184 protein-coding genes and 3 tRNA genes (2 of these 187 cut by a window edge) are annotated in these 230,686 nt (G+C 73.4%); 86 read left to right on the top strand and 101 right to left on the bottom strand.

All coding sequences use genetic code 11. The features are described from left to right. From AB5J87_RS20995 to AB5J87_RS20980, 4 genes are all read right to left on the bottom strand, one after another. Positions 1–1,810, bottom strand: partial view of a LamG-like jellyroll fold domain-containing protein gene (locus AB5J87_RS20995; protein ID WP_369378433.1) — the 5' end (the start) only. It extends 9,068 nt beyond the left edge of the window; only the first 1,810 of its 10,878 coding nucleotides appear in the window; the start codon lies at positions 1,808–1,810; its stop codon lies beyond the left edge, outside the window. A 234-nt stretch (positions 1,811–2,044) separates the two neighbouring features. Beyond that, positions 2,045–3,538 carry a serine/threonine-protein kinase gene (locus AB5J87_RS20990; RefSeq protein WP_369378432.1) on the bottom strand — a complete coding sequence of 498 codons (1,494 nt, stop codon included), beginning with the start codon at positions 3,536–3,538 and terminating at the stop codon, positions 2,045–2,047. Next, positions 3,535–3,948, bottom strand: a complete 414-nt coding sequence (locus AB5J87_RS20985; RefSeq protein WP_369378431.1) for a hypothetical protein — start codon at positions 3,946–3,948, stop codon at positions 3,535–3,537. The genes AB5J87_RS20990 and AB5J87_RS20985 overlap by 4 nt, the downstream gene beginning before the upstream one ends. 110 nt (positions 3,949–4,058) lie before the next feature. Beyond that, complete coding sequence (locus AB5J87_RS20980) at positions 4,059–6,134, bottom strand: N-6 DNA methylase (protein ID WP_369378430.1); 2,076 nt, start codon at positions 6,132–6,134, stop codon at positions 4,059–4,061. 148 nt (positions 6,135–6,282) lie between these two features. Between AB5J87_RS20980 and AB5J87_RS20975 the strand changes: the two genes are divergently transcribed. Continuing rightward, positions 6,283–6,996, top strand: coding sequence for a hypothetical protein (locus tag AB5J87_RS20975; RefSeq protein ID WP_369378429.1), 714 nt, complete (start codon positions 6,283–6,285; stop codon positions 6,994–6,996). Positions 6,997–7,050: 54 nt separating this feature from the next. On the opposite strand, the gene AB5J87_RS20970 is transcribed toward AB5J87_RS20975, so the two are convergent. Next, positions 7,051–7,731, bottom strand: coding sequence for an HNH endonuclease family protein (locus AB5J87_RS20970; RefSeq protein ID WP_369378428.1), 681 nt, complete (start codon positions 7,729–7,731; stop codon positions 7,051–7,053). Positions 7,732–7,982: 251 nt separating this feature from the next. On the opposite strand from AB5J87_RS20970, the gene AB5J87_RS20965 reads away from it, so the two are divergent. Then, entirely contained in the window at positions 7,983–8,375 is a 393-nt protein-coding gene (locus tag AB5J87_RS20965) for an antitoxin (protein ID WP_369378427.1), read from the top strand. A 214-nt stretch (positions 8,376–8,589) separates the two neighbouring features. On the opposite strand, the gene mfd is transcribed toward AB5J87_RS20965, so the two are convergent. Then, complete coding sequence (gene mfd, locus AB5J87_RS20960; RefSeq protein ID WP_369378426.1) at positions 8,590–12,123, bottom strand: transcription-repair coupling factor; 3,534 nt, start codon at positions 12,121–12,123, stop codon at positions 8,590–8,592. Positions 12,124–12,371: 248 nt separating this feature from the next. Here mfd and AB5J87_RS20955 point away from each other — a divergent pair, with 248 nt between their 5' ends. The 4 genes from AB5J87_RS20955 to AB5J87_RS20940 all read left to right on the top strand — a co-directional run bounded on the left by AB5J87_RS20955 (position 12,372) and on the right by AB5J87_RS20940 (position 16,191). After that, positions 12,372–13,535, top strand: coding sequence for an acyltransferase family protein (locus AB5J87_RS20955; RefSeq protein WP_369378425.1), 1,164 nt, complete (start codon positions 12,372–12,374; stop codon positions 13,533–13,535). A gap of 155 nt (positions 13,536–13,690) precedes the next feature. Further along, the gene (locus AB5J87_RS20950; RefSeq protein ID WP_369378424.1) at positions 13,691–14,185 is read left to right on the top strand and encodes a SigE family RNA polymerase sigma factor; all 495 of its coding nucleotides are present in this window, start codon (positions 13,691–13,693) and stop codon (positions 14,183–14,185) included. Continuing rightward, entirely contained in the window at positions 14,178–14,744 is a 567-nt protein-coding gene (locus AB5J87_RS20945) for a hypothetical protein (RefSeq protein ID WP_369378423.1), read from the top strand. The genes AB5J87_RS20950 and AB5J87_RS20945 overlap by 8 nt, the downstream gene beginning before the upstream one ends. A 67-nt stretch (positions 14,745–14,811) precedes the next feature. Then, positions 14,812–16,191, top strand: a complete 1,380-nt coding sequence (locus AB5J87_RS20940; RefSeq protein WP_369383608.1) for a DUF2079 domain-containing protein — start codon at positions 14,812–14,814, stop codon at positions 16,189–16,191. A gap of 118 nt (positions 16,192–16,309) precedes the next feature. On the opposite strand, the gene AB5J87_RS20935 is transcribed toward AB5J87_RS20940, so the two are convergent. Continuing rightward, positions 16,310–18,889, bottom strand: coding sequence for an ABC transporter permease (locus AB5J87_RS20935; RefSeq protein ID WP_369378422.1), 2,580 nt, complete (start codon positions 18,887–18,889; stop codon positions 16,310–16,312). Beyond that, positions 18,886–19,674 (bottom strand): ABC transporter ATP-binding protein, encoded by a 789-nt coding sequence (locus AB5J87_RS20930; protein ID WP_369378421.1) that lies wholly within the window; start codon positions 19,672–19,674, stop codon positions 18,886–18,888. Before AB5J87_RS20930 ends, AB5J87_RS20935 begins: the two co-directional genes overlap by 4 nt. Positions 19,675–20,075: 401 nt before the next feature. Here AB5J87_RS20930 and AB5J87_RS20925 point away from each other — a divergent pair, with 401 nt between their 5' ends. The 3 genes from AB5J87_RS20925 to AB5J87_RS20915 all read left to right on the top strand — a co-directional run bounded on the left by AB5J87_RS20925 (position 20,076) and on the right by AB5J87_RS20915 (position 23,681). Continuing rightward, positions 20,076–21,611 (top strand): MFS transporter, encoded by a 1,536-nt coding sequence (locus AB5J87_RS20925; RefSeq protein ID WP_369383607.1) that lies wholly within the window; start codon positions 20,076–20,078, stop codon positions 21,609–21,611. Positions 21,612–21,753: 142 nt separating this feature from the next. Further along, on the top strand, positions 21,754–22,086 hold the full coding sequence (locus tag AB5J87_RS20920; protein WP_369378420.1) for a DUF485 domain-containing protein: 333 nt from the start codon (positions 21,754–21,756) through the stop codon (positions 22,084–22,086). Beyond that, positions 22,083–23,681 (top strand): cation acetate symporter, encoded by a 1,599-nt coding sequence (locus AB5J87_RS20915; RefSeq protein WP_369378419.1) that lies wholly within the window; start codon positions 22,083–22,085, stop codon positions 23,679–23,681. The genes AB5J87_RS20920 and AB5J87_RS20915 overlap by 4 nt, the downstream gene beginning before the upstream one ends. A 98-nt stretch (positions 23,682–23,779) precedes the next feature. On the opposite strand, the gene AB5J87_RS20910 is transcribed toward AB5J87_RS20915, so the two are convergent. From AB5J87_RS20910 to AB5J87_RS20900, 3 genes are all read right to left on the bottom strand, one after another. Continuing rightward, on the bottom strand, positions 23,780–24,667 hold the full coding sequence (locus AB5J87_RS20910) for a cellulose-binding protein (RefSeq protein ID WP_369378418.1): 888 nt from the start codon (positions 24,665–24,667) through the stop codon (positions 23,780–23,782). Between the two features lie 239 nt (positions 24,668–24,906). Further along, positions 24,907–27,726: an SUKH-4 family immunity protein gene (locus AB5J87_RS20905; RefSeq protein ID WP_369378417.1), complete on the bottom strand. Its 2,820-nt coding sequence runs from the start codon at positions 27,724–27,726 to the stop codon at positions 24,907–24,909. A gap of 5 nt (positions 27,727–27,731) precedes the next feature. Continuing rightward, positions 27,732–28,706 (bottom strand): SMI1/KNR4 family protein, encoded by a 975-nt coding sequence (locus AB5J87_RS20900; RefSeq protein WP_369378416.1) that lies wholly within the window; start codon positions 28,704–28,706, stop codon positions 27,732–27,734. A gap of 286 nt (positions 28,707–28,992) precedes the next feature. Here AB5J87_RS20900 and AB5J87_RS20895 point away from each other — a divergent pair, with 286 nt between their 5' ends. Beyond that, on the top strand, positions 28,993–29,574 hold the full coding sequence (locus AB5J87_RS20895; RefSeq protein WP_369378415.1) for a YwqJ-related putative deaminase: 582 nt from the start codon (positions 28,993–28,995) through the stop codon (positions 29,572–29,574). 10 nt (positions 29,575–29,584) lie between these two features. Continuing rightward, positions 29,585–30,076 (top strand): SUKH-3 domain-containing protein, encoded by a 492-nt coding sequence (locus tag AB5J87_RS20890; RefSeq protein ID WP_369378414.1) that lies wholly within the window; start codon positions 29,585–29,587, stop codon positions 30,074–30,076. Between the two features lie 120 nt (positions 30,077–30,196). Here AB5J87_RS20890 and AB5J87_RS20885 read toward each other — a convergent pair whose 3' ends face one another. Beyond that, positions 30,197–31,507 (bottom strand): sensor histidine kinase, encoded by a 1,311-nt coding sequence (locus AB5J87_RS20885; RefSeq protein WP_369378413.1) that lies wholly within the window; start codon positions 31,505–31,507, stop codon positions 30,197–30,199. A gap of 250 nt (positions 31,508–31,757) precedes the next feature. Here AB5J87_RS20885 and AB5J87_RS20880 point away from each other — a divergent pair. The 5 genes from AB5J87_RS20880 (at position 31,758) to pth (ending at position 35,998) form a co-directional block, all read left to right on the top strand. Then, positions 31,758–31,829: transfer RNA gene (locus AB5J87_RS20880), tRNA-Gln, on the top strand. A 186-nt stretch (positions 31,830–32,015) separates the two neighbouring features. After that, positions 32,016–33,449, top strand: a complete 1,434-nt coding sequence (gene glmU / locus AB5J87_RS20875; protein WP_369383606.1) for a bifunctional UDP-N-acetylglucosamine diphosphorylase/glucosamine-1-phosphate N-acetyltransferase GlmU — start codon at positions 32,016–32,018, stop codon at positions 33,447–33,449. 117 nt (positions 33,450–33,566) lie between these two features. Then, positions 33,567–34,541 carry a ribose-phosphate diphosphokinase gene (locus tag AB5J87_RS20870; protein ID WP_369378412.1) on the top strand — a complete coding sequence of 325 codons (975 nt, stop codon included), beginning with the start codon at positions 33,567–33,569 and terminating at the stop codon, positions 34,539–34,541. Between the two features lie 188 nt (positions 34,542–34,729). Further along, positions 34,730–35,317, top strand: a complete 588-nt coding sequence (locus AB5J87_RS20865; RefSeq protein WP_369378411.1) for a 50S ribosomal protein L25/general stress protein Ctc — start codon at positions 34,730–34,732, stop codon at positions 35,315–35,317. An 87-nt stretch (positions 35,318–35,404) separates the two neighbouring features. Next, entirely contained in the window at positions 35,405–35,998 is a 594-nt protein-coding gene (pth, locus tag AB5J87_RS20860) for an aminoacyl-tRNA hydrolase (RefSeq protein WP_369378410.1), read from the top strand. 65 nt (positions 35,999–36,063) lie between these two features. Here the strand turns inward: pth and ppc are convergent, their stop codons facing one another. Further along, the gene (gene ppc, locus AB5J87_RS20855; RefSeq protein WP_369378409.1) at positions 36,064–38,793 is read right to left on the bottom strand and encodes a phosphoenolpyruvate carboxylase; all 2,730 of its coding nucleotides are present in this window, start codon (positions 38,791–38,793) and stop codon (positions 36,064–36,066) included. A 218-nt stretch (positions 38,794–39,011) separates the two neighbouring features. Between ppc and AB5J87_RS20850 the strand changes: the two genes are divergently transcribed. The 3 genes from AB5J87_RS20850 to AB5J87_RS20840 all read left to right on the top strand — a co-directional run bounded on the left by AB5J87_RS20850 (position 39,012) and on the right by AB5J87_RS20840 (position 42,713). Further along, complete coding sequence (locus AB5J87_RS20850) at positions 39,012–40,040, top strand: acyl-CoA desaturase (protein ID WP_369378408.1); 1,029 nt, start codon at positions 39,012–39,014, stop codon at positions 40,038–40,040. After that, positions 40,037–40,738 carry a TetR family transcriptional regulator gene (locus AB5J87_RS20845; RefSeq protein ID WP_369378407.1) on the top strand — a complete coding sequence of 234 codons (702 nt, stop codon included), beginning with the start codon at positions 40,037–40,039 and terminating at the stop codon, positions 40,736–40,738. The genes AB5J87_RS20850 and AB5J87_RS20845 overlap by 4 nt, the downstream gene beginning before the upstream one ends. Positions 40,739–41,006: 268 nt before the next feature. After that, on the top strand, positions 41,007–42,713 hold the full coding sequence (locus tag AB5J87_RS20840) for an FG-GAP repeat domain-containing protein (protein WP_369378406.1): 1,707 nt from the start codon (positions 41,007–41,009) through the stop codon (positions 42,711–42,713). A 108-nt stretch (positions 42,714–42,821) separates the two neighbouring features. Here the strand turns inward: AB5J87_RS20840 and AB5J87_RS20835 are convergent, their stop codons facing one another. After that, the gene (locus AB5J87_RS20835; RefSeq protein WP_369378405.1) at positions 42,822–43,823 is read right to left on the bottom strand and encodes a methyltransferase domain-containing protein; all 1,002 of its coding nucleotides are present in this window, start codon (positions 43,821–43,823) and stop codon (positions 42,822–42,824) included. Positions 43,824–43,954: 131 nt separating this feature from the next. On the opposite strand from AB5J87_RS20835, the gene AB5J87_RS20830 reads away from it, so the two are divergent. Next, positions 43,955–44,452, top strand: a complete 498-nt coding sequence (locus tag AB5J87_RS20830; RefSeq protein ID WP_067159986.1) for a MarR family winged helix-turn-helix transcriptional regulator — start codon at positions 43,955–43,957, stop codon at positions 44,450–44,452. Here AB5J87_RS20830 and AB5J87_RS20825 read toward each other — a convergent pair. Further along, positions 44,411–45,175, bottom strand: a complete 765-nt coding sequence (locus AB5J87_RS20825; RefSeq protein ID WP_369378404.1) for a LuxR C-terminal-related transcriptional regulator — start codon at positions 45,173–45,175, stop codon at positions 44,411–44,413. The two genes, AB5J87_RS20830 and AB5J87_RS20825, sit on opposite strands and share 42 nt — an antisense overlap. Before the next feature lie 241 nt (positions 45,176–45,416). Between AB5J87_RS20825 and AB5J87_RS20820 the strand changes: the two genes are divergently transcribed. Then, positions 45,417–45,857, top strand: a complete 441-nt coding sequence (locus tag AB5J87_RS20820) for a GNAT family N-acetyltransferase (RefSeq protein ID WP_369378403.1) — start codon at positions 45,417–45,419, stop codon at positions 45,855–45,857. Between the two features lie 76 nt (positions 45,858–45,933). On the opposite strand, the gene galK is transcribed toward AB5J87_RS20820, so the two are convergent. From galK to rsmI, 13 genes are all read right to left on the bottom strand, one after another. Then, positions 45,934–47,085, bottom strand: coding sequence for a galactokinase (gene galK, locus AB5J87_RS20815; RefSeq protein ID WP_369378402.1), 1,152 nt, complete (start codon positions 47,083–47,085; stop codon positions 45,934–45,936). Then, positions 47,078–48,046, bottom strand: a complete 969-nt coding sequence (galE, locus tag AB5J87_RS20810; RefSeq protein WP_369378401.1) for a UDP-glucose 4-epimerase GalE — start codon at positions 48,044–48,046, stop codon at positions 47,078–47,080. The genes galK and galE overlap by 8 nt, the downstream gene beginning before the upstream one ends. Then, on the bottom strand, positions 48,043–49,089 hold the full coding sequence (gene galT / locus AB5J87_RS20805) for a galactose-1-phosphate uridylyltransferase (RefSeq protein WP_369383605.1): 1,047 nt from the start codon (positions 49,087–49,089) through the stop codon (positions 48,043–48,045). The genes galE and galT overlap by 4 nt, the downstream gene beginning before the upstream one ends. 623 nt (positions 49,090–49,712) lie before the next feature. After that, positions 49,713–50,387 (bottom strand): LuxR C-terminal-related transcriptional regulator, encoded by a 675-nt coding sequence (locus AB5J87_RS20800; protein WP_369378400.1) that lies wholly within the window; start codon positions 50,385–50,387, stop codon positions 49,713–49,715. Positions 50,388–50,635: 248 nt separating this feature from the next. Next, positions 50,636–52,495, bottom strand: coding sequence for a PQQ-binding-like beta-propeller repeat protein (locus AB5J87_RS20795; protein WP_369378399.1), 1,860 nt, complete (start codon positions 52,493–52,495; stop codon positions 50,636–50,638). 49 nt (positions 52,496–52,544) lie between these two features. Further along, entirely contained in the window at positions 52,545–54,335 is a 1,791-nt protein-coding gene (locus tag AB5J87_RS20790) for a PQQ-binding-like beta-propeller repeat protein (RefSeq protein ID WP_369378398.1), read from the bottom strand. 274 nt (positions 54,336–54,609) lie between these two features. Next, on the bottom strand, positions 54,610–56,415 hold the full coding sequence (locus AB5J87_RS20785) for an ABC-F family ATP-binding cassette domain-containing protein (RefSeq protein ID WP_369378397.1): 1,806 nt from the start codon (positions 56,413–56,415) through the stop codon (positions 54,610–54,612). 109 nt (positions 56,416–56,524) lie between these two features. Then, a complete protein-coding gene (locus AB5J87_RS20780; protein ID WP_369378396.1) occupies positions 56,525–57,418 on the bottom strand; it encodes a 4-(cytidine 5'-diphospho)-2-C-methyl-D-erythritol kinase in 894 nt (297 codons plus the stop codon). Then, positions 57,415–58,275, bottom strand: coding sequence for a 16S rRNA (adenine(1518)-N(6)/adenine(1519)-N(6))-dimethyltransferase RsmA (rsmA, locus tag AB5J87_RS20775; RefSeq protein ID WP_369378395.1), 861 nt, complete (start codon positions 58,273–58,275; stop codon positions 57,415–57,417). The genes AB5J87_RS20780 and rsmA overlap by 4 nt, the downstream gene beginning before the upstream one ends. Next, positions 58,272–59,627 carry a ubiquitin-like domain-containing protein gene (locus AB5J87_RS20770; protein WP_369378394.1) on the bottom strand — a complete coding sequence of 452 codons (1,356 nt, stop codon included), beginning with the start codon at positions 59,625–59,627 and terminating at the stop codon, positions 58,272–58,274. Before AB5J87_RS20770 ends, rsmA begins: the two co-directional genes overlap by 4 nt. 153 nt (positions 59,628–59,780) lie before the next feature. Further along, positions 59,781–60,653 (bottom strand): TatD family hydrolase, encoded by an 873-nt coding sequence (locus AB5J87_RS20765; RefSeq protein WP_369378393.1) that lies wholly within the window; start codon positions 60,651–60,653, stop codon positions 59,781–59,783. Positions 60,654–60,683: 30 nt separating this feature from the next. Next, on the bottom strand, positions 60,684–61,097 hold the full coding sequence (locus AB5J87_RS20760) for a hypothetical protein (protein ID WP_369378392.1): 414 nt from the start codon (positions 61,095–61,097) through the stop codon (positions 60,684–60,686). Positions 61,098–61,279: 182 nt separating this feature from the next. After that, entirely contained in the window at positions 61,280–62,158 is an 879-nt protein-coding gene (gene rsmI / locus AB5J87_RS20755) for a 16S rRNA (cytidine(1402)-2'-O)-methyltransferase (RefSeq protein WP_369378391.1), read from the bottom strand. A gap of 96 nt (positions 62,159–62,254) precedes the next feature. Here rsmI and AB5J87_RS20750 point away from each other — a divergent pair, with 96 nt between their 5' ends. The 5 genes from AB5J87_RS20750 (at position 62,255) to AB5J87_RS20730 (ending at position 68,934) form a co-directional block, all read left to right on the top strand. Beyond that, positions 62,255–64,027 carry a dolichyl-phosphate-mannose--protein mannosyltransferase gene (locus AB5J87_RS20750; RefSeq protein ID WP_369378390.1) on the top strand — a complete coding sequence of 591 codons (1,773 nt, stop codon included), beginning with the start codon at positions 62,255–62,257 and terminating at the stop codon, positions 64,025–64,027. A gap of 118 nt (positions 64,028–64,145) precedes the next feature. Continuing rightward, entirely contained in the window at positions 64,146–65,786 is a 1,641-nt protein-coding gene (locus tag AB5J87_RS20745; RefSeq protein ID WP_369378389.1) for a penicillin-binding transpeptidase domain-containing protein, read from the top strand. Positions 65,787–65,927: 141 nt separating this feature from the next. Further along, complete coding sequence (locus tag AB5J87_RS20740; RefSeq protein ID WP_369378388.1) at positions 65,928–66,416, top strand: YbaK/EbsC family protein; 489 nt, start codon at positions 65,928–65,930, stop codon at positions 66,414–66,416. Then, positions 66,413–67,264 (top strand): EamA family transporter, encoded by an 852-nt coding sequence (locus tag AB5J87_RS20735; protein WP_369378387.1) that lies wholly within the window; start codon positions 66,413–66,415, stop codon positions 67,262–67,264. Before AB5J87_RS20740 ends, AB5J87_RS20735 begins: the two co-directional genes overlap by 4 nt. A gap of 503 nt (positions 67,265–67,767) precedes the next feature. Beyond that, positions 67,768–68,934: a serine hydrolase domain-containing protein gene (locus AB5J87_RS20730; protein ID WP_369378386.1), complete on the top strand. Its 1,167-nt coding sequence runs from the start codon at positions 67,768–67,770 to the stop codon at positions 68,932–68,934. Between the two features lie 5 nt (positions 68,935–68,939). Here the strand turns inward: AB5J87_RS20730 and AB5J87_RS20725 are convergent, their stop codons facing one another. Genes AB5J87_RS20725 through AB5J87_RS20715 form a run of 3 tightly spaced genes read right to left on the bottom strand, consistent with a single transcriptional unit; the run spans position 68,940 to position 71,534 of the window. Beyond that, positions 68,940–69,713 (bottom strand): energy-coupling factor ABC transporter ATP-binding protein, encoded by a 774-nt coding sequence (locus tag AB5J87_RS20725; RefSeq protein ID WP_369378385.1) that lies wholly within the window; start codon positions 69,711–69,713, stop codon positions 68,940–68,942. Continuing rightward, positions 69,710–70,471: a cobalt ECF transporter T component CbiQ gene (cbiQ, locus tag AB5J87_RS20720; protein WP_369378384.1), complete on the bottom strand. Its 762-nt coding sequence runs from the start codon at positions 70,469–70,471 to the stop codon at positions 69,710–69,712. Before cbiQ ends, AB5J87_RS20725 begins: the two co-directional genes overlap by 4 nt. 1 nt (position 70,472) lies before the next feature. Beyond that, positions 70,473–71,534 carry an energy-coupling factor ABC transporter permease gene (locus AB5J87_RS20715; protein WP_369378382.1) on the bottom strand — a complete coding sequence of 354 codons (1,062 nt, stop codon included), beginning with the start codon at positions 71,532–71,534 and terminating at the stop codon, positions 70,473–70,475. 199 nt (positions 71,535–71,733) lie between these two features. Between AB5J87_RS20715 and AB5J87_RS20710 the strand changes: the two genes are divergently transcribed. Next, positions 71,734–72,141, top strand: a complete 408-nt coding sequence (locus AB5J87_RS20710) for an SsgA family sporulation/cell division regulator (protein ID WP_369378381.1) — start codon at positions 71,734–71,736, stop codon at positions 72,139–72,141. Positions 72,142–72,165: 24 nt separating this feature from the next. On the opposite strand, the gene AB5J87_RS20705 is transcribed toward AB5J87_RS20710, so the two are convergent. After that, positions 72,166–74,388 carry an MMPL family transporter gene (locus AB5J87_RS20705; protein ID WP_369378380.1) on the bottom strand — a complete coding sequence of 741 codons (2,223 nt, stop codon included), beginning with the start codon at positions 74,386–74,388 and terminating at the stop codon, positions 72,166–72,168. Between the two features lie 129 nt (positions 74,389–74,517). After that, on the bottom strand, positions 74,518–75,093 hold the full coding sequence (locus AB5J87_RS20700; protein ID WP_369378379.1) for a TetR/AcrR family transcriptional regulator: 576 nt from the start codon (positions 75,091–75,093) through the stop codon (positions 74,518–74,520). A 152-nt stretch (positions 75,094–75,245) separates the two neighbouring features. Here AB5J87_RS20700 and AB5J87_RS20695 point away from each other — a divergent pair, with 152 nt between their 5' ends. Then, positions 75,246–78,536: a S41 family peptidase gene (locus tag AB5J87_RS20695; RefSeq protein WP_369378378.1), complete on the top strand. Its 3,291-nt coding sequence runs from the start codon at positions 75,246–75,248 to the stop codon at positions 78,534–78,536. A gap of 108 nt (positions 78,537–78,644) precedes the next feature. Here AB5J87_RS20695 and AB5J87_RS20690 read toward each other — a convergent pair whose 3' ends face one another. The 4 genes from AB5J87_RS20690 to AB5J87_RS20675 form a co-directional block, all read right to left on the bottom strand. Further along, complete coding sequence (locus AB5J87_RS20690) at positions 78,645–78,830, bottom strand: hypothetical protein (protein ID WP_369378377.1); 186 nt, start codon at positions 78,828–78,830, stop codon at positions 78,645–78,647. Between the two features lie 111 nt (positions 78,831–78,941). Further along, on the bottom strand, positions 78,942–79,829 hold the full coding sequence (locus AB5J87_RS20685) for an SDR family oxidoreductase (RefSeq protein ID WP_369378376.1): 888 nt from the start codon (positions 79,827–79,829) through the stop codon (positions 78,942–78,944). Beyond that, complete coding sequence (locus AB5J87_RS20680) at positions 79,826–80,746, bottom strand: alpha/beta fold hydrolase (protein ID WP_369378375.1); 921 nt, start codon at positions 80,744–80,746, stop codon at positions 79,826–79,828. Before AB5J87_RS20680 ends, AB5J87_RS20685 begins: the two co-directional genes overlap by 4 nt. Next, positions 80,743–82,317, bottom strand: coding sequence for a flavin-containing monooxygenase (locus tag AB5J87_RS20675; protein ID WP_369378374.1), 1,575 nt, complete (start codon positions 82,315–82,317; stop codon positions 80,743–80,745). Before AB5J87_RS20675 ends, AB5J87_RS20680 begins: the two co-directional genes overlap by 4 nt. A 235-nt stretch (positions 82,318–82,552) precedes the next feature. Between AB5J87_RS20675 and AB5J87_RS20670 the strand changes: the two genes are divergently transcribed. Continuing rightward, complete coding sequence (locus AB5J87_RS20670) at positions 82,553–83,224, top strand: MerR family transcriptional regulator (RefSeq protein ID WP_369383604.1); 672 nt, start codon at positions 82,553–82,555, stop codon at positions 83,222–83,224. 39 nt (positions 83,225–83,263) lie between these two features. Here AB5J87_RS20670 and xth read toward each other — a convergent pair whose 3' ends face one another. After that, positions 83,264–84,067, bottom strand: a complete 804-nt coding sequence (xth, locus tag AB5J87_RS20665) for an exodeoxyribonuclease III (protein ID WP_369378372.1) — start codon at positions 84,065–84,067, stop codon at positions 83,264–83,266. Positions 84,068–84,125: 58 nt separating this feature from the next. Between xth and AB5J87_RS20660 the strand changes: the two genes are divergently transcribed. Both AB5J87_RS20660 and AB5J87_RS20655 read left to right on the top strand, forming a co-directional pair. After that, the gene (locus AB5J87_RS20660) at positions 84,126–84,632 is read left to right on the top strand and encodes a GNAT family N-acetyltransferase (RefSeq protein WP_369378371.1); all 507 of its coding nucleotides are present in this window, start codon (positions 84,126–84,128) and stop codon (positions 84,630–84,632) included. Positions 84,633–84,774: 142 nt separating this feature from the next. Then, the gene (locus AB5J87_RS20655) at positions 84,775–85,131 is read left to right on the top strand and encodes a hypothetical protein (protein WP_369378370.1); all 357 of its coding nucleotides are present in this window, start codon (positions 84,775–84,777) and stop codon (positions 85,129–85,131) included. Positions 85,132–85,314: 183 nt separating this feature from the next. Here AB5J87_RS20655 and AB5J87_RS20650 read toward each other — a convergent pair. From AB5J87_RS20650 to galU, 7 genes are all read right to left on the bottom strand, one after another. Next, positions 85,315–85,388, bottom strand: a tRNA-Ala gene (locus tag AB5J87_RS20650). Between the two features lie 75 nt (positions 85,389–85,463). After that, a complete protein-coding gene (gene glpR / locus AB5J87_RS20645; protein ID WP_369378369.1) occupies positions 85,464–86,627 on the bottom strand; it encodes a gephyrin-like molybdotransferase receptor GlpR in 1,164 nt (387 codons plus the stop codon). A gap of 142 nt (positions 86,628–86,769) precedes the next feature. Further along, positions 86,770–87,396 (bottom strand): GNAT family N-acetyltransferase, encoded by a 627-nt coding sequence (locus AB5J87_RS20640; RefSeq protein WP_369383603.1) that lies wholly within the window; start codon positions 87,394–87,396, stop codon positions 86,770–86,772. Then, positions 87,393–87,899, bottom strand: coding sequence for a molybdenum cofactor biosynthesis protein B (locus tag AB5J87_RS20635; protein ID WP_369383602.1), 507 nt, complete (start codon positions 87,897–87,899; stop codon positions 87,393–87,395). The genes AB5J87_RS20640 and AB5J87_RS20635 overlap by 4 nt, the downstream gene beginning before the upstream one ends. A gap of 89 nt (positions 87,900–87,988) precedes the next feature. Then, entirely contained in the window at positions 87,989–88,489 is a 501-nt protein-coding gene (gene moaC, locus AB5J87_RS20630) for a cyclic pyranopterin monophosphate synthase MoaC (protein WP_369378368.1), read from the bottom strand. A gap of 61 nt (positions 88,490–88,550) precedes the next feature. Further along, the gene (glp, locus tag AB5J87_RS20625) at positions 88,551–89,852 is read right to left on the bottom strand and encodes a gephyrin-like molybdotransferase Glp (protein WP_369378367.1); all 1,302 of its coding nucleotides are present in this window, start codon (positions 89,850–89,852) and stop codon (positions 88,551–88,553) included. Next, the gene (galU, locus tag AB5J87_RS20620; protein ID WP_369378366.1) at positions 89,849–90,760 is read right to left on the bottom strand and encodes a UTP--glucose-1-phosphate uridylyltransferase GalU; all 912 of its coding nucleotides are present in this window, start codon (positions 90,758–90,760) and stop codon (positions 89,849–89,851) included. The genes glp and galU overlap by 4 nt, the downstream gene beginning before the upstream one ends. A gap of 93 nt (positions 90,761–90,853) precedes the next feature. Between galU and AB5J87_RS20615 the strand changes: the two genes are divergently transcribed. Then, entirely contained in the window at positions 90,854–91,447 is a 594-nt protein-coding gene (locus tag AB5J87_RS20615; RefSeq protein WP_369378365.1) for a 5-formyltetrahydrofolate cyclo-ligase, read from the top strand. A 51-nt stretch (positions 91,448–91,498) separates the two neighbouring features. Here the strand turns inward: AB5J87_RS20615 and AB5J87_RS20610 are convergent, their stop codons facing one another. Next, positions 91,499–94,306 (bottom strand): penicillin acylase family protein, encoded by a 2,808-nt coding sequence (locus AB5J87_RS20610; protein WP_369378364.1) that lies wholly within the window; start codon positions 94,304–94,306, stop codon positions 91,499–91,501. 202 nt (positions 94,307–94,508) lie between these two features. On the opposite strand from AB5J87_RS20610, the gene AB5J87_RS20605 reads away from it, so the two are divergent. The 6 genes from AB5J87_RS20605 (at position 94,509) to mscL (ending at position 100,629) form a co-directional block, all read left to right on the top strand. Beyond that, a complete protein-coding gene (locus AB5J87_RS20605; RefSeq protein WP_369383601.1) occupies positions 94,509–96,053 on the top strand; it encodes a potassium/proton antiporter in 1,545 nt (514 codons plus the stop codon). A 462-nt stretch (positions 96,054–96,515) separates the two neighbouring features. After that, positions 96,516–97,790: an MFS transporter gene (locus AB5J87_RS20600; protein WP_369378363.1), complete on the top strand. Its 1,275-nt coding sequence runs from the start codon at positions 96,516–96,518 to the stop codon at positions 97,788–97,790. 68 nt (positions 97,791–97,858) lie between these two features. Continuing rightward, the gene (locus AB5J87_RS20595; protein WP_369378362.1) at positions 97,859–98,176 is read left to right on the top strand and encodes an FmdB family zinc ribbon protein; all 318 of its coding nucleotides are present in this window, start codon (positions 97,859–97,861) and stop codon (positions 98,174–98,176) included. Positions 98,177–98,290: 114 nt separating this feature from the next. After that, the gene (locus AB5J87_RS20590; RefSeq protein ID WP_369378361.1) at positions 98,291–99,121 is read left to right on the top strand and encodes an S-methyl-5'-thioadenosine phosphorylase; all 831 of its coding nucleotides are present in this window, start codon (positions 98,291–98,293) and stop codon (positions 99,119–99,121) included. A gap of 332 nt (positions 99,122–99,453) precedes the next feature. Continuing rightward, positions 99,454–100,002: a hypothetical protein gene (locus AB5J87_RS20585; RefSeq protein WP_369378360.1), complete on the top strand. Its 549-nt coding sequence runs from the start codon at positions 99,454–99,456 to the stop codon at positions 100,000–100,002. A gap of 174 nt (positions 100,003–100,176) precedes the next feature. Then, positions 100,177–100,629 (top strand): large conductance mechanosensitive channel protein MscL, encoded by a 453-nt coding sequence (gene mscL / locus AB5J87_RS20580; RefSeq protein WP_369383600.1) that lies wholly within the window; start codon positions 100,177–100,179, stop codon positions 100,627–100,629. Positions 100,630–100,648: 19 nt separating this feature from the next. Here the strand turns inward: mscL and AB5J87_RS20575 are convergent, their stop codons facing one another. The 9 genes from AB5J87_RS20575 to AB5J87_RS20535 all read right to left on the bottom strand — a co-directional run bounded on the left by AB5J87_RS20575 (position 100,649) and on the right by AB5J87_RS20535 (position 110,972). Continuing rightward, entirely contained in the window at positions 100,649–100,852 is a 204-nt protein-coding gene (locus AB5J87_RS20575) for a hypothetical protein (protein ID WP_369378359.1), read from the bottom strand. A 60-nt stretch (positions 100,853–100,912) separates the two neighbouring features. Continuing rightward, positions 100,913–101,302 carry a hypothetical protein gene (locus AB5J87_RS20570; protein WP_369378358.1) on the bottom strand — a complete coding sequence of 130 codons (390 nt, stop codon included), beginning with the start codon at positions 101,300–101,302 and terminating at the stop codon, positions 100,913–100,915. Next, a complete protein-coding gene (locus AB5J87_RS20565) occupies positions 101,299–101,943 on the bottom strand; it encodes a ubiquinol-cytochrome c reductase iron-sulfur subunit (RefSeq protein WP_369383599.1) in 645 nt (214 codons plus the stop codon). The genes AB5J87_RS20570 and AB5J87_RS20565 overlap by 4 nt, the downstream gene beginning before the upstream one ends. 266 nt (positions 101,944–102,209) lie before the next feature. Next, entirely contained in the window at positions 102,210–102,809 is a 600-nt protein-coding gene (locus AB5J87_RS20560; RefSeq protein ID WP_369378357.1) for a 4Fe-4S dicluster domain-containing protein, read from the bottom strand. A gap of 8 nt (positions 102,810–102,817) precedes the next feature. Then, a complete protein-coding gene (locus AB5J87_RS20555; protein ID WP_369378356.1) occupies positions 102,818–105,112 on the bottom strand; it encodes a molybdopterin oxidoreductase family protein in 2,295 nt (764 codons plus the stop codon). Next, the gene (locus tag AB5J87_RS20550) at positions 105,109–106,155 is read right to left on the bottom strand and encodes an MFS transporter (protein ID WP_369378355.1); all 1,047 of its coding nucleotides are present in this window, start codon (positions 106,153–106,155) and stop codon (positions 105,109–105,111) included. The genes AB5J87_RS20555 and AB5J87_RS20550 overlap by 4 nt, the downstream gene beginning before the upstream one ends. Positions 106,156–106,339: 184 nt before the next feature. After that, positions 106,340–107,146 carry a pyruvate formate-lyase-activating protein gene (gene pflA, locus AB5J87_RS20545; RefSeq protein WP_369378354.1) on the bottom strand — a complete coding sequence of 269 codons (807 nt, stop codon included), beginning with the start codon at positions 107,144–107,146 and terminating at the stop codon, positions 106,340–106,342. Positions 107,147–107,172: 26 nt separating this feature from the next. Next, positions 107,173–109,431: a formate C-acetyltransferase gene (gene pflB / locus AB5J87_RS20540; RefSeq protein WP_369378353.1), complete on the bottom strand. Its 2,259-nt coding sequence runs from the start codon at positions 109,429–109,431 to the stop codon at positions 107,173–107,175. A 104-nt stretch (positions 109,432–109,535) separates the two neighbouring features. Further along, positions 109,536–110,972 carry a NarK family nitrate/nitrite MFS transporter gene (locus AB5J87_RS20535; RefSeq protein ID WP_369378352.1) on the bottom strand — a complete coding sequence of 479 codons (1,437 nt, stop codon included), beginning with the start codon at positions 110,970–110,972 and terminating at the stop codon, positions 109,536–109,538. 522 nt (positions 110,973–111,494) lie between these two features. On the opposite strand from AB5J87_RS20535, the gene AB5J87_RS20530 reads away from it, so the two are divergent. From AB5J87_RS20530 to AB5J87_RS20510, 5 genes are all read left to right on the top strand, one after another. Beyond that, positions 111,495–112,649, top strand: a complete 1,155-nt coding sequence (locus AB5J87_RS20530; RefSeq protein ID WP_369378351.1) for a low temperature requirement protein A — start codon at positions 111,495–111,497, stop codon at positions 112,647–112,649. After that, the gene (locus AB5J87_RS20525) at positions 112,642–113,664 is read left to right on the top strand and encodes a P1 family peptidase (RefSeq protein WP_369378350.1); all 1,023 of its coding nucleotides are present in this window, start codon (positions 112,642–112,644) and stop codon (positions 113,662–113,664) included. Before AB5J87_RS20530 ends, AB5J87_RS20525 begins: the two co-directional genes overlap by 8 nt. A gap of 114 nt (positions 113,665–113,778) precedes the next feature. Then, positions 113,779–115,044 (top strand): Ig-like domain-containing protein, encoded by a 1,266-nt coding sequence (locus tag AB5J87_RS20520; protein ID WP_369378349.1) that lies wholly within the window; start codon positions 113,779–113,781, stop codon positions 115,042–115,044. Between the two features lie 158 nt (positions 115,045–115,202). Continuing rightward, a complete protein-coding gene (locus AB5J87_RS20515) occupies positions 115,203–115,967 on the top strand; it encodes a DUF6227 family protein (protein ID WP_369378348.1) in 765 nt (254 codons plus the stop codon). Between the two features lie 107 nt (positions 115,968–116,074). Then, on the top strand, positions 116,075–116,758 hold the full coding sequence (locus AB5J87_RS20510; protein WP_369378347.1) for a VC0807 family protein: 684 nt from the start codon (positions 116,075–116,077) through the stop codon (positions 116,756–116,758). 79 nt (positions 116,759–116,837) lie between these two features. Here the strand turns inward: AB5J87_RS20510 and AB5J87_RS20505 are convergent, their stop codons facing one another. After that, positions 116,838–118,376 carry an MFS transporter gene (locus AB5J87_RS20505; protein ID WP_369378346.1) on the bottom strand — a complete coding sequence of 513 codons (1,539 nt, stop codon included), beginning with the start codon at positions 118,374–118,376 and terminating at the stop codon, positions 116,838–116,840. Positions 118,377–118,438: 62 nt separating this feature from the next. Here AB5J87_RS20505 and AB5J87_RS20500 point away from each other — a divergent pair, with 62 nt between their 5' ends. Further along, positions 118,439–119,416: a helix-turn-helix transcriptional regulator gene (locus AB5J87_RS20500; protein WP_369378345.1), complete on the top strand. Its 978-nt coding sequence runs from the start codon at positions 118,439–118,441 to the stop codon at positions 119,414–119,416. Positions 119,417–119,555: 139 nt separating this feature from the next. Here the strand turns inward: AB5J87_RS20500 and AB5J87_RS20495 are convergent, their stop codons facing one another. Together AB5J87_RS20495 and AB5J87_RS20490 are read right to left on the bottom strand one after the other, a co-directional pair. Further along, the gene (locus tag AB5J87_RS20495) at positions 119,556–120,551 is read right to left on the bottom strand and encodes an RNA polymerase sigma factor RpoD/SigA (protein WP_369378344.1); all 996 of its coding nucleotides are present in this window, start codon (positions 120,549–120,551) and stop codon (positions 119,556–119,558) included. A gap of 368 nt (positions 120,552–120,919) precedes the next feature. Then, the gene (locus AB5J87_RS20490) at positions 120,920–121,681 is read right to left on the bottom strand and encodes a dioxygenase (protein ID WP_369383598.1); all 762 of its coding nucleotides are present in this window, start codon (positions 121,679–121,681) and stop codon (positions 120,920–120,922) included. Between the two features lie 159 nt (positions 121,682–121,840). Between AB5J87_RS20490 and AB5J87_RS20485 the strand changes: the two genes are divergently transcribed. Further along, a complete protein-coding gene (locus AB5J87_RS20485; protein ID WP_369378343.1) occupies positions 121,841–122,353 on the top strand; it encodes a MarR family winged helix-turn-helix transcriptional regulator in 513 nt (170 codons plus the stop codon). Positions 122,354–122,423: 70 nt separating this feature from the next. Here the strand turns inward: AB5J87_RS20485 and AB5J87_RS20480 are convergent, their stop codons facing one another. Together AB5J87_RS20480 and AB5J87_RS20475 are read right to left on the bottom strand one after the other, a co-directional pair. Next, positions 122,424–123,959 (bottom strand): MFS transporter, encoded by a 1,536-nt coding sequence (locus AB5J87_RS20480; protein ID WP_369378342.1) that lies wholly within the window; start codon positions 123,957–123,959, stop codon positions 122,424–122,426. A gap of 93 nt (positions 123,960–124,052) precedes the next feature. Beyond that, a complete protein-coding gene (locus tag AB5J87_RS20475) occupies positions 124,053–124,709 on the bottom strand; it encodes a TetR/AcrR family transcriptional regulator (RefSeq protein WP_369378341.1) in 657 nt (218 codons plus the stop codon). A gap of 279 nt (positions 124,710–124,988) precedes the next feature. Between AB5J87_RS20475 and AB5J87_RS20470 the strand changes: the two genes are divergently transcribed. Further along, the gene (locus tag AB5J87_RS20470) at positions 124,989–126,296 is read left to right on the top strand and encodes a M6 family metalloprotease domain-containing protein (protein WP_369378340.1); all 1,308 of its coding nucleotides are present in this window, start codon (positions 124,989–124,991) and stop codon (positions 126,294–126,296) included. Positions 126,297–126,305: 9 nt separating this feature from the next. Here the strand turns inward: AB5J87_RS20470 and AB5J87_RS20465 are convergent, their stop codons facing one another. The 6 genes from AB5J87_RS20465 to AB5J87_RS20440 form a co-directional block, all read right to left on the bottom strand. Continuing rightward, entirely contained in the window at positions 126,306–127,976 is a 1,671-nt protein-coding gene (locus AB5J87_RS20465; protein WP_369378339.1) for a class I adenylate-forming enzyme family protein, read from the bottom strand. Positions 127,977–128,051: 75 nt separating this feature from the next. Then, positions 128,052–129,236 (bottom strand): chorismate synthase, encoded by a 1,185-nt coding sequence (gene aroC / locus AB5J87_RS20460; RefSeq protein WP_369378338.1) that lies wholly within the window; start codon positions 129,234–129,236, stop codon positions 128,052–128,054. Continuing rightward, positions 129,233–130,531 (bottom strand): 3-phosphoshikimate 1-carboxyvinyltransferase, encoded by a 1,299-nt coding sequence (gene aroA, locus AB5J87_RS20455; protein WP_369378337.1) that lies wholly within the window; start codon positions 130,529–130,531, stop codon positions 129,233–129,235. Before aroA ends, aroC begins: the two co-directional genes overlap by 4 nt. A 21-nt stretch (positions 130,532–130,552) precedes the next feature. Next, complete coding sequence (locus tag AB5J87_RS20450) at positions 130,553–132,469, bottom strand: anthranilate synthase family protein (RefSeq protein WP_369378336.1); 1,917 nt, start codon at positions 132,467–132,469, stop codon at positions 130,553–130,555. Next, positions 132,466–133,125 (bottom strand): isochorismatase family protein, encoded by a 660-nt coding sequence (locus tag AB5J87_RS20445; protein ID WP_369378335.1) that lies wholly within the window; start codon positions 133,123–133,125, stop codon positions 132,466–132,468. Before AB5J87_RS20445 ends, AB5J87_RS20450 begins: the two co-directional genes overlap by 4 nt. A gap of 57 nt (positions 133,126–133,182) precedes the next feature. Then, positions 133,183–134,355: a 3-deoxy-7-phosphoheptulonate synthase gene (locus AB5J87_RS20440; RefSeq protein ID WP_369378334.1), complete on the bottom strand. Its 1,173-nt coding sequence runs from the start codon at positions 134,353–134,355 to the stop codon at positions 133,183–133,185. A 532-nt stretch (positions 134,356–134,887) separates the two neighbouring features. Between AB5J87_RS20440 and AB5J87_RS20435 the strand changes: the two genes are divergently transcribed. After that, a complete protein-coding gene (locus tag AB5J87_RS20435) occupies positions 134,888–136,030 on the top strand; it encodes an IS701 family transposase (protein ID WP_369378333.1) in 1,143 nt (380 codons plus the stop codon). Here the strand turns inward: AB5J87_RS20435 and AB5J87_RS20430 are convergent. From AB5J87_RS20430 to AB5J87_RS20405, 6 genes are all read right to left on the bottom strand, one after another. Further along, entirely contained in the window at positions 136,009–137,841 is a 1,833-nt protein-coding gene (locus tag AB5J87_RS20430; RefSeq protein ID WP_369378332.1) for a GAF domain-containing protein, read from the bottom strand. The two genes, AB5J87_RS20435 and AB5J87_RS20430, sit on opposite strands and share 22 nt — an antisense overlap. 1,025 nt (positions 137,842–138,866) lie before the next feature. Then, the gene (locus AB5J87_RS20425) at positions 138,867–140,354 is read right to left on the bottom strand and encodes an FAD/NAD(P)-binding protein (RefSeq protein WP_369378331.1); all 1,488 of its coding nucleotides are present in this window, start codon (positions 140,352–140,354) and stop codon (positions 138,867–138,869) included. A 58-nt stretch (positions 140,355–140,412) separates the two neighbouring features. Next, positions 140,413–141,795, bottom strand: a complete 1,383-nt coding sequence (locus AB5J87_RS20420) for an FAD-binding oxidoreductase (protein WP_369378330.1) — start codon at positions 141,793–141,795, stop codon at positions 140,413–140,415. A gap of 18 nt (positions 141,796–141,813) precedes the next feature. Further along, positions 141,814–142,647, bottom strand: coding sequence for a PhzF family phenazine biosynthesis protein (locus AB5J87_RS20415; protein WP_369378329.1), 834 nt, complete (start codon positions 142,645–142,647; stop codon positions 141,814–141,816). Positions 142,648–142,704: 57 nt separating this feature from the next. Next, positions 142,705–143,193, bottom strand: a complete 489-nt coding sequence (locus tag AB5J87_RS20410) for a PhzA/PhzB family protein (RefSeq protein ID WP_369378328.1) — start codon at positions 143,191–143,193, stop codon at positions 142,705–142,707. Between the two features lie 155 nt (positions 143,194–143,348). Beyond that, positions 143,349–144,242 (bottom strand): LysR family transcriptional regulator, encoded by an 894-nt coding sequence (locus AB5J87_RS20405; RefSeq protein WP_369378327.1) that lies wholly within the window; start codon positions 144,240–144,242, stop codon positions 143,349–143,351. 124 nt (positions 144,243–144,366) lie between these two features. Between AB5J87_RS20405 and AB5J87_RS20400 the strand changes: the two genes are divergently transcribed. The 5 genes from AB5J87_RS20400 to AB5J87_RS20380 all read left to right on the top strand — a co-directional run bounded on the left by AB5J87_RS20400 (position 144,367) and on the right by AB5J87_RS20380 (position 148,450). After that, on the top strand, positions 144,367–144,750 hold the full coding sequence (locus AB5J87_RS20400) for a nuclear transport factor 2 family protein (RefSeq protein ID WP_369378326.1): 384 nt from the start codon (positions 144,367–144,369) through the stop codon (positions 144,748–144,750). 218 nt (positions 144,751–144,968) lie between these two features. Continuing rightward, positions 144,969–146,558, top strand: coding sequence for an MFS transporter (locus AB5J87_RS20395; RefSeq protein WP_369378325.1), 1,590 nt, complete (start codon positions 144,969–144,971; stop codon positions 146,556–146,558). A 58-nt stretch (positions 146,559–146,616) separates the two neighbouring features. Further along, positions 146,617–146,985: a nuclear transport factor 2 family protein gene (locus AB5J87_RS20390; RefSeq protein ID WP_369378324.1), complete on the top strand. Its 369-nt coding sequence runs from the start codon at positions 146,617–146,619 to the stop codon at positions 146,983–146,985. 627 nt (positions 146,986–147,612) lie between these two features. Then, positions 147,613–147,688, top strand: a tRNA-Arg gene (locus AB5J87_RS20385). A 195-nt stretch (positions 147,689–147,883) separates the two neighbouring features. Further along, positions 147,884–148,450: a Uma2 family endonuclease gene (locus AB5J87_RS20380; RefSeq protein ID WP_369378323.1), complete on the top strand. Its 567-nt coding sequence runs from the start codon at positions 147,884–147,886 to the stop codon at positions 148,448–148,450. 78 nt (positions 148,451–148,528) lie between these two features. On the opposite strand, the gene AB5J87_RS20375 is transcribed toward AB5J87_RS20380, so the two are convergent. Further along, positions 148,529–149,371: a DUF6415 family natural product biosynthesis protein gene (locus AB5J87_RS20375; RefSeq protein WP_369378322.1), complete on the bottom strand. Its 843-nt coding sequence runs from the start codon at positions 149,369–149,371 to the stop codon at positions 148,529–148,531. 232 nt (positions 149,372–149,603) lie between these two features. Here AB5J87_RS20375 and AB5J87_RS20370 point away from each other — a divergent pair, with 232 nt between their 5' ends. Genes AB5J87_RS20370 through AB5J87_RS20360 form a run of 3 tightly spaced genes read left to right on the top strand, consistent with a single transcriptional unit; the run spans position 149,604 to position 151,238 of the window. Next, positions 149,604–149,864: a hypothetical protein gene (locus AB5J87_RS20370; RefSeq protein WP_369378321.1), complete on the top strand. Its 261-nt coding sequence runs from the start codon at positions 149,604–149,606 to the stop codon at positions 149,862–149,864. Next, positions 149,836–150,363, top strand: a complete 528-nt coding sequence (locus AB5J87_RS20365; RefSeq protein ID WP_369378320.1) for a DUF6879 family protein — start codon at positions 149,836–149,838, stop codon at positions 150,361–150,363. Before AB5J87_RS20370 ends, AB5J87_RS20365 begins: the two co-directional genes overlap by 29 nt. Before the next feature lie 23 nt (positions 150,364–150,386). Continuing rightward, positions 150,387–151,238, top strand: coding sequence for a helix-turn-helix domain-containing protein (locus AB5J87_RS20360; RefSeq protein ID WP_369378319.1), 852 nt, complete (start codon positions 150,387–150,389; stop codon positions 151,236–151,238). A gap of 80 nt (positions 151,239–151,318) precedes the next feature. Here the strand turns inward: AB5J87_RS20360 and AB5J87_RS20355 are convergent, their stop codons facing one another. Continuing rightward, positions 151,319–152,521 carry a GAF domain-containing protein gene (locus AB5J87_RS20355; RefSeq protein ID WP_369378318.1) on the bottom strand — a complete coding sequence of 401 codons (1,203 nt, stop codon included), beginning with the start codon at positions 152,519–152,521 and terminating at the stop codon, positions 151,319–151,321. A gap of 350 nt (positions 152,522–152,871) precedes the next feature. After that, on the bottom strand, positions 152,872–153,999 hold the full coding sequence (locus AB5J87_RS20350) for a LuxR C-terminal-related transcriptional regulator (RefSeq protein ID WP_369378317.1): 1,128 nt from the start codon (positions 153,997–153,999) through the stop codon (positions 152,872–152,874). A gap of 257 nt (positions 154,000–154,256) precedes the next feature. Here AB5J87_RS20350 and AB5J87_RS20345 point away from each other — a divergent pair, with 257 nt between their 5' ends. From AB5J87_RS20345 to AB5J87_RS20295, 11 genes are all read left to right on the top strand, one after another. Further along, complete coding sequence (locus AB5J87_RS20345) at positions 154,257–155,675, top strand: FAD-binding oxidoreductase (protein ID WP_369378316.1); 1,419 nt, start codon at positions 154,257–154,259, stop codon at positions 155,673–155,675. Continuing rightward, the gene (locus AB5J87_RS20340; protein ID WP_369378315.1) at positions 155,672–156,307 is read left to right on the top strand and encodes an NADPH-dependent F420 reductase; all 636 of its coding nucleotides are present in this window, start codon (positions 155,672–155,674) and stop codon (positions 156,305–156,307) included. The genes AB5J87_RS20345 and AB5J87_RS20340 overlap by 4 nt, the downstream gene beginning before the upstream one ends. A gap of 90 nt (positions 156,308–156,397) precedes the next feature. Further along, positions 156,398–157,630: an MFS transporter gene (locus tag AB5J87_RS20335; RefSeq protein WP_369378314.1), complete on the top strand. Its 1,233-nt coding sequence runs from the start codon at positions 156,398–156,400 to the stop codon at positions 157,628–157,630. A 168-nt stretch (positions 157,631–157,798) separates the two neighbouring features. Beyond that, a complete protein-coding gene (locus tag AB5J87_RS20330; RefSeq protein ID WP_369378313.1) occupies positions 157,799–158,713 on the top strand; it encodes a BTAD domain-containing putative transcriptional regulator in 915 nt (304 codons plus the stop codon). A gap of 315 nt (positions 158,714–159,028) precedes the next feature. Next, a complete protein-coding gene (locus AB5J87_RS20325; protein ID WP_369378312.1) occupies positions 159,029–160,333 on the top strand; it encodes an aspartate kinase in 1,305 nt (434 codons plus the stop codon). A 20-nt stretch (positions 160,334–160,353) separates the two neighbouring features. Then, the gene (locus AB5J87_RS20320; protein ID WP_369378311.1) at positions 160,354–161,187 is read left to right on the top strand and encodes a 2-amino-3,7-dideoxy-D-threo-hept-6-ulosonate synthase; all 834 of its coding nucleotides are present in this window, start codon (positions 160,354–160,356) and stop codon (positions 161,185–161,187) included. A 15-nt stretch (positions 161,188–161,202) separates the two neighbouring features. Beyond that, a complete protein-coding gene (griH, locus tag AB5J87_RS20315; protein ID WP_369378310.1) occupies positions 161,203–162,309 on the top strand; it encodes a 3-amino-4-hydroxybenzoic acid synthase in 1,107 nt (368 codons plus the stop codon). A 176-nt stretch (positions 162,310–162,485) separates the two neighbouring features. Then, positions 162,486–162,866, top strand: a complete 381-nt coding sequence (locus AB5J87_RS20310) for a tyrosinase family oxidase copper chaperone (RefSeq protein WP_369378309.1) — start codon at positions 162,486–162,488, stop codon at positions 162,864–162,866. Positions 162,867–162,891: 25 nt separating this feature from the next. Continuing rightward, complete coding sequence (locus AB5J87_RS20305; RefSeq protein ID WP_369378308.1) at positions 162,892–163,809, top strand: tyrosinase family protein; 918 nt, start codon at positions 162,892–162,894, stop codon at positions 163,807–163,809. Between the two features lie 21 nt (positions 163,810–163,830). Then, a complete protein-coding gene (gene asnB, locus AB5J87_RS20300) occupies positions 163,831–165,690 on the top strand; it encodes an asparagine synthase (glutamine-hydrolyzing) (RefSeq protein ID WP_369378307.1) in 1,860 nt (619 codons plus the stop codon). Between the two features lies 1 nt (position 165,691). Further along, entirely contained in the window at positions 165,692–167,353 is a 1,662-nt protein-coding gene (locus AB5J87_RS20295) for a carboxylesterase/lipase family protein (RefSeq protein WP_369378306.1), read from the top strand. Here AB5J87_RS20295 and AB5J87_RS20290 read toward each other — a convergent pair. After that, positions 167,346–168,320 (bottom strand): LacI family DNA-binding transcriptional regulator, encoded by a 975-nt coding sequence (locus tag AB5J87_RS20290; RefSeq protein WP_369378305.1) that lies wholly within the window; start codon positions 168,318–168,320, stop codon positions 167,346–167,348. The genes AB5J87_RS20295 and AB5J87_RS20290 overlap by 8 nt on opposite strands. A 244-nt stretch (positions 168,321–168,564) precedes the next feature. On the opposite strand from AB5J87_RS20290, the gene AB5J87_RS20285 reads away from it, so the two are divergent. Further along, positions 168,565–170,424: an amidohydrolase gene (locus AB5J87_RS20285; RefSeq protein ID WP_369378304.1), complete on the top strand. Its 1,860-nt coding sequence runs from the start codon at positions 168,565–168,567 to the stop codon at positions 170,422–170,424. Between the two features lie 15 nt (positions 170,425–170,439). Here AB5J87_RS20285 and AB5J87_RS20280 read toward each other — a convergent pair whose 3' ends face one another. Next, complete coding sequence (locus tag AB5J87_RS20280; RefSeq protein WP_369378302.1) at positions 170,440–172,389, bottom strand: MFS transporter; 1,950 nt, start codon at positions 172,387–172,389, stop codon at positions 170,440–170,442. Between the two features lie 164 nt (positions 172,390–172,553). Further along, entirely contained in the window at positions 172,554–175,289 is a 2,736-nt protein-coding gene (locus AB5J87_RS20275; protein WP_369378301.1) for a D-alanyl-D-alanine carboxypeptidase, read from the bottom strand. 144 nt (positions 175,290–175,433) lie between these two features. On the opposite strand from AB5J87_RS20275, the gene AB5J87_RS20270 reads away from it, so the two are divergent. The 3 genes from AB5J87_RS20270 (at position 175,434) to AB5J87_RS20260 (ending at position 177,846) form a co-directional block, all read left to right on the top strand. After that, positions 175,434–176,186 (top strand): GPP34 family phosphoprotein, encoded by a 753-nt coding sequence (locus AB5J87_RS20270; protein ID WP_369378300.1) that lies wholly within the window; start codon positions 175,434–175,436, stop codon positions 176,184–176,186. A 390-nt stretch (positions 176,187–176,576) separates the two neighbouring features. Further along, on the top strand, positions 176,577–177,434 hold the full coding sequence (locus tag AB5J87_RS20265) for a helix-turn-helix domain-containing protein (protein ID WP_369378299.1): 858 nt from the start codon (positions 176,577–176,579) through the stop codon (positions 177,432–177,434). Positions 177,435–177,636: 202 nt separating this feature from the next. Further along, positions 177,637–177,846: a DUF397 domain-containing protein gene (locus AB5J87_RS20260; RefSeq protein ID WP_369378298.1), complete on the top strand. Its 210-nt coding sequence runs from the start codon at positions 177,637–177,639 to the stop codon at positions 177,844–177,846. 126 nt (positions 177,847–177,972) lie between these two features. Here AB5J87_RS20260 and AB5J87_RS20255 read toward each other — a convergent pair whose 3' ends face one another. After that, entirely contained in the window at positions 177,973–178,815 is an 843-nt protein-coding gene (locus AB5J87_RS20255) for a hypothetical protein (protein ID WP_369378297.1), read from the bottom strand. Between the two features lie 81 nt (positions 178,816–178,896). Here AB5J87_RS20255 and AB5J87_RS20250 point away from each other — a divergent pair, with 81 nt between their 5' ends. Together AB5J87_RS20250 and AB5J87_RS20245 are read left to right on the top strand one after the other, a co-directional pair. Beyond that, positions 178,897–179,679 carry an SDR family oxidoreductase gene (locus AB5J87_RS20250; protein ID WP_369378296.1) on the top strand — a complete coding sequence of 261 codons (783 nt, stop codon included), beginning with the start codon at positions 178,897–178,899 and terminating at the stop codon, positions 179,677–179,679. Between the two features lie 379 nt (positions 179,680–180,058). After that, positions 180,059–181,636 carry a sodium:solute symporter family protein gene (locus AB5J87_RS20245; protein ID WP_369378295.1) on the top strand — a complete coding sequence of 526 codons (1,578 nt, stop codon included), beginning with the start codon at positions 180,059–180,061 and terminating at the stop codon, positions 181,634–181,636. A gap of 58 nt (positions 181,637–181,694) precedes the next feature. Here AB5J87_RS20245 and AB5J87_RS20240 read toward each other — a convergent pair whose 3' ends face one another. From AB5J87_RS20240 to AB5J87_RS20225, 4 genes are all read right to left on the bottom strand, one after another. Further along, complete coding sequence (locus AB5J87_RS20240) at positions 181,695–182,822, bottom strand: ADP-ribosylglycohydrolase family protein (protein ID WP_369378294.1); 1,128 nt, start codon at positions 182,820–182,822, stop codon at positions 181,695–181,697. A gap of 424 nt (positions 182,823–183,246) precedes the next feature. Further along, on the bottom strand, positions 183,247–186,654 hold the full coding sequence (locus AB5J87_RS20235) for a tetratricopeptide repeat protein (RefSeq protein ID WP_369378293.1): 3,408 nt from the start codon (positions 186,652–186,654) through the stop codon (positions 183,247–183,249). A gap of 68 nt (positions 186,655–186,722) precedes the next feature. Further along, positions 186,723–189,314: a bifunctional FO biosynthesis protein CofGH gene (locus AB5J87_RS20230; RefSeq protein ID WP_369378292.1), complete on the bottom strand. Its 2,592-nt coding sequence runs from the start codon at positions 189,312–189,314 to the stop codon at positions 186,723–186,725. Positions 189,315–189,667: 353 nt separating this feature from the next. Beyond that, entirely contained in the window at positions 189,668–190,516 is an 849-nt protein-coding gene (locus tag AB5J87_RS20225; RefSeq protein ID WP_369378291.1) for an LLM class F420-dependent oxidoreductase, read from the bottom strand. A 190-nt stretch (positions 190,517–190,706) separates the two neighbouring features. Here AB5J87_RS20225 and AB5J87_RS20220 point away from each other — a divergent pair, with 190 nt between their 5' ends. Then, a complete protein-coding gene (locus tag AB5J87_RS20220; RefSeq protein ID WP_369378290.1) occupies positions 190,707–192,266 on the top strand; it encodes a CehA/McbA family metallohydrolase in 1,560 nt (519 codons plus the stop codon). A gap of 455 nt (positions 192,267–192,721) precedes the next feature. On the opposite strand, the gene AB5J87_RS20215 is transcribed toward AB5J87_RS20220, so the two are convergent. The 7 genes from AB5J87_RS20215 to AB5J87_RS20185 form a co-directional block, all read right to left on the bottom strand. Continuing rightward, positions 192,722–194,182, bottom strand: a complete 1,461-nt coding sequence (locus AB5J87_RS20215; RefSeq protein WP_369378289.1) for an aldehyde dehydrogenase family protein — start codon at positions 194,180–194,182, stop codon at positions 192,722–192,724. Continuing rightward, positions 194,179–195,927 carry an amidohydrolase family protein gene (locus AB5J87_RS20210; RefSeq protein WP_369378288.1) on the bottom strand — a complete coding sequence of 583 codons (1,749 nt, stop codon included), beginning with the start codon at positions 195,925–195,927 and terminating at the stop codon, positions 194,179–194,181. The genes AB5J87_RS20215 and AB5J87_RS20210 overlap by 4 nt, the downstream gene beginning before the upstream one ends. Before the next feature lie 435 nt (positions 195,928–196,362). Then, positions 196,363–197,490, bottom strand: coding sequence for an LLM class flavin-dependent oxidoreductase (locus AB5J87_RS20205; protein WP_369378287.1), 1,128 nt, complete (start codon positions 197,488–197,490; stop codon positions 196,363–196,365). Positions 197,491–197,617: 127 nt separating this feature from the next. Beyond that, on the bottom strand, positions 197,618–198,403 hold the full coding sequence (locus tag AB5J87_RS20200; RefSeq protein ID WP_369378286.1) for an SDR family NAD(P)-dependent oxidoreductase: 786 nt from the start codon (positions 198,401–198,403) through the stop codon (positions 197,618–197,620). Between the two features lie 97 nt (positions 198,404–198,500). Next, on the bottom strand, positions 198,501–199,412 hold the full coding sequence (locus AB5J87_RS20195; RefSeq protein ID WP_369383597.1) for an LLM class F420-dependent oxidoreductase: 912 nt from the start codon (positions 199,410–199,412) through the stop codon (positions 198,501–198,503). 159 nt (positions 199,413–199,571) lie between these two features. Next, entirely contained in the window at positions 199,572–199,988 is a 417-nt protein-coding gene (locus tag AB5J87_RS20190; protein WP_369378285.1) for a PaaI family thioesterase, read from the bottom strand. Between the two features lie 59 nt (positions 199,989–200,047). Next, the gene (locus tag AB5J87_RS20185; protein ID WP_369383596.1) at positions 200,048–201,274 is read right to left on the bottom strand and encodes an amidohydrolase family protein; all 1,227 of its coding nucleotides are present in this window, start codon (positions 201,272–201,274) and stop codon (positions 200,048–200,050) included. Between the two features lie 348 nt (positions 201,275–201,622). Between AB5J87_RS20185 and AB5J87_RS20180 the strand changes: the two genes are divergently transcribed. Then, a complete protein-coding gene (locus AB5J87_RS20180; protein ID WP_369378284.1) occupies positions 201,623–204,568 on the top strand; it encodes a BTAD domain-containing putative transcriptional regulator in 2,946 nt (981 codons plus the stop codon). A 272-nt stretch (positions 204,569–204,840) separates the two neighbouring features. After that, a complete protein-coding gene (locus AB5J87_RS20175; protein ID WP_369378283.1) occupies positions 204,841–205,173 on the top strand; it encodes a hypothetical protein in 333 nt (110 codons plus the stop codon). A gap of 571 nt (positions 205,174–205,744) precedes the next feature. Here the strand turns inward: AB5J87_RS20175 and AB5J87_RS20170 are convergent. Beyond that, a complete protein-coding gene (locus AB5J87_RS20170) occupies positions 205,745–207,358 on the bottom strand; it encodes a FadD3 family acyl-CoA ligase (RefSeq protein ID WP_369378282.1) in 1,614 nt (537 codons plus the stop codon). Between the two features lie 97 nt (positions 207,359–207,455). Between AB5J87_RS20170 and AB5J87_RS20165 the strand changes: the two genes are divergently transcribed. Genes AB5J87_RS20165 through AB5J87_RS20155 form a run of 3 tightly spaced genes read left to right on the top strand, consistent with a single transcriptional unit; the run spans position 207,456 to position 209,831 of the window. After that, positions 207,456–208,604, top strand: a complete 1,149-nt coding sequence (locus tag AB5J87_RS20165; RefSeq protein ID WP_369378281.1) for a lipid-transfer protein — start codon at positions 207,456–207,458, stop codon at positions 208,602–208,604. A gap of 1 nt (position 208,605) precedes the next feature. After that, entirely contained in the window at positions 208,606–209,049 is a 444-nt protein-coding gene (locus AB5J87_RS20160) for a Zn-ribbon domain-containing OB-fold protein (RefSeq protein WP_369378280.1), read from the top strand. Beyond that, positions 209,046–209,831: an enoyl-CoA hydratase/isomerase family protein gene (locus AB5J87_RS20155; RefSeq protein WP_369378279.1), complete on the top strand. Its 786-nt coding sequence runs from the start codon at positions 209,046–209,048 to the stop codon at positions 209,829–209,831. The genes AB5J87_RS20160 and AB5J87_RS20155 overlap by 4 nt, the downstream gene beginning before the upstream one ends. 187 nt (positions 209,832–210,018) lie before the next feature. On the opposite strand, the gene AB5J87_RS20150 is transcribed toward AB5J87_RS20155, so the two are convergent. Together AB5J87_RS20150 and AB5J87_RS20145 are read right to left on the bottom strand one after the other, a co-directional pair. Beyond that, a complete protein-coding gene (locus AB5J87_RS20150) occupies positions 210,019–212,406 on the bottom strand; it encodes a PQQ-binding-like beta-propeller repeat protein (protein WP_369378278.1) in 2,388 nt (795 codons plus the stop codon). A gap of 174 nt (positions 212,407–212,580) precedes the next feature. Beyond that, positions 212,581–213,354 carry a VOC family protein gene (locus AB5J87_RS20145; protein WP_369378277.1) on the bottom strand — a complete coding sequence of 258 codons (774 nt, stop codon included), beginning with the start codon at positions 213,352–213,354 and terminating at the stop codon, positions 212,581–212,583. A gap of 318 nt (positions 213,355–213,672) precedes the next feature. Here AB5J87_RS20145 and AB5J87_RS20140 point away from each other — a divergent pair, with 318 nt between their 5' ends. After that, on the top strand, positions 213,673–214,320 hold the full coding sequence (locus AB5J87_RS20140) for a TetR family transcriptional regulator (protein ID WP_369378276.1): 648 nt from the start codon (positions 213,673–213,675) through the stop codon (positions 214,318–214,320). A gap of 131 nt (positions 214,321–214,451) precedes the next feature. On the opposite strand, the gene AB5J87_RS20135 is transcribed toward AB5J87_RS20140, so the two are convergent. Both AB5J87_RS20135 and AB5J87_RS20130 read right to left on the bottom strand, forming a co-directional pair. After that, entirely contained in the window at positions 214,452–214,973 is a 522-nt protein-coding gene (locus AB5J87_RS20135; RefSeq protein ID WP_369378275.1) for a nitroreductase family deazaflavin-dependent oxidoreductase, read from the bottom strand. Further along, positions 214,970–216,295 (bottom strand): acyl-CoA dehydrogenase family protein, encoded by a 1,326-nt coding sequence (locus AB5J87_RS20130; protein ID WP_369378274.1) that lies wholly within the window; start codon positions 216,293–216,295, stop codon positions 214,970–214,972. The genes AB5J87_RS20135 and AB5J87_RS20130 overlap by 4 nt, the downstream gene beginning before the upstream one ends. A 142-nt stretch (positions 216,296–216,437) precedes the next feature. Between AB5J87_RS20130 and AB5J87_RS20125 the strand changes: the two genes are divergently transcribed. Then, positions 216,438–217,610, top strand: coding sequence for an acetyl-CoA acetyltransferase (locus AB5J87_RS20125; protein WP_369378272.1), 1,173 nt, complete (start codon positions 216,438–216,440; stop codon positions 217,608–217,610). Positions 217,611–217,654: 44 nt separating this feature from the next. After that, the gene (locus AB5J87_RS20120) at positions 217,655–218,305 is read left to right on the top strand and encodes a pyridoxal 5'-phosphate synthase (protein ID WP_369378271.1); all 651 of its coding nucleotides are present in this window, start codon (positions 217,655–217,657) and stop codon (positions 218,303–218,305) included. A gap of 350 nt (positions 218,306–218,655) precedes the next feature. Here the strand turns inward: AB5J87_RS20120 and AB5J87_RS20115 are convergent, their stop codons facing one another. Together AB5J87_RS20115 and AB5J87_RS20110 are read right to left on the bottom strand one after the other, a co-directional pair. Beyond that, the gene (locus tag AB5J87_RS20115; protein WP_369378270.1) at positions 218,656–219,060 is read right to left on the bottom strand and encodes a Zn-ribbon domain-containing OB-fold protein; all 405 of its coding nucleotides are present in this window, start codon (positions 219,058–219,060) and stop codon (positions 218,656–218,658) included. A 41-nt stretch (positions 219,061–219,101) separates the two neighbouring features. Beyond that, complete coding sequence (locus tag AB5J87_RS20110) at positions 219,102–219,554, bottom strand: DoxX family protein (RefSeq protein WP_369378268.1); 453 nt, start codon at positions 219,552–219,554, stop codon at positions 219,102–219,104. Positions 219,555–219,741: 187 nt separating this feature from the next. Here AB5J87_RS20110 and AB5J87_RS20105 point away from each other — a divergent pair, with 187 nt between their 5' ends. The 4 genes from AB5J87_RS20105 to AB5J87_RS20090 all read left to right on the top strand — a co-directional run bounded on the left by AB5J87_RS20105 (position 219,742) and on the right by AB5J87_RS20090 (position 225,071). Then, the gene (locus tag AB5J87_RS20105; RefSeq protein ID WP_369378266.1) at positions 219,742–220,878 is read left to right on the top strand and encodes a flavin-containing monooxygenase; all 1,137 of its coding nucleotides are present in this window, start codon (positions 219,742–219,744) and stop codon (positions 220,876–220,878) included. Positions 220,879–221,176: 298 nt separating this feature from the next. After that, on the top strand, positions 221,177–223,402 hold the full coding sequence (locus AB5J87_RS20100; protein WP_369378264.1) for an acetate--CoA ligase family protein: 2,226 nt from the start codon (positions 221,177–221,179) through the stop codon (positions 223,400–223,402). A gap of 209 nt (positions 223,403–223,611) precedes the next feature. After that, positions 223,612–224,388 carry an enoyl-CoA hydratase/isomerase family protein gene (locus AB5J87_RS20095; protein WP_369383595.1) on the top strand — a complete coding sequence of 259 codons (777 nt, stop codon included), beginning with the start codon at positions 223,612–223,614 and terminating at the stop codon, positions 224,386–224,388. 86 nt (positions 224,389–224,474) lie between these two features. Beyond that, on the top strand, positions 224,475–225,071 hold the full coding sequence (locus AB5J87_RS20090) for a flavin reductase family protein (RefSeq protein WP_369383594.1): 597 nt from the start codon (positions 224,475–224,477) through the stop codon (positions 225,069–225,071). 66 nt (positions 225,072–225,137) lie between these two features. Here the strand turns inward: AB5J87_RS20090 and AB5J87_RS20085 are convergent, their stop codons facing one another. Both AB5J87_RS20085 and AB5J87_RS20080 read right to left on the bottom strand, forming a co-directional pair. Then, the gene (locus AB5J87_RS20085; protein ID WP_369378261.1) at positions 225,138–225,899 is read right to left on the bottom strand and encodes a hypothetical protein; all 762 of its coding nucleotides are present in this window, start codon (positions 225,897–225,899) and stop codon (positions 225,138–225,140) included. A gap of 29 nt (positions 225,900–225,928) precedes the next feature. Further along, on the bottom strand, positions 225,929–227,266 hold the full coding sequence (locus AB5J87_RS20080; protein ID WP_369378259.1) for an MFS transporter: 1,338 nt from the start codon (positions 227,264–227,266) through the stop codon (positions 225,929–225,931). Between the two features lie 142 nt (positions 227,267–227,408). Here AB5J87_RS20080 and AB5J87_RS20075 point away from each other — a divergent pair, with 142 nt between their 5' ends. Next, a complete protein-coding gene (locus AB5J87_RS20075; RefSeq protein WP_369378258.1) occupies positions 227,409–228,419 on the top strand; it encodes a GlxA family transcriptional regulator in 1,011 nt (336 codons plus the stop codon). Here AB5J87_RS20075 and AB5J87_RS20070 read toward each other — a convergent pair. Beyond that, positions 228,327–229,619 carry an MFS transporter gene (locus tag AB5J87_RS20070; protein ID WP_369378255.1) on the bottom strand — a complete coding sequence of 431 codons (1,293 nt, stop codon included), beginning with the start codon at positions 229,617–229,619 and terminating at the stop codon, positions 228,327–228,329. The genes AB5J87_RS20075 and AB5J87_RS20070 overlap by 93 nt on opposite strands. Positions 229,620–229,696: 77 nt before the next feature. Beyond that, positions 229,697–230,686: the 3' portion of a Zn-dependent alcohol dehydrogenase gene (locus tag AB5J87_RS20065; protein WP_369378254.1), read on the bottom strand. It continues 60 nt past the right edge of the window; the window shows 990 of its 1,050 coding nt (coding positions 61–1,050); the start codon falls outside the window, past its right edge; the stop codon is at positions 229,697–229,699.

Below are 230,686 nucleotides of genomic sequence, written 5' to 3'. Positions count from 1 at the left end.
CGCCGTTCGCGATCAGGCCGGAGTCGGCGACCTTGGTGTTGGTGTTGTCGTAGACCTGGAAGTCGTACTGCGGCGTGGTGGTGACGTCGTCACCGGCCCAGGCGGTCAGCTCGGGCGTGGTGGTGCCGACGACCGCGTTGTTGTTCGGGTACTGCTGGTAGATCTGCGGGGCCGCGTTGCCGGTGTAGGTGACCGACATGTACGGGCCGAGCGCCGGGTCGTTGAACGAGCCGAACTGCTTCCAGTGCAGGGCGTCGTTGGTGGCCGCGTAGACCGCGAGGCCGTAGTCCGGGGTGGTGCCGTTGAACCAGCCCTGGAGCGCGGTGGTGCTCAGCGGCACGTCGACCCAGTCGCCCACGGTCCGGTCGGCGCCGGTGTTGGCGCACGCCTTGGGCACGCTGGGGGTGGCGTTGCCGATGGAGGCGCCGTAGGACGGGCCCGGGTAGCCGGTGACCGAGGTGGGCGTCCACGCCTTGGTGACCAGGGCGACGTCGAACCGCTCGGGCGTGCAGGTGGAGGCCCAGGTGTCGAAGAGGTGCAGGGTCGCCGAGGTGACCGTGGCGTGGGTGCCGTCCCACGTGTTGTACCAGTGGTTGACGTACGAGGCCGCCGAGTGCGGGCCGGAGTCGTAGGAGCCGACCTTGACGGTCTGCTCGGAGGAGTGGTCGCCGGGGGCGCCCGACTCCGCGTACGTGGTGGTCCAGCCGTCGGTGACGGTCGGGTCGACGGTGACCGGGAAGACCCGGGCGCGGTCGTGGAGCCAGCGCGGGTCGAGGGTGACCTTCAGCGCGGTGCCCTTGCCGTCGCGGACCAGCTGGTAGCCGACGGCGTGCGTGGTGGCGGGGTCACCGGAGCGCGGATCGACCTTCGCGTCGTAGGCGTACGCGGAAGGGATGCGCTCGACGGTCCGGCCCGCCGAGTCCAGCAGGCCGATGGAGCCGTCCTCGGCCTGCCGGGCGGTCAGGCCCTTGAGGTCGAGGGGGAAGGTCCAGGTGTTCCCGGCCTTCGCGGAGTGCAGGACGATCGCTTCCTTGAGCCCGGTCGCGGTGGGCGCGAGCTCCAGGTCGGTGTCGGGGAGCACGTTCGGGTAGCTGACCTTGGAGCCGTGCGCCGTGCCGGTGACGGCGGCGGCGCCCTTCAGGCCGTAGCTGAGGGCGTGCGAGCCGTCGGTGGCGAAGGAGGCCAGCGCGGAGTCGGCGCCCTTGGCGGCGAAGTCCACGTCGAGCGAGTTGGCGCTCTCGTGCCAGCGGTGGTCGGGGCCCGCTCTGACGTCCACGTCGATCGGCTGCCAGTCGCCCTTGTCGTCCCGGTAGTTCACCGGGGTGAGGGCGACCTGGCGGGTCGTCGTGCCGTCCGCGTTGTCGAAGACCGTGGCGGTACGGGAGGACTTGCCCGGGTTGCGGTGGCTGGTCCGGGCGTTGAAGCCCTGGGCCGAGCGGCTCTTGCCGCCCTTGGTGGCCTTCGCGTACGGGTGGTAGGCGTCGAGCTCACCGTGGCCCTTGCCCGGCTTGCGGCCCTTGCCCTTGTTCGCCTTGGTGGCGGCGGCACTGGCGTGGTGGCCGTGCCCGGCGGCGGTGCCGCCCTGCTGCTTGGGGAGCGAGCCCCAGTGCGGGTCCTTGAACCAGGAGGTGAGCGAGCTGAGGCCCGGCAGGGATATCCGGGTCAGGTGCGCGTCGTCGGCCATGGCCTGCTGCGTGGTCAGCATCAGCGCGAGGGTGGTGAGCAGGAACATCGCGATCCGCCGCTGTCTGCGGCGGACGTGCGAGGCCCGTCTTCTCGGGGAGGGACGGGCGGGTGGACGTGGACGCACGGGGGCGACTCCCAACGGAAAGAAAGGTATAGACATATGCGCGAGACAAAACGCGCCCGATCTTGTCCGTAAAGAGCACCTAAATGACAGTCAGCAGGGTTTTTCTTGGTGGCTGCTTGAGCAACCCCTTACTTAAGTGGAAGGAGTTGTTCCGTCTGTCCGATTCGGACTTTCCTGGACTTTTGCCAGAAGAAGTCCGCCGCCATACCCCGGCCCGCAGGCGTCAGGCGCGGTTCAAGAGCGCCCCACGACCGTCCCGCGACCGCCCGGCAGCCGCAGCAGCCCCTCGACGCGGGCGCGGACCTCCGCCGCGCGGGCCGGGTCGCCGGCGCCGTAGGGGCTCTCGAAGTGGGACAGCACCGCGCGGTACTCGGCGAGCGCCGCCGCCGCGTCCCCCAGCTGCTCCAGACAGAGCGCCACGTCCTGACGGAACGCCAGGGCCTGCGCGTCGGCCGGGCCCGCCTCGGCGGCCCGCTCCCCGGCGAGCCGGCGCAGCTCCGGCAGCGCCCGGCCGTACTGGCCGTCGTCCAGCAGCGTCGCCGCGTACTGCTTGCGCAGGATGCGCACGACGGGGGAAGCCTCGCCGTGCCGGGCGGCGGCGGCCGGCAGGATCGCGCCCAGGACGTCCACGGCCTGGGTGATCCGGCCCTCCCCCAGCAGCCGCTTGGCCTCGTCGACCGCCCCCGCCACATCGGGCTGCGGCCCGGCACCGGACACCGGCGCGTTCGCGGGTACGGGTGCGGGGGCGCGGGCCGGGACGGGAGGGGCGGGCGGCAGGTGCGCCGGGGACGGCGCGGAGGGCTGTGCGGCGGGCGGGCGGTCCGGCCACGGGGCGTGCGGGCGCAGGAACGGACGCGTCGGGTCGAGCGGCTGCCCGGACGGCGCACCGCGCCCCGGCAGCAGCGGGGCCAGCGCCTCGTACACCTCCTGCGCCGAGCCGGGCCGGTGCGCCGGGTCCTTGGCGAGCAGCCGCAGCACCAGCGCCTCCAGCGCCCCGGGCACCTCCGGCCGGACCTGGCGGACCGGCAGCGGCGGCTCGTAGAGGTGGCGGTGGAGCACGCCGAGGGCGGTGGACCCGGCGAAGGGCACGTTCCCGCTGAGCAGTTCGTGCAGCAGCACACCGAGCGCGTACAGATCGGTGTACGGGCCCACCGCGCCGCCCATCGCCTGCTCGGGCGCCATGTACGCCGGGGAGCCGATGGGCGAGCCGGTGCGGGTGAGGCGGGTGGTGTCGCGGTCGAGGACCGAGGCGACGCCGAGGTCCAGGACGGTGACCGTGCCGTCGGGGCGCACCATCACATTGCGCGGCTTCAGGTCGCGGTGCACGATCGGCACCGCGTGCACGGCCGAGAGCACCGCGCACAGCTGCGCCGCCACGGCCACCGCCCACGGCCAGGGGTAGGGCTCGTGCTCGGCGAGGTGGTCGGCCAGGTCGGCGCCCTCGACGTGCTGCATCACCAGATACAGGTCGTCGCCGTCGCTGCCCGCGTCGTGGACGGTGACCAGACCCCGGTGGTCGACCTGCGCAGTGACCCGGCACTCGCGCACGAACCGGCGGCGGGTCTCGTCGGCCGCCCCCGCGCCCGCCACCAGGTCGGGCCGGAGCAGCTTCACCGCGACCCGGCGGTCCAGGCGCTGGTCGTACGCCGTCCAGACCTGGCCCATGCCGCCCTGGCCGAGCAGCCCCGCCAGCTCGTAGCGCCCGGCGACGACCCGTCCGGCGCTCACCGGCCCTCCTGCTCGCGCAGCAGACTGCTCAGCTCGTCGAGCTCGGCGCGCACCTGGTGGATGCGCGGGGACGGCGCGGCCGGGGGGCGGGGCGGCGGGGACGGGAGGCTCCGCTGGTGGAAGTGGGTGTCGGCGACCAGGTAGTGGACGACCACCACGAGGCCCTGCACCAGCAGGACCGCCATCCCGGTGTGGGAGACCCAGGTGTCCTTGAAGTGGGTGTGCAGCATCGACAGACAGCCGAGGTTGACCGTCAACTGGACCCAGAACAGCCGCCAGTCGCGCCGGGTGCGGCGGACGATGGCGAGCCGCAGCATCGCCGTCCACGCCAGCAGCCCGAGCGTGAGCACCACCAGCACGGAGAAGACCACCCGAACGGTGATCACCTTCACGCTCGCGGGGCTCGGCATCTGCGCTCCTGACAAGGCGGTACGTACATCGCTGGCCAGAGCGTAAAGGTGACGCCCGGTCAGGGTCCACCCAGGTCAGGGGCGTCGGGACGGAACCGGCTGGTCCGGATCTACTCCGGCCGCACCACCCCGTCGGTCAGCCCGTCGTGCAGCCCCCGCACCAGCTGCTCGCCGAGCCGTCCGGCCAGCCGCAGCGCGTCCTCGAACGCGGCCAGCGCCCGGAACCGCTCGCCGTAGCGCGCCTGTTCGGCCAGCGGGAGGCGGGGCAGCTGGAGCCGGCGCACATCGAGCCGGGAGGCGGTGGTGGCGTAGCTGCTGGCCTGGCGGTTGTTGGCGGTGCCGCGCAGGAACCCGGCGAGGAACCAGGGGTCGAGGGCCGCCGGGTCGGGCCGCAGCAGCTGGAGGTTGCGCCCGAGCGCCGCCCCGGCCGTCTCCGCGTCGATCACCCGCGCCGCCGCCGCGCCGCCCAGCACCGGCACCACCACATCGCCGGGTTCGGTCAGCACCGGCTCCTCGGCGGGGCCCTCGGGCAGGGTGGCGGAGGGCGCGGCGCCGGTGAGCACGTCGTGCTCGGTCAGGACCGGGGTGCCCGAGGCCGAGGTGCCCGCGCCGCCGGAGCGCAGCACCAGGGCGCCCGCGCGGGCGAGTTCGCCGACGGTGGTGAGCGGCAGCCGGGCGCCGGGATGCGGGACGTCCCCGGCGGGCGGGGGCGTCAGTTCGGCGGTGCGGCGCAGGGTCTCGCCGAGCCGCTCCCGCACCGCGTCCAGCGCGTCGGCGCCGCCCGGGGCGGCCGGGGGCGGCAGATGGCGGGCGGGGGCCAGGTCCACGTCGTCGTCGAGGAGTTCGATGACCGGCACCGACCGGCTCACCCCGGGCCGCTCCTCGGCGGTGCCGTCCCGGTCGAAGGGCGTCCAGGCGTCGAGGACCGCGCTCTGCACGCTCTGCCACGGCAGCTTGCCGCGCCCGGCCTCGGCGGCGCCGGGCAGCCCCGCCGCGTCCACCACCAGCAGCTCGGGCGCCGCCTGGACGCCCGCGCCGGGCTTGCGCAGCACCCACAGCTGGAGCGGGATGCCGTACGGGGGCGCGGCCCCGGCGGGCAGCGCGATCACCGCCCGCAGCGCGCCCCGGCGCAGCAGCCCGGCGCGGATGCGGCGGCCCGAGCGGCGGGAGGCGGCGGCCGGGGGCATCAGCAGGACGGCGGTGCCGCCCTCGCGCAGCCGGGCCAGGGCGTGCTGCACCCAGGCCAGTTCGGACTCGGTGCGCGCGGGCAGCCCGTACTCCCAGCGCGGGTCGTAGCCCAGTTCGTCGTGGCCCCAGTTGCGCTCGTTGAACGGCGGGTGGCAGAGCACCGCGTCCACGGCGAGGCCAGGGAAGGCGTCGGCGCGCAGCGAGTCGGCGGCGGCGGTGCGCACGTCGGCCGCGCCGTGCAGGGCGAGCCGCAGCCCGGCGAGCGCCGCGAGTTCGGGGTCGGTGTCCTGCCCGTACACCGACTCGGCGTGCGGGACGGCCCGCAGCAGGGTGCCGGTGCCGCACGCCGGGTCCAGCACCGAGGCGGCCTGCGACCCCAGCGCCAGCGCGGCCATCAGCTCGGCGGGGCCGGGGGGCGTGAGCGTGTACTGGCGCGGGTTGGCGTCGAGGTGACGGCCGAGCAGGAACTCGAAGGTCTGCCGGGCGCCCAGCTCGGCGGCGAGCTCCCCGACGCCGCGCAGCAGCGGCACGGACGCGGCGAGCTCACCCGGCACCGGGGCGGGGGTGTTCACAGGGCCGCTGTGAACGGACTCGTCCAGCGCCCTCGGCAGCCGCTCGGCCAGCTCGGCGTCGCCCAGCGCGGCGAGCCGGCGCCAGCCCTCCGGGTCGTCCCGTACGAGAAGGAGCACGCGGCCCGCGTGGACCAGGGCGGTCACGGCCCCGGCGGGGTGGCCCGACAGCTGCTGCCAGACCCGCTCGCGCAGCGGGACCTCGGCGAGTTTGCCCTGGTCGCGCAGCCACTGCTCGACCTCGCCCAGGGCGAAGGAGGGGCTGGTCTCGGTGCCGCCGACGGGCTTGGGGAAGTCGGCGTGGCGGCGCCGCCAGTTGCTGACGGCCGCGCGGCCGACCCCGGCGAGCCGGGCGATTCCGGCGGCGGTCACCTCACTTGCGTTGTCCGGCACGGACCCGACTCCCCTCGTCTGCGATCTCCTCAGCATAGCGAGCGGGCAGTGAGCACTCCATACACGAGCGTGAACAACCATGAACATGTGAACACGGTTGACTCGGTTCACAGCTTCTGTTGTGATTGACCCATCGGAACACGAGGTCCGGTTCACCACCCCCGCCGTCACGAAAGGCACCGCCATGTCCCAGCAGAAGCAGCGCAACTGGTTCGCCCGCCACAAGGTCCTCACGGGCGTCGGCGCGATCGTCGCGGTGATCGCCGTCGGCGGCGCGGTCGGCGCGGGCGGCGGCTCCGACGACACGTCCCCGAGCGCCTCGGCCACCCGGGAGACGGGGACGGCCGGGCAGGGCGGGCAGCAGAAGAAGGAAGAGCCGAAGAAGAAGGAAAAGGAAGAGGCCAAGGGCCTCGACGGCAGCGGCAGCTACCAGGTCGGCGCGGACATCGAGCCCGGCACCTACGTCAGCAGCGGCAACAAGGACGGCTGCTACTGGGAGCGCGCCAAGGACGCCTCGGGCAGCACGGACGCGATCCTCGCCAACGACAACGTGACGGGCGCCAGTTACGTCACCGTGTCGGCGAGCGACAAGGTCTTCAAGAGCAGCGACTGCCAGGACTGGCACCGCGTCGGCCCGAAGGCCGCCGGCGCCCCCAGGACCACGCTCAAGGGCGGCGGCGGCATGTTCAAGGTCGGCACGGACATCGCGCCGGGCACCTACAAGTCCACCGGGAACAAGGACGACGCGTGCTACTGGGAGCGCGCCAAGGACGCCTCGCACAGCACCGACGCGATCCTCGCCAACGACAACGTCTCCGGTACCGCCGTCGTCAGGATCGGCGCGGGCGACGCCTACTTCAAGAGCACGGGCTGCCAGGACTGGGTGAAGACGGGCTGAGGGCCCGCCCCGCCGCCCCCGCCCCGCCGCCCCTGCCCCGGCGCGGGCCGGGCCTCAGCCCGTGGGCAGCTTCTGGGCCGGGCAGTCGGTGAGGACCTTGCGCATCGCGTCCCGCTCCGCGTCCGTCACCCACAGCGCGTACTTCTTCTTCACCGCCACCTGGTCGGCCACATAGGTGCAGCGGCCCTGGGCGTACGTGGGCAGCCAGGTCGCCGCGTCCCCGTCGCTCTTGCGGCGGTTGGCGCTCGCGTCCACGGCCAGCAGGTTCAGCGGGTCGTTGGCGAAGGCCACCCGCTTGTTCTTGTCCCACTGCTGGGCGCCCTTCTGCCAGGCGTCCGAGAGGGCCACCACATGGTCGATGTCGACCTTGCTGGCACCGCGTACGAACTTGATGGTGGTGCCGGTGTAGACGTCGTGGGCGAGCGTCCCGGACGTCACGTCGCACTTGCCCCTCAGCTTCACGTCCGTCAGGTCCCGTTTGAGGATGTCCTCACGAGTGGCGCAGCCGTTGGAGTCCGTGTCGGTCCAGCCCTTGCCGAACTGGTCGCGCGAGTAGCCGGTCTTGGCGGCGCGACCCTTGACGGTGAGCGTGTCGACGGCGGCCAGGGCGGCCCCCTTGGCGGCGGGCGCGCCGGGCTTGGCCTTCTCCGTGTCCTTCTTGCTGTCGGAGCATCCGGTGAGGGCGAGGGCGGCGGCAAGCGCCGCGGCGGGCAGGGCAATTCGGTACGTACGCATCAAAACGGCCCGTCCTTCAAGGAAGTTGGCGGAACCCCGCGATCCTATGAACTCCTACCCCGTCCCCCGGCGGACACAGCGGCTCGAAGGCGGATTCCCCCGGCGCGGCCGACCGCCCGCGCACGGCGGCGCCGGGCCGCGACCCCCCGGTGCCTCGGTCCACCCCGTCCCGGCCCGCGCACCGCACCCGGGAGCGGGCAGGCTGCGCGTACCGTCGTGACCGGCCCGCCGCCGGAGGAGGAGAGACGCCCATGGGGATGTTCGACCGCTTCAAGGACCAGGCGCAGGAGACCGTGAAGGACAAGGCCAGGGACCTGTCCGACGCCGCCGAGGCGGCGGTCAACGAGAAGACCGGCGACCGGTTCACGGCGCAGGTGGACCAGGTCCAGCAGAAGGTGGAGGACGCCCTGGGCCTGGGCACCCGCCACCCGGACACCGAGCCGTCGGCGGACGGGGAGGAGCGGACGGACCGGGCGGCCCCGGAGGAAGGGTCGGCCCCGGCGGCCGAGGCGGACCCGGCGGCCGGGGCGGACCCGGCGGGCCGGGAGGCTCCGGCGGACGCGGCGGGCGATACGGACCCGGAGGGCCGGGCGGTGCAGTCGGCCGCGCCGGATCGGGCGGACGGCCCGCCGCCCCCGGCCTGACACGAGCTGCCCGGCGGGGTCGGGGCGGGTGCGCGGCACCGGGGCGCCGCGCACCCGCCCACCCCGGGCGGGCCCGGGAGCTCCGGCGTACCCGACCGGCCGGCGCCTGGCGGGCCCCGGGGGGACCCCGGCGTACCCGACCGGCCGGCACTTGGCGCCCGCGCCACCCCCGCGGGCCCGGGGGCTCCGGGTCAGGAGCCCAGGATCGCGGCGGTCAGGAGCCCAGGATCGTGGCGAGGAACTCGCCGGTCCAGCCGAGCAGTTCGCGGCCCACCACCGGCTTGCCGCCGATCTTGCCCGCCGTGGGGCGCGGCACCAGGATCTGGCGGGTCGGCGCCTTGATGACCGTCCGCGGATACAGCCGCTTCAGCCGCAGCTCCTGCGACTCGCGCAGCTCGACGGGGGCGAACCGGATGTTGGAGCCCTGGAGGACGATCTCGCCGACCCCGCAGGCCCGCGCCAGCATCCGCAGCCCGGCCACCAGCAGCAGGTTCTCCACCGGCTCGGGCAGCTTGCCGTAGCGGTCGGTGAGCTCCTCGCGGACCGCCTTGATGTCCTCCTCGGAGCTCGCCGAGGCGATCGCCCGGTACGCCTGGAGGCGCAGCCGCTCGCCCGGCGCGTAGTCGTGCGGGACGTGCGCGTCGACCGGGAGCTCGATCTTGACCTCCAGCGGCGCCTCCTCCTCGCCGCCGCCCTCCATCTGGGCCCGGTAGTCGGCGACCGCCTCGCCCACCATCCGTACGTAGAGGTCGAAGCCGACGCCCGCGATGTGGCCGGACTGCTCGCCGCCGAGCAGATTGCCCGCGCCCCGGATCTCCAGGTCCTTCATCGCCACGTACATGCCCGCGCCCATCTCGGTGTGCTGGGCGATGGTGGCGAGGCGCTCGTGGGCGGTCTCGGTGAGCGGCTTCTCCGGCGGGTACAGGAAGTACGCGTAGCCGCGCTCGCGGCCCCGGCCGACCCGGCCGCGCAGCTGGTGGAGCTGGGAGAGGCCGAAGTTGTCGCCGCGCTCGACGATCAGGGTGTTGGCGTTGGAGATGTCGATGCCGGACTCGACGATCGTGGTGGAGACCAGCACGTCGAACTTCTTCTCCCAGAAGTCCACGACGACCTGCTCCAGCTGGGACTCGCCCATCTGCCCGTGCGCGGTCTGGATGCGCGCCTCGGGGACGATCTCGCGCAGCCGCGCCGCCGCCCGGTCGATGGACTCGACCCGGTTGTGGATGTAGAAGACCTGGCCCTCGCGCAGCAGTTCGCGCCGGATCGCGGCGCCGATCTGCTTCTCCTCGTACGGCCCGACGAAGGTGAGCACCGGGTGGCGCTCCTCCGGCGGGGTGGTGATCGTCGACATCTCGCGGATGCCGGTGACCGCCATCTCCAGCGTCCGGGGGATGGGGGTGGCGGACATGGTCAGCACGTCCACGTTGGCCCGCAGCTTCTTCAGCTGCTCCTTGTGCTCGACGCCGAACCGCTGCTCCTCGTCCACGATGACCAGGCCGAGGTCCTTGAACTTGGTCTCGGAGGAGAACAGCCGGTGGGTGCCGATGACGATGTCGACGGCGCCGTCCTTGAGCCCTTCGAGCGTCGCCTTCGCCTCGGTGTCGGTCTGGAAGCGGCTCAGCGCCTTCACGCTCACCGGGAACTGGCCGTAGCGCTCGGTGAAGGTGCCGTAGTGCTGCTGGACCAGGAGCGTGGTGGGCACCAGGACCGCGACCTGCTTGCCGTCCTGGACCGCCTTGAAGGCGGCGCGGACCGCGATCTCGGTCTTGCCGTACCCCACATCGCCGCAGATCAGCCGGTCCATGGGGACCGTCTTCTCCATGTCCTCCTTGACCTCGGCGATGGTGGAGAGCTGGTCGGGCGTCTCCGCGTACGGGAAGGCGTCCTCCAGTTCGCGCTGCCAGGGGGTGTCCGGGCCGAAGGCGTGGCCGGGGGCGGCCATCCGCGCCGAGTACAGCTTGATCAGGTCGGCGGCGATCTCCTTGACCGCCTTCTTGGCCTTCTGCTTGGTCTTGGTCCAGTCGGCGCCGCCCAGCCGGTGCAGCGTCGGGGCCTCGCCGCCCACGTACTTGGTGACCTGCTCCAGCTGGTCGGTGGGGATGTAGAGCCGGTCGCCGGGCTGGCCGCGCTTGGCCGGTGCGTACTCCACCAGCAGGTACTCGCGGGTGGCGCCCTGCACCGTGCGCTGGACCATCTCGATGTAGCGGCCCACGCCGTGCTGTTCGTGCACGATGTAGTCGCCCGCCTGGAGGGTCAGCGGGTCGATGGTCTTGCGGCGCCGGGCCGGCATCCGGCCCATGTCCTTGCTGGCGGTGCGCTGCCCGGTCAGATCGGTCTCGGTGAGCACCGCGAGCCGCAGCCCCGGGTCCACGAAGCCCTGGTCGATCGCGCCGCAGGAGACATGGACCACCGAGGGACTGATTTCGGCCAGATCGGCGTCGAGCCGGGCGGCGATGCCCTCGCCGCCGAGGACCTCCACGGTGCGCGAGGCCGGGCCGTGGCCCTCCGTCACGTACACCGCGCGCCAGCCGTCGGCGATCCACTGCTTGGTGTCGGCGAGCGCCCGCTGGGTGTCGCCCCGGTAGGTCTCGGGCGCGTGCATGCCGAGCTTGAGGGTCTCGTCGTCCGTACCGGCCTCGTCGGCCGCGAACGGCGAGACCGACCACCACATCATGCCGAGCTCGCGGGCCCGCTCCCGCACGTCCGCGATGCCCCACAGCGAGGCGGCGCCGACGTCGATGGGCGCCTCGCCGCCGCCGGCCGTGGCGGCCCAGGACGCCTGGAGGAACTCCTGGCTGGTCGCCACCAGGTCGGTGGCCCGGGTGCGCACCCGCTCCGGGTCGCACACCACGGCCATGGACCCGGCGGGCAGCACGTCGAGCAGCAGCTCCATCTCGTCGACCAGGACGGGCGCCAGCGACTCCATGCCCTCGACGGCGATGCCCTCGGCGATCTTGTTGAGCAGCTCGCCCAGCTCCGGGTGGGCCTCGGCGAGCGCGGCGGCCCTGGTGCGCACGTCGTCGGTGAGCAGCAGCTCACGGCAGGGCGGCGCCCACAGACCGTGCTCGGCGACCTCCAGCGACCGCTGGTCGGCGATCTTGAAGTAACGGATCTCCTCGACGTCGTCGCCCCAGAACTCGACCCGGAGCGGATGCTCCTCGGTCGGCGGGAAGACGTCCAGGATGCCGCCGCGCACCGCGAACTCGCCGCGCTTCTCGACCAGCTCCACCCGTGCGTACGCGGCAGCCGCGAGGCCCGCCACGATCTCGTTCAGATCCGCCGTCTGCCCGCTGCGCAGCGCCACCGGCTCCAGCTCGCCCAGCCCCTTCACCTGGGGCTGCAGCACCGAGCGGATCGGCGCCACCACGACCTTGACCGGGCCCGCCGCCGGGTCGTCCGCCCGCGGGTGCGCCAGGCGCCGCAGCACCGCGAGCCGACGGCCCACGGTGTCGCTGCGGGGCGAGAGGCGCTCGTGCGGCAGCGTCTCCCAGGACGGATACTCCGCCACCTCGTCCGGCGGCAGCAGGGAGCGCAGGGCCGCCGCCAGGTCCTCGGCCTCGCGCCCGGTCGCGGTGACCGCCAGCACCGGGCGGCCGGTCTCGCGGGCCAGCGCGGCCACCGCGAAGGGGCGCGCGGCGGGCGGGCCGACGAGGTCCACGTGCGTCCGGTGGCCGTCGGCCGCGGCCTTCACCGCTTCCGCGAGCGCCGGGTCTCGTACCACCGCGTCCAGCAGGCCGTGCAGGCTCATGAAGGGCTTCCATCCCACAGAGAGGGCAACGCGAACCGCCCGACACGTCGAACGGGCCGGGGGATCCCAGCGTACGACGCGGGTGTGACACCCGCGCGCCGCACGCCTGCGGCGCCCGGAGTGGGGCGGATCACCCCATCGGCGGTGCACCTGAGCAAAGGGTGAGCCTTTGCAAATCTTGTGGAACGCCATAGGCTCCGGCGGACGTGCCGAAACGCCTCGACACCGGCGTCCGGTGACCACACGCCATGAAATCAGTGCCCGAGGGGAACCCGCTCGACATGCCCGACCAGGCGCGGACAGCGCTCCTTCAGCCCGAGCCGGCGCTCCCCGGCCCCGGCACACCGCAGCGGACCGGTGCCGCGACCGAGGGGCCGAGCCGCCCGAGCCGCATCTACGCACTCGACGGGCTGCGCCTGCTGGCCGCCCTCACCGTGGTGATGTTCCACTACATGGCCCTGACCGGGCGATGGCCGGAAACCGACTCCCGGGCCAGGTTCCCGCTCACCTACCCCGTCGCCGCCTACGGCTGGCTCGGGGTGCAGCTGTTCTTCCTCATCAGCGGATTCGTCATCTGCATGAGCAGCTGGGGCAAACCTTTGCAGTCGTTCTTCGTCTCGCGCGTGGTGCGGCTGTATCCGGCGTACTGGTTCGCGGTGATCGCGACCACGCTGGTGGTGGCGGCGATCCCCGGCGGGCTCAAGCCACTGCCGTTCTCCGACGTCGTCACCAATCTCACGATGTTCCAGGAGCCGCTCGGCGTCAGCAGCGCGGACAGCGTCTACTGGACGCTCTTCGCCGAGCTCCGCTTCTATTTGCTGTTCGCAGTCGTCGCCTGGCGCGGGCTGACCTACCGCCGCGTCCTCTTCTTCTGCTGCGCCTGGGCGATCGCCAGCGCCCTGGTCTACCAGTCCGACGACAGCACCCTGCGGATGCTGGTGATGCCCGACAACAGCTGGTGCTTCATCGCGGGCGTCGCCTTCTACCTGATGTACCGCTTCCGGGCGAACCTGATGCTCAGCGGGCTGGTCCTGTTCTGCCTGGCCGCCTCGCTGCCCCCCACCCACCGCACCTGGGCGCACTCCCAGGAGCGCCTCGCGCACCCGATGCCGTCCTGGCCGGTGCCCCTGATCATGGCGCTCTGCTTCGGGGTGATGGCGCTGGTCGCCACCGGCAGGCTGTCGTGGATCAAGTGGCGCTGGCTGCCCTACGCGGGCGCGCTGACGTATCCGCTCTATCTGCTCCACGAGTACATCGGCTGGGAGATCATCGGCGCGCTCTCCCCGCACGTGCGGCCGGTGCCGCTGGTGTGCGGGGTGATCGCGCTGATGCTGGCGGTCGCCTGGCTGGTCCACCGGTACGTGGAGCGGCCCCTGGGCAAGCGGCTCAAGCGGGGGCTGGAGCGGCTGTGAGCACCGCCGGGCCGGGCTCCGGTCCGGCGCCGGGGCGCTGACCTCGCCCGACGGGAAAAATAATCGCGCCGCCCTGTAAACCGAACTGCTGTCGCAAGGCGTATACCCCGTGAGACCTGTCCGCCGACAGGTCTGTCCATCCGACGGGAGCCGCCTTGACCGACGACGAGTTCGAGGAGTTCTACGCTCACTCGGTCAAGGATCTGGTCGGGCAGGTCTATCTGATGACCGGCGACCTCCACGAGGCGCAGGACGTCGTCCAGGAGGCGTTCGTGCGCGCCTGGGGCCGCCGCGCCAGGCTGCGCCGGGACGCCGGGCCCGAGGCGTGGATCCGCACCGTCGCCTGGCGGCTCGCGGTGAGCCGGTGGCGCAGGCGCCGGCGGGCCGGCGAGGCGTGGCGGCTGCACGACGGCGGACGCCCCGGGGCCGCGCACGGCCCCGACGCCTCCTCGGTGGCCCTGGTCGACGCGCTGCGCCTGCTCTCCGAACGCCAGCGGCGCGTCGCCGTCCTGCACTACGTCTGCGATCTCACGGTCGAGCAGGTGGCCGCCGAGACCGGCCTGGCCACCGGCACCGTGAAGACCCATCTCTCCCGGGCGCGCGCCGCGCTGCGGCCCCACCTCACCTCCGAGGAGGACCAGGGTGTCTGACTTCCCCACCGGATCCGCGCCCGCCCGCGGCGGTGATCCGGAGCTGGCCAGGGCCCTGAAGCGGGCCGCCGACGAGGGGGGCCGCCGGATCGTGCCGGAGCCGGCCGCCCGGGTCGCCGAGCGCGGACTGCGCCGGCGCCGGCGCACGCTCGCGGCCACCGCCGCCTGTGTGGTCTGCGTCGTCGCCGGTACGGGCGCGCTGGCCGCGCTGCGGCTGCAGGGCGACTCCGGGGTGAGCGTGCCGGCCAACCCGCCCAGCCCGTCCGGCACCCCCACCGGTTCGCCGTCCTACGGCACGCCCTCGCGCTCGCCCTCCGACCCGCGCACCCCCTCGCCGGGCGGGTCCGGCACGGGCTCGTCGGTCCCGTCGGCGAGCGTGCCCCCGCCGGGGACCCGCGGGGGCTCCCCGCCGGCCTCCTCCGCGGCTCCGCCGCCGGGCACCTCGGCGGCTCCCCCGCCCGGCTTCTCGGCGGCCCCGCCGCCCGGGGGCCCGTCCACCCCGTCCGGTGCCGGGCACCCCCCGCGCACCACCACCGCCACCCCGTCCCCCGCCCGCTGACCCCGAGGACCCCACCGTGCACGGAGCTGTACTCGCGCTGCCCGAGGAACGGGACCAGCCGGACCTCATACCGGGGGAACCCGCGCGTGCGGCCCGGAGCCGCGCGCCCGGCGCCCGTGACCCGTACGTCCTGGCCGCCGCGCTCTTCGCCGCGTACACCGCCGTCGCCGTGCTGCGCTACCGGCGGCTGGAGACGCTCTCCTGGGACCTCGGGATATTCGAGCAGGCGGTCCGCGCGTACGCCCATCTGCGGGTGCCCACGGCCGACCTGAAGGGGCCCGGGACCAATATCCTCGGGGACCACTTCAGCCCGGTGACCGCGCTGCTCGCGCCCTTCTACCGGGTCTTTCCCACCCCCGTCACCCTGCTCGTCGCCCAGTCCCTGCTGTTCGCGCTCTCGGCCGTGCCGGTGGTGCGCGCCTCGGCCCGGCTGCTCGGGCGCGGCCCGGGGCTCGCCGTCGGCATCGCGTACGGGCTGTCCTGGGGGCTGCAGCGCGCGGCCGACTTCGACTTCCACGAGATCTGCTTCGCCGTCCCGCTGATCGCCTTCTCGCTGGAGGCGGTGCTGGCCCGGCGCTGGCGGGCGGCGCTCGGCTGGGCGCTGCCACTGGTGCTGGTCAAGGAGGACCTGGGGGTGACGCTGGCGGCGATCGCCGTGGTCGTCGCCCTGCGCGCGCGCCGCACCTCGCCGCGCGCCGCCAAGTACGCGCTGGGCGCCGCCCTGTTCGGGATCGCGGCCGTGGTGGTGACGCTCACCGTGGTGATACCGGCCTTCAACTCGGCCGGTTCGTACGACTACTGGAGCAAGACGGACGGCGCCGGGCCGTTCACCGCGTCCGGCACCAAGCTGCGCACCCTGCTGTGGCTGCTCCTGCCCACCGGGCTGCTCGCCCCGCGCTCCCCGCTGTTCCTGGCCGCGGTGCCGACCCTGGGCTGGCGGTTCGTCTCCTCCGACGACCACTACTGGTCCACCGACTGGCACTACAGCGCGGTGCTGATGCCGGTGTTCGCGCTGGCGCTGGCCGACGCCGTGGACCGCTCCCGGCGCAGCCCGCGGCCCTGGCTGCGCTCGTACGCCCGCCAGCTGCCCGCCGCCGCTGCCGCCGCGGCCCTGGCGCTGAGCACCTCGCTGCCGGTCTACTCGCTGACCCAGTCGGCCACGTACCGCAAGAGCGCCGAGGTCGTCGAGCGCGAGCGGATCCTGGCCCGGATCCCGGACGGGGCCACGGTGGAGGCCAACGTCGGGCCGATCTCCCGGCTCACCTCGCGCTGCCGGGTCTTCTGGGTCGGCGACACCCGCCGGATCGTCCCCGACTACATCGCCCTCGACAACGTCTCGGGCTGGGCGGGCGATCCCCAGGAGTACGCCCGCGCGCTGCACCCGGGCACGCGGTACGCGATGACGGGCGTGGCGTACGGATACGTGGTGCTGGAACGGCAGAAGTAGCCGGGCCCCCGGCCAGGTGCCCGGGGCCCCGAGCGGACGGGTGCCCGGACATGTGAAGCGGCCCCGGGGAGTCCATGAGGACTCCCCGGGGCCGCCCCGCCGACCCCCGTACGGCGGCTCAGTCGCTCGCGATCGCCGCGAGCACGTTCATACGGCCCGCCCGGAAGGCCGGGACCAGGGCGGCGAACAGTCCCACGAACGCCGATCCGACGAAGACGGTGATGATCGTCGGCCACGGGATGTCCAGGACGCCCATGCCCTCCAGGGCCAGCAGCTTCTGCGCGGTCGTCCCCCAGCCCATGCCCAGGCCGAGGCCGAGCAGGGCGCCGAAGAGGGCGATGACCACCGACTCCAGGCGGATCATGCGGCGCAGCTGGCGCCGCGAGAGGCCGATGGCGCGCATCAGGCCGATCTCCCGGGTCCGCTCGACCACCGACAGGGCCAGCGTGTTCACCACACCGAGCACCGCGACGATGATCGCGAGGGCCAGCAGACCGTAGACGATGTTCAGGAGCTGGCCGATCTGGTCCTTCAGGTCCTTCTTGAAGTCCGTCTGGTCCTGCACCTTGTACTGCGGGTACTTCTTCAGCGTCGTCTTCAGGGAGGCGTACGCCTCCTTGGCCTTGCCGTCCTGCGCCTTGGCGAACATGATCATGTTCTTGGGCAGCTTGTCGGCCGGGACGTAGCGCTCGGCGGTCGTGACGTTGGTGTACATCGCGCCCTTGTCGACATTGGTGTCGTCCGAGGTGATCGCCGCGACCTTGAGGCGGGCGGTGCGCCCGTCCTTGAAGGCGACCGTCAGGGTGTCGCCGACCTTCACGTGGTGGTCCCCGGCGAACTTGTCGCCGACCGACATCGCGTCCTTGCCGTACGCGTCGGAGAGCTTGCCGGAGACGGTCTCGCGGCGCAGGTCCTGGGCGTAGGTGGGGCTGGCGGCGGCCAGGGTCTCCTTGCCGGTCTTCCCGTCGGGCGTGGTGATCCGCGCGTCCACCGACTTGTAGTCGGTGACGTGGGCCAGGCCCGGGGTGCGGCGGATCGCGTCGGCGGCCTGCGGCACGATCGGCCGGCCGTCGTTGTTGCCGGACTGCACGATGAAGTCCGCGCCGACCGACTTGTCGAGCTCGGAGGTGGCCGAGGCGACCATCGAGGAGCCGACCACCGACAGGCACGCCACCAGGGCGAGACCGATCATCAGGGCCGCGCCGGTCGCCCCGGTGCGCCGCGGGTTGCGCAGCGCGTTGCGCTCGGCCATCCGGCCGACCGGGCCGAACATCCGCAGCACCAGGGCGCTGATCACCCGCACCACACCGCTCGCCAGCAGCGGGCCGACGACCACGAAGCCGATCAGGGTGAGGACGATGCCGAGGCCCAGGACGCCCGCGCCGGAGCTGGCCTTGTCGGCGTGGGCCGCCGCGTAGAGCGAGGCGGCGCCGGCGCCGGTCAGCACCAGGCCGACGATCGCCCGGACCAGGCCCGCCTTGCCGTCCGCCGGCGTACCGGCGTCGCGCAGGGCGGCCATCGGGGAGATCTTGCCCGCCCGGCGGGCCGGGAGGTAGGCGGCGAGGACGGTGACCACGATGCCGAGCAGCATGCCGACCGCCGGGGTCGTCCACTTGACCGTGAGGTCGGCGGTGGACAGCTCCAGGCCCATCGAGCCCATGATCTTCATCAGGCCGACGGCCAGGCCGACGCCCGCGCCGACGCCGAGGACCGAGCCGAAGAAGCCGAGCAGCAGCGCCTCGACCAGCACCGAGCGGTTGACCTGCTTGCGGCTGGAGCCGATGGCCCGCATCAGCCCGATCTCCCGGGTGCGCTGGGCGACCAGCATCGAGAAGGTGTTGACGATCAGGAAGATGCCGACGAGGAAGGCGATTCCGGCGAAGCCGAGCATCGCGTACTTCATCACGTCGAGGAAGGAGCCGACCGAGTCGCGGTTGGAGTCCTTGGCCTCGGCGGCGGTCTCCAGCTTGTACGTGCCCGCGCCCAGCTTGGCGGCGACGCTCTGCTTGAGCTGCTCGTCGCTGACGCCGTCGGCGGCGGTGAGCGAGAGGTTGGTGAACAGGCCGGTGCGGCCGAGCAGTTCGCGCTGGGCGGTGGGGGTGTCGAAGTAGACGATCGCCGCGCCCGGGTTGGTCACCTTGAAGGAGGCGATACCGGTGATCCTCGCCGTGAAGTCGCCGGAGACGGTGATGGTGCGCAGCTGGTCGCCGAGCTTGAGGTGGTGCTTGTCGGCGGTGTCGGCGTCGACCATCATCTCGGTCGGCCCGCGCGGGGCGCGGCCGGAGGTGATCTCCATCGCCTTGAGGTCGTTGCCGGTCCAGTTGCCCGCGATCGTGGGACCTCCGTTGGAGGAGCCCATGTTCTCGTTCTTGTCGTTGACCACCGTGACGCTGGAGCTGGAGACCCCGCCCTCGGCGGACTTGAGCCCGGTGGTGCCGCCGACCTTGGCGAGGGCCGCGGCGGGCAGCGTCTCGGGGCGGCCGGTTCCCGGCTGGTCCGCGGGCTTCGCGTTCTTCGGGCTGACCGTGACGTCGGCCGAGGTGGCGGCGAAGAGCTTGTCGAAGGTGGTGTTCATGGTGTCGGTGAAGACGAGCGTGCCGCACACGAACGCCACCGAGAGCAGGACGGCGACGGCCGAGAGGGCCATCCGTCCCTTGTGCGCGAAGAAGTTGCGCATCGAGGTCTTGAGCACGGTCACGACGTCCGCCCCCGCGCGTCGAAGTCCTTCATGCGGTCGAGCACGGCGTCGGCGGTCGGGCGGAGCATCTCGTCGACGATCCGGCCGTCCGCGAGGTAGAGCACGCGGTCCGCGTAGGAGGCGGCGACCGGGTCGTGGGTGACCATCACGATGGTCTGGCCCAGCTCGTCCACCGAGCGGCGCAGGAAGCCGAGGACCTCGGCCCCCGCGCGGGAGTCCAGGTTTCCGGTCGGCTCGTCGCCGAAGATGATCTCGGGCCGGGCCGCCAGGGCGCGGGCCACCGCCACGCGCTGCTGCTGGCCGCCGGAGAGCTGGGTGGGCCGGTGCTTGAGGCGCCCGGCCAGGCCGACGGTCTCCACCACCCGGTCCAGCCACTCCCGGTCGGGCTTGCGGCCCGCGATGTCCATCGGGAGCGTGATGTTCTCCAGCGCGTTGAGCGTGGGCAGCAGGTTGAACGCCTGGAATATGAAGCCGATCCGGTCCCGGCGCAGCTGGGTGAGCTTCTTGTCCTTGAGGCCGGTGATCTCGGTCTCGTCCAGGTAGATCTGCCCGCCCGAGACGGTGTCGAGCCCGGCGAGGCAGTGCATCAGCGTGGACTTGCCGGAGCCGGAGGGCCCCATGATCGCGGTGAACTGCCCGCGGGCGATGTCCACGTCCACGTGGTCCAGCGCGACGACGCGGGTCTCGCCCGAGCCGTACGCCTTGACGACCTGCCGCGCCCGAGCCGCGACCGCCGTCCGCCCTCCAGTGCCCCCGTGCCTGGGAATGGTCACAGCCGTTGTCACGGTCTTCTCCTCGATGCGTTGCGGTGCGTTCTGCGTACGACTTGAGTCTGTCGGGCGAGAGCGCCCGGCACCCTGGTGCCCGGCGGTGTCTTGATCCTGGGGTTACCCCCACCCCCACCCTGCGGCTCCCCTCCGCCGCGGTTGTAGGACCACGTTAAAGAACCGCTCCACCGCTTCTCGTCCTCCGCCAGGACGAACGCCCCCTGCCCTGAAGTAGGGACTAACCCGTAGGGGCTCTCCACCCCAGGGCTGAGCGCAACCGCGGATCTCTCCACCCCGTTCGCTCCCTGTCCCGCTCAGGGCCGGGATGAGAGGGTGGACGCGGTCAACTGCATGCACCATGAAGCGGTCTTGGGGGAGGGGACGCCACCGTGAGCACCCGGAGCGGGTCGGGCGGGGACATCCGGTCGATACCGGGCGCGGCGCCCGGCGCGCCCCCGGCCCGGGGGCGCGGCCCGGTCGTCGCGGCCCTGATGCTGGGCATGGCGCTCGCCGCGCTCGACGGCACGGTCGTCTCCACGGCCGTCCCGCAGATCGTCGGCGACCTGGGCGGCTTCTCCGTCTTCTCCTGGCTCTTCTCCGGCTATCTGCTCGCCGTCACGGTCACCCTGCCGGTGTACGGCAAGCTCTCCGACACCTTCGGCCGCAAGCCCGTGCTGATCGCGGGCATCGTGCTCTTCCTGGCCGGTTCGGTGCTCTGCTCGCTCGCCTGGAACATGGCGGCCCTGATCGCCTTCCGGGTCTTCCAGGGCCTGGGCGGCGGCGCCCTCCAAGGCACGGTCCAGACGGTCGCCGCCGACCTCTACCCGCTCGACGAACGCCCCAAGATCCAGGCGAAGCTGTCGACGGTCTGGGCGGTGTCGGCGGTGGCCGGCCCGGCGCTGGGCGGCGCCCTCGCCTCGTACGCCGACTGGCGCTGGATCTTCCTGGTCAACCTGCCGGTCGGGGCGCTCGCGCTGTGGCTGGTGGGGCGGTACCTGGTGGAGCCGGTGCGGGAGAGGCCCGCCACGGCGCCCCGGATCGACTGGACCGGGGCGCTGTGCGTCTTCGCGACCGGCGCGCTGCTGCTGACCGCGCTCGTCCAGGGCGGGGTGGCCTGGCCCTGGCTCTCCGCGCCCTCGCTCGGCCTGTTCGGCGCGAGCGCGGCGCTGGCGGCGCTGACCGTGCTGGTCGAGCGGCGCGCGGCCGAACCGGTCATCCCGGGCTGGGTGTGGCGCCGGCGCGACATCGCGGCGGTCAACCTGGCGATGGGGGCGCTCGGGCTGCTGATGGTGGCGCCGACGGTCTTCCTGCCCACCTACGCCCAGTCGGTGCTCGGCCTCGATCCGGTCGCGGCCGGTTTCGTCCTGTCGGTGATGACGCTGAGCTGGCCGGTTTCCGCCGCTCTCTCCAACCGGGTGTACACCCGGATCGGGTTCCGGGACTCGGCGGCCGTCGGCATGGGGCTGGCCTCGCTGATCCTGCTGGCCTTCCCGCTGCTGCCGTTCCCGGGGCACGCCTGGCAGCCCGCGCTGATCATGCTGGCGCTCGGCGGGGCGCTGGGCCTCTTCCAGCTGCCGCTGATCATCGCGGTGCAGTCGTCGGTGGGCTGGGCCGAGCGCGGCACCACCACCGCCTCGGTGCTCTTCTGCCGCCAGGTCGGCCAGTCGGTGGGCGCGGCCCTGTTCGGAGCGGTGGCGAACGCGACGATCACTTCCCGGCTCGCCGCCGACCCGGCGGCCGGGCTGCCCGACGACCTCGACTCGGTCTCGCGCGCCCTGGAGCACCCGGCCGGACTCACCGCCGACGCCGCCGACCAGCTGCGCCGGGCGGTGGCGACGGCCGTGGACCATGTGTACGTGGGTGCGGCGCTGGCGGGCGTCCTGGCGCTGCTGGTCCTGCTGCTCCTGGCCCCGAGGCGCTTCCCGGTGCGCGAGCACGAGGCCGAGGCGGGCTGAAACCAGGAGTTACCAGCGGTAACTTCCCCCTCGGAGCGAAAAGTTCGCGCCAAGTACTCCCCAGCCACCATACCGACCGGTAAGTTCGCCGCCACCCACCAGCGCTCCCGGCTTCCCCCTCCCCCCTCGCAAGGAGCAGCCGATGCCGCACCACCGGTCGTCCCCCGGCATCCCCCAACTGCGCACCGCCTACCGGCTGCTGCGCCGCACCGCCACCTTCACCGCCCTCGGATACTTCGTCCTCTTCCTGGTCCTGTCCGCGTACGCCCCCGGCGCGCTGGACCGGCCCGTCTCCGGCGGCCTCACCGCCGGGCTGCTGCTCGGGCTCTGCCAGCTCCCCGTGACGCTGGGCGCGATCGCCGTCTACGAGTGGACCGCCCGGCGGACCGTCGACCCGCTCGCCGCCGCCCTGCGGCTCCAGGCGTCGCGGCAGCCCCCGCACACCCGCCGCCACACCGACGGAGCCGCCCGATGAACGGTTTCGCCTCCGACGCGCGGGCGATGTCCCTGGTCGCGTTCATCGCGGTGATCACCGTGACGCTGCTGCTCTGCGTGATGACCGCGCCCGAGCGCGACGACCTCGGCGAGTTCTACACCGGCGCCCGCTCGCTCTCCCCGCTGCGCAACGGCCTCGCCATCGCCGGGGACTACGTCTCGGCGGCCACCGTGCTCAGCACCGTCGGCGTCATCGCGCTCACCGGGTACGACGGTCTGGTCCTGACCCTGAGCACCGTGCTCTCGCTGGTGCTCCTGATGTTCCTGCTGGCCGAACCGCTGCGCAACGCGGGCGAGTTCACCATGGGCGACGCGCTCGCCCGGCGCGCCCCCGGCCCCGCCGTCCGCGTCACCGCGTGCCTGGTCACACTGGCCGCGCTGCTGCCGCTGATGGTGGTGCAGCTGGCCGGGGCGGGCGATCTCATCGCGTTCGTCCTGGGCTTCGACGCCGCCGAGTTCAAGACCGGCTGCGTCGTCATGCTCGGCATCCTGATGATCGGCTACGCGGCGATCGGCGGGATGAAGGGCACCGCCTTCATCCAGGCGGTCAAGACCGTGGTGCTCGCCGTCTCAGCGCTGGCCGTCGCCGCCCTGGTCCTGAACCGGTACGGGTGGCACCCCGGTCGGCTGCTCGACGCGGCGGCCCGGGGCAGCGGCGCGGGCCCGGCGTACCTCTCCTCCGGGCTCCAGTTCGGCGGCGACTCCCTCGACATGATCAGCTCCCAGCTCACCGTGGTCGTCGGCGCGGCCTGCCTCCCGCACATCACCATGCGCATGTACAGCGCCCCCGGCGCCCGCGCGGTGCGGCGCTCGCTGTCCTGGGCGGTGACGGCGGTCGTGGTGATCTGTCTGGCGCTGGTCGTCATCGGGTTCGGCGCGGCGGCGGTGGTCGGCCGCCGGGCCATCACCGCGGCCGATCCGCAGGGCAAGACGTCCCTGCTGCTCACCAGCCAGGCGCTGGTCGGCGCGCACGCCTCCACGCTGGGCACCCTGCTGTTCACGGCGGTCGCCACGGCGGTCTTCATGACGCTGCTCGCCTCGATCTCCGGGATGACGCTGGCCTGTGCCAACTCCCTCGCCCACGACCTCGTCGCCCACGGGCTGCGCGGCCGGGCCGGGGTGCGCGGCACCGCCGAGACCAACACCGCCCGGGTGGCCGCGCTCGCCGTCGGCGTACCGGCGATCGCGCTGGCCACCGCGGCCCAGCACCACAACCTCCAGCCGCTGGTCACGCTCTCGTTCTGCCTGGGCGCCTCCGCGCTGGCCCCGGCCCTGGTGCTCACCCTGTTCTGGCGCCGCTACACCCGGGCGGGGCTGCTGTGCACGCTGATCGGGGGGACGCTGTTCACGGCGGTGGTGATGACCGGGACCAAACTGGTGTCGGGCTCGCCCCAGTCCGCCTTCCCCGGCCACGACTTCAACTGGTTCCCGTTCACCACGACCGGCATCGTCTCCATCCCGTTCGGCTTCGCGGCGGGCTGGCTCGGCACGGTGCTCGGCCGCCGCGGCGCCCAGGCGCAGCGGCAGCGGTACGAGGCGGTGGAGGGCTGGATCCTGGCGGGCGCCCGGCGCTGAGCGGGGGCCGCCGAGGGCCGGGTCGCCGACAGCCGGGTGTCGACGGCCAGGTGTCGGCGGCCGGGTCGTCAACGGCCGGGCGGACGGGGCCCGTCGGCTCAGCCCTCCGCCGGGGCCCGGCCGGTCAGACCCGTCAGGCTGTTGCGGACATGGGTCATGTGCGCCTCGGTCTCCTCGCGCACCTCGGCGTGCTCGCGCAGCACCCGCTCGGTCTCGCGGGCGACGCGCTCCTCCTGGATGCGGGCCCCGGCGAGCAGTTCGGCGCCCTCGGCCTCCGCGTCCTCCTGGCCGTGCCGGGCGGCCTCCCCGGCCTGGGCGCGGATCCGTCCGGCCTCGGCGAGGCGGGCCTCGGCGGCGACGGTCAGCTCGGCGTGGCGCGCGTCCGCCGCGGCCACCCGCGCCGCCGCCTCGCGGTCGAACGCCTCCAGCCGCTCGGCGTGCTCGCGCGCCTGGTCGGCGAGGGCGGCGGCGGTCCGCCCGCGCACCTCGCGCAGCGCGTCCGCCGCGTCCGCCCGGCGCTCCTGGGCCTCGGCGGTCACCTCGTGGAGGTGCTCGTCGGCGGCGGCCCGCGCGCCGCGCAGCACCTGCTGGGCCCGGGACTCGGCCTCGGCGCGGACCACCCGGGCGTGTTCCTGGGCGAGTTCGCGCACCAGGCGCCCGGCCGCGTCCGCCGCGTCCCGCAGGCTCGCCGCCTCCTCGTGGGCGGCGGCCCGTACGGCGTCCGCCTCCTCCACGGAGAGCGCGTGCACCAGATGGGCGCGGCGGCCCAGCACCTCGTACGACTGGGGGGCGAGGGCGGCGACCCGGTCGCGCAGGGCGGCGGCGTCCGCCTCCATCCGCTTGGCGAGGACGGTCAGCCGCGCCGCCCGCTCCCAGGCGGCGTCGCGCTCCTCGCAGACGGCGGCGAGCTGCCGGTCGACCTGGTCGGGCCGGTAGCCGCGGCCTCCGCGCGCGAGCGCGAAGCCCTCGGGTGGCTGTGGTGACACGGGCGCTGCACTCATCCTCGACGTCCCTCTCCGGCCTCTTCGACACACAGGCGATCCGGCGCACATCCTGCTGGATCGAAGCGAAGTGTTCATAACGTGACACTCCGCCCATCCGTAACGGTCAAGGATGCTCCAATTCACCCCAGGAGCGAAAAAGACGACGAGACGCCCGCCGCATGGTGCGGCGAACGCCTCGTCGTATCAGCCTCTTTGCGCCCGGCCCCGGCGGACCGTACGGGTCAGAGCAGTCCGTCCCAGAACTGCTCCAGGAGCACCGACCACCAGCCCTCGGGCGAGGCCAGCGCCGCCGGGTCCAGCGCGGCCAGCTGGGCCTGGAAGTCGACCGTCCAGCGGCCCGCCTGCTCGGGGTTGAGCCCGTAGCGCAGCCGCCACATCCGGCCGAGCAGCGCCATGCAGCGCACGAACTCGGGCAGCCCCGAGTTCACGAACTGCGGCGGTACGGACTGGCCGCCGGGGCCCGCCTCCACCGGCACCGCAACGATGTGGGCCGTGCCGTACTGGACACAGATCGCCCGGCCGAAGTCCGACCCCATGACCAGGTAGGAACCCGCGTCCGGCGCCGCCTGCACCTGCCGCTGGGCGGCGAGTTCGGCGAGCGTCGGCACCGGCTGGCCGGGCACCGCCTGCGCCCAGAAGAACGGTCCGAAGTCGACCGGCAGCCCCGCCCACACCAGCGTGACCGCGACGGCCTCGGGCACGCCCTGGCGCGACACCGCCCGCTGGTCGAAGCGGAACACGCCCTGCGGCCCGAAGGCACCGGCCAGTTCGTGCGCCACGCCCTCCGGGGGGAGCGGCGGCGCGGGCTGCACCTGCGGCAGCGGTGCGCGCACCGGCTGCGGCCGGGCCGGACCGTCGGCGACCTGCGCCAGCTCGCCCTGGTGGGTGAGCAGGTGCTGGACGCCCTGGCGGCGCGAGGCGTGGTCCTTGCCGTACGGGGCGACGGAGGTGATCCGCACCTGCGGCCAGGTCTCCCGGATCATCCGGGCGCAGTAGCCGCCCGGCAGCTCGCACGACTCCAGCTCGGTGTGGAGCTCCAGGACGTGGTCCGGCGGCACGTTCATCCCGCGCAGCTCGTGGAAGATCTGCCACTCGGGGTGCGGGATGCCGGGCGCGGAGCGCCGGATCAGCTGCTGCTCGGACCCGTCGGCGGCGCGGTAGCGCAGCACGGCCTGGTAGCCGGGGCCCACGGTGGGCACTCCGGCCTGCTGCTGCGGATAACCGTACGCGGGCGGGGCGCCCGGCGGCACGCCCGGAGCGCCCGGCGGCATGCCGGGGGCACCCGGCGGCTGCGGCGCGCCGGGACCGCCGGGACCCATCTGGGCGGGCCCGGCCAGCATCGTCGCGGCCTGGTGGACCCCGCCGCCGGGCGCACCGGGAGCACCCGGCGCCCCGGGGGCTCCCGGCGGGCCGGGCGGCTGGGGCGCGCCGGGCCGTCCGGCGCCGAGCTGACCCGGGTCGGCCAGCATCGTCGCGGCGTGGTGGGCACCGCCCGGCGGGGTGGCACCGGGGGCCCCGGGCGGACCGGGCGGCTGCGGAGCGCCCGGCACCCCGGGCGGACCGGGCGGCTGGGGCGCACCGGGACCCGCGGCGCGCGGCGCACCGGGCGGCCCCGGCGGCTGCGGAGCGCCCGGACCACCGGCGCCGAGCCGGGCCGGGTCGGCCAGCATCGTCGCGGCGTGGTGCACCCCGTCCGGCGCGGCGGGCGGCGTCGCGGGCTGCGGCCCGTCGGGACCGAGCTGCGAGACCAGCTGGGTGGGTACGTAGGCGGGCGCCCCGCCACCCGGCGTCCCGGGAGCCCCGGGCGGCGGCGGAACGTCCCCGCGCGCGGCACGCGGCGGCGGAGCCTTGCGGGTGGCGGCGTCGGCGATGTCGGCGGCACCGGGGGCGGGCGAGCCGAGGGCGGGCGCGGCCGGGGGTACGGGGGCGGCGGGCGCACCGGGCCCGACGGGAGCGCCCGGAGCACCGGGAGCCGCCGGCATGCCGGGCCCGGCGGGAGCGCCGTGCGCCCCCGGAGCGCCCGGGGCCTGGGGAGCACCCGGAGCGGCCGGAACACCGGGAGCAACCGGCGCACCGGGCACGGCGGAAGCGCCGTGAGCGCCCTGCGCCACCGGAGCACCGGGGCCCTGGGGAGCACCCGGACCGGCGGGAGCACCGTGGGCGGCCGGGGTGCCGGGACCCGCGGGCGCGCCGGGGCCGCCCGCCGCACCCGCGGCGAACGGGGTGCCCGGCGCCGGGGCGTGCGGGTCGACGGCCGGGGCCACCGCCGTCGGCGGAAGCTGGCTGCCGCCCTGGAGCAGCGCGGTCTTCGCCTCGGGCAGGGCCCTCGGCGGCGGGGTGTCGTCGGAGTCCGAACCGGACAGCGCCGGCGCGAACACCGTCGCGGGCAGCGGGACCGAACCGTCGTCCGGCCCGGCGTTGGTGTCCGTACCGGCCCACGGGGTCGCCCCCGACGGCGCTTCGGCCGCCGGAGGAGGCCAACCGGCGCCCCCGGCGGAGGCCGGACCGGAAGCCGGGGTCGCCCCCTGCGGTGCTTCGGCCGCCGGAGCGGACCACCCCGCACCACCGGCGGAGCCCGGACCGGAAGCGGCGGCGGCCGGGGTCGCGCCGGGCCACGCGGGTGCGGGCTCGCCGGGCGTCGGGGCGGGCTCCGCGCGGTGGTCCGGGATGCCCATCCGGTCGGCCGCTTCCTGGAGCCACTCGGGCGGGGTGAGCAGGAACGACGTCTGGTTCAGGTCGATCCGCTCCGGCGCGGGCGCGGGCACCGCGTCCTCGGGCGCGTCCGGCACCCCGTACTCCTCCTCGTAACGGCGGATCACCTCGCCCACCGGCAGGCCCGGCCACAGGGTGACCTCGCCGTCCCGGGCGATGACGAGCCGCTGGCGGCCACCGTCCGAGGACGGGCCCTCGGCGCGGTCCTCGGCCCACGCCACGAACCCGAGGTCGAACTCCCGCACCCGCACCTCCCGGTGCTGGTAGGCGGGGGCCTCCCCGTTGATCCACTCTTCCGCGCGCTCCTGCGCCTGGGCGAAGGTCACCATCACACTCACTCCCCCACCGGCACGGCGCGCGCGAAGCCGCCGTCCACCATCAGGTTCGCCACGGTCTCCAGCTCCGGCGGATTGCCCGCGAGCCGTTCCAGGAACTCGTCGAAGTCGGCGCCGCAGGGCAGCAGCAGCCGCTCCACGCGCTCCTGCACGCTCCAGCCGTCCCGGTCGCGCGCGTCGTCGTACGCGCAGAACCAGACCGAGCCGGTGGCGGCGCCCTTCACCTTCACCGCGAGGATGCCGCCCTGCACGAACCCGACGCCCAGGTAGTCCTTGGTCAGGTGGTCGCGCAGGCACTTGTTGATGTAGACGAGGTCGTTGACCGCCGCCTGCTCGCGCACGGTGAAGAACGGCTGGTCCACCAGCAGCCCCAGCTCCGCGTCGAGCGCCGCGCCGACCGGGGCGCAGCCGCCCGCGGCCTTCAGGAACGAGCGGTAGGCGCCGGGCAGCCGGTAGCCCAAGTCCTCCTCCACGCCGAGGAGTTGCGACTCGGAGACCGCGACCTGGCCCCTGGGCAGCGCGAAGTGCGCCGGGCGGGTCTCCTGGAGCGGGCGGGTGCCGCGCTTGTCCTGGTCGACCGGGGTGGTGGCCAGCCCGCCGTGGTGCCGCAGCAGCGCCTTCACCTCGACCGGGACGAGTTCGAGACGGCGGCTGCCGGCCACGTGGTGCCAGGTCCAGCCGTGCGGGGTCGCGACCGCGGGCACGGTGTCCCAGAGCTCGTGGCCGTCGGCGGCGAGCGCCGCGTTGGCCGACACGTAGTCGGTCAGGCGCAGCTCGTCCACGCCGAAGCCCTCGGGGGGCTCGGCGATCTCGGCCGCCGCGCGCGCGTACGCGGAGAAGTCCGGGTGGCCGTCGGCGCCGATCCGGACCCCCCGGGGGTGCCGGGCGGCGCGGACCGGGTCCGGGAAGTTCACGACCTGCCCGGCGTAGGCCGCGTTCGGTGGCGCGGCGTGCCCGAGCCGACCTGTCGTCATGGCGGATGCCCCCTGCGTGCGTCCTGCTGCGTCTGGCTGGTGAGGACCAGACTATGCGGTGGGGCAATACCGGGTCCCGGTCCGGATCCGCCCCCGCACCACCGTGACCAGCTGTCACAATCGGGTCACCGTACGGCGATGGTGACGACACGGACGTAGCCGCATCCATGCCCCAGCTTCCGTACCACTGGGCACATTTGGCAGTCTGTTCCCCGCAACGGGGCGTTAACGGGGGCGTTGGCCCGGCGGCGGACACCGTCGGCGACGGGGAGGGACAGCGAGCACCATGCACGGAACGACCGACATATCGGGTACGGCCACGGGGGCCGCGCGCACCACGGAGTCCCGGCCCGCGCCGGGACCGGGCAGCCGGCGGACCGGGGACCCGCGGCTCCAGTGGAGCGGCAGCGCCGCCTCCGCGCCCGTGCTGCTGCACCGCCGCGACGGCATCCTGCCCGCCGTCGCCGCCGCGCTCTCCGTCCGGGGCACGACGCTGACCTGCACCGCGGGCAAGGGCGACCAGCCGCCCGCCCTCCACCCGCTCGTACAGGACTTCCACGACACCCTCACCAGCGGCCAGCGCGAGCGGTTCACCGGGCGCTGCCCGGAGGCGATCCTGCTCTCCCGCCAGCTGGCGTCCCTGGAGTCGGCGCGCGCGGCCAAGCCCTCGCGGCGCCCGCAGCGCTACAAGCCGCTCACCCACGGCGAGGCCCGGCGCGCGCTCAAGCACGCCAAGCTGACCGCCCGCCGCATCCGGGAGGACGGCGACCCGCTGCACGGCAGCTACGCGCCGCCCTGCCGCTCCTGTACGGCGCTGCTCGCCCACTTCGGCGTGCGCGCCGTCGACCCCGCCGCCGAGAAGGGCTGAACCGACCGCGATGCCGGACGTCTCCACCACCCGCTTCCCCGTCCCCGTCGACGCCGCGCTGCGCGCCGCCGGGTGGCACCCCGGACGCTGGGACATCAGGCAGGCCGAGGCGTGGGCCGACGTGCTGCGCCAGCACACCTCGCCGGCCGGGCACCGGCACACCGTCTTCCCGGCGGCCGTGGAGGCCTGGGCCGAGTTCGGCGGGCTGCGGCTGACCGCGCCGGGGCCGGGCCGCCACCACGCGCCGACGACCGTCCGCTTCGACCCGGTCGCGGGGCTGCACCTGGCCCGTACGTTCGCGGACCTGGGCCGGGCGCTGGGCACCGAGCTGGCGCCGCTCGGCGAGGAGGGCGAGCAGCAGGCGGTCCTCGCGGTGGACGTGGAGGGCCGGATCTACAGCATCGACCACACCGGCGACTGGTACCTGGGCTCCGACCTGGACCTGGCCCTGAACACGCTGGTCATGGGCGTCCAGCCGGTGCGCCTGACGTCGGCGGGCTGAGGGAGCGCCGCCGCGGGGACGCCTTCCGGGGCCCTCCGGCCGTCCCCCGGCGGGTCCGCCGACGGCCGTACGGGCGGCGTCGGCCGTACGGGCGGCGCGCCCCGGCCGTACGGGGGGGGCTCAGCCCGTGCGGTCCGGCAGGACCGCCGACACCCGCCAGCCGCCCGCGTCCGTCACCCCGGACAGGAACGTGCCGCCGAGGCCGGTCACCCGCTCGCGCATCCCGACCAGGCCGTTGCCGCCGCTGGGCAGGCCCGCGTCGGCGGTGGCGCCGTCGGCCGGACCGTTCTCCACCTGCATGGCGACCTCGGTGTCCCGGTGCGCGAGCCGGACCATCACCTTGGCGCCCGCCGCGTGCTTGTGGACGTTGGTGAGCGCTTCCTGGATCACCCGGTACGCGGTCTGCTCCACCAGCGCGTCATAGCTGCGCCCGGCCCCGTGGACCGACAGCTCGACCACCATCCCGGCCGCCCGGGACTGGCCGACCAGCGCCTCGATGTCCGCGAGGCAGGGACCTTCCTCGGCCGCCGCCGCGGCGGCGGCTGCCGCGGCGCCCACGGCGGCGAGCGGGACGGGGGCGGGCGCGTCGGCCCGCCGCACCGCCTCGCCGGTGCGCAGCACGCCGAGCATCTCGCGCAGCTCGGTCAGCGCCTGGCGGCCCATGTCCCCGACCAGCACCGCGTTCTTCACGGCCTTCTCGGGGTCCTTGCGGGCGACCGCCTGGAGCGCGGCGGCGTGCACCACCATCAGCGAGACCCGGTGGGCCACCACGTCGTGCATCTCGCGGGCGATCCGGGTGCGCTCCTCGGCGCGGGCCCATTCGGCGCGCTCCTCGGCGTGGTCGGCGAGGAGGGAGAGTTCGCGTTCCAGGGAGTCGGCGCGCTCGCGCAGGGACTCCATCAGTCTGCGCCGGGCCCCTATATAGAGCCCGAAGAGCAGCGGCGGGCCGGTCAGCCCCAGCGACATCACGGCGGAGAAGAGCGGCACCAGCCACCGGCCGCCGCTGAAGGCGCCGTCGTCGACGCTCTGGTTCATCCGGACGAAGGTGACGATGAACGTCCCGGCCAGGCACATTCCGGCGAGGGCCGCGGTGATCCGGCGGGGCACCTCGGAGGCGGCCAGGGTGTAGAGCCCGACGATGCCGAGCAGGAAGCCCATGTTGGCGGGGGTGACCGCGATCGACACCAGGACGACGGCGACCGGCCAGCGCCGCCGGGTCACCAGCGTGGCCCCGGCCAGCAGGCCGAACAGCACCCCGGCGGGCACCGGGAGCCCGGCGTCCCCGGCGAACTTCACGCCCTCCAGCGCGCACTCGAACGCGGAGACCAGCCCCAGTCCGATGTCCAGGACGGCCCCGCGCCGCCGTTCCCACCACCACCAGCCGCGGGAGGTCCTCCCCGCGGAGTCGTGGTCTGCCCCCGTTGCGGTCATGCCTTCCAGCCTACGGGCGCCCGCCAGCGATTTTCCGGCGACCGCACGAGCACGGAACGGCGTCGGCCGCATCCGGGACGGGCGCCGGCCCGCCGGGACGCGTGGGACGGGCGGGACGGAGGGGGAGCGTGTGGCGGCCACGCCGTCAACCGCGCTGATCTCCACCGTCGCATCGAAGGGGCTCGGTACGGCATAGTGTGGGGTGCCGCTCCGGCGACCTGACGCACTGTCCGGTTCAAGCCGGTTTCCATCCCCCGTGGTGTAATTGGCAGCACTGGGGCTTTTGGTGCCCTATGTCCGGGTTCGAGTCCTGGCGGGGGAGCTTCTTGTTTCGGGTCCTGACCTTTTGGGTCGGGACCCGAACTGTTTTGGGCATCGTCCCTCCCCGCATTTGTGCCCCCAGACCCCCCGGTATCCTGCGGATGTCCACCACACAACGCCGAAGGGCATTCCCGTGAGCGCCAACCCTCCCCACGTTCTCGGCTCCGCTCGAACAGGGGACACCCCACTGGCGGCCGTAGTCGTCCTCGCCGCGGGTGAGGGCACCCGCATGAAGTCGGCCACCCCCAAGGTCCTGCACCAGATCTGCGGGCGCTCGCTGGTCGGCCATGTCGTGGCTGCCGCCCGCGAGCTCACCCCCGAGCACCTCGTCGTGGTCGTCGGCCACGCCCGCGAGCAGGTCACCGCCCACCTGGGCGAGATCGACGCCGAGGTGCGCACCGCCGTCCAGTACGAGCAGAACGGCACCGGCCACGCCGTGCGGATGGCCCTGGAGGAGCTCGGCCAGTCCATCGAGGGCACCGTCGTGGTGGTCTGCGGCGACACCCCGCTGCTGACCGGCGCCACGCTGGCGGAGCTGACCCGTACGCACGAGGCCGACGGCAACGCCGTCACCGTGCTCACCGCCGAGGTCCCGGACTCCACCGGCTACGGACGGATCGTGCGCGACGACGCGTCGGGCGCGGTCACCGCGATCGTCGAGCACAAGGACGCCACGGACGCCCAGCGCGCCATCAAGGAGATCAACTCCGGCGTCTTCGCCTTCGACGGCGCCCTGCTCGCGGACGCCCTCGGCAAGGTCCGCACGGACAACAGTCAGGGCGAGGAGTACCTCACGGACGTCCTCGGCATCCTGCGCGAGGCCGGGCACCGCGTCGGCGCCTCGGTCGGCGGGGACCACCGCGAGATCCTCGGCATCAACAACCGCGTCCAGCTGGCCGAGGCCCGCCGGCTGCTCAACGACCGGCTGCTGGAGCGCGCGATGCTCGCGGGCGTCACCGTCGTCGACCCGGCCACCACCTTCGTGGACGTCACGGTCACCTTCGAGCAGGACTCCCTGGTCCACCCGGGCACCCAGCTGCTCGGCTCGACCCATCTGGCCCGCGGCGCCGAGGTCGGCCCCAACTCCCGGCTGACCAACACCGCGGTCGGCGCGGACGCGCGCGTGGACAACACCGTCTCCTACGACTCCGAGGTGGGCGCGGGCGCGTCGGTCGGCCCGTACGCCTATCTGCGGCCCGGCACCCGGCTCGGCGTCAAGGCCAAGCTCGGCACGTACGTGGAGACGAAGAACGCGACGATCGGCGAGGGCACCAAGATCCCGCACCTGTCGTACGTGGGCGACGCCACCATCGGCGAGTACACGAACATCGGCGCGGCCAGCGTGTTCGTCAACTACGACGGCGAGGCCAAGCACCACACCACGATCGGCTCGCACTGCAAGACGGGTTCGGACAACATGTTTGTTGCTCCCGTCACAGTGGGGGACGGCGCCTACACCGCGGCCGGCTCGGTCATCACCAAGGACGTGCCGGCCGGTTCGCTGGCCGTCGCCCGGGGCCAGCAGCGGAATATCGAGGGCTGGGTGGCCCGCAAGCGGCCGGGCAGCGCCGCCGCGCAGGCGGCTGCCGCCGCCTCCGAAGAGGCCGTTGGCGAAAACTGACCGGAAACATCTACGCCTGTCACGGCGTACCGTGATAGACGCACACGATTCGGCTGGCTCGTCGCCAAGGGACCGCGCGGGCTCAGCAGCAGAAGACACCTCTGAGGAGACAGTGCTGTGACCGGGATCAAGACGACCGGCGAGAAGAAGCTGATGCTCTTCTCCGGCCGCGCCCACCCCGAGCTGGCCGAGGAGGTCGCGCACCAGCTGGGTGTCGGCCTCGTGCCGACGAAGGCCTTCGACTTCGCCAACGGTGAGATCTACGTCCGCTTCCAGGAGTCGGCGCGCGGCGCCGACTGCTTCCTGATCCAGAGCCACACGGCTCCGATCAACAAGTGGATCATGGAGCAGCTGATCATGATCGACGCGCTGAAGCGCGCGTCGGCCCGCTCCATCACCGTGATCGTGCCGTCCTACGGGTACGCCCGCCAGGACAAGAAGCACAAGGGCCGCGAGCCGATCTCCGCCCGGCTGATCGCCGACCTCCTGAAGACCGCGGGCGCCGACCGGATCCTCACGGTCGACCTGCACACCGACCAGATCCAGGGCTTCTTCGACGGCCCGGTCGACCACCTCACGGCCCTGCCGGTCCTCGCGGACTACGTGGGCGCCAAGGTCGACCGCTCCAAGCTGACGATCGTCTCCCCCGACGCCGGCCGCGTGCGCGTCGCCGACCGCTGGTGCGACCGGCTGGACGCGCCGCTGGCCATCGTCCACAAGCGCCGGGACAAGGACGTCGCCAACCAGGTGACCGTCCACGAGGTCGTCGGTGACGTCAAGGGCCGCGTCTGCGTCCTGGTCGACGACATGATCGACACCGGTGGCACCATCTGCGCCGCCGCCGACGCCCTGTTCGCGCACGGCGCCGAGGACGTCATCGTGACGGCCACGCACGGCATCCTCTCCGGCCCGGCCGCCGACCGCCTGAAGAACTCCAAGGTCAGCGAGTTCGTCTTCACGAACACCCTGCCGGACCCGTCCGACCTGGAGCTCGACAAGATCACGGTGCTCTCGATCGCCCCGTCGATCGCGCGCGCGGTCCGCGAGGTCTTCGAGGACGGCTCGGTCACGAGCCTCTTCGAGGAGCAGTAGCCGCACGGGGTCGCGAAGATCCTTTTTGGGTACGGCCTCCCCGCCGGGTAGACTCATCGAGTTGCTCGGCGAGGGAGGCCGTACCCGTATGCGGTACGGCGGTCCGTTATCGACGCGCTCTTCGTAGCAGGCCAGTCGTGGCCGGGTAACCAGCCACCTTTGTTCATCTGGTTATACGAGGAGTGCACATGTCCGAGATCAAGCTCGCCGCCGAGGTCCGTACCTCCTTCGGCAAGGGCGCCGCCCGCAGCATCCGCCGTGAGAACAAGGTCCCCGCGGTCGTCTACGGCCACGGCTCGGAGCCGGTCCACGTCACCCTGCCGGGCCACGAGCTGCTGCTCGCCCTGCGCACCCCGAACGTCCTGCTCTCCCTGGACATCGAGGGCAAGAACGAGCTCGCCATCCCGAAGGCCGTCCAGCGCGACGCCATCAAGGGCTACCTGGTCCACGTCGACCTGCTGCTCGTCAAGCGCGGCGAGAAGGTCACGGTCGAGGTCCCGGTCGAGACCGAGGGCGACCTGGCCCCGGGGAGCTTCCTCGTCGAGAACGTGCTGAGCACCCTCTCCGTCGAGGCCGAGGCCACCCACATCCCGACCTCCGTCACCGTCTCCATCGAGGGCCTGGAGGCCGGCGCCTCCATCCACGCCAAGGACGTCGCCCTGCCCAAGGGCACCTCCCTGGTGACCGACGCCGACGCCGTCGTCATCCAGATCCTGGCCGCCCAGGCCGAGGAGCCGGCCGCCGAGGGCGCGGGCGACGAGGCCGCCGAGGCCTGAGCCGTACGCTCTGTCTGACGGGGTGGCGGGCCACTGCGGCCCGCCACCCCGTTTTCCTGTCCGTACGCGAGGAGAGACGCAGCACAGATGACCACGGAAGCGAACGCCCCCTGGCTGGTGGTGGGGCTCGGCAATCCCGGCCCCGAGTACGCGGGCAACCGGCACAACGTCGGCTTCATGGTGGCCGACCTGCTCGCCTCGCGCATCGGCGGCAAGTTCAAGGCGCACAAGGCGCGCGCCCAGGTCGTCGAGGGCCGCATCGGCCCGGCCGGCCCCCACAACCGCCGGGTGATCCTGGCCAAGCCGCTCTCGTACATGAACCTGTCCGGCGGCCCCGTCACCCAGCTGCGCGACTTCTACAAGGTGCCGGTCGAGAACATCGTCGCCGTCCACGACGAGCTGGACATCGACTACGGCACGCTCCGCCTCAAGCTCGGCGGCGGCGACAACGGCCACAACGGCCTCAAGTCGATGACCAAGTCGTTCGGCCCCGACTACCACCGCGTCCGCTTCGGCATCGGCCGCCCGCCCGGCCGGATGCAGGTCGCGGACTTCGTCCTCAAGGACTTCTCCTCGACCGAGCGCAAGGAGCTCGACTACTTCGTGGACCGCGCGGCCGACGCCGTGGAAGCGCTGGTCATCGAGGGTCTTGAGCGGGCGCAGTCGACGTACAACTCCTGACGCGGACCGCACGAAGCCCCGGCGGCCGGACGGCCACCGGGGCTTTTACGTCCTCGCGTGCCGGGTCAGCCGGTGTTGCGCAGGCCCGCCGCCACACCGTTGACCGTCAGCAGCAGCGCCCGCGCCAGCAGCGGGTCGGGGCTCTCGCCGCGCTCCGCCTCGGCCCGCTGGCGCGCCAGCAGGGACACCTGGAGGTAGGAGATCGGGTCCAGATAGGCGTCCCGGATCGCGAAGGTCTGCTGGAGGACCGGATGCGAGCCCAGCAGCTCCTCGCCGCCGGTGATCCGCAGCACCTCGCTGACCGTGAGCGCGTGCTCGGCCTCGATGTCCGCGAAGACGTGCTTCAGCTCCTCGGGCACCAGCGTGTCCACGTAGTGGCGGGCGATCCGCAGGTCCGTCTTGGCCAGCGTCATCTCCACGTTGGAGATGAAGTTCCGGAAGAAGTGCCAGCGCTCGTGCATCTCGTCGAGGACGGTGTCCAGACCCGCCTCGCGCAGCGCCTTCAGGCCCGAGCCCACCCCGAACCAGCCGGGCACGATCTGCCGCGACTGCGTCCAGCCGAACACCCACGGGATGGCCCGCAGCCCGTCCAGGCCCGCGCCGGAGTCCGGGCGGCGCGAGGGGCGCGAGCCCAGGTGCAGCTCGGCGAGCTGGTCGACCGGGGTGGAGGCGAAGAAGTACGCGGGCAGGTCCGGGTCCTCGACCAGCCTGCGGTAGGCGGCGTGGGCGGCGTCGGAGACCGTGTCCATCGCCGCGTCCCAGCGCGCCAGCGCCTCGTCGGACTGGCGCGGGGCGGTGTGCAGCGCGGACGCCTGGAGCGTGGCCGCCACCGTCAGCTCCAGGTTCTCCCTGGCCAGCGAGGGGATGAGGTACTTGTCGGAGATGACCTCGCCCTGCTCGGTCACCTTGATCTCGCCCTCCAGGGTGCCCCAGGGCTGCGCCAGGATCGCGTCGTGCGAGGGGCCGCCGCCGCGGCCGACGGTGCCGCCGCGGCCGTGGAAGAGCCGCAGCCGCACGCCGTAGCGGTGGGCCACGTCGCGCAGCCGGCGCTGGGCGCGGTGGATCTCCCACTGGGAGGTGGTGATGCCGCCGAACTTGGAGGAGTCCGAGTAGCCCAGCATGACCTCCTGGACGTCACCGCGCAGCGACACCAGACGGCGGTAGGAGGGGTCCGCCAGCATCTCGTCGAGGATGACGTCGGCGGCGCGCAGCTCGTCCGTGGTCTCCAGGAGCGGCACGATGCCGATCTTCGCCCAGCCCGCGTGCAGATCGACGAGCCCGGCCTCGCGGGCCAGCACGGCCGCGGCGAACACGTCGTCGGCGCCCTGGCACATGGAGATGATGTACGACTCGATGACCTCGGGGCCGAACCGCTCGAACGCCTCCTTGACCGTGCCGAAAACACCGAGGGTCTTCTGCCCGGCCTCGTCCAGCGGCGCCGGGGTGGGGGCCAGCGGGCGGCGCGAGCGCAGCTCCTTGGCGAGCAGCTTCTGCCGGTACTCGCGGGGCATGTCCGCGTACCGCCAGGACTCCTCGCCGAGCCGGTCGAAGAGCTGGCCGAGCGCGTGGTGGTGCGCGTCGGCGTGCTCGCGCACGTCCATGGTGGCCAGCTGGAGGCCGAACGCGGCGAGCGTGCGGATCGTGCGGTCCATCCGGCCGTCGGCGAAGAGTCCGCCGCGGTGGGCGCGGAGCGAGGTCTGGATCAGGGTCAGGTCGGCGAGGAGCTCGGAGGTGCCCAGGTAGTCCCGGCCGCTCTGGTGCGGGGTGCCCTTGGCGAGCCGCTCCTTGGTGTTGACCAGCTTCTGGCGCACACAGGTGGCCTTGAGCCGGTAGGGCTCCTCCGCGTTGAGCCGCTTGTAGCGGGGGCTGATCTCGGGCAGCGCCTCCAGGTCGGCCTGGAGCGAGGTGAGGAGCTCCTCGGTGGCCCCGGCGTACCGGATGGAGTTGGAGAGCAGGCCGCGCAGGAAGTCGATCAGCTCCAGCGCGTCGTTGATGCCGTGCTCGTGCTGGAGGATCAGCACGTCCCAGGTGACCTGGGGGGTCACGTTGGGGTTGCCGTCGCGGTCGCCGCCGATCCAGGTGCCGAAGGTCAGCGGGCGGGTGCCGGGCGGCAGCTCGACGCCGACCCGCTCCAGCTCGGCCGCCAGGTCCTCCAGCACGTCGCCCACCGCGTTGGCGTGCAGCTCGTCCAGGTAGTAGATGGCGTTGCGGGCCTCGTCGGCGGGCTCGGGGCGGACCACCCGCAGCTCGTCGGTCTGCCAGATGAGGTCGATGTTCTCGGCGAGCCGCAGGTCCAGGCGGCGCCGGTCGGCCTCGGTGACCGGGGTCTCCAGGAGCGCGGCGATGCGCCGGAGCTTGTTGAGGACCGAGCGGCGGGCCGCCTCGGTGGGGTGCGCGGTGAAGACCGGGCGCACGTTCAGGTTCCGGACCGTGGCACGCAGGTGCTCGGGGTCGGCGTCCTTGAGCATGTCGGCGGTGCGGGCGAGCAGCGAGCCCTCGGCGGCCCGGTGGGCGCGCAGCTCACGGCCGCGGTGCACCTGCTCGGTGACGTTGGCGAGGTGGAAGTAGGTGGAGAAGGCCCGTACGAGCTTGGCTGCGGTCTCCACCTCGGTGCCGCCGAGCAGTTCGGCGGCGGCCTCCCCGTCCGTACGGGTGAGGGCGCGCACGCGCTCGACGAGCTCCAGGAGCTCAGGCCCTTCCTGGCGGACGAGCGCCTCGCCCAGGAGGTCACCCAGTCGGCGGATGTCGGCGCGAAGCTCGGGGCTGGCGGCGGGGGTCTGGTCGGCACTGCTCACAGGTGCGGCTCCTTGCAGTGTTTGAGCACGTCTGGAGGGGTACTGGAGGCTTGCGGACCGCGCTGTCCGACGAGACCCAGGATAGGTGGCCGCGCGCGCGGCGCGGTCCACTGCCCTCTTGAACGGTGCCGGGGCACTGCCATACTTACGTCGCCGTAGGTTACGCACCCGTAGCCACGCCTCTCGTCTCCTTCACTCACCCCACGGGGGGATTCCCCATGACCACCAGCCCCGACCTGATCGAGCCGGCCACCGAGCCGCCGGGTTCCTCCGCGACCCGCGGGGGCGAGAGCAAACGGTCCATCGAACAGCTCGCCCTGCTGCTCTTCATCGTCGTGCCCTTCGTGGCGCTGCTCGCCGCGGTGCCGCTGGCCTGGGGCTGGGGCGTGAGCTGGCTGGACCTCGGCCTGATGGTGTTCATGTACTACCTGGGCTGCCACGGCGTCACCATCGGCTTCCACCGCTACTTCACGCACGGCTCGTTCAAGGCCAAGCGCCCGCTGCGGATCGCGCTGGCCGTCGCCGGTTCGATGGCCGTGGAGGGCCCGCTGGTGCGCTGGGTGGCGGACCACCGCAAGCACCACAAGTTCTCCGACGCGGAGGGCGACCCGCACTCGCCGTGGCGGTTCGGCGAGACGCTGCCCGCGCTGATGAAGGGCCTGTGGTGGGCCCACATCGCCTGGATGTTCGACGAGGAGCAGACCTCGCAGGAGAAGTACGCGCCGGACCTGATCAAGGACCCGGCGATCCGCCGGATCTCGCGCGACTTCGCCTACTGGACGATCCTCTCCCTCGCCATCCCGCCGATCGTCGGCGGTCTGGTGACGATGTCCTGGTGGGGCGCGTTCACCGCGTTCTTCTGGGGCTCGATGGTCCGGGTCGCGCTGCTGCACCACGTCACCTGGTCCATCAACTCCATCTGCCACGCGGTCGGCAAGCGCCCCTTCAAGTCCCGCGACCGCTCCGGCAACGTGTGGTGGCTGGCGGTCCTGTCCTGCGGCGAGTCCTGGCACAACCTGCACCACGCCGACCCGACGTCGGCGCGGCACGGGGTGATGCGCGGCCAGGTCGACTCCAGCGCCCGGATCATCCGCTGGTGCGAGCAGCTGGGCTGGGCGTACGACGTGCGCTGGCCCACCCAGGCCCGTCTGGACGCCAAGCGCAGCGAGCCCGGCGCCCCCTCCCGGCGTACGGAGAAGGCCCGCGCCGAGAGCGCCCGTGAGGAGAAGGCCACCGAGGCGGCATGATGGAGGACGTGGCGACCGACTCCAGCACCACCCGCACGACCAGCACCAACGGCTCGACGGGCACCGAACGACCCAGGCGGACCCGCCGCACCCGGATGACGGGTGCGGAGCGCCGCGAGCAGCTCCTTGACATCGGCCGCACGCTCTTCGCGGACAAGGGGTTCGAGGGCACCTCGGTGGAGGAGATCGCTGCGAAGGCCGGGGTCTCCAAGCCGGTGGTCTACGAGCACTTCGGCGGCAAGGAGGGGCTGTACGCGGTGGTCGTGGACCGCGAGATGCGCCAGCTCCTCGACGGGGTGACGGGCGCGCTGACCGCCGGCCACCCGCGCGAGCTGCTGGAACAGGCCGCGTTCGCGCTGCTCGACTACATCGAGAAGTACACCGACGGCTTCCGCATCCTGGTGCGGGACTCGCCGGTCGCGCAGTCGACGGGCACCTTCGCGTCCCTGATCTCGGACATCGCGACCCAGGTCGAGGACATCCTCGGCCTGGAGTTCAAGGCCCGCGGCTTCGACCCCAAGCTGGCCCCGCTGTACGCGCAGGCGCTGGTCGGCATGGTCGCGCTGACCGGCCAGTGGTGGCTGGACGTGCGCAAGCCCAAGAAGTCCGAGGTCGCCGCGCACCTGGTGAACCTGGCGTGGCACGGGCTGGACGGGCTGGAGCAGAAACCCCGGCTGATAGGGCATCGCAAGAACTGACCGCCGACGGTCTCGAATGGGTCGCGAGTCCTCCTCGTGACCCATTTTCCGCTTCAACCACAGGCACGTCAGCTGTAGGCTTCACGCACATTCCCGGGGGGGATTTCGGCATTCCTCCGCGAGCGGCCGCACAGGGCCCGGCGTCCACGGGGACGCGCCGTGCGCGAGCCCCGCGAGAAATGTTTCCGCGCGCTCCGAGCACCGCGTGAGCCGTGGCGAATTCGCCCCGGTCACACCCGCATATTCCCTGGGGGGAATTTTGTCTTCTGTGCGCATCCCGCGGACCGGCCGGATCATGGCCTGCACCGCACTCGCGCTCTCGGCCGGCATGCTCCTGGCGGGCACGGCGTCGGCCGACGGGGCGCCGGTCGCGCCGCACGCGCCCGCCGAGACCGCGAAGCCGTCCACGGGGCACCCCACGGCCCTGCTGCCCCGGCGGACCGTGAAGTCGTCGGCCGTCGTCGCCGCCCACCCGGCCAAGCCGCGCCTGGACCTGAACAAGGACGGCTCCAGCGACCTGCTGTACCGGGGCGTGGACAACCAGACGTACCTGGAGACCTGGACCGAGAAGGACAACCAGGCGTTCTCCAACGCCTTCGGCGCCTACAAGGCCATCGTCACGCCGGGCGACCTGGACGGGAACGGCACCCCCGAGGTCCTCACCCTCCAGCCCGACGGCACCCTGGCGCTGTACGCGGACGTCACCTCGACCGGCGCCACGTACCCGACCTGGACCGGCGGCGGCTGGAACGCCTACAACAAGGTCGTGGGCGCCTCGGACCTGACCGGCGACGGCAAGGGCGACCTGCTGGCCCGTACGCCCGGCGGCGACCTGTACCTCTACCCCGGCAAGGGCATCTCCTCCGGTGACCCGTTCGCCGGCCGGATCAAGGTCGGCGGCGGCTGGCAGGGCTACGACCAGCTCGTCGGCGCGGGCGACCTGAACGGCGACGGCTTCGGCGACGTCGTGGCCCGTACGCCCGGCGGCGACCTGTACTTCTACGCGGGCACCGGCGACGCCGCGGCGCCGCTCAAGGCCCGGGTGCGGATCGGCGGCGGCTGGGACGCCTACAACCAGATCCTGTCGATCGACGACGGCGACGGCGACGGCTACGCGGACATCGTGGCCCGCAGCAACGGCGGCACGCTGTACTTCTACGCCTCCGACGGCAAGGGCAACTTCAAGGACCGCAAGCTGATGGGCACCGGGTGGGAGTACACCCAGGCGTTCAGCGGCACCGGCGCCAACGCCACCCCGGTGAAGAACGGCGTCATCGGCCGTGACACCCAGGGCACGCTGTACCACTACTACGCGCAGTACAACGGCCAGCTCTCGGCGCGGTACAAGGCGAGCGCGACCGGTGACTTCGCGAACTCCAAGCGCCTGGCCTTCGCGGCCTCGATCAGCGACGGGCTCTACGGCGACCTGCTCCAGTGGGACGACGGCCATCTGTACGTCGGCGTCAACCTCACCGACGCGGGCGGCGGCTGGGGCGGCTTCAACACCCTGGTCGGCGCGGGCGACCTGAACAACGACGGCCACAACGACCTGCTGGCCCGCGACGGTTCCGGCACGCTGTACCTCTACCGGGGCTACGGCAACGGCTACCAGTTCAGCTCGCGCCTGAAGGTGGGCGGTGGCTGGAACGCGTACGACAGGATCGTGGGCGCGGGCGACCTGACCGGCGACGGGCTGGCCGACATCGTGGCCCGCACCGGCGACGGCAAGCTCTACCTGTACCCGGGTACGGGGGTGTCCACCTCGCCGTTCAAGTCCCGTGTGTACATCGGTCCCGGCTGGCAGCAGTTCAAGCACCTCGCCGCCCCCGGCGACGTGAACGGCGACGGCCGCGCGGACCTGATCGCCGCCAACTCCCGCGGCGAACTGTTCCGTTACGAGTCGAACGGCTACGGCGGCTTCAAGTCCCGCGTCAAGCTCGGCGACGGCTGGAACACCTACCGCGACCTGTACTGAGCCGCACCCCGAACGACACAGTGCCCCGCCGCCGGTCGCCCGGCGGCGGGGCACTGCCGTGTCCCGGCCGCTACCGCGGCACGGGCCGGACGCGGCCGGCGGCGGGCGTCAGCGGTCCCTTCTGCGGGCGACGGCGAAGATGCGGCGGAACGGGAAGACCGTGCCGTGCGGGCCCGGCGGATAGGCCGCGCGCAGCAGGTCGCGGTATTCGGCGAGGAAGGCGGCGATCGCCTCCTCGTCGTCGCCGAGGGCGGTCAGGGCGGGGCGCAGGGCGGTGCCCTTGACCCAGTCCAGGACCGGGTCCTCGCCCGCCAGCAGCTGGGAGTAGGTGGTCTCCCAGGCGTCCACCTCGCAGCCCAGGTCGGTGAGGCGCTGGAGGTAGTCGGCGGGGGTGAGGATGTGGACGTAGCGGCGGCCGTGGTCGCCGAGGCGGGACCGCCAGCGGGGCGACTCGCAGAGCTCGCCGAGCAGGGCGTGGCTGGGCGAGGTGAAGTTGCCCGGCACCTGGAAGGCCAGCGTGCCGCCGGGCAGCAGCCCCTCGATCCAGGGGGCGAAGGACTCGGGGTGGTTGGGGACCCATTGCAGGGCCGCGTTGGAGACGATCAGGTCGTACGGCTCCTCGGGCGTCCAGTGCGCCAGGTCGGCGGGCCGGAAGTCCAGCCAGCCGCCGCCCGGGGTGGTGCCCGCGTGGTCCTTGTCGGCCTGGGCGAGCATCTCGGGCGAGAGGTCGAAGCCGGTGATGCGGGCGTCGGGCCAGCGGCCCGCGAGCAGGGCGGTGACGTTGCCCGGCCCGCACCCCAGGTCCGCGATGCGGGCGGGCGGGCGCCCCCCGGGGCCCGGGCGGGCGTGCGGGGCGCGCTGGGCGCCCACGTGGGCCGCCGGTGCTCCCCCGGCGGCGGCCGGGTCGGCGGCGGCCGCGCCGGACGAGCCCGGCAGGGCCGGGATCCTGGCGAGCAGGTCGAGGAAGGGACGGGTGCGGTGGCCGGAGTGGTGCAAGTACTGCTGCGGGTCCCAGAGGGGAGCGGGCAGCTGGGCGGACGTCCGGACCGACGTCTCGTTGGACTCCCGGGGCGCCGCTTCGACGGACTCCGGGACGAAATCGGAATGCATGTTCGAGCCCCCTTGCAGGTACGGCTGGGCCAAGCGGAACAGGGTCCCGGCCCCTCCATGCCCAATGGTGGGGGTTTATATATCTTGACGTCAAGAGACTTCATGTCGACAGACCCTCTACACTGATCGACATGGAGGACGAGGTCGACCGTCTGGTCTCAGCATGGCGCCGCGAGCGCCCGGACCTCGACGTGGAGCCGCTGGAAGTGCTCAGCCGCGTCAGCAGGCTGGCGCGCCATCTCGACCGGGCCCGTCGGCTGGCCTTCTCCGAGCACCAGCTGGAGCCCTGGGAGTTCGACGTCCTGACGTCGCTGCGCCGCGCGGGCGCCCCCTACCAGCTCTCCCCCGGGCAGCTGCTCACCCAGACGCTGGTCACCTCGGGCACCATGACCAACCGGATCGACCGGCTCGCCAAGAAGGGCCTGGTCGAGCGGCTGCCCGACCCCAGCGACCGGCGCGGAGTGCTGGTCCGCCTCACCCCCGAGGGGCGCGACCGGGCCGACCAGGCGCTGGCCGGACTCCTGGAGCAGGAGCGGGCCATCCTGGCCCAGCTGTCGCGCACCCAGCGGGGTGAACTCGCGGCGCTGCTACGCCAGTTGACCGCCCCGTTCGACAACATCCCCGGCTAGGTCGACCGGCCCCACCCCGGCCCGCCGCGCCAGCGCGACGGCGGCCAGCGTGGAGTGCACGCCGAGCTTGCCCAGCACGTTCTGCATGTGCGTGCGGACCGTGTGCGGGGAGAGGAACAGCCGCTCGGCGACCGCCTTGCGGCCCAGGCCCGCCACCATGCAGCGCAGCACCTCGCGCTCGCGCGGAGTCAGCGACTCCACCAGGCGCTCGCTCTCGGTGCGGTGCTTGCGGGCCGCCGTGAGCTCGCGCAGCACACCGGTGAGCAGGGCGGGCGGCAGATGCGTCTCGTCCCGCAGCACGCCCCGGATCACCGCGAGCAGCCGCTGGAGCGAGCAGTCCTTGGCGACCCAGCCGGACGCCCCCGCCTGGAGCGCCAGCGCCGCGCGGCGCGGATCGTCCTTCTCGGCGAGCACCACCGTCCGCACGGCGGGCTGGCCCGAGCGGACGCCGGCCACCAGCGAGATGCCGTCCACCAGGCCGTCGGCGCCGCCGTCGGGCACGGCGCGGGCCACCGGCGCACCGGCGAGCGCGCCGAGGTCGGCGTCGACGAGCATCACGTCGAAGCGGCGCCCCTCGGCCGCGCCGCGTTCCAGACAGCGCAGTGCGGCCGGGCCGCTGCCCGCCGCGGCCACGTCGACGTCGGACTCGGCCGCCAGGGCCGCGGCCAGCGACTCCGCGAAGATTCGGTGGTCATCCACCACGAGAACCCGGATACGAACCACAGACACCCCCATGCGTCGGGGAACGGACCGGCCGGGGCACGGCGCCCGGAAGGGGAAACGGCAGTCGCGCGGCCGCCGCCGTGGACTGACTGACTACCCCACCCCGGGCGTCGTACCCGACTGTCTCGCCCCCTGATCAACACCGGCCCCCACCGGTGCTGTGCTTCAGAGTAGGGCCGTGGGCCGGAAGCGGAAGGCAAATTGCAGAACTGATTGTCCGGGGGTGTTTAGGGTGGGACACATGTTTCGTTTCGAGACGGAAGTGGACAAGGCCCGACGGATTCTGCTGGGTCAGCGGCTCAAGGACACCAATACCGAACGCTCTTCGGCGCTGCGCGCCCTGCGCGGCACCCCGGACGAGCAGGAACAGCCGCTGCACGTCTGGGCGCTGGACGACCGCGGCGGCCTGGCGGGCGGTCTGACCGGCCGCACCTGGGCGAGCTGGCTCCATGTGGACCTGCTCTGGGTGGACGCGGCGCACCGGGGCGCGGGCCTGGGCGCCGAACTCCTCGCCAGGGCCGAGGAGTCGGCCCGCACGGACCGCGCCAGCGCCTGGTCCCGCGTGGAGACGTGGGACTTCCAGGCGCCGGACTTCTACCGCAAGCAGGGGTACGAGGTGGTGGGCGAGGTGCCCGAATACCCGCCGGGCATCACCGAGTTCACCCTGGTCAAGCGGTTGTGAGGAGAGCTCGGCCCCCGGCTGTACGGCCGTGGGGGCCGGGCTCGCGGCCAAACGGCGGCGAGAGCCCGGCTCCCGGTCAAGCGGTGGCGATCCGGCGTGCTCCGGGGGACGGGACGGCCGGGAAGACCCGGGGCGGCGCGTGGCCCGCCCCGGCGAAGGCCGCCCGCACCGCGTCGGCGACCTCCCGCGTCCGTGCCGCCTCGACCAGCACGATCGCCGAGCCGCCGAAGCCGCCGCCGGTCATCCGCGCGCCCAGCGCCCCGGCCGCCACGGACGCCTCCACCACCAGGTCCAGCTCGGCGCAGGAGACCCGCAGGTCGTCGCGGAGCGAGGCGTGGCCCTCGGTGAGCACCGGGCCGACCGCGCGGGGGTCGCCCGCCGCCAGATGTCCCGCGACCCGCTCCACCCGCTCGTTGTCGGTGACGACGTGGCGCACGGCCCGGCGCACGGTCTCCGAGTCGAGGCGGGCCAGCGCGTCCGGCAGGCGCGCGAAGGAGATCTCGCGCAGGGTCCGCACACCGAGCGCCCGGGCGCCCGCCTCGCAGGCGGCGCGCCGCTCCGCGTACGCGCCGTCCCCCAGCGCGTGCTTCACCCGGGTGTCCACCACCAGCAGCGCGAGCCCGTGCGCGCCGGGGTCGAAGGGGAGCTGGCGCAGCGAGAGGTCCCTGGTGTCCAGGTGCAGCACCTGGCCCTCGGCGCAGCACGCGGACGCGGTCTGGTCCATGATCCCGCAGGGGACGCCCACGAAGTCGTTCTCGGCGCGCTGCGCGAGGCGCGCCAACTCCGGCCGGGAGAGCCCCAGTTCGTACAGGTCGTTCAGGGCGAGCGCCGTGACGACCTCCAGGGCCGCCGAGGAGGAGAGCCCGGCGCCGGTCGGCACCGAGGAGGAGAGGTGGACGTCGGCGCCGGCGACCGGGTGCCCGGCCGCCCGCAGGGCCCAGACCACGCCCGCCGGGTACGCGGCCCAGCCGCCGCCGGAGAGCGGCACCAGGTCGTCGGGGCCGAGGCGGACGATGCCGCCGTCCATGTCCGCCGAGTGCAGCGCGAGCACCCCGTCGGTGCGGCGCGCGACCGCCGCGACGGCGGTGTGCGGCAGCGCCAGCGGCATCACCAGGCCGTCGTTGAAGTCGGTGTACTCGCCGATGAGGTTGACCCGCCCCGGCGCCTCCCAGACCCCCTCCGGGGCCCTCCCGTACAGCTCCTGGAACTCGCCCGCGACGTCAGCCACCGGTGCGCTCCCGCCGGGCGAACTCCCAGGCGTCCGCGACGATCCCGGCCAGGTCGGCGCGCGAGGGGCGCCAGCCGAGGCGCTCCTGGGCGCGGGCGGCCGAGGCGACCAGGACCGCCGGATCGCCGGGGCGGCGCCCGGCCGTGACCTCGGGGACCGGGTGCCCGGTCACCTTGCGGACGGTCTCGACGACCTCGCGGACCGAGAAGCCGTTGCCGTTGCCCAGGTTGCAGATCAGGTGCTCGCCCGCGACGGCCGCGTCCAGCGCCAGCAGATGGGCCTCGGCGAGGTCGGCGACGTGGATGTAGTCGCGCACGCACGTGCCGTCCGGGGTCGGGTAGTCGTCCCCGAACACCGAGATCGACTCGCGCTCGCCCAGGGCGACCTGGAGCAGCAGCGGGATCAGGTGCGACTCGGGGTCGTGGCGCTCGCCGCAACTGCCGTACGCGCCCGCCACGTTGAAGTACCGCAGCGAGACCGCCGCGAGCCCGTGGGCCGCCGCCTCGCCGGAGATCATGTGGTCGACGGCGAGCTTGGAGGCGCCGTACGGGCTGGTGGGGGCGGTCGGGTCGGATTCGGTGAGCAGCGCGGAGGCGGGCTCGCCGTAGGTCGCGGCGGTGGAGGAGAACACCAGGCGGCGCACGCCCGCGGCGCGCATGGCGTCCAGCAGGGCCAGGGAACCGCCGACGTTGTTGGCCCAGTACTTCTCGGGGTGCGCCACCGACTCGCCGACCTGCGAGAACGCGGCGAAGTGCAGCACCGCGTCATAGGAGGCGTCCAGGTGCCGGGCGGCGTCCTGGACGCGGCCCTCGACGAAGGCGGCGCCCGCCGGGACCGCCCCGCGGAAGCCGGTGGAGAGGTCGTCGAGGACGGTGACCGCGTGGCCGGCCTCCAGGAGGTGGCGCGCGACCACGCTGCCGACATAGCCGGCACCGCCGGTGACCAGGTACTTCCCGCTCATGAACTCGCTACCTCTCGCAGGCGCCGGGCCGCGGCCTCCGGCGGCACGTCATTGATGAACACACTCATGCCGGACTCGGAACCCGCGAGGAACTTGAGCTTGCCGGAAGTGCGGCGAATGGTGAAGAGCTCTAGGTGGAGCGCGAATCCGTCCCGGTCCGCACCCGCGGAGAACGGCGCCTGGTGCCAGGCCGAGATGTACGGCGTGGGCGGTTCCGACTCCCCGAAGATCCGGTCGAAGCGTCGCAAGAGTTCCAGATAGACCTGGGGGAACTCGGTGCGCGCCGCCTCCCCCAGCGCCCGCAGGTCGGGGACGCGGGTACGCGGGTAGAGGTGCACCTCGTACGGCCAGTGCGCCGCGTACGGCACGAAGGCGGCCCAGTGCTCGGCCGCCAGGACGACCCGGCTGCCGTCGGCGAGCTCGTCGGCGAGGACGTCGTCGAAGAGGTTGCGGCCGGTGCGCTCGCGGTGCTCGGCGAGGGAGTCGAGCATCCGGGCGGTGCGCGGGGTGGTGAAGGGGTAGCCGTAGATCTGGCCGTGCGGGTGGCCGAGGGTGACGCCGATCTCGGCGCCCCGGTTCTCGAAGCAGAACACCTGCTCCACCTGCGGGAGTTCGGCCAGTTCGGCGGTCCGGTCGGTCCACGCCTCCAGGACCAGGGCGGCCTGCTCCTCGGTGAGGTCGACGAAGGAGGCGTCGTGGTCGGGGGTGAAGCAGACGACCTCGCAGCGCCCGGAGGGGCCCGCCAGGGAGGGGAAGCGGTTCTCGAAGACCGCCACGTCGTAGTCGGCGGCCGGGATCTCGCTGCGGCGCCCGTCCCGGGAGGGGCAGAGGGGGCACTCGTCGGCGGGCGGGTGGTAGGTGCGGCCCTGCCGGTGCGAGGCGATGGCCACGGAGTCGCCGAGCAGGGGGTCGCGGCGGATCTCCGAGGCGGTGGAGACGGGGTCGAGGGGCCGGGTGTCCACCTCGTCCCGGACGGCGTCGTCCCGCGAGTCGTAGTAGAGCAGCTCACGGCCGTCGGCGAGCCGGGTCGACGTCTTCTTCACCTGCACCTCCATCAAACAGAACCAAACATAAATAACCACGAGCCAACAGCCTCAGTCAATGGGCGCGACGAAGACGGGGGTGGGGGGACACGGACGGGTGCGGGAGGGGCGCCATGGGGCGGGGCCACTGGGCGCCGGGGCGCCGACGGGCGGGGACGGCGAGGGGGCGGGCCGCCCCGAGGCCGGGGCGCCGATGGCAGGGACAGCGCGGGGCCGGGGCGCCGGACGGGCCAGGGCATCGGACGGGCCAGGGCGCCGGACGGGCCAGGGCGCCGGACGGGCCAGGGCGCCGGACGGGCCAGGGCGCCGACCGCCGCGAGCGGCGGCGACGGGCCAGGGCCGTCTGGCGATTCCCGCCGGATCAGGGCCGGCCGTTCGGTGCGTGCGACCGGCCCGCGGCCGGGGCGGGCCCGCCCCGGCGCGCCTTGCCGGACAGGGCCCCGGGCTCCGGCCGGGGAAACATTTCCGCGCACGACGAGAGCGGGCCCGGCCGCGGCCGGGCGGTCTCGGTCACGGCCACGCCCGCGGTGGGGTGGGCGCGCCCCTCGGGCAGGGGCGGGCACCCATGCGGCCGGGCAGGGGCGGGCCCGCCTCCCGCCGGGCGCCCGGTGAGTGGCGGCGGGTCAGCCCGTCGGGGGTGTCGCGCGGTCCAGGAGGCCCGTGCGGGCCGCCAGGGCCGCCGCCTCCAGGCGGGAGCCGACGCCCAGCTTCATCAGGACCCGCTGCACATGGGTGCGGGCCGTGGAGGGGGCTATGCCCATCCCCGCCGCGATCAGCCGGGTGTCCTCGCCGTCGGCGACCCGTACCAGCACCTCGACCTCGCGCGGGGTCAGCATCTGGAGCAGCCGCTGCCCCTCGTCGTCGGGCTGCGCCGCCGGGTTGAGCAGCTCCGCGAAGGCGCCCTGCAGCAGCTGCGGCGCCACCGCCGCCTCTCCCGCCCGCGCCTTGACCATGGCGCGCTCCACGCCCTCGATGCGCTCGTCGTGGCGCACATAGCCGGAGGCGCCCGCGGCGAAGGCGGCGGCGATCCCGCGCGGGCTCGGCACCGGGCCGAGCACCACCACGGCCACCTGGGGCCGCTCGCGTTTGATCCGTACGACCGGGTCGAAGACCCCGGGCTCGGCGGGCGAGGCGGTGCCGAGCAGGCACACCTCGGGTGCGCGCGACACCACCAGCTCCGCCGCCCCGGCGACCGGCGCGGCCGCGGCGAGCACCCGGTGCCCGCGGAGCTTCAGTGCCGAGGCAAGCGCCTCGGCGAGCAGGCGGTGGTCGTCGACCACCATGAGCCGCACGCCCATTCGAGCAACCCCCCATCCCCCGGGGCGCGGTCGCCAACCCCCCGGCCCGGCCCTCCCTGACCCGGCAAGCTACACGCTTGTTCGACGTTGCGCGCCCCCTACCGTTGAGAAGCCGCCCGGATTGCCGAAATCACCGCCATTCAGGACTACTTGGCGAACGGGCACGTCGGCGCAGGTAGACGGGCGGCCCCGGGCGCGGAGGGGTGCTCCGCGCCCGGGGCCGCCCGGGATGACGAGTTGACGTGCGGTCAGCCGGTACCGAGGCCGATCAGCAGGTACTTCTTCTCGTCGGTGACCGTGCTCGGCTTGGAGATCATGGTCGACGACATGAAGAGCTTGCCGCTCGCGTACCGGATCTCCCCGTACTCGGGACCGAACTGCGAGAGCGCGTCCCGCACCGAGGTGTCCGCCGGGTTCTGCAGCAGCACCGTCTGCTGGAAGCTGCCGCCGTCGATGCTGACGATCTGGCTGCCCTTGTCGTACGGGGGCTTCTTGAACGCGATGACGTTGTTGCCGTCCATCCGCAGCGGCGCCAGCGAGGAGCCGTCGCCCGCGTCGGCCTTGCCGTTCACGGGCTGGCCGGTGGCCAGGTCGAACGCCATGATCTCGTTGGTGCGCCCGCTGTCGACGGTGCTGCCCGAGTGCTGCTCGGTGGGGACGAACAGCTTGCCGCCGCCCGCCGCGACCGAGGTGCACTTCTCCACCGCGGTGGAGTCGCAGTCCGCGGCGTACTTGTCGCCGGGCGCCGGGATGCGCGCCAGCAGCTTGCCGGTCTTGTCGTCGATCGAGAAGAAGTCCGAGATCCCGCTGCCGTCCCCGGCGGTGTCGCCGACGTCGGCGGCGACCACCAGCGGCTTGGTCGAGACGATGTGCGCGTAGTCGACGCCGGGCGGCATCTTGTACGAGGAGAGCGGCGCGCCCGTCTTCGGGTTCAGCGGCTGGACGGTGACCGTCGGGTTGTCGTAGTCGCCGCACTTGCGGACCGCCACCAGCGCGTCGCCGCCGCCGTAACCGGCGTCCTTGCACTGGTCGGTGGTGATCTTCGGCTGCCACAGCAGCTTGCCGGTGGCCAGGTCCCAGGCCGAACCGCCGGAGGTGCCGCCGGTGGCGACCGTGCCGGCGCCGATGGTGACCTCCTCGTACGCCGTCTTGCGGTCGCCGTCCTTGACGGAGTTCGTCCAGGCCGTCCTGCCGGTGGCCAGGTCGAGCACGGCGACCTCGGTGCAGCGCGCGTACTTCTCGCCGGACGCCTTGGGGCCCTCGTAGACGATCGCGGTCTTGTTGTCGGAGGTGACGTGCGTGGTGGCCGCGCAGACCGCGCCGGGCAGCGGCAGCTTCCACAGCTGGGTGCCCTTGACCGGGTCGTAGCCGACGACCTCGTTGACGCCCGACTTGGCGTACACCTTGTCGGTCAGCCAGGAGCCGTCCACGTGGACCAGGTCGGCGACCTTGGGCTGGGGCACCTGGAAGAGCACCTTGGCGGCCGTGTTCGCGGCCGGCTGCTCCTTGCCGCCGCCCCCGGTCGAGCCGCCCTTCTTGCCGCCGTCGGCGCCCTGCGTGGAGCCGGACTTGGACTCGTCCTTCTTGTCGTCGTCCTTGCCCTTGGCGTACCAGATGCCGCCGCCGACGATCAGCGCCACCGCGACGACCGCCGCGACGACGATCGTCATCTGCGTGTTGAGCTTCTTGCCGCCGCCGGGCCCGCCCGGGGCGCCCTGCGGCGCCATCGGCTGGGTGACCGGCTGGCCCGGGTAGCCGTAGCCGCCCTGGCCCGGCTGGGCGGGCTGGGCCGGATAGCCGTAGCCGGGCTGGGCCGGGGGCGCCTGCGGATAGCCGTACGCGGGCGCCTGCGCCGGGGGCGTGGGCGGCATCGCCGGGGGCGGCGGAGTGGGCCCGCCGAACCCGCCCGCCGGGGGCGGGGTCGGGGCGCCGAACCCGTCGGCGGGCGGCGGGGTGGGCGCCCCGAAGCCGTCGGCCGGAGGCGGCGTCGGGGCGCCGAAGCCCTCGGGCGGGGGCGGGGTGGGCGCGCCGAAGCCGCCCGCCGGGGGCTCCTGCGGGGCGCCGAAGCCGCTCGGCGGCTGCTGCGGCGGCTGGGGAGGCTGGCTCATGGCGTACGTACCTCTGCGGAAGGGAAGTGGGCGGGAGCGGACGCGGTCATCAGTTGCCGAACCCCATCAGGGCCTTGTCCTTGGTGTCGCCCTTGGGGCTGGACACCCGGCCGTTGAGGATGAACAGCCGGCCGTCGCGGTAGGCCACGTGCTTGGAGAAGAAGCCGTTCTCGATGGAGGCGGTGGACGCCGGGTTCTGCAGCACGACCTTCGGCTTGCCGCCGGTGGCCGCGATCTCCGCCACCGCACCGCCCTGCTCGGTGGTCGGCGCGATGTACGCGAAGACCTTGCCGCCCTCCGCGCTCAGCGGCAGCATCGTGCGGTCCGAGCCCGCGCTCGTACGCCACTTCTCCTTGCCGGAATCCAGGTCGAACGCCACGATCTCGTTGGTGCGCCCGAAGCCGTCGCCGGAGCTGCGCTTGGCCTCGGTCGGCAGGTAGACCGTGCTGGCGTCGGCGGTGGTGCCGAGGCAGCCCTGGAGGTCGCGCTCCATGATCGCCCAGCCGCACTCGGGCTGGAAGCTGTCCTTGCTGACCAGCTCCGAGCGGAGCGAGCCGTCCGCCTTGTACGCCGAGATGTTGAACTGCTTCTTGTCCTTGTTGGTCAGATAGACCACCAGCGGGTCCACCGAGAAGACCCGGGCGACCTTCCAGCCCTTGGGGAACTGCTTGGTCCACTTCGCCTTGCCGGTCGCCGGGTCGAGCTCCTGGATCTGGTCGATCCCCAGGGTGTCGCCGCCCACCGTGCAGCTGCCCGCCGCGAGCAGCTTGGGGCCGCCCGCGAACGCGTCCGCACGGCAGTTGCCGTTGCGCTCGCCGCCGAAGATCTTCTTGCCGTCGGTGACCGAGAAGCCGCTGACCCCGCCCATCCGGGCCACCGCGACCGTGTTGCCGCTGATCGCCATGTCGAAGCTGGTCATGATGTCGAACGCGTTCTCCGACGGGACCGGCACCTTCCAGCCCGCCTTGCCGGCCGCGAGGTCGACCTGCTGGAGCTGGTTGCACTTGGCGTTCTTGGTGGTGTTCTCCTGCACCCCGAGCACGATCTTGCCGTCGGCGGTGGTCTGGTGCGGGGCGCCGCACAGGGGCGTGCTCAGCGGCACGGTCCACTTCTCCTTGCCGTCGGCCACCGAATAGCCGACGACCTCCCGGTACATCGCCTTGACGACGGTGTCGCCGACCACCCACGGGCCGGACTGCTCGGCGCCGTTCTGGGTCAGCTGGGTGGCGTTCTCCTGGAGCCAGACCTTGGACTCGCCGTCCTTGCGGCCCGCGTTGAGGTCGTCGGAGCCGGAGCGGCCGTCGCCCTTGCCGTCGCCGAGGTCGGTGGTGGGCGAGCCGGAGGGCCGCGCGGCCTGGCTCTTGCTCGCCTCGGGCTTCTTGTCGTCGTCGCCGCCCTTGGTGGCGAAGTACACGCCGCCGCCCACGACCAGCAGACCGGCCACGGCCGCCGCCACGATCACGGCGGGCCTGCCCTTGAACGGGTTGCGCCCGCCGCCCGGCTGGTCCGGCATCGGCGCGCCCGGGTACTGGGGCTGCGTCGGGTAACCGCCGTACGGGCCGGGCTGCTGGCCGTAGGGGCCCGGCTGCTGGGCGTACGGACCGGCCTGGCCCGGCGCCTGCGGATAGCCGTAACCCGGCTGCGGGGCCTGGGGATAGCCGTAACCCGGGGCTCCGGCGGGCGCGCCCTGCGGCGGGGCCGGGGGCATCGCGGGCGGCGGGCCCGCGGGCGGCGGCGGCATCTGCGGCGGCTGCGCGGGCGGCCGGGGCGTGCCCGCAGGCGGGTCCACGGGTGCCCCGAAGCCCCCCTGCGGCGGCTGCTGGCTGGGCGGCTGGGTCACGGCGGTATCCCCCTATATCGCGCGGAACCGCTGCCCGAACGGACTCCCCCGCGTTTCCGGAGCGAAATCGGACATGGTCCCGCACAGTGTGCGTCAGTCGAGCGGGGCTTCTTTCTATCACCCACAACCGCTCGAACAGGGGGCCGGTCCGCCCCTGTTCCCAAGGGCGGACCGGCCTGTGATGTGCCTGTTATGGAGTTTGCACGTGCTCTTTACGAGTCTTCACGACGGCCCCGCGCCGCCCCGCGCGGCGGGCCCGCGCAGCCGCTCGCGGCTATGCCTCTTCGGCCAGTTCCAGCCAGCGCATCTCCAGCTCGTCGCGCTCGCCGATCAGCTCGCGCAGCTCCGCGTCGAGCTTGGCCACCTTCTCGAAGTCCGTGGCGTTGTCGGCGATCTGCGCGTGCAGGCTCGTCTCCCGGTCGGAGATCTTGTTGAGCTGCCGCTCGATCTTCTGGAGCTCCTTCTTGGCGGCGCGGGTGTCGGCGGCCGACACCGCGCTCGCCGGACGGGCCGCGACCGGCGCCGGGGCCGGGGCGGCCGACTCCACCATCCGCCTGCGCCGCTCCAGGTACTCGTCGATGCCGCGCGGCAGCATCCGCAGCGCCGCGTCGCCGAGCAGCGCCCACACGTGGTCGGTGGTGCGCTCGATGAAGAACCGGTCGTGCGAGATGACGACCATCGAGCCGGGCCAGCCGTCGAGCAGGTCCTCCAGCTGGGTCAGCGTCTCGATGTCGAGGTCGTTGGTGGGCTCGTCGAGGAACAGCACGTTCGGCTCGTCCATCAGCAGCCGCAGCAGCTGGAGCCGGCGCCGCTCACCGCCGGAGAGGTCCCCCACCGGCGTCCACTGCTTCTCCTTGCCGAACCCGAACTGCTCGCACAGCTGCCCGGCCGTCATCTCCCGGCCCTTGCCGAGGTCGACCCGGTCGCGGATCTGCTGCACGGCCTCCAGGACCCGCAGCGTGCCCGGGAGTTCGGTGACGTCCTGCGAGAGGTAGGCCAGCCGGACGGTCTTGCCGACCTTGATCTGCCCGCCGGCGGGCTGCGCCTCGCCCTCGGTGCGGGCCGCCTCCGCCAGCGCCCGCAGGAGCGAGGTCTTGCCCGCGCCGTTGACGCCGACCAGGCCGATCCGGTCGCCCGGCCCGAGCTGCCAGGTCAGATGCTTGAGCAGCACCTTGGGCCCGGCCTGGACGGTCACGTCCTCCAGGTCGAACACGCTCTTGCCCAGGCGCGCGTTGGCGAACTTCATCAGCTCGGAGGTGTCGCGCGGCGGCGGCACGTCGGCGATCAGCTCGTTGGCGGCCTCGATGCGGTAGCGGGGCTTGGAGGTGCGGGCGGGGGCGCCGCGCCGCAGCCAGGCCAGCTCCTTGCGCATCAGGTTCTGCCGCTTGGCCTCCTCGGTCGCGGCGATCCGCTCCCGCTCGGCGCGCGCGAAGACGTAGTCCGAGTAGCCGCCCTCGTACTCGTACACCGCACCGCGCTGGACGTCCCACATCCGGGTGCAGACCTGGTCCAGGAACCAGCGGTCGTGGGTGACGCAGACCAGCGCCGAGCGGCGGGCCTGGAGGTGGGCGGCCAGCCAGGCGATGCCCTCCACGTCGAGGTGGTTGGTGGGCTCGTCCAGGACGATCAGGTCCGGGTCGGAGATCAGGATCTTGGCGAGCGCGATGCGGCGGCGCTCACCGCCCGACAGGGGGGCGATGACCGTGTCCAGGCCGCTCTCGAAGCCGGGCAGGTCCAGGCCGCCGAAGAGGCCGGTGAGCACGTCCCGGATCTTGGCGTTGCCCGCCCACTCGTGGTCGGCGAGGTCGCCGATCACCTCGTGGCGGATCGTGGCCTTCGGGTCGAGCGAGTCGTGCTGGGTGAGGACGCCGAGGCGGAGGCCGCCCACGTGGGTGACACGGCCGGTGTCGGCCTCCTCCAGCTGGGCCAGCATCCGGATGAGGGTGGTCTTGCCGTCGCCGTTGCGGCCGACCACGCCGATCCGGTCCCCTTCGGAGACGCCGAGGGAGACTCCGTCGAGCAGGGCACGGGTGCCGTACACCTTGCTGACTGCCTCGACATTGACCAGGTTGACGGCCATTTCACTCCTGAACAGGGGGGCTGGATCGCCCCCAAGGTTACGTGGTGCCCGTCCCCCCGGGACGCGGGGAACTGGGCGGCCGGACCCGTCCCCCCGGGGGAACCGCGGTTCAGGCGGACACGATCGTCGCCCCGGGGGCCGGGGACCCGGCCACGCGGGCCGAGCGGCAGGTGCCGGAGGCCGTCAGCGCGTCCGCGATCCCCGTCGCCGACGCCGCGTCCCGCGCCAGGAACGCCGTGGTCGGGCCCGAGCCCGAGACCAGCGCGGCCAGCGCGCCCGCCGCCGTCCCCGCCGCCAGCGTGTCCGTCAGGGACGGGCGGAGCGACACGGCGGCCGGCTGGAGGTCGTTGGCGAGCGCGGACGCCAGGGCCTCCGCGTCGCCCGCCCGCAGCGCCGCGAGCAGCGCCCCGTCCGCCTCCGGCGCCACCGCGTCCGGGGTGAGCCGGTCGAACTCGCGGTACACCGCGGGCGTGGACAGCCCGCCGTCCGCCGCCGCGAAGACCCAGTGGAAGGAGCCCGCCACCTCCAGCACGGAGAGCTTCTCGCCCCGGCCGGTGCCCAGCGCGGCCCCGCCGACCAGGCTGAACGGCACGTCGCTGCCGAGCTCCGCGCAGATGTCGAGCAGCTCCTCGCACGAGGCGCCCGTGCCCCACAGCGCGTCGCACGCCACCAGCGCCGCCGCCCCGTCCGCGCTGCCGCCCGCCATGCCGCCCGCGACCGGGATGTCCTTGGCGATGTGGAGGTGGACGTCGGGGGAGCGTCCGTACCGCGCGGCGAGCAGCTCGGCCGCGCGCGCCGCCAGGTTCGTGCGGTCCAGGGGGACCTTGTCGGCGTCCGGGCCGGAGCAGGTGATCCGCAGCCCGTCGGCGGGGGCCGCGGTGACCTCGTCGTAGAGGCCGACCGCGAGGAAGACGTTGGCGAGGTCGTGGAAGCCGTCGGGGCGGGCCGGGCCCACCGCGAGCTGGACGTTGACCTTGGCGGGGACCCGGACCGTCACCGTCACTTCCGGGCCTCCGCGATCCGCGCGAACTCCTCCACCGTCAGCGCCTCGCCGCGCGCCTGCGGCGAGATCCCGGCGGCGACCAGCGCCTCCTCGGCGGCGGCGGCCGAACCGGCCCAGCCCGCGAGCGCGGCCCGCAGGGTCTTGCGGCGCTGCGCGAAGGCGGCGTCGACCACGGCGAAGACCTCGGCCTTGGTGGCGGTGGTCTTCACCGGCTCGCCGCGCCGGACCAGCGCGACCAGGCCGGAGTCGACGTTGGGCGCGGGCCAGAAGACGTTGCGGCCGATGGATCCGGCGCGCTTGACCTCCGCGTACCAGTTGGCCTTGACCGACGGCACTCCGTACACCTTGTTGCCGGGCTTCGCCGCGAGCCGGTCCGCGACCTCGGCCTGGACCATGACCAGGGTGCGCTCGATCGTCGGGAAGCGGTCCAGCATGTGCAGGAGGACCGGGACCGCCACGTTGTACGGCAGGTTGGCGACCAGGGCGGTCGGGGCCGGGCCGGGCAGCTCCTGGACCAGCATGGCGTCGGAGTGGACCAGCGCGAAGCCGTCCTTCTTCGCCGGCAGCCGGGCCGCGATCGTCGCGGGCAGCGCGCCCGCGAGCACGTCGTCGATCTCGACGGCCGTCACCCGGTCCGCCGCCTCCAGCAGCGCCAGGGTCAGCGAGCCGAGGCCGGGCCCGACCTCCACCACCACGTCGTCGGGCCGCACCTGCGCGGTCCGTACGATCCGGCGGACCGTATTGGCGTCGATGACGAAGTTCTGGCCGCGCTGCTTGGTGGGGCGTACGCCCAGCGCTGCGGCCAGTTCACGGATGTCGGCGGGGCCGAGGAGGGCATCGGGCTCAGTGGTGCTCACCGATACAGCCTACGGCCGCAGTGCGGCCACGGGCTCGACCCCCGCTGCACATAGAGCTTCTTCGCCCGGAACGTCTGCTCGGAGGCGCTGGCGTGCTGCGGCAGTCCGCTGCCGCCGAGCGCGTGCCAGGTCTGGCCGTCGAACTGGTAGAGCCCGCCGTAGTTGCCGCTGGGGTCGACCGCGCCGGGGCGCCCGCCGGACTCGCAGTGGGCCAGCCCGCCCCAGTCCAGGTGGTCGGCCCCGGCGACCGAGGTGGGCAGCGGCCGGGTGCCGGTCCGCACGGTCTGGGTGACGGGCTCGCGCACCACCTCCTCGGCCACCTTGCGCGGCTTCTGGCGCACCCCGTTGACGGTCCGCAGCGCGTAGGTGACCCGGCGGGAGCCCTGCTGACCGGGCCGGTCGACCACCTCGGTCCCGGCGAACAGCGAGTCGTCCTCGGTCTTCTTCACCCGGAACGCGATGGGCTCCTCGCGGACCTCGCGGGTGCCGGTGATCCGCATGACGGTGATCGTCTGGCCGTCGCGCGGGAACGAGGAGGGCGCCACCGAGGTGGTGTCCTGGCCCTGGAGGGAGATCCCGGCCTCCTGGACCGCCTCGGCGACGGTGGCCGCGTTGGTGCGGATGGTCCGCTCGCGGCCGTCGGCGAGGAAGGTGACCTGGCGCTCGGTGCGCACGTCCAGGCTGAGCCCGGCGCGGCCGATCTCCGAGGAGCGGGAGGCCGACAGATAGGCGCCCTCGGCCCGCACCCCGAGCTGGCGCAGGGCCCCGTCCACGGTCTGGGCGGTGGTCCACACCTGGCGGCGGCGGCCGTCGAGGGTGAGCGCGACGGGGCGGCCGTAGCGGACCACGACCTCGTCGCCGCCGGCCAGCGACTCGTGGCGGCCGGGCGCCACGATGTCGTGGTCGCCGACCTCCACGTGCTGGTCGTCGAGGAGTTCGTCGACGTCGTCGGCGAAGGTGTGCAGGGTGCGCGGGACGCCGTCGACGGTGAGCCGCACGGCCTTGTCGTTGGCGAGGAACGCGGTGGTGCCGCCCGCCAGGAACGCGACCACCAGGGCCTGCGGGATCAGCCTGCGCAGGGCGTCGGGGCCGGTGGCGAAGAGCGGCCCCCCGGCGCCCCGGCGGCGGCGCGCGGCCCGGCGCGCCCGCGCCCGGCCGCCGTCGTCCGCCCCCTCGCCCCCCTCGCCCCCGGCTTCGGCCCCGCGCGGCCGGGGCAGCTCGTGGGGCGGCGCCCCGTCCGTCCCGTACGGGGGCGGCTCGTACGCGGGCGGCGCGGCGGCGGGCGGCGCGTCCGTCCTCGCCGCGCGACGGCCGCCGCGTGCGGCACGGTGACTGCCCTGCGTATTGCTCACGGCGCTCCAGAGTCCGGCCTCGTCCCGTGGAGGTCCGGGACGCTGAGGGCGGGACATTAGCGGAGCGTTCGTCACCCTCCAAAGCGATTCGACTACGGAGCGTCGCCGCGCTACCCTGCACTCGCCCGGTCGGGGCACCGCGGCCGTTATCCGTCAGTAATCGAATGCGCGCGCAGTGTTCTCCGCCACGGCCGCGGCCAGCACGTCCTCGTGAACGGACTTCACCGCCGCCATGGCCCGCACCGTAATCGGAATGAGATACGGCGCATTGGGCCGTCCGCGGTACGGAGCCGGTGTGAGGAACGGTGCGTCCGTCTCCACCAGAACCAGTTCGAGCGGCGCCACGGCGAGCGCGTCACGCAGCGGCTGGGCGTTCTTGAACGTCATGTTTCCGGCGAAGGACATGAAGTAACCGGATTCCGCGCAGAGTTCCGCCATTTCCGCGTCCCCGGAATAGCAGTGGAAGACGGTGCGCTCGGGCGCGCCTTCTTCGCGCAGAATGCGCAGCACATCCGCGTGCGCCTCGCGATCGTGGATGACGAGCGCCTTGCCGTGCCGTTTGGCGATCTCGATGTGCGCCCGGAAGGACCGCTCCTGGGCGGCCATGCCGTCGGGGCCGGTGCGGAAGTGGTCCAGGCCGGTCTCGCCGACGGCCTTCACGTGGGGCAGCGCGGCGAGCCGGTCGATCTCGGCGAGCGCCTCGTCGAGGGCGGCGTCGCCGCCGGGCCGCCGCGCCCCCTGGCGCGACCAGCCGTCGGGGTCGCCCAGGACGATCCTGGGCGCCTCGTTGGGGTGCAGGGCGACGGCGGCGTGGACGTTCTCGTGCGCCTCGGCCGTGTCCGCGGCCCACTGGGAGCCCTTCAGGTCGCACCCCACCTGGACCACCGTCGTCACACCGACGGCGGCGGCCTTGGTCAGGGCCTCCTCCACCGTGGTGGACTGCATGTCCAGGTGGGTGTGCGAGTCGGCCACCGCCACCGCGAGCGGCTCGGGCAGCGGGGGCGGGGCATCCTTGGCGGCACTCATGGGGCCGATCCTATGAAAGGCCCCGGCGGGTCACTTCTTGTGGTGGTGCTGGAAGGGGTGCAGGAGGTCGGAGAGGTGCCAGTGGTGGGTGGCGTCGGCGGCCGGTTCGGGCCCGCCCGCGCGCGGGGTGTCCGGCTCGGGGTCGCCGCCCGAACCCACGGGCCCGGCGGGCGCCTGGTGGGTCGAGTGGTGCGCGAGCAACTGCTGCACGCTGGAGACCCGGCCCGCGCGCAGCGTGCGCACGACGTGTCCGCCGCAGTTCATGCAGGTGGGCTGGGACAGCGGCGAGGGGACCCGCTCCCCGTCGGCCTTGTAGACCACGAACGACTGCCCCGTGCCGTCCACGTGGTGCTCTATCTCGTACGCCTGCTCCCAGCCATACCCACACCTCATGCACGCGAAGGCGTATGCCTCGTGTGCCGTGGTCTCAGCCATCTCACTCATGTGCCGGCTCCTCTTGTCCGCTGGACAAGCTCTTGCGAGCGCTCCTTGCGAGCAGGGGCGAAAGCGTCCCCCGATCCATGGGACGCCTTTCCCCGCCAAAACGCATCAGGGGCTGTCGAGTGTTGGTGGCGATTTGGCCTTTCCTAGGCAAAAGCCCCGGTGCGCGGCCCGCGCTTTACTTTTTACGATAGTCCTTTGCCGTCACCCGGTGCCGTCCGTGCCGCGTTCTTTGCCGCCACGACGGCGTCGAAGACCTCGCGCTTGGGCAGACCCGCCTCGGCGGCCACGGCCGCGATCGCCTCCTTGCGCCGCTCGCCCGCCTCCTCGCGCACCTGGACCCGGCGGACCAGCTCCTCGGCGTCCAGCTCGGCGGGGCCGCTCTCGGCGGCGCCCTCCACCACCACGGTGATCTCGCCGCGCACCCCGTCGGCGGCCCACTCGGCCAGGTCCTTGAGGCCGCCGCGCTTGACCTCCTCGTACGTCTTGGTCAGCTCGCGGCAGACGGCGGCCCGGCGGTCGGGCCCGAAGACCTCGGCCATCGCGGCGAGGGTGTCGTCGAGGCGGTGCGGGGCCTCGAAGTAGACGAGGGTGCGGCGCTCGTCGGCGACCTCGCGCAGCCGCCCGAGGCGCTCGCCCGCCTTGCGCGGCAGGAAGCCCTCGAAGCAGAACCGGTCCACGGGCAGCCCGGACAGGGCGAGCGCGGTGAGCACCGCCGAGGGCCCCGGCACCGCCGTGACCTTGATGTCCTTCTCGACGGCCGCGGCCACCAGCCGGTAGCCGGGGTCGGAGACCGACGGCATCCCGGCGTCGGTCACCAGCAGCACCCGCGCACCGCCTTCGAGCGCCTCGACCAGCTCCGGGGTGCGGGCGGACTCATTGCCCTCGAAGTAGGAGACGACCCGCCCGGAGGTGTGGATGCCGAGCGCCCGGGTCAGGCCGCGCAGCCGCCGGGTGTCCTCGGCGGCGACGACGTCGGCCCGCTCCAGTTCGGCGGCGAGGCGCGGCGGCGCGTCCGCGATGTCGCCGATGGGGGTCCCTGCGAGTACGAGTGTTCCGGTCACCGTGCCATCCTCCCAGCCCGTGGCCGCCCCGGTCGCCCCGGCGGGGTTCTGGCCCGGCCGCGGGACTCGCACAGGCGCTTTCCCTACGATGGCGCGGTGACCAGTACTGCGCCACAGACCCTTGAGGGCCATGACGCCGGAGATCCGCCGCACGGCTGGCAGGACCGGCTGCGCCGCTTCGGCTACGCGGCCCCGCCGAGAATCGGCCTGCGCGACCGGCTGGTGCCGCCGTACACCCGGCCGTCCGGTCAGCTCTGGGCGGTCCTGAAGGTCTCCCCGGCGCTGGCCGAGCGCCTGGTGCGCTGGGCGCCGTGGGGCGGGCCGCTGCTGGTCACGCTGGTCGCGGGGCTGCTGCGGTTCTGGAACCTGGGCAGCCCGGACGCGGTGATATTCGACGAGACGTACTACGCCAAGGACGCCTGGGCGCTGATCAACCACGGCTACGAGGGCGCCTGGCCCAAGGACGTCGACAAGCTGATCATCAAGGACCCCTCGTCGGTGCCGATCCCCACCGACCCGGGCTATGTGGTGCATCCGCCGGTCGGCAAGTACCTGATCGGGCTCGGCGAGAAGTGGTTCGACTTCACCCCGTTCGGCTGGCGCTTCATGATGGCGGTGCTCGGCACGCTCTCGGTGCTGATGCTCTGCCGGATCGGGCGGCGGCTGTTCCGCTCGACGTTCCTGGGCTGTCTGGCGGGCCTGCTGCTCGCGGTGGACGGGCTGCACTTCGTGATGAGCCGGATGGCCCTGCTCGACCTCGTGGTCATGTTCTTCGTGCTCGCGGCCTTCGGCTGCCTGCTCATCGACCGGGACCGGGCGCGCGCCCGGCTGGCGGCGGCGCTGCCCGAGGGCGAGGACGGCGACCTGCGCCCGGACGCGCACCTGGCCGAGACCCTGCGCCTGGGGTGGCGCCCGTGGCGGATCGCGGCCGGGGTGATGCTGGGCCTGGCCTGCGGCACGAAGTGGAACGGGCTGTACGTCCTGGTCTTCTTCTGCGTGATGACGGTGCTGTGGGACGCGGGCGCCCGGCGCACGGCGGGCGCGGTGCGGCCCTACCGGGCGGCGCTGAAGCGGGACGTGCTGCCCGCCTTCGTCGCCACGGTCCCGGTCGCGCTCGCCACCTACATGGCGTCCTGGGCGGGCTGGTTCTCCACGGACAAGGGCTACTTCCGGGACTGGGCGCACGGCCGCGACGGCCTCTCCCCCGACCATGTGAAGCTGCCGCTGCTCGGCAAGATCGGCCTGCCGCAGTTCGACATGAGCTGGATGCCGGAGTCGCTGCGCAGCTTCTGGCACTACGAGGCCGAGGTCTACAGCTTCCACGTCAACCTGACGGACAAGCACACCTACCAGTCCAACCCGTGGAGCTGGATCGTCCTGGGGCGCCCGGTCTCGTACTTCTACGAGAGCCCCTCCCCCGGCGTCGACGGCTGCCCCTCGGACACCACCGACAAGTGCGCCCGCGAGGTGCTGGCGCTGGGCACACCGCTGCTGTGGTGGGCGGCCTGCGTCGCGATCCTCTACGTCCTGTGGCGCTGGGCGTTCCGGCGGGACTGGCGGGCGGGCGCGATCGCCTGCGGCATCGCGGCGGGCTGGGCCCCCTGGTTCCTGTACCAGGAGCGGACGATCTTCTTCTTCTACGCGGTCGTCTTCGTGCCGTTCCTCTGTCTGGCGGTGGCGATGATGATCGGCGCGATCCTGGGGCCACCGGGCTCGGACGAGCGGCGCCGGGCGGTGGGCGCGATCGGCGCGGGCGTGCTGGTCCTGCTGATCGTCTGGAACTTCATCTACTTCTGGCCGCTGTACACGGGCACGGCGATCCCGCTGGATTCCTGGCGGAACCGGATGTGGCTGGATACCTGGGTGTGAGGCGGTGACGGGTGTCCCGGTCCGGTAACGGACGGGGCCGCTGTCACTGCTGTCACGTAGGGTTGCCCCCAAGCATCTCTTGAACGTGTTCAAGGGACTCCTGGGGAGGGGCTGCGAGATGCGCAGTGGAGCGAAGGCCGCCATCGTCGGCGGAGTGTTCGTGGCGGTCGGCACCGGTGTGGTGTACGGGGGCTACCAGATGCTGGCCGGGGACGACTCGTCCTCCGGCGCGCACACCAGGGCGGCGCCGGCCCGGACCGGACCGCCCAGCGCCGACGAGATCACCACGACCGCGCGGGCGTTCTTCGACGCCTGGTCCAAGGGGGACGCGGCGGCGGCCTCGGCGCTGACCAACAACGACGCCGCGGCCCGGACCGCGCTCGCCGGCTTCCACGACGAGGCGCACGTGGACCAGGTGACGATCACACCGGGGACGGCCGTGGGGGCGACCGTTCCGTACACGGTGAAGGCGCGGGTCTCGTACGAGGGGAAGACCGCGCCGCTCGACTACGGCTCGCGGCTGACCGTCGTGCGGGGCGTGAGCACCGGCAAGGCGCTGGTGGACTGGCAGCCCGCGGTGGTCCACCCGAAGCTGAGGACCGGCGAGAAGCTGATGACCGGGGCCGCGAAGAACCCCGAGATCGAGGCGGTCGACCACGAGGGGCGGGTGCTGACGAAGGAGAAGTACCCCTCGCTCGGCCCGGTCCTGGACGCGCTGCGCCAGCGGTACGGCGCCAAGGTCAACGGCACGCCGGGGGTGGAGACCTGGATCGAGGGGACCGCGGAGGGCGCGCCGAACCGGACGCTGCTGACCCTGGCCAAGGGCCGCCCCGGCAGGCTGACGACCACCCTGGACGCGGACGTGCAGGCGGCGGCCGAGCTGGCGGTGAAGCGGTTCGGGGAGTCGTCGGTGGTGGCCGTCGACCCGGACTCGGGCGGGATACGCGCGGTCGCGGACAACCGGAACGACGGCTTCCCCGCCTCGCTCCAGGCGTCCGTCGCCCCCGGCTCCACCATGAAGATCATCACCGCCGCGATGATCATCCAGAACGGCGTGGGCGGCGCGGACCAGCGGGTGGAGTGTCCCGCGACCGTGCCGTGGGAGGGCTACACCTTCCACAACCTGAACGACTTCTCGATCGGCGGCGGCACCCTGACCGACGCGTTCGCCCGGTCCTGCAACACCGCCTTCATCAAGCCGGTCAAGCCGCTCAGCGCCAAGCACATCGCCGGGACGGCGCTCGGCCAGACCGCCCGCGACTACTTCGGGCTCGGCCAGGACAACTGGAAGCTCGGCGGGGTGAAGTCCTTCGACGGCAGCGTTCCGGAGTCCTCCGGCGTGGAGACCGCCGCCTCCTACATCGGCCAGGGCAAGGTCCAGATGAGCCCGCTCGACATGGCGTCGGTCTCGGCCACCGTCATCGGCCGCGGCTTCCGGCAGCCGGTGATCGTGCCGAAGTCCCTGGACGACCGGGAACTGGCCACCGCCAAGCCGCTGCCCGGCCCGCTCGCCTCCCAGCTCCAGCGGCTGATGCACGCGGCGACCACCGGCAGCGGTACGGCCGTGAAGGCGATGGCCGGGGTCCCCGGCCCCAAGGGCGCCAAGACCGGCTCGGCCGAGGTGGACCAGCAGGGCAAGTCCAACAGCTGGTTCACCGGCTACGGCAACGGCCTGGCCGCCGCGGCCCTGGTCCAGTCCGGCGGCCACGGCGGCGACGCGGCCGGCCCGATCGTGGCGCAGGTCCTGCGGGCGGGGTGAGGCGTACACCGTCGTGGACGGGGTGGGGCACACCGGGTGAGGCGTGCGAGGCGAGCCGGGCGGGGTGACACGGGCGGGTGACACGGGGCACGGGGAAACGCCCTCGCGTGTGGCATACAGCTGCCGATAGCGTGCGGGGACATGAGCGCACAGGAATCACCCGCCCATCCCCGATTCGCCGAGGCGCTGCGCGCCCTCGGGCTCGACGTGGAGGTCCGCCGCTTCCCGGACGCGACCAGAACCGCCGCCGAGGCGGCGACCGCCATCGGCTGCGACATCAGCGAGATCGTCAAGTCGCTGGTCTTCGAGGCGGACGGGGTCCCGGTGATCGTCCTGATGGACGGCTCGTCGCGGGTGGACGTGGAGCTCGTACGGCGTGAACTGGGCGCGGAGAAGGTGCGGCGGGCCGGGGCCGACCTCGTGCGCGAGACGACCGGTTACGCGATCGGCGGCGTCCCGCCCTTCGGCCACACCCACCGCACCCGCGTCCTCGCCGACCGCGCGCTCCTCGGCCACCCCGTGGTCTGGGCGGCGGCCGGCACCCCGCACACCGTCTTCCCGCTCGACCCCGAGACGCTGATCGGGCACGCGGGCGGGGCGCTGGTCGACGTGCGCGAGCGCACCGCGTGAGCCTGGCAGTCGCGCTGGCCGTCCTGCTCGCCGCCGTCACCCACGCGTCCTGGAACGCGATGGCGCACACGATCAAGGACCAGCTGGTCGCGTTCACCCTGATAGGCGGCGGGGCCACGGCGATCGGGGCGGTGCTCGCGGTGTTCGCGCCGCTGCCCGCCTCGGGCGCCTGGCCGTATCTGTTCGCCTCGGCGGCGCTCCACACCGCGTACCAGGCGCTGCTGATGCGGTCGTTCAGCCTCGGCGACTTCGGCCAGATGTATCCGATCGCGCGGGGCACGGCGCCGCTGGTGGTGACCGTGCTGGCCGTGGTGTTCGTCGGCGAGAGCCTGAACGCCTGGCAGGCGGCGGGCGTGGCGGTCGCCTCGGCGGGCCTGGTCGGGGTCGCGCTGTGGGGCATCCGGGGATCGGGGGCGCGGGGGCACTGGCCCGCGCTCCTCGCCGCGCTGGCGACGGGGCTCTCGATCGCCGCGTACACCGTCGTGGACGGGGTGGGCGTACGCGCCTCCGGCACGCCGCTCGGCTACATCGCGTGGCTGATGATCCTGGAGGGGCTGCTGATCCCGGCGTACGCGCTGTACCGGCGGCGGGGCGCGCTCTTGGCGCAGCTGCGCCCGTACGCGGCGCGCGGGCTGCTGGGGGCGGCCCTGTCCATGACCGCCTACGGCCTGGTCCTGTGGGCCCAGACCCGGGCGGCGCTGGCGCCGGTGGCGGCGCTGCGCGAGTCGAGCATCATCGTGGGGGCGGCGATCGGGGCGCTGTTCTTCAAGGAGCGGTTCGGGGCGCCGCGGATCGCTGCGGCGGGTGTGCTGGTGGTGGGGATCGGGCTGATGCTCCGCGCCGGCTGACCGGGGCCCTCGCCCCGGACCCCGAGCCCGCGCTCCACGTTCGACCGCGGGCCGACGGGGCACGCCCCTGAGTGCCGCTGCGCGTTCGACCGCGCGCCGGTGGGGGCTGGTCGCGCAGTTCCCCGCGCCCCTAAAAGCCGCTGCGCGTTCGACCGCAGGTTCGTGGGGGCTGGTCGCGCAGTTCCCCGCGCCCCCAAAGACTTGCGGCTGCGCCGCACACCCCCAGGGGCGCGGGGAACTGCGCGAACGGCCCCCACCGGGCCGCAGACGAAGAAACCAGCCGCCCGGCCAGGGCTTACGGGAAGGGGCGGGGTGGGGGAAGAACCCCTGGCTGCGCCGCACCCCCAGGGGCGCGGGGAACTGCGCGATCAGCCCCCACCGGGCCGCAGACGAAGAAACCAGCCGCCCGGCCAGGGCTTACGGGAAGGGGCGGGGGGGGGGAAGATCCCCGGGGGTCACCACGTTCAATGGTTCGCACACGTAGCCAAGACGTAGGAGCGGGCGTGGACGTGCAGGGCTCGGTGGACCCGGGGTACGAAGCGGTCAAGGACGCGTTCGTCCGCAACTTCACCCACCGGGGCGACCCCGGCGCCGCCGTGGCCGTCTACCGCGACGGCCGCAAGGTGGTCGACCTGTGGGGCGGCACCAAGGACGTGGACGGCACCGCCCCCTGGGCCGTGGACACCGCCCAGATCGTCCGCTCGGCCACCAAGGGCGTGGCCGCCGCCGTCCCCCTCCTCCTGCACCAGCGCGGCCAGCTCGACCTGGACGCGCCGGTCGCCGCCTACTGGCCCGAGTTCAAGGCGGCCGGCAAGGACCGCACCCTGGTCCGCCACCTCCTCTCGCACCGCGCCGCCGTCCCCGCCCTGGACCGCCCCCTCACCCCGGCCGAGGCGGCCGACGGCGAGTCCGGCCCGGCGGCGGTCGCCGCGCAGTCGCCGTTCTGGGAGCCGGGGACCGGGCACGGCTACCACGCCCAGACGTACAGCTGGCTGCTGGCCGAGCTGGTGCGCCGGGTCACCGGCCGGACCATCGGCCGCTGGGTCGCCGAGGAGATCGCCCGCCCGCTCGGCGCCGACCTGTGGATCGGGCTGCCCGCGGAGGAGGCCGGCCGGGTGGGCCGGGTGGGCCCCGTGGAGGCGCCCCGCGCGGCGGGTGGCATCACCCTGCGCCCCAAGCCCGCCGTGGCCGCCGCCTACGCCGACCCGGACTCCCTCACCCGCCGCGCCTTCGGCGCCATCGACCCGCTCCCGGACGAGAACGACCCCGGCTACCGGGCGGCCGAACTGCCCGCCTCGGCGGGGATATCGACGGCGCGCGGCCTCGCCCGGTTCTACGCCGCCACCCTCGGGGACGTGGACGGCAAGCGGCTGTTCGCCCCGGCCACGGTCGCCCTGGCCCGTACGGAGGAGTCCGCGGGACCCGACCGCGTACTCGTCGTGAACACCCGCTTCGGGCTCGGCTTCATGCTGCACGGCCCGGCCTCCCCGCTGCTGGGCCCCGGCTCCTTCGGGCACCCGGGCCGCGGCGGCTCGCTCGGCTTCGCCGACCCGGAGTCCGGCGTCGCCTTCGGCTACGTCACCAACGGCCACCAGAAGGGCGTCACGGCCGACCCGCGAGCCCAGGCACTGGTGCGGGCGGTGCGGACGGCCGTGGACGCTCCGGCGTAGTACGGCTAGAGCTTCGCGGCGGCGGCCCGCGGGTCGAAGCCGAACGGCAGCTCCAGCCGGTGGGTGCGCATCAGCTCCTCGTCGGAGAGGACGTCCGCCGTCTTGCCGTCGGCCGTGATGGTGCCGCCGCTGAGGATCACCGACCGGCCGCACAGCTCCAGCGCGTACGGCAGGTCGTGGGTGACCATCAGGACGGTGACGTCCAGGGAGCGCAGGATGTCGGCGAGTTCGCGGCGCGAGGCCGGGTCCAGGTTGGACGACGGCTCGTCCAGGACCAGGATCTCCGGCTCCATCGCCAGCACGGTCGCCACCGCGACCCGGCGGCGCTGGCCGAAGGAGAGGTGGTGCGGCGGCCGGTCCGCGAACTCCGCCATCCCCACCCGCTCCAGCGCGCCGCGCACCCGCTCCTCCAGCTCCGCCCCGCGCATCCCGGCGGCGGCGGGCCCGAAGGCCACGTCCTCCCGGACCGTGGGCATGAAGAGCTGGTCGTCGGGGTCCTGGAAGACGATCCCGACCCGGCGCCGGATCTCCGCCAGGTTCTGCTTGGCGACCGGCAGCCCGGCCACCTTCACCGAGCCGGCGCCGCCGGTCAGGATGCCGTTGAGGTGCAGGACGAGGGTGGTCTTGCCGGCGCCGTTGGGGCCGAGCAGCGCGACGCGTTCGCCGCGCGCCACCGTGAGGTCGACGCCGAACAGGGCCTGGTGGCCGTCGGGGTAGGCGAAGGCGAGGCCGCTCACCTCCAGGGAGGCGGGCGCGGAAGAGCTTGCGGACGTATTCACAGGGTCCACCCCAGGAGACAGACGACGAGGGCCGACGCGGGGAGCACCGCCGCGTACCGCCATTGGGCACCGGTCGCCGTGACATCGTCGATGACCGGGATCGATCCCGCGTAGCCACGGCTGACCATGGCCAGGTGCACCCGCTCGCCGCGTTCGTACGAGCGGATGAAGAGGGCGCCCGCCGACTTGGCGAGCACGCCCCACGCCTTGGGGCCCTTCGCCTCGAAGCCGCGCGAGCGGCGGGCGATGGACATCCGGCGCATCTCGTCCGTGATCACATCGCCGTAGCGGATCATGAACGAGGCGATCTGGACGAGCAGGGACGGCAGCCGCAGCCGCTGGAGGCCGAGGAGCAGGGCCCGCAGATCGGTGGTGGAGGCCAGGATCACCGAGGCGGCGACCCCGAGCGTGCCCTTGGCCAGGACGTTCCAGGCGCCCCACAGACCGTTCTTGCTCAGCGCCAGGCCCAGGACGTGCACCTGGTCGCCCGGCACCACGAACGGCATCAGGACCGCGAACGCCACGAACGGGACCTCGATCAGCAGCCGCTTGAGCAGGAAGCCCGCCGGGATCCGGGCCGCCCGCGCCACCAGGGCCAGCAGCACGACGTAGAGCCCGAAGGCCCAGACCGCCTCGCGCGGGGTCGAGACGACCACGATCACGAAGAGGAAGACCGCCGCGATCTTGCAGTGCGGGGGCAGCGCGTGGACCGGCGAGGCCGCCTGCCGGTACATCTTGTGGGCGTGGCCGGCGCCCATGTCAGACCTTCTCGCTCTGCGGCACGGCGGTGGGGGTGGCCTCGGCGGCCCCGCCCCGGCGGCGGCGCACCGCCCAGAAGACCCCGCTGCCGACGCCGATGGTGACGCCGACGCCGATCATGCCCGCGAGGCCGGTGGCCACCCGGTCGTTGCCGATGTCCTTGACCGAGTAGCCCGCGAGCGGGGAGTCCTCGGTGGTGTGCTTCTTCTCCTGGGTGTCGATGCCCTTGTCGTGGGCGACCTTCTCCAGGCCGTCGGGCGAGGCCGAGGCGTAGAAGGAGACGAACCCGGCGAGCAGCAGCGCGGCCACCACGAACACGGCCCGCACCCGGTGAGTGGAACCGGCCGCGGCGGGCAGGCGCTCGGGAGCGGGGGCGTCGACCAGTTCGCCGCCCACGCGGAGCTTGAGCGGAGCCGTGACGCCGCGCGCGCCGTGCACCAGGTCGGGCCGGACGGCGATGACCGCGCCCACGGTCAGCGCGGTGATCACGGCCTCGCCGATGCCGATCAGCACGTGCACACCGACCATCGCGGTGAGCACCTTGCCGATCGGGACGTCGGTGGTGCCGCCCAGCGCGTAGATGGCGGTGAACATCAGGGCGGCGGCGGGCACCGAGAGCAGGGCGGCGACGAAGGAGGCGACGGTGATGGAGCGGCGGGTGCGGGGCAGCACCTTCACCAGCCCGCGGAAGACGGCGTACGCGACGACCGTGGTGGTGATCGCCATGTCGGAGATGTTGACGCCGAGGGCGGTGAGGCCGCCGTCGGCGAAGAGGATGCCCTGCATCAGCAGGACGACCGAGACGCACAGGACGCCGGTGTACGGGCCGACGAGGATCGCCGCGAGCGCCCCGCCCAGGAGATGGCCGCTGGTGCCGGCCGCGACCGGGAAGTTCAGCATCTGCACGGCGAAGATGAACGCCGCGACCAGGCCCGCGAGCGGGGCCGTCTTCTCGTCGAGTTCACGTCGGGCCCCGCGCAGGCTGACGGCGATGGCCGCCGCCGCGCCGACTCCGGCTACCGCGGAGACGGGGGCGTTGATGAATCCGTCCGGGACATGCATGGGTGGTCTCCGCTGGCCTGGTTGGCTGGAAGCGTTCGAAAGAACCGCTCGATGATAGTCGTGCACCTGCGAAGAGGTCGCAAGAGCGCATCAGCGAAAAATACCAACGGTTCTCAGGCCCGGCGTGCGCCTCAAAATATGCGACATTTAATGACAAAGAGCGTGAATAGCTGTGCAGAGCGAGTGTGAGGAGCGACCGATGTCCCCCGCCGTCGAGGAGCACGCCCGCGCGAGGATCGTCTCGGACGCCCCGCACCACCGACCCGTTCCGGTCGCCCTGCGCTACGACCCCGCCGAGGACCCGCTGACCGTGCGTTTCGCCTTCCCCGGCGGCAATGAGTGGGCCTTCCCGCGCGCCCTCCTGGAGGCGGGGCTGCGCGGGCCCTCGCGCCGGGGCGACGTGGTGGTCTGGCCGTGCGGCCGGGCCCAGACCGTGCTGGAGTTCCACTCGTCCGACGGCGTCGCGGTGGTCCAGTTCGACAGCTCGCCCCTGATCCGCTTTCTGCGGCGTACGCATGCCGCGCCGTCCGCGTCCACCGGCCGGGGCGGGCTCCGGCGTAGCGAGACGTACGTACGAAAGGAGCCGGCCCCTACGCGTGATGCGTAGGGGCCGGCTCGACGGGGTGACGGGTCAGACGCGCGCGAGCTCGCGGTCGTCGTCGCCGTCCGACGCCTTGTCGGTGTGGGCCTTGAGGCCCTCACCCTCGACGTCGACGTTGGGCAGGATCCGGTTCAGCCAGCCCGGCAGCCACCACGCCTTCGCGCCGAGCAGCGCGAGCACCGCCGGGACGATGGCCATGCGGACCACGAAGGCGTCGAAGAAGACCGCGATCGCCAGGGCGAAGCCGATCATCTTGATCATCTGGTCGCTGGCCCCGATGAAGCCGGAGAAGACCGCGATCATGATCACCGCGGCGGCGGTGACCACCCGGGCGCCGTGCCGGAAACCGGTCACGATCGCCTGGCCGGGCCGCTCGCCGTGGACGAACGCCTCGCGCATCCGGGTGACGAGGAAGACCTCGTAGTCCATGGCCAGACCGAAGACCACGCCGACCATGAAGATCGGCATCATCGACATGATCGGGCCGGGGTTCTCCACCCCGAAGAGCCCGCCCAGCCAGCCCCACTGGAAGACCGCGACGACCGCGCCGAGGGCGGCGACCACCGAGAGCAGGAAGCCGAGCGCCGCCTTGAGCGGGACCAGGATCGAGCGGAAGACCACCATCAGCAGCAGGAACGCCAGGCCCACCACGAGGGCGAGGTAGGGCAGCAGGGCGTCGTTCATGCGCTGCGAGAAGTCGATGTTCATCGCGGTCGCGCCGGTGACCAGGACCTCGGCCTTGGTCTCGGACTTGATGTCCTTGCCCGCGTCCCGGATCGAGTGGACCAGGTCCTCGGTGTCCGTGGAGGACGGCTTGGACTTCGGGACGACCGTGATGGTCGCGGTGTCGCCCTCCTTGTTGAGGGCGGGCGCCGCCACCTCGGCGACGTCGGGCAGCTTCTTGATGGTGTCCGCGGTGCGGTCGGCCGCGGCCTTGGCACCGCCGGACGCCTTGGCCCCGTCCACGACGATCATCAGCGGGCCGTTGAAGCCCGGGCCGAAGCCGTCGGAGAGGGTGTCGTAGGCGCGGCGCTGGGTCGTCGAGGTCGGCTGCGAGCCGTCGTCGGGCAGACCCATCTCCAGGGAGGCGGCCGGGACGGCGATGACGCCGAGCCCGATCACACCGGCGAGCAGCACCCAGATCGGGCGGCGCAGCACGAAGCTGGACCAGCGGGTGCCCATGTTCGGCTTGGCCTCGGCGGGGGCCTCGACCGTGCCGGCCTCCATCTTCCGGCGGGTGCGGCGGCCGAAGACGCGCTTGCCCGCGAAGCCGAGCACCGCCGGGATGAGGGTGAGCGCGATCAGTACGGCGATCACGACCGTGCCGGCCGCGGCCACGCCCATCTTGGTGAGCATCGGGATGTTGACGACCGCGAGGCCGCACAGCGCGATGACGACGGTCAGACCGGCGAAGACGACCGCGGAACCGGCGGTTCCCACCGCCCGGCCGATGGCCTCCTCGCGCTCGCGGCCCTCGCGGAGCTCGGCCCGGTAGCGCGAGACGATGAAGAGCGCGTAGTCGATGCCGACCGCGAGGCCGATCATCGAGGCCAGCGTCGAGGTGGTGTTGCCGAGGTCCAGGACGTTGGCGAGCGCGGTGATGGTGGAGACGCCGATGCCCACGCCGATGATGGCGGTGATCAGCGGCAGACCGGCGGCGATCAGCGAGCCGAAGGTGATCATCAGCACGAGGCCGGCGATCACCACACCGATGATCTCGCCGGAGCCCGTCTCGGGCTTGGCCTGGAGCGCGTCACCGCCGATCTCGACGGTGAGCCCGGCCTTCTGCGCGGCCTTGCCGGAGTCCTCCAGCGACTTGCGGTCGCTGTCCTCCAGGGCCATGCCGTTGACCTTGTACTTCACGGATATGTACGCGGTCGAGCCGTCCTTGGAGACGGCGTTCGCCTGGTACGGGTCGGTCACCGAGGAGACCTGCTTCGAGCCCTTGGGCAGCTCGGTGACGACCTTGTCGACCTCGGCCTTGCTGGCCGCGTCGTTCATGGTCTTGCCGGCCGGGGCCTTGAAGACGATACGGGCGGTGGCGCCGTCGGCGCTGCCTCCCGGGAAGCGCTGCTCCAGCAGGTCGAAGGCCTTCTGGGCCTCGGTGCCGGGCATCGAGAAGGAGCTGGCGGAAGGAGTGGAGGCGGACGCGGCGCCGAATCCGGCGAGGAACAGCAGCGCCACCCACACCAGGGCGACATAGCGGCGGCGCCGGAAGGCGAACCTGCCGAGTCGGTAGAGGAACGTGGCCACGAGGGCGTACTCCCGGTCGGGTCGATGGAGGTCCCCCCGCTCGGCCGAGGCCGGGACCGGGGAACAGGGCGTGGATGACCAGCCCGACGACGAGAGCGGCGCACGTCAGGTGGGGCAGGTGGTGGGGAGCTAGACGGGATCGCCGAGGGCGGGGAGAACCACGGCGTCGATGTAGGTGCCGAGGAAGGACTTGTCGACCGTCCGGTCCTCGACGAGCTGCCGGGCGACGAAGGCGCCGACCAGCATGTGTACGACATAGGGGAGCGCGGGACAGTCCGCGCGGACCTCGCCGCGTTCCACCGCCCGCCGCAGCAGCCGATCGAGGCCGGTGATCTCCGGCTCGATCAGCACTTCCCGCAGCGCCTGGTGGAGGTCCTCGTTGTCGTGGACGGCGTGCATCAGGCCCCGCATCAGGGCGGAGTCCTGTTCCAGCTTGCAGTCGTCCTCAAGACCGACCAGCTCGTGGAAGTCGCGGCGCAGCGAGCCGGTGTCGATGTCGTGCAGACTCACCGGCTTGTTGTGCCGCAGCGCCCGTGCGACCAGCTCCGGCTTGCTCCCCCACTGACGGTAGAGGGTGGCCTTGCTGGAGCGGGTGCGGGCGGCGACGGCGTCCATGGTCAGGGCGTCGTAGCCGACCTCGCGCAGCAGGTCGAGCACGGCTTCGTAGAGCTCTGCCTCGCGTTCCGGCGTGAGCCTTGTCGCCACGGTCGACCTCCCATCCGAACGAAACGGTTTCGTACACATAAGAAGATAGCGCCGCGCCCGATCGAAACGAAACCGTTTCGCTTGTGTTCTGTGCCACAAGTGCCGGGCCGACATAAGTTGCCGCACCCCCGCCGCGCGGAAAGCATTGACGAGTGAGCGACGCACGCGAGGACGACGACCAGCGCCCGGCGCCCCCCAGCGAGGGCGCATACCTCCGCTTCCCGCATCTGCACGACGACTTGATCTGCTTCGCCGCCGAGGACGACCTCTGGGTGGCCCCCCTCGTCCCGGCCGGTCACAGCCCCTCGCGGGCCTGGCGGGTCACCGTCGACCGCACCAAGGTCAGCCACCCCCGCTTCTCCCCCGACGGCAGCCGGATCGCCTACACGACCTGGCGCAGCCTGGACCCGGAGATCCATCTGGCCCCGGTCACCGGCGGCCCGGCCCGGCGGCTCACCTACTGGGGCTCCACCGACACCCGGGTCTGCGGCTGGACCCCCGACGACCAGATCCTCGCCGTCTCCTCGCACGGCCAGCCCTTCTCGTACTTCTCCTGGGCCTACAGCGTCCCCACCGACGGCTCCCCCGGCGGCCGGCTGCCCTGGGGCCCGGTCTCCGACATCGCCGTCGCCGATCTGGACGGCGAGCGCCGCACCCTGCTGCTCACCGGCACGCCGCCGCACGAGCCCGCCGCCTGGAAGCGCTACCGGGGCGGCGCCACCGGACGGCTGTGGCTGCACGGCGAGCGGCTGCTGGCGGACATCGGCGGCCACCTCGACTCGGTGATGTTCGTGGCGGGCCGGATCGCCTTCCTCTGCGACCACGAGGGCGTCGGCAACCTCTACTCCTGTCTGCCCGACGGCTCCGACCTGCGCCGCCACACCGACCACGACCAGTTCTACGCCCGGCACGCCTCCTCGGACGGACGCCGGGTGGTCTACCAGTGCGCGGGCGACCTGTGGATCGTGGACGCGCTCACCCCGGACTCGGTCCCGCGCCGCCTGGACGTGCGCCTGGGCGGGCCGCGGGCGGGCCGGCGCACCTACCAGGTGCCCGCGGCCAGCCATGTGGACGCGCTCTCGGTCGACACCACCGGCCGGGCCAGCGCGGTCGTGGTGCGCGGCAGCCTCTACTGGCTGACCCACCGCGACGGCCCGGCCCGCACCATCACCGACACCGCGGGCGTCCGGGTCCGGCTGCCCGAGATGCTGGGCACCGGCGGCCAGGTCGCCTACGTGACGGACGCGGACGGGGAGGACGCGGTGGAGATCGCGTACCTGCCCCGGGCCAGCGGCGACCGCGAGCCCAGACGGCTCGTCTCCGGCGGGCTCGGCCGGGTCCAGGAGCTGCTCTCCGACCCGGACGGCGAGCGGCTGGCGATCGCCTCGCACGACGGGCGGCTGCTGCTCGTCGACGCCTCCGAGGACTCCAACGGCGAGGTCACCGAGCTGATCCGGTCCATCAACGGGCCGGTCCGCGATCTGGCGTTCTCCCCCGACGGCTGCTGGCTGACCTGGTCGCACCCCGGCATCGGCCGCTCGCTGCGCCAGATCAAGATGGCCCGGATCTCCGGGCCCGGCGCGCGGACCGTCGTGGACGTCACCAACGGCCGCTTCGAGGACGAGAACCCGGTCTTCACCCGCGACGGCCGCTATCTCGCCTTCCTCTCCTGGCGCGGCTTCGACCCGGTCTACGACGTCCACACCGGCGACCTCTCCTTCCCGCTGGGCTGCCGCCCGTACCTGGTGCCGCTCTCCTCGGCGACGCCCTCCCCGTTCGCGCTGCTCCCGGACGGGCGGCCGGCGGCGGGCGGGCTCGATCCGCTCGACGACTCCGCCGACGGCACGGTCACCGTGGAGGTGGAGGGGCTGGAGAGCCGGGTGACGCCGTTCCCGGTGTCGGCGTCCAAGTACTCGGCGCTGCACCCGGTCTCCGGCGGCGGCCTGGTGTGGCTGCGCTGGCCGATCTCGGGCGCGCTCGGCGAGACCTTCGCCAACCCGGCCGACACCTCGGGCCGCCCCACCCTGGAGCACTTCGACATCACCAAGGCCCGCAAGGCCGAACTCGTCGACCACCTGGACTGGTTCGCGGTCAGCGGCGACGGCAGCCGGCTGGTGGTCGTCGACGACGGCGACCTGCGGGCGGTGCCCGCCACCGAGTCCGGCGACGGGGACTCCACGGTCTACCTCGACCTGCGGCGCGTCCTGCACGAGGTGGACCCGCCCTCCGAGTGGCGCCAGGCGTACGAGGAGGCGGGCCGGATCATCCGCGCCTACTTCTGGGAGCCGAGGATGTGCGGCATCGACTGGGACGGGGTCCTCGCCCAGTACCGTCCGCTGGTCGAACGGGTCGCCTCCCCCGACGAGTTCGCCGATCTGCTGCGCGAGGTGCTGGGCGAGCTGGGCACCTCGCACGCGTACGTCACGGCCGCCCGCCGCAACGAGGGCCCGCCCCACTACCAGCGCCCCCAGGGCCTGCTCGGCGCCAACTTCGTGCCCCGCGAGGGCGGCTGGACGGTCCTGCGCATCCTGCCCGGCGACTCCTCCGACTCCAAGGCCCGCTCCCCGCTGGCCGGCACCGGCATCCGCGAGGGCGCGGTGCTCACCCATGTCGACGGCCGCCCGGTGGACCCGGTGGCCGGGCCGTACCCGCTGCTCGCGGGCGCCGGGGGCACCACGGTGGAACTCACCTTCCAGCCCGCCGAGGGCGAGGGCCGCTCGCGCCGGGTCGCCGTCGTCCCCCTGGTCGACGAGCGCCCCCTGCGCTACCAGGACTGGGTGGCCAAACGCCGTTCCGTGGTACGGGAGTTGAGCGGCGAGAAGTGCGGCTACCTCCACATCCCGGACATGGGCGGCTCCGGCTGGGCCCAGTTCAACCGCGATCTGCGCCTGGAGATGTCCCGCCCGGCGCTGATCGTCGACGTGCGCGGCAACGCGGGCGGCCACATCAGCGAGCTGGTGATCGAGAAGCTCACCCGCAAGATCCTCGGCTGGGACCTGACCCGGGACGCCCAGCCGGTCTCCTACGCCTCCCACGCGCCCCGGGGCCCGGTCGTGGCCCTCGCCGACGAGGCGACCTCCTCCGACGGCGACATGATCACCGCGGCCTTCCGGCTGCTGCGCCTGGGCCCGGTGGTCGGCCAGCGCACCTGGGGCGGAGTCGTCGGCATGACCGGCCGCCACACCCTGGGCGACGGCACGGTCATCACGGTGCCGATGAACGCGGCCTGGTTCGAGTCGTACGAGTGGGCCGTGGAGAACCACGGCGTCGAGCCGGACCTGGAGATCCTGCGCACCCCGCTGGACTGGGCCGAGGGCCGGCACGCCCAGCTCGACGACGCGGTCCGGCTGGCGCTCGACCTGCTGGCGGGTTCGCCCGCGGCCACCCCGCCCGGCTACACCAACACCCCCGACCGCCGCAGGCCCACGCTCCCGCCGCGCTGAGCCGCGTGCCCCCCGCGCGAGGCTCGGCGCGGGGGCACGCACCAAGCGGCGCACCCCGGGCCTCCCGGGGTGCGCCGCTTCGACGCGTGGCGGACGACTGGACGCCGACTAGGCGTCGTAGTCCTGGTCGAACCGGTCCTGGGCCTCCTGCTGCGCCCGCTGGGCCTCGCTCCGGCCCTGGTCCTGGGCCTGGCGTGCGCGCTCCTGCGCCTCGCCCTTCCTGTCGCCCATCGCCTGCTTCGCGTTCTGCTTGAGCTCTTCGGCCTTGTCGTTGAACTGGTCCTTGATGCCCATCGAGTTCACTCCTACGAGGGTGTGAGGGGGCCGGATGCCGGGGCTGGTCCCGCGGCTGCGCCGGGCCTCGACCAGCGTGGCACGAGGGGACACAAGGTGCATTTCGATCAGTTACGGATGGTCACGGACCGTGCGCTCCTGCTCGTCGGCCGCGCCGCCCGCACCCACCAGACCCCGGCCCACCGCCCCCAGCCGCGGCTCGAAGCGCCGCATCTCCCGCTGGCCCACGGACCCGATCAGCGCGGGCAGATAGCCGCGCACCGACTGCATCCCGCGCAGCCACCACTGCGCGTACACGTGCGAGGAACGGCGCTCGACGCCCGCCACGATCCGGTCGACGGCCGGGCCCAGCGGATAGGTGCGGTTGGACGGCCACGGCAGCCGCTGGCGCAGCTCGCGCATCACGTCGTCCTGGTCGGCGCCGCGCACCATGTCCGTGTCGGTCCAGGACAGATACCCCACCCCGACCCGGACGCCCTTGTGGCCGACCTCGGCGCGCAGGCTGTGCGCGAACGCCTCGACGCCCGACTTGGACGCGCAGTACGCGGTCATCATCGGCGCCGGGGTGATCGCGGCGAGCGAGGCGATCTGGAGGAAGTAGCCGCGGCTCTCCATCAGTACGGGCAGGAAGGCGCGGGCGGTGACCGCGCCGCCGATCAGGTTCACCTCGATCACCCGGCGCCAGGCGTCCGGGTCGGAGTCCACGAACGGGCCGCCGGAGGCGACGCCCGCGTTGGCCACCACGATGTCGACCTTGCCGAACCGCTCCTTGACCTCCTGGGCGACCCGCGCCATGGCCTCGTGGTCGGTGACGTCCGCGAACCAGGACTCCGCCTCGGTGTGCAGCCGCGCGGCCACCCGCTTCAGCTCGTCGGGCTCCAGACCGACCAGGGCCACCTTGGCGCCGCGCGCCGACAGCTTGCGCGCCAGCAGTTCGCCGACGCCCCGGGCCGCGCCCGTGACGACCGCGACCTGACCCTCCAGGCTCACCCTGCTCATGCCACGTCCTCCTCGACTGCCACGTACGTACGGACCAGTTCACGGATGCGTTCCGTGACGACCTCGGGGGCCTCGACCGGGGTCATGTGGCCCACGCCCGTCAGCTCGGTCAGCCCCAGGCAGACCGGCAGCGCCGCCGCGATCCGGCGGGCGTGCACCGGCGGGGTGAGCCGGTCGGCCGTGCCCGCCACCACGGCGGTGGGCACCCTCAACTCCCTTACCAGCGCGTCGATCTCCAGCTCGGCCAGCACCCGCGACCAGGCGTACCGGGGACCCCGGGCGCAGCCGTGCACGATCCTGGCGCACGCCTCGATCCGGTCCGGGGAGGTCCCCGGGCCCATCGTGGCGTACCGCAGGACCTTCTTGCCCACCGCGGTGACGGGCCCGAGCGGCGCCCGGGAGCCGAGGACCGCAGCGGTCAGCCGGGTGCGCAGCCGGCCCGGCCGCAGCGGCACCACCAGCGACTCCTCGACCAGGCGCGAGCTGCCCGTGGAGCAGAGCAGCACCGCCGCCGCGTGGGCGCGCAGGGCGGGCCGGCGGGCGGCGGCCATCAGCGTCATCCCGCCCATGGAGTGCCCGGCCAGCACCGCCTTCTCGCCCGGCGCCAGCGTCGCCGTCAGCACCGCCTCCAGGTCGTCGGCGAGCGCGTCGGCCGAGCAGAGGGCGCTGGCGGGCGTACGGCCGTGGCCGCGCTGGTCGTAGACGACCACCCGGTGCTCCCCGGCCAGCGCCCGGACCTGCGCGGCCCAGAAGGCGGTCGAGCAGGTCCAGCCGTGCGCCAGGACCACGGCCGGGGCGCCCTCGGGCCCGTGCACCTCGACGTGCAGCCGGGCGCCGTCGGCGGAGACGGCGGTCAGGGTGCGGGCGGGCGCGGGCGGCGCGTAGCGGCCGGAGGTGACGTGCGGCGGGCGGCTCACGAGGCCACCGCCTCGGGGGTGGCCGAACCGGGTCCGGGCCTGCGCGACTTGCGGGACCTGGCCGGGGCCGGGGCGGGCTCGGCGGCCCGGGCCCGCACCACCTCGTACTCGCCGAGGTCCACCGCCCGGGTCTCCTTGCGGAACTCCCCGGTGGTGCCCGGCCAGATGGTGGTGTTGCGGCCACTGGCGTCCAGGTACCAGCTGGTGCAGCCGCCGGTGTTCCACACGGTCCGCTTCATGCGCTCCTGGACGCGGCGGTTCCAGGCGCCGACCGCGGACGGCCGGGCGGCGAGCGCGACCCGCCCGCCGAGCACGTCCAACTGGCGCAGGTAGTCCGCCATGTAGCTGAGCTGCGACTCGATCATCAGGATCATCGAGGAGTTCCCGAGGCCGGTGTTGGGCCCGATGATCGTCATCCAGTTGGGGAACCCGGCGGCGGTGGCGCCGCGCAGCGAGGCCATGCCGTCCTTCCACGCCTCGGCGAGCGTGTGCCCGTCCGCGCCGACCACGCGCTCGGCGATCGGCATGTCCGTGACGTGGAAGCCGGTGCCGAAGACGATCGCGTCGGCCTCGGTCTCGGTGCCGTCGGCGGCCACCAGCGTGGCGCCGCGCACCTCGCTGAGACCGGCGGCGACCAGGTCCACATTGGGCTTGGCGAGCGCCGGGTAGTACTCGCTGGAGAGCAGGATCCGCTTGCAGCCGATCCGGTAGTCCGGCGTCAGCTTGGCGCGCAGCGCCGGGTCCTTGATGGCGCGGGCCATGTTCCGCTTGGCCAGCGACTCCACCAGGCCCAGCTCGTTGGGCCGCTTGGTGAACGCGCTGACCTGCAACTCCCGGATGCCCCACAGCAGTCCGCGGCGCGCGGCCCCGGTGAACGGCAGCTGCCGGTGCAGCCAGCGCTCGGGCGCGCTGATCGCCCGGTCGACGCGCGGCATCACCCAGGGCGGGGTGCGCTGGAAGAGGGTGAGGCTGCGCACCTTCGGCTGGATGGCCGGGACGATCTGGATCGCCGAGGCGCCGGTGCCGATCATGGCGACGCGCTTGCCGCGCAGGTCGTAGTCGTGGTCCCAGCGGGCGGAGTGGAAGACCTTGCCGGGGAAGGTGTCCAGGCCCGGGATCTCGGGGATCTTGGGGTCGGAGAGCGGCCCGGTGGCGGAGACTACGACATCGGCGACGATCACCGCGCCGTTGCCGCACTCGATGACCCAGTGCAGTTCGTCCGCGTTCCACCGCATCACCGTCACCTCGTGGCGCAGGCGCAGGTGCGGCCGGAGCCGGAAGACGTCGGCCACGTGCTCCAGATAGGCCCGGATGTGCTCCTGCCCGGAGAAGGTGCGCGGCCAGTCCGGGTTGGGCGCGAAGGAGAAGGAGTAGAGGTGGGACGGTACGTCGCAGGCGCACCCCGGGTAGCTGTTGTCGCGCCAGGTGCCGCCGACCGAACCGGCCCGCTCCAGGACGACGAAGTCGGTGATCCCCTCCCGGCGCAGCCGGACGGCGGCCCCGAGGCCACCGAATCCGGATCCGACCACCGCCACCCGTACGCGCTCGGGCTTGCGCTCGTGCTGGACCATGCCACCGCCTCCATGCAGGACGTCTGTGCGGAGAGTCTCGATGCCGCGAACCTTGCCAGTAATCACTGGCACAGTTGGGAGAGTAGAGCAGCGGCATACCGAGCGGTAGGGGTCGGGCCGGGGAAAGTTACTGGCGGTACAACATAGGCTGGCGGACGTGGCAGACCGAGGAGCGGGACGGGCGGAGACGGACGGCGCGGCCGGGGGCGAACCCGGCGCGGTCCGCGAGTACCGGATGGAGGAGCTGGCCGCGGCGGCCGGCATCACCGTCCGCACCCTCCGCTTCTACCGGGAGCGCGGATTGATCCCGCCGCCCCGCCGCGAGGGCCGCATCGCCTGGTACGACGGCCACCACCTGGCGCGGCTGCGCACCATCGCCGCCCTCCTGGAGCGCGGCCACACCCTCTCGGGCATCGCCGACCTGACCGCCGCGTTCGAGTCCGGCCGCGACGCGGGCGAGGCGCTCGGGCTGGTCGAGCCGAGCGAGGAGACCCCGGTCCGGCTGACCCCGGAGGCGCTGGCCGACCACTTCGCGGGCCAGGTGACCCCGGAGAACCTGGCGGCGGCGCTCGACCTCGGCTACCTCGCGGTCGACGGCGAGGAGATCGTCCACATCAGCCGGCGGCTGCTCGACGTCTCGGCCGCGCTGGTCGGCGAGGGCGTCCCGCTGGCGGCGGTGCTGGCCGCGGGCCGCGAGGTCCGCTCGCACGCGGACGCCCTGGCGCGCCTGTTCACCGACCTGCTGCACACCCACGCCCCCCGGGAGGACGTCTCCCGGCTGCGCCCGCTGGCCAGGGCCGTGGTCGAGGCGGAACTCTCCCTGGCCCTGGACCGCCACCTGGCCCAGGCCCACGACGAAGGGCCCGCGGCGCCAGGAGCACCGGCCCCGAACGCGCGCCAGGCGTAGGGGCGCCGGAGCTCGCGCCCCGCTCCGGCCACGCGGACCCTAAAGCCCGTACACGACCGTCACCGGCGCGTGGTCGCTCCAGCGCTCGGCGTGCGTGGCCGCCCGCTCCACGAAGCCCTTCACCGCGCGGCCCGCGAGGCCGGGGGTGGCCATCTGGTAGTCGATGCGCCAGCCGGAGTCGTTGTCGAAGGCCCGGCCCCGGTAGGACCACCACGAGTACGGGCCCTCCTCCTCGGGGTGCAGCGCGCGGACCACGTCCACGTATCCGGCGTCGCCCGAGTCCAGGACGCGCGAGAGCCACTCGCGCTCCTCCGGCAGGAAGCCCGCGTTCTTCTTGTTGGCCTTCCAGTTCTTGAGGTCGGCCTCGCGGTGGGCGATGTTCCAGTCGCCGCAGACGACGACCTCGCGCCCGTCGGCCGCCGCCCGCGCCGCGAGCTCCTTCAGATACGGGAGGAACTCGCCCATGAACCGGTACTTCTCGTCCTGCTTCTCCGTGCCCGCCTCGCCCGAGGGCAGATAGAGGCTGGCGACGGTGACGCCGGGCAGGTCGGCCTCCACGTACCGGCCGCTGCCGTCGAACTCCGCGCTCCCGAACCCGACCCGCACCCGCTCCGGCTCGCGGCGGGTGTAGAGCGAGACCCCGGCCCGGCCCTTGGCGGCGGCGGGCGCGTGCACCACGTGCCACCCCTCGGGCTCGCGCACCTCGGCGGTGAGCTGCTGCGGCTCGGCCCGTACCTCCTGGAGGCAGAGCACATCGGCGTCGGACCCGGCCAGCCACTCCAGGAAGCCCTTCTTGGCAGCGGCGCGCAGCCCGTTTACATTCACAGAGGTCACAGTGAGCACCCGGGCACCATACCGACCCGGCCACGATGATCGCCTGCATACAAGTACGCTAGTGCGCATGATTATCCGCACTCTGGGGTACGACCACCCGGACGCCGTCAAGCTCAACGACCAGGTCCAGCTCGAATACATCGAGCGCTACTCGGACGACGGCGACGCCACCCCGCTCGCCCCCGCCATGTTCGTGCCGCCGAACGGGCTCTACCTGATCGCGTACGACGAGGACGACCGCCCGGTCGCCACCGGCGGCTGGCGCGCCCAGGACAAGAACGCCGAGAACTACTCGGACGGCGACGCCGAGCTCAAGCGCATGTACGTCATCCCCGAGGCCCGCGGCCTGGGCCTGGCCCGCCGGATCCTCGCCCTGCTGGAGGCGGACGCCCGCGCCGCCGGCCGCACCCGCATGGTCCTGGAGACCGGCGACAAGCAGCCCGAGGCCATAGCCCTCTACGTCTCCTGCGGCTACACCCCCGCCGAGAAGTTCGGCCACTACCGCTTCTACGAGAGCAGCCGCTGCTACGCGAAGCCCCTGACACCGGACACCGACGCGACGCGCACGCCCTGACACGGCAGGGAAGAAGTGACCACCGCACCCCACCGCCCCCCCCACGCGCCCCGGGCGTCGCCGCCGCCCTGGTGCTCGCCGCCGGCGCGCTCACCGCGTACGGCTCGGACGCGGTGCGGCGCTGCGTTCCGGTCGCCGCGAAGTGCGCCGCCCCGGCGAGCTCATCGGCCGCTACGAGGGCGCGCACGAGGCCGACGGGGTGCGCCTCACCCTCCCCGAGGGCGGGGCCGTGCGGGCCGAGAAGTGGCCCACCGGCGACTACCACCGCGCCGAGTTGGGCGAGTCGTTCGACGGCTCGGGCACCTGGGAGGTCGAGCAGGCCACCGGCTCCCGGGACCGCGCGCTGCTGCGGCCGCACTTCACCGCGCCCGCCCGGTTCCTCCAGGGCGACACCCTCGACGGACTCACCATCGGCACCGACGGCTCCCGCACGGACCTCTACGACGACTTCGACCCCGACGTCTGCCCCGACTTCAGGCTCGAACGCGCCGGGACCTGACCGACGGGCCGTCACAAGCCGCGCGGGGGAATCGAGGAGGAGGGCGGGCCGGGCCGCAGGGAAGAAGCCGGGCCGCCCGGCGCCGGAGTGGGCGCTCAACGACGAAATCCCGGCCGGACGGTGAACCGTCTGACCGGGATTTCGTGGACCTTTCGCGAGTGAACCCGCGAAGGCTTGTTGTTGTGGACCTGAGGGGATTCGAACCCCTGACCCCCTCGATGCGAACGAGGTGCGCTACCGGACTGCGCCACAGGCCCTTGCAACGAGTGAAACCTTAGCACCACAACAGAGGTGCTCGGAAATCCGGTCCCCGCTGGTCAGCGAGACCCCCGTCACTCGTTGGCCGCGCGGGGCCGGTCCTCGTCCGCGTACTGGTCGAAGAGCGGGGTCCGGCGGCTGCTCGGCGTGCCGCGCCGGCGGGGTGCCGGGGCGGCCGGGGCCGTCGGGTCCGCGGTGGAGGAGCGGGCCGAGGACCAGGTGTCGGGCGCGCCCAGATCGATGCTGCCGGTGGCGCGCGGGGCGACCGGGGCCGTCACATAGGTGGGCAGCGGCACCGGCACCGGCTCCCAGCTGTCCCCGCGTTCGGGACCCCGCTCGCGCTGCTGGTCGACCCACTCGGCGTGGTCGGTCTGCTCGACCAGGGCCCGCCGGTCGGCCTCCTGGGGGGAGACCGCCGCCGCGGGTTCCGGCTCGGGGGCCGCGTGCGGCTCCGGCTCGTCCTCGGTCTCGGGGACGGCGGCGGGCCGGCTGCGCGGCTGGCGCTCGCGCAGCCGCGCGGCGGCGGCCTCGGCGCGCCGCCGGTCCATGACGAACGCGAACCGCCGCCGCTCCTTGGCCCGCAGGTGCACGATGTACGCGCTGAGCAGCACGGCGGGCACCGCGGGCGCCCACAGGAACCCGAGCCCGCCCACGGCCGCGACGACCGCGCCCAGCGTGAAGGCGAGGAAGAGGATCACCGTGGTACGCCGGCGGCGCGCGAGGACGGCACTGCGCCGGGCGCGCCGGGCGCGCTCCGCGGCGGCCGGGGTACGGCCGGTGCGCCGGCGCCCCTGGGCCTGCCGCGCGCCCTCCGCCCGCTCATCGCTCCGGCGCCCCGCACCGGTGCGGGTGTCGACGGGGGGCTCCCGGCGGGGCGGGACGCGGTGCCCGGTGCCGGACTCCACGGGCCCGGCCGACCGCTGCGCGCCGGTGCCCGTCGGGTGCGTCCTGGGTACGGCGAGGTCCCGGACGTCGACGCCGTTGCCGGGGTCCCCCAGGGACTCCGTCGGCGCGTCCGGGTCGGCGTCGGGTGCGGGGGCGCCAGAACCTCGCTGCCGAAGCTCCCTGGCGTACCGGCGCTCCATGGCAGACCGTCCGGACAGCAGCCGGATGGCAGTGCTGAAGCGTTCCGTCGGACGTGCCTCATTGAGCTCGTCCTGCCTGCGGAGCCACATCGGCACCAAGTAGGCGGCCCAGGCCCCGACGATGACTGCGTAAATGAGGCCGCTGCTGCTCACACCCCACACGGTAGAGGGACGGGCGCGAGGGGATACGCCAATTGAGCCGGTGTGTCGCACGATCTGGCTGATATCACTGGCTTTTTTTGTGATTCTTCAGATCGGTTCACGGTCGAACGACGATCGAATTCGAACGCTTATTTCATTTCTCGTGATGCGCCCGGCGTGCCTGCCGCCAGCGGTTCAGCAGCCCCTCCGGCACTTCCTCGGCCGTCAGCGCGTACACGAGATGGTCCCGCCAGCCGCCGTCGATGTGGAGATAGCGCGGGCGCAGACCCTCCTCGCGGAATCCGAGTTTCTCCACAACCCGCCGGCTCGGCCCGTTCTCCGGGCGGATACACACCTCCATGCGGTGCAGCCCGACCGAACGGAAGCAGTGGTCGGTGGCGAGCGCCACGGCCGTGGGCATCACGCCCCGGCCCGCCACCTCCCGGTCCACCCAGTAGCCGACGTGCCCGGAGCACATCGAGCCCCAGGTGATCCCGGCGACCGTGAGCTGGCCGACCAGTTCGCCCCGGTACTCGATGACGAAGGGCAGCATGCGGCCCGCGTTCGCCTCCGCCCGCAGATGGCGCACCATCTGGCGGTAGGTGGGCCGCTGCGCGGGCGGGGCGCCCGGCGCGGGCGGCGGGATGGTGGCCTCCCAGGGCCGCAGCCACTCGCGGTTGCGCCGGTTCACCTCGCGCCAGGTGCGCTGGTCGCGCAGCTTTATCGGACGGAGGTGGACCTCACCGTCCGTCAGCTCGACCGGCCAGGATGGAACGTTCAGCTTGGGCTCCCCGCGGGTCTGGGGTGGTCGCCGCCGCGGATCTGGTCGACGGCGTGCGTCAGCAGCCGCTCCAGGACGGCCAGTCCGTCGCGGACGCCGCCGGTGGAGCCCGGCAGGTTGACGATCAGGGTGCCCCCGCCCGCGACCCCGGCGAGCCCGCGCGAGAGCGCCGCGGTCGCCACCTTGGCCAGGCCCTCGGCGCGGATCGCCTCCGGGATGCCGGGCACCTCGTAGTCGATGACGCGGCGGGTGGCGTCGGGGGTGCGGTCGGTGGGCGAGATGCCGGTCCCGCCGGTGGTGACGATGACGTCGTACCCGGCCGCCGCGCCCGCGCGCAGCGCCTGCTCGACGGGGTCGCCGTCGGGCACGACCAGCGGCCCGTCCACGGCGAAGCCGAGCCCGGCGAGCCCCTCGGCGAGGATCGGCCCGCCCCGGTCCGCGTACACCCCGGCCGCCGCGCGGTTGGAGGCGGTGACCACCAGGGCCGCGTACGGGGCGAGCAGCGCGGGACCGAGGCCCGCGGAGTCGCCGGGGAACGGCGGCGCGCCCGCCACTCCGGGGCGCGCCGGGACGAAGTCCCCTCCGGGCGCGGTCACGGCGTGGCCCCTTCGGCGCCGGGACGCGACCAGTCGCCCGACTTGCCGCCGGTCTTCGTCTCCACCCGTACGTCGGTGATGACGGCCGCCTTGTCCACGGCCTTCACCATGTCGACCACCGTCAGCGCGGCCACCGAGACGGCGGTCAGCGCCTCCATCTCGACGCCCGTGCGGTCGGTGGTCTTCACCGTCGCCAGGATCTCCACCGCGTCGTCGGCGACCGCCAGGTCCAGCTTCACTCCCGAGACCGCCAGCGGGTGGCAGAGCGGGATCAGGTCCGGGGTGCGCTTGGCGCCCATGATCCCGGCGATCCGGGCGGTCGCGAGGGCGTCGCCCTTGGGGACGCCCTCGCCGCGCAGCAGCTCGACGACGCGGGGCGAGACGAGCACGCGCCCGCTCGCGCGCGCGGTGCGGGCCGTCACGTCCTTCTCGGAGACGTCGACCATACGGGCCGCGCCCGCCTCGTCGATGTGCGTCAGCCTGCCTTGCGTACTCATGGTGTGTGGCACTCCCGGTCCGGCCTGTGTGGGCAGACACGGTACCGCCACCCCGGGCCGGTCAGCCGAGCAGGACCACCTCCACTTCGGAGCCGGGCTCCGCCGAGGTGACGTCCTCGGGCAGCACGATCAGGCAGTCCGCCTGGGCCAGGGCCGCGATGAGGTGCGATCCGGCGCCGCCCACGGGCGTGACGGTGCCGCTCTCCGCGTCGTACGCGCCCCGAAGGAACTGGCGGCGGCCCGCCGGGGAGGAGAGCGCCTTGGCGGCGGTGAGCTCGCCGCGTGCGCGCGGGCGGTGCACGTCCGGCAGCCCCATCAGGGTGCGGATCACCGGGCGGACGAAGAGCTCGAACGAGACGTACGACGACACCGGGTTGCCCGGCAGGGCGAGCAGCGGGGTGTGGTCGGGGCCGATCGAGCCGAACCCCTGCGGCTTGCCCGGCTGCATGGCGAGCTTGCGGAAGTCGATCCCGCTGCCCGGCTCGTCCTCGTCGCCCACCGAGGACAGCGCCTCCTTCACCACGTCGTACGCCCCGACGCTGACGCCGCCCGTGGTGACCAGCAGATCGGCGCGGATCAGCTGGTCGTCGATGGTGGCGCGCAGGGTCTCCGCGTCGTCGGTGACCGCGCCCACCCGGTAGGCGATGGCTCCCGCGTCGCGCGCGGCGGCGGCCAGCGCGAAGCTGTTGGAGTCGTAGATCTGACCCTCGCCCAACTCCTCGCCGGGCTGCACCAGTTCGCTCCCGGTGGACAGGACCACCACGCGCGGGCGCGGGCGGACCCGGACCGTGCCCCGGCCGATGGCGGCCAGCAGCCCGATCTGGGGCGGGCCGAGCACGGTGCCGGCCGAGAGCGCCAGGTCGCCCGCGCGCACATCGCTGCCACGCGCGCGGACGTGGGCGCGGGCCTCGGCGGGCCGGTGCACCCGGACCTCTCCGCTCGCGCCCTCGGGGGCGGCTCCGGCGGGGCGCATGGCGGTGGCCGCGCCCCCGCCCGCGCCGCCGTCGGTCCACTCGACCGGGACGACGGCCTCGGCGCCGGGCGGCAGCGGGGCACCGGTCATGATCCGGGCGGCTTCGCCGGGACCGACGGACGGGAGCTCGCCGCTGCCCGCCGCCACGTCGCCGATGACCCGGAGCACCGCGGGGAACTCCTCGCTGGCGCCCGCCACATCGGCGACCCGCACCGCGTACCCGTCCATCGAGCTGTTGTCGAAGGGCGGCAGGGCGACGGGCACCGTGACGTCCTCGACCAGGACGCAGCCCTGGGCGTCGGGCAGTTGCAGCTCGATCGGTTCGAGCGGCTCCACGGCGGCGAGGATGTCCTCCAGGTGCTCGTCCACCGACCAGATCGTGTTGCTCAAGGTGTCTGCATCTCCTCGGTGACGTATCTGCGAAGCCAGGACTTGAAGTCGGGTCCCAGGTCTTCACGTTCGCACGCGAGTCTGACAATCGCCCGCAGATAGTCCCCGCGGTCGCCGGTGTCATAGCGGCGGCCCTTGAAGACCACGCCGTGCACCGGACCGCCGACCTTCTCGTCGGCGGCCAGCTGCTGGAGGGCGTCGGTGAGCTGGATCTCGCCGCCCCGGCCCGGCTCGGTCTGACGCAGTATCGCGAAGACGGCGGGGTCCAGCACGTACCGGCCGATGATGGCGAGGTTGCTGGGGGCGTCCGCCGGGTCGGGCTTCTCCACCAGGCCGGTGATCCGGACGACGTCGCCGTGGCCGGTGGGCTCGACGGCCGCGCAGCCGTACAGGTGGATCTGGGAGGGCTCGACCTCCATCAGCGCGATCACACTGCCGCCCTCGCGCTCCTGGATCTCCACCATCCGGGAGAGCAGCGCGTCGCGCGAGTCGATGAGGTCGTCGCCGAGGAGCACGGCGAAGGGCTGCTCGCCCACGTGCGGCGCGGCGCACAGCACCGCGTGGCCGAGGCCCTTGGGGTCGCCCTGGCGCACGTAGTGCATGGCGGCCAGGTCGCTGGACTCCCGCACCTTGGCGAGCCGGGCCTCGTCGCCCTTGCGGGAGAGGGCCTCCTCCAGCTCGTAGTTGCGGTCGAAGTGGTCCTCCAGGGGGCGCTTGTTGCGCCCGGTGATCATCAGGACGTCCGAGAGGCCGGCGGCGACCGCCTCCTCGACCACGTACTGGATCGCGGGCTTGTCGACGACCGGCAGCATCTCCTTGGGCGTGGCCTTGGTGGCCGGCAGGAACCGGGTCCCGAGTCCTGCCGCCGGAATGACAGCCTTGGTGATCCGTGGGGGCGACTGAGTCATGCGCAGCACACTAACCGCTGCGTAGGTGAGGAAGATTATCCTCCGGTTAATTCGCTCTCATAAACAGGCATTTGAGGGGATTGTGAAAACACTGTGAGTGATGATGCAGCCGAAAAGGCCCTCTTGCGCCGGGAGCTGCTGGGTGCCCGGCGCCTCCTGACGGAGGACGACGTGCACGCCTTCGCCGCGGCGCTGGCGGACCGTGCGCTCGGCCTGCCCGAGCTCGCGGCAGCCGGGGCCGTGGCCGCGTACGTCTCGGTGGGGCGCGAGCCGGGCACCCGCGCCCTCCTGGACGTGCTGCGCGCGCGGGGAGTGCGGGTCCTGCTGCCCGTACTGCAATCGGACAATGATCTGGACTGGGCGGAGTACGAGGGCCCGGACCGTCTCGCACCGGCCGGCCGGGGGCTCCTGGAGCCCACCGGTCCCCGGCTCGGCACGGCGGCCGTCCTGGGCGCGGACACCGTACTGCTGCCCGGTCTCGCCGTCGACGCCCGCGGCATGCGGCTCGGCCGGGGCGGCGGCTCCTACGACCGGGTTCTCGCCAGGATCGACGCGGCCGGCCACGACCCCGCGCGCGTAGTGCTCCTGTACGCGAACGAGGTGGTCGCGCGGGTCCCGGAGGAACCGCACGACCACCCCGTGCACGCGGTGGTCACCCCGCGCGGTGTGACCCGCTTCGCGTCCTGAGCCGCAGGGCCCGGAGCCCGTCCCTCGGGACGGACCCTCGGCCCGCGCGCCTCACTGTCCGGCCGCCGCCGGCTTGAGGGTGAGCTTGTCGACCGTCGCCGTGTCGACCGCGTTCGCCCCGAACTGCCAGTCCAGCAGCTCGCCCCTGGCCCACTTGCCGGTCTGGTCCGAGTAGTGCGCGCTGTAGGCGTGGCCCGAGGCGCCGGTGAGGTTGATCCACTTCGACTTGTCGAAGTCCTTCAGGTTCACCACCATCCGCATCGACGGCACCCAGGTCACCCCGTAGTCACCGCCTCCGGCGTTCCAGCCCGTCGCGTTGACCGCCGCCTCGCCGCCGCCCAGGTTCCACGGGCCGCGGTTGAGCAGGTACTTGAGGATGTCCGGACCGTCGATGCCGAGCGTCTGGTTGCGCAGCGTCAGCTGGTGCAGCCGGCCCCAGCTCCAGCTGGTGACGTCCTTGCCGAGCTTGGCCGTCAGCTCCCAGCGGGCGTCCTTCATGGCGCGCGCCAGCAGCTGGTCCCGGGTGGTGGTGGCCGGGTCCAGACGGCTGCGCGGCGTCTGCCACCAGGCGTTCTTCTGGTCGTTGAAGATCCGGCGGACCACCTCGAACCAGCGGTCGCCGCCGTCGGGCTGCGCCGAGTCCGTGTCGCGCTGGCCGCACTCGCGCACCAGCCCGTTGAGGTCGTCGACCGGGCCGGAGCTGTCCGGCGGGCGCACGTTCAGGCACTCGCCCTTGACCCGGAGCTCCTTGGGGAGCTTGTTGCCGAAGGCCAGCTTGAGGACGTTGCGCCAGACCGCGTTGAAGTAGGCGGCGGCACCGGAGTCCGGCTCCTGGGTGTAGTCCCAGCCCTCCAGGAGCTTCTGCGCCTCCCGCACGGCCGGGTCGGACACGTCGATCTTCAGCAGGGCGGGCGTCAGCAGCGCGGCGATCTCGCTGCTGTTGTCCATCTGCATCTTCTGCATGTCCTCGGTGGAGATCTTCCCGCCGTCCTTGGTCTTCGACTCGATGAGGTCGTTGATCCGCTGGCTGCGGGTGCCGTAGCCCCAGTCCTTCGTCAGGAGGTACGGGTACTTCTTCTCGTCGACCACGGCCTGGTTGGCGGTGACGATGTAGCCGCGCTTGGGATTGAGCTCGTACGGCAGCTGCTCGAACGGGATGTACTTCTTCCACCTGTACCGCGAGTCCCAGCCCGGGGCGGGCGTGGTGCCGTCGTACCCGCCGACCCGGACCGGGATGCGGCCCGGCGCCTGGTAGCCGATGTTGCCCTTGGTGTCCGCGTAGATCAGGTTCTGCGAGGGGACCTCGAAGTCCTTGGCGGCGGCCCGGAAGGTCTTGAAGTCCTTGGCGCGGTCGAGCTCGAAGACGGCGTCCATGGACTTGCCCGGCTCCAGCGCGGTCCAGCGCAGGGACACCGCGTACCCCTCGCCCCGGTCGGGCGCGGAGGTGGCCACGGGGGCCTTCTGGCCGACCTTCTCCAGCTCGTTGTTGCGGTCGGAGACCAGCGGGCCGTTGTCGGTCTCGCGCACGGTGATCGTCTTGCTCTTGCCGCCCGCGACCTTGATGACCTCCTCGCGCGTGAGGAGCGGCTTCTGCTTGCCGTCCTCGGTGTAGCTGTCGCCGGAGATCTTCTCCAGGTAGAGGTCGGTCACGTCGGCGCCGAGGTTGGTGAACCCCCAGGAGACGTCCTGGTTGTGGCCGATGACCACGCCCGGCATGCCGGAGAACGTGTAGCCCGCCACGTCGTAGCCGCACTTGGCCGAGACGGTCCGGCAGTGCAGGCCCATCTGGTACCAGAGCGAGGGCATCATCGGTGCCAGGTGCGGGTCGTTGGCCAGCAGCGGCATCCCGGTCGTCGTGTACTTGCCGGAGACGACCCAGGAGTTGGAGCCGATGCCGCTGCCGTTGGGCCCGAGCAGCGCCGGGATCTTGTCGAGGCTGGCCGAGAGGCGGGCCAGCTGCGTCTGGGCGCCGCCGGAGGTGCCGCCCTGGACCGGGGCGCCCGTGCCGCCGTTGCCGTTGCCCGTGCCATTGCCCGTGCCGTTGCCCGTACCCGTGCCGTTGCCGGTACCCGGCTCGCGGTTCTGGTCGTACTTGCCGGTGATCTTGTTCACCGAGCCCTCGTCGACGATCGGCCGGTGGGTCGCCGTCGGGTACGCCGGGTACAGGTCCTTGATCTGCTTGGGCGTGAGCCTGCTCGTCATCAGGGAGCGGTCGATCTCGTCCTGCATGTTGCCGCGCAGGTCCCAGGCCATGGCCTTGAGCCAGGCCACCGAGTCGACCGGCGTCCACTTCTCGACCTTGTAGTCGTGGACGAAGTCCAGCGCCGCGTACTCGACGGAGATGTCCTTGGGGCCCTTGCCCTTCAGATACGCGTTGACACCGGCGGAGTACGCCTGGAGGTACTTCTTCGTCTGCGGTGACAGCTTGGTGTCGTACTCCTGCTGCGCGACCCGGCGCCAGCCGAGGGTACGCAGGAAGGCGTCGCTCTCGACCTGGTCCTTGCCGAACATCTCCGACAGCCGGCCGGAGGTGATGTGGCGGCGGACGTCCATCTCCCAGAAACGGTCCTGGGCCTGGACGAAGCCCTGGGCCATGAAGAGGTCGGTGTCGCTGTCCGCGTAGATCTGCGGTACCCCGTAGCCGTCGCGCTTGACCTCCACCGGGCCGGCCAGGCCGTTGAGCTCGATCGTCCCCGTGGTCTGCGGGAAGGAGGCGCGCACCGTACTGACGGTCCAGTACGAGCCGTAACCGACACCCGCGACGAGCGCCAGCACCAGGACGATCAGCAGCAGGCGGGCGCGGCGTCCCTTCCTTCTGACCTTCGTCTTGGCGGAAGGGGCGGTTGTGTTGGAGGGCATCGCTGTCCTTCGAGGGGCAGGGTGGTCCTAGGTGCTGGAGCAACCATAGGCGCAGCGGCTGACAGCCCCGGACGCGGTGTCTTTTATGAGCGTCAGCTCGTCCTACGGACACGTTCTTGCGTAAAGAACTCGTCAAAGATTAGGTAAGGTAACGAAGTACTGGTGTCCGAAGGAACGTTGCGGCACCGGTATGTGAGGGCGCCTGACGGCGCGTGAGGGGAAGGATCGGCCACTGACTGTCCACCATCTCAACGAGCTCCTGCTCATCTGCTCGCTCGTGCTGCTCATCGCCGTCGCGGCGGTGCGCGTCTCCTCGCGCAGCGGGCTCCCCAGCCTGCTCCTGTATCTCGGCATAGGGATAGCGATAGGGCAGGACGGGATCTTCGACGTCCAGTTCGACAACGCCGAGATGACCCAGGTCATCGGCTACGCCGCCCTGGTGGTGATCCTGGCCGAGGGCGGCCTGGGGACCAAGTGGAAGGAGATCCGCCCGGTCCTGCCGTCCGCGATCGTGCTCTCGGTCGTCGGCGTCGCGGTGAGCGTGGGGGTCACCGCGGCCGGTGCGCACTACCTGGTCGGGCTCGAATGGCGGCAGTCACTGATCATCGGCGCGGTCGTGTCCTCCACGGACGCCGCGGCCGTCTTCTCCGTCCTGCGCAAGGTCCCGCTGCCGTCCCGGATCACCGGCGTCCTGGAGGCCGAGTCCGGCTTCAACGACGCGCCCGTGGTCATCCTGGTCGTCGCCTTCTCCACACCGGGTCCGGTGGACTCCTGGTACGTCCTGGCCGGAAAGATCGCCCTCGAACTGGCCATCGGCGCCGGGATCGGGCTCGCGGTCGGCTGGCTGGGCTCCTGGGGCCTGCGGCACGTGGCGCTGCCCGCGTCCGGCCTCTACCCGATCGCCGTGATGGCCATCGCGGTGGCCGCGTACGCCGCGGGCGCCATGGCCCACGGCTCCGGCTTCCTCGCCGTCTACCTGGCCTCGATGGTCCTCGGCAACTCCAAGCTGCCGCACTGGCCCGCCACCCGGGGCTTCGCCGACGGGCTGGGCTGGATCGCCCAGATCGGCATGTTCGTCCTGCTCGGCCTGCTGGTCACCCCGCACGAGCTGCCCAGCGACTTCTGGCCCGCCGTGATCATCGGCCTGGTCCTGACGATGGTCGCCCGGCCGCTGGAGGTGCTGGTCAGCCTGGCGCCGTTCAAGATGCCCTGGCAGGAGAAGGCCCTGATGTCCTGGGCGGGGCTGCGCGGCGCCGTCCCGATCATCCTGGCCACGATCCCGATGGTCTCCGGGATCGACGGCAGCGAGCGGGTCTTCAACATCGTCTTCGTGCTGGTGGTCGTCTACACCCTCATCCAGGGCCCCACGCTGCCCTGGCTGGCCCGCAAGCTGGAGATCTCCGACACCGAGACCGCCTCGGACCTGGGGATCGAGTCCGCCCCCCTGGAGCGGCTGCGCGGCCATCTGCTGTCGGTGGCCATCCCGGCCGAGTCGCGCATGCACGGCGTCGAGGTGCACGAGCTGCGGCTGCCGCCCGGCGCCGCGGTGACCCTGGTCGTCCGGGACGGGGCGAGCTTCGTGCCGGGCCCCACGACCGTGCTGCGACGCGGCGACGAGCTGCTCGTGGTGGCCACCGACCCGGTCCGGGACGCGGCCGAGGCCCGGTTGCGCGCGGTCGGCCAGGGCGGCAAGCTGGCGGGCTGGCTGGGCACCGGCGGGGAAACGGCCCCGCGCTCGTCCCGCTAGGGCCTGTCGCCGCAGGTGCAGTTCGGGGTCTCCCGCCGGGTCTTCCCGGCGGGAGACCCCTGGGGGCGGTCCGCGTCTCCCCGGCGGGGCGTCCCGTCGGGGGCGGTCCGTGGAGGCAATCCGTGAGTGCGGGCCGCCGCGGTGGCCCGCACGGGGTGAGACCGGCGTCCCGCGTCCATCGAATCAGGGGACGCCCGGAAGAAGATCCGGTTAATCAGAGGTGTGATCTCGGCCATCCGTCCGCTTTCACAGGCGTCACGCCGATTCCCCCTGTACCATGAAGGCACACCACTGATCGACCAACTCTGCCTGACGCAGAGCTGGCGCGACCGTATGGCGGTCGGAGGCTCTCGCAGTGAGCCCCGGCATCTACCGCAGTTCCGCGCAAGAGGACAGCTCTCGGCAACGCCCGTACTCACCCGTACCAGGGGCGCGCTACCAGGCGGCAGAAAGGCAAGGGCCGTGGCATCCACGGTCGCTTCCGAGCGTCGCCCGGGCTACGGGCAGCTCCTGCGCACTCCCGGCGCACTCTCGTTCCTCCTGCCCGGCTTCGCCGCCCGGCAGCCCTTCGCGATGCTCACCATCAGCATCGTGCTCCTCGTCCAGCACACCACCGGCTCGTACGGCAGCGCGGGCGCCGTGGCCGCCGTCACCGGTGTCTCCATGGCGCTGTTCGCGCCGCAGAGCGGCAAGCTCGCCGACCGCTTCGGCCAGCGCGCCGTCCTGCTGCCCGGCGTCCTCGTGCACTCCGCCTCCGGCTCCGTGCTGATCGCGCTGGCCCTGGCCGGCGCCCCGCTGTGGGCGCTGTTCCTGGCCGCCGTCCCCACCGGCGCCTCGGTGCCGCAGGTCGGCCCGATGGTCCGGGCCCGCTGGGCCGCCAAGCTCGACGGCTCGCCCCTGATGCCGACGGCCGCCGCCTTCGAGTCGGTGACCGACGAGTTCACCTTCGTCATCGGCCCGGTGCTGGCCACCGCGCTGTGCACCGGCATCCACCCGGCCGCCGGTCTGATCACCGAGGCCGCGCTGACCCTGGTCGGCGGTCTGCTCTTCGCCGCCCAGCACCGCACCCAGCCCGAGCCCAGCCGTGCCGACGGCCACGCGCGCGTGGACCAGGTCTCCGCGCTCTCCATCCCCGGCGTACGGGTCCTCGCCGTGTCCTTCCTCGGCATCGGCGCCGTCTTCGGCGGCATGCAGGTCTCGCTGACCGCCTTCGCCGAGGAGATCGGCAACCCGGGCGCCAACGGCCTGCTGTACGGGATCTTCGCCGCGGGCAACATGCTCGCGGGCATCGCGTGCGGCGCCATCGCCTGGAAGTCGGCCCCCCGGACCCGGCTGATCGCCGGCTACACCGGGCTGACCCTGGCGGCCTCCGGCCTGTGGGCGATGCACTCCGCGGTGCTCCTCGGCGGCCTGGGCCTGATCGTCGGCCTCTGCATCGCCCCGGCCCTGATCACCGGCTACACCCTGGTCGAGTCCCTGGTCCCGGCCTCCGCCCGGACCGAGGCGTTCACCTGGCTGACCGGCGCCGTGGCGCTGGGCCAGGCCGGAGCGGTCACCGTGGCGGGCCGGCTGGCCGACGCCCACGGCTCCACCGCGGGCTTCCTGGTGCCCATGGCGGGCACCGCGCTGGCCCTGATCACCCTGGTCGCCCTGCGCTCCCGACTGGCTCCGAGCTCCCCGGGACGCACCGTCGCGCGTAGTGGCGTCGGTCACCGAGTTCCCGTGACGGTGGACTGATCCAGCGGAATACGTCACTATGGACCGTCGTTAGCACTCATCGAGTGAGAGTGCCAGGAGGAAGACAAGTGCCGACCTACCAGTACCAGTGCACCGAGTGCGGCGAGGGCCTCGAGGCGGTGCAGAAGTTCACCGACGACGCCCTGACCGTCTGCCCCAACTGCGACGGACGCCTCAAGAAGGTCTTCTCGGCCGTCGGCATCGTCTTCAAGGGCTCCGGCTTCTACCGCAACGACAGCCGCGGCGCCTCGTCCAGCAGCACGCCCGCGTCGTCCTCGGCCGCCAAGCCGTCGACGTCGTCCGGCTCGGACTCGAAGCCCGCCGCCTCGACGACTTCCTCGTCGTCGGGCTCCACGAGCTCGTCGTCCTCGTCGTCGGCCGCCTGACCCGGCCGCTCGACCCGGGAACCACCCGAGGACCCCGCCGTCCGCGACGGCGGGGTCCTCGGCATGTCCGCACACCCGTTCTGGCCGTCGCGCGACCCGGCTAATGTGCTCGGCATGGCTAACGCAGAGATCGGCGTCATCGGCGGCTCGGGCTTCTACTCCTTCCTGGAGGACGTGACCGAAATCCAGGTCGACACCCCGTACGGCAGCCCCAGCGACTCCTTGTTCCTGGGCGAGATCGCCGGGCGCCGGGTCGCCTTCCTGCCCCGGCACGGCCGCGGCCACCACCTCCCGCCGCACCGCATCAACTACCGGGCCAACCTGTGGGCGCTGCGGTCGGTGGGCGTGCGCCAGGTGCTGGGCCCGTGCGCGGTGGGCGGGCTGCGGCCCGAGTACGGGCCGGGCACCCTGCTCGTACCGGACCAGATGGTCGACCGGACCAAGTCGCGCACCCAGACGTACTACGACGGCCACCCGCTGCCCGACGGCACGGTCCCGAACGTGGTGCACGTGGCACTGGCCGACCCGTACTGCCCCGAGGGCCGCAAGGCCGCGCTGCTGGCCGCACGCGGCCAGGGCTGGGACGCGGTGGACGGCGGCACCCTGGTCGTCGTCGAGGGCCCGAGGTTCTCCACGCGCGCGGAGTCGCGCTGGCACGCGCAGATGGGCTGGTCGGTGGTCGGCATGACCGGGCACCCCGAGGCGGTCCTCGCCCGCGAGCTGGGCCTCTGCTACACGACGATGACCCTGGTCACCGACCTGGACGCGGGCGCCGAGACCGGCGAGGGCGTCTCCCACGACGAGGTGCTGCGGGTCTTCGCGGAGAACGTGGACCGGCTGCGCACAGTGCTCTTCGACGCGGTCGCCACGCTCCCGTCCGGCGACCGCGACTGCCTGTGCGCGCGGGCGCTGGACGGGCTGGACACGGGGATTCGGCTGCCGTAGGGCCCCGGCGGCAGAGGGGCCGGGGCGGGGGCCGGGGCGGTCCTGGCTTCGGGTGCGGGCCCAGGGCGGCCGGCGGTGCGGGGCCGAGGCGGCTGACGGCGCGGGCACAAGGTCCGGCGGCGCGAGGGCGAGACGTCCGGGGTCCGGGGTCGGGCGTCGGGCGTTCGGGGTCGGGCGTCGGGCGTCCGGCGTCGGGCGTCCGGCCGTGCGAGGGTGACGGAGTTTTCCACAGGCGGGGAGTAATCCACAGGGCTCGGCGGGAAGTTGGCCGGGCGGGGATCGTGAGGAGCGTCCGAGCAGCACCCGCTCCGCACGATCGGTGGTGACCCGTCATGTCCCCCACGTCCCTGCCCTCCGCCCCCGCCCCGGCCCCCCTCGGCGTCCCCGCGTTCCCCCCGCTGCGGGTGCGCGGCGGGCGGCACCGGCTGCGCCGGGCCGTGCGGCGCCGACGGCGTGCCCTCGCGGCCGGGCTGGCGGTCGCGGCTGCCGCGCTCACGGTCTCGGGCGCACACGGTTCGGACCGCCCGGACCCGGCCGCCGCCGGGCTCGCGGGCCCCGGCGCGCACGGTTCGGCGGCGCCCCGCCCCGCTCCCACGGCCGTCGAGCTGGTTTCCGCGCCGGTGCGGATCGCGGACGCGGAGACCGTGCGGCTGCTGCGCCCCGGCGACCGGGTCGATGTGATCGCGGCGGGCACCGCGCCCTCGGGCCGGGTGGATCCGGCCCGCATCGTGGCCTCGGGGGCCCGGGTCACCGACGTTCCCCGGCCGCGCGGACCGTCCGGCGGCGAAGGGGCGCTGGTCGTCCTCTCCGTCCCGCGCGCCACCGCTGCCTCCCTCGCGGGCGCGGGCGCGACCTCACGGCTGGTGGTGACCTGGTGCTGAACCAGGCGGACCACCCGGCGAATCGCACTGACTTCCTGTCAAGTCACCTGTTTGCGTACGCGGATTGGACAGTCCGGCCATGCGCTGACGTAGGTTGCGGAACGGTTTGCTCCACCCCCTGCACCTGCGAAGAGAGGCTCCCTCGTGACCAACGAGAAGAAGAGCGACGGCGTCATGGCGGGCTTCAAAGCCTTCCTGTTGCGCGGCAATGTGATCGACCTGGCCATCGCGGTGGTCATCGGCGCCGCGTTCACCACCATCGTGAACTCGGTCGTGAAGGGCGTCATCAACCCGTTGGTGGGCGCGTTCGGGACGAAGGACCTGAACAGCTACAGCTCGTGCCTGAAGGGCCCCTGCCAGTTCGACGAGAAGACGGGCGAGGCCGTCTCCGGCATCCCGATCATGTGGGGCATGGTCCTCAGCGCGGTGCTGAGCTTCATCATCACGGCGGCCGTCGTCTACTTCCTGATGGTCCTGCCGATGGCCAAGGTCCTGGCCAAGCGCGCACAGCAGGACAAGGCGAAGGAAGGCGTGCAGGAGACCATGGAGATCAGCGAGCTGGAGGTGCTGAAGGAGATCCGCGACGCGCTGATCTCCCAGCGCGGCACCGGACACAGCACCCCCTAGGGCGCCTCGTCCAGCGGCTTCAGATGTGGTGGGGCGGCTTCTCGTCGAGGAAGCGCGCCAGATCGGCGGCGCTGCCGGCCGCCGGTGCCCGCTCGCCCCACCCGCGGTCCGTGTCGTCCGACGACTGCTGGTCCAGCGGATCGTCGAAGACCAGCTTGGGCCGGGGCCGGGGCTCGGCCGCGGGCTTCGGCTCGTGCGGTCCGGAGGCGGGGGCGGTACTCATAGGACAAGGGTACGGCGAGGGCGCGGGGCCGGCCGCGCCCCGCGTCCCGACCGCGCCCCCTCAGCGGTCCTCCGGGTCGAGCAGCCACAGCCCGAGGACCACGAGGAAGGAAAGCCCCAGGAACCCGGTCCCCCACCACGCGGTGCCGGTGTGGCCCTTCATCCACTCGTCGACGACCACCGAGAGCCCCCAGAGCTGGCCCACCACCACGGTGATCGCCAGGGCGAGGCGGGCCGTCAGCTTCGAGGACCGCTCGGGCTCCTGCTCGGTGCCCGCGCCCGGACCGGGCCCGGTGTGCCGGATCCGGGGGTCGCCGTAGCCGCTGGTGGCGCGGATCTGGGGATACCGCTCGTGGACCGGGCGGTTGAGCCGGGGCTGGACGCTCCCGGGGGTGTACGGGGGGCCGGAGGGGACGGAGCCGTCGCCACCCGGGCCGGTGCCGGTGCTCATGTCCGCTCACTCCTCTCGGTCGCGGGCCCGGCCCCGGGGCAGCCGATCCGGGCCGCCATGTCCGGGCGGCGGTCGCCGAACTGCCGGCACATGGCGTCCTTGACGCTCTCGCCGGAGCGGGTGGTGGCCACGGCCCAGACGCTGCCGTCGATCTCCTCCACGAGGAGCACCTTCGGCAGCGGGCGGGGCGGCGGCCCGGCGGTCACCTCGCCGGTGCGGGCGTCGAAGACGCCTTCGTGGCAGGGGCAGTAGAGCTCGCCCTCGTTGCCCCGGTCCTCGCGCCACAGCACCGCGCAGGCGAGGTGCGTACAGACGGCGGAGTAGCCGACGAGGGTGCCGTCCTTGAGGCGGACGGCGACCGCCCGGTCGTCCTCTCCGGGGAAGCGGAAGGCGATCGACTGGCCGGGGGCGAGCCGCTCGGCGACGCGTTTGGCCTTGGGCGCCTCGGCCTGGTCGCCGTGCCGGTGCAGCACGCCTCCGGCGACCGCCACCCCGCCGATGGCGAGCCCACCGGAGACGGTGGTCACGATCCGCAGATAGTCGCGGCGGGTGGTCAGGGAGTCGGCGGAGACCCGGTCGTGCAGGGCTTCGCGCGCGGGGTCGGGCCAGGGCGGCGCGGCCACGGCCGTGCCGGTGCCCACGGCGCTCCCGGCCCCTTCCGGACCGCCCGCGCCACCGGCTCCGGCCGCGCCGCCCGCTCCCGCCGTGGCGCCCTGCCCGGTGGCGTCCGGGCCGCCGGGCCGCCCCGCCAGGTCGGCACGGCTCTCCGAAGCCCCCGCAGGTCCCACCGGTCCCGAAGGTGCCGGCGGTCCCGAAGGCGCCGGAGATCCCGGAGGCCCGGCGGAATCCGCCGGGCCCGGTCGGCCCTGCGGGTCGTCCTCCGCGGGCGGGGGCGGTTCGGGTGTGTTCATCGGACGGCCTTTCCGTTCACCTCGACGATCGGGAGGCCGCCGGGGACCGGCCACTGCACCTTGTCGGCGGGGACGACCATCGCCACCCCGGTGGAGACGACGACATCGCCGAACGTGAAGGAGTCGGCGACCTGCACCCCGGGGCGCTCCGCGCGGAGCTCGTCGAGGGTGCCGTAGAAGAGCGCCCCGGTGGGGCAGACCGTGGCGCACATGGGGGCGAGCCCGTAGGCGGTGCGGTCGTAGCAGAGGTTGCACTTCATCTGCAGCTTCGCCTGGAGGTCGATCTTCGGTACGCCGAAGGGGCAGGCGTTGACGCAGTTGGCGCAGCCGATGCAGCGGGTGGTGTCGGCCTGCTGCACCACCCCGTCGGCGGTGACCAGGATCGCGTCGGCGGGACACACCTCGGCGCAGGGGGCCACCGGGTCCTCGCAGTGCATGCAGACCGTGGGAAGGGAGGCGACCGAGTGCCCCTCGTCGGGGTAGTCGAGATGGATCATGGATTTGCCCCGGTGCGAGTCGCACTCGCGGCAGGCCGAGACGCATGCCTGGCAGCCGATGCACCGGCCCGGGTCGATGAAGATCGTTCTGCCCATCATGGCGGGCGTCAGCCCCTCTCGGCGGTGCCGCGCCCCTGGGGGGACGTGGGCGGCAGCGGGTCGGTGCGGGAGACCTGGGCATCCGGGTAGGCCACATGGCCGGGCGCGGTCGGGGGCGCCGGGACCTCGTCGATCCGGTCTCCGGGTTCGATGCGGCAGGCGCAGACCTTGTACTCGGGGATCTTCGACCGGGGGTCGAGGGCGTCGATGGTGAGCGCGTTGGCCGCGGTGGGCACCGGCCAGTGGTACGGGATGAAGACGGTGTCGGGGCGGATCGCCTCGGTGACCAGGGCGGGGAAGACCTCGCTGCCGCGCCGGGTGACGACGCGGACCGGGTCGCCGTTGCGGAAGCCGTGCGAGGGGTGGACCTCGACCCAGGGGCGCGGGGTCTGCTCGACCAGGGCGCCGAGCCTGCGGGTCTGGTTGCCGGAGAGGAAGTGGGCCACGGTGCGGCCGGTGGTGAGGGAGAGGGGGTGCTCGTCGTCGTACGGGTCCATGGGCGGGTGCCATTCGACGACCTGCATATGGATCTTGCCGTCGGGGTGCCAGGTGCGGCCGTCCTCGAAGAGGCGCGGGGTGCCCGGATGGTCCGTGGTGGGGCAGGGCCAGACGATGCCGCCGGTCTCCTCCAGCCGCTCGTAGGTGATGCCGAAGTAGTCGTTGACCGTTCCGGCGGAGGCGGCGCGCAGTTCGTCGAAGACCTCGCGCGAGCCGGGGAAGGCGAACTTGGCCCCGGCGCCCAGGCGTTGGGCGAGCTGGCAGATGACCCAGGTGTCGGTGCGCACTCCGGCGGGTGGCTCCTGGGCCTTGTTGTGCTTGACCACCCGGGCCTCGGCGTTGGCCATCACGCCCTCGTCCTCGGCCCAGGTGGTGACGGGGAAGACCACATGCGCGTTGGCCGCGGTCTCGGAGAGGAAGAAGTCGAATTGGGCGTGGAATTCGAGGCTGTCGTAGCCGTCCTTGACGGTCGCGTAGTTCGGGAGGGAGACGAAGGGGTTGTTGCAGATGCCGATGAGGCCGCGGATCTCCTGGCGGCGCATCTGATGGACCATTTCCATCATCGAGGTTCCGGCGGGCGGGAGTTCGGACTCCTCGATGCCCCAGATCTCGCAGATCTGGCGGCGGTGTTCGGGGTTGCTGATGGAGCGCCCGCCCGGCAGCAGGTCGGACTTCTGGCCGTGCTCACGGCCGCCCTGGCCGTTGCCCTGGCCGGTGATGGTGCCGTACCCGGCGCCGGGCTTGCCGAGGTTGCCGGTGGCGACGCAGAGGTTGATCACCGTGAGGCAGTTCTCGACGCCCTGCGAGTGGTGCTCGATGCCCCGGGCGTGCCAGGCCATGGCCTTGGGGGCGCGGCCGAAGGTGCGGGCGACCTCCACGATCTGGGCGGCCGGGATCCCGCAGATCTCGGCGGCCCGCTCGGGGGGATACTCGGCGGCCTTCTCGCGGACCTCCTCCCAGCCCGTGGCGCGGGCGCCGACGAACGCCTCGTCGTCCAGCTCCTCCTTGATGATCACGTGGAGGACGGAGTTGAAGAACGCCGAGTCGGTGCCGGGCTTGAGGGCCACATGGATGTCGGCGGTGCGGGCGATCGCCGTCTCGCGCGGGTCGACCACGATCAGGGTGGCCCCGCGGTCCCGGGCGCCCCACACGTACTGGGTCATGACGGGGAAGCACTCCCCGACGTTGGACCCGGCGATGAGCAGGCAGTCGGTGAGGAGGATGTCGGAGAAGGGGTTGGCGGCCCGGTCGATGCCGAAGGCGAGCTTGTTGGCACCCGCCGCGGAGACCATGCACAGCCGGCCGTTGTAGTCGACGTGCCGCGTCCGGAGCGCGACCCGGGCGAACTTGCCGACCAGATACGTCTTCTCGGAGAACAGGCTGGCCCCGCCGAGCAGCCCGAAGGAGTCGTTGCCGTGGGCGGCCTGGATGCGGCGGACCTCGGCGGCCGTGTGGTCCAGGGCCTCCTCCCAGGAGACCTCCCGGAACGGCTCGTCGCGGGAGCGGCGCAGCAGTGGCGCGGTCAGCCGGTCGGGGTGGTTGACCTGCTGGTAGGCGTTGATGCCCTTGGGGCACAGCCGCATGCGGTTGATGTCGTGGTTGCGCGGCTCGACGCCGAAGACCTTGCCGCCCCGGTCGACGCGGAGATACATCCCGCACTGGACTCCGCAGAAGCAGCAGTGGGTGGGGACGAGGGTCTCGCCGTTCTGGTCGGCGTGCCAGCGGTCGGCCGGGATGCCCCCCGCGTCCCGGAAGTTGCGAGTGCCGGGCGGGGCGAGGGACGGATCCAGGGGGAGCCGGTTCACTTGTAGCCCTTCTTGACGTGGCTGAGGTACGCGGTGCCGCGCAGCACCCGCTTGCAGCGCGGGCAGTACTCGGCCCAGGCGTCGAAGCCGAGCTCCAGGTCGCGCATGGTTCCGCGCAGGTTCTCGACGTAGGGGGCCGTGTCGATGGGCTCCGAGCAGCGGCGGCAGGCGAAGACCTGCTCGTCCTGGCGGGCGTTGTACTTGAACAGCTGCATCCCGACGGCGGCGGGGCGCTGGACGATGTGGAAGAACTTCCCGAACGGGATGTAGATGAGGGTCACCACCACCGACACCATGTGCAGGACCGCCAGGAACGCGTAGCCCCCGCCGTGCAGGAAGATCGACGAGAAGGTGAGGAGGAGGCCGGTCACGGAGATGACGATCAGCAGGATCAGCGGCACCAGGTCGTAGGCGAAGCGCTGGCCGGTGATCGCGCCGCGGTCCTTCATCCGGCGCCACAGGAAGTACGAGGCGCCGGGGATGACCAGGACGGCGGCGATGTCCAGGCCGTGGAACATCAGCCAGCCGACGACGTTCAGCGCGTTGAAGCCGAGGACCTTGAAGCCCCAGACGCGCATCTCGTAGCCAGGTCCGGACCCGGTCGAGGAGGTGAACGTGAACCAGCCCCAGGTCAGCGGGAACGTGATCGCGGCGGCCAGCAGACAGCCCCAGAAGATCAGCTGGTGGGCGGCCCAGCGGGCGTGCGAGCGGGCGCCGAGGAACTTCTGGAAACCGAGGTAGGTGGCGGCCATCTTCGGCAGGGCGGTGGGGGCCCGCCGGAAGGCGGCGGCGGAGAAGAGGCTGCGCCAGCCCTGCTTGAAGAGGCGGCGGGCGCCCGGGGAGGAGATCCACACGGTGTAGCGGTAGGCGACGCCGAAGGCGAGGAAGACGGTGGCGCACGCGTACGGCAGGAGGGCGGAGTCGAAGTCCTTCAGTCTGCGGCTGCCGAAGACGATGGCGAGGATCAGCAGAAGGGAGACGGCGGTTCCTGCGGCGGTCGCGCGCAGCGCGACGGAGGGCCTGGCTGCGGGTGGCTCGGTCACCCGGCCACCGTAGGTCGATATGGGTGGTTATCACCCGTTTTGCTGGTCGATGGGGTGAAGCCTTCAGCCGGATGGCAGGCCCCGGGTGGGCCCCTGGGCGACCCTCGGGCGGACAACGGCCGGGCCCCGGGCAGTCAGACGGCGTGCGGTCCCGGGCGGTCAGACGGCGTGCGGTCCCGGGCGGTCAGACGACGTGCAGGCCGTGGGCGGTGAAGACCGCGCGGGCTCCGGCCAGCGCCTCGGCGGCCGGGGGCGGCGTGTCGTGGAGGGTGAAGGCGCGGCCGAGCGCCTGCCACTTCGCCTCGCCGAGCTTGTGGAAGGGCAGGACGTCGACGCGCGAGACATTGCCGAGGGAGGCGGCGAAGGCGGCGACGCCCTCGATGTTGGCGGGGTCGTCGGTCAGGCCCGGGACCAGTACGAACCGTATCCACACGGTCTGCCCGAGGTCGGCCAGGCGGCGGGCGAAGTCCAGGGTGGGCCGCAGGGGGCGGCCGGTCACCTTCCGGTAGGTGTCCGGGTGCCAGGACTTGAGGTCCAGGAGCACCAGGTCGACATCGCGCAGCAGGGCGTCGGTGGCGCGGGCGCCGAGGAAGCCGGAGGTGTCGAGCGCGGTGTGCAGCCCGAGCTCGTGCTTCATCCGGTGCAGCAGTTCCCCGGCGAAGACGGGCTGCAGCAGGGGTTCGCCCCCGCTGATGGTGGCGCCGCCCCCGGCGGCGGCGATGAACGTCGTGTACTTGCGGGCCTCGGCGATCACCTCGTCCGCCGAGGTGCGCCGGCCGGAGCGCATCCGCCAGGTGTCGGGGTTGTGGCAGTAGAGACAGGTGAGGGGACAGCCGGAGAGGAAGGTGACGAAGCGGCTGCCGGGGCCGTCGACGCCGGTCGACAGGTCCCAGGAGTGGACCGAGCCCTCGGCGGCGCGGTGGGTGGCGGCGGCGGCCGGGGTGGCGGCCGGGGCCACCACCGCCCGGGGCCGCCGGGTGAGCGTGGTCATGACGGGCTCCCCTGGGTCCGCGCGGCTCAGAGCGAGCCGTGGAAGGTGCGGTTGATGACGTCGAGCTGCTGCTCGCGCGTCAGCCGTACGAAGTTGACGGCGTATCCGGAGACGCGGATGGTCAGCTGCGGGTGGTTCTCCGGATGGGCCATGGCGTCCTCCAGGGTCGCCCGGTCCAGGACGTTGACGTTCATGTGGAAGCCGCCGCTCGCCATGAAGCCGTCGAGGACGCCGCCGAGGTTGGCGGTGCGCTCCTCGGGGGTGCGGCCCAGGGCGTCCGGGGTGATCGTGTTGGTCAGCGAGATGCCGTCCTCGGCGTCGTCGTAGGGGAGCTTGGCGACGGAGAGGGCGGAGGCGATGTAGCCGTGCTCGTCGCGGCCGTTCATCGGGTTGGCGCCCGGGGCGAACGGGGCGCCCGCGCGGCGGCCGTCGGGGGTGTTGCCGGTCTTCTTGCCGTAGACGACGTTGGAGGTGATCGTGAGCACGGACTGGGTGTGCACCGCGTCGCGGTAGGTGGGGTGGCGGCGCACCTTGGCCATGAAGTCGTGGACGAGCCGGCGGGCGAGGTCGTCGGCGCGGTCGTCGTTGTTGCCGTACGCGGGGTACTCCCCCTCGACGGCGTAGTCCACGGCCAGCCCGGTGTCGTCGCGGATCACCCGCACGCGGGCGTGCTTGATGGCGGAGAGGGAGTCGACGGCGACCGAGAGCCCGGCGATGCCGCAGGCCATGGTGCGCAGGACACGGCGGTCGTGCAGGGCCATCTCGATGCGCTCGTAGGCGTACTTGTCGTGCATGTAGTGGATGACGTTGAGGGCGTGGACGTAGGTCCGGGCGAGCCAGTCGAGCATCCGGTCGTACTGGGCGGCGACCGTCTCGTACTCCAGGTACTCGTCGGTGATCGGCTCGAAGCCCTCGGCGACCAGGGCGCCGGACTTCTCGTCCCGGCCGCCGTTGATCGCGTACAGCAGGGCCTTGGCGACGTTGACGCGGGCGCCGAAGAACTGCATCTGCTTGCCGACCGCCATGGCGGAGACGCAGCACGCGATGGCGGTGTCGTCGCCGTACTTGGGGCGCATCAGCTCGTCGGACTCGAACTGGAGGGCGCTGGTGTCGATGGCGACCCGGGCCGCGTACTCCTTGAAGGCCGCGGGCAGCCGGCTCGACCAGAAGACGGTGAGGTTGGGTTCGGGGGCCGGGCCGAGGTTGTAGAGGGTGCGCAGGGCGCGGAAGGTCGTGCGGGTGACCAGCGGGCGGCCGTCCTCGCCGAGGCCCGCCATGGACCAGGTGACCCAGGTGGGGTCGCCGGAGTAGAGCTCGTTGTACTCGGGGGTGCGCAGGAAGCGGACGATGCGGAGCTTGATGACGAAGTCGTCGATGAACTCCTGGGCCTCGGACTCGGTGAGGGTCCCGGCGTCCAGATCGCGCTGGAGGTAGATGTCGAGGAAGCTGTCGATGCGGCCCAGCGACATGGCCGCGCCGTTCTGCTCCTTCACGGCGGCGAGATAGCCGAAGTAGAGCCACTGGACGGCCTCGCGGCCGGTGGTGGCGGGGCCCGAGATGTCGTACCCGTACGACAGGGCCATGGCCTTGAGCTCGGTCAGGGCCCTGATCTGCTCGGCGGTCTCCTCGCGGTCGCGGATGACGTGCTCGGTGGGCCACTCGGCGGCCAGCTCGGCCAGCCCGGCCCGCTTGTCCTGGATGAGGCGGTCGATGCCGTAGAGGGCGACGCGGCGGTAGTCGCCGATGATGCGGCCCCGGCCGTAGGCGTCGGGGAGGCCGGTGATGATGCCGGAGGAGCGGCAGGCGCGGATCTCGGGGGTGTAGGCGTCGAACACGCCGTCGTTGTGGGTCTTGCGCAGCTGGGTGTAGACGTCCCGGACGTCGGGGTCGGCCTCGTGTCCGTACGCGTTCAGGGCGTTCTCGACCATGCGCCAGCCGCCGTTGGGCATGATCGCGCGCTTCAGCGGGGCGTCGGTCTGCAGGCCCACGATCAGGTCGAGGTCGGGGTCGATGTAGCCGGGGGCGAAGGCGTCGATGCGGGAGGGGGTGTGCGGGTCGACGTCGTGGATGCCGCGGGCGTTCTCGACCGGGAACATCGCCCGGAGCCGGTCCCAGACGGCGGTGGTGCGGGCGGTGGGACCGGCGAGGAAACCGGCGTCGCCCTCGTACGGGGTGTAGTTGCGCTGGACGAAGTCGCGGACGTCGATGGCCTCGCGCCAGGGCCCGTCCCGGAAGCCGTGCCAGGCTTCGCCGTTCACCGTCGTCTGGTCCGCGGCCACCGTCATGGCGGGCACCTTTCGCAGTCGTCGTCCGTTGGGAAGTTCAGGAAGTGCGGGGGGAGTTGGAGGGGGAGCGGGAGAGGGGGGCCGCCGGGGCCCGGCCGCCCGGCTCAGGAGGGGGCTTCGGCCGACTTGCGGGCGTAGTAGTACCAGGCCACCACCACGCAGCTGGCGTAGAAGGCCACGAAGCCCCACATCGCGCCGGTCACCGAGAAGTTGGCGAACATGGCGGGGATGAAGAAGAAGCCGTAGGCGGCGATCGCCGAGGTGAAGCCGGTGACCGCGCCCGCCTCGACCTCGGACTGCCGCAGCGCCCGGGCGTACTCGGCGGTGCCCGGCTCCAGGCCCTTGAGGTGCTGGTTGCGGAAGATCACCGGGATCTGGCGGAACGTGGAGCCGTTGCCGATCCCGGAGAAGAGGAAGGCGGCCAGGAAGCAGCCGAAGAAGCCGTAGAAGTCGCCGGTGGAGGAGCCGGCGGGGAGGAAGGAGATGACGCCGATGATCGAGAGCGCCATGCCCACGAACGAGATGATCGTGACGCGCGCGCCGCCCAGCCGGTCCGCGATCCAGCCGCCCGCCCAGCGGGCCAGCGCGCCCAGGGCCGGGCCCATCCAGGCGTAGGTCGCCACGGAGTAGCCGGGGAACGTCGTCTTGATCAGCAGCGGAAGCGCGGCGGCGAAGCCGATGAACGAGCCGAAGGTGCCGACGTAGAGCCAGGTCATCAGCCAGTTGTGCTTGCGCCGGAAGATGATCTTCTGGCGGCTGAACGGAGTGGCGGCCACCTTCAGGTCGTTCTGGCCGAACCAGGCGACCAGCGCGAGGACGACCACGACCGGCACCCACAGGAAGGCCGCGTTCTGGAGGTACACGGGCGTGCCGTCGGCCTTGTGCTGGGCCGAGCCGACCGCGATCACCGAGGACGTGATCACCAGGGGGGTGACCAGCTGGACCACCGAGACGCCCAGGTTGCCGAGGCCGCCGTTGACGCCCGTCGCGTTGCCCTTCTCCTTCTTCGGGAAGAAGAAGCCGATGTTGGCGAGGGAGGAGGCGAAGTTGGCGCCGCCGATGCCGCAGAGCGCGGCGATGCAGACCATGACGGCGTAGGGGGTCGTCGGGTCCTGGATGGCCACGCCCAGCCAGACGAGGGGGACGATCAGGACGATGGTGGAGAGGGCGGTGAAGCGGCGCTGGCCGATCATCGGGCCGAGGAAGGTGTAGAGGATCCGGGAGGAGCCGCCGGTCAGGCCCGGGATCGCGGTCAGCCAGAAGAGCTGCGAGGTGCTGAAGCCGAAGCCGACGTCCGTGAGGTTGGTGGCGGTGACCGACCACACCTGCCAGACGACGAACGCGACGAGCAGGGCCGGGACGGCGATCCACAGGTTGCGGCGGGCGACCTTGCGGCCCACCGACCGCCAGAAGAGCTCGTCCTCCGGTTCCCAGTGGGTGATCGTCCGGCCGGGCCGGTACTGGTCCGGGCGCTCGCGGTACGAGGACGGGTCCGGGGGCGCGCCCGCCGTCGTCGGCCGGTCTTGAAGGACGGAACTCATGGTGGATCCCAGGGGGGTGAGACGAGTCCTGACACATCCAGCGTCTGCCTCGGGCGGACCCGGAACGAGAGACGAAGGCCATCGGCCGGGCGGCCGTAGGTCCCGGCGCGGGATGCCCTTGGACAGGGCCGCACGCCACGGTCCGAGGACCCGGACGGCACGCGGCCGACGGCGCCCGGGCGCGGCCGGGCATGGCCGCGCGGCCGGTCCGCCCGGCCGACGGGTCCAACGGGTCCAACGAACCCAACGGACCCAACCGGTCCAACGGGACCGACGGGCACGCAGGGGCCGACGAGACAGACAGGGCCGACGGGCGCGGCCGGTCCGCCCGGACGCCTGCGGCCGACGCGCACGCCGGGTCCGCCCGGCCCAACAGGCCCGACCAGCCCGACCGGCCCAACCGGCCCGACACGCCCGACACGCCCGACCGGACCCGCCTGCCGCTCCGGACCGTCCCCCCGCCGTGGGGACACGCGGTTCGAACCGCCTCCGTGGCGGTCCGGGTCTGTTCTCCTAGGGCCCATGCCCCGCATGACCGCACGCAGCCGCCACGAGGAACACCGCGCCGCGACGCCGCTGGAACTGTTCTTCGACCTCTGTTTCGTCGTCGCCGTCGCCCAGGCCGGTGCCCGGCTGGTCCACTCGCTGGCCGAGGGCCACCTCGGGCACGGGCTGGCCGGCTATCTGGCGGTGTTCTTCGCCATCTGGTGGGCGTGGATGAACTTCACCTGGTTCGCCTCCGCCTACGACAGCGACGACGTGCTCTACCGCCTGGTCACCCTGGTGCAGATCGCCGGGGTGCTGATCCTGGCCGCCGGGGTGCCCCGGGCCTTCGACCGGAGCGACTTCGGCGTGTGCATCGTCGGCTACGTCGTGATGCGCCTCGCCCTGACCAGCCAGTGGCTGCGCGCCGCGCACAACGCGACGGACGCCGCCGAGTGCCGGATGGCGCGGCTGTACGCGGCCGGGCTGGTGGTGTGTCAGCTCGGCTGGATCGGGCTGCTGTTCGTCCCGGACCCGGTGCGGCCCTGGGCGTTCGTGGTGCTGGCCGTCGCCGAGCTGTGCGTACCGGTGGTCGCCGAGCGGGGGTCCCAGACCACCTGGCACCCGCACCACATCGCCGAGCGGTACGGGCTGTTCACCCTGATCGTGCTCGGCGAGACGGTGGCCGCCGCCACCGTCGCCGTACAGCAGGCGCTGGACGAGCACGAGGCGCTGGGCGAGCTGCTGCCGCTGGCCGGGGGCGGGCTGCTGATCGTCTTCGCCGCCTGGTGGATCTACTTCGCGGTGCCCATCGCCGGGCATCTGAGCTCCAACCGGCGGGCGTTCGTCTGGGGGTACGGCCACTTCGTCGTCCTCGGGTCGGCCGCCGCGATCGGGGCCGGGATGGAGGTCGCGGTGGAGCAGGCGGTCGGCAAGGCGCACATCTCCACGGCGGCGGCCTCGGCCTCGGTCACCGTGCCCGCGGCGCTGTTCCTGCTGACGGTGTGGGCGCTGCACGCCCGGCACTTCAAGCGGACCCCGGTCCAGCAGCTGACGCTTCCGGCGGCGGCGCTGGCGATCCTGGCGTGCACCTTCGCCGGGGAGCGGGCGGTGCTCCTCGCCGGTGTGGCCGCCGCCGCCACGGTGGCCCTCGGGGTGACGCTGAGCAGGCGTACGGTCGAGGGTCATGACTGACACCACGCGAACGGCCGCGGCGCGCGACTCCCTGACCGATGTGGCCGGACTGCTGGTCGGGCACGCCTCGGTGCCCGGCCCCGGCGCCCTGAGCGGGACGACCGTCGTCCTCGCCCCGCCCGCGGGCGCGGTGGCCGCCGTGGACGTGCGCGGCGGCGGCCCCGGCACCCGGGAGACGGACGCGCTGGACCCGCGCAACCTCGTCGAGCGCGTGCACGCCGTGGTGCTGACCGGCGGCAGCGCGTTCGGCCTGGACGCGGCGGGCGGGGTGATGGCCTGGCTGGAGGAGCGCGGGCGGGGCGTGCCGGTGGGGCCCGAACCGCACCAGGTCGTCCCGGTGGTCCCCGCGGCCTGCCTCTTCGACCTGGGCCGCGGCGGCGACTGGCGGGCCCGGCCGGACGCGGCGACCGGCCGCGCCGCCGCCGAGGCGGCCGGGACCGAGGTGGCCGAGGGCGGCGTCGGCGCCGGGACGGGCGCGGTGGTGGGCGGGCTGAAGGGCGGGGTCGGCACGGCGAGCACGGTGCTGCCCTCGGGCGTGACGGTGGGCGCGCTGGTGGCGGTCAACGCGGTGGGCTCGGCGTTCGACCCGGACACGGGCGCGCTGTACGGGCTGACGGGCCGGTGCGCGTACCCCGCGCGGGCCGTGCACGAGGCCGCCGCGGAGCGGCTGGCGGCGGCCCTCGCGGCCTCCGGCCCGCCGCCCCTGAACACCACGCTGGCGGTGGTCGCCACCGATGCCGCGCTCACCCGGGCGCAGGCGCAGAAGCTCGCGGGCACCTCGCACGACGGTCTGGCCCGCGCCCTGCGGCCGGTCCATCTGATGCACGACGGCGACACGGTCTTCGCCCTGGCGACCGGCGAGCGGGAGCCGCTGCCGGGGCTGGCGCTGAACGCGGTGCTCACGGCGGGCGCCGAGGTCGTGGCGCGCGCGATCACCAAGGCGGTGCTCGCGGCGGAGGGGGTGGCGGGGGCCGGTGGGACGTTTCCGTCCTACCGGGACCTGTACGGGAGTTGAGGGCCGCCCCGGGCGGCGGTGTGGCGTGAGTCACTCCCGCGTCCCGCAACCGTCACGGCCGTCCCGGCGCTCTGTGCACGTACTGGAACGACGTACGCACAGATGGAGCAGCCCGTGACTTCGCCCGCCACCGCCGCGCAGCCGCAGCCCCGCACCCCGCAGCACCTGCGCAACCGGCGGCGGGCGCTCGCCGCCGCGTCCGCGCTGCTGCTCGGCGCCCTGACCCTGACCGCCTGCGGCGGCAGCGCCTCGGGCAGCGACAAGAACGACGGCAAGGGGAGTTCGGACGCCGCCGCCGCCAAGGACGCCTCCACGCTGAAGATCACCATCTCGGCGAAGGACGGCTCGTCCAACGCCAGCATCAACAGCACGGCCGTCACCGCGCAGGGCGGCAGGCTCACCCGGGTCGCGATGACCGAGGCCCAGTCCGGCAAGGCGGTGACCGGGGCGCTGGCCGCCGACGGGCTGTCCTGGAAGCCCGCGCAGAAGCTGGAGCGCGGCACCCAGTACAAGATCATGGCGACCGGCCAGGACGACAAGGGGCGCTCCGCGACCGAGAACTCGTCCTTCACCACGGTCTATTCGAAGAACAGCTTCATCGGCACCTACACGCCGGACGGCGGCTCGACGGTCGGTGTGGGCATGCCGGTCTCGTTCAGCTTCGACAAGCCGATCACCGACAAGAAGGCGGTCCAGTCGCACATCACGGTCACCTCCAGCAGCGGCCAGCAGGTGGTCGGCCACTGGTTCGACGGCCAGCGCCTGGACTTCCGGCCGCAGGACTACTGGAAGGCCGGCTCCAAGGTCACGATGAAGATCGCGCTGGACGGGGTGCAGGGCGCCAAGGGCGTCTACGGCGTGCAGTCCAAGACGGTCACCTTCACCGTCGGCCGCAACCAGGTCTCCACCGTCGACGCCAAGACGCAGATGATGACGGTGCAGCAGGACGGAAAGACGGTGAAGACGATCCCGGTCTCCACCGGCAGCGCCGAACACACCACGTACAACGGGCAGATGGTGATCTCGGAGAAGTTCACCGAGACGCGGATGAACGGGGCGACCGTCAATTTCGGTGGCGAGTACGACATCAAGGACGTACCGCACGCCATGCGCCTGTCCACCTCGGGGACCTTCATCCACGGCAACTACTGGTACAAGGGCAACCCGTTCGGCAATGCGGGAACCAGCCACGGCTGTGTCGGCCTGCGGGACGTCCAGGGCGCGCAGGGGGACACCCCTGCCAAGTGGTTCTTCGACCACTCGCTGATCGGCGACGTGGTGACCGTGAAGGGCTCCCCGGACAAGACGATCGCCCCCGACAACGGCCTGAACGGCTGGAACATGGCATGGTCCGCCTGGCAGGCGGGTAGCGCCGTATAGTCGCCCGACCAGGGTCCGGCCCGGCGCACCGCCCCGGGCCGGCTCCCCTGCCGTTCCAAGCCGATGAGAATGTTTCGGCCATGCCCCCTGCGCGAAGCGCCCCCAGGGGCTACGTTGAGCACCCTCTACGTGACGAACAGCTACGGCGGGGAGACGTCTTGGTGCCCAAGGAGTGCGAGTACGAGACGGCCGAGGACCACCTGACCGGCCTGCTCGGCCGTGCGCTGAACTCGTTCGACCTGCCGGACGAGCTGGTCGAGAGCCTCGACTCGGCCCTCGCGCACACCACTTCACTGCATTCGTCGCTGCACGCCTCCGGCGGCCCGGGCCGCCCCCGGCTCAGCCGCGAGACCCACCGCCACACCTATCTCCTCCTGGACGGCACCACGGTCACGCTCTGGGAGCTGGTCTACGACCGGGGCAACGAGGTGTACGCGGACGAGGAGAGCGCCCGGCTGGCCGCCGCCCGGCTGCGCGGGCGGCTGCGGCCCGACCTCTCCCCCGGCTTCGCCGAGGACGACGTGGAACCCGGCTGCGCGACCGTGGAGTTCCTCGGCGGGCCGGCCCCGGTGGCGCCGCCCGGGGTGACGCGGGCGTACGAGCCGGACCGCTCGGCCGACCACGCGCGGCGGCTGCTGCGCCGCGCCGAGAACCCGGACCGGCCCGGCGAGCGCGTGGCCCGGTCGCTGCGGGGCGCGTTCGCCCACCGCATCAGCCGGGCGCTGGGCGACCCGGGCCGGGCGGGCGGCCGGGACGGCGGCTGCATCCTCTACGAGCACGCGTTCCTGCTGCTCGACGGGAGCGAGCTGAGCCTGTGGGAGGTCGAGCACACGGCGACGCCGGACGGCACCCACATGTGCGAGGTGTACGCGGCGGAGCCGGCCGCGCGGGCCGCCATGGCCCGCCGGACCCAGGTTTCCTGACGCTCCATCAGCCTTATTTCAGCGACAGGTTTCCGCCACACCCCCTTCGCTCCTTATGATTCCGCCGATCCGACCGGTACCGGTCGGCGGGGGAAAGGGAGTTCGGCATGTCCAGTGCCGGTCATGGCAAGACAGTGCTGCTCACATGGGGGCCGACGATTCTGTTCAGCGTCGTGCTGCCCTGGATCACCTATGGGGTGCTCACGGACCACGGCATGGGCGAGGTGCCCGCGCTGCTGCTGATCTCGGCGTGGCCCCTGGCCGAAATGGGGCTCTACTACGGGCTGCACCGGCGGCTCGACGAGTTCGGCGTGATGATCCTGATCACGCTGCTGCTGAGCGCGGTGAGCGCGCTCGCCTACAACAGCGCCAAGCTGCTGTTCCTGAAGGACTCGGCGCTGACCGGTCTGCTCGGCCTGGCGTTCCTCGTCAGCCTGACGCTGAAGCGGCCGCTGATCTTCTACTTCGGCCGGAAGTTCGCCACCGACGGCACCGCCGAGGGCGTGGCCAAGTGGAACGCCAACTGGGATCTGTACCCGGGCTTCCGGGCCGCCCAGCGGCGGCTGACGGTGGTCTGGGGCGCGGCCTTCCTGGCCGAGGCGGGCGTGAAGGCGGCGCTGGTCTACGTACTCGACACCGACACCATGGTCGGCGTCTCCAACGCGCTGCCGTTCGTGGTCCTGGGCGCGCTGATGTTCCACACCATCCGCACCGGCAAGAAGGGCCGGGCCCGGATGGAGCGAGCCGAGCGGGAGCGGGCCGAGCACGAGGCCGCGCGGGCCGCGGTCTGACCAAGGGCGACGGGCCCGGCCGGAGGAATGGTCCTCCGGCCGGGCCCGTCGTCGTGCGGCCGTCGTCGTACGGCCTCCGTCACGGGGTGAGCGCGGGCTCCTTGGCCGTCTCGGGCGCCGCGTCGGCCGCGCCGCCCTCCAGGTGCTGCTTGGGCTTGGCCGGGAGCAGGAACATCCCGATGAAGATCACCGCGCAGACGCCGGTGACGACCCACAGCGAGCGCTGGAAGGCGTGCGAGAAGGCCGGGCCGATCTCGGCGAGCCGCAGGTTGTCGTCGATCGCGCCGAAGAAGACCACCGACACCAGGCCCAGACCCAGCGCGTTGCCCATCTGCTGCACCGTGTTGATCAGGCCGGAGGCCGAACCCGCGTGCTCCTGCGGGACCTCGGAGAGGACCGCGTCGGTGAGCGGCGCGACGACCAGGCCCATGCCGATGCCGAGGACCACCAGCGGCAGCGCCATCTGCCAGGGCTTGATGTCCGTACCGAAGTGGTGGGCCTCCCAGATGTAGGTCAGGAAGCCGAGGGCGGTGATCAGGGCGCCCGCCTGGAGCACCTTGCGACCGAACTTCGGGACCAGCGACTGCACCGACATGCCCGCCGCGGCCGACATGGCGATGGAGAACGGGATGCCCGTCAGACCGGCGCGCAGCGCGCTCCAGCCCAGGCCGATCTGCATGTACAGCGTCCAGACCAGGAAGAAGATGCCCATCGCGAGACCGAAGGTCAGCTGCACCGCGATGCCGGCCGCGAAGCTCTTGACCCGGAACAGCGACAGCTCCACCAGCGGCGAGCCGTCCTTGCCCGCCTTGTACCGCTCGTAGACCACGAGGCCGCCGAAGACGAGCACGCTGCCGGCCATCGAGAGGTGGCCCCACAGCGGCCAGCCCAGCTCACGGCCGCGGGTCAGCGGGTAGAGCAGCATCAGCAGGCCGAGGGTGACCAGGGCGACGCCGACGAGGTCGAGCTTGAGCGCCTTGGGCGCCTTGGACTCGGAGATGAACCGGGCGCCCAGGAGCAGACCCGCGATGCCGACCGGCAGGTTGATCAGGAAGATCGGGCGCCACTCCAGGCCGAACAGGTTCCACTCGGTGAGCAGCGCGCCCAGGATCGGGCCGGAGACCGCGCCCAGGCCGATGACCGCGCCGAACATGCCGAAGACCTTGCCGCGCTCCTCCGCCGGGAAGGTCGCGTGGATGATCGAGAGCACCTGCGGCACCATCAGGGAGGCCATGGCGCCCTGGAGGATGCGGGAGGCCACCAGCATCTCCGGGTTGGCGGCGAAGCCGCAGAGCGCGGAGGCGATGGTGAAGCCGGTCATGCCTATGAGGAACAGCCGCTTGCGGCCGTGGATGTCGCCGAGACGGCCGCCGGTGATGAGACCGGCGGCGAACGCCAGGGCGTACCCCGCGGTGATCCACTGGATCGAGGCGAAGGTCGCGCCGGTGTCCTTCTGGATCGAGGGGATGGCGACGTTGACGATCGTGACGTCGACCAGGTCCATGAAGGCCGCGGTCATCACGATGGCCAGGGCGAACCACCGGCGGCGGTCGGTCACGGCGGTCGCCGCGGCGCTCGCGGCGGTGTCTTCGGGGGGACTGGTCGTGGTGGAGGTCATGAGGAGTAAGTTAGACCGGATCTAGGTCAGATCGCGTCCTAATTTTCCGGGATCCTGGAGCCATGACGGACACCCCCGCACGACTGCTCCAGCTGCTGTCCCTGCTCCAGACGCCCCGCGAGTGGCCCGGCGGGGAGCTCGCCGACCGGCTCGGGGTCTCGCGCCGCACGGTCCGCCGGGACGTGGACCGGCTGCGGGAGCTCGGCTATCCGGTCCAGGCGACGCTGGGCGCGGACGGCGGCTACCGGCTGGTGGCCGGGAAGGCGATGCCGCCGCTGGTCCTGGACGACGAGGAGGCGGTGGCCATCGCGGTGGGGCTGCGGGCGGGCGCCGGGCACGCGGTGGACGGGGTGGAGGAGGCGTCCGTACGGGCGCTCGCCAAGCTGGAGCAGGTGCTGCCGTCCCGGCTGCGGCACCGGGTCGCCACGCTGCAGGCCGCGACGACGCCGCTGACCGCCTGGCGGGGCGACGGGGCGAGCGTCGATCCGCACACGCTCACCGTGATGGCCTCGGCCGTCACCGGCACCGAGCGGCTGCGGTTCGCCTACCGCAAGGGCGACGGCAGCGAGTCCCGCCGCCAGGTCGAGCCCTACCGGCTGGTGTCGACGGGGCGGCGCTGGTACCTCGTGGCGTACGACGTGGAGCGCGAGGACTGGCGTACGTTCCGGGTCGACCGGGTGGCGTCGCCGCTGCCGACCGGGGCCCGGTTCACGCCCCGGGAGCTGCCGACCGGGGACGCCGCGGAGTTCGTGAGCCGGTCGCTGTCACGGATGCAGCCGACGCTGGACCTGGACGTCACCTTCGAGGCGCCCGCCGACTTCGTGGCGGCGCGGCTGTCCGGCTCGATGGGGGCGCCGGTGGCGCTCTCGCCGGGCCGCTGCCGGCTGCGGGCCCCGGTCACCGACTCGCTGGAGTGGGTGGCGGTCCGGCTGGCGCTGGTGGACTGCGAGTTCTCGGTGGAGGGGCCGGACGCCCTCGTCGCGTATCTGGCGGACCTGGGGGCGCGGCTGTCCCGGGCGGCGGGCCCCGAGCCGGAGTGAGGCGGGGCCCCCGGCGCCAGGGGGGGAGAGGCGCCGGGGGCGGGAGCCTCCGGCACCAGGGGGGGGAGGTGCCGGGGCTCGTTCTGGGGGGCGGGCTGCGGGCCGGGGCGAGGGGAGCGGCCGGCCCGCGCGCCGCCGGTCAGGCCGCCGCGTCGAAGCCCGTGTCGCGGGCCATCTTCTTCAGTTCGAGCAGCGCGTGCTTCTCGATCTGGCGGATCCGCTCGCGGGTCAGACCGTGCTCCTTGCCGACCTCGGTCAGCGTGCGCTCGCGGCCGTCGTCGATCCCGTACCGCATCTTGATGATCGAGGCGGTGCGCTGGTCCAGCTTGCCGATCAGGTCGTCGAGCTCCTCGCTGCGCAGCAGCGTGAGCACCGACTGCTCGGGGGAGATCGCCGACGTGTCCTCCAGCAGGTCGCCGAACTGGGTCTCGCCCTGGTCGTCGACCGCCATGTTGAGCGAGACCGGGTCGCGGGCCCAGTCCAGGACGTCGGTGACCCGCTCCGGGGTGGAGCCCAGCTCCGCCGCCACCTCGGCCGCCTCCGGCTCCCTGCCGTTCTCCCTGTTGAACTCGCGCTGGACGCGGCGGATGCGGCCCAGCTCCTCCACCAGGTGGACGGGGAGGCGGATGGTGCGGGACTGGTCGGCTATCGAACGCGTGATGGCCTGGCGGATCCACCACGTCGCGTACGTCGAGAACTTGAAGCCCTTGGCGTAGTCGAACTTCTCCACCGCGCGCACCAGGCCCGCGTTGCCCTCCTGGATCAGGTCGAGCAGGGGCAGGCCCGCCCTCGGGTAGCGCCGGGCGACGGCGACGACGAGGCGGAGGTTGGAACGGATGAAGAGGTCCTTGGCGCGCTCCCCGGCGGCGGCCAGGGCTTCGAGCTCCTCCTCGGAGGCGCCGCCCGCCTTGCTCTCCACCTCGCCGTCGAGGATCTGGCGTGCGTACACACCGGCCTCGATGGTCTGGGAGAGCTCGACCTCCTTGGCGGCGTCGAGCAGCGGCGTCCGCGCGATCTCGTCGAGGTACATCCCGACCAGGTCGCGGTCGGCGATCTCCCCGCTGACGGCGCGAGCACTGCTCCCCGAGTCGGATCCGCTGGTGGCGGTCCTACGGGCGACGGCGCGGGTTGCCATGCGTGCTCCCTTGCTGTGTAGGTCGCGACACCCTCCCGGGTGCCCTGCATTCGATGGAAACAACGGCTGGAATCCGGACAGAATTCCCGCCCCGCCCATCGATTTTCCGGATCATGCAGTACCCTGTGCCGCCACCAGTGACGTACGGATGCCGCGGAACGTACAGAGGTGCAGGTCAGACCCGGTGCCGAGACCTCGATTACCCGGGTGCGCCCACCTGTCACATGAGACCGGCGTCACACCCGAAACAGTTGCCTTCGGCCCGGGAGGGCCCCGTCCCCGTTCGCCCTCTCCACCCCTGAAGACGGCCCGCACCGCCTTCTGGTTGCTCAGGATGTCCAAACTGCCCGAATTCCCGGGCGCCCGTCTCAGCCGAACTGCACCGAGCGCTTGGCCAGCCCCATCCAGAAGCCGTCGATCACGCTCCGGACGCCGTCCAGCTCGTCCCGCGCGGCGCCCAGGGTCACGAAGAGCGGGGCGAAGTGCTCGGTGCGCGGATGGGCGAGACGGCCCGCCGGGGCCTTGCGCGCGAAGTCGAGCAGCGCGTCCACGTCGGCGGCGGCCAGCGCCCGCGCGCCCCAGTCGTCGAACTCGGCCGACCAGCCGGGCACCCCGCCGCCCGGATGGCGCAGCGCGGCCAGGTTGTGGGTGAAGAAACCGCTGCCCACGATCAGCACGCCCTCGTCGCGCAGCGGCGCCAGCCTGCGGCCGATGGCCATGAGCTCCTGGGGGTCGAGGGTGGGCAGGGAGATCTGGAGCACGGGGATGTCGGCGGCGGGGAACATCTCCTTCAGGGGAACGTAGGCGCCGTGGTCCAGGCCGCGGTCGGGGACGCCCTGGACGGGCGTCCCCGCGCGCCGCAGCAACTTCCGTACACTGTCCGCGAGTTCCGGGGCGCCGGGAGCGGCGTAGCGGACCTGGTAGTAGTGCTCGGGGAAGCCCCAGAAGTCGTACACCAGCGGGACCGTCTCGACCGCCCCCAGGGCGAGGGGGGCCTCCTCCCAGTGGGCGGAGACCATCAGGACCGCCCGGGGGCGGGGCAGCCCGGCCGACCAGGCGGCGAGCTCGCCGGGCCAGACGGGGTCGTCGGCGAGCGGCGGGGCGCCGTGCGAGAGGTAGAGCGCGGGCATCCGTCCGCCGGCGGATCCGGCGGCGCCCGGGGCGACTGCGGAGGTGGCGGCCATGGCGGACTCCCTGTCTACTGGACCCCAAGATCTACTTGAAGTCTAAAGTTTTACCGCCGCCGACATTAGCCCGATCTAGTTCAACTTTCAAGGAGTAGTCGTACAGTGGAGTCCATGACGACCACCCCCGCCGACGAGCCGCGCTGGCTCACCGAGGACGAGCAGCGCACCTGGCGCGCCTACCTCCATGCCACCACGCTCCTCGAAGACCATCTCGACCGCCAGCTCCAGCGCGACGCCGGGATGCCGCACCTCTACTTCGGACTGCTCGTCCAGCTCTCCGAGGCGCCCCGGCGGCGGCTGCGGATGACCGAGCTCGCCATCGGCGCGAAGATCACCCGCTCCCGGCTCTCGCACGCCATCGCCCGGCTGGAGAAGAACGGCTGGGTGCGGCGCGAGGACTGCCCTTCCGACAAGCGCGGCCAGTTCGCCGCCCTCACCGACGAGGGCTTCGGGGTGGTCGAGCGGACCGCGCCCGGCCATGTCGCCGCCGTGCGCCAGGCCATGTTCGACCGGCTCACCCCCGAGCAGACCGAGCAGCTCGGCCGGATCATGCGCGCCCTCGCCGAGGGGCTCCAGCCCAAGGACGCGGGCGCGGACCTGCCCTGGCTCCGCTGAGCCGGACAGGTCCGCGTCCTTTGGTGTGACCCGCTCTCCGCCTACGCGTCCCCCACGTGGGCGGCGGGTGTCAGTGGGCGACCACCGGCACCCGGATCTCGTCCTCGGCGCCCTCGCCCGAGCCGTCCAGCGACCCGGCGTCCGGACGGCCGGAGTTGATGAAGGTGACCGCGATCGCCGAGGCCAGCACCAGGATGCCGACCGCCCACCAGATCGCGCTGGTGAAGCCGTGCACCATCGCCTGGAGCTTCAGCAGCTCCAGGCTCTTGGCACCGGCCGCGTGCGAGGTGGCGTACGCCGTGGTGGCGGAGGCCGCGATGGTGTTCAGCAGGGCCGTGCCGATGGCGCCGCCGACCTGCTGCGAGGTGTTGACCATGGCGGAGGCGACACCCGCGTCGCGCGGCTCGACCCCGAGGGTGGCCAGCGACATGGCCGGCATGAACGCGGTGCCCATGCCGAGGCCCAGCAGGATCTGCGCGGGCAGGATCAGCCCCGCGTAGGAGGTGTCCATCTGGAGCTGGGTCAGGATCAGCATGCCGACGCCCGCGGTCAGGAAGCCGGGGCCCATCAGCCAGCGCGCCGGGACCCGGGTCATCAGCCGGGCGCCGATCTGGGTGGAACCGGTGATCATGCCCGCGATCATCGGCAGGAAGGCGAAGCCGGTCTTGACCGGCGAGAAGCCCTTCACGACCTGGAGGTAGTACGTCAGGAAGAGGAAGAGGCCGAACATCGCGATGATCGCCAGGCCGAGGGAGAGGTAGACCCCGCCCCGGTTGCGGTTGGTGACCACGCGCAGCGGCAGCAGCGGGTGCTTGACCTTGGCCTCGACGGCCACGAACGCGAGCAGCAGGACGGCCGAGGCGACGAACATCGACACGGTCAGGGCGTCCGACCAGCCGGCCGACTCGGCGCGGGTGAAGCCGTAGACCAGGGCGACCAGGCCGAAGGTGGAGAGGATGACGCCGGGCACGTCCAGCGGCGAGCGGTTGCGGGTGCCGGAGGGCTCGCGGATCACGAAGTAGGCACCGGCCGCCGCGACGATCGCGAACGGGATGTTGACGAAGAAGGTCCAGCGCCAGTTCAGGTACTCGGTGAGGAAGCCGCCGAGGATCAGACCGACGGCGCCGCCGCCACCGGCGATCGCGCCGTAGATGCCGAACGCCTTGGCGCGCTCCTTGGCGTCGGTGAACATCACCGCGAGCAGGGAGAGCGCGGCGGGCGCGAGCAGCGCGCCGAAGGCGCCCTGGAGGGCGCGGGAGCCGAGCAGCATGGTCTGGCCGGTGGCCGCGCCGCCGAGCGCGGAGGCCGCGGCGAAGCCGAGCAGACCCACGACGAAGGTGCGCTTGCGTCCCCAGAGGTCGGCTATGCGCCCGCCGAAGAGCAGCAGACCGCCGAAGGCGAGGGCGTAGGCCGTGATGACCCACTGCTTGTTGCCGTCGGAGATGCCCAGGTCGGTCTGGGCGGAGGGCAGGGCGATGTTCACGATCGTCGCGTCGAGCACGACCATCAGCTGGGCGAGCGCGATGAAGGCGAGGGCCTTCCAGCGACTGGGGTCAGGACCGAGGCCCTGGGGCTCGTTCTTCCGAGCCTGGACTGTTTTCGACATGGGTGTAGCCACCTTGGGACGCGTTGTACTGAAAAGCGGAGTACGGGAGTTGCTGGTGCGCGGAGCGGACGCGCCGCCCGGCCGCGGGATCGGTTACGGCTGACTGAGGTCCTGCAGGGTCGCCGCCGTCCCCGGCAGCCCGGACCGCGCCGGGGCCATGAGCCCGTCGAGGAAGAGCTGGAGGTGGCGGTGGACGAACCGGTCCATGTTCGGGCACGCGGTGCCCGGCAGCGGCCGGGTGAGCTGGGTGAGGGCGACCATCAGATCGCCCACGTCGACGTCGTCGCGCAGCTGGCCGCTGCGCCGGGCCCGCGCCATGAGGTCCCGGACGGCCTCGTCCAGTCGCTCACGGGCGGCGTTGAGCTCCGGCAGGTTCTTGTCGAAGCCCTCGGAGAGCATCGGGCACAGGGCGCCGATGCGCTCGTCGGCCGCCGCGAAGACGAACCGCCGCAGCGCGGCGAAGGCGTCGGGCTCCTCGGCGGTCGCGTCCTCCGCGGCCGTCGCGACCCGCTCCATGACCGCGAGGACCACGCTGGTGATCAGCTCGGCGCGGTCCTTGAAGTGCCGGTAGAGCGTGGCGTTGCCGATGCCCGCGCGCTTGGCGATCTCGTCGAGCGGCACCATGGCGCCCTCCTCGACGAACATCTCGCGCGCGGCCGTGATGATCCGCTCCCGGTTGCGCAGGGCGTCGGCCCGCGGGCGCGGGGCGCGACGGGGCTCCGCTGCGGTGCTCGGGGTGGCGGTGGACACGGCGTGCTCCTTGTCGTGACGACGAATCGATGTCCACGGCCGGAAGCGGGGAAGCTCTCCCCGTTTCGGCGGGACACAGGTGCAAACGGGGAAAGGCTCCCCGGTTATTTCCGGCCGAGCGACCCGTTTCGTATGACCTGAGTCACACATTCCGGGGATCGGAAAAACCACACGCGCGGCCCACCCAGCGCGCGCTCGCGACACGCCCGACGGACGGTGAGCAGACGAGCGCAGTCAGGAACCGGCCTGCTGCCGGGGCCTGAAGGCGAGCGTGCGCGCATGGCGGAGTCCGGCAGACCACGGCGTTGGATATCCGGCCGCCGGCGCCACCCGCGCCGCCGCCGGACCCTGGCGGGCGCGGCCCTCGCCGGTCTGGTGCTCGCCTCCATGACGGCGGGCAGCACCACCCTGGCACCCCCGCTCCAGGCGTCGGCCGGGCCGGTGGCCACCGGCGGCGAGAGCGCGCTCGCCCCGTGCCGGATCAGCACCACGCTCGGTGTGCAGATGTCCGAGGGCCTGCCCACCCCGCCCGGCTACGCCCACTCCACGGGCACCGTCCGCGCCCTCACCCTGATGGTCGACTTCCCGGACGCCCAGGGCACGGAGTCCGCGCTGAAGCGGTACGCCGAGTTCTTCCCGCAGACCGCCGAGTGGTTCCGCACCGCGTCCTACGGGCGCCTCGACTACCGGCCCGAGATCCCGGTCCCGCAGTGGCTGCGGATGCCGCAGGCGTTCTCCGCGTACGGCATCGAGCGCGGCTCGCCGTTCGAGCCCGGCTACCGGCGGCTGGTCAAGGACATCGCGGCGGTGGCCGACGGCCGGGTGAACTTCGCCGCGTACGACCTGGTCAACATCCTGATGACACCGAACGCCGGGCCGTCCGCGCTGGACACCGTGCTGTCCGTGACGTTCTCCGGGAACGAGGACGCGCCGCTGGCCGACGGGGTGCCGCTGGCCAACACGTCCTTCGTCTACAGCCGCCAGGACGACGGCTCCGGCTCGTACCAGGAGACGGGCTACCGGGTACTGCCGCACGAGAACGGGCACGTCTTCGGTCTGCCCGACCTGTACACGCCCGAGGGCGGGGGCGCGGTCGGGCACTGGGACATCATGTCCGAGGACTGGGGCGCCAACAACGACATGCTCGGCTGGCACAAGTGGAAGCTGGGCTGGCTCGGCAACGGGCAGGTGGGCTGTGCGGCGGCGAGCGGCGTCAGCGAGTACGTCCTGACCCCGCTGGCCGCCCCCGGCAACGGCCGCAAGCTGGTGTTCGTGCCGCTCTCGGACGAGTCCGGGTACGCCCTGGAGGTCCGCACCCGGGCCGGCAACGACGAGGCGGTGTGCAAGCCGGGGGTGCTGGTCTACCGGGTCACCACCGACGTCGACACCGGGCGGGGCCCCATCACCGTCGCCGACAGCGCCAAGGACAGCGGCGGCTGCACCCGGCGGCCCAATGTGCAGGCCGAGCTCTCCGACGCGCCGTTCGCGGCCGGGGAGGCGTTCATCGACCGGGAGCGCGGGGTGCGGGTGTCCGTGCTCGGCGTGGACGAGCTGGGCAACTACCGGGTGCGGGTGGTCCGGGGCTGAGGCCCCCCCTCACGCGCTCCCCGTCCACTCCCCCGCCGCCGCCCGCAGCTCGTCCTTCAGGACCTTCCCCGTCGCGTTGCGCGGCAGGGGGTCGGGGGTGACGCGGATGTGGGCCGGGACCTTGAAGCGGGCCAGCACCCGGCCCGCGTACTCCCTCAGCTCCGCCGGGGTGAGCGGGGCGCGGCAGCGCACCACCGCCGCCACCTCCTCACCCAGCTCGGGGTGCGGCACCCCCAGCACCGCCGCCTCCTGGACCCGGGGATGGCCCTGGAGGACGCCCTCCACCTCCACGCAGTAGACGTTCTCGCCGCCCCGGATCACCACGTCCTTGATCCGGTCGACCACCGCGATCTGCCCGTCGCGCGCGAGGGCGAGGTCGCCGGTGCGCAGCCAGCCGTCCACGAAGGCGCGCGCGGTGGCGGCCGGGTCGTTCCAGTAGCCGCGCACGTTCGCCTGGGCGCGCAGCCACAGCTCGCCCACCTCGCCCTCGGGCACGTCCGTGCCGTCCTCGGCGACGACCCGGACCTCGGTGGTGGGCGTCGGCCGCCCCACGCTCTGCGGCCACGCGCGGTACTCCGCGCCGAACCCGGCCAGCACTCCCCCGCTGGTCTCGGTGAGCCCGTACCCGTTGCGCGGCTCGACGCGCTCGCCGCAGCGGGCGGTGAGCCTGGCCACCAGGGCGGGCGGCGCGGCGGAGCCGCCGGTGTTGAACATCCGCAGCGACTCCATCGGGTCGCCCGCCCGCTCGGCCGCGTCCAGCAGCTGGAGGGCGGTGGTGGGCACGCCCGAGTAGTGGGTGACGCCGTGGGCGCGGATGAGCTCCAGGGCGCGGGCCGCGTCCCACTTGCGCATCATCACGAGCGTGCCGCCCGAGCCCATCACCGAGTAGAAGCCGCTGAAGCCCGCGACGTGGAAGAAGGGGTAGGTGACCAGGGAGACGGGCGCGGGACCCCGGCCCGGCACCTGGCCCCGGCCCAGCGCGGAGGCGGCCGAGTGGAAGCGCGGGTTCATCGCCGCCCCGGCCTGCGCCAGGTGCGTGGCGACGGCTCCCTTGGGGCGGCCGGTGGTGCCGGAGGTGTAGACGATGGTGGCGTCGTGGTGCGGCGCGACCTCGACGTCGGGCGGCCCGGCGGCCGGGTCCGGCTCGCCCAGCTCCTCGTACGCCTCGAAGCCCCCGGGCGGCGCGCCCTCGCCCCGGAAGACGATGCCCGGCACCCGCGCGGCCCGCGCCCAGGCGGCGACCCGCGCCACCCGCTCCCCGTCGACCAGCAGCACCCCGGGCGCGCAGTCGTCGAGGGCGTACGCGAACTCGGCCTCGGTCCACCAGGCGTTCAGCGGCACCGCGACCAGCCCGGCGAGCTGGGTGGCCCAGAAGGCGATCTGCCACTCCGGCAGGTTGCGCATCGCCACCACGGCCCGGTCGCCGCGCCGCAGCCCGTGCGCCTCGACGAGATGGCGGGCGAGGGCGCAGGCGGCGGCGAAGAACCGCCCGTAGGTGTAGGTCCCGCTCTCCGCCACCAGGAACGGCCGCTCCCCGTACGCCCAGGTCACCTCGGCGAACTCGCGCAGGGTGCGCGGGCCCTGGGCGTACACGGGCACCCCGTCCGGCCCCCGCTCCACGGCGAAGGGCGCCCCGGGCGCGGTCAGCAGCGCCTCTGCGGCGGCGGGGGTGTACGGCACGGCGTGCCCTCCTGGGAGGCGGCTGGGTGCGTTGCGGGGCCCCCGTAAACATAGACGGCCCCGCCCGCCCGGGGCTCAGCCGATGCGCAGACCGTCCAGATACGACCGCACGTTGCGGCGGGTCTCGGGGACGCTGTCGCCGCCGAACTTCTCCGCCACCGCGTCGGCCAGCACCAGCGCCACCATGGCCTCCGCCACGATCCCGGCCGCCGGCACCGCGCACACGTCCGAGCGCTGGTGGTGGGCGCGGGCCGCCTCGCCCGTGGCGATGTCGATGGTGGCCAGCGCCCTCGGCACGGTCGCGATCGGCTTCATCGCGGCGCGCACCCGCAGCAGCTCACCGGTGGTGAGGCCGCCCTCGGTGCCGCCCGCGCGGCCCGAGGCGCGCCGGATGCCCTCGGGCGTCGGGACGATCTCGTCGTGCGCCCGGGAGCCGGGCACCCGCGCCAGGTCGAAGCCGTCGCCGACCTCCACGCCCTTGATGGCCTGGATGCCCATCAGGGCGGCGGCGAGCCGCGCGTCCAGCCTGCGGTCCCAGTGGACGTGCGAGCCGAGGCCCACGGGCACCCCGTAGGCCAGCACCTCCACCACACCGCCCAGGGTGTCCCCGCTCTTCTGGGCCTCGTCGATCTCCGCGACCATCGCCTTGGAGGCGTCCGCGTCCAGGCAGCGCACCGGGTCCGCGTCCAGCAGCCGCACGTCCGCCGGGGTCGGGTACACCCCGTACGGGGCCTTGGCGGCGGCCAGTTCGACGACGTGCGAGACGACCTCGATCCCGGCCGTCTCCTTCAGGTACGAGCGGGCCACCGCGCCCAGCGCCACCCGCGCCGCCGTCTCGCGGGCGCTGGCGCGCTCCAGGACCGGCCGGGCCTCCTCGAAGCCGTACTTCTGCATGCCCGCCAGATCGGCGTGGCCCGGACGCGGCCGGGTCAGCGGCGCGTTGCGGGCCAGCCCCGCCAGCTCGTCCGGGTCCACCGGGTCGGCCGACATGACCCGCTCCCACTTGGGCCACTCGGTGTTGCCGACCATCACGGCCAGCGGGGAGCCCATCGACAGGCCGTGCCGGACGCCGCCCAGGAAGGTGACCTCGTCGCGCTCGAACTTCATGCGCGCGCCGCGCCCGTACCCGAGGCGCCGCCGGGCCAGCTGGTCCGCCACCATCTCCGTGGTGACCGGGATGCCGGCGGGGAGTCCCTCCACCGTCGCCACCAGCGCGGGACCGTGCGACTCCCCCGCCGTCAGCCAGCGCAACCTGCTCAACGTGCTCCTCCTTCGGTCGCACGGCCGCTCCCGCCCTGCGTGGGGAACAGCCTCTCCAGTTCGGCGTGGAAGCCGGGGAACGTCTTGGCCACGCACGCCGGGTCGTCCAGGACCAGGCCCGGGGCGCGCAGCCCGAGCACCGAGAAGGCCATGGCGATGCGGTGGTCGCGGTGGCAGGCGATCGTGGCGGGGCGGACCGGGCCCGGCCGCACGGTGAGCCAGTCGGGGCCGGTCTCCACCGTCACCCCGCACGCGGCGAGGTTCTCGGCGACGGCGGCGATCCGGTCCGACTCCTTGAGCCGGGCGTGCCCGATGCCCCGGACGGTGATGGGGCCGTCGGCCAGCGGGGCGATCGCGGCGAGCGTCATGAAGGTGTCCGAGATCGGGCCCATGTCGACCTCGAACCCGCCGCGCAGCCGCCCGGTGCCGGTGACCGTGGTGGCGTCCGCGCCGATCTCGACCCGGGCCCCGGCAGTCCGCAGCACCTCGACGAAGCCCAGGTCGCCCTGGAGGCTGTCGCGGCCCAGGCCGGGCACGGTGAGGGTGGCGCCGGTGACGGCGGCGGCGGCGAAGACGTACGAGGCGGTCGAGGCATCCGGCTCCACGGGCAGGTCGGTGGCGGTGTACCCGCCGGGCGCGGCCACGAAGACGCCCGGGGACTCCTCGGTGACGTCCGCCCCGAAGCGGCGCATCAGGGCGAGCGTCATGTCGATGTAGGGGCGGCTCACCAGGTCCCGCACGGTCAGCGTGAGCGGGCCGCGCGCCAGCGGCGCCGCCATCAGCAGACCGCTGAGGAACTGGCTGCTGAGGCCGCCGTCGACGGCCAGCTCGCCGCCGTCGACGCCGTCCGCGCTCAGGTGCAGCGGCAGCCCGCCCGCACCGGTGGCCCGCACGGACACGCCGAGCCGCTCCAGCGCGTCCGCGAGCGCGCGCAGCGGGCGGGCGCGCAGTTGGTCCGACCCGTCGAAGACGTACGCGCCCGCTCCGGCCGCCGCGAACGGCGGCAGGAAGCGGGCCGCCGTGCCCGCGTCCGCGCACCAGATGCGGGCCCCGCCGACCGGGCCCCGGCCCGCGCCGGTGACCGCCCAGGCGCCGTCGGGCCCGGTCTCCACCGCCACCCCCAGGTCGTCCAGGGCGGCCCGGAAGGCCAGCGTGTCGTCGCTGACCAGCGGGGCGCGCAGCACGCTGGTGCCGTCGGCGGCGGCGGCGAGCAGCAGGGCCCGGTTGGTGAGGCTCTTCGAGCCGGGGATACGGGCGGTGAGCGCGCGGCCCGCCGTCCCCGTGCTGGTGGTCATCTCGCTCTGCTCCCTGGTCGGTCAGGACAGCGCGGCGCCCGAACGCACCACGCCCGTCAGCGCGTCGGCGACGATCCGCACACCGTCCTCGGTGAGCACCGACTCGGCGTGGAACTGCATCGAGGCGAAGCCGGTCCCGCGCAGCGCGTGCACCTCGCCGGTGTCCGCGTCCCGGCTGATCTCGACGACGCCGAGGTCGGGGTGGGTCAGCTTGTCCTCGGCGCTGCGGGCCGCGAACGTGTTGTAGAAGCCGACCCGCTCGTACGCGCCGAAGAGGTCGATCTCCTTCTGGACGCCCTGGTTGGGGGTGTCGCGCCGGGCCAGCGGCAGGCCGAGCAGGGTGGAGAGCACCTGGTGGCTCAGGCAGACGGCGACGAACGGCCGCCGCTCGTCCAGGAGCTGGGCCACGGCCGCCCGCAGATGCGCGATCTTCGGGTGCCCGGTCTCCCGGGGGTCGCCCGGACCCGGGCCCATCACGACCAGGTCGTGGCCGTCGAAGTCGTACGTCTCGTCGAACCGGCGGACCGTCACCTCAAGACCCATGGAGGCTAGTTGATGGCCGATCATGGAGGTGAAGGTGTCCTCCGCGTCCACGATCAGGACCCGGCGCCCGGCGAGCTCCGGCAGGTGCGAGGAGCGCGCGTCCGGCTCGCGCAGCCAGAAGCCCGCGATGCGGTCGTTGCGCCGCTCCAGCGCCTCCCGGACCCGCTCGTGCCCGGCGAACCGCTCGGGCGTGCCCGTGCCGGACGCGCCGGGGCCGCCCGACTCCAGCGCGGCCAGCAGCCCGGCCGCCTTGGCGCGGGTCTCGGCGACCTCGCTCATCGGGTCGGAGTGGCGCACCAGGGTCGCGCCGACCCCGATGTTCACCCGCCCCTCGGCGCTGATGTCGGTGGTGCGGATGAGGATGGCGGAGTCCATGGTGCGCCCGCCCAGCTCGTCGCGGCCGATCAGCGCCATGACGCCGCTGTAGTAGCCGCGCCCCTCCGGCTCGTACCGCGTGATCACCTTGCAGGCGCTCTCCAGCGGGCTGCCGGTGACGGTCGGGGCGAACATCGTGTCGCGCAGGATGTCCCGCACGTCGTGGGTGGTGCGGCCCTCGATGAAGTACTCGGTGTGCGCGAGACGGCCCATCTCCTTGAGGTAGGGGCCGACCACGCGCCCGCCGCCGTCGCAGATCCGCGCCATCATCTTGAGCTCTTCGTCGACCACCATGTAGAGCTCGTCGGCCTCCTTGCGGTCGGCCAGGAACTCCATCACCCCGGGCAGGTCCGGGCCCGCCGCCGGGTAGCGGTAGGTGCCGCTGATGGGGTTCATCACGGCGGTGCCGCCGTGCAGGCTGACGTGCCGCTCGGGGCTGGCGCCCACGAAGGTGCGCCCGCCGGTGTGCACCAGGAAGGTCCAGTACGCGCCGGACTCGCGCTCCACCAGCCGGCGGAAGAACGACAGCGCGCTCGCCGGGGTGTAGTCGGTGATGTCGGCGACGAAGGAGCGCTTGATGACGAAGTTGGCGCCCTCGCCGTTGCCGATCTCGCGGTCGATGACGTTCCGCACGATCTCCGCGTAGCTCTCGTCGGCCACGTCGAAGTGGCCGCCGGAGAGGGTGACCGGCTCGGCGGGCAGCCGCTCCAGGGCCTCGGCGAGCGGGAGTTCGCCCTGTTCGGCGACGGCCATCACGATCAGCGGCTCGCCGTCGTCGGTGCTGGCGAAGCCGCGCTCGGATATCTGCCGGTACGGCACGACCGCCAGCACCTCGTGCCGCGCGCCGGGCGAGGCGTCCTCGGGCACCGGGACCGCGGCGAGCGTGTCCACCGAGGACACCTCGCCCAGCAGCACCTCAAGGGCGTCGCGGCCGAGCGTCTCGGGCCGGTGCAGCAGGGCGTACGCGGCCGGGCCCCCGGCCAGGACGCGGCCCAGCAGCTCTCCCCCGGCGGCGCTCATCGGCGCTCTCCGTCCTGGGGCGCGAGCTCGGCCAGCACCGACTTGGCCGTGGTGACCACCGCGCAGCGCTCGGCCGCGTAGGTGAGGGCGAGGCGGTGGTACTGCTCGGAGAAGTCCGCCACCGCGTCCGCCACCAGGAACGGCTGGATGTCGTTGGTGAACGCCTCCACCGCCGACATCAGCACGCCGACGTGCGCGTACACGCCGCAGACGATCAGCTGGTCGCGGCCGGCCGCGCGCATCCGCTCCAGCAGGTCCGACTTGAAGAAGGCGCTGTAGCGCCACTTGGTGAACACCCAGTCGTCCGGCCCCGGTTCGAGGCCGTCGACCACCTGGCGGTCCTCCGGGGAGACCCGCATGCCCGGCCCCCAGAAGTCCTTCAGCAGCCCGCGCTCCTGCTCGCTCATGCCGCCCGGCTGCGCGGTGTACGCCACCGGCACCCCGGCCGCCGCGCACTGGTCGCGCAGCAGCACGGTGTTGCGGACCAGGTCGCCGCCGGGCGACTGGTCGGCGGGCAGCGGGCGCAGGAAGTAGCGCTGCATGTCGTGAACGAGCAGCACCGCGCGGGCGGGATCCACCGTCCAGGTCGCGATGTTGTCGGGCAGGTCGCCCTCGGAGGGCATCGGATACGCGTCGATGGTGGGCAGTCCCGCCATGGTCGTCCTTTCGCTGTGCCGGGTCGGTGGTGCCGCGGACACGGGTGGGGGGGTGGGTCAGCCGAGCCAGGCCGAGGCGACGGAGACCGCCTGGCGCGGGTTGAGGCGCGGGTCGCAGAAGCTCGTGTACTTGTCGCCGACCTCGTGCAGCCGGTCGTGGTCGGTGACGCACTCGGTGACGTCGTCCGGGGTGGTCTCCAGGTGGATGCCGCCCGCCGTGCCGCCCGCCGCCGTCACCGCGCGGTGGAACTCCACGACCTCGCGGACCACGGTCTTCACCAGCCGCGTCTTCAGCCCGTCGGGGCCGCCCACGGTGTTGCCGTGCATCGGGTCGGTCAGCCAGATCACCGGGTGACCGGCCGCGCGGACCGCCGCCACCAGGGCGGGGAGCTTCTCGCCGACGGTGTCGGCGCCCATCCGGGCGATCAGGGTGAGCCGGCCGGGGGTGCGCTCGGGGTCGAGCTTCTCGCAGAGCGCCAGCAGGTCGTCGGTGGTCATCCCCGGACCGACCTTGCAGGCCACCGGGTTGGCGACCGAGGCGAGCAGCGCGACGTGCGCGCCGTCGACCTGGCGGGTGCGCTCGCCGATCCAGGGCCAGTGGGTGGAGGTGAGCACCAGCCGCCCGTCGTCCTGGCGGCGGACCATCGGCAGCTCGTAGTCGAGCAGCAGCGCCTCGTGGCTGGTCCACACCGGCGACTCGTGGGGGGCGCGGCGGCCCTCGCCGTGCCAGCCGAGCCGCTCCATGATGCCGCGCGAGGCGTGGTAGCCGGTCAGCATCCGGGTGGGGTCGGGGGTGCGCAGCTCCGGGTCGGGCTCGGGCGCGTTGACCATGTGGCCGCGGTAGACGGGGAGTTCGACGCCGCCGACCGTCTCGGTGGGGTTGGAGCGCGGCTTGCCGTACTGGCCGGCCAGGCGGCCGACGCGCAGGACGGGCTTGTGCGAGGTCATCCGCATGACGCCGGCCAGCATCTCCAGGAGGCCGACCTTGCGGGCCACGTCGCCGTGGCTGTTCTCGGCCCAGTCCTCGGCGCAGTCGCCGGACTGGATGATCTGGACGCGCCCGGCGGCGACGTCCGCGAGCCGTGCGCGGAGCTCGTCCACGTCGCGGCCGTCGACGAGCGGCGGCAGCGCGGTGAGTTCCTCCCTCACCCGTACGAGTTCCGCGTGGCCTTCCCAGTCCGGCTGCTGAACTGCGGGAAACGAGCGGAGGAATGTGTGGACGCTGTTCACCTGATACCTCCCGAGGTGGCGTGACACCGCTCACCCCATGGCGGGTCGGAAAGCGGCTGGACGCCGACTCTCGCGGACGGCGGGAGGAAAACCGAAGCGGCTTTGCAGGACTCCCGGAAATACGAGCGGATTCTTGGCCCGACTTGACGGAGTTCCGTCTCCGGCGTTGCCAACCAGCCAATGGGCGAGTTTCAGCCAATACCGGCCCCGAAATCGCCTCAATGGTGCGGACACGGACCCCAACGCACCCTGCTGTCCGGAGAGATCCCGAGGTAGGCGCGTTCCCAAGGGGCGACAGTGGCGAGCCCCCCACCCGAGGGCGCTACGGGGTGCCCCGTGCACCTCGCGCCGGGGGCCCAATCCGAGCCATTCTCGAAGAGGTGGCTCCAACGAGCCGCCGACACAGTGCTTGAAGGGGGTTTCTGTGAGCGTTCCCGCTGGCAGTATCAGGTCTGTATGGAATCGTCGTCCCGCCATACCGCAATGGGTCTCGCCCGCGGTCGGACACGAGCGTGAATTCATGCTCCGGGACATGAGCAACTCGCTGTTCGCCTCGCTGCCGAGGAGGGACCAGCGGCACAAGGGCGAGCAGTATCTGCGGGGCCTGCTGACCGCCAAGGGGCGGCGCTCGATCCGCAACGTGGCGGCCTGCCTGGGCGACCCGACCCTGGAGCAGACGCTGCACCACTTCATCTGCAACTCCACCTGGGAGTGGCGCCCGGTGCGCGAGGCGCTGGCCTGCTGGCTGGGCCAGGTGATCACGCCCCAGGGCTGGGTGGTGCGGCAGATGTCGATCCCCAAGTCGGGCCGGCACTCGGTGGGGGTGGGCCGCAGCCTCGACCTCTACCGGAACCAGATGTTCCATGGCCAGCAGGCGTTCGGTGTGTGGAGCGCCTCCGAGGAGGCGAGCGCCCCGGTGAACTGGCGGCTGCTGCTGCCCGAACCGGCGGACAACGAGCGGGACGCGGCGGAGGGCGCCCCGCTCGGAGCCGTCGGCGACAGGTTGCCGCGCCACCACGTGGAGACCCCGGAGGAGTGCGCGGCCACCGCGGCCCTGGAGTTCGCGGCCCTGCCGGGCGCGCCCCGGCTGCCCGTGGTGCTCGACCTCCCGGTGCGCGACCCGGAGGCGCTGCTGCGGCGGTTCGGCGCGGCCGGGGTGCCGGTGCTCGCCCGGGTGACCAGCGCGACCCGGCTCACCGTGGCCGAGCCCGCGCTGGCCCGGTTCGGCACCGGCCCGCTGCCCGTGCAGCGCATCCTCGACTCGGTGCGGGGCCGCCGCCAGCGGCTGGGCGGCTTCGACCCGGCGGTGCCCTCGGGCGTACGGCACTCGGCGGCGGTGAAGGTGCGGGTGGGCCTGCCGGGCGCCCCGGCCGGGCGCGACGGCCAGCTGGCGCTGCTCGGCGAGTGGGAGGACCAGCGCGGTCCCGCGGACCAGCTGTGGCTCACCAACATGGCCACCGTGCCCGCCGCCACCCTGCTGGGCCTGACCCGGCTGGCCGACCGGGTCGGCCAGGACCTGGCGGACCACGGCGACCGGGCCGGGCTGCGGGACTTCGAGGGGCGCTCGATGCGCGGCTGGCACTGCCACATGACGCTGGCCTCCGCGGCGCACGCGGTGGAGGTGCTGTCGGCCGGGCGCCGGGAGGCGGAGGGTTACTTCCCCAAGGTCTCCTGAGCCCCCAGCGCGGCCTCCCGCTGGCGGCGCAGGACGTCCCGGGCGCGCAGCAGGCGCAGCGCGAGCTGCGCCTCGGTGGCGCGCTCGGGCTGCTGCCAGCCGGGGCCGAGCAGTTCGGTGATCCGCTCCAGCCGGCGGGCCACCGTGTTGGCGTGGACGTGCAGCCCGCCCGCCGCGCGGGTGGGGCTGTTGCCGGAGGCGAAGTACGCCTCCATGGTCGGCACCAGGCTCGTCATGCGCTCGGCGTCGTGGTCGAGCACCGGCCCGATGACGGAGGCGACGAAGCCGTCCACGTCGTGGTCGTCGGAGAGCAGCATCCCCAGGAAGCCCAGGTCGTCGATGGAGGCGGCGCTGCCCGCCCCGTCCAGCGCGATGAGGGCGTCGAAGCAGCGCAGCGCCTCCTGGTGGACCTGGGCGACCGAGCCGAGATCGGCCGCGGGGCCCGCCGAGGCGACGGTGACGGGGTCGGTCAGCAGCGGGGAGAGCTCCGCGAAGACCGCGCGCGCCACGGCCGAGGCGTCGGTGCCGGGCAGCAGCAGCACGATGTCGCCCTCGTGCACCTTGGTGAGGCCGGACATGCGGTGGGCGTACGAGGAGGACCACACCAGGGCCTTGCCGTGCTCGCCGTCGGCCGGCCGGGCCACCACCACGACGTGCGGCCGGTCCGCGTCGATGCCCAACTGATGTGCCTGGCGGGCCAGTTGCCCGGGCGCGGCCGGTACGGTGGCGGTGAGCAGCCCGTCGAAGAACTCGTCCCGCAGCGGCCCCTCGGCCACCGCCGTGCAGCGCTGGACCACCAGCAGCAGCGCCACCGCCTGCCCGACGAAGCCCAGGAAGGTGAGCTCGTCCTCGCCCAGCGGCCGGTCCCGGGAGAGCAGCACCACGCCGAGCTCCTCCCCGGCGCCGACCGGTGCGGCCCAGACGCCGTCGCCGATCACCACCGGGCCGCCCGCCGCATGGGTCTCCAGGGCGGCCTGGGCGGTGCGGGCCTCGTCGAAACCCTCGACCTCGCCCACGCACGCCAGGGTGCGCCCGCGCCCCTCGCCGACCACCAGACCGGCGTCCAGCACATCGGCGGCGGCCTTGGCCACCTCGTACAGATCGGCGCCGCCGAGCACCAGGGAGACCAGGCCCGACAGGGCTCCGGCGAGCTCGCGCATCCGCGCGATGGCGCCGTCCGCCCGGGCTCCGGCGGAGGCGAGCTCCGCGATCTCCTTGCGGGAGCGGTCCAGGAGCCGGGCCTTCTCCAGCGCGACGGCGGCGAAGTCCGCCAGATAGCGCATGAAGCTGATCTCGTCGGGCGTGAAGTGCCGCACCACGCGGTCCGCCCCGTACAACGCGCCGATGGATTCACCGCCCTGACGGATCGGCACCACCATGATCGCGTGCAGTCCCTCGGCGCGCACCATGGCGTCCATCTGCTCCGCGTGCGGGATGCGGTCGTCGTTGAGGTAGTCCGAGGTCCAGTGGGGGGCGCCCTTCTCCTGGGCCATCCCGCCGAGCCCCCGGCTCTCCTCGACCACCAGGCCCACGTTGAGGGAGGTGGTGTCGCCGTCCGAACTGTGCACGTACGAGTCGCCGCCGGGCCTGCGCAGGCTGACGTAGGCCATGTCGAACCCGAGCAGCCGCCGGGCGCGGCTCGTGATGACCTTGAGCAGGGTGTCGGGGTCGTAGGGAATCGTCATGTCGTGGACGGTGTTGACGAGATCGGCCATGACCGACTCCCGCTGGCGGCGCTGGTGGCTGGCGGCCTGGATTTTCAGCGCGAGCCCGGTCGCTCTTTCGAGTTCGGCCAGCGACGACTGAGCCATGTTTTCGCGCCGCGCGCGGTCGAGCAACTCCTGAAAGTGCCCCGGGGGTGAATCGAGCGCGAGCAGTTCCAGAACGGCCAGTGCCGGGGCATCCGCAAATGCCTTGTGTTCCACCATGACGCCGCCCCCCATAGGCTCGAAACAGGGCGCTAGCCCTGATCGAACTTACGTTCCTCCGTAGAGCGGGTCAAGTTGCTCACCTGCGGAGGATGCCGCTCCGGACACCTCGCCAACGGTATCGAATAAGGGCCGGGACAGGGGGCCCAGGGTCGTCTCAAGGCCGTCCACAGCGGGCCGTTCGGGGCGCGGGGCCGGTGCCGCGCCCGGGTCGCGGGCACGGCACCGGCCCCGGTGGCGGGTCCCCCGCCCCCTCGTCCGGGCCGCCCGCACCAGGAGCCGGGGAATTCACACGGAACGATTCCCCCAAATCAATTCCCGGGCCACGGACAGCGGATTGCGATCCCTTTGAGTTTTCTTTCCATTGCCATCGCGAAAACCGGGTGCCGCCGGACCCGTCACCCGCCCCGGAGCCGGGGCCCGGAATTACCGCCGGTTCGCGGAATTCCGCCGCGCGCCGCCGGCAACGGGCTCCGGCCGTCCCGGCCGACGCCCGTTCCCGCATTCCGCCGCGAAAGCACGCACCGCGCCCGACCTGCCCGGGAGCGCCCACCGCGCGGGGTTCCGGTTCCCCGGGGCGCGACGCCGGACCGGTACGGACGTGAACTCCCGGCGAATTCACCGGCGTTGACACGTGAGCCGCGCGGCGCGAACGGGCAGCCGCGGGAGCGCGAACGGGCACGCGCGGGCCCGCGCCACCGTCCGAACCCCTCAAAGCGCGCGCGAATAAAGGAGGTTGAGGCAACTATCGGGCACCTGAAACTTTCGCCCACCGGGCCCCGGACAAGACCCCGGACAAGACCCCGGACAAGACCCGGGACAGGACCCCGTACAGAGCTCCGGACGCACAACGCCTCCCGGGCCGGCGGCTGGTGTGCCGTCGGCCCGGGAGGCGGTGGTTCCGTGTGTCAGTGCGCGGCGGAGGGGACCGGCGCCGGGAGCGCCGCCAGACTCTCGGCGATCTCGTCGGCGCGGCGGGTGAAGGAGGCCACCGCGCTCACGAAGTAGTAGGCGCCCCGGGTGAGTTCACCGAGCACGAAGACCCGGTCGTCGGCCCGCCCGGAGTCGTCGAGCGCCTTGCCGGTGGCCTCCTCGACCCGGATGCCGCCGTGCTCGTGGTCGGTGAGGAATCCGGCGGTGCGGGCCAGGCCCAGCAGCCCGCCCGCCGACGGCGGCTCCGGCCGGTAGGCCGAGGTGACCGCGTTGACCACCAGGTCCGCCCGGTCCTCGGGGCCCTGCTCGTACCGCAGCCGGAAGCCGTCGCCGTCCCGCTCGACGGCGTCGACGCCGGGACGCACCCGCAGCCGGCCCGCGTCGTACAGCTCCACCAGCTTCTCGGCGGTGGTGCGCGGGATGGGCGAGGCGAAGCTCCACAGCCGGGCGTGCAGTTCGCTCAGCACCTCCTGCTTGTCGCCCTCGCCGAGCGCCAGCCACAGGTCCTGGCCGATGTCGATGACCGCGCGCTGGATCAGCTGGGTGCCGATGTCGTCGGAGAGCGAGTCGGCCAGCTGGCGGCGGAGCCGCTCCTCGGCGGGCTCGGGGTCCAGCAGATCGGCGGCGATCGCCGTGAAGTCGCCGCCCGCGCCCGCCACTTCGGCCTCGGCGAGCGCCACCACGTCGGCGAGCCGCACCGGCCGGGGCAGCGACGCCAGCTTCTCGGCGGTGAGCACGCTGGGCCGCACCGGCGCGGCCTTGCGGCGCACCGACGGCAGCAGCCCGGACCGGGAGGCGAGGGTGACCCGGCCCCGGTGGCCGAAGGCGCGCAGCGCCATCAGCACATCGGTGGCGATCATCCCGGAGCCGAGCACCGCGATCTCGGCGTCGGCCGGGACCTCGGCGAGCGCCTCGCGCAGCGGGTACGGGTCGTCGATGTAGTGCGGGGTGCCGCGCAGCCCGTAGGCGTCGTGGTCGGCGCGGCCCCCCAGGCACAGGCCCACGTGGTCGACGCGGGCGCTGTGGTTCTCGGTGCGGATGACGACGCCGGACCCGTCGGGCTCGATGGCGGCGGCCGTCTCCGGGATGTCGCGGACGGTCCAGCCCGCGGCGCGCAGGGTCGCCAGCGCCTCCTCGACGGCGTCCTCCAGATAGCTGCCGTAGACCGGCCGGGACAGGAAGCGGTGCACACCGCGCTCGTCGGGGTGCACCTCCAGGCCCTTGGCCTGCGCCCAGCGCACCCCGTGCTCGGGGTCGCCCGCGTACAGCGACATGCCGATCATCGGCCCGTTGGCGAGGACCGCGTCGGTGTCGCGCTGGTAGGCGCGACCGCGCCAGCGGCCCTCGGGGCGGTCCACCAGGACGAGCTCGTTGGGGCCGGTGAACCGGTCCGCCCGGGCGGCCAGGGCCGCCACCAGGCAGGCACCCACGGTTCCGCAGCCGATCACGCCGATGCTGGGCATGGTGTTCCTTTCCTGAAGCGTGGTTCCCGAAGCGGAGGCCGCGGGGTCGGCGGGCGGGTCAGACGGCGGCCGTGGCGCCGCCCGCCGGGGCGATGTTGTGGTACGCCCGGAACACGTTCGCCGGGTCGTACGCGGCCTTCAGCGCCGCGAGCCGCCGGAAGTCCGGCTCCTCGTAGCAGGCCCGCACCTGCTCGGGCGTGACCGGGCCGCCGAGCAGGAAGTTGGGGGCGGCGCCGAGCACCCGGTCCCCGAAGAGGTCGAAGACCCGGTCGTGGTCGGCGCGCGCGGCCAGCGCGGCGGCGGATCCGGCGCCCGGGGCGATCCGGCTGAGCACCCGCACCAGGTAGCGCGCGTCGCGGTGGCCGACCGCCGAGGCCACCTCGGGGCGGCGGGCGACGGCGCCGCCGAGGTGCTGGAGCTGGACCACGCAGTTCATCCCGCTCTGCGGGCCGGTCAGTTCGAGCAGCCGGGCGGCGTCCTTGTGGTCGACCGTCTCCACCATGACGTTGGTGCCGTAGTAGGCCATCGGCGTCGGCGGGTCGCGGTAGATGGCGTCCGAGTCGGTGTACGGCATCTCGGTGAGCGTGTCCAGGACGACCGGGCCGATCCCGTACAGCGGCGCGACCGTGGCCACGCCCTCGGCCTCGCTGCCGGTGTGCGCGATCCGGATGTGGGCGGTGTACTTGCCGCGCACCTGCGGCGGCACCGCGGGCTTGTCCGGGAAGGGGACCAGGCCGATCGAGGAGGTCATCGCCTCGCCCAGGCCCGCCGTCCAGTCGAGCCAGCCGGAGAGCGCGTCGGGGACCTGCTCCTCGCCGAAGTAGAGCCCGCCGCCGTAGATCCGGGGCTGGCGCACCAGCCGGGTCTCCAGCGAGGTGACGACGCCGAAGTTGCCGCCCGCGCCGCGCAGCGCCCAGAACAGGTCCGGCTCGCTCTCGGCGGTGACGTGCCGCAGCCGTCCGTCGGCGGTGACCACGTCCGCCGCCGTCACCAGGTCGGCCGCGAAGCCGTAGGTGCGGGCGAGCAGGCCGATGCCGCCTTCGAGCGTGTAGCCGACCGCGCCGACGCCGACCGTGCTGCCGGACAGCGGCGCGAGGCCGTGCCGGGCGGCGGCCTGGATCACGTCGCCCCAGGGCGTGCCGGCCTGGATGCGGGCGGTGCCCCGGTCCGGGTCGACCTCCACCCCGCGCATGCGGCCGGTGGTCAGCAGGACGCCGCCGGAGCGGTCGCCGGGCAGGCCGTGGCCGGTGGACTGGACGGCCAGCGGCAGTCCGCGCCCGGCGGCGAGGCGCACCGCGGCCCGGACGTCCTCCGGTCCGGTGGCGCCCACGACGACGTCGGGGCGCTGGCCGAACCCCAGCTGGTAGGAGGCCAGTTCCTCCTCGTAACCCGCCGACTGGGGGCCGAGGACCGGGCCTTCGCTCGCGATGTCTGCGGGCACGCTCACAGGAGAGCCTCTCTATACGTAGATGGTGCCGCGGGCCAGCTCGGCGCCGTGGCCGCCGACGTGCACGGCCTCGACCCGGTCGCCCGAGCCCTCGGCGCGCGCGTACATGGGGGACGGGCGGCCCATCTCGACCCCCTGGAGGACCTCTATGTCCTGTCCGTAGGAGGCCAGTCGGTGGCGCGCCAGGTGGATGGCGATCGGGCCCGCCGCGGAGCCGGTCGCCGCGTCCTCCACGACCCCGTACGCCGGGGAGAACATCCGGGAGCGCCAGTGCGTGCCGGAGCCCGCGAAGCAGTACGCGGACATGTCCGGGAAGGCGCGCAGCGCGTTGTGGTCCGGGGTCAGCGCGGAGAGCGCCTCGACGCTCTCCAGGCCGACCAGGACGTGCCGGGGCCCGTTGCGGTACGCCTCGACCGGGGTGATGGACGCGTCCACGCCGAGCGCCGCGAGCAGTTCGGCGGTGTGCTCGTAGGGCTCCCACACCGGGATGGGCTGGCGCATCTCGACGTAGGTGGAGTCGTCCTCGTGGGTCAGCTCGAAGGGGACGGTCCCCATCGCCGTCTCCAGGAGCAGCCGTTCGGCCTTGCGGGGCCGTCCGACGGCGACCGCCGTGCCGAGGATCGGATGCCCGGCGAACGGCAGCTCGTTGACCGGCGTGAAGATCCGGATGCGCGCGTCGCCGCCCTGCTCGGCCGGGAGGACGAAGGTGCACTCCGAGAGGTTCATCTCGTTGGCGATCCGCTGCATCGCCTCGGCGGGCAGATCGCCCGCGTCGAAGAAGACGGCCACCGGATTGCCTTCGAGCGGAGTGCGCGAGAAGGCGTCCACCACCGTGTACTCATGCATGGAACGGGCTCTCCTGGAGTCGGCGTACGGAAAGGAGGGCGGCGGGAGCGGTCCGGGTCAGGTGGGAATTCCCTCGCGCTTCACGGCCGGAACCGGAATCCCCAGGGCGCGCAGCTGCTGGTTGGGGTTCATGAACTCCCGCTCCAGCTTGATCTTCCCGTTCTCGAACTCGAAGGAATGGATGAAGTGGTTGCGGTAGTGGCCCTCGGGATAACCCGGGAAAATGATCTTGCCTTCGCCGTCGCACTCCACCCAGAACCGGTTCGGGTCCTGCGTCTCGAAGATCTCCACATTGGTCCAGACCCAGTCCGGGAAGCACTGCAGCGACCACACGGCGTGCTCGCCCAGGGTGTCGCGGCCGCGGATCGCGATCGGTTCGCCCGTGTCGGTGGTCCACAGGCCGCCGACGCCGTCCTCGGTGAAGAGCAGATGGCGCTTGAGCCGGTCCTCGCCGCGGCAGTTCATGTACTGCTCGACGATGGCGCGGTTGCTCGCGCGCAGCTCCGCGTCGTCCTGGAACGGCTGCGCCTGGGTGGTCTCCGACATCGCTCGTCCTCCCTGTGCCTAGGTGTGCGACGACCCTGTTCCGGGGCGCGAGGCAGGGGCAACTTCGCTTCGGGGACTTTGGCAAGTACCGGCAAGACCCCGTGCGGACTTGACGGAGTCGGGGCGCGGGCCGGGGCGCGGCCGGCGCCGGGAGGTCAGCGCGCCTCCGGCAGATACGCGCGCGCGTGCGCGACGAGGGCGGCCCCGGCCGGACTGGTCGGGCCGTCCGTGCGCCAGGCCAGCGCGAGCCGGCCGTGCGGGCGCGGGCCGACGATGTCCAGCAGATGGAGCTGCTCGCGGTAGGCGAGGGCGGGCGAGACCGGCAGCAGCGCCACCCCGAGGCCGCGCCCGGCGAGCTGGGCCAGGACGTGCGGATCGGCGGCCTCGAAGGCGATGTGCGGCCGGAAGCCCGCCGCCGTGCAGGCGGCCTCCACCACGCTGCGCAGCCCCGTCCCCGGGGTCAGGCAGATCAGGGCGCGCTCGGCCAGCTCGCCGAGCGCGACGCTGCGCCGCCCGGCCAGCGCGTCGTGCTGGCTCACCGCCGCGACCAGCGGCTCGTCGACGATGTCGTAGTAGACGATCCCGGGCGGCAGCGCGCCGGTGCGGCCCAGGATGGCCAGATCGATGCGGCCCGAGTGCAGCGCCTCCACCAGGTGCTCCGAACTGTCCTCGGTCAGCCCGATCTCCACCCCGGAGTGCGCCTCGTGGAAGGAGGCGAGCAGCCCCGGCAGGTCGATGGTCTTGCCCATGGAGATGACGGTCCCGATGGTGACCCGGCCCCGTACGAGACCGCTGAGCTCGTCGACCGCCTCGCGGATCCCGGAGACGGCGGCGAGCGCGGCCCGCGCGTACGGCAGCACGGCGGCGCCGACCGGGGTCACCCGCACCGTACGGCTGGAGCGGTCGAGCAGGTCCTGGCCCAGCTCCCGCTCCAGCTTGCGCACTTGGGCGCTCACCCCGGGCTGGGCCACGTGCAGCGCCTCGGCGGCCCGGGTGAAGCTCGCCAGCTCGGCCACGGTGACGAAGTACTCCAACTGCCGCAGTTCCATAACCACTGATTATAGTTCGCAGAAAATGTAGATGTTGGACTTCTACGTGGTGGCGGCGCAGAGTAGACGTACCCGAAAGCCCTGAAAGCCGACCGGGCAGCTTCACGTCGAGAGGACTCGTCCGATGGCCCAACAGCCCACCCAGCCGCGCGCGTTCACGTCACCGACCACCCGTGCGGTGGTCGCCGCGTTCTTCGCCCGGCAGCGGGCCGGAGACCTCACGGGCCTGCTCGACCTGTTCGCCGACCGCGTGGACTTCTTCGCCCCCGGCGCCGCCAACGCCGGTGCGCTGGGGCCCGGTTCCACCCGGTCCGACATCTCCCTCTTCTTCGCCTCGCTCGGCAAGGTCTTCGTGCCCGACCGGGACTTCCTGGTCCTCGGCCAGGACGCGGTCGTCACCGGCTTCGCCCACGGCGACACGAGCGTGAACCCGATCGCCATGCACTTCACCGTCACCGGCGGCAAGATCACCCGCTGCCATCTGACCGAGGTCAGCACCGAACTCTGAGGCTCCGGGCCCGCCCGGGCCCCGGGGCTTCCCCCCAGCACGACGCAACGCCACACCACGCGAGGCGTCCGGCCGCGCCGGAGGGGCACCCGCACCGCGGGGGCCCGTCCGGCGCGGCCCGCCTCCCCTCCCCCACCGCCCGCGGTACGGACGGCAGCTCCCGGCCGAAGGGCGTCCCCGTACGCATGCCCTTCTCCAGGGAAACGAAGGAGTACTCAGTGAATGCCACGACCACGACGAGGGGCGGGCGCGACAGCCGCGCGGCCACCATCGTCATGGCCTGCGTCGGCGTCTTCGTCGCCTATCTGCCGGTCACCACGGTCTCGGTGAGCCTGCCGACCATCCAGCGCAGCCTAGACGCCTCGACCGCCGACCTGTCCTGGGTCACCGACGCCTTCGTCCTGCCGATGGCGGCCCTCATCCTCACCGCCGGCGTCGTCGGCGACGTCCACGGCCGCCGCAAGGTCTTCCAGGCCGGACTCGCCTTCTGCACCGTGGGCGCGGCCATCGCGCTCAGCGCCCACAGCGTCCCCGTCCTGTGGACCGGCCAGGCGTTCGCGGGCATCGGCGCCGCCGCGCTGCTGCCCGCCACGCTCGGCCTGATCAGCCACGCGGTGCCCAACCCGCGCGAGCGCGCCAAGTACATCAGCATGTGGACCGCGTCCCTGATGGGCGCGCTCGCCGTCGGCCCGATGATCTCCGGCCTGATCCTGCAGCACGCCTCCTGGCGCTGGATCTACCTGGCGCCGATACCCGCCTCGCTCCTCGCGATGGTGGCCGCGGCCCGGTACGTCGCCGACTCCCGCGCGGCGGGCTCCCGCAAGCTCGACTGGCCCGGCCAGATCAGCGCCGCCGTCGCCATCACCGCCCTGGTGTACGCGGTGATCGAGGGCGGCGGCTCCTCCTTCGGCGAGACCCGCGTACTGGTCGGCTTCGCCCTGGCGGCGGTCGCCCTGGTCGGCTTCCTCGTCACCGAGGCGCGCAGCGAGAGCCCGATGCTCGACCTGAAGCTCTTCCGCTCCCCGGCGTTCAGCGCCACCGCCCTCGTCGCCATGATCAGCTTCCTCGGCCTGATCGGCTTCATCTTCGTCCTCAGCCTCTACCTCGGCCAGGTGCAGCAGCTCGGCACCCTGGACGCGGGCTACCGCATGCTGATGTTCACCTTCACCGCGATGGTGGCCGGGCCGATCTTCGGCCAGATCATGCACAAGGTCTCCGCCCGCATCCTGATCACCACGGGTCTGCTGCTGGCCACCGGCTCGCTGCTCTCCCTGACGTCCATCGACGCCGACACCTCGTTCGGCCAGCTCGCCTGGCGCCTGATCGTCCTCGGCATCGGCTTCGGCGCGGTCTTCGCGCCGATGACCGCGACCGCGATCAACGCCGTACCGCACCAGCTGGCGGGCATGGCCGCGGCCGGCAGCAACGCCTTCCGCCAGGTCGGCGCGGCGCTCGGCCCCGCCCTGATGAGCGCGCTGCTCACCACCAAGGTCACCGACGCCCTGCCCGGCCGCCTCACCGACGCCCACCTCGGGGCGCAGGCCCGCGAGCAGGTCGTCGGCGCGGTCGACAGCGGCGGCTTCGGCGCGATCCACGCCGTCGACCTCGGCGCGGACACCCCGCGCATGATGCACGCGTTCAGCCTCGCGTTCATCGACGGCATCCACCTCTGCCTCACCGTCGCGGCGTCGTTCATGCTGCTCGCGGCGGTGGCCAGCGCGGTGCTGCTGCGCAGCCCGCGCCCCTCCTCGGCACCGGCCCCGGCCGCCGCCGCACAGCGGACGGAGGAGCCGGCCCTGAACCGCTGAGCCGCCTCCTGCGCCGGTACCGCCCGACTCCCCCGACTCCTGCGAAGGGAACACGAGCGTGACTGCCACCCCCGTATCCGTGACCTCCACCTACTACGCCGCCTGGAAGGCCAAGGACTTCGACACCCTGCGTTCGGTGCTCGCCGACGACGTGGACTTCGCCGGCCCGTTCGGCATCGCCCACAGCGCGGACGAGTACCGGGCGAAGATCGAGAAGGTGTCGGAGATCAACACGGACATCGTGGTCCGGAAGGTCTTCAGCGACGGGGCGGACGTGGTGACCTGGTTCGAACACCACACCCGGGTCACCGACCCGGTCCTGGTGGCGACGTGGAGCCACGTGGAGGACGGCAAGATCACGCGCCAGCGGGCGGCGTTCGATCCCCGGAGGATCCTGGCGGGGCTGGAGGGGGAGGGCCCGTCCTGAGAGGCCGGGGACGCGTGGGCCGGGCCCCTGGGGGTTTGGCGCCTCCCTGATGGCGGGGCCTTCTGGGGGCGCCCTTCCTGAAGGCGGGGCCCGGCGCCGGCCTCGGGGGGGCGCTTCCTGAAGGCGGGGTGGCTCGGCCGTGGAGGCCGGGGCGCACCCGCCGGGGGACTTCCCCGGCGGGGTCCGCCCCGGCGGGGGTCGTGACCGTCGGCACCGCCATGGCGGGCCCCGCACCCGCTGAACACCACGGCGGCGCCCGTCACAACCGGCCGGGCACCGCCACGGCGGCCACCCGCCGCCGGCACCGCCCACGGCGGCCACCCGGCCGCCGAACCAATCGTGGCGGCCTTCCCGGCCGCCGACACCGCCTGTGGGGCGGGGGCCGCATCCCCCGTTCCACATTCCCGCCGGGCCGGCGGGGCGCTGTCCGACCCCCGACTTCGGGCAGCGCCCCCGGCCCGCCACCCGCGGGCGGCAGCCGCCCCGCCCCTCCCGCAGGAGCGGAGGCGCCCGCCCCCAAAGACGGGCGGGCGGACCGGTCGTCCCCCGCACCGGCCCGCCCGCCCCTTCGTCCCACCACCATCCGCTACCCTGTCCTGGGCCGCCCATCACACGACGGCCAGGCCCGCCTCCGTAGCTCAGGGGATAGAGCACCGCTCTCCTAAAGCGGGTGTCGCAGGTTCGAATCCTGCCGGGGGCACCACGCGATACACCGCCGCCCCGGGGTTCTCCCCGGGGCGGCGGTTTTTTGCTGTCCGACGTGCTGTCCGGGGCCGTTTCACGTGAGGGCGTGCCCACGGGGAGGAGGCCGCGGCGATTTCCCCGCACCGGCCGGATGCCGGGCCGTACGCTGATTCCAGCGGGACCGGTCCCGCGGCGCACGTTCGGGAGGTGCTTCATGACGGCCGAGATGATGGCTCCGGCATGGATGCATGAGCAGATCACAGCGGAAGCGTACGAGTCCTGGTCCGAAGAGCAGTGCGCCGGTATCGAGATCGTGGACGGGATGATCGTCGTGAGTCCGAGCGCGTCCAAGCGGCACAACCGGCTGGCCCGGGTCCTGGCGAACGCCCTGGACGCCGCGGCGGGCCCGGAGTGGAACGCCGACACGGACTTCGACGTACGCCTTCAGGACGTACCGCTGACCAACCGCCGCCCGGACGTCGTCGTGTACCGCGCGGACACGATCGACATCACCCCCACCCGCCCCGAACACGTCCTGCTGGTCGCGGAGGTGGTCTCGCCGGGCTCGGAGACCACGGACCGGATCGTGAAGGTCGACCAGTACGCCAAGGCGGGCATCGGCTTCTACTGGCGGATCGAGCAGGCCGCGACCGGCGTGCCCCTCGTGTACACGTACGTCCTCGACCCGGCGACCAAGCGCTACCGGGACGGGGACGTGTTCACGGGCGTCTGCAAGGTGGCGGCACCGTTTCCCGTGGAGATCGACCTGGGCGCGGTCTGACGCCGGGGTACGCCCAGCCGGCGCCTCATGAGCGTCTCTGCTGTCCGGGGCAGCGGCAGTGCAGCGGCCCCCATCGGATCACTGCGGACCGCCGGGCGCCGCGAGTACGCGCAGGAGTTGCACCGTGTCCAGGCAGCAGCGGGCCAGGCGCTGCGCGTGTGCGTACTGCTCGGACAGGTCCGCGGACTCGCTCGTCGCGTTCAGCTGGCGGTGTGCCTCCGTGACGCCGAGGAGGACGCGGCTGCGGGCCGGATCGTCCGTCGGCAGGCGGAACTCCGTGTCCTGCAACGTGGGGACCAGCACCATCAGACAGCCGCGCGCCCGCAGCGTCGAGTCCGTGGCGGCCTTCAGCGACAGGGTCTCGGCCCGCGCCGGAGAGCCGCCGAGCAGGCCCCGGCACAGCCCCTCGATCGCCGTCAGATCGGGCCCCGTCGCCACCGCGTGCCCGGCGGCGCGCCTGCGGCCGAGGCGGATGACGCTGTCGACCCCGGCGGGGAGGCAGTGGTCTTCGCGGTGGCGTGGCGGGTGGAGCCAGTAGGGTCCCGGCCGGGTGGTGCGGTGCGGGGCGGGGACGCCGAGCCAGGTCACTTCGGGGGTGAGCAGTTGTGCGTCCGGGGTGTCGTGGTGGGTGCAGCTGCCCGGGGGTACGAGGGCGTAGTACCGGACGCTCGCGGCGTACGCGTCGTGGATGACGGGGCCGTCCAGCGTGCGTGCGAGGTACGCGCCGACCTCGCCCGCGTCGCCGCTCTGGGCCGCCGCGTGGACGATCGCGGCGGCGATCCGGACCGTGTCGAACGCCCGGCCCGTCGGCAGCATCGCCAGGCCACCCACCGCCCACTCCTGCCGGGCCGCCGAGGGGACGGGGTGCGCGGAGGCCAGCCATCGGGAGACGCCGGACGCGCTCGTCGAGATGCGGTTCACTGCGTTGGCTCCTCGCGCGGTCGGCCATGCCCGGAACGGCCGTTGACGCGACGGACCGGGTCTCCTGCACTTCGACGCTAGGAGGGTCGGCGACCCGACTGCCAGCAATGTGCAGCGATGTTCACACGGGTTCCAGGGGGCGCACGGCAGCTGGACGCGCGCTCTTGACGTCCCGCCTGCGGAGACTGACCGTGGTGGACATCCCTGCACACCCAGAGCATCGGAGGCTGCGATGACCTTGCGGTTCATCGGGATCGACCCGAACACGGGAACGGCCGAGAGCCCCACCGTGTGGGTCGACCGGGTCACGCGCGAGTTGGTCATTCAGGGATGGAAACCCGGGCCGGAACTCCAGGCCCAGGTGGCCGCGTTCGAGCTGCCGGGGCATGCCGCGGGCGTTCCCGAGCATGAGAGCGTCGTCCGTATTCCGGCCCGTATGGTGCCGGTCCTGCGAGAGGCGTGCGATGCCGCAGAGCGTGCCGACCTTCACTGAGCTCCTGGACGGGGCCGAACGCACCGCCGTCCACCTGGAGATGCGCGATGCCTACGGGGTCGCGGGCGAGGCCGCCGACTTCGCGCGCTGGAGGAGCACCGGAGAGCGCGACATGGACCCCGGCTCGCCCTACTGGGCTCCATGGGTGGAGCTCGTCCGGCGCACGGTGGCCCGCGGTGTGACCGTACGCCGGGCCCGCATCGTCTCCGAACCGGTCAGTGACTACATCCGCTTCGAGCACGCGGGCACCCCGGTCAACCTGGGGGCGGGCGAGCACGTGCGCTGGCTGGCCCGCCGCCACGCGTCCGATCTCGCCCTCCCGGGGAACGACTTCTGGCTCTTCGACGGCCGGCTGGTCCGGTGGAACCACTTCACCGGCGACGGCGAGTCCGGCGGGGGCGAGACGAGTGACGCCCCGGCCGCAGTCGCCCTGTGTGCCGCCGCCTTCGAGGCGGTGTGGGCGCGGGCGGTCCCGCACGCGGACTACGAGGTCGGCTGAGAGAAGGGCGCACAGGTCGGCTCATGCCCGTTTCACCGTCGTCCTCGGCCCAGGGAGCCCGCGAGCGGGTGGCGCGGCGCCTTCGGGACCTCCGCGCCGACGCGGGCATCACCGGGACCGAGCTGGCCCTGTCCTGTGGCTGGTCGCACCCGAAGACGTCCCGCATCGAGAACGCGCGCACGCCGCCGACCCCGGAGGACATCCGGCTCTGGTGCCGCGCCTGCGGCGCCGAGGACCAGGCCGTCGACATCATCGTCCAGTCGCGCGAGGCCGAGTCTCAGTACGTGGAGTGGCGGCGCCGGGTCCGCGCCGGGCTGAGGCACCTGCAGGACGGCTACGTGGACCTCTACCGCGCGACGACGCTCTTCCGCGTCTACTCCCCGACCCTGGTTCCGGGTCTGCTCCAGACGGAGGGGTACGCACGCGCGGTGCTCTCCGGCAGCGCCCGGATCCTCGACGTTCCCGACGACTCCGCGCAAGCCGCAGCCGCGCGCCTCGAACGCTCGAAGGTCATCCACGAGCCGGGGCACCGGTTCACCCTGCTGATCGAGGAAGGCGTCCTCCACTACCGGCTGGGCGACGAGGCCGCGATGGCGGCGCAGTTGGGGTACTTGCTGACGGCCGGAGCCCTGCCCTCGGTGTCCCTCGGCATCATCCCGAGCGCGACCCCGCACCGCGACCTGTGGCCGCAGGAGGTGTTCCACGTCTACGACGACGCCCTCGTATCGGTGGAACTGCTGTCGGCCCGGGTCCGTATCACCCAGCCCGCCGAGATAGTCCTGTACCTCAAAGCCTTCGAGCGGCTGCGCCGGATGGCCGTGTACGGGGCCGACGCGCGCGCCCTCGTCGTCGGGGCCATCGAGGCGCTGTCCTGAGACCCGCCCGAGGCGGCGGCCGGGGCAAGCCCCCTCCCCCGGGGCGGCGTTGAGGGGCGCCCCCCACAACCCCCCACCCCCTACGCACAGTTACTGTCCACCCCCACCGCCCCCGACGGCCCCGCCCCCGCCCCCGCCCGGACCCGGAACGCCAGGGCCACCGCCTGGCCCGCGTAGCCCAGCATGCGTTCGCCCTCGGGGGAGAGCGTGGCCCGGGGGCGGACCAGGATGTGGCCCAGCCAGGTCGTGCCCGCCCAGACCGCCGCCTGCCAGATTCCGCCCTCCAGGAGTACGGGGGTGCGGGACGTGGGGGCGGGGGGCGGCGGGGTGGGCCAGGCGTCCTCGCGGCCCGCCACCGTGCGGCCCCGGTAGTCGCGCACCACCACTTCGCCGTCGAGCAGCACGCCGACCTCGACCGCCAGGCCCGCCAGGCCCTGGCCGGAGAGGGCGAAGCCGATGATGTGGTCGCGGGCCGCCTCCAGCCAGCGTTCCGTCTCGATCGTCTCCATCGCCAGCGCGCTGTGCTCCTCCAACTTGGCGACCTCGGCGTTGTAGAGCTCCAGCCACTGCGCCTTGTCGACCGCCACCGCCGCCAGATCGGCCAGCGAGCCCATCAGCGCGGCCTCGTCGGGGCCGAAGCGGCGGGCCTCGCGGTGGGCCGCGTACAGCACGCCGACCGTGCCGCTGTCGTGGTGCAGCGGGAGGGCGAGCACCGACCGTATGCCCTCCTTGGCGATCGCCTCGTCCAGGTCGGGGTCGTGGTCGATGGCCGTCTCCGTGGCGTAGTCCGTGGTCCAGAACGGCGCGCCGGTGGAGCGGACCTTCGCGCCGATGCCGTGCTCGCCGGTCAGGCGCAGCCCGATGTGCAGGGAGGTCGTGGCCCCGGACGACGCGCGGATCACCGAATCGCCGCTGCCCGAGGTCAGCAGCGCCACGAACGCCATGTCCACGTTGAGGAGTTGGCGGGTCCGGTGCGCCACCGTCTTCACCACGCCGTCCACGTCGCACGACGAGGTCAGCTCGCGCGCCGCGTCCAGCAGCGCGGCCAGGTCCGCCTCCCGCCGTCGGCGGCGGGTCAGCAGGCCGTGCACGGTACGGCCGAGATGGCCGGCGCGGTGCAGCCGCGCCAGCTCCTCCGGCGGCGCCCCGAGTTGGTGGGCGCGCAGCAGCACCTCGTCCAGGTCGTCCAAGGGCGCCTGGGCCGCGAGGAGTTCGAGGATCTCCAGCGCCCCCGTTTCGCCCGGACCCCAGTGTGCCGCCGCAGCAGCCGTTCCCTTCGCCACCACTAGCCTCCCCCCGGGCGCGGCGCGTCGGCTTCCGCGCGTCCGCTCCTTCGCGCCCAACATATGTGCGCATTGTGTGGAGGCGGAAGGGGGGAATCGTGACTGCCTCACAATTTGTACCGGGTCACCCGTTGATCCGCGCACCGGGCCCCGGCCGGATGTCGCCCCGTTCCGGCCGCCCGCCGCGGCTGCGGGAAGGGGCCGCCCGTCGCGGACCACCCCGTCAAGAACCACCCGTCGGGCCGCCCGCGGACCCGCCGGCGAAGCCACTCACCGGTCACCCCGCCCGGACCGCCCCGGCACAGCACCCCCGTACGCCCGCCGCGCCCCCTCGGCCCGGCGACCGCCCCCTACCCCCAGACCCGCTGCTCCGACTCCTCCCCCAGCGGCGCGTAATGCTCGGTGAACAGCTTCGCCACCAGCTCGCCCCTGCTGGAGACCCGGACCTTCTCGAAGATCGCCTTCACATGGTCGCGGACCGTGTGCGGTGAGAGGAACAGCTTCCCGGCCATCTCCGCGGTGCCCAGACCGCGGGCGATGTGCTGGGTGATCTCCAGTTCGCGGTCGGTGAGTTCGTACGCCTTCACCATCAGCGGGGCGACCTCGGAGATCGAGGCGCGCTCGATCACCACGGCGGACGCGCCGAGTTCGCCGTCGGCGCCGCGCAGGCAGGAGGCGTGGCAGGCCAGCCAGCGCCCGCCCCTGCTGCGCACCCGGACGCGGGCGACGCCCTTGTCCCAGCCCGCCGCGATCGCCCGCGCCTTGCTCGCCGTGCTGTGCATCCAGGCGGGTACGGAGACGCCCAGCGGGGTCGGTGTGGCGGGGCCGGGGACGATGTCGTCGAGGAGTTCGCGGGCTTCGTCGTTGACCGAAAGCAGTCGCCCGCCCGCGTCGAAGAGCAGCAGCCCGGGGCCCGGTCCGTGGCTCGGGGTGGGTTCGGCGGACGGTTCGGTGAAGGAGCGCAGCCGTCTGGCCATCGCCGCCGACAGCTCCTTCACCACGTACGTGTCGTCCGCGCCGAACGCCCGCTCGCCCTGCGCCCGGAACAGGCTCACCTGGCCCCACGGGTGGCCGCCCACGCGCAGCACGGCCCGCAGTTCGTCGTCGAGGCCGCGCGGGGCCAGGAAGTCGCGGTACAGGGTGCTGCGGCCCGGCAGGCCCCGGGTGGCCTCGCGCAGCCCGGCCACCGGCAGCGGGGCGCGGGCCAGATCGCGGAAGAGGTTGATGTTCTCGGTGAGCAGCTCCGACTCCCAGTAGACCGAGCAGCCCTCCTCGGTGAGGTTCTCCACCCGGATCGGCGAGGTCATCATGCCCGTCACCGGATCGGTGGCGCGCCACACCGAGGCGTCGTACGGGACGAGGCGGCGCAGCTGCTCGGAGGCCGTGGCGAAGAGCGACAGCGCGTCGGGGGCCGCCGCGATGGCCGTCAGGAGCGTGCCGATGGCGTGCGTGGTGTGGGCGTTCCTCTGGGCGGTCACGGGGCCGGTACCTCTCCTCGCCGCGCCGCCCCGCTCTGCCGGGGCGGGCGCCGCGCTCGTCGGTTGCGCGTCAGCTCCCCCATGCTCCCTCACCCGGCGTTCGCGCACACCCCCCTCAGTTGAGGGGGGTGGCCCCGGACCTACACCCAGATCTCGGGATGCCCAACACCCGCCCGCGCGGCCCACGATGGCTCCCACCGGGCCCGGAACGCGTCGGGCCGGCCCGGCTCTCCCGCGCCGAATGAGGAGGCTCCACCGTGCGATCCGCCGTCCAGCACTCTCCGCACTTGCACACCGACCGGGTCGCCGGTCTCGTCGCTGCCGTGCGCGGACCCGTTCTGCTGCCCGGGCAGGACGGTTACGACGAGGAGCGCGCCGGCTTCAACACCCTCGTCGACCAGCGTCCGGCGGTCATCGTGGGCGCGACCGGCGCGGCGGACGTGGCGGCGGCCGTCCGGTACGCCGTGCGGCACGGCCTGCCGGTCGCCGTCCAGTCGGGCGGGCACGGCGCGGCCGGGAACGCGGACGGCGCCGTCCTGGTCTCCACCCGCCGGATGACCGGGCTGCGGATCGCGCCGGAGGCGGCCACCGCGCGGATGGCGGCCGGGGTGCGCTGGGAGCAGGTGATCCACGAGGCGGGCGCGTACGGCCTCGCGCCGCTCAACGGGTCCTCGCCGCTGGTCGGGGCGGTCTCCTTCGCGCTCGGCGGCGGCCTCGCCGTGATGGCCCGCACCTTCGGGTACGCCGCCGACCACATCCGCGACCTGGACGTGGTGACCGCCGACGGGGTGCCGCGCCAGGTCGGCCCGGACCGCGAGCCCGACCTGTTCTGGGCGCTGTGCGGCGGCAAGGGCAACTTCGGCGTGGTCACCTCGATGGAGATCGGCCTGATGCCGGTGAGCCGGCTGTACGGGGGCGCGCTGACCTTCGACGGCTCGCTGGCGCCGACGGTGCTGCGCGCCTGGCTGGAGTGGACCCCGGCGCTGCCCGCCGAGCTCGGCTCGTCCCTGGCCCTGATCCGCTTCCCCGACGCGCCCGGCCTGCCCGCCGAGGTGCGCGGCCGGTTCGTCACCCAGGTCCGGATCGCCTACCACGGCCCGAGCGCCAAGGGCGCCGAACTGGTTGCGCCGCTGCGGGAGTTGGGGCCGCGCCTGCTCGACACCGTACGGGACATGCCGTACACCGACATCGCCGAGGTGCACGGCGATCCGACCGAGCCGTACCCGTACCACGAGCGCACCATGATGCTCGGCGAGCTGGACCGGCGGGCCGCCGACGCGGTGCTGGCCGCGGCCGGGCCCGGGACGGGCTGCCCGCTCGGGCTGGTGGAGCTGCGCCACCTCGGCGGGGCGCTGCGCAAACCGGTGCGGCACGAGACGGCGGTGGGCAACCGGGACGCCGAGTACTGCCTGTTCACGGTGGCGCCCGGCGGTCACCGGCCGCCCGGCCCCGGCCCGGACGACCTGCTGCTCGACCGGATGGCGCCGTGGGCGACCGGCGGCAAGTACCTGAACTTCCTGGACGGCACCGCGGGTCCCGAGGAGGTCCGCTCGGCCTTCACCCCGCAGGCGTACGCGCGGCTGGCGGAGCTGAAGGCGCGGTACGACCCCGGCAACGTCTTCCGGGTCAACCACAACATCGCGCCCGCGCCGGTCCGCGGCGAGGTGACCGCGTGAGGGTCAGTGTGATCGGGGCCGGGCCCATGGGGCGCGCGGCGGCGCGGCAGTTCGCGCTCGCCGGGGAGACCGTGGGGCTGGCGGACCGGTCGGCCGAGCGGGCGCTGCGGGCGGCGGCCGACGCGGGCGCGGGCACCCGGGGCGACGTGGTCGCCGAGGACATCTCAACCGCCCTGCGCGCCGAGCTCATCACGCTCGCGATGGGCACCGACGAGGTCCTCGACTTCGTCACCCGCTACCGCGCCGAGCTGGCCGGGAAGATCCTGATCGACACCACCAACCCGGTGGCCGAGGGCGCCGGGCAGGGCCCGCCGGGCACCAGCATGACCGAGCTGATCGCCCGAGCGGCCCCGCAGTCGTCGGTGGTCAAGGCGTTCAACACGGCCTGCGCGGCGACGCTGTTCAGCGGGCGCCTGGACGGCGCGCACCTGGACGTGTTCGTGGCGGGCGACGACTACGGCGCCAAGATCCCGGTGATCGAGCTGATCGACCGGGCCGGGCTGCGGGGCCTGGACGCGGGCGCGCTCAGCAACGCGCACGTCCTGGAGCAGATGGCGCTGCTGTGCATGGAGCTCATCGACCGGCTCGGACTCGGCCGCCACGCCGGGATCAAGCTGCTGCCCGACGGCTGACCCGTCCGCCCGCCGGGCCCCCGTCCACGACCCCCGTCCGCCCGCCGAACCCCCGTCCACCCCCGATACCGCACACCCCAAGGAGCCACTGTGCGTCTGCGATTACTCGTCCTCGCGCTGGGAAACTTCGCGATGGGCGTCGACACGTTCATCATCGCGCCGATCCTCGACCCCATGTCCGACGACTTCGGCGTCTCCCGGACCACGGCGGGCTGGCTGATCACCGCGTTCGCCCTGGCGTACGCGATCGGCGGCCCGCTGCTCGCGGCGGCGACCGGGCACCGCCCGCCGCGCCAGCTGCTGCTCGGCGCGCTCGGCGTCTTCGCCGTCGGCAACGCGCTCACGGCGGTCGCCGGGGACTACTCCTGGGCCATGATCGGCCGGGTGGTGGCCGGTGCCGGTGCCTCCATGTACACCGCCAACTCCCTCTCCGTGGCGCGGGCGATGGCCCCGCCGGAGCGGGCCGGGCGGGCCGCCGCGCTGGTGGTCGGCGGGCTGACCGCCGCCATCGTGCTCGGCCTTCCGCTGGGCGCCTGGCTGGGCGACCAGGCGGGCTGGCGCGCGGCGCTGTGGCTGGTGGTCGGGCTGACCGCGGTGGCCACGGTCGGCATCGCGGCCACCGTCCCGGAGCTGAAGGGGCAGGCGGCGACCACCCTGCGCGCCCGGCTGGAGCCGCTGCGGCGGCCGAAGGTGCTGGTCACCCTGGTCGCCACCTGGCTCTGCCTGAGCACCAGCTGGACCGTCTACAACTACATCGACGAGGTGATGGACCGGGCGACCCACGGCGACGGCGGGCGCACCTCGCTGATCCTGCTCTGCTTCGGCATCGGCGCGGTCTCCGGCAATCTGCTGACCGGGCGGCTGACCGACCGGGTCGGGCCGGTGCGCACCATCACCACCGCCGCCCCGCTGCTGGTCCTGGCGGCCACCCTCACCCCGCTGCTGTCGCGGAACCTGGCCCTGGCCGTCGTGCTGGCGACCTCGTGGGGCGTCTGCCACTGGATGATCAACGTTCCGCAGCAGATGCGGCTGGTGGCGACGGCTCCGCAGTCGGCGCCGCTGCTGCTCGGTCTGCACCAGAGCACGATCTACATCGGCATCAGCACCGGCGGTGTCGCCGGGGCCGCCGGATACTCGCTGGGCGGCGCGCACGGCGTCGGCTGGGCCGCGCTGACCGTGGGTGTCGTCGCCCTCGGCGTACTGGCGCTCTCCCTGCGGATCAACCGGCCCGCCACCGCCGGAGCACCCGCCGGGAGCGCCCCGGCACCGGCCCCGGTTCCGCAGTCGGGCAGTGCCTCCACGGAGGCTCCACGCGCCATCTGAAATCCTTGCCCGAAGACGTTCCGGCCCGGCGCCGCATCGCGGGGCCGGAATGCTCGCCGTCGGCGGCCGAAAACTCCGCCGGCGGCCGAAAAGCGATGCTAGAACGCCGACTTGGGGAGGGCTCAGCCAATGCAGTCAGCGGGTATCCAGGCATTCACTTTCCGAATATTGGGGCCACTTGAGCTGGAGTGCGCGGGCCGCAAGGTCCGCCTCGGTGGCTTTCGGCAGCAGGCGCTCCTCGCCACGCTGCTCCTAGAGGCCGAGCGCGTCGTACCGATCGAACGGCTGCTGGAGGCCATCTGGGAGGACACCCCGCCGGCCTCGGCCAAGGGGCAGGTGCGCATCTGCGTCTCCGCGATCCGCCGCCAGTTCGTCGGCGCGGGCGTGGGCGACCTCATCGAGACGCACCCGGCCGGCTACCGCATCCGGCTGCCCAGCGCCGCCCTGGACCTGTCCCGCTTCGAGCACCTGGCGGCGCTGGGGCGCAGCGCCGCCCGCGACAAGCACCCCGAGCAGGCGGTGGACCTGTTCCGCTCGGCGCTCGCCCAGTGGAAGGGGCCGGTCGCGGCGGGGCTGGAGAGCCGGGTGCTGCGGCAGGCCGCCACGATGCTGCGCGAGGAGCAGCTCTCCGTCCTGGAGGAGTGCGTCGACCTGGAGCTCCAGATGGGCCGGCACCGCAAGGTGGTGGGCGAGCTCTACCGGCACGTGGCGGAGAACCCGTACCGCGAGCAGATGTGCGGCCAGCTGATGCTGGCGCTCTACCGCTCGGGGCGGCAGGCGGACGCGCTGCGCCAGTTCCGCGAGACCCGCACGCTCCTCTCGGCCGAGCTGGGCATCGACCCCGGTGAGTCGCTGCGGACGCTGGAGCAGGCGATCCTGGTCGAGGATCCGTCCCTGGAGGCGCCCAGCCAGCCGGCGCCGGCCGCCGCGCCGGGGCGGCCCGCCCCCGTCACCTCGCTGATCCGCCAGCCCGCCCACCGTGCGGCCCGCGCGACCTGGACCGATCACACACTGGCGCTGCGCAACCGGCTCAACAGCCTCCAGCAGGCGAACCTGCGGCTCCAGGCGACGCTGAAACTCTGACCGTTCCCCGGCTGAAAACCGGTTATTAAACCGGTTTTTGGGCCGCGGGACCGGATCCGGTTCTGGCGCAAAGCCATACGCCGCGCACGGACCTGCGGGAACCGTCTCATGCCCCGTGCCTCGGCACGGGGCATTTCGCTTGGGTTATCACGCTCCGGCCGCACGCGATATCCGCGTGAAACCTGGCCGATACCGCACTCCTGGAAGGTCACCGACGGTGAGGCCGAAACAGAAAGGCACGGGGAACCGGGAAACGGCCTCGCCCGACCCGAAAGGACTGTTCCATGGCTCTCTCGTACGGCGGAGGTGTCCCGCATGGCGCCGCCGCCAACCGCCCCTGAACGGATCGACCACCCGTCCGGGCCGGTGGTGCACAAGTACGGCGGCAGCTCGCTCGCCACGCTCCGGCAGGTCCGCGCCGTGGCGGAGCGGGTGGCCGCCGCGCACCGCACCGGTCAGCCGGTGGTCGTGGTGGTCTCGGCCCGCGGGACCACCACCGACCGGCTGCTGGCGCTGGCCCGTTCCACCGGGACGCCCGGCTCTGGCCGTGAGACCGACCAGTTGCTCGCGACCGGTGAGAGCGCGTCCGCCGCACTCCTCGCCATGGCGCTGCACCGCATCGGGGTGCCGGCCGACTCGCTGACCGGCGCCCAGACCGGCATCCTCGCCACCGGCCCGCACGGCCGGGGCGTGATCGTCGCCGTCGACACCGACGGCATCAACGAGGTACTCGCCCGGGGCGCGGTCGCCGTCGTCGCCGGGTTCCAGGGACTCACCGCGCGCCGCGACGTCATCACCCTGGGGCGCGGCGGCTCGGACACCACCGCGGTTGCCGTGGCCGCCGAACTCGGCGCCGCCCGCTGCGAGATCTACACGGACGTGGACGGGGTGTTCACCGCCGACCCGAGGGTGCTGCCCGCCGCGACGGTGCTGCCGGTGGTGGACGTCGACGTGATGGCCGAGATGTCGTTCGCCGGCGCCAAGGTCATGCACGCGCGGGCGGTGGAGCTGGCCGCCCTGCGCCAGGTCGACATCCATGTGAAGCACTCCGCACGGACCGGTCCCGGAACCGTGATCGCCGCCAGGGAGGAGACCAAAGCCGACATGCTCGAATCATCGACGACCGTCACCGGTGTGGTGCTCGACAGCGACGTGACCCGGGTGACCCTGCGCTTCGACGCGGGGGACGCCGACGCCCCGGCCGATGTGTTCGCCTTCCTCGCCCGCGAGTCGCTGTCCGTGGACATGGCGGCGCTCTCGGACGAGAGCACCGGGGTCAGCATCGGCATCACCCTGCACACCGACGATGTGAAGCCGCTCCAGGACTTCCTGGCCGGCCGGCCCGGACCGCCGGGCCGGCCGCTGGAGTACGACGACAACATCACCAAGCTCTCCCTCGTCGGCACCGGACTGCTCAGCCGTCCGGACAGCACCGCACGACTGCTGCGCTGCCTCAAGTCCGCGGCCATCGCGCCCAGTTCCGTCTCGGCCTCGCAGATGAGGATCTCGGTCACCGTGCCGGGCGGCGACGCCGTCCGCGCCGCCCGGGTGCTGCACGACGAGTTCGGGCTGGCCTCACTCAACGCCGGAACGGGGTTCTCCGCACCCGTACCCGCCTGACCCGACAGGGGAGGTCCCTGATGCTGCACCATTCCTTCGCCCGGCAGTTGCGACTGCGCCGGATCCATCGTCACGGCGGCGACCGGCTGCTGGTCGTACCGCTGGACCACTCCGTCACCGACGGTCCGGTGACCGGCGGCAACCGGCTCGACCAGCTGGTGGGGCGCCTCGCGGACAACGGCGTGGACGCCGTGGTGCTGCACAAGGGCAGCCTGCGGTACGTCGACTCCGCCCGGTTCGCCCGCACCTCGCTGATCGTCCATCTGAGCGCGAGCACCGTGCACGCGCCGGACCCCAACGACAAGTACCTGGTCGCCAGCGTCGAGGAGTGCCTGCGCCTGGGCGCCGACGCGGTCAGCGTGCACGTCAACCTGGGCTCCGTCCAGGAGCGGCGGCAGATCGCCGACATGGCCGCGGTCGCGGACGCCTGCGACCGCTGGAACGTCCCGCTGCTCGCCATGATGTACCCGCGCGGCCCGAAGATCACCAACCCGCGCGACCCCGAGCTCATCGCCCACGCGGCCTCGCTCGCCGCCGACCTGGGCGCCGACATCGTCAAGACCGTCTGCGCCGAGACCATCGCCGAGATGCGGGACATCACCAGCACCTCGCCGGTCCCGCTGATCGTGGTCGGCGGCCCCCGCGAACCCGACGAGGACCAGGTCCTCGCCTACGTCGACGAGGCGCTGCGCGGCGGCGCCAAGGGCGTGGCCATGGGCCGCAACGTCTTCCTCGCGCCCGACCCCGGAGCCATGGCGGCCAAGATCGCCCGGCTGATCCACCCGGCACCCGAACCTTCCTTGCGCGGAGCGTCCCCGGAGGCGCTCGCCGTTCCGCTCGCACCCGTCTCTTAAGAGGAGTTCTCCCACATGAAGCTCAGCTGGCTCGACGCCCGTACGCTCGGCGACGCCAAGGAGGCCATCCTCCAGGAGGCCCTGCACTACCGCCTCGAAGGCATCGTCGCGGACGACCCGGCGGACCTCGCCGACCTGCCGCCGACCGTCACCAAGGTCCTCTTCCCCCGGGGCAAGGCCCTGCCCGAGGACTTCGGCGACGCGTCCGTGGTCATCGTGGACCCGGCCGCCCACGGCATCACCCCGGCCGAACTCGCCATCAAGCACCCGGAGATCGAGTTCGGGCGGTTCGTGGAGATCATCGACGCGCCGACCCTGGAGGACGCCTGCGAGTCGGCGCGCACCGAGAAGTGGAGCGTGCTGCTCTTCCGCGACCCCACCAAGATCCCGCTGGAGATCGTGATCGCGGCGGCGGCCCGCGCCACCGGTTCCATGATCACGGTCGCCCAGGACGTCGAGGAGGCCGAGATCATCTTCGGTGTCCTGGAGCACGGCTCGGACGGCGTGATGATGGCGCCCAGGACCGTCGGCGACGCCGCCCAGCTGAAGAAGGCCGCCACCGCGGACGTGCCCGACCTCAACCTGGTCGAGCTGGAGATCCGCAACACCGAGCACATCGGCATGGGCGAGCGCGCCTGCGTGGACACCTGCACGTACTTCCGCGAGGACGAGGGCATCCTGGTCGGCTCGCACTCCAAGGGCATGATCCTGTGCGTCAGCGAGACGCACCCGCTGCCCTACATGCCGACCCGCCCCTTCCGCGTCAACGCGGGCGCCATCCACTCGTACACCCTCTCCAAGGACGAGCGGACCAACTACCTCAGCGAGCTGAAGGCGGGCAGCAAGGTGCTGGCCGTCGACATCAAGGGCCAGACGCGGCTCGTCACCGTCGGCCGGGTCAAGATCGAGTCCCGTCCGCTGATCTCCATCGACGCGGTGGCGCCCAACGGCCGCCAGGTGAACCTGATCCTGCAGGACGACTGGCACGTGCGGGTCCTCGGCCCCGGCGGCGTCGTCCTCAACAGCACGGAGTTGAAGCCGGGCGACAAGGTGCTCGGGTACCTGCCGAGCGAGGACCGGCACGTGGGCTACCCGATCGACGAGTTCTGCCTGGAGAAGTAGGGCCGTCCGGGCGCGGCGGCCGGCCGCGGGCCGCCGCGCCCACGCGGGCGGGCCGCACCCGTCACCGCCCCGCGCCCCCTCGGGGCGCCCAGCACCGCGGAGCCACCAGGCGAGGGGGGCGCGCGCCCGTACCGCACCGCGGGCGGCGCCCCCCACCACCCACAGGAAGGTCCCCCATGCTCAACCGTCGTGATGTGATCAAGCGGGGCGCGGTCGCCGCCACCGTGGCGACCGGGATCGCCGGAGCCGGCGGCATCGCCGTCTACGGGTCCCGCTCGGACTCCGAAGCACCCGCCGTCGCCGCCGCGCAGGCCGCCGACGGCCACACCGAGACCTACAAGGGCCGCACCATCCAGGTCACCCGCACCGGCACCGACGACGCCGTCACCATCGACGGCCGGCCGCTGCACCTGATGAAGCTCGGCGAGGGCGCCTATCTCAGCGCCCTGTGCCACTACGAGGTCGCCAAGACGCCGCTGCACGCCGCGCGCGCCGCCGTCGACGAGCTGCACGGCGCCAACCTCGTGCCCCTCGGCGACGCCCACCACTCCATGTGATCCCGCGAGATTGAGGAACAGGACCATGACGCACGTCCGCAGGAACCACCTGGACATGTCGCGCACCGAGCGGCGGCGGTTCATCAAGGCCGTCCTGGAGATCAAGCGGCGCGGGATCTACGACCGTTACGTCAAGCTCCACGTCGACGTGAACTCCCAGGACTACCTGGACAAGGACACCGGCAAGCGGGTCGGCCACATCAACCCGGGCTTCTTCCCCTGGCACCGCCAGTACCTGATGGAGTTCGAGAAGGAGCTGCGCCGCGTCGACCCCACGGTGACCCTGCCGTACTGGGACTGGACGATGGACCAGTCCGTCGACTCCCCGCTGTGGGCCGACGACTTCATGGGCGGCGACGGGCGGGCCTCGGACGGCATGGTCATGCGCGGCCCGTTCGCCTACCCCAACGGCTGGGAGCTCAAGGTCAACGTGCAGCCCGAGGGCGACGAGAACCCGGCGCTCAACGGCCACTACACCGTCGACGACCGCAAGTTCCTCATCCGCCGCATCGCCCAGAAGATGCCCTCGCTGCCCTCGCCCGAGCAGCTCCAGCAGACCATGGACCTGCCGGTCTACGACTGCCCGCCGTGGAACTACACCTCCGGCAGCCAGCCCCCGTACAACAGCTTCCGCAACCACCTGGAGGGCTACACCAACTTCGCCTGGGAGCCCCCGGCGGGGAAGCTGCACGGCGCCGGGCACCAGTGGGTGGGCGGCCACATGATGTACATCTCCTCCCCCAACGACCCGGTCTTCTTCCTGCACCACTGCTTCATCGACAAGATCTGGGCCGACTGGCAGAAGCTCCACCCGGACGTGCCGCACTACCTGCCGCAGGAGCCGACCCCCGAGGTCGCCGACCCCAGCACCCCGCTCTTCCCGTGGCACACCAAGACGGTCTCCGAGGTCATCGACCACAGCCGGTACTACACCTACGCCTGAGCCGAGAGGGGTGAATGACACATGTGCGGAATAGCGGGCTGGGTCGGCTACGCCCATGACGTGCGGCAGCACGAGGACAGCGCCCGTGCCATGACCGCCACCATGGTCTGCCGCGGCCCCGACGCGGGCGGGCTGTGGACCGGCGCGCACGTGGCGCTGGGCCACCGGCGGCTCGCCGTCATCGACATCGAGGGCGGCCGGCAGCCGATGACCGCGGGCTGGGGCCCGGCCCCCGAGGCGGTGATCACCTACAGCGGCGAGGTCTACAACTTCACCGAGCTGCGCGAGGAGCTGAAGTCGCTCGGGCACCGCTTCCGCACCGCCAGCGACACCGAAGTGGTGCTCCAGGCGTACCTGCGCTGGGGCGACGCCTTCGTGGAGCGCCTCAACGGCATGTTCGCCTTCGCCATCTGGGACGCGCGCACCGAGGAACTGCTGCTGGTGCGCGACCGGATGGGCGTCAAGCCGCTGCTCTACTACCCGACCGACGACGGCGTGCTCTTCGGCTCCGAGCCCAAGGCGATCCTCGCCCACCCGCTGGCCGAGGCGGCCGTGGACGCCGAGGGCCTGCGCGAGGTGTTCGGCCTGACGATGACGCCGGAGCACGCGGTGTTCCGCGGCATGTACGAGGTGCGGCCCGGCAGCATGGTCCGCATCTCGCGCAACGGGCTGCGCAAGACCCGCTACTGGCAGCTGGAGTCGCGCCCGCACACCGACGACCTGGACACCACCGTCGCCACCGTCCGCGAGCTCCTCGACGACACCGTGCGCCGCCAGCTCGTCTCCGACGTGCCGCTGTGCTCGCTGCTCTCCGGCGGGCTCGACTCCAGCGCGGTCACGGCGCTGGCCGCCCGCGCCCTGCGCGAGGGCGACGGCGGGCGCATCCGCACCTTCTCCGTCGACTTCGCCGGGCACGCCGAGCGGTTCGAGGCCAACGCGGTGTGGGAGGCGCCGGACGGGCCGTTCGTGAAGGAGGCCGTGGCCCACATCGGCACGGACCACGAGGACATCGTCCTGGACAACGCGGACCTGCTCACCCCCAGGGTGCGCGGCGCCGTGCTGCGCGCGCTCGACCTGCCCACCGTCACCGGTGACATGGAGTACTCGCTGTACCTGCTCTTCCAGGCGGTACGGGCCCGCTCCACGGTCGCCCTGTCCGGCGAGTCCGCCGACGAACTCTTCGGCGGCTACAGCCACTTCCACGACCCCGAGGCGGTGGCGTCCACCACCTTCCCCTGGCACACCCCCTACCGGCGGGCCGGCGGCCAGGACGCGCTGCGCGCCACCGGTCTGTGGGACCGCCTCGACCTCGGCGGCTACATCGACCAGCGCTACAAGGAGGCGCTGGCCGAGGTCCCGGTGCTGGCGGGCGAGGACCCCTTCGAGGCGCGGATGCGCGAGATCAGCCATCTGCACCTGACCCGGTTCGTCAACTTCCTGCTGGACCGCAAGGACCGCATCAGCATGGCGGTGGGCCTGGAGGTCCGCGTCCCGTTCTGCGACCACCGGCTCGTCGAGTACGTCTTCAACACCCCCTGGGCGATGAAGACGTTCGACGGCCGCGAGAAGAGCCTGCTGCGGGCCGCCACCCAGGACCTGCTGCCCCGCTCGATCGTGGAGCGCAAGAAGAGCCCGTACCCCTCCACCCAGGACGCCCAGTACGAGATGTCCCTGCGGCGGCGCATCTCCGACCTCGCCAAGAGCGACTCCCCGGTCCTCGACCTGGTCGGCCCGGCGGGGCTGCGGCGCCTGCTCGACCGGCCCCAGGGGTCGTACTCCATCGGCGGCCCCTACAGCGGGCGCGCCGTGATGGAGCGGCTGATCGACCTCGACGCCTGGGTGCGCGACTACGGCATCCGCTTCCTGCCCGAGGGCGGCTGAGGTGCCGAGACCCGCGCCCGGCCGCCGGGCCGTGCTGGGGGCCTGCGCGGCCACCGCCGTGGCCTGGGCCGCACCGACCGCGTCCGCGTCCGCCCGCGCGGCGCGCGGCCCGGCGGAGGGACGGGCCGAAGTGGCCCGCACCTCCGCCGGGCCGGTGGCGGGTCTGCGCACCGGGGCCACCGTGGCGTTCCGGGGGGTGCCGTACGCGCGCCCCCCGGTGGGCCCGCTGCGGTTCGCCTCGCCCCGGCCCCCGGTGCCCTGGCGGGAGGTGCGCGACGCCACCCGCTACTCCCCCGCGTTCACCCAGACCATCGACCCCGACAGCCGCGAGGACGCGCTGTACGCCAATGTGTGGACGCCCTCCACCCGGGGCCGCCGCCCCGTCCTGGTCTACATCCACGGCGGCGGCTGGCAGGTCGGCGCGGGCAGCTGGCCCACCTACGACGGGAGCAGGCTCGCCGACCGGGGCGACCTCGTCGTCATCACCTTCAACTACCGCCTGGGGCCGTTCGGTTTCGGCTACCACGAGGAGCTGACCGACGACACCACCGGCGACTGCGCCAACTGGGGCCTCCAGGACCAGGCCGCGCTGCTGCGGTGGGTGCGGGAGAACGCCGAGGCGTTCGGCGGCGACCCGTACAACATCACCCTCAGCGGCACCTCGGCGGGCGGCGCCTCCACCTGGCAGCTCGCCCTGCACCCCGAGGTGCGCGGCCTGGTCCGCCGCATCGTCCCCATCAGCGCCTGCCACGTGTGGGCGCCCGCCACCTCGCTGACCGTCCCCGACGCCCGCCGGGCCTACGAGGAGGTGGCCGCCCGGATCGGCACCTCGGTGCGCGGGCTGCGCGCCGTCTCCGCCGACGCGCTGCGCGACGCCTGGTTCACGGTCTTCGGCGGCGGCCCGGTGGGCCGTGCGGTGGGCAGCGGGCGCGAGTACCGGGGACCGGTGGTGGACGGGCGGTGGATGCGCGGCTTCGACCACCAACTGCCCACGCCCGCACTGCCGGTGCTGTCCGTCCACACCCGTACCGAGGGCTCCTTCTACACCGGCCCCGGCTCCCCCATCCCCACCCCGGCCCCCACCGACGGCCCGTCCTTGCGCGAGGCGGTGCGCGGGGTGCTGCTCAAGGGCGCGGAACGGGTGCCGGACTCCCTGGTGGACGGGTGCGTCGACGCCTACCGGGCGGCGGCGGTCGCCGACGGGCTGCCGCTGGACCCGGTCTCGCTGTGGACCGACGTGTGGGGCGACGGGCTCTTCCGGTACCAGAACGTGCGGTTCGCCGAGCGGCACGCGCGCACCGGCACCACGCCCGGCTACCTCATGGAGTTCGCGCATCCGGCCCGTGCGCCCTGGTTCGGCACCCCGCACGAGCACACCTCGCCGTTCCTGTTCGGCACGCAGGGCATCGCCGACAACGTCGGGGAGTGCGGGGACGGGCCGGGCGAGCGGGCGGTCAGCGACACGTTCATCGACCTGGTGGCGTCGTTCGCCCGCACCGGCAGGCCCAGCGCCCCCGGCGCCCCGCCGTGGCCGGTCTTCTCCCCGGACCGGCCGAGCACCCTGATCCTGGGCGAGCCGGGCGGGCCCCGCACGGCGCACCCCACCAAGGCGCGCCAGCTGGAGTTCTGGGACACCAACGGCTGGGCGCCCAGGATCAGTTGAGAGCCGCCAGCGAGGACCGCCTGGGCGTGAGCCGGGCGGGGATCGTGAGGGCCGTTCCGCCCGGGCCGCCCTCGACCAGATCCACCAGCGCGGCCACCGCGGCCCTCGCGGTGCGGTGCGGGGCGAGCGTCACCGTCGACACCGGCGGGGCGCTCGTCCCGTACGCCGGGTCCTCGCTGGCACACACCACCAGCAGGTCCTCGGGGACCCGCAGCCCGCACCGGGCCGCCGCGGCCAGCACCCGGCGCCCGCACGGGTCGTAGAGGCCGTGCACCGCGTCCGGGCGGTCCGGCCCGCGCAGCAGCGCGTCCAGGGTGCGGCCCGAGCGGTCGCCGAAGTCCAGCGGCACCACCCGGGGCGGGCACCCGCGGGCCGCGCACCACTCCTCGTACGCGGCCCGGCAGGCGCGGGTGTAGTGCTCCGCGCCGGGGCCCGCGATCAGCGCGGGCCGGCGGGCGCCGCGCGCCGCGAGGTGGTCCAGGACCTCGTGGGTGGTGGCCCGGTGGTCGTTGTCCACCCACGCCTCGCGCGCCCCGAGCCGCGCCGGGCGGCCGTCGAAGACCAGCGGCAGGCCCCGGGCGCGCAGGATCCGTACGACCGGGTCCTCGGCCGGGCTGTCCAGGACCACCACCCCGGCCACCGGCAGGGTCCGCCACAGCGCCTCGGCCGGGGCGGCGGGCAGCGCGGTCAGCGCGTAGCCGCGCCGGTGGGCGGCGGCGGTGGCGGCGCTGATGGCCCGCGCGTAGAACGGGATGCCCGCGAAGTCCCAGGAGAGCGTGCCGTACGTGGTGACGGCCAGGCCCAGGGTGCGGGGCACCGGCTCCCCGTAGCCGAGCGCGGCGGCGGCGGCCCGCACCCGGGCGCGGGTCGGCTCGGAGAGGCGGCCGGTCCCGTTGAGGGCGTTGGAGACCGTCGCCGCGGACACTTCGGCCGCGCGGGCCACATCGGCGAGAGTGACTCTGGGCACGGCCTCAGCGTACGGAATCCGTTGCGCGGGCGGGAGTTCACGGGCGAGATCGCTTGCCGCGGAGTGCTGGTGGTTAAGGGGTTAATCGCCGAGGGTCACTTCCGTCCGCGGGCCGTCGGGGGGGTGCCCGCATCCCGGGAAGGGCCCTTCGGGTCCCTCCGCGGGGGCGCGGGGAACCGCGCGGGCGAACCCCGCCGGCCCCCGCGGACGAAGCGACCCTCCCAGCGAAGCGTAGGAGCAGCCCATGCGCAGCAGTGCCCTCCCCTCCCGCCGACTGGTCCTCGCGGCCACCCTCGGGGCGGCGGCCGTCTCCGCCGGTCTCCCCGCCACCGCCGCCACCGCCTCGCCCAGACGCTCCGCCGCGCTCGTCGTGCACGGGGCGCGGGTGCTCACCGGCGAGGCCGGCGGGCCGGTGCGCCAGGCCGTCGCCGTCGGGCGCGACGGCCTGATCCTGGCCACCGGCGGCGACGCCGGGCTGCGCCGGTACATCGGCCGCGACACCGAGGTGGTGGACGCGCGCGGCGCCACCGTGATGAGCGGCATCCACGACGGGCACGCCCACCCGCTGGGCGCCGGGGAGCGGACCCTGCACCCGTCCCTGGACGGCGCCTCGCTGACCGTGGCCGAGCTCCAGGAGCGGCTGCGCGGCTTCCTCGCCGCCGACCCGGGCCACGAGCCGGACGGCTGGCTGGTCGTCGAGGACTGGAACCCGGTCGGCCTGCTGCCCACCGGCACCGTCCCGCACCACCGCGTGCTGGACGCGCTGCCCACCCGCCGCCCGGTCGCCCTGATCGGCAACGACGGCCACAACGCCTGGGCCAACCAGCGCGCCCTGGACCTCGCCGGGATCACCGCCGCCACCCCCGACCCGGCGGGCGGGCAGATCGTGCGCGACCCCGACGGCACCCCGGGCGGGCTGCTCAAGGACACCGCCCAGGACCTGCTGACCCGGGTGGTCCCGCCGCCCACCCCGGCCGAGCTGGCGAACGCGTGCGCCAGGGCGCTGGCGCTGGCGGCGGCGTCCGGGATCACCACGTTCATGGACGCCTCCGTGGAGACCCGCCAGCTCGACACCTACGCCGCGCTCGCCGCCTCCGGACGGCTGCCGCAGCGGATCGTGCCCGCGCTGCTGATCGGCCCGGAGCTGGCCCGGGACCCGGCGGCGGCGCTGCGGCACGTACGGGAGCTGCGGGCGCGGTACGGGGAGGTGCCCGGACTGCGGTTCGGCACGGCCAAGGTGTTCCTGGACGGGGTCATCGAGTACCCCTCGCAGACCGCCGCGCTGCTCGCGCCCTACCTGGACGCCGAGGGGCGGCCCACCGGCCACCGGGGCGACCTGTACGTGTCGGCCGCCGACTACGGGCGCCTCGCGACCGTCTTCGACCGGGCGGACTGGCAGCTGCACGCGCACGCGATCGGCGACCGGGCCGTGCGGACCGCGCTCGACGGGTACGAGACGGCGGTGCGCGCGAACGGGCGGCGCGGCAACCGGCACACCGTCGCCCACCTCCAGCTGGTCGACCCCGCCGACCACGCACGGTTCGCCCGGCTCGGCGTGGTGGCCTGCATGCAGCTCCAGTGGGCGATGCGGGACATCTGGACCATGGAGGCGCTGCTGCCGTACATCGGGCCCGAGCGGCACCGGCTGCTCTACCCGGCGCGCAGCCTGGAGCGGCACGGGGCGGCGCTGTCCGGCGGCTCCGACTGGCCGGTCGACCCGCTGCAGACCTGGAACCAGCTGCGGACGGCGATCGACCGGGAGGGCGCCGAGGCCGCCGAGGGCGCGCTGTACCCGGAGCGGGAGGGGCTCTCGCGGGCGTCCTCGCTGCGGATGCACACCGCCGGGACCGCCCACCAGCTGCGGATGGAGCGGCTGAGCGGGCGGCTGCTGCCGGGGATGGCGGCGGACCTGGTGGTCCTGGACCGGGACGTCACCCGGGTGCCGGTGCGGGAGATCTCCGACGTACGGGTGCGGCTGACGCTGGTCGGCGGCCGGGCGGTGTACGAGGGCGGCCCCGTCCCCGGCGCCCCCGCGGCCCCGGCCCGGCCCGCCTCGCTGGCCCAGGTGCACGGGGGCCGCCACGCGGGCTGCGGCTGCGGCTGAGGTGCCGCGCCGTCCCTAGTGGCCGGGGCGGAGCTCCGTCGGGCAGGCCGTGCCGCGCCGCAGGCTGTACGGCGCGGCCACCCGGTACGTACCCGCCTTGGGGGCGAGCAGCTCCGTCCACTCGTCGCCCGCCGCGTCCTCCGCCGCCTTCCACAGGCAGCCGTTGGGGTTGCTGAACGTCTTGGGCGTGCCGTGGGCGCGGCGCTTGGACTCCGGCGTCTCCTGCGGCGGCTCGACGCCCTTGCCCTTCTCGTCGACCAGCTTCAGCCACGGCGAGTACGGGATGCGGATGAGGACCCGGCCGGGCGCCTTCACGTTCAGCGTCCACTCGCCCTCGCCCGCGTGCAGCACGGTGGCGGGCGGGTCGGCCAGCGGGGTCGGGTCGTCGACGGCGAAGAGCTGCCAGTTGGGGTCGCGCCACAGCTCCTTCAGGTACGGCTGGCCCTTCTGCACCAGCTTGGCCTCCTGGAGGGCGCCGGAGTCGGGCGTGCCGGTGGGCAGCACCACGTAGTGGACGGCCCAGCGGTCCAGCCAGCCCCGGTAGCTCGCCGAGTTCAGGGTGTCGTCGTAGAAGAGCGGGTTGCGCTCCATGTCGGCCTGGCGGTTCCAGCCCCGGGCGAGGTTGACGTACGGGGAGAGCGCCGACGCCTCGCGGTGGCTGGAGGCGGGGACCACCTCGACGCGCCCGCGCTCGGCGCCCACCTCCTGGAGCTGGTCGACCAGCGGCGCGAGCTCGCGCGCCCAGGAGGCGGCGGGGGCGGTGCGCACGATGTCGTCGACGCCCTTGAAGCCGACCCAGAAGTTCATCCCGGCGAAGGCGATGACCAGCGCGAACCACTTGCGCGAGCGCGGCGCCGTGTACGGCAGGGCGGCCAGCAGCACCACTCCGGCGAAGAGCATCGCGAGCCGGGTCACATTGGACCCGATCTGCGAGTCGATCAGCCAGGTGAGGAGCGTGCCGACGGCGTAGACGGCGGCGGCCGTGCGGACCGTCTTCCACTCCTTGGGCACCAGGAAGAGCACGAAGACGGCGAAGACGAACGGCAGCGACGTCGAGCCGAGCGACATCGGCTGGGTGCCGGAGAACGGGAACAGCAGCGAGGACAGCGCCACCACCGCGACCGGCGGCAGCCCCAGGGTGTACGCGGCAGGGCGGCGCCGGTTCAGGAACAGCGCGGCGGCGATCACCCCGAGGAAGAGGCCCGCGACGGGGCTGCTCGCGGTGGCGAGCCCGGCCAGCGGGGCCGCGACCGCGCCCTTGGCCCACCGCTCGGTGCGCCAGCGGTGCGGCCAGCAGAAGACGGCGGCGACCGCGCCGAGCGCGAACATGGTGCCGAGCCCGAAGGTCACCCGGCCGGACATGGCGTTGCAGACGAAGGCGAAGACCCCCGCGAACGCGCACGGCAGCGGATTGCGGACGGCCTTCAGCCGGACCAGGATCAGCGTGGTCAGCCCGGCCGACACGGTCCCGGCGATCATCATCGTCGTCCGTACGCCCAGCAGCGACATCAGATACGGCGAGACCACGCTGTAGGAGACGGGGTGCATCCCGCCGTACCAGGCCAGGTTGTACGCGGAGGCGGGGTGGCGGCCGACGAACTCGGCCCAGGCGTCCTGGGCGGCGAGGTCGCCGCCGCTGTTGGCGAAGAAGAAGAACCACATGAGGTGGCCGACGGCGGCGACCGCCGTCACCACGTACACCGGGTGGCGGGTGGTGATCCCACTCAACCGGATCCACGCCTTCCGGATCGCGCCCACGGCCGCGGCCCCACCGGCTTCCGTACCGCCCATACGCTCCGTACGGTCCTCGGCGTCCGAACCGGTGGTCCGTGCTGCTGGCGGACCCGTGTCCAGGTCGGTCTCCGGCACCGGGTCCCTGTCCTGCTTGTCGTCCTGTATTCGCCCCTTCGGCCGAGGGGCGCTGCTGCCGTCGGCGCGGGTGGGCGTCGGCTCAGCGGTGGTCACTGCGGCTCTCCCGCCTCACACTGTCTCAGGATCCCGGGGCGTCTCTCGCCCCGTCGCTCATAGGGACGCCGCCCCGCGTCCTCCAGTTGACCGAAGCTAGCACGAGGGCGCCACCGGAGACCGGGGCGCCCTCGTACGGATCGGCTCGCGGACCAGCCCGCGGATCAGCCCAGACGGGTCAGCTTCGCGACGGGACCGGGCTCGGCCAGGTCCTTCTGGAGGGCCACCGGGGCCGACACCTGGCCGCTGCCGGAGCCCACCGTGAGCTTGCCGATCACGGTTCCCGCCTTGGCCGAGTGCGGCACCTTGCCGTTCTCGGCGGTCAGCTTGATCGCGACCTGGAGTCCGGACCAGCCGGCGATCGTCAGGTCCTTGGTGGCCACCACCGCGGTGGTGCCGCCCAGACCGTCGTCCACCTGGCCGACGACCGTGCCCTTCTTGATCACCTGCGCGGAGGTGAGCGCACCGCGGGTGGAGACCAGCACCTTCTTGCTGACCTTGTTCACCAGGTCCAGGATCGAGACGGCCTTGTGCTGGCCGAAGACCGCGCCCACGATCGTCTGCTCGGTGCCGCCGACCATCTTGCGGGAGGCGAACAGCAGGTTGCCGCCGGCCTTGGAGGTCGAGCCGGTCTTGATGCCGATGGCGCCGTTGTAGGGCGGCAGCTCGTTGTAGTTGCGCCACTTCTTGCCGGTCGGGTCGACCCAGAACGGCTGGCGGGTGATCTCGACGAGCGCCGGGTCCTTCACCAGCTCCTGGCCCAGCTTCACCTGGTCCACGGCGGTCGACACGGTGGTGGCGTTCAGACCCGAGGGGTCGGTGTACGTGGTGTTCACCATCCCGAGCTGCTTCGCGGTGTCGTTCATCTTCTTGACGAACGCCGCCTCGGAGCCCGCGTCCCAGCGCGCCAGCAGCCGCGCCACGTTGTTCGCGGACGGAATCATGACCGCGCTCAGCGCGTCCTTCTGGCTGAGCTTCTGGCCCGCCTTGATGGTGTCGACGGTCGACTCGTCACCCGTCTTGTTGTAGCCGCCCTCCTTCTCGGCGAGCGCGTCGACCGGGATGGAGGCGCCCTTCTCGCCGGGCTTCATCGGGTGGTCGCGCATGATGATGTACGCGGTCATCGACTTGGTCACGCTGGCGATCGGGACGGGCTTCTCCTCGCCGAACCGGCCGACCGTGCCGAGCCCCGACACCGAGATGATGCCCTGGCCCTCGCTGGGCCACGGCAGCTGCGGCGCGGCGCCGTCGAAGGTGAAGGTGGGCGCCGCCGTCATCTTCAGCTCGGCGTCCGGCAGCGGGCGCACGAACTGCACGACCGCAAAGACCACCAGCAGCAGGATGACCAGCGGGGTCCAGATCTTGAACCGCCGCACCACCGTGCGGACCGGGGTCTGCGGCGGGGGCGGGGTGTTGGTCAGCTCGGCCAGCAGGTCGAGCGGGGGCTTGGGCGGCAGCGGCTGCTGCCGGGTCCGCTCGGCGACGTCGGCGTCCGGCACCCGGATGCGCGGCGAGGCGGGCGCGGCGGCGGTGCCGGCCGCCTTCGCGTCGCCCTTCGGCTCCGTCTTGGGCGCGGCCGGGCGCACGTCGTCCGAGCGCAGCGGCACGAACGTGCTCGCCCCGGCGCCCGGCCGCCGGATGGCGGTGGTGGGCTGGTCCACGACGGGCGGCTTGACGGCCTTGAAGACGGCGGTGGGCTGGTCCACCACGTCCCCGCCACTGGGCTTGGCACCCCAGGAGGCGGCGGGACGGGCGGGCTTGCCGCCGGCGTCGGACTTGCCGCCGGACTTGACCCCGGACTCGGCCTCCGCCCCGGGCCTGCCCTCGGCCTCGGCTTCCGGCTCGGCCCCGGCGTCAGCCTTGGCCCCAGAGTCGGACTCGGCTCCGCGCTCGGCTTCCGGCTCGGCCCCGGCGCCGGGCTTGGCCTCAGCCTTGGCCCCGGACTCGGCGTCGGCCTTGGCCCCGGGCTTGTCTCCGGTCTTCGGCTCGGCGGTGGTCGCGGCGGCGGCCCCGGGCCTGCCGTCGGCGTCCGCCTCCGGCCCGGCGGCGGTGTCGGCCTCGCCAGTGGTACCGGCGGCCTTCCCCTCCGGCTTCGGCTTCCCGTCCGGCTTCGGCTTCGCGTCCGGCTCGGCCCCGGGCGTGTCCCCGGCCCCGTCGGCGTCCGCCCCCGGCGCGGCGGCGGCCCCGGGCGCGGACCGGTCCGCGGGCTTCGCGTCGTCGGCCGCGGCCTCGCGTACGGGCGTGTCGCCGCCCGCCGGACGCTCGTCGGCCCGTACGGAACCGTCGGCCTCGCCGCCCTTGTCGGCCTTGTCGCCCTTGTCGGCCTTCTCCGGCTCGGTCGCCTCCGCCGCCTCGCCGGGCGCGGAGTCCGCCGGTCCGGCCTTGTCGGCGTCGGCCTCGCGCGCGTCGGCCCGGTCCGCGTCGGCGGGCGCGTCCTCGTCCTCGTCGGTGGCGACCCAGGCCGCCACGGCCGCCCGCAGACGGGTGTCACGGGCCTCGTGGTCCTCCTGGCGGGGCGCGCGGAAGACGGCGGTCGCCCGGTCCGTCGGCGCGTCGGACGCCGGGGCGTCGGTGTCGGCCGAGCCGTTCACGGGCGTGCCGTTGGCGGAGCCGTTCGCCGTGCCGTTGGCGGAGCCGTTCACCGCCGTACCCGCCGAACCCTTCGGGGAGCCGTTCGCCGAGCCGTTCGCGGAACCGTTTGCGAAACCATTGCGCTCCGGCCGGGAACCGGACGGGCCCGCCGGGCCGTCGTCCGGACCGAAGACCGCCACACGGGGATCGCGTTCGCTCGGAGTCGTCTCCCCCGACGACTGCTGCTGCTCCGACCTGTCGGGGGACTCGCCCGCCACCGATGCCTCCTCCCGGCGCCCCGGGGCGCCGTCCGAACCTGTCCGAACCATCTACCAGTGTCCTGTGTGCGGGGTTGACCCCCGTGCTAGACGAGAACGACATACCTGTCGGTTCCCGTACTTACCGCCCAGGCGCTCTCGACAGATGAATGTGAGAGGGGTCACCCTGTCATTCATCCACGCGGGGAGGCATGGATGGGCAGGAGCCGCAGAACAATTCCGGAGGAGCTTCTGCTGCTCGCTCTGGACCCGGCCACGGGTACCACAGCGCAGCCGCAGTCGCTCGACCTCGGCCTCGCCGGAGCACAGCTAGTGGAGCTGGCTCTGGCAGGACGGATAGCCCCAGACGGGGATCGTATCGCCGTGGTGATGGCACGGCCGACAGGAGATCCGACACTGGACTCCGCACTGGAACTGCTGCGCAGGCGCGGCAGCCCGGTCCGGGCCGTCCACTGGATCGGCGGGCCCCGGCTGGGGCTGCGCCAGACGTATCTCTCGCATCTGGAGAGGTGCGGCATGGTTCATGCCGTGGCCGGCCAGATGTGCGGGGTGCTGCCGACGACTCGCTACCAGGCGACGGACACGGCGATCAGCCGGGAAATCAGGTCCCGGCTGGACAGTGCGATCCGCACCGGCGTGCCGCCGGACCCGCGGACCGCGGCGCTCGCCGCCCTGGCCCACGCGGTCGGCCTCGGCAAGCACCTCTACCCGGGCAACGAGGGGCGTTCATCCCGCTCCCGTCTCCGGGATCTGATCAGGCACGACCCCATGGGCGGACTCGTGGCGCACGCCGTGATGGACGTCCAGAACGGAGTGGGCGCACAGCCGCGCCGCAGTGCCAACGGCACCGCAGCCGGCGCCGCGGCGGGCCCACGTCCCACCGCGACCGCGAGCGGGGTCCCGATGCAGCCGCACCGCGGCAGCATGGCCCGCGCCGTGGCGCACTAGGCACCGAGCGGCGCCGCACCGCACCTCGCGGGCACGGCACCGCACCCGCACCACCCGGCACGCGCACCACATCCCGGCACCACCGCACACGCACCGAGCACCACCCCGCACCGCCTGGCACCACGGGCACCACCCGCAGTACCGCGCACCACCCGCCGCACCGACGTCCCCCTCACGACCCGGTTCGGGAGCCGCACGACGGGCGCGCGGGGCCGGCCACCGCCGCCCCGCGCGCCCCGCGTCCGCCGAGGCAGGGCCGTCCGTACCCCCGGTAGCCGCCGCCCCACCGTGTGTGGCCATTTCCCAGCGCGGCCATGAACATTGGTGGCAGTCTGCAGAGCGGAAGAGCAGAAGAGCAGCAGAAGTGCCGCAGCCGGAGGTGCAGTTCCCGTGGCGTCCAACGTCAATCCCACCGTCAGGCGACGCCGACTGGGCCAGGAGCTCCGTCGGCTCCGCGAGCTGAAGGGCATGACGGCCGAGGAGGTCGCCGAGCGTCTGCTGGTCTCCCAGTCGAAGATCAGCCGCCTGGAGAACGGCCGCCGTTCCATCAGCCAGCGCGACGTGCGCGACCTGTGCGGGGTGTACGAGGTCGAGGACCACCGGATCGTCGACTCGCTGATGCAGATGGCCAAGGACTCGCGCCAGCAGGGCTGGTGGCACGCCTTCGGCGACATCCCGTACAGCGTCTACATCGGTCTGGAGACGGACGCCGCGAGCCTGCGCGTCTACGAGTCGCTGATCGTGCCGGGACTGCTGCAGACGCGGGAGTACGCGCAGGCGGTCATCGAAGGCATGTGGCCCGAGGCCACCTCCAGCGACATCGACAAACGGATCCAGATCCGGCTCAAACGCCAGGACCGGCTCACCGACCCGAACAATCCGCTGCGCTTCTGGGTGGTCATCGACGAGGCGCTGCTGCGCCGCGTGGTCGGCAACGAGCGGATCATGCGGGACCAGTTGCTGCACCTGGCGCAGCTGAGCGAGCAGCCGCACGTCACGCTCCAGGTACTGCCGTACGACGCGGGCGCGCACCCGGGGATGTACGGCAAGTTCGCCATCCTGGAGTTCCACGACGCCATGGACGCGAGCGTGGTCTATCTGGAGGGCGTCACCAGCGACCTGTACCTGGAGAAGGCCAACGACGTGCAGAGCTACACCGTGATGTACGAGCACCTGCGGGCCAAGGCGCTCAGCGCCGAGCAGTCCCGGGACTTCATCCACCGTGTGGCGGACGGCTACTCGTCGTGAAGGAGCGACACGGGGGAACTCGTGAGGCGCGCACTCTACACCTGCGCCGCCCCGGCTGAGAAGGACCCGATGGAATATGCCATTCGGATGGGTGAACGCCCCCTGCCATCGGTGATGTTGCGGCGTAGCGTCGCACGCAGAGCCGCTGGCCCTCAGCGGCAGGCACATCACCCGGGCGACCGGATCGACCATCGGAGTAATTATGCGTGTTCAGCAGCCCGCACTGACCGACTGGACCAAGTCCTCGTACTCGGGCCCGCACGGGGACTGCGTGGAAGTCAAAGCGGCGGATCGCTCGACCGTGTCGGTCCGCGACTCCAAGAAGCCCCTCGACGGAATGCTCGACTTCGCCCCCGAGACGTGGTCGGCCTTCATCCAGGACGTCAACCGCACCTCGCCGCGCGGAGTCTGACCTTCGCCGGCACCGCACCACCTCGTAGCGAGCAAGGCCCTCTCGACCGGTCCGCCGTCCTGGCCGAGGGGGCCCGCCGCTGTCCGGGCACCCGCGCCCTCTCCTCCCCCTCCCCCTCCCCCGCCCTCACTCCCGCAGCCGGTCCACATAGCGGTCGGTGCCCGGCACGGTCGGGATGAAGGGCGCGACCAGTTCGACCCGGCCCAGACCCGATTCCGCGACCGCGGCGTCGAGCCCGCCGAAGTGCTCCTCCCACACCTCGGCCGGCGGGCGCTCCAGGAACCACAGCAGGGTGAGCCGGGTGTCGACCCCCTCGACCTGCTTCACGTACGTCATGCGGTCGCCGGGGAGCGGGGTGGGCCGGAAGAGGGTCACCATGGCCGCCGGGCCGCCCGCCAGCCGGCGCGGCAGGTGCCGTGAGCGCAGCCACTCCACCAACTCCCCGCGCCGGCCGGGCCCTTCCGCGTCGATGACCTGGAGCACCAGACCCGCGTAGGGGTGGTCGAGCGCGTGGCGGTCGCGCGGGCCCGCCGCCCCGTCCCGGTAGACGGTGGCCTCGTGGTCCTGGAAGGCGGTGAAGACATGGGTGCGGTCCTGGTAGACGCGGCCGTCCCGGTTGAGCCGCTTGTTGATGCCCACGGTCCACTTCATGTGGTCGTCGTAGCGGCCGTCGGTGATCCAGTACGTGGAGAGGTAGCAACCGGCGCCCACCGGCTGGGCGATCGCGGACTTCTCGGGGTAGCGCAGCTCCTGGAGGTCGCGGGTGGCCACCCAGCGCCGCCCGGCGAACATCCACGGCATGGCCATGGCCCCGGCGTAGTAGTGGTCGTCCTCGTACCAGCGGTTGTACGCGTACTCGTGGCCCGGGTGCGGCTCCACCATGGTGATCAGGGCGTGGCCGGGGTGCACCCCGTACGGCCCGACCGCCGCCAGCTCCGCGTACGTACCGCTCCTGGTCTCCTCGCCCATCGCGCTCCCCTTCCCTCCTGCCGCCGACCGCCCTACTCTGACGCCCCGTCAGAAGAACTGCCAGAGCCGGGAGGCGCCCAGATGTTGCTGAGCGGGAAGACGGTCCTCGTGTCCGGCGTCGGGGCGGGGCTCGGGCACCAGGTGGCCGCGACCGTCGTACGGGACGGCGGCAACGCGGTGCTCGGCGCGCGCACCGGGGAGAACCTGGCCAAGACGGCCCACGAGATCGACCCCGCGGGCGCCCGCACCGCGCACCGGCCCACCGACATCACCTCCGAGACCGACTGCGCGGCGCTGGCCGCGCTGGCGCTCGAACGGTTCGGCCGGATCGACGCGGTCGTCCATGTCGCCGCCTGGGACAGCTACTTCGGCGGGGTCGAGGACGCCGACCTCGCCACCTGGCAGGGCGTGCTGGACGTCAACCTGCTCGGCACCCTGCGGATGACCCGGGCCTGCCTGCCCGCCCTCAAGGAGCGCGGGGGCGCGGTCGTCGTCATCGGCACCCAGTCGGCCATCGCCGCGCCCTCCCAGGTCAGCCAGGCCGCGTACGCGGCGTCCAAGGGCGCGCTGACGTCGGCGATGTACTCCATGGCCCGGGAGTTCGGGCCGCACCGGATCCGGGTGAACACGGTGCTGCCCGGATGGATGTGGGGGCCGCCGGTGCAGGCGTACGTGCGGTTCACCGCGCACACCGAGAAGGTGCCCGAGGACGAGGTGCTGGCCCGGCTCACCGAGCGGATGGCCCTGCCGGAGCTGGCGACGGACGGGGACGTGGCGGAGGCCGTGGCGTTCCTGGCCTCGGACCGGGCGAGGGCGATCACGGGCCAGTCGCTGCTGGTGAACGCCGGGGAGATCATGCGTTAGGGCCTGCCGGACCCGCTCTCCCGGCCGCACGGGACCCGCATCCCGTGCGGCCGTTCAGCCGTGTGCGCACGGCGGCGCGGTTCACGCCGCCGTGCCACCGGTTCGTTCTCCTGGTGCGCGCCTGACGAAGGGCCCGTTCATCGTGCGGGCGGGCCGGTTGGCGCGACAACACCCCGTTGAGTAAAGCAGAGGCAAAATCGTTCTGCTTTGTGATCTGCGTTCACATCCCTGACCGTGAAGGGCCTTGACCCCGCCCTCGGACAGGCTGTTCAATCCCCGGAAGTCCCCGCTCCCGCACGGGGCGCCGCTGAACCGGACGTACTGACGAAGCGCACCCGCGTACACCGACGTTCACAAGGCGGACCCCTCGGAGGGGGCAATGAACAGTCTCGACTGGGCCGTGCTCATCGGCTACTTCGGCGTGATGGTCGCCATCGGCGTCTGGTCCCACAAGCGTGTGGACGACGTCTCCGACTTCTTCACGGCGGGCGGACGGATGCCCTGGTGGCTCTCGGGCATCTCGCACCACATGTCCGGCTACAGCGCCGTGATGTTCACGGGATACGCGGGCGTCGCCTACCGCTACGGCGTGACGTCCTACGTCACCTGGTCCTTCCCCATCGCGATCGGCATCGGCATCGGCGCCCGGCTCTTCGCGCCCCGGCTCAACCGGCTGCGCTCGCGCCTGCACGTGGCCTCGCCGCTCGAATACCTCAAGAACCGCTACAACGTGCCCACCCAGCAGGCCCTCGCCTGGTCGGGCATGCTGCTGAAGATCGTCGACGTCGGCGCCAAGTGGGCGGCCATCGCCACCCTGCTCTCCGTCTTCACCGGTCTCTCCATCAACCAGGGCATCCTCATCACGGGCCTCGTCACCGGCGTCTACTGCACGGTCGGCGGCCTGTGGGCCGACGCCCTCACCGAGCTCGGGCAGTTCGTCATCCAGCTCTGCGCGGGCGTCGCCATGCTGATCGCCGTGATGGCGAAGCTCAGCGGCTTCAGCACCCTGTGGACGGTCTGGGACGACCTGCCGGACGCCCACGCCCACCCGACGGCCGGCCCGTACACGCTGACGTTCCTCCTCGCCTACCTCTTCATCAAGACCTTCGAGTACTCGGGCGGCATGTGGAACCAGGCCCAGCGCTACATGGCCACCGACTCGGCCCGCTCCGCGACCCGTTCGGCCTGGCTCTCGGCCGCGCTGTGGCTGATCTGGCCGCTGGTCCTGTTCTTCCCCATGTGGTGCGCGCCGCTGCTGGTGCGGGCCGAGAAGCCCGACGCCTCCGACTCGTACGCGCTGATGACCGAGTCCCTGCTGCCGCACGGGCTGCTCGGCCTGGTCATCGTCGGCTTCTTCTCCCACACCATGGCGATGTGCTCCTCGGACGCCAACGCCATCTCCGCCGTCTTCACCCGCGACATCGCGCCCGCCCTGTCCCGGCGGGCGCGCGGCTGGGACTCGCGGACCGGGCTGGTCGCGGCCCGCGTCTCCACCCTGGTGTTCCTCGCGCTGTCCATGACGATCGCCACCCAGATCAACTCCCCCGCCTTCAAGGACATCATCACCGTGGTGATCAAGTGGGTGGCCGGGCTGATGGGCCCGATCGCGATCCCGTTCATGCTGGGCATGCTGCGGACGTTCCGCAGGTCCGGGCCGACCGCGGCGCTCACCAGCTGGGCGTCCGGACTGGTCGCGTTCTACCTCGTCAACTACCACCTGGACGGCTCGGACCGCACGAGCGTGGCGCTCCAGTACCAGGTCTCGCTGCCGCTCGCCGTCTCGCTCGTCCTGTACGTGCTGATCGGCCTGGTCAGGCCCGAGGACACCCCGGAGCGGGACGCGCTGCTCGCCCGGATCGACTCCGACGGCGACGGCCCGGCCGCGGGTGGTGCGGTGGCCGCCGGGGCCGTCCCCGCTCAGCCGGCGGGCGGGGACGCGAAGGTGCGCGAGCGGTAGGCGCGGCGGGCTCCCGCACGTACGCGGGTCACGGGGCCCGGAAGGCGCGCGGGCCCGCTCACGTACGCGGGTAACGGGCCAGCCAGCCCGGGGTGTTCACCGCCGGGCCGTGCAGCGCCGGGCCCTGGGTCATCTCCATCGCGAAGTCGTCGGCGAGCTCCAGGACCGTGGACCGCCCCTCCAGCTCGGCCAGCCAGCCGGGCGGTAGGGCGGTCTCCCCGTGCAGGGCGCCGAGCAGCGCGCCGCACAGGGAGCCGGTGGCGCCGGAGGGCCCGTCGTGGTTGACCGCGAGCAGCAGTCCGTGCCGGATGTCCTCGCCGACCAGCGCGCAGTACACGGCGATCGCCAGCGCCTCCTCGGCAAGGTGCCCGTCGCCGAGCGTCGCCAGCAGCCCCGGTCCGGGCATGCCCTGGCGTACGGCGCCGAGTGCGTGCTGCAGGGCCGCCGTCACCGGCTCGTGGCCGGGGCGGTGGTCCAGCAGGGCGAGCGTGCGCTGCACGGCCGCGTCCAGCGACTCGCCCCGGGCGAGCCCGTGCACGATCACCGCGAACGCCCCCGCCGAGAGGTACGCGGCCGGGTCGCCGTGCGTCTGGGCCGCGCACTCCACGGCGAGCTGGAGCACCAGCTGCGGCTCCCACCCCACCAGCAGGCCGAACGGGCCCGAGCGGGTCGCGGCGGCGGGGTCGCGGGCGTCCGGGTTCTTGGGGCGGTCCAGGGTGCCCATGACGTCGTCCGCCAGCCCCAGCAGACAGGCGCGGGCCGGGTCGCGCCTGCTGTACAGCCACTCCTCGCGGGCCAGCCACCCGTTGTCCTTGCGGCGCTCGTCCGGGCCCCAGTCGCGCTGGGTGGCGCTCCAGCGCAGATACGCGCGGTGCAGGTCGGTCGGGGGGTGCCAGGCGCCCGTGTCGCGGCGGACCTGGGCGCGGATGAGGCCGTCGACGGTGAAGAGGGTGAGCTGGGTGGCGGCGGTCACACGGCCGCCGCCGGCCGTGCCGTCCGTCGGGCCCGTGACGCCCTCCGGGCCGTACCGGGTGCGGATCGCGTCCAGGGTGAGGGGGGTGACGGGTGCGCCCAGCGCGTCGCCGATCGCGCCGCCGAGGAGGCTGCCGCGGACTCTGCTGCGGAAGTCCTGCTGCTCGGTGCGGCCCCATATGGACGTGGTGGGTCCTGTGGCTGCTGCGCTCATGGCGCAGCACTGTAATCGACCGGGTGGGTCCGAATAAGACCGCGAGGGATATGTACTGGGCCGCACTACAGACGCTTTTTGTCCCCCACCCCGCCCCTCCCCGAAAGCCCTCGGCCGGGCGGCCGATTCGTCACCTGCGACCCGGTGGAGGCGGGCCGCGCAGTTCCCCGCGCCCCTGAAGATGGGCCCGAAGGGCCCTCCCAGGGGCGCGGGGAACCGCGCGAGAAGCGACCACGGCCCGCAGACGAACGGGCCTTTAGGGGCGCGGGGAACTGCGCGACCAGCCCAGCACGGCCCGCAGACGGAAACAGGTTTCCCAGGGGCGCGGGGAACTGCGCGACCAGCCCAGCACGGCCCGCAGACGGAAACGCGTTTCCCAGGGGCGCGGGGAACCGCGCGAGCAACCCAGCACGGGCCCGGGGATTCAGGGGGCGGGGGACCGCGTGGACAGTTGGGTGGTCAGCCTTGCTGTCAAGGATGACAAAGCCTCACCCCCGTACCCCTCGCAGAGCGCCAGCTCCCACAGCGCGTCCACCTCCCGCGCCACCGCCCCCCACCCCCTCAGCCCCGCCGCCAGCGCCTCCGCCGCGGCCCAGTCCGCGCGGGCGCAGGCCGTCACCACGCGGTCGCCCGCCTCCGGCCAGGACGCCGCCCCCGTGCCCGCCCGCGCCGCGGCCATCGCGCGGTGGAACGCGCCCTCGGGGCCGGGCAGCCCCGCGGCCACCGCCGCCGCCGCGCCGAAGTTCCCGCGGGCCCGGTGCGAGGCGGCCCTGGACGCGGGGTCGGTGGCGCGGCCGTCGAGGAGGGCCCGGCAGTGGTCCAGGTCGGGGCGGGCCAGGTCGGGGCGGGCCGCCGCCAGCCGGGCGCGGGCCCGGTGGCCGTACGCCCAGCCGATGTCCGGGTCGAGGGCGAGCGCCCGGTCGAGGGCGGCCAGCGCCTCCGGGAGGTGGCCGAGGGCGAGCAGGGCGGAGGCGGCGCAGGCGTGCACCACGCCCCGGGCCGGGCCGAGTTCCAGCGCCCGCGCCAGATACGCGTACGCCTCGTCCGGCCGCCCCAGGGCCAGCAGCGTCTCGCCCCGGCCCGCCACGGCCACCGCGTCCGCCGGGTCCTCGACGGCCGCCGCCGCGTAGTCCGCGAGGGCGTCCTCGTACCGTCCGGCGCGGCGCCGGGCCTCGCCCCGGAGCGTGCGGACGCCCGCGTCGGCGGGGCCCGCGAGCTCCACCGCCCGGTCCAGATCGGCGAGTTCGCCCTCCCGGTCGCCCAGGTCGGCCCGCAGGAGCGCCCGTTCCACCAGGGGGGACGCGTCGGCGGGGTGGCGGTCCACCGCCCGGTCCAGGTCGGCCCGCGCCCGCTCGGGGCGCCACAGCCGACGGGCGATCCGGCCGCGCCAGGTCAGCGCGTGCAGATCGTCCGGCGCCAGCTCCACCGCCCGGTCGAGATCGGCCAACGCACCCTCGGGATCGGCCAGTTCGGAGCGCAGCCGGGCCCGGGTGATGAGGGCCCAGGTGTAGCCGGGCTCCAGGTCGAGCGCCCGGCCGCAGTCCGCGAGGGCCTCCCGCGTACGGCCCAGGGCCTCCAGGGAGAGGGCGCGGCTGCCGAGCACCCACGCGTACCCCGCGTCCAGGGCCAGCGCCCGCCCGTACTCGGCCACCGCCTCCTCGTGGCGGCCCTGGAGGCGCAGCAGTTCACCGCGCTCGCCCACCACCCACGCCCGGTCGGTGGAGAGCCGCTCGGCCCGCTCCAGGTCGGCGAGCGCGTCGGCGGGGCGGCCGAGCCCGCGCAGCACCCGGGCGCGCCGGACCAGCGCCCACACGTACTCCGGGTTGCGCTCCAGGGCCCGGTCCAGATCGGCGAGGGCGGCGTCGAGGCGGCCCATCCGGTGCAGGGTCTCGCCCCGGCTGGCGGGCGCCCAGGCGTCGCCCGGGTCGAGCAGGATCGCCCGGTCCAGGTCGACGAGGGCGTCGTCGAGGCGGCCGAGCCGGCGGTACATGTCGCCCCGGTAGCCGATGTAGTACGCGTCGTCGGGCGCCAGCGCGCAGGCCCGGTCCAGGTCGTCGAGGGCGGCGGCCGGGCCTTCGAGGGCGCAGCGCACCACACCGCGGCCGTAGTGGGCGTGGGCCCGGCCGGAGTCCAGCGCGATGGACCGGTCGTACTCCTCCAGCGCCTCCTGGTGGGCGCCCGCGTGCCGCAGCTCCCGGCCCCGTACGAGATGGGCGCTCGTGCGGCCCTCCGCGTCCAGCCCGCCCCGGGCCAGCAGCAGCCCCAGGACCCTTGCCGCGCCCGCCCGTTCGTCGTCGAGGGCGGCCAGGCAGTCCGCGCCCCAGCGCCGCAGCGGCTCGGCGTCCGCGTCCTCGCCCGCCTCGGCCAGGGTCCGGGCCCAGCGGCGGGCGACGGCGGGCCCGGCGTCGCAGGCGTCCACGCCGTCGCGCAGGACCTGGGCGAGCGCGGCCCGGGGGCGCGCGCACAGCAGGTGGTAGGAGTGTTCGAGGCGCAGCCCGCACCAGAGGTCGAGGCTCCAGCGGCGGCGCCGCGGTTCGCCCTGGGCGGCGGCGTCCAGGCGGGCCGCGAACGCCTCGGCGAGCCGCTGGTGGCGCTCGCTCCAGCGGTCCGGCGAGCCGGTGCGCTGCACACCGAGCATGGCGGCGCGCACCACCCCGTGGTACTGGGCGCGCCCCCCGTGGTCGCTGACGAACGGCAGGGACCACAGCCAGCCGTAGAGCCCGGCCGCGTCCTCGTCGACGGCCGCGCGGAACACGTCCTCGTCGATGCGCCGGGGCAGCGCGCAGGCCAGTGCGGCGGCCCGCCGCACCGGGTCCTCCTCCCACTTCAGGAACCGGTCGACGGCGGTGGCGCCCGGGGCCCGCGCGTCGCCCGGGTTCTGGGCGAGCGTGGAGACCAGGACCGGCAGCCGCCCCGACAGCCGCAGGACGTCGCGGACCACGCCCTCGTCCACCACGCCCTTGGCGGCGAGGAGCTGGCGGGCCTCGGTCTCGGTGAACAGGTCGAGGGGCAGCTCCGCCACCAGGTCGGCGCTGTCGGCCCAGCAGCCGGGGTCGAGGCGGCGCTGGCCCGCGAGGGTCAGCACCACCTGGGCGGGCAGCGCGCCGTACCGCTCGGTGGTGATCAGGTCGCGCAGCCAGGTGTCCAGGAAGGGGGCGGTCCGCTCGTAGGTGTCGAAGAACAGGACCGTCCAGGGCACGTCGTCGGCGACCCGCGCCAGCTCCGCCACCAGCACCGGGGTGAGCACCCGGACCGGGTCCAGGACCAGCTGGACGTCCTCCTGCTTGCCGAACCGCGCGCTCAGCACCGCCCGCACCCGGTCCGCGCCGAGCGCCAGCTGGCTGGGGTCCATGCCGCCCGCCAGCGCGCCGAGCCCCGGCACCAGACCGAGCCCGGCGAGCCCCGCCTGGGCGGCCACCGTCGCACCGGCCGAGGCACCGGCGGGCGCGGGCACGGGGGCGGTGGTGGACTCCGCCTCGTGGCGCCGCTGGCGGTAGGTGGCCAGCATCCGCTCCAGGGCCTTGAGCGGATGGCCCTGGCGGGCGAAGTGGGCGCAGATCGCGGCGAGGGTCTCGGGGACGCTGTTGACGGCCTCGTCGACGTAGGAGGTCACCGCGCCGCGTTCGCGCGCGGTGTGCTCCAGCTCGCGCACCAGCGACGTCTTGCCGACCCCGGCGGCGCCGTGGACGTGGAAGACGAACCGGTGCCCCTCGTCGTCGACGGGAACGTCGAAGTTCTCGCGGAACACGGCGATTTCACCCCGCCGCCCCACGAACCCGGCGCGCCTGCGGCGCCGGATCAGCTCCTGCATCGACGGTCTGCCCGCTGCCATGGGATCAGTATGCGATCCCACGGCCCGCCGGGCACCGCCGCCCCGCCTCCCCTCCTCGCCCCGCTCCCCTACTCCTCCAGTACGGGCAGGAGTTCGGGCAGGTGCCCGTCGGAGGCGAGGGCCGCCGTGCGGCGCTCGGCGGGCACCTCCCCGTACAGCGTGGTGCGCGGGCGGGCCGGGCGGCCGGCCCGTTCGGCGATGGCCTCCAGATCCCTGATCGAGCGGTACGAGCCGTAACTCGACCCGGCCATGCGGGAGATGGTCTCCTCCATCAGGGTGCCGCCCAGGTCGTTGGCGCCGGAGCGGAGCATCTCGGCCGCGCCCTCCGCGCCCAGCTTGACCCAGCTGGTCTGGATGTTGGTGATGTGCGGGTGCAGCAGCAGCCGGGCCATCGCCGTCACCGCCCGGTTGTCGCGGACGGTGGGGCCCGGGCGGGCGATGCCGGCCAGGTAGACCGGCGCGTTGGTGTGGATGAAGGGCAGCGTCACGAACTCGGTGAAGCCGCCGGTCTCCTGCTGGACGCGGGCCAGGGTGCGGAAGTGGCCGAGCCAGTGGCGGGGCTGGTCCACGTGCCCGTACATCATCGTCGAGGAGGAGCGGATGCCCAGCTCGTGGGCGGTCTTCACCACCTCGATCCAGGTGGCGGTGGGCAGCTTGCCCTTGGTGAGGACCCAGCGGACCTCGTCGTCGAGGATCTCGGCGGCGGTGCCGGGGATGGAGTCGAGGCCCGCCTCCTTGGCGGCGGTGAGCCACTCCCGTATCGAAAGGCCGGTGCGGGTGGCCCCGTTGACGACCTCCATCGGGGAGAAGGCGTGCACGTGCATGCCCGGCACGCGCTCCTTCACGGCCCGCGCGATGTCGAAGTAGGCGGTGCCCGGCAGGTCGGGGTGGATGCCGCCCTGCATGCACACCTCCACCGCGCCCACCTGCCACGCCTGCTCGGCGCGGTCGGCGACCTGGGAGAGGGAGAGGGTGTACGCGTCGGCGTCGGTGCGGCGCTGGGCGAAGGCGCAGAACCGGCAGCCGGTGTAGCAGACGTTGGTGAAGTTGATGTTCCGGGTCACGATGTACGTGACGTCGTCGCCGACCACGTCGCGGCGCAGCTCGTCGGCGATCCGGGTCAGCGCGTCCAGGGCCGGGCCGTCCGCGTGCAGCAGCGCCAGCGCCTCCTCGTCGGTGAGCCGGGTGGGGTCGTCGGCGGCGGTGGCCAGCGCCTGGCGCACATCGGTGTCGATGCGGGACGGCACCATGCCCGGGGCCGCCGCCTCGCGCAGCGCCTCCCAGTCCCCGTACACCTCGTCGAAGTCGTCGCGGCGGTCGTGGGTGCGGCCGGTGGTGTCGATGGTGCGGTGCAGATCGGTGCGGCCCGCGGCCGTGAACGCCTCGTCGGGCTCCTGCCAGGGCAGTCCGCGCACCGGCGCGTCCGGGTTCGCCAGCCCCGTCTTCGGGTCCGCCAGCGCCCGGACGTGCGGCAGCAGCCGGGGGTCCAGCCAGGGCTCGCCGCGCGTCACGAACTCCGGGTACACGCAGAGCCGTTCGCGCAGCTCGAAGCCCGCCTCGGCGGAGCGCTCGGCCAGCTCCTCGATCCTCGGCCAGGGGCGCTCGGGGTTGACGTGGTCGATGGTGACCGGGGAGACCCCGCCCCAGTCGTCGATGCCCGCGCCGATCAGCCGCGCGTACTCGCCCGCCACCAGGTTGGGCGGGGCCTGGAGGCAGCCGGCGGGGCCCATGATGTGCCGGGCGACCGCGACCGTCGCCACCAGGTCGTCGAGGTCCGCGTCCGGCATGCCGCGCATCGCGGTGTCCGGCTTGGCGCGGAAGTTCTGGATGATGAGTTCCTGGACGCCGTGGTAGGAACGGGCCACCCGGCGCAGCGCGAACAGCGACTCGGCGCGCTCCTCGTACGTCTCGCCGATGCCGATCAGCAGGCCGCTGGTGAACGGCACCGAGGAGCGGCCCGCGTCCTCCAGGACCCGCAGCCGTACGGCGGGCTCCTTGTCCGGGGAACCGTAGTGCGGGCCGCCCGGCTCGGACCACAGCCGGGTCGCGGTCGTCTCCAGCATCATGCCCATGCTCGGGGCCACCGGCTTGAGCCGCTGGAAGTCGGTCCACGACATCACCCCGGGGTTGAGGTGCGGCAGCAGGCCGGTCTCCTCCAGGATGCGGATCGAGATGGCCCGCACGTACGCGATGGTGTCGTCGTACCCGTGCGCGTCCAGCCACTCGCGGGCCTCGGGCCAGCGGTCCTCGGGCTTGTCGCCCAGCGTGACCAGGGCTTCCTTGCAGCCGAGTTCCGCGCCGCGGCGGGCCACGTCCAGGACCTCGTCGGGCGACATGAACATCCCGTGCCCGGCCTTGCGGAGCTTGCCGGGGACGGTGACGAAGGTGCAGTAGTGGCACTTGTCCCGGCAGAGCCGGGTGAGCGGGATGAAGACGCTCTTGGAGTACGTGATCACTCCCGGGCGGCCCGCCGCCGCGAGGCCCGCGTCGCGCACGCGGGCGGCGGAGGCGGTCAGGTCCGCGAGGTCGTCCCCGCGGGCCCGCAGCAGCACGGCCGCCTCGGCGGTGTCGAGCGCGACGCCGTCCCGGGCGCGTTTCAGCGCGCGCCGCATCGCGTTGGCGGTCGGTGCGGGGGGCTGCGGTCGCGAGCTGGAAGTCATTACCCGAGCATACGAGGGGGCCCGCGCGGGCCGTCCTGGGCCACTCGCGCGGTTCCCCGCGCCCCTGATCGGCCCGGACTCCGCCTGCGGACCGTGCGGGGTCGCTCGCGCAGTTCCCCGCGCCCCTGATCAGGCCGGGACTTCGCCTGCGGACCGTGCTGGGCTGGTCGCGCAGTTCCCCGCGCCCCTGAAAGCCGGTGGCCGAGCTGACTTCTCCGGCTGGGCCGCACCGCCTGGGGGCGCGGGGAACTGCGCGAGACGCGGGCACGGTCCGCAGAAGAAGTCCGGCCCCAAAAGGGGCGCGGGGAACGGCGCGACCAGCCCCGCACGGTCCGCGGACGAAGGCGGGTCGGCTACTCCTCGGGGTTCACCGCGTTCAGGAACGGGGTGAGGGCGTCCAGGGACTTCAGGACCGTCGGCTCGTCGGCGGACGGGAGCTGGACGACCACCTCGTCGATGCCCAGCGCCGCGTAGTGCCCGAGCTTCCCCGGATCCGGCAGCACCGCGTACGGCACGACCACCAGTTCCTCCGGCACCCGCCCCGCCGCCTCCCACGCCTCCCGCAGCACCGGGATGGACTCCGTGAGCCCGCTCCCCCCGATCGGCATCCACCCGTCCGCGTACTCGGCGATGTGCGCGAACATCTTCGGCCCGGCCGACCCCCCGATCAGCAGCCGGGGCGCACCCCGCACCGGCTTGGGATGGGCCCAGCTGGGCTTCACCGAGCCGAACTCGCCCTCGTACCCCGTGGGCTCCGCCGCCCACAGCGCCTTCATCAGGCGCACCCGCTCGCGGACCAGCTCGCGGCGGGTGGACCACCGCACGCCGTGGTCGGCGGCCTCCTCGCGGTTCCAGCCGTAGCCGATGCCCAGGGTGAGCCGCCCGCCGGAGAGGTGGTCGACGGTGGCGGCCTGTTTGGCCAGGTCGATGGGGTCGTGCTGGGCGACCAGCGTGATCCCGGTGCCCAGCCCCAGCCCGTCGGTGACGGCGGCGGCCTGGCCGAGGGCGACGAAGGGATCGAGGGTGCGCCCGTACTGGCGCGGCAGTTCGCCGCCCGCCGGGTACGGGGAGATCCGCTCGACGGGGATGTGCGTGTGCTCCGGCAGGTACAGCCCGGCGAATCCGCGCTCCTCCAGCTCGCGGGCGAGCCGGACGGGGGTGATCGTCTCGTCGGTGAGGAAGATCGTGGTGGCGATACGCATTCCCCCTTCCTATCCCCGGGGGTGCGAGGGTGCAAGGGAGGCGCACGGCCATCGGCCGGTCATGGACCGGCCATTGTCCAACCGCCGCCCCTTGCACGGCAGTTCACACGCGCGTACGACTGTGGGCGAGAGCGGCAGCGTTCCGCAGGAACCGACGGGCATCCCTTCCACCACACCGGGAGCAGTGGCCATGACCGGACCCGAGGGCGGCACCCCCGAGGACAGGACCATCGGACGGCGCGGACTGTTCATGACGGGGGCGGCCACCGCGCTCACGCTCGGTACCGTGAGCTTCGCGAGCGCGGCCCGCGCCGACGACGGCGGTGGCCGTGGCAGTGGTGGTGACGGCGGTTCCGGCGAGGTGACCCGGACGGTCACCGGCACCCTGCCGCCCGGCTCCCCCGACTTCGTGTACCTGCCGGTGGAGGTCCCGCGCGGGGTGCGCGAGCTGGCCGTCTCGTACGCGTACGACAAGGCCACCGTCCCGGCGGGGACGCAGAACAACGCCCTGGACATCGGGATCTTCGACGAGCGCGGCACCGAACTGGGCGGGCGGGGCTTCCGGGGCTGGTCGGGCGGCGCCCGCACCGAGTTCTTCCTGCGGGCGGACGCGGCGACCCCCGGTTACCTGCCCGGCCCGGTCCGCGCCGGGACCTGGCACATCGCGCTCGGCCCGTACACGGTGGCGCCGCAGGGCCTGCCGTACCGCGTGACCGTCACCCTGCGGTTCGGTGAGCGGGGCAGCACCCCGGCGCCGGTGTACCCGCCGACGCGGGCCAAGGGGCGGGGGCGGGCCTGGTACCGGGGCGACTGCCACCTGCACTCCTGGCACTCGGACGGGCGGCGCACCCCCGCCGAGATCGCCGCGCTCGCCCGTGCGGCGGGGCTCGACTTCATCAACACCTCCGACCACAACACGAGCTCCTCCCATCCGGCGTGGGAGGGCCTGTGGGGCGACGACCTGCTGATCCTCACCGGCGAGGAGATCACCACCCGCAACGGCCACGTGCTGGCGCTCGGCACCGACCCGGGGACCTTCGTGGACTGGCGCTACCGGGCGCGCGAGAACCGGTTCGGCCGGTTCGCCCGCGAGGTCCGGCGCGCCGGGGGGCTCGTGGTGCCCGCGCATCCGCACGCCACCTGCATCGGCTGCGCCTGGAAGTTCGGCTTCGGCGAGGCGGACGCGGTGGAGGTGTGGAACGGGCCGTACACCCCCGACGACGAGGTCTCCCTCCAGGAGTGGGACAACACCCTTGCCGTCGCGGCCCGTTCGGGCGGGGCGTGGCTGCCCGCCATGGGCAACAGCGACGCCCACCGCGATCCCGACCGCATCGGCGGGCCGCAGACGGTGGTGTACGCGGAGGAGCTGTCCCGGGAGGCGATCCAGGAGGGCATCAAGGCGGGCCGCAGCTATGTCGCGGAGTCCGCCGCCGTCTCGCTCGCCTTCTCCGTGGCGGGCGGGCGGGGTGGGCACGCGGGGATCGGGGGGCGGTTGCGGACGGCGGGCGACGAGCCGGTCACCGTGCGGCTGGAGGTGAGCGGCGCGCCCGGCTGCACGGTCGCCTTCGTCACCGATCAGGGCACGCTGTTCAGTACGGGGCTGCCGGCGTCGGGGGCGGGCGGTGCGGAGTGGGTGACGACGCCGTCGTACGCGACCTACGTACGGGCCGAGGTCCGCCACACCCCCACGGTCCCCGGCCTCCCGGGCCCCCTGGCGGCCTTCACCAACCCCATCTTCCTGGGGAACTAGCCCGCAACGTACGGACCGTGCCGGTTTGCTCGCGCCCCTGGAAACCCGCCTACGTCTGCGGACCGTGCCCGCGTCTCGCGCAGTTCCCCGCGCCCCTGGAAACCCGCCTTCGTCCGCAGACCGTGCGGGGCTGGTCGCGCCGTTCCCCGCGCCCCTATCGGGCCGGACTTCTTCTGCGGACCGTGCCCGCGTCTCGCGCAGTTCCCCGCGCCCCCAGGCGGTGCGGCCCAGCCGGAGAAGTCAGCTCGGCCACCGGCTTTCAGGGGCGCGGGGAACGGCGCGAGCGACCCGGCATGGCCCGCAGGCGAAGCCCCGGCCTGATCAGGGGCGCGGGGAACTGCGCGAGCAACCCCGCACGGTCCGCAGGCGAAGGCCCGGCCTGATCAGGGGCGCGGGGAACTGCGCGACAAGCCCCCGCTGGCCCGCAGGCGAACGGACCGCCCAGGGCCGTGGTGCTAGCCGGGCCACACGATCGCCTGCAGCTCGCTGTACGCGTGCAACGCGTACGACCCCACATCCCGCCCCACCCCACTCCTCTTGAACCCCCCGAACGGCGCCTCCATGTTGCGCCCCACCGTGTTCACGCCGACACCCCCCGCCCGCAGGCGCCGCGCCACCCGGAAGGCGCGGGCGACGTCGCCCGAGAAGACGTAGTCGATCAGGCCGTACTCGCTGTCGTTGGCGAGGGCCACCGCCTCCTCCTCGTCGTCGAACGGCACCACCGCCACCACCGGCCCGAAGATCTCCTCGCGGACCACCCGCATGTCGTTGGTGCAGTCGGCGAGGAGCGTGGGCGCCACATAGAACCCCCGCTCCAGCAGCGGCCGTTCGCCGCCCACGACCACCCGCGCCCCCTCCTTGCGGCCGAGCTCCACGTACGACTCGACGCGGTCGCGGTGCGCGGCCGAGATGAGCGGGCCGACCACCGTGCCCGGCGCCGCCGGGTCGCCCACGGCCAAGTGGGCCGCGTAGGCGGCGAGTTGCTCGACCAGCCGGTCGTGGACGGCCCGCTGGACCAGGACCCGGGTGGGGGCGGTGCAGATCTGGCCGCTGTAGAAGGAGAACGTGGTGCCGATGCCCGCCACCGCCACCGCCAGGTCCGCGTCGTCGAAGACCAGCGCCGCCCCCTTGCCGCCGAGCTCCATGAGCTGGCGCTTCATGCCCCGCCCGCACACCTCGGCGATGCTGCGGCCGACCTCGGTGGAGCCGGTGAAGCTGACCATGTCGACGTCGGGCGAGTCCACGGCGGCCTCTCCGACGGCCGGGGCCGAGCCGGTGACCACGTTGACCACGCCGGGCGGCACCCCCGCCTCCGCGAGCGCCTCGGCCATCCGGAACACCGACAGGGGGTCCTGCGGCGCGGGTTTGACGACCACGGTGTTGCCCATGGCGAGCGCGGGCGCGACCTTGCCGGCCGGGTTGGCCCAGGGGTTGTTGTACGAGGTGACGCAGGTGACCACGCCGACCGGCTGGCGGACGGCGAGCGCCCCGAAGACCCCGGCCCGCCCCATCGGTCCGGCCTGGTTGACCTGCGGCAGCAGCGCCTCCTCGGCCGGTTCCAGGGCGCCGCGCGCGTACCGCCGGAAGCGGGCCGCGCCCACCGCCACCTGCATGCCGCGCGCGGTGGCGGTGGTGGCGCCGGTCTCGGCCCGGGCGAGCTCCGCGTACGGGACGAGGGCGCGCTGGACGAGGCCGGCGGCGCGGTCCAGGACGGCGGCGCGCTCCTCGGGGGACGTGCGCGACCAGGGCCCGAACGCCTCCCGGGCGGCGGCGCACGCCGCGTACACCTGGTCGCGGCTCGCCTCGGGGGCGGCGCCGACGACGGCCTCGGTGGCGGGGTCGAGGATCTCGTACCGGCCGCCGTCCGGCTCGACCCACTCGCCCCCGATGAACAGCTTCGGCTCGTACGCGTTCACTTGACGGACACCGTCCTCGTGTCGCGGCCGGAGCGCAGCACGGTGCCCGGCAGCGCGCCGGTCACCACGTCGTCGCGGAGGGTCTCGACGCCGTTGACCCGTACCGAGACCACCCCGACGGCCTTGGCGTCCAGGCGCGGGCTGTCGCCGGGCAGGTCGTGCACCAGGGTGGCGGGTCCGGCGTCGACGCGCTCGGGGTCGAAGAGGACGAGGTCGGCGTGGCCGCCCTCCTCGATCCGGCCCCGCCCGCGCAGTCCGAACAGCGCGGCCGGGTCGGCGCTGAGCATCCGTACGGCCCGCTCCAGCGGGACCAGCCGCCGTCCGCGCAGGCAGTCGCCGAGGAAGCGGGTGGTGTAGGGCGCACCGCACATGCGGTCGAGGTGGGCGCCCGCGTCGGAGCCGCCGAGCAGGACGTCCTCGTGCTCCCAGGTCGCGCGGCGCAGCGCCCAGCTGTCGGGGTCGTTGTCGGTCGGCATCGGCCACAGCACCGTGCGCAGCCGGTCGTTGGCGCAGATCTCGACGAGGCAGCCGAAGGGGTCCTGGCCGCGTTCGGCGGCGATGTCGCGCACCACGCGTCCGGTGAGTCCGGCGTTGGCCGGGGAGTAGGTGTCCCCGATGACGTACCGCCCGAAGTCGGCGAGGCGCCGGAAGACCCCGGCCTCCTTGCTGTGGGCGCGGCGCAGCAGCTCGGCGCGGACCCCGGGGTCGCGCAGCTTCTCGACGCGCTCGGGGACCGGCAGGCCCAGCACCTCGCCCCAGCCGGGGATGAGGTTGAGGGCGCAGAAGGTGCCGAGCGACATGTTCATGGGGGTGAGGATCGGCATGGTGAGCGCCACGATCCGGCCGCCCGCCGCGCGGGCCCGCTCGCTCGCGGCCAGCTGGCGCGGCACGCGTTCGGGGACGGCGGCGTCGATGGTGAGGACGTTCCAGTTCAGCGGCCGTCCGGCGGCGGCCGACAGGTTCACGAACAGGTCGATCTCGTCGTCGGAGAACTGGTCGAGGCAGCCCGCCACGATCGCTTCGAGCTGGGTGCCCTCGTGGTGCCCGACGGCCTCGGCGAGGGCGAGGAGTTCGGCGGGCCGGGCGTGCCGGGAGGCGACGGGCGCTCCGGCGCCGTCGGAGTGGGTGGTGGACTGGGTGGTGGACAGGCCCCAGGCGCCCGCGTCCATGGCGTCGTGCAGCAGCGCCAGCATGGCGTCGAGCTGGGCGGGGGTGGGCTGCCCGCCGACCGCGTCCGGGCCCATCACGTACCGGCGCAGGGCACAGTGGCCCACCATGAAACCGGCGTTGACGGCGATGCGGCCCTCCAGCGCGTCGAGGTACTCCCCGAACGAGGACCAGCTCCAGTCGACGCCCTCCTCCAGCGCCTTGAGCGCCATGCCCTCGACCCGGGCCATCATCCGCCGGGTGTAGTCGGCGTCCTCGGGGCGGTCCGGGTGGAGCGGCGCCAGGGTGAAGCCGCAGTTGCCGCCCGCGACGGTGGTGACCCCGTGGTTCATGGACGGGGTGGCGTACGGGTCCCAGAAGAGCTGGGCGTCGTAGTGGGTGTGCGGGTCGACGAAGCCGGGCGCGAGGACCAGGCCCTCGGCGTCCTCACGGGTGCGGGCGGCCGAGGGGGCCAGCGTGCCCGGCTCGGCGACGACGGCGATCCGGCCGTCGCGCAGGCCGACGTCGGCGGTGAAGGCGGGCGCGCCGGTTCCGTCGACGACGGTCGCGCGCCGGATCAGATGGTCGAGGTCGGACATGCTGTCCCTCTCTTCCGGCGTGCCGGAACGTGGGCGTTTCGGTACGGGTGCGCCTCGGTACGGGGGCGCCTCGGCGGGAGGTGCGCCTCGGTGGAGGTGTGTGTCCCGGTGGAGGTGTGTCCCGGTGGTATAGGTGCGCCTCGGTGGAGCTGTGGCCCGGCGGGAGCGGTGGCCCGGTGGAGCCGTGACCGGCGGGGGGTGCTCCCTGGTAGAGATGCGCCCCGGTGGAGCTGTGCCCCGGCGGAGGTGTGCCCCGGCGCACCGGTCGCGCACGGCGGGCCGCCGCCGGGTGACCGGTGTGCCGGGGCAGTACGGTCCGGCGGTCCGGGAGGCCGCCATCCCGCGTCTGGTGCGCCCCGGGCGCCGAAGGCGCGTTCCGGGGGGCGCGGGGAACCACGCCCGGCCCCCTCGCGGGGGGCCGGGGGCGCGGCCCCGTCAGACCCCGGCCGCCCCGCGGAACCGCGTCGTCCGGTGCACCGGGTCCGTGTCGATCTTCGGGATCACGTGCTCGCCGATCAGCCGGATCGTGTTCATGGTGTCCTCGTACGGCACCCCGATCGGCAGCCCGAAGGAGAGCTGGTCCGCCCCCGCCTGCTCCCACCGCTTGCACTGCCGGGTGACCTCGTCCGGGTCGCCGCAGATCATCAGCTCCTCGGCGATGAGCAGTTCGATGATCTCGGTGGTGTACTCGGGCAGCAGCTCGGGCCACTCCGGTACGCCCTCGGGGCGGGGGAAGGTGTCGTGGTAGCGGAACACCAGCGACTGGAGCCGGTTGAGCCCGCCGTTGGCGGCGATCTCGACGGCCTTGTCGTGGGTCTCGGCGCAGATCGCCGTGGACGTCACCATCACGTTGTCGTTGACGAAGTCGCCGATCGGCTCGGCCTCCCGGATGGCGGTCTTGTACTGCTCCAGGACCCACTCCATGTCGGAGACCTTCTGCACGGAGAACCCGAGCACCCCGAGCCCCTTGCGGGCGGCCATGGCGTACGAGGAGGGCGAGCCGGCGGCGTACCACATCGCCGGGTGCGACTTCCCGTACGGCTTGGGGAAGACCTTGCGCGGCGGGAGCGACCAGTGCTTGCCCTGGAAGCCCACGTACTCGTCCTGGAGCCACATCTTGGGGAACTCCGCGATGGTCTCCTCCCAGATCTCCTTGGTGTGGTTCATGTCGGTGACGCCCGGCATGAACCCGAGGATCTCGTGGGAGCCCGCGCCCCGCCCGGAGCCGAACTCGAACCGCCCCTCGCTGAGGTGGTCGAGCATGGCGACCTTCTCGGCGACCTTGACCGGGTGGTTGACGGCGGCCAGCGGGTTGAAGATGCCCGAGCCGAGGTGGATGCGCTCGGTGGCGTGGGCGAGGTAGCCGAGGAAGACCTCGTTGGCGGAGAGGTGCGAGTACTCCTCCAGGAAGTGGTGCTCGGAGGCCCAGGCGTACTTGAAGCCGGACCGGTCCGCCTGGATGACGTACTCGGTCTCCTCCATCAGCGCCTTGTGCTCCGCCTGGGGGTCGACCGACGAGCGTGCCACGGGCACGTAGCCCTGTACGAAGAGACCGAATTCCACGGAGGTTCACCGTCCTGTCGTCATCGGCGCGCCGACGCCTCACCGTTTCTGACACCTCGTCAGATTTATGATGCGTCGACTGTTCCACCGGCCAACCGCACCGTCAATAGCATGACCTGACGCTGCATCAGAAAAGACTGACCCCGGCCAGCCAGCCCCCGTCGATGACGAACGGCTGGCCCGTGATGTACGCGGAGTCGTCGCCGGTCAGGAAGAGCGCGAGCGCCGCCACCTCCTCCGGCCGCCCGATCCGCCCCAGCGGCACCAGCTTGCGGTAGAGCTCGGCCACCGCCTCCTGGGCCGCCGCCGCGTCGGCGGTGGGGTCGAGCGCGGCCGGGTTGCTCATGGCGGTGTCCACGGCCCCCGGGCACACCGCGTTGACCCGGATCTTCTTGGCCGCGAGCTCGACGGCGGCGACCCGGGTCAGCCCCAGGATGGCGTGCTTGGTGGCCGCGTAGGCGCCGACGTACGCCATGCCCGTCAGCGCCGTGTACGAGGCGGTGTTGACGATGGTGCCGCCGCCCGCCGCCTCGATCTCGGGGGCGGCGTGCTTGATGCCCAGGAACGCGCCGGTCTGGTTGACCCGCACGATCTGCTCGAACTCCTCCAGCGGCGTCGCGACGAGCTCGTTGAAGCGGAGGATCCCCGCGTTGTTGACGAGCCCGTCCAGATGCCCGAAGGCGTCCTTGGCGGCGGCGACGGCCGCCACCCACTCCTCCTCCCGGCCGACGTCGAGGTGGACGTAGCGCGCGCTGCCGTCCCCGATCTCCTTGGCCAGCGCCTCCCCCTGCCCGTCCAGCACATCGGCGAGGACGACCTTGGCGCCCTCGGCGGCGAAGAGCCGCGCCTCCTGCTCGCCCTGCCCGCGCGCGGCGCCGGTGACGAGGACGACCCGGCCGTCCAGCTTGCCCATGGCGTACTCCCTCTTCCTCTGCTTCTTCCTCGAAAAGCCCGGTCCCGCCCGGTCCCGCCCGGTCCCGCCGCATCGCTTCCGCTCGCGCTCCCGGCCCTCACCCGGCGTCGAGCTGGGGCGCCACATCGGCGGCGAACGCCGCTATCTGGTCGACGAGTTCGCTGCGCCCGCGCGAGCGGAAGCGCAGCTGGACCTGGTCGACGCCGAGCGCGGCGTACTCGCGCAGCGAGTCGGCCAGGGCGTCGGGCTTGCCGCTGAGGGTGCGCCGCCCCAGGTTCCAGCGCGCCTCGCCCACGTACAGCGGTTCGGCGATGGCGCCGACGACGAACGGCCGCTCCACGCCGTGCCGCTCCCGCAACTCCCTGATCCGGGCGATCTGATGGGGCAGCCGGTCGCGCGGGTCGCCCTGCGGCAGCCAGCCGTCACCGCGCAGGGCGGCCCGGCGCACCGCCGCCGGCGAGGAGCCGCCGACCCACAGCGGCACGGCCTCCTGGGCGGGCCGGGGCCGCTGCCCGAGCCCCTCGAAGTCGAACCGCTCGCCGTGGAACTCGGGGAACTCCTCGGGCCCGAGCGCCGCCCGCAGCGCGTCGATCGTCTCGTCGAGCACCTTGCCCCGGTGGGCGAAGTCGGCCCCGAGGACGTCGAACTCCTCGCGCACGTGCCCGGCGCCCACGCCGAGGATCAGGCGCCCGCCGCTGAGGTGGTCCAGGGTCGCGTACTGCTTGGCGGTGAGCAGGGGGTGGCGCAGTCCCACCACGGCGACATGGCTGAGCAGCCGGGTGCGGGTGGTGACGGCGGCGAGGTAGGCGAGGGTGGCGACCGGGTCGTACCAGGTGGTGCTCATCGCCCCGGCCAGCCGGCGCGGGATGGCGACGTGGTCGCAGGCGGCGAGGTAGCCGAACCCGGCGCGGTCCGCGACCCGGGCGATCTCGGCGAGGTCGTCCGGGGTCGCGGCGGCTTCCCACGGTTCGGCGTAGAGGGTGCTCTGGGACTGGACGGGCAGCTGCATCCCGTAGACGAGCGCGTGCGGTTGCGCGTGCACCGTGCGCCTCCTTGGCGTAGGCGGACCGTATCTGACGGTCCGTCACGCAACCGCCGCCCCCAGCTTGCTGTCTGACGGCGCGTCAGACAAGGGCGGCGACGGCGGGCGGGCGCGATCGGGGGCGGGTCAGTCGAGCAGCGCGTAGACCGCGCTGGCCCGGGCGGCGGCGTCCGGGGCGCCCTCGGCGGTCAGGGTGATCTCGGCGAAGGCCATGCGGCGGCCCAGCTTGGTCACCCGCGCGTCCACCAGCACGTCCGCGCCGACCACGGCCCGCTGGAAGCTGGTCGACTGCTGCACGGTGGTCATCGGCCCGTACGCGCCGCGCGCGGCCGAGATCGCGAGGACGGTGGCGGTGTCGGCGGCGGCCATCAGCGCCTGCCCCGACAGGCCGCCCCCGTCCCGGGCCAGCCGGTCGCTCCAGGGCAGCCGCAGCACGGCCCGCCCCTCCGGCTCGGTCTCCAGCACGCTGAGCCCCAGATCGAGCACCCAGGGCGCGAAGTTGTCGGCGAGGACCTTCTCGGCCTCGGCGGGTGTGAGAGTCATGAGGGGGATGGTGGCGGGGCCGCCGGACCGGGGCAACCCCGCCGGGCGCGGACGCGTCCCTACGGCGCCCACAGCCCCTGCGGGCTCAGCGACAGCAGGTCGATCGCGTTGCCCCGCACGATCCGCTCCACCACGTCCGGCCGCAGGTGCGCCATCTGCGCCTGCCCGACCTCCTTGGACTTGGGCCAGGTCGAGTCCGAGTGCGGGTAGTCCGTCTCGTACAGGACGTTGCCGACCCCGATCGCCCCCAGGTTGCGCAGGCCGAAGGCGTCGTCGAAGAAGCAGCCGTACACATGCTCGGCGAAGAGCTCCGACGGCGGCCGGTGGACCTTCTCCGCCACCCCGCCCCAGGCGCGGTTCTCCTCCCAGACGACGTCGGCCCGCTCCAGGATGTACGGGATCCAGCCGATCTGTCCCTCCGCGTACATCACCCGCAGCCCGGGGAAGCGCTCGAACTTGCCGCTCATCAGCCAGTCGACCATCGAGAAGCAGCAGTTGGCGAAGGTGATCGTGGAGCCCACGGCGGGCGGCGCGTCGGCGGAGGTGGACGGCATCCGGGACGAGGAGCCGATGTGCATGGCGACCACCGTCCCCGTCTCGTGGCACGCCGCCAGGAACGGGTCCCAGTGGTCGCCGTGGATGGAGGGGAGGCCGAGGTGGGGCGGTATCTCGGAGAACGCCACCGCCCGCACCCCGCGCGCCGCGTTGCGCCGCACCTCCGCCGCCGCGAGCTCCGCGTCCCACAGCGGCACCAGCGTGAGCGGGATCAGCCGCCCGCCGGCCGCCGGGCCGCACCACTCCTCCACCATCCAGTCGTTGTACGCGCGCACGGACAGCAGCCCCAGCTCCCGGTCGGGCGCCTCGGTGAACGTCTGGCCGCAGAAGCGCGGGAAGGTGGGGAAGCAGAGCGCCGACTGGACGTGGTTGACGTCCATGTCCGCCAGCCGCTCCGGCACGCTGTACGAACCGGGACGCATCTGCTCGTACGTGATCACTTCGAGGCGGATCTCGTCGCGGGAGTAGCCGACGGCCGTGTCCAGGCGGGTGAGGGGGCGGTGCAGGTCCTCGTACACCCACCAGTCGCCGACCGGGCCGTCGTCGCCCGGCGCGCCCATCACCGGGGCGAACTTCCCGCCGAGGAAGGTCATCTCCTTGAGGGGGGCGCGGACGATGCGCGGACCGCTGTCGCGGTAGCGGGCCGGGAGCCGGTCCCGCCACACCCCCGGCGGCTCCACCGTGTGGTCGTCGACCGAGATGATCCTCGGGAAGTCCTCCGCGGGCTCCATGTTCTTCACGTTCTCCACGGTTTCCATGACCCTTCACCGTAGACGCGATCTGACGATCCGTCAGCTCCCCGGACCGGCCCGCTTCGGCCGGCCCGCGCCCCGCCGGCGGCCCCGCGCACCGGTCGCACCTCGGCCACCCACCTGTCACTCCTCGGCCATTCGCCCCCTTCCTCCCCGCCCCGCGACCCCCGTCCATCCCCTGAACCACCCCGTGGACACGCGCCCGCCACCTGTAACGAATGTGTGCAGAGCCCTTGTGCGGAGGGTCACCCGTAGCTGACGCGCATGCCATGGACAGGGCAGACTGGCACGGGCATTACCAGCGCTACGGGGGCACAGGGGGTCGCTATGGACCGAAACGGCGGGCCGCGCGTTCCGGAGCAGCGGGCTCCGGTTCAGGCCGCGGACACCGGCCTGCGCTTCGGCGTGCTCGGACCGGTGCGCGCGTCACGCGGGCCCGAGGCCCTGCAGACCGGCGCACCGCAGCAGCGCGCCCTGCTGGCCGCGCTGCTGCTGCGCGACGGCCGCACGGCCACCGCGGCCGAGCTCATCGACGCCATCTGGGGCGAGGAACCGCCCCCGCAGGCACTGGCCGCGGTACGCACCTACGCCTCCCGGCTGCGCAAGGCGCTCGGGCCGGGCGTCCTGGTGAGCGACGCGGGCGGCTACGCCATCCAGCTCTCCTCCTGTGTCCTCGACCTCGCCACCGCCCAGGAGCTGGCCGCCGAGGCCGAGAAGGCGCGGGCCGGCGGCGACCAGCCGCGCGCCCGCGACCTGCTCAAGAGCGCGCTCGCGCTGTGGACCGGCGAACCGCTCGCCAATGTGCCCGGCCCCAACGCGGACACCGAGCGGACCCGGCTCGGCGAGTGGCGCCTCCAGCTCATCGAGGCCCGCCTCGACATGGAGCTGGACGCCGGCTGCCACGCCGAGGCCGTCTCCGAGCTGACCGCGCTCACCGCCGCGCACCCCTTGCGCGAACGGCTGCGCGAGCTCCTGATGCTGGCGCTGTACCGCAGCGGACGCCAGGCCGAGGCCCTCGCCGTCTACGCCGACACCCGCAGGCTGCTCGCCGACGAGCTCGGCGTGGACCCGCGCCCCGAGCTCTCCCGGCTCCAGCAGCGCATCCTGCGCGCCGACGAGGACCTGGCCCGGCCCGCCGAGGCGCCCGCCGCCCCCGCACCCGTCAAGGCGGCCCAGCTGCCCGCCTCCGTGCCCGACTTCACCGGCCGCGCCTCCTTCGTCCAGGAGCTCTCGGCGCGCCTGGCCGCCGCCGAGACCGATGTGATGGCGGTCTCCGCGCTCGCGGGCATCGGCGGCGTCGGCAAGACGACGCTCGCCGTGCACGTGGCCCACGCGGCCCGCCCGCACTTCCCCGACGGCCAGCTGTACGTGGACCTCCAGGGCACCTCGCACCGCGCCTGCGAGCCCGAGGCGGTGCTCGGCTCGTTCCTGCGCGCGCTCGGCACACCGGACGCCGCCATCCCCGACTCCCTGGAGGAGCGGGCGGCCCTGTTCCGCTCCACCCTCGACGGGCGCCGGGTGCTGGTCCTGCTCGACAACGCGCGCGACGCCGCCCAGGTCCGCCCGCTGCTGCCCGGCACCGCGGGCTGCGCCACCCTCGTCACCAGCCGCATCCGCATGCTGGACCTGGCCGGGGCCTACCTCGTCGACCTCGACGTGATGTCCCCGGAGGAGGCCCTCCAGCTCTTCACCAAGATCGTCGGGGAGGAGCGGGTCGGCGCCGAGCGCCAGTCCGCCCTCGACGTGGTGGCCGCCTGCGGCTTCCTGCCGCTCGCCATCCGCATCGCCGCCTCCCGCCTCGCCTCCCGGCGCACCTGGACCGTCTCGGTGCTCGCCGCCAAGCTCGCCGACGAGCGGCGCCGCCTCGACGAGCTCCAGGCGGGCGACCTCGCCGTCAAGGCCACCTTCGAACTCGGCTACGGCCAGCTGGAGCCCGCCCAGGCCCGCGCCTTCCGGCTGCTCGGCCTGCCCGACGGCCCGGACATCTCGCTCGCGGCAGCCGCCGCCGTGCTCGACCTGCCGCTCCAGCAGACCGAGGACCTGCTGGAATCCCTCGTCGACACCAGCCTGGTCGAATCCGCGGCCCCCGGCCGCTACCGCTACCACGACCTCGTACGGCTCTACGCGCGTGCGTGCGCCGAGCGCGACGAGGACCCGCCGTCCGGGCGCGCGGCGGCCATGTCCCGGCTGCTGGACTTCTATCTGTCCACGGCCGCCCGGGTGTACGCGATCGAGCGCCCCGGCGACCGCCTGGTCGAGCACCTCGCGCCGACCGCCTACCCCGGGCTCTCGTTCCCCGACGGCCACGAGGCGGTGGACTGGCTGTACGCCGAGGCCAACTGCCTGCTCGCCTGCGTCCACCAGTGCGCGGGCGAGCCCACGATGCTGCGGCGGGCGGTCGACCTGCTCTGGGCCGCCAAGGACCTCGCGGAGTCCGGCGCCAACTCGCGCCAGTACGAGACCACCGCCGCCGCCGTCCGCGACACCGCCCACGGGACGGGCGACGCCAGCGCGGAGGCGCGGGCCCGGGTCGCGCTCTCCACCGTGCTGCTCGTCTCCGGCCGGTTCGAGCAGGCCGACGAGGAGGCGCGGGTCTCCTCGCTGCTCGCCAAGGAGGCCGAGGACCCGATGCCCGCGGGGGTGGCGCCCAACGACCGCGGGATCATCGCCTTCTACCAGAACCGGCACGCCGACGGCGAACGCTTCCTCCAGGAGGCCATCGACAACTACCGCGCCGACGGCAACCTGCCCGGCGAGGCCAGCGCCCTGTGCAACCTGGCGCGCATCCACGTGAACATGGGGCGCACCGCCAGCGCCGTCGAGCTCGCCCAGCGCGGCCTCGACATCTTCAGCGAGATGGGACTCGCCCTGCGGGTCGCCAACGGCCGCTTCGCGCTCGGCATCGCGCTCACCCGGGCGGGCCGCCTCGACGAGGCGCTGGAGCAGCTGGGCCGCGCGCTGAAGGTCTTCCAGGACAACCGCCAGCGGCTGTGGGAGGGCACCACCCACTTCCGGATCGCCGAGGCCCACTTCGCCGCCCGCCGCCCGGCGCGGGCCGCCCAGCACGCCGAACAGGCCCTGGCGCTGCGGTGCATCGGCGGCGAGTGGATGCGGGGCAACGTCCTCACCACGCTCGGCCGCGCCCTGGACCAGCTGGGCCAGGCCGACCGCGCGCGGGCCTGCTGGCGCGAGGCACTGGCCATCTACGAGTCGACGGGCGCCGCCGAGGCCAAGGACGTACGGCAGCTTCTTTCACCGCTGGCGGCGGCGTAAGGTCGCAGGTGAGAGGTGGCCCGGGGCTCCGGATAGGAGCGCTGGGCCACTTCATTGGCGCCCCCGTTTAGCCATCGTTTATCGGTACTCGGCACTCTCTTACTCAACGATCCGTCGCGTCGGGGGGCAGGCGGATCGGCGGTGGGCCTCCCCACTAGTGTGGACGGCCCTTGACGTGTCCGTCCGGCGACCCTCGGGGGAGCCGCCGGGCGGGCACCGTTCACCAGCACAACCAAAGCACCACAGCAGCAAACTCAGGGGAGCTGAACACGATGAGTGACGCGAAGACGCCGGACACCGGCGACACCACGCTGGAGAACCACGCGGGGAACCCGGGCTCCGGCACGGCCCCCGGTGCCGGCACCGGCACCGGCACGATCCGGCCGATGGAGAACCACGCGGGGCTGGTGGGCAGCGACATCGTGCGCCCCCTGGAGAACCACGCCGGCGTCCTCGGGAACGACGGCAAGGTCAAGCCGCTGGAGAACCACGCCGGGCTGGTCGGGACGGGGACCCCGATCAAGCCGATGGAGAACCACGCGGGGCTGATCGGCGCCGACATCCTCAAGCCGCAGGAGAACCACGCGGGTTCCGAGGAGGCGTAGCCGCCGCGGCCACAGGCCAACGGGGGAGCACGGGGGTACGGGGGAATACGGGGGAGGCCGTGGGTTCGGGGGAAGCCACGGTGAAGGGGCTCGGGGGAGCCCCATGGGGGAACGGGGCTCGGGGGAGCCCCGGGGCAGCCGCATCGGGGGATGCGCGGCCCCAACGGGGGAACCCGAGGGCCCCGCGGCGAACACGGCCGCGGGGCCCTCGGGTTTTTGCGGCTCCCCCCAAACCCCCGCTCTCCCGGCGGCGGCCAGGCGGCGGCCCGACCGCGCAGTTCCCCGCGCCCCTGAACCCGCTGTCATCCGCGGACCGTGCTGGCTTGCTCGCGCAGTTCCCCGCGCCCCTGAGAAACCCGCCTTCGTCTGCGGACCGTGCCCACGTCTCGCGCAGTTCCCCGCGCCCCCAAACCCGCTGTCATCCGCGGACCGTGCCCGGTTGCGCGCGCCGTTCCCCGCGCCCCTGGAGATGGGCCCGCAGGGCCCTCCTAGGGGCGCGGGGAACTGCGCGACCAGCCCCCACCGGCCCGCAGGCGAACGCCCGGCCCGAAAGGGGGCGCGGGGGGGCGCGTTACCCCCGCAGGTCCAGTTTTCTCACCTTGCCGCTCGCGTTCCGCGGCAGCTCCCCCAGGAACTCCACCTCCCGCGGCACCTTGTAATTCGCCAGCTCCCGCCGAGCCCAGGCGACCAGCTCCGCCGGGGTCAGCGCGGAGCCCGCGCGCCGGACCACGTACGCCTTGCCCACCTCCCCCAGCCGCGCGTCGGGGACGCCGACCACGGCGACGTCCGCGACCTCGGGGTGCAGCAGCAGCACCTGCTCGATCTCGGCCGGGTACGCGTTGAAGCCACCGACGACGTACATGTCCTTGATCCGGTCGGTGATCCGCAGGTTGCCCGCCGCGTCCAGCACCCCCACGTCCCCGGTCCGCAGCCACCCGTCCGCCGTCATGGCCCGCGCGGTCTCCTCCGGGTCCTCGAAGTACCCGCTCATCACGTTGAATCCGCGCACCTGCACCTCCCCCGGCGACCCGGCGGGCGCCGTCACCCGTACCTCGGTGCCGGGGATGGCCCGCCCGGACGTCGCCGCGATGACCTCGGGCGGGTCGCCGCGCCGGCACATGGTGACGATGCCGCTGGCCTCGGAGAGCCCGTACGCCGTGAGCACGGTCTCGATGCCCAGCTCGGTCCGCAGCCGTTCGACCAGCCGCAGCGGGACGACCGCCGCCCCGGTCACCACCAGGCGCAGCGCGGACAGGTCGTGGGCGGCGCGGGCCGGGTGGTCGAGGAGGGACTGGTGGAGGGTGGGCGGGCCGGGCAGCACCGAGATCCGTTCGGCGGCGATGTGGGCGAGGACGGCCTCCGCGTCGAAGACGGGCTGGGGCACCATCGTGGCGCCGCGCATCAGACAGGCGACGATGCCCGCCTTGTAGCCGAAGGTGTGGAAGAACGGGTTGACGATCAGATACCGGTCGCCCTCGCGCAGCCCGGCCAGCTCGCTCCACACCGCGTACCCCCGCAGGGTCTGCGCATGGGTGATGACGGCGCCCTTGGGGCGGCCCGTGGTGCCGGAGGTGAAGACGATGTCGGAGGGGGCGGAGGGGAGGATCGCGTCGGCGCGGCGGCGCACCTCGGCCGCCGGAACGCCCTCGCCGCCCGCCAGGAAGTCCTTCCAGGCCCGGAAGTCGTCGGGCGCGTCCGGCGCGAGCACCACCACCTGCTCCAGATGCGGCAGTCCGGGCAGCGGCCCGGCGCCCTCGCCCTCGGCGGCGGCCCGCCGCAAGGTGGCAACGTAGGAGGTGCCCAGGAACGTTCCCGTCACGAACAGCAGCCGGGCGCGGCTGCGGCGCAGCACGTACGCCGCCTCCGCGCCCTTGAACCGCGTGTTCAGCGGGACGAGCACCGCCCCCGCGGTGACCGCGCCGAGCGCGCAGACGATCCAGTCGAGGGTGTTCGGCGCCCACACCGCGACCCGGTCGCCGGGCCGGGTCCCGGCCGCGACGCAGGCCGCCGCGGCCCGTTCGACCCGCTCGCCGAGCTCCGCGTAGCTGATCCGGGTGCGGCCCTCGACGACGGCCTCCCGCGTCCCGTACCGTTCGGCCGCCTCCCGTACGAGGTGGCCGACCGTGCCCCACTCCAGGTCGCCGCGGCGCTCCGGCTCCTCGGACAGCTCCCGTTGTGACCCCATGGCAAGCCCTCCCAGCACGCTAGCTGACTACCCGTCAGATTAGCTGTACCCTTCCACGCTGTCAGCAGCAGCCGCACGGCGGACACGGAGGTGGCGGGTGTCGGTGCTCAAGGACGCGACGGCGATCGTCGGCATAGGGCAGACGGAGTTCGCCCGTCAACTGCCCCAATCGGAGAAGCACTTGGCGTGCCGGGCCATCCTGGCCGCCCTCGACGACGCCGGGATCGCCCCGGCCGAGGTCGACGCCCTCGCCTCGTACACGATGGAGGAGACCGACGAGGTCGAGGTCGCCAAGTCCATCGGCGCGGGCGACCTCACCTTCTTCGGCAAGGTCGGGTTCGGCGGCGGCGGCTCGTGCGCCACCGTCGCCCACCTCGCCGCCGCCGTCGCCACCGGCCAGGCCAACGTGGGCGTCGCCTGGCGCTCGCGCAAGCGCGGCAGCGGCCCGCGCCCCTGGCGCAACACCACCGTGCAACTGCCCACCCCCGCCCAGTGGACCCGCCCCTTCGGGCTGCTGCGCCCGGCCGACGAGATCGGCATGCTGGCCCGCCGCTACATGCACGAGTACGGCGCCACCCGCGACCACCTGTTCAACGTGGCGCTGGCCTGCCGCAACCGCGCCAACCAGAACCCGGCCGCGATCATGTACGAACGCCCGCTGACCCGCGACATGTATATGACCTCGCGCTGGATCAGCGAGCCGCTCTGCCTCTTCGACAACTGCCTGGAGACGGACGGCGCGCTGGCCTGCGTGATCGTCTCCGCCGAGCGCGCCCGCGACTGCCGGCAGCGGCCCGTGTACGTGCACTCGGCCGCCCAGGGCCTGCCCGCCCAGCACCACGGCATGGTCAACTACTGGAACGACGACCCGCTGACCGGCCCCGCCTGGACCGCCGCCCGACACCTGTGGAAACAGGCCGACTTCGGCCCCCAGGACGTCGACGTCGCCCAGATCTACGACGCGTTCACCCCGCTCGTCCCGCTCTCCCTGGAGGGCTACGGCTTCTGCGACCGCGGCGAGGGCGCGGCCTTCACCGAGGGCGGCGCCCTGGAGATCGGCGGACGGCTGCCGCTGAACACCGGCGGCGGCGGACTGAGCGAGGCGTACGTGCACGGCTTCAACCTCATCAACGAGGGCGTCAAACAGCTGCGCGGCACCTCCACCGCCCAGGTGCCCGACGCCGCCACCTGTCTGGTCACCGCGGGCGAGGGCGTGCCCACGTCGGCCGTGCTGCTGAGGAGCTGAGATGCCGAGCGAGCTGCTGGTCCCCGTCACCGACGACGACGGCGCGCCCTTCTGGGAGTACGCGGCCCGGGGCGAACTGCGCGTCCAGTCCTGCGCCGCCCCCGACTGCGCGCGGCTGCGCTTCCCGCCGCGCCCGTGCTGCCCGCACTGCCACTCCTTCGACAGCGAGTGGCGCCGCGTGTCCGGGCGCGGTCGCATCTGGTCCTACGTCCTGCCCCACCCCCCGCTCCTGCCGCCCTACTCCGACCAGGCCCCGTACAACGCGGTCGTGGTCGAACTCGTCGAGGACCCGCTGATCCGGCTGGTCGGCAACGTGGTCGCCGAGCCGGACGCGCCGCTGGACTCGGTGGACCCGGCGCGGCTGCGGATCGGGGCGCGCGTCCAGGTCGCGTTCACCGGGACCGGCGGTCTGACCGTGCCGCGCTGGCTCCTGGAGCGGCCGTGAGCCCGCGCGTCGAGCGGGACGCGGTCGACGGCGAGGAGACCGGCGTCGCGGTCGTCACCCTGGACCGCCCCGAGCGGCACAACGCGATCGACCTCAAGACCGCCGCCGAACTGGCCGCGATCTGGCGGGAGTTCCGCTTCGACGACTCCGTGCGCGCGGTCGTGCTCACCGGCGCGGGCGACAAGGCGTTCTGCACCGGCCTCGACCGCTCGGCCGAGGTGCCGCAGCCCTCCTCCCCGTACGCGGTCGACGACCCCCTCCTCACGGTCGGCCCGAAGGCCAACGACCTGTGGAAACCGGTGGTCGCGGCGGTGCGCGGCATGGCCTGCGGCGGGGCCTTCTACCTGCTCGGCGAGGCCGAGTTCGTGATCGCCGCCGAGGACGCCACGTTCTTCGACCCGCACACCACGTACGGGATGGTCAGCGCCTACGAGTCGGTGTACCTGGCCCTGCGGATGCCGCCCGGCGAGGTCGCCCGGCTCGCCCTGATGGGCACCGCCGAACGCCTCTCGGCCCGACGGGCGTACGAGACGGGGCTGGTCAGCGAGGTCACCGCGGCGGGCGACGAGGTGGCGGCGGCGCTGCGGTGCGCGCGGACCATCGCCTCCTTCCCCACGGCCGCCGTGCAGGGCACGGTCCGCGCCCTGTGGACGGCCCGCGAACCCGCGCTCGCCCAGGCGTTCTCGCGCGCGCCGCAGCTGATCGCCCTGGGCAATCTGCCCCCGGACCGCCAGACCGAGCTGTTCGGGGCGCGCCGGAGCGGCGTGTTCCGGGTGCGCTGACCGCCGGGCCGGCAAGGGGCGCGGCCCCCGTCGGCAAGGGGCGCGGCCCCCGCTGGCACCGGGTGCGGACCCGGCGTAGCGTCGGCAGCGAGGGCCGGGGCGCGCCCGCCGCGCCCCCGCGCTCACCCGAGCGACGGCCGCCGTGCCGCCCCTTCCGTGTCCGGCACGACGGCCGTCCCCGGCCGGGTCAGCGCGACGACGTCGCCGTGCCCTTCACCGCGTCCAGCGCGTAGACGCAACGGTCCTTGCTGCACGCGTACACCACACCGGCCCGGACCACCGGGGAGCCGGTGATCTCGCCGCCGGTGGCCAGCTTCCAGCGGAGCTGGCCGCCCGCCGCGTCCAGCGTGTACAGGCAGTGGTCGGCCGAGCCGAAGTGGATGCGGCCGTCGGCCACCACCGGGGTGCCCACCACCTCCGCGCCCGCCGCGAACCGCCACTTGGGGGTGGAGGTCACCGCGTCCAGCGTGTACAGCGCGTTGCCGCTGCCCACGTGGATGTTGCCGTCCGCCACCAGGACCGGCTCCACGGACTGGCGGGACTCGGTGGCGATGCGCCAGCGGTCCTTGCCCGTGGCCGCGTCCAGCGCGTACACCGTGCCCAGGTAGTCGGCGAGGTAGACGCCGCCGCCCGCGACCGCCGGGCCCGGGGCGAAGGTCGGCGGGCAGAGGAAGACCGCCGGGGCCTCGAAGTGCCAGCGCACATGGCCGCTGGCGATGTCGATGGAGAGCACCCGGGTGCCCGCCGACACGTACACATAGCCGTCCTGGGCGGGGGCCAGCCGGACCGGGACGCCGCCGCAGGAGGCCGCGTCGCCCACCGGGTACGACCAGCGCTCGGCGCCCGAGCGGGCGTCCAGGGCGCGCAGCCGGGCGTCCTGCCACACATAGACCGTGCCCTCGTGGATCATCGGACCGGCCTCGGGGGTCTCGAAGTCGGTCTGCGCCCCGGCGAGCTCCCACAGCTTCTCCCCGTTGGCCGCCTCCCACGCCTGTACGCCGCCGCCCCGGGTGGCGGTGACGACGGTCCCCCGGTCCGCCCTGAGCGCGTACACCCAGGCGTCGGTGGGCAGCCGCCACAGCTCGCGGCCGTCCGCCGCGTCCAGCGCGTACAGCGTGGGGCCGTCCGAGGCGTGGATGCGGCCCGCCTCCACCCCCATCGTCCAGGCCACGTCCCGCGTCTTGAACTGGCGCCGGCCGCTGCCCACGTCCAGCGCGTGCACCTCGAACGAGGTCACGTAGAGCAGGTCCCCGTCGACCGTCGGGGTGCCCCACACGTCGTTCGACATCCGGAACCGCCACGGGCGCCAGCGGCCCGGCGCCTCCGGGGCGCGGGCGGGCGGCGGGACCGGCGGGGCGGTGGGCCCGGCCGACAGGTGGGTGGCGGCCTGGGAGCCGTTGGCGGGCACCGCGTCCGGTCTGGCCTGCACCTGCGACTGCGGCCGGGGTCCGCCGCCCGGCGACCTGACCCACCCGGTGGCCGGGCTGGCCTCGGCCACCGCGCTGGCGGCGTCCAGCACCCGGGGCCCGGGGCCGATCGGCACCTTCGCCCCGGCGAGCCGCACCGGCCCGTCCGGCACGCCCTGCGGCAGCGAGGGGTGCGGCGCGTGCGCGGGCTGCGGCGGCTGGTAGCCGGTCCGGGGCGGGGTGGCGGGCCCGGCGGGCGGGACGACCGCCTTGGCCCGGCCGCCGCCCCGGCGCTGCTCGATCATCGCCACCGAGCGGTCGGGCAGCCACGCGGACGCCGTACCACTGTCGTCGGAGCCGCCGAAGAGGTGCGGGGCCAGCTGCGCCTGGAGGTCCTCCGGGGAGGGCCGCAGCGCGGCCTCCATCTGCATGCAGGACTCGATCAGCGGGCGCAGCTCGTCCGGGAGGCCCGCCAGGTCCGGGCCCTCGCGCAGCAGCATGAAGACGGTCTCCACCGGGTTGGCCCCGTGGAAGGGCGCGTGGCCGGTGGCCGCGAAGACCAGGGTGGAGCCGAGCGAGAACACATCGCTGGCGCCGGTCACGCTGCGCGAGTCCTTCGCCTGCTCGGGCGACATGTACGCGGGCGTGCCGACCGCCACGTTCGTCATGGTCAGGCGGGTGTTCGAGACCCCGGACGCGATGCCGAAGTCGATCACCCGGGGGCCGTCCTCGACGACCAGCACGTTGGAGGGCTTCAGATCGCGGTGGACCAGGCCCGCCCCGTGGATGGACTGCAGCGCCTCGGCGATGCCGGCCGCGAGCCAGCGCACCGCCTGGGCCGGGAGCGGCCCGCACTCATTCACTATTTCCTCTAGCGAGGGCGCCGGCACGTACGCGGTGGCCAGCCAGGGCACGGCCGCGCGCGGGTCGGCGTCGACCACGGCGGCCGTGTAGAACCCGCTGACCGCGCGGGCCGCCTCCACCTCGCGCGTGAAGCGGACCCGGAACAGCTGATCCTCGGCGAGCTCCGTGCGCACCGTTTTGATCGCCACGCGGCGCCCGGACGCCGAGCGTGCCAGATAGACCAGCCCCATGCCGCCGGCACCGAGCCGTCCCAGCACCTCGAAGGGGCCGATCCGCCTCGGGTCGTGCTGCGTCAGCTGCTCCACTTGCCTGCCACCTCCCCGTACGGGCCTCAAGTCAAAGAATCAACGCGTCGCAACAAGGCCCCGTGCAGCGTCTCACGCGGCACCCCGATTCTTCCTGCCGGAGGCACCCGGTGGCCAACCCGCTCACGGATCGGGATGTCTCCCCCCGATCCGGACACATCTGCCCGGCCCGTCTCATTCCCGCTGGAGCACCGCGAAGCCCGCCCCCTGGTCGTCGTGGAGCACCGCCATCCGGCCGTACGCGATGTCGAACGGCTCGGCCTTGAGGCGCCCGCCCAGCTCCACGCAGGCTTCGGCCGTGGCGTCGCAGTCCCCCACCGCGAAGTAGACCAGGAAGTGGGCGGGCATCTCGGCCGGGAAGGCGTCGCCCATCAGCGCCCGGCCGCCGAAGGCCGTGTCCGGGCCGGGCGCGGCCCCGGCCGGTGACCAAGTGCGGAACTCGCCGTCCGTGCCGTCCGGGTCCGCGCCCTCGAAGCCGAAGACCGACTCGTAGAAGGCGTCGGCGCGCTCCGGGTCCCGGGTGTAGACCTCGGTCCAGCAGAAGGAGCCCGGCTCGCCGGTCCGCTCGAAGCCGGTGTGGACGCCGGGCTGCCACAGGCCGAAGACCGCGCCGCCGGGGTCGGCGGCGACCGCCGTGGCCCCGGACGGCCCGGCCGGCAGCGGGCCGCTCACCAGCCGCCCGCCCGCCGCCGCGATCCGCACCGCGAGTCCCTTGGCGTCGGGCGTCGCGAAGTAGACGCCCCAGGCGGTGGGCATCCGGCCGTCGCGCTTGGGGACGAGCCCGGCGACGCGCCCGCCGCCGCTGAAGGCCACGGCGCCGGGGCCCGCGTCCTCGTCGAACGTCCAGCCCAGCAGGGCGCCGTAGAACCGCTTGCCGGCCGCCAGGTCGGGGAGCGTCACATCGGCCCAGCACGGCGCGCCCTCCGGATATCCGTCATATCCGCCCATGCGTCCTGGTTCCCTTCCTGGAGTGGCCCCCGCCCGGGGTGCCCCCACGCGGTGAACGTATCGGCCCGGCCCGCACCCCGCAGTGACATAAATCGAACAAATGGTCTGCTTCCCGTTCACTTTAGGCGGCTACGCCCTTTTCCCGCACGGGTTGTCCACAGAACGTGTCCACAGGCTGTTGATAACACCATTCGAGTGGCGGACACCCGGTCGACCCGGCGGTCCGGCGCCGGGGCCCATTGACGCACCCGTCAACCCCCGGCCCCCATTTGCAGTCGGCCGAATCGCGCTCCGATCACCCCTCGGTAAGCTGACGGCATGACAGGACAAGTACGCACCGTCGACGGCCGCGTGGCCGGCCGACGCGGCCAGGCGACGCGGCAGAAGCTGCTCGACTGCCTCAGCGAGATGCTCAGCTCCTCGCCGTACCGGGACGTCAAAGTCATCGACGTGGCCCGGAAGGCGGGTACTTCACCCGCGACCTTCTACCAGTACTTCCCGGACGTCGAGGGCGCCGTCCTGGAGATCGCGGAGGAAATGGCCAAGGAGGGCGCGGCGTTGACCTCGCTCGTCGAGGGCCGTTCCTGGGTGGGCAAGGCCGGCTGGCAGACGGCGGAGGAACTGGTCGAGGGGTTCCTCGACTTCTGGCGCAAGAATGACGCGATCCTTCGCGTCGTCGACCTCGGCGCGGCCGAGGGCGACAAGCGGTTCTACAAGATCCGCATGAAGATCCTCAACTCCGTGAACAACTCCCTTACGGACGCGGTCAAGGAGCTCCAGTCCAAGGGCAAGGTCGACAAGGACGTCAGCCCGGCCGCGATGGCGGGCTCGATCGTCGCCATGCTCGCGGCGGTGGCCTCGCACCAGAAGGGCTTCCAGACCTGGGGCGTCAAGCAGGCCGAGCTGAAGCCGAACCTGGCGCTGCTCGTCCACCTGGGCATCACGGGCAAGAAGCCGCCGAAGTAGCGGCGGCACGCGCGCGGGCGCGGGCACGCGCCCTGCCGCGCCGGTCCACGGGGCTCCGCGCCCCCAAGTCCTGTCACGCCGACGGTGGTTCACGCTGTGGACCCCGTCGGCGTTCCCATGCCGCCACCCGCTCACCCGGCGGCCCCGGCGCCCTCCCGCCGCTCCAGCCGGAAGAGCCGGATCTCCCGCTCGATCCGCGCCTGGTACGCGGCGTACGGCGGCCAGAACTCCAGCGCCGCCCGCCAGGCCGCCGCCCGCTCCTCGCCGGTCAGCAGCCGCGCCCGTACGGGAACGTCCCGCCCCCGCAGACTGATCCGGGCCTCCGGGTGCGCCAGCAGGTTGCCGGTCCAGGCCGGGTGGCCGGGGCGCCCGAAGTTCGACCCGACCAGCAGCCAGGTACCGCCCTCCTCCGGCACACACGCGAGCGGCGTGGTCCGCTCGGCACCCGAGCGCGCCCCGCGCGCGGTGAGCACCACCCCGGGCAGCATCCGCGCGCTCGGCAGCACCCGGCCCCGGGTGAGCCGGTGCACGGCCCGGTCCAGGGCGGGCACGAAGTGCGGCGCCACCTTGGCGAACGCGCGCGTGGCCGACACCCCGCGCACCAGCCGGACCCCGACGGGGACACGGGCCGCGCCCGCCCGCGCGGGCCTCACGAGGCCGCCTTCGCGCGCGTGGAGGCGGCCGGGGGCGCCCCCGGCCGCGTGGGCCCGGAGGGCGGCGCCGCGCGCGTGGGCGCGGTGTCGGGCGCCTTCGCGCGCGTGGCGGCGGGCGGCCGGTCCTCCGCCGTGCGCGGGGCGAAGAGTCCGGCCCGCTCGGCCGCCTGCGCGCGCAGCGCCTCGACCGGGCCGAACAGCAGCTCGTCGCAGGCCGCCCGCTTGAAGTACAGATGCGCGTCGTGCTCCCAGGTGAACCCGATGCCGCCGTGCAGCTGGATCGCCTCGGCGCCCGTCGCCCGCAGCGCCTCCAGGGCCTGCGCGAGGGCGAGCGGCCCGGCGTCGGGGTCCCAGGTCGCGTAGTGGACGGCCGACCGGGCCGCCCGCACCTGTACGTACCGGTCGGCCAGGCGGTGCTTGACCGCCTGGAAGGAGCCGACGGGCCGGCCGAACTGCTCGCGCTCCTTCACGTACGCCACGGTCCGCTCCAGCGCGTGCGCGGCGGCGCCGACGGCCTCGGCCGCCAGGCACACGGCGGCGCTCCGCCCGACGGCGGCGAGGGCGGCCAGGGCGTCACCGGCCCCCTCCACGCCGTTCCCGCCCTCCTCGGGCCCCAGCAACCCGGCCTCGGTGTCACGCAGTTGCAGCCGCCCTTGCGCGCGCGTCTCGTCGAGCGCGGTCTGCCGGGTCCGGCGCAGGCCCCGGGCGTCGCCGGGTACGAGGAAGAGGCGGATCCGGCCGTGCGTGAAGCCGCCGGTGTGCGCGGCGACGAGCAGCAGGTCCGCGCGGTGGCCGTCCAGGACCTGGGCGACCTCCCCGTACAGCCGCCACCGCCCGTCCCCCGCGCGCCGGGCCTGGACGCCTCCGGCCCGTCCGCCGCCCGCCCACTCCCCGGCGGCGCCGTCGCCCGTGAGGCCGAGGGCGAGGGCGAGCCGGGGCCCGGGGACGGCCAGGGCGGCGGTCCGCTCGCCCCGGGCCAGCGGCGGCAGGTGCGCGGCCCGCTGCTCCGCCGTGCCGAGCGCCGCCAGGAGGGGTGCGGCCAGGACGGCGGTGGCCAGCAGCGGGGACGGCAGCAGGGCGCGGCCCGCCTCCTCGCAGGCCAGGGCGAGCTCGGTGGGGCCGCAGCCGACCCCGCCGTACTCCTGGGGCAGTGCGAGGCCCGGCAGCCCGAGTTCGGCGGCGAGCTGCCGCCACAGGGCCCGGTCGTGGCCGGGGGCGGTCCGGACGGCGGCCTTGACGTCGTCCGGGCCGCAGCGCTTGGCGAGCAGGTCGCGCAGGGTGCGGCGGATCTCCTGCTGTTCGTCGGTGAAGTCGGCGTCCATGGGCGGTCTCTCCCCTCCCGGCGGCGGGGCCGCTCGGCCGGGCCGCGAATCTGACGGTACATCAGATACGGGCGCCCGCACCCTTCGCGGAGGCGGCCGGAGGGGCAGCGCGGGACGGGTGATCTGATGTACCGTCAGATTCATGGCCGGAGCCCCCTCCCGCAAGGTCGCCGTCGTCGGCGCAGCCCTCTCGGACACCGGGCGCGTGGACGACGCCACTCCGTACGCCCTGCACGCCCAGGCCGCCCGCCGGGCGCTCGCCGACTCCGGGCTCGACCGGAGCGTCGTCGACGGCTTCGGCTCGGCGGGCCTGGGCACGCTGGCACCCGCCGAGGTCGCCGAGTACCTCGGCCTGCGCCCCACCTGGGTGGACTCCACCGCCGTCGGCGGCGCCACCTGGGAGGTGATGGCCTCCCACGCCGTGGACGCCATCGCCGCCGGGCACGCCGACGCCGTCCTCCTCGTCTACGGGTCGACCGCGCGAGCCGACATCAGAGCGGGCCGCCGGACATCGAATCTCTCCTTCGGAGGGGGCGGGCCCCTGCAATTCGAAGTTCCTTACGGGCACACCTTGGTTTCGAAGTACGCGATGGCCGCGCGCCGCCACATGCACCAGTACGGGACCACCATCGAGCAGCTGGCCGAGGTCGCCGTCCAGGCGCGGGCCAACGCCGCCACCAACCCCGACGCCATGTTCCGCGACCCCATCACGGTCGACGACGTGCTCTCCGGGCCGCTCATCGCCGACCCGTTCACCAAGCTGCACTGCTGCATCCGCTCGGACGGCGGGTGCGCGGTGCTGCTCGCCGCCGAGGAGTACGTGGCGGACAGCGCCAAGGAGCCGGTGTGGGTGCTGGGTTCGGGCACGGCGCTCTCGCACACCACGATGTCGGAGTGGAACGACTTCACGGTCTCCCCCGCCGCCGTGTCGGGCCGCCTGGCCTTCGAGCGGGCCGGGGTGCGCCCCGCCGAGATCGACTTCGCCGAGATCTACGACGCCTTCACGTACATGACGCTGGTGACCCTGGAAGACCTCGGCTTCTGCGCGAAGGGCGAGGGGGGCGCGTTCGTGGAAAAGGGGCGGCTGCTGCGGGACGGGGCGCTGCCCGTCAACACGGACGGCGGCGGCCTGTCCGCCTGCCACCCGGGGATGCGCGGACTGTTCCTGCTGGTCGAGGCGGTACGGCAGCTGCGCGGCGAGGCGGGCGAGGGCCAGGTCCGCAGACGCGACGGCAGCCTCCCGGCGCTCGCGGTGGCATCCGGCACGGGCGGCTGGTTCTGCTCGTCGGGGACGGTGGTGCTGGGGCGGGGGTGAGGGCGCGCGGGGCGGGGCGGGGGCGCGCGGGCGAGAATCTGCGCATGGAATTCCAGGAGTACCTGCACACCCTGCGCGTCTGGGACGTCGAACTGCCGCACTTCGACCCGGCGACCGCGCCCGCCGCGCCCGTGCCGCTGTTCCAGGAGTGGCTGATGCACGCGGGCCGCGCCGGACAGGCCGAGCCGCACACGATGACGCTCGCCACCGTCGACGGCGAGGGGCGGCCCGACGTGCGCACGGTGATGCTGCACGGTGCCGACGAGCACGGGTGGTCGTTCGGGTCGCACGCCACCAGTGCGAAGGGGCGGCAGCTGGCGGCCGTTCCCGATGCCGCGCTCGGGTTCTACTGGCCCGCCGTCGGGCGGCAGGTCCGGGTACGGGGTGTGGTGACCCCGGCCCCCGCGGACGCCTCCCTGGCCGATCTGCACGCCCGGTCGACCGGGGCGCTCGCCGCGGCGCTCGTGGGACACCAGAGCGAGGTGCTGGGGTCCCTGGAGGAGCTGGCCGTTGCCTCGGAGGCCGCCTGGGTCCGGGCCGCCGCCGAGGCGGATGCGGCGGTGCCGGGGTGGCGGCTGTACGTCCTGCGGCCGGTGGAGGTCGAGTTCTTCCAGGGGGACGCGCGGCGCAGGCACGTACGGCTGCGGTACACCCGAACCCCCTCGGGCTGGACCCACCACCTCCTGTGGCCGTAGGACGGCCCGCCGGGTCTGCCCACGCAGTCCCCCGCGCCCCTTTTGGGCCGGCTCTTCGTCTGCGACCCGGCGGGGGCTGGTCGCGCAGTTCCCCGCGCCCCCAAATGCAGCCACTCAACCCGCCGCAGCCCCCTTCAGGGGCCCGCAGGGCCATCCAAGGGGCGCGGGGAACTGCGCGAGAAGCGAGCACGGCCCGCAGACGAAGGCGGGTTCCCAGGGGCGCGGGGAACTGCGCGAGAAGCGAGCACGGTCCGCAGGCGAAGGTCCGGTCCAAAAGGGGCGCGGGGAACTGCGCGGCCGGCCCGCCGCCGGGGCGCAGGCGAACGCCCGGCCCAAGAGGGGCGCAGCCCCTACTCATGGTCCGGGCGGAACACCGGTACCTGAAGTGCCCCCTGCACCCGGAACACCACCCGCAGAGCCATCTCGGGACGCAACTCCCCCGCCCCCACCACCTCACTCATCATCCGAGGCCCCTCCTCCAACGTCACCACCGCCGCGACGTACGGCACCCTCGCCCCGAAGGGCGGCAGGTCGTTGCGGTGGACGCGGGACCACGTGTACAGCGTGGCCCGGCCACTCGCCCGCTCCCAGGCCACGTCCTCGCTCCAGCAGTGCGGGCAGAACTCGCGCGGGTAGTGGTGGGCCCGCCCGCACGCCCCGCAGCGCCGGATCAGGAGGTGCCCCTCGGCCGCCGCGTCCCAGTACGCGCGCGTGAAGGCGTCGACCACCGGCGTAGCCGCGTCCGCCCCACCCACGGGTGCGCTCCCCGCACCGGCGCCACCCGCCCCGGCGCCCCTCACCGGAACCACCCCATCGCCTCGTCCAGCGACCACCTCTGCCACGACATCGCGAACAGGGCCACCACCGAGATCAGCGCCATCATCGCGTTCTGCCCCTGCTCGGCCCAGTCGTGGATCATCAGGACGAGGTAGAGGAGGTTGAGGACCAGGCCGCCGGCCAGTGCGACCGGGGTCAGGAAGCCCGCCACCAGGCCGAGGCCCAGGGCGAGTTCCGCGTACACCACCACGTACGCCATGGTCCGCGGCCGGGGCTTGACCACCGTGTCGAAGCCGCTGCGGACCGCCGCCCAGCGGTGTTTGGACGCCACGTCCGCCGCCCAGGCGATGCCGGTGCCGCGCTCGAACCAGCCCTTCTTGTCCTTGTGGCGCCAGCTCTCCAGCCACCACAGGCCGAGGCCGATGCGCAGGACGGCGAGCCATTCGGCGCCGGTGAGCCAGACCGAGTCCATCCGCAGCTCCCTCCGGAGGTATCTGACGGTACGTCAGTTCAGCGGATGCCGCCGCCGCGCGCAAGGCCCCGGCACCCGCCCCGGAACCCGCCCCGACCACCCACCCCTCGGCGGCGTGATCGATTCGCAACCGATTCAGGTCTTGACCGAGACCCATCAAGTAGCTGCGTCATTACGCTCGGTTTCCATGGCCACCAACGACCCCACCAGACCCGTCTACGTCATCGGCGGCGGACCCGGCGGACTCGCGGTCGCCGCCGCGCTGCGCGGCCGGGGCATACGGGCCGTCGTCCTGGAGAAGGCCGACGCCGTGGGCGACTCCTGGCGCCACCACTACGACCGGCTCCACCTGCACACCACCCGGCGCCTCTCCGCGCTGCCCGGCCTCAAGATGCCGCGCTCCTTCGGGCGCTGGGTGTCGCGGGACGACATGGTGCGCTATCTGGAGACGTACGCGCGCGTGCACGAGGTGGAGACCGTCACCGGCGTCGAGGTCTCCCGCGTCGAGCGCGCCGGGGACGGCTGGCTGCTGCACGCCACCGGCGGACGCCGGCTGACCGGGCGGGCGGTCGTGGTGGCGACCGGGCACAACCACACCCCGTACCTGCCCGACTGGCCCGGCGCCGACGGCTTCACCGGTGAGCTGCTGCACGCGCGCGACTACCGCTCGCCCGCCCCGTACGCCGGAAGGGACGTCCTCGTCGTGGGCGCGGGCAACACGGGCGCCGAGATCGCCGCGGACCTGGCCGGGGGCGGGGCCGGGCGGGTGCGGCTCGCGGTGCGGACCGCGCCGCACATCCTGCGCCGCTCCACCGCGGGCTGGCCCGCCCAGGCGTCCGGCATCCTGGTGCGGCGGCTGCCGGTCGCGGTGGTGGACCGGGCGGCCGGGGCGCTGGCCCGCCTCTCGGTGCCCGACCTCTCCGCACAGGGGCTGCCGCGCCCGGACACCGGCCTCTACGCGCGCGTGCGCGAGGGCGCCATCCCGGTGCAGGACGTGGGGCTGGTGGCGGCCGTGCGGTCGGGGCGGGTCGAGCCGGTGGCGGCGGTCGAGGCGTTCGAGGGCGGCAAGGTGGTGCTGGCCGACGGCAGCCTCCTCTCGCCCGAGGTGGTCGTCGCGGCGACCGGCTACCGCCGCGCCCTGGAACCGCTCGTGGGCCACCTCGGCGTACTGGACGGCCGGGGCCGCCCCACCGTGCGCGGCGGACGCGCCCCGGCGAACGCCCCCGGTCTCCACTTCACCGGCTTCACCCACCCCATCAGCGGCACGCTGCGCGAGCTCGGCATCGACGCCCGGAAGATCGCCCGGGCGGTCGCGCGCACCTGAGCACCGCCGCGAGACCCCGCGCGCCCCCGCCGGTACCCCGTGAAGCACCTCGCGGCCACCCCCGCGACCACCTGCCGTACCGCTCCCCGTAGTTGGCGCAATGGTGACGGGTAGCGCGCATCCGGACGGGTACGGGACCGGTACTCGGCCGGACCTCCGCACGTCCCGGAGCCTTCGGTGAGCCTTTGCCCGCACGACGGTTCCTGACAGGTCGTCAGGTCTGTAATCTGACTGAGCGTCAGTTACTAGCCAGTTGCGCAAGAGTCCTGTTGGCCAACGACCAGGAGCGGGCGGAACGATGCTTGGATCGACTCACGGCACCCTCACGACCGACCTCCGCGCACGGGTGGTCGCCTGCGGCGAGCAGCCCCGGCCCGGCGCCGTCCACGGCACGGCCGCCGCCGAGGGCGACCGGGACGTCAGCGGCCGGCCGCTGCACGCGCCCGCGCCCGACCTGGACCGCTTCTTCCGGCCCGAATCGGTCGCCGTCATCGGCGCCTCCGACGCCGAGGGCCGCCCCAACACCGGGATCACCCGGCAGCTGATCGACTGGGCGGGCCGGGTGGGCGCCCGGGTCCACCCGGTGCACCCGACCCGCGCCTCGGTCTTCGGGCTGCCCTGCGCCGCCACCGTGGCCGACCTGCCCGAACAGGTCGACCTCGCGGTCCTGCTGGTGGCCGACCCGCTGCCGCTGATCGAGGAACTCGCCGAGGCCAAGGTGAAGTTCGCGGTCGCGTTCGCCTCCGGGTTCGCCGAGACCGGCGCGGACGGCGCCGCCGCCCAGGAACGGCTCGCCGCCGCCGTGGGGCGCTCCGGGATGCGGCTGCTCGGCCCCAACACCAACCTCAACGCCTTCGAGCGCTTCCGGGACGACCTCACCGGGCCCGCGATCGCCCTGATCACCCAGTCCGGCCACCAGGGCCGCCCCCTGTTCACCCTCCAGGAGTTGGGCATCCGCCTCTCCCACTGGGCGCCCACCGGCAACGAGGCCGACCTCGACACCGCCGACTTCCTCTCGTACTTCGCCGAGCGGCCCGAGGTCGGCGCCATCGCCTGCTATCTGGAGGGGATCAAGGACGGGCGCTCCTTCCTGCTGGCCGCCGACCGGGCGGCGCGCGCCCGGGTGCCGGTGGTCGCGGTGAAGGTCGGGCGCACCGAGACCGGTGCGCGCACCGCCGCCTCGCACACCGGCAAACTGACCGGCGCGGACCAGGTGGTGGACGCGGCGATGCGGCAGTACGGCGTGATCCGGGTGGACGGCCTCGACGAGCTCCAGGACACCGCGGCCCTGCTCGCCCGCGCCCGCAAACCGGTCGCCGAAGGGGTCGTCGTCTACTCGATCTCGGGCGGCACCGGCGCGCACTTCGCGGACCTGGCGACGGCGGCCGGGCTGCCGCTGCCCACCCTCTCCGAGGCCAAGCAGGCCGAGCTGCACGAGTGGATCCCGCCGTACCTGAACGTCTCCAACCCGGTGGACAACGGCGGCCATCCGGTGGGCGACTGGCGCGGCCCGAAGATCATCGACGCGCTCCTCGCCGACCCGGCGGTGGGCGTGCTGATCTGCCCGATCACCGGGCCCTTCCCGCCGATGAGCGACCAGCTGGCGCGGGACCTGGTGGCCGCGGCCGAGCGGACCGACAAACTGGTCTGCGTGGTGTGGGGCTCACCGGTGGGGACCGAGGCCGCCTACCGCGAGACGCTGCTCGGCTCCTCGCGGGTCGCCACCTTCCGTACGTTCGGCAACTGCGTCGGCGCCGTCCGCGCCTACCTCGCCCACCACCGGTTCACCGCCGCCTACCGCTCGCCGTTCGACGAGGCGCCCCGGGTGCCCTCGCCGTCGTTCCGCAAGGCGCAGGCGCTGATGCGGCCGGGCCAGCAGCTCAGCGAGCACGCGGCGAAGCAGCTGCTGCGGGCGTACGGCATCCGGGTGCCGCGCGAGCAGCTGGTGACCAGCGCGGCGGCGGCCGTGCGGGCGGCCGGTCTGGTCGGCTACCCCGTGGTGATGAAGGCGTCCGGCACCCGGCTCGCCCACAAGACCGAACTCGGCCTGGTCAAGGTCGGGTTGACCTCGGCGAGCCAGGTGCGCGACGCGTACCGCGAACTGACCGACACCGCCCGGTACGAGGGGGTCGACCTCGACGGCATCCTCGTCTGCCAGATGGTGGCGCGGGGCGTGGAGATGGTCGTCGGCGTCACGCACGACGCGCTGTTCGGCCCGACCGTCACCGTCGGGCTCGGCGGGGTGCTGGTGGAGGTGCTGGGCGACGCGGCCGTACGCGTGCCGCCGTTCGGCGAGGAGCAGGCCCGGGACATGCTCGGCGAACTGCGCGGCAGAGCGCTCTTCGAAGGGGTGCGCGGCGGGCCGCCGGTGGACGTGGACGCGCTGGTCGAGGTGGTCCTGCGGGTGCAGCGGATGGCCCTGGAACTCGGCGGCGAGCTGTCCGAGCTGGACATCAACCCCCTGATGGTCCTGCCACGCGGCCAGGGCGCGGTGGCGCTGGACGCGCTGGTGGTGTGCCGGTGAGCGGCACGGACGGGGAGACGGGGGCGAACGGGGCGAACCCGGCGGCGGGGGCCGACGGCGAGGCCGGGACGAGCGGAACGGCCGGGCCGACCGGCGAGGCCGGTGGCGGTGGGGCCGGCGCCGGTGAGGCAGCCAGGGCGAGCGGACCCACCGCCGAGACCGGTGCCGGTGCCGGTGCCGGTGGGGCGAGCGGCGGGGCGGCGACGGTTCTGCACGTCGTCGACGGCGGTGTCTCCTGGATCACCCTCAACCGGCCCGAGGCGCTGAACGCGGTCACCCGGGAGCAGCGCGAACGCGTCATCGCCCTGCTCGCCGACGCCTCCGCCGACCCCGCCGTACGGGCGGTGGTGCTCACCGCGACGGGCCGGGGCTTCTGCGCGGGCGCCGATCTGCGGGGCGGCGCGGCGGCGGCCGGCGAGCGGGTCGCGGGGGACGTGGCCCGGACGATCCGGCTGGGCGCGCAGCGGCTGATCGCGGCCGTACTGGACTGCGAGAAGCCGGTGGTCGCGGCCGTGAACGGGACGGCCGCCGGGATCGGCGCGCATCTGGCGTTCGCCTGCGACCTGGTGCTGGCCGCCGAGTCGGCGCGGTTCATCGAGGTGTTCGTGCGGCGCGGGCTCGTCCCGGACGGCGGCGGCGCGTATCTGCTGCCCCGGCTGGTCGGGCCGCGGCGGGCCAAGGAGCTGATGTTCTTCGGGGACGCGGTCGCGGCGGCCGACGCCGAGCGGCTCGGGCTGGTCAACCGGGTGGTGCCGGATGCCGAGCTGCCGCGGGTGGCACGGGAGTGGGCGGAGCGGCTGGCGGCCGGGCCGACGCGTTCGCTGGCGCTGGCCAAGCAGTTGGTGAACGCCTCCCTGGACACCGACCGCGCGACCGCGTTCGCGGCCGAGGCCGCCGCCCAGGAGATCAACATGACCACCCGGGACGCACAGGAGGGAGTGGCGAGCTTCGTGGAGCGCAGGACGCCCGAGTACCGGGGACTGTAGGGCCTCTTCGGCTCCCCGGGGGCTCCTTGAGGGTTCCTATCTGACGCTCCGTCAGTTTCAATGGAGCCATGATGGGACACGAAGGGATGGCGGCGACCGTCGTCCGATACCTGCGGTCCGTCGGCGCGCCGGCCACGGCCCCCGCCGAGCCCGTCGAAGCCCTGCCCCGACCCGACTTACGGGCCGTACGCGACGACGAACGGCTGCCCGTCGACCCCGCCGAATTCCGGGGCGTCCTCGGCCACTTCGCCACCGGCGTCACCGTCATCACGGCCCACGACGACGCGGGCCCGACCGGCTTCGCCTGCCAGTCCTTCGCGTCCCTCTCCCTGGACCCGCCCCTGGTGGTCTTCATGGTGGGCCGCACCTCCACGACCTGGCCGCGCATCGCGCGCGCGGGGGTGTTCTGCGTGAACGTCCTGGGGGCCGGACAGGGCGCGCTGTGCCGGGCGTTCGCGGTCAGCGGCGCCGACAAGTTCGCGGGCGTGGACCACGAACCGGCCCCGGTGACCGGCTCCCCGCGCCTGGCGGGCGTACCGGCCTGGGTCGACTGCCGCATCCGGACCGTCCACACCGGCGGCGACCACCTCATCGTCGTCGGCCGCGTGGAGGCGCTGGGCGGGACGGCGGAGGGGGATCCGCTGCTGTTCCACCGGGGGCGGTTCGGGCGGTTCAGCGCGTGAGGCGCGGGGCGTCCGGGACCGGCCCCCCGGACCCCACGGACGCGGCCCGCCGTCCCTCGGCCCCGCTCACCACGGCCGCTCGGTGACGAAGCCGCCGCTGCGGGTCTCGACGCGGACCGTGCCCCGGTCCCCGTACGCCTCGCGGCGCCACGCGGCGAACACCTCCGCGACCCGCTCGCCCTCCCACGTGCTGGCGCCCGGGATGAACGTGACGGTCACCAGCGCCTGGACCCGGTCGCCGTTCTGCCGCAGCCGGGCCGCCGCCACGGCCGGCCAGATGCCGTCGTCGGCCTTGGTGAGGTGGCGGGAGTAGTAGGCGACGAACTCGTCCGTCATGTCGAACCACCCGGCGGGCAGACACGGCTGCCCGGTGCCCTCGGTGGGCGGACCGGGGTCACCGGCGTCGTCGGTGGTCTCATCGACGGCGGAACCCGACCCGCCCGTGGTCGCGTCGCTGGTCTCGTCGGACGTCTCGTCCGTGCCCGGACCCGGGTCCTCGTCCGTGGTCTCGTCGGTGCCCGGCCCCGGGTCTTCGTCCGTGGTCTCGTCGGTGCCCGGCCCCGGGTCTTCGTCCGTGGTCTCGTCGGTGCCCGGACCCGCGCCCGGGTCCTCGTCCGTCGTCTCGTCCACCGGTGGCCGACCCGCCCCCGTGCCGTGTTCCGTCGTCTCGTCGGGCGGGCACGGCACCGCGCCCGTGGCACCGCTCTTCGCCGCGGCGGGGCGGGCGTCGGTGGACGGCGTGCCCGCCCGTTCCGTCCCGCAGCCCGCCAGTACGGCGCACAGCAGCCCCGCCGTCACTACGGCGCCCGGCCTGGTCCTCGGCTTCATTCCGCACCCCCTCACCCGGGGAGAGGGGATCACGCGGCGGCGGGTTCCGCCAAAACGCGGGGCGCCGCGCCCGCGCCGGGGCGGCGGATCACCAGGGCCATCAGCGCGGCCACCGCGCACAGCGCGCCCGAGCCGTACCAGACCATGTCGTACGAGCCGAAGGCGTCGCGCGCCAGACCGCCGAGGAAGGCGACGACCGCCGCGCCCACCTGGTGGGAGGCGAGCACCCAGCCGAAGACGATGGCGCTGTCCTCGCCGTAGTGCTCGCGGCAGAGCGCGAGGGTCGGCGGGACGGTGGCGACCCAGTCCAGGCCGTAGAAGACGATGAAGAAGAGCATCGGCGGATGGACGGAGGGCGCGAGCAGCATCGGCAGGAAGAGCAGCGAGATGCCGCGCAGGGCGTAGTACGTGGCGAGCAGGCGGCGGGATGCGAAGCGGTCGGTGAGCCAGCCGGAGAAGATCGTCCCGGCCACGTCGAAGACGCCGATGACGGCGAGCAGTCCGGCGGCGGCCGTCACCGGCATGCCGTGGTCGTGCGCGGCGGGCACGAAGTGGGTCTGGATGAGGCCGTTGGTGGAGGCGCCGCAGATCGCGAAGGTGCCCGCGAGCAGCCAGAACGGCCCGGTGCGCACCGCCGAGAGCAGCACCTTCACCGCGCGCCCGGCCGCACCGGGCACGGGCGCGGGCTTCGCCACGTACTGCTCCGAGCCGTACGGGGCGAGCCCCACGTCCGCCGGGTGGTCGCGCAGCAGCAGCCAGACGAACGGCACCACCGCGAGGGCCGCGAGCGCGACCGTGACGGCGGCCGGGCGCCAGCCGTGGTGCTCCACCAGCCAGGAGAGCACCGGCAGGAAGATCAGCTGGCCGGAGGCGGAGGCGGCGGTCAGGATGCCGGTGACCAGACCGCGCCGGGCGGTGAACCACCGGTTGGTGACGGTCGCGGCGAAGGCCAGCGCCATCGACCCGCTGCCCAGGCCCACCAGCACGCCCCAGCAGAGCATCAGCTGCCAGGCGGAGTGCATGAAGACGGTGAGCCCGGACCCGCCGGCTATGACGGTGAGCGCGACCGCGACGATCCGGCGGATGCCGTACCGGTCCATCAGCGCGGCGGCGAAGGGGGCGGTGAGTCCGTACAGCGCGAGGTTCACGGAGACCGCCGCCCCGATCGTCCCGCGCGACCAGCCGAACTCGTCGTGCAGCGGGTCGATCAGCAGGCCCGGCAGCGACCGGAAGGCGGCGGCGCCGATGATCGTCACGAAGGTGACGGCGGCGACGAACCAGGCGCGGTGGAGTCGGCGGGGGCGCCGGGGCGCGGCCGGGGGCGCGGTGTGCGCGCCCCGGGCTTCGGCGTCGGTTGTCTGCGGCATGCGCCAAGACTGCTGGAGTGCTCCGGTCCGGACGAGTGGCCAGATAGTCATGGTTCGCAGGGATCGGGCCACGTACAGTGGAGCGACGGCCCGACGGCCCCGCCGTGCCCGCACCCGCACCCCCGCGAAGGGAGCGCCTCCCGTGACCCGTCCCCACCACGTCGTCGTCCTGGCCCTCGACGGACTGCTCCCCTTCGAACTCGGCATCCCGCAGCGGATCTTCGGGCGGGCGCGCGGGGACGACGCCGCGCGGACCGCGCTGTACACGGTCACCACCTGCTCGGTGCGGGCGCCCGGCCCGGTGCGGACCGACGCCGACTTCGCCGTCCTGGTCGAGCACGGGCCCGAGGCGCTGGCGCTGGCCGACACCGTGGTGGTGCCCGCCTCGCACGAGCTGGGGCCGGTGTACGAGGAGGGGGTGCTGACGGACGAGCTCGCGCGGGCCTTCGCGCACGTACGGCCGGGTACGCGGATGGTGTCCATCTGCACCGGGGGCTATGTGCTGGCCGCCGCCGGATACCTGGACGGGCGGCCCGCCACCACGCACTGGGCGCACGCCGAGCACTTCCAGGAGCTCTTCCCGGCCGTCGCCGTCGACCCGGACGTGCTGTTCGTCGACGACGGGGACGTGCTGACCTCGGCCGGGGTCGCCGCCGGGATCGACCTGTGCCTGCACATCGTGCGCCGCGACCACGGGGCCTCGGTCGCCAACGACGTGGCGCGGCGCACGGTCGTACCGCCGCACCGCGACGGCGGACAGGCGCAGTACATCCGGCGCCCGCTGCCCGAGCCGCAGGTGGCGACCACGGCGGGCGCCCGCGGCTGGGCGCTGGAGCGGCTCGAAGACCCCATCCAGCTGAGGGACCTGGCGGAGCGTGAGGCGATGTCGGTACGGACGTTCACCCGCCGGTTCCGGGAGGAGACGGGGATGAGCCCCGGCCAGTGGCTCACCCTCCAGCGCGTGGAGCGGGCCCGGCAGCTGCTGGAATCGAGCGACCTGTCGGTGGACCGGATCGCGCGGGACGCCGGGTTCGGCACCGCGACCTCGCTGCGCCAGGCCCTACAGAGCGCCCTCGGTGTCCCCCCGACCGTCTACCGGCGCACCTTCCGGGCCGCCGGCGCGGCCGGTGCCGGTGGTGGCCGGGCGGGGTGAGGCCCCCGGCGGCACGGCGACCCCGGACTCCGCCGCCCCGGACTCCGCCGCCCTCGGCTCCCGTACGGCGCCGATCACCGTGAGCAGTACGGTCACGCCCACCCCCGCCAGAATCGCCGTCGAGGGCGAGACCCAGCGCAGCAGGGTGCCGGAGAGGCTTCCGGTGACCGCGTAACCGGCGCCCACCGCCGCGTACATCACCGAGTAGCCGGCGGCCAGCGCGCTCGGCGGGAGCACCTGGCGCAGCAGCAGGTTGCGGGTGAGCATCGCGCCCGCCTGGAGGATCCCGGCGAGCACCAGGAACACCGCGAGCCAGACCGCGCCCGGCGCCAGCGCGACCAGCACCACGCACCCCGAGACCGCGAGCAGCAGCACCAGGCTCTGCGCCCGCAGCCGCCCCGGCCAGGAGCGCAGCCCGTACGCGACCGCGCCCACCGCCGACCCGGCGGAGAACCCGGCGAGCAGCGGACCCGCCCAGCCGATCCCGATCCCGCGCTGCTCCAGGAGCGCGGGCAGCACGAGTTCGGCGAGCGCCAGCAGCGAGATCCCGGCCGCGCCGGTCACGTACACCGGCCAGGCCCGCCACAGCGCGCGGCGCATGGACTCGCCGCCCCGGTCGGCGGTGTCCGCCCGCCAGCCGACGGGCAGCGCCCACAGGCCCGCGACGGCCGCCGCCATCAGGGCGGCGGCCAGCAGCATCGGCAGGTACGCGTCGACGCCCAGCGCCAGACAGGTGGTGACGGCCGGGGCCACCGACCAGATGCCGAATATCAGCGTCGACTCGGCGCTCACCGCCTGCGTCACCGCCCGCTCGGGCACCAGCGCGGCGAGCATCGCCCGCAGCCCGCCGGAGGTGGCCGCGGGCGCTCCCCCGGCCAGGAAGGCGCACGCGCCCAGCACCACCGGATGCGCCGCGTGCGCGAGGCCGAGACCCGCGAACCCCAGGGCGCCGCCCGCGAGTCCGGCCGCCAGATGGGGCCGCGCGCGCTCGGCGCTCAGCCGCATGCCGAGGACGGGCGCGCCGACGATCTCGCCCACCACGTACGCCGCCGCCAGCACCGCGCCGAGCGTGTAGCCGTCGGGGCGGTCGCGGACCATGAGGACGATCGCCAGGGGCGCCATCGCGACCGGGGCACGCGCCCCGACTGTGACGAGTGCCCAGGTCAGGACGGGGCGCGTGGCCAGGTCGCGGTAGCTCATGGGGGGAACATAGCCCGGGGGCCGGGGGTGGCCTCAACCGAGAATCGGGTGCCCCGGCCAGGGGCGCCCGGACCCGCTCAGAAGGTCAGCACCCCCCGCGCCACCCGCCCCCGCCGGGCGTCCTCGACCGCCTTCTCGAAGTCCTCCACGGGGTACGTCCGGGTCACCAGCTCGTCCAGGAGCAGCGCGCCGGACCGGTACAGCTCGGCATAGCGCGGGATGTCGTACTGCGGGCGCGAACTCCCGTACCGGCAGCCCAGGATGGACTTGTCCAGGAACATCGCCGCGGGCGCGAACACCGCCTCCGCCGTCGGCGCGGGCATCCCCAGCAGGACCGCCTGGCCGTGCCGGTCGAGCAGGTCGACGGCTTGGCGGACCAGACCGGCGTGGCCGACGCACTCGAAGACGTGGTCGGCGCCGGTCGGCAGGAGCTCGCGCACCCCGTCGAGCGAGCCGAGGAAGTGGGTGGCGCCGAACCGCCGGGCCGCGTCCTCCTTCGCCGCATTGGTGTCGACGGCCACGATCGTCCGCGCGCCCGCGATCCGGGCGCCCTGGAGGACGTTGAGGCCGATGCCGCCGGTGCCGATGACGACGACGGTGTCCCCCCGGTCCACCCGAGCCCGGTTGAGGACCGCGCCCACCCCGGTGAGGACGGCGCAGCCGATCAGGGCGGCCGAGGTCAGCGGCAGGTCGGCGGGGATGCGCACGGCCTGGACGGCCTTGACCACCGTGCGTTCGGCGAAGGCCGAGTTGGACGCGAACTGGTGGACCGGCCCGGCGGCCCGCGAGAACGGGCGCCCCGGCCGGCCGATCGCCCGGCGGCACATCGTGGGCCGCCCCCGGTCGCAGTCGGCGCAGGCACCGCAGTTGGCGAGGGTGGAGAGCGCCACGTGGTCGCCCGGGGCGACATGGGTGACCCCGGTGCCGACCGCCTCGACGACGCCCGCGCCCTCGTGCCCCAGCACCACGGGTACGGGGAAGGGGATCGTCCCGTCGATGACGGAGAGGTCGGAGTGGCAGAGCCCGGCGGCGGCGATCGCCACCCGCACCTCGCCCGGCCCCGGGTC

Origin of the sequence: Streptomyces sp. cg36 (assembly GCF_041080675.1) — a bacterium.
GTDB lineage: Bacteria > Actinomycetota > Actinomycetes > Streptomycetales > Streptomycetaceae > Streptomyces.
This window is presented reverse-complemented; position numbering and strand designations above follow the sequence as displayed.

Excerpts from the sequence above, each read along its gene's own strand:
- AB5J87_RS20985 (WP_369378431.1), bottom strand. The coding sequence starts at position 3,948 with ATGCCGAGCCCCGCGAGCGTGAAGGTGATCACCGTTCGGGTGGTCTTC.
- AB5J87_RS20980 (WP_369378430.1), bottom strand. The coding sequence starts at position 6,134 with ATGCTGAGGAGATCGCAGACGAGGGGAGTCGGGTCCGTGCCGGACAAC.
- AB5J87_RS20975 (WP_369378429.1), top strand. The coding sequence starts at position 6,283 with ATGTCCCAGCAGAAGCAGCGCAACTGGTTCGCCCGCCACAAGGTCCTC.
- AB5J87_RS20970 (WP_369378428.1), bottom strand. The coding sequence starts at position 7,731 with ATGCGTACGTACCGAATTGCCCTGCCCGCCGCGGCGCTTGCCGCCGCC.
- AB5J87_RS20965 (WP_369378427.1), top strand. The coding sequence starts at position 7,983 with ATGGGGATGTTCGACCGCTTCAAGGACCAGGCGCAGGAGACCGTGAAG.
- mfd (WP_369378426.1), bottom strand. The coding sequence starts at position 12,123 with ATGAGCCTGCACGGCCTGCTGGACGCGGTGGTACGAGACCCGGCGCTC.
- AB5J87_RS20955 (WP_369378425.1), top strand. The coding sequence starts at position 12,372 with ATGAAATCAGTGCCCGAGGGGAACCCGCTCGACATGCCCGACCAGGCG.
- AB5J87_RS20920 (WP_369378420.1), top strand. The coding sequence starts at position 21,754 with ATGCCGCACCACCGGTCGTCCCCCGGCATCCCCCAACTGCGCACCGCC.
- AB5J87_RS20915 (WP_369378419.1), top strand. The coding sequence starts at position 22,083 with ATGAACGGTTTCGCCTCCGACGCGCGGGCGATGTCCCTGGTCGCGTTC.
- AB5J87_RS20905 (WP_369378417.1), bottom strand. The coding sequence starts at position 27,726 with ATGGTGACCTTCGCCCAGGCGCAGGAGCGCGCGGAAGAGTGGATCAAC.
- AB5J87_RS20900 (WP_369378416.1), bottom strand. The coding sequence starts at position 28,706 with ATGACGACAGGTCGGCTCGGGCACGCCGCGCCACCGAACGCGGCCTAC.
- AB5J87_RS20895 (WP_369378415.1), top strand. The coding sequence starts at position 28,993 with ATGCACGGAACGACCGACATATCGGGTACGGCCACGGGGGCCGCGCGC.
- AB5J87_RS20890 (WP_369378414.1), top strand. The coding sequence starts at position 29,585 with ATGCCGGACGTCTCCACCACCCGCTTCCCCGTCCCCGTCGACGCCGCG.
- AB5J87_RS20885 (WP_369378413.1), bottom strand. The coding sequence starts at position 31,507 with ATGACCGCAACGGGGGCAGACCACGACTCCGCGGGGAGGACCTCCCGC.
- AB5J87_RS20865 (WP_369378411.1), top strand. The coding sequence starts at position 34,730 with ATGTCCGAGATCAAGCTCGCCGCCGAGGTCCGTACCTCCTTCGGCAAG.
- pth (WP_369378410.1), top strand. The coding sequence starts at position 35,405 with ATGACCACGGAAGCGAACGCCCCCTGGCTGGTGGTGGGGCTCGGCAAT.
- AB5J87_RS20850 (WP_369378408.1), top strand. The coding sequence starts at position 39,012 with ATGACCACCAGCCCCGACCTGATCGAGCCGGCCACCGAGCCGCCGGGT.
- AB5J87_RS20845 (WP_369378407.1), top strand. The coding sequence starts at position 40,037 with ATGATGGAGGACGTGGCGACCGACTCCAGCACCACCCGCACGACCAGC.
- AB5J87_RS20835 (WP_369378405.1), bottom strand. The coding sequence starts at position 43,823 with ATGCATTCCGATTTCGTCCCGGAGTCCGTCGAAGCGGCGCCCCGGGAG.
- AB5J87_RS20830 (WP_067159986.1), top strand. The coding sequence starts at position 43,955 with ATGGAGGACGAGGTCGACCGTCTGGTCTCAGCATGGCGCCGCGAGCGC.
- AB5J87_RS20820 (WP_369378403.1), top strand. The coding sequence starts at position 45,417 with ATGTTTCGTTTCGAGACGGAAGTGGACAAGGCCCGACGGATTCTGCTG.
- galE (WP_369378401.1), bottom strand. The coding sequence starts at position 48,046 with ATGAGCGGGAAGTACCTGGTCACCGGCGGTGCCGGCTATGTCGGCAGC.
- AB5J87_RS20800 (WP_369378400.1), bottom strand. The coding sequence starts at position 50,387 with ATGGGCGTGCGGCTCATGGTGGTCGACGACCACCGCCTGCTCGCCGAG.
- AB5J87_RS20795 (WP_369378399.1), bottom strand. The coding sequence starts at position 52,495 with ATGAGCCAGCCTCCCCAGCCGCCGCAGCAGCCGCCGAGCGGCTTCGGC.
- AB5J87_RS20785 (WP_369378397.1), bottom strand. The coding sequence starts at position 56,415 with ATGGCCGTCAACCTGGTCAATGTCGAGGCAGTCAGCAAGGTGTACGGC.
- AB5J87_RS20765 (WP_369378393.1), bottom strand. The coding sequence starts at position 60,653 with ATGAGTGCCGCCAAGGATGCCCCGCCCCCGCTGCCCGAGCCGCTCGCG.
- AB5J87_RS20760 (WP_369378392.1), bottom strand. The coding sequence starts at position 61,097 with ATGAGTGAGATGGCTGAGACCACGGCACACGAGGCATACGCCTTCGCG.
- AB5J87_RS20745 (WP_369378389.1), top strand. The coding sequence starts at position 64,146 with ATGCGCAGTGGAGCGAAGGCCGCCATCGTCGGCGGAGTGTTCGTGGCG.
- AB5J87_RS20740 (WP_369378388.1), top strand. The coding sequence starts at position 65,928 with ATGAGCGCACAGGAATCACCCGCCCATCCCCGATTCGCCGAGGCGCTG.
- cbiQ (WP_369378384.1), bottom strand. The coding sequence starts at position 70,471 with ATGGGCGCCGGCCACGCCCACAAGATGTACCGGCAGGCGGCCTCGCCG.
- AB5J87_RS20715 (WP_369378382.1), bottom strand. The coding sequence starts at position 71,534 with ATGCATGTCCCGGACGGATTCATCAACGCCCCCGTCTCCGCGGTAGCC.
- AB5J87_RS20710 (WP_369378381.1), top strand. The coding sequence starts at position 71,734 with ATGTCCCCCGCCGTCGAGGAGCACGCCCGCGCGAGGATCGTCTCGGAC.
- AB5J87_RS20690 (WP_369378377.1), bottom strand. The coding sequence starts at position 78,830 with ATGGGCATCAAGGACCAGTTCAACGACAAGGCCGAAGAGCTCAAGCAG.
- AB5J87_RS20685 (WP_369378376.1), bottom strand. The coding sequence starts at position 79,829 with ATGAGCAGGGTGAGCCTGGAGGGTCAGGTCGCGGTCGTCACGGGCGCG.
- AB5J87_RS20675 (WP_369378374.1), bottom strand. The coding sequence starts at position 82,317 with ATGGTCCAGCACGAGCGCAAGCCCGAGCGCGTACGGGTGGCGGTGGTC.
- AB5J87_RS20670 (WP_369383604.1), top strand. The coding sequence starts at position 82,553 with ATGGAGGAGCTGGCCGCGGCGGCCGGCATCACCGTCCGCACCCTCCGC.
- AB5J87_RS20660 (WP_369378371.1), top strand. The coding sequence starts at position 84,126 with ATGATTATCCGCACTCTGGGGTACGACCACCCGGACGCCGTCAAGCTC.
- moaC (WP_369378368.1), bottom strand. The coding sequence starts at position 88,489 with ATGAGTACGCAAGGCAGGCTGACGCACATCGACGAGGCGGGCGCGGCC.
- galU (WP_369378366.1), bottom strand. The coding sequence starts at position 90,760 with ATGACTCAGTCGCCCCCACGGATCACCAAGGCTGTCATTCCGGCGGCA.
- AB5J87_RS20610 (WP_369378364.1), bottom strand. The coding sequence starts at position 94,306 with ATGCCCTCCAACACAACCGCCCCTTCCGCCAAGACGAAGGTCAGAAGG.
- AB5J87_RS20590 (WP_369378361.1), top strand. The coding sequence starts at position 98,291 with ATGGCTAACGCAGAGATCGGCGTCATCGGCGGCTCGGGCTTCTACTCC.
- AB5J87_RS20585 (WP_369378360.1), top strand. The coding sequence starts at position 99,454 with ATGTCCCCCACGTCCCTGCCCTCCGCCCCCGCCCCGGCCCCCCTCGGC.
- mscL (WP_369383600.1), top strand. The coding sequence starts at position 100,177 with ATGGCGGGCTTCAAAGCCTTCCTGTTGCGCGGCAATGTGATCGACCTG.
- AB5J87_RS20575 (WP_369378359.1), bottom strand. The coding sequence starts at position 100,852 with ATGAGTACCGCCCCCGCCTCCGGACCGCACGAGCCGAAGCCCGCGGCC.
- AB5J87_RS20570 (WP_369378358.1), bottom strand. The coding sequence starts at position 101,302 with ATGAGCACCGGCACCGGCCCGGGTGGCGACGGCTCCGTCCCCTCCGGC.
- AB5J87_RS20560 (WP_369378357.1), bottom strand. The coding sequence starts at position 102,809 with ATGATGGGCAGAACGATCTTCATCGACCCGGGCCGGTGCATCGGCTGC.
- pflA (WP_369378354.1), bottom strand. The coding sequence starts at position 107,146 with ATGACCACGCTCACCCGGCGGCCCCGGGCGGTGGTGGCCCCGGCCGCC.
- pflB (WP_369378353.1), bottom strand. The coding sequence starts at position 109,431 with ATGACGGTGGCCGCGGACCAGACGACGGTGAACGGCGAAGCCTGGCAC.
- AB5J87_RS20535 (WP_369378352.1), bottom strand. The coding sequence starts at position 110,972 with ATGAGTTCCGTCCTTCAAGACCGGCCGACGACGGCGGGCGCGCCCCCG.
- AB5J87_RS20530 (WP_369378351.1), top strand. The coding sequence starts at position 111,495 with ATGCCCCGCATGACCGCACGCAGCCGCCACGAGGAACACCGCGCCGCG.
- AB5J87_RS20525 (WP_369378350.1), top strand. The coding sequence starts at position 112,642 with ATGACTGACACCACGCGAACGGCCGCGGCGCGCGACTCCCTGACCGAT.
- AB5J87_RS20510 (WP_369378347.1), top strand. The coding sequence starts at position 116,075 with ATGTCCAGTGCCGGTCATGGCAAGACAGTGCTGCTCACATGGGGGCCG.
- AB5J87_RS20505 (WP_369378346.1), bottom strand. The coding sequence starts at position 118,376 with ATGACCTCCACCACGACCAGTCCCCCCGAAGACACCGCCGCGAGCGCC.
- AB5J87_RS20500 (WP_369378345.1), top strand. The coding sequence starts at position 118,439 with ATGACGGACACCCCCGCACGACTGCTCCAGCTGCTGTCCCTGCTCCAG.
- AB5J87_RS20495 (WP_369378344.1), bottom strand. The coding sequence starts at position 120,551 with ATGGCAACCCGCGCCGTCGCCCGTAGGACCGCCACCAGCGGATCCGAC.
- AB5J87_RS20490 (WP_369383598.1), bottom strand. The coding sequence starts at position 121,681 with ATGCCCGCGCTCTACCTCTCGCACGGCGCCCCGCCGCTCGCCGACGAC.
- AB5J87_RS20480 (WP_369378342.1), bottom strand. The coding sequence starts at position 123,959 with ATGTCGAAAACAGTCCAGGCTCGGAAGAACGAGCCCCAGGGCCTCGGT.
- AB5J87_RS20470 (WP_369378340.1), top strand. The coding sequence starts at position 124,989 with ATGGCGGAGTCCGGCAGACCACGGCGTTGGATATCCGGCCGCCGGCGC.
- aroA (WP_369378337.1), bottom strand. The coding sequence starts at position 130,531 with ATGACCACCAGCACGGGGACGGCGGGCCGCGCGCTCACCGCCCGTATC.
- AB5J87_RS20450 (WP_369378336.1), bottom strand. The coding sequence starts at position 132,469 with ATGAGCGCCGCCGGGGGAGAGCTGCTGGGCCGCGTCCTGGCCGGGGGC.
- AB5J87_RS20445 (WP_369378335.1), bottom strand. The coding sequence starts at position 133,125 with ATGGCGGGACTGCCCACCATCGACGCGTATCCGATGCCCTCCGAGGGC.
- AB5J87_RS20435 (WP_369378333.1), top strand. The coding sequence starts at position 134,888 with ATGAGCAACTCGCTGTTCGCCTCGCTGCCGAGGAGGGACCAGCGGCAC.
- AB5J87_RS20430 (WP_369378332.1), bottom strand. The coding sequence starts at position 137,841 with ATGGCTCAGTCGTCGCTGGCCGAACTCGAAAGAGCGACCGGGCTCGCG.
- AB5J87_RS20425 (WP_369378331.1), bottom strand. The coding sequence starts at position 140,354 with ATGCCCAGCATCGGCGTGATCGGCTGCGGAACCGTGGGTGCCTGCCTG.
- AB5J87_RS20415 (WP_369378329.1), bottom strand. The coding sequence starts at position 142,647 with ATGCATGAGTACACGGTGGTGGACGCCTTCTCGCGCACTCCGCTCGAA.
- AB5J87_RS20410 (WP_369378328.1), bottom strand. The coding sequence starts at position 143,193 with ATGTCGGAGACCACCCAGGCGCAGCCGTTCCAGGACGACGCGGAGCTG.
- AB5J87_RS20405 (WP_369378327.1), bottom strand. The coding sequence starts at position 144,242 with ATGGAACTGCGGCAGTTGGAGTACTTCGTCACCGTGGCCGAGCTGGCG.
- AB5J87_RS20400 (WP_369378326.1), top strand. The coding sequence starts at position 144,367 with ATGGCCCAACAGCCCACCCAGCCGCGCGCGTTCACGTCACCGACCACC.
- AB5J87_RS20380 (WP_369378323.1), top strand. The coding sequence starts at position 147,884 with ATGACGGCCGAGATGATGGCTCCGGCATGGATGCATGAGCAGATCACA.
- AB5J87_RS20370 (WP_369378321.1), top strand. The coding sequence starts at position 149,604 with ATGACCTTGCGGTTCATCGGGATCGACCCGAACACGGGAACGGCCGAG.
- AB5J87_RS20365 (WP_369378320.1), top strand. The coding sequence starts at position 149,836 with ATGCCGCAGAGCGTGCCGACCTTCACTGAGCTCCTGGACGGGGCCGAA.
- AB5J87_RS20360 (WP_369378319.1), top strand. The coding sequence starts at position 150,387 with ATGCCCGTTTCACCGTCGTCCTCGGCCCAGGGAGCCCGCGAGCGGGTG.
- AB5J87_RS20325 (WP_369378312.1), top strand. The coding sequence starts at position 159,029 with ATGGCGCCGCCGCCAACCGCCCCTGAACGGATCGACCACCCGTCCGGG.
- AB5J87_RS20320 (WP_369378311.1), top strand. The coding sequence starts at position 160,354 with ATGCTGCACCATTCCTTCGCCCGGCAGTTGCGACTGCGCCGGATCCAT.
- griH (WP_369378310.1), top strand. The coding sequence starts at position 161,203 with ATGAAGCTCAGCTGGCTCGACGCCCGTACGCTCGGCGACGCCAAGGAG.
- AB5J87_RS20310 (WP_369378309.1), top strand. The coding sequence starts at position 162,486 with ATGCTCAACCGTCGTGATGTGATCAAGCGGGGCGCGGTCGCCGCCACC.
- AB5J87_RS20305 (WP_369378308.1), top strand. The coding sequence starts at position 162,892 with ATGACGCACGTCCGCAGGAACCACCTGGACATGTCGCGCACCGAGCGG.
- asnB (WP_369378307.1), top strand. The coding sequence starts at position 163,831 with ATGTGCGGAATAGCGGGCTGGGTCGGCTACGCCCATGACGTGCGGCAG.
- AB5J87_RS20285 (WP_369378304.1), top strand. The coding sequence starts at position 168,565 with ATGCGCAGCAGTGCCCTCCCCTCCCGCCGACTGGTCCTCGCGGCCACC.
- AB5J87_RS20275 (WP_369378301.1), bottom strand. The coding sequence starts at position 175,289 with ATGGTTCGGACAGGTTCGGACGGCGCCCCGGGGCGCCGGGAGGAGGCA.
- AB5J87_RS20270 (WP_369378300.1), top strand. The coding sequence starts at position 175,434 with ATGGGCAGGAGCCGCAGAACAATTCCGGAGGAGCTTCTGCTGCTCGCT.
- AB5J87_RS20260 (WP_369378298.1), top strand. The coding sequence starts at position 177,637 with ATGCGTGTTCAGCAGCCCGCACTGACCGACTGGACCAAGTCCTCGTAC.
- AB5J87_RS20255 (WP_369378297.1), bottom strand. The coding sequence starts at position 178,815 with ATGGGCGAGGAGACCAGGAGCGGTACGTACGCGGAGCTGGCGGCGGTC.
- AB5J87_RS20250 (WP_369378296.1), top strand. The coding sequence starts at position 178,897 with ATGTTGCTGAGCGGGAAGACGGTCCTCGTGTCCGGCGTCGGGGCGGGG.
- AB5J87_RS20245 (WP_369378295.1), top strand. The coding sequence starts at position 180,059 with ATGAACAGTCTCGACTGGGCCGTGCTCATCGGCTACTTCGGCGTGATG.
- AB5J87_RS20240 (WP_369378294.1), bottom strand. The coding sequence starts at position 182,822 with ATGAGCGCAGCAGCCACAGGACCCACCACGTCCATATGGGGCCGCACC.
- AB5J87_RS20235 (WP_369378293.1), bottom strand. The coding sequence starts at position 186,654 with ATGGCAGCGGGCAGACCGTCGATGCAGGAGCTGATCCGGCGCCGCAGG.
- AB5J87_RS20230 (WP_369378292.1), bottom strand. The coding sequence starts at position 189,314 with ATGACTTCCAGCTCGCGACCGCAGCCCCCCGCACCGACCGCCAACGCG.
- AB5J87_RS20225 (WP_369378291.1), bottom strand. The coding sequence starts at position 190,516 with ATGCGTATCGCCACCACGATCTTCCTCACCGACGAGACGATCACCCCC.
- AB5J87_RS20220 (WP_369378290.1), top strand. The coding sequence starts at position 190,707 with ATGACCGGACCCGAGGGCGGCACCCCCGAGGACAGGACCATCGGACGG.
- AB5J87_RS20210 (WP_369378288.1), bottom strand. The coding sequence starts at position 195,927 with ATGTCCGACCTCGACCATCTGATCCGGCGCGCGACCGTCGTCGACGGA.
- AB5J87_RS20200 (WP_369378286.1), bottom strand. The coding sequence starts at position 198,403 with ATGGGCAAGCTGGACGGCCGGGTCGTCCTCGTCACCGGCGCCGCGCGC.
- AB5J87_RS20195 (WP_369383597.1), bottom strand. The coding sequence starts at position 199,412 with ATGCAGCTGCCCGTCCAGTCCCAGAGCACCCTCTACGCCGAACCGTGG.
- AB5J87_RS20190 (WP_369378285.1), bottom strand. The coding sequence starts at position 199,988 with ATGACTCTCACACCCGCCGAGGCCGAGAAGGTCCTCGCCGACAACTTC.
- AB5J87_RS20185 (WP_369383596.1), bottom strand. The coding sequence starts at position 201,274 with ATGGAGCCCGCGGAGGACTTCCCGAGGATCATCTCGGTCGACGACCAC.
- AB5J87_RS20180 (WP_369378284.1), top strand. The coding sequence starts at position 201,623 with ATGGACCGAAACGGCGGGCCGCGCGTTCCGGAGCAGCGGGCTCCGGTT.
- AB5J87_RS20175 (WP_369378283.1), top strand. The coding sequence starts at position 204,841 with ATGAGTGACGCGAAGACGCCGGACACCGGCGACACCACGCTGGAGAAC.
- AB5J87_RS20170 (WP_369378282.1), bottom strand. The coding sequence starts at position 207,358 with ATGGGGTCACAACGGGAGCTGTCCGAGGAGCCGGAGCGCCGCGGCGAC.
- AB5J87_RS20160 (WP_369378280.1), top strand. The coding sequence starts at position 208,606 with ATGCCGAGCGAGCTGCTGGTCCCCGTCACCGACGACGACGGCGCGCCC.
- AB5J87_RS20145 (WP_369378277.1), bottom strand. The coding sequence starts at position 213,354 with ATGGGCGGATATGACGGATATCCGGAGGGCGCGCCGTGCTGGGCCGAT.
- AB5J87_RS20140 (WP_369378276.1), top strand. The coding sequence starts at position 213,673 with ATGACAGGACAAGTACGCACCGTCGACGGCCGCGTGGCCGGCCGACGC.
- AB5J87_RS20130 (WP_369378274.1), bottom strand. The coding sequence starts at position 216,295 with ATGGACGCCGACTTCACCGACGAACAGCAGGAGATCCGCCGCACCCTG.
- AB5J87_RS20125 (WP_369378272.1), top strand. The coding sequence starts at position 216,438 with ATGGCCGGAGCCCCCTCCCGCAAGGTCGCCGTCGTCGGCGCAGCCCTC.
- AB5J87_RS20120 (WP_369378271.1), top strand. The coding sequence starts at position 217,655 with ATGGAATTCCAGGAGTACCTGCACACCCTGCGCGTCTGGGACGTCGAA.
- AB5J87_RS20110 (WP_369378268.1), bottom strand. The coding sequence starts at position 219,554 with ATGGACTCGGTCTGGCTCACCGGCGCCGAATGGCTCGCCGTCCTGCGC.
- AB5J87_RS20105 (WP_369378266.1), top strand. The coding sequence starts at position 219,742 with ATGGCCACCAACGACCCCACCAGACCCGTCTACGTCATCGGCGGCGGA.
- AB5J87_RS20100 (WP_369378264.1), top strand. The coding sequence starts at position 221,177 with ATGCTTGGATCGACTCACGGCACCCTCACGACCGACCTCCGCGCACGG.
- AB5J87_RS20090 (WP_369383594.1), top strand. The coding sequence starts at position 224,475 with ATGGCGGCGACCGTCGTCCGATACCTGCGGTCCGTCGGCGCGCCGGCC.
- AB5J87_RS20085 (WP_369378261.1), bottom strand. The coding sequence starts at position 225,899 with ATGAAGCCGAGGACCAGGCCGGGCGCCGTAGTGACGGCGGGGCTGCTG.
- AB5J87_RS20080 (WP_369378259.1), bottom strand. The coding sequence starts at position 227,266 with ATGCCGCAGACAACCGACGCCGAAGCCCGGGGCGCGCACACCGCGCCC.
- AB5J87_RS20070 (WP_369378255.1), bottom strand. The coding sequence starts at position 229,619 with ATGAGCTACCGCGACCTGGCCACGCGCCCCGTCCTGACCTGGGCACTC.